The sequence below is a fragment of the Streptomyces sp. NPDC026206 genome, from assembly GCF_040638465.1.
Lineage (GTDB): Bacteria > Actinomycetota > Actinomycetes > Streptomycetales > Streptomycetaceae > Streptomyces.
This window is the reverse complement of record NZ_JBEZYL010000006.1, coordinates 57,672-288,357: the sequence shown is the minus strand read 5'-3', so window position 1 is coordinate 288,357 and position 230,686 is coordinate 57,672. Positions and strand designations below refer to the sequence as shown.

The window sequence follows — 230,686 nt, the reverse complement described above, 5'->3', positions numbered from 1 at the left end:
ATCACCCGGTCAAGGCCACCATCAGCACCGACGGCAAGCAGACTGTCGTCGATGCCCCCGCCAACGACTACAAGCCGATCGGCGAGGCCGGCGACATCAGCCAGCGCTCTATGCTCGTCGAGCTCCGCGTCACGAGCTGATCGCAGGGCATGCGGCTGGGAGTCCGCGCTGGCGCTGATCCAGCCCCCGACAGAGGTGTTTTGACCGCATCCGTTGAGACATCACGGCCTCAGCATCACCTGCGCTTCTTTGCCAGCGGCAACCCCTGGGCTCCGAGATCAGGCCAGCCGAACCAGTGCACCAATCAGACAGTCACGCGATCGCAAGTAACTCGCGTAGGGATACCGGGCTGACCACCCGCCTCCAACATTTGTGATCACCTTGAGGGGAAAGATCATGTCTCACAAGCGCTCACGCCTAGCGTGGACGAGAGGACTCGTCGCGACCGGCGCGGCCGCCGCGGCCATCCTGAGCGCGGCCCCGGCCCAGTCCGTGGAAGGAGCGCCTGCCCAGGACTCCTCCCAGTTCACGGCCAAGCTCGACATAGGCGGTGAGCGGAGCTGCTCTGCCGCGCTCATCGACGAGCAGTGGCTGATCACCGCGGCCAGCTGCTTCGCCGACAACCCGGCGCAGGACATCAAGGTCCAGGCGGGCGCCCCAAAGCTGAAGACCACCGCCACCATCGGCCGTACCGATCTCACACGGGACAACGGCGCCGTGGTCGACGTCGTGCAGCTCGTGCCGCGCGAGGATCGTGACCTGGTGATGGCCAAGCTGGCCAAACCGGTGATCGGTGTCACCCCGGTGGCGATCACCCGCAGCGCCCCGGTACAGGGCGAGGAACTGCGCGTCAGCGGTTACGGCCGTATGAAGAACGAGTGGGTCCCGAACCGTCTGCACTCCGCGTCCTTCACCGTCGGCTCGGCCGAAGGCACCTCGATCGGCCTCACCGGCAAGTCGGCTGGTGCCGTGATCTGCCAGGGCGACACCGGAGGCCCCGCGTTCCGTGAAGCTGGCGGTCGCCAGGAGCTCATTGCTGTTAACGTCCGTTCCTGGCAGGGCGGCTGCCTGGGCACCGACCCGTCGGAGACCCGCACAGCAGCCCTCGACACCCGCGTGGACGACATCACTGGCTGGATCCAGCAGGTGCGTTCGCTGCCCAAGAGTTATGTGACCACCACTGGTGACTTCGACGGCGACGGCAAGGCAGACGTCGCCATGCTCACTGACTACGGTCCGTCGAAGGACGGCAAGAGCCAGGCCGCCCTGTGGGTTCACACCGCCAATGGTGAGGGCTTCAAGGAGCCGCGCGTGGTGTGGGAAACCGGCACCGGGGCACTCGACAGCTGGCGGTGGGATGGCAGCAAGCTGACCTCCGGCGACTTCAACGGCGACAAGAAGACCGACCTCGCCATCCTCTACAGCTACGGCAAGACCAGCGACGGTGTCAGCAAGACCGCTCTCTGGACCTTCACCAGCAACGGCAGCGGCTTCGACGCTCCCCAGAAGGCCTGGGAAAGCGGCTCCGGTGCCTGGAAGAGCTGGAACTGGGACTCCAGCAAGCTGACGTCCGGTGACTTCAACGGTGACGGCAAGGCCGACCTCGCCGTCCTCTACGGGCTCGGCAAGAACGGGCAAGGGCGCAACGAGACCACGCTGATGACCTTCACCAGCAACGGCAACGGCCTCGGTGCCCCCGTCAAGGTGTGGGAGAGCGGGACGGACAGCTGGAACTGGGACTCCAGCAAGCTGACATCTGGTGACTTCAACGGTGACGGCAAGGCCGACCTCGCCATTCTCTACGGCTACGGCAAGACCAGCGACGGCCGCAACGAGACCGCGCTGTTCTTCACCTCCAACGGCGACAACGGTTTCAGCAAACCCCGCAAGGCCTGGGACAGCAACGCGTGGACAAGCGGCGGACGCAGCTGGAACTGGGACTCCAGCAAGGTCACCGCTGGTGACTTCAACGGTGACGGCAAGGCTGACGTCGCTGTCCTCTACGGCTACGACAAGGTCGACGGCCGGAACAAGAGCGCCCTGTGGGTGTTCTACGGAACCGGCACCGGATTCAGCGACCCCCGTAAGCTGTGGGAAAGCGGCACGGCAGGCACCATCGACAGCTGGAACTGGAACAACAGCGAGCTGACCGCCGGCGACTTCAACGGCGACGGCAAGGCCGACATCGGCATCACCTACGACTACGGCCAGAGCGCCGACGGCCGCAACGAAACCGCGTTGTGGACCCTCACCAGCAAGGGCGACGGCTTCAACGAGCCCCGCAAGGTCTGGACGAACAAGCTGTAGTACGAATCCTCAGCGATGGGGCCGGCTCCTAACGGAGCTGGCCCCATCCTCGTTCGCCCTTACCTGCGCCACGCTGGCGACAGCAATAGGTCACACGAGCGCGGAGGCTATCGTTGACGCGCAAATCACGTCGCCTAACACCCCGGCCGATCGGTCATGGCGCGGCTCCTTCGAGTTCGTGGACGCAATGCTGTGTGCGGACGGGTGGGTGAAGACGCCTGTGGATCTGACGCTGCTGCCTGAACACCGCCGTGGTCATGGCACCCTGTACGGCGGGCTGAACCGGGGCCGGGTCGATGCCGGCCGGCTGGGGGACCTGCTGGCTGGCCTGCCGCTGCCGCGGTTTCCCGACGGCCGGCTGGTGCTGGCCGTCGATGTCTCGCCATGGCTCCGCTCGGACGCACCGTGCTCGGCGGAGCGGTTGTTCTGCCACGTCTACGGCCGGGCGAAGACGGCCTCGCAGGCCGGTGCTGGCGGCCTGGCGCTTCGAGCGCCGAGGTTGGGCCCTAAGACAGTCATCATCGTGCCATCGTCGTTCGTACCGGTGCGATCGGCATCGGAATCAGCCGAGTTCGGTGCGCTGCGGCGGTCCGTCCCTGCGGTGGGCGGCCGTCAAGCAGGGCCGCCAAAGGCCGGTCAGCGGGCGGAAAAGCATCGTACGTAGCGGCGCTGCCACGGGGTTTCGACGGCGTGGCGGTCGTAGTGGTGGCGGACGTAGGACACCGCCTTCGCGGGAGGTACTCCGTCCAGGACGGCCAGGCAGGCCAGGGCGGTGCCGGTGCGGCCGCGGCCGCCGCCGCAGGCGATCTCGACGCGTTCGGTGGCGGCGCGGGACCAGGCCTCGACGAGGGTCTCCCGGGCCCGGTCGGGGTCATGGGGGAGCCGGAAGTCGGGCCAGCGCAGCCAGCGGGATTCCCAGGCGACGGGCGGGGGCTGCTTCCCGAGGAGGTGGACGGCGAAGGCCGGCGCCGGTCCGGGCGGAAGCGGGCGGCGCAGGGCGCGGCCGCGGACCAGACGTCCGGAGGGGAGCCGCAGGACTCCGGCGCCGGCGGGGTTCCAGGTGTCGGGCATGGGCCCACCGTATGCGCTGCCGCTGCCGCTGCCGCTGCCTGTGGCCGTTCGGGCCGGCGCCAGGTGCCGCCCGCCTGCTGACCGCACCCCGGGACGGCGTCGACGTGGTGCCCGTTCTCGGTCCGCGGTCTGCCGCCGCCATGCGCCATGCGCCATGCGCCATGCGCCACGCGGCCTGTGGCCTGCGCCATGCGGGCCTGCCCCACGCGCCATGCGGCCTGCCCACGCGCCCGTCGGCGGCAACGCGCACCGGGCCGGCAGCTCACACCTCCTCCCGCAGCAGCCGCACGTACACCGCCGCGAACGCCGCTCCCACCAGCAACAGCAGCAGCGCCACCGCCGTTCCGTAGCCGATCAGCGCCTTGAGGAACGCCTGGTCGTACATGAACACCGGCAGCGTCTGGCTGCGGTTGCCCGGGCCGCCGCGGGTCATGGCCCAGATGAGGCCGAAGACGGACAGCGTCTGCAGCGTGTTGAGCATCAGGTTCGTGCCGATCGAGCGGCGGATCATCGGCAGGGTGATGTGCAGGAAGCGGCGCAGGCCGCTCGCGCCGTCGACCTCGGCCGCCTCCGTGACGTCTCGGGGGATCTCCGCGAGGGCGGCGGAGTAGACCAGCATCGAGAACGCCGTGCCCCGCCAGACGTTGGCGAAGGAGACGGCGAGGATGGGCAGCGTGAACAGCCAGTTCTGCTGCGGGAGATGCAGCCACTCCAGCACGGCGTTGAGGGTGCCGCGCCGGTTGAAGAAGGTGTAGAGCAGGAAGCCGGCCACGATCTCGGGCAGCACCCACGCGGCGATCACCACCGTCCCCGTCAGCGTGCGTACGCCCTTGGACGCACGCCGCATCAGGGCCGCGAGGGCGAAGCCGAGGGTGTTCTGGCCGACGATGGACGACAGGACGGTGAAGGCGAGCGTCAGCAGCACCGCGTTGCGGAAGTCCGGGTCGACGAAGGCCCGGCGGAAGTTGGCGAGGCCGACGAACGAAGCCGATGCCTGGCCGGTCAGCTGGGTGTCGGTGAAGGCCAGGTAGACGCAGTAGGCGATCGGGCCGGCGAGGAAGAGGAGCAGCAGGATCGTCGCCGGGGCGATGGGCAGCCAGCGCGCGGCACGGGACCGGTGGGCCGTCACAGGCTGCGCGGGACGGGCCCGGTGGCCCACCTGGCCCGCGTTCGCCTGCCGTGTGGCCGTCCGCCCTCTCATCGCGTGGTCACGCCCGTCATGCCAGTCATACCTGTCAGGCCGTTCACGCCCGTCGGTCCCCTCACGCCCTTCATGCCCGTCAGGCTCGTCATGCCCGTCAGTCCCTTCACGCCCGTCAGGCCTGTCATGTCAGTCACGCCCCGTCACGCCCGACGCCCCCGCGATCGACTTCAGCCGGTCGTCATAACGGCGCGCCGCCTGCGTCGCGTCGGCGTCGCCCGTCGTGACGGACTCCATCGCCTCCTGGATCGCGTGCGACACCTGCGGATACACCGGCAGTGCCGGGCGGTAGTGGGTAATTTCGACCAGACTCGTGAAGAACTCGATGCCGGGCATCGACGCGCGGTACTTCGGGGCCGCCGCCACGTCGTCCCGTACGGCGATCTGTGCGTCGCGCACGGTCCAGTCGATGGCGTTGGCGGTGGTCTGCAGCGTCTCGATCACCTGCCAGGCGAGGTCCGCCTTGCCGGACTTGGCGCTGATCGCCCACGTCCAGCCGCCGGAGAGGCTCACGCGGCCCGGGGCTCCGCCGTCCTGCGTGGGGAAGGCGGTGCGGCCCATGACGTTCGTCCACTCCGGCCAGGGCCTGGCGCCCGAGGGCAGCCAGTTCTTGCCGAGCCAGGATCCGTCGAGGGCGATGGCGAGCTTGCCGGCCGGCAGCCATTCCGTGGCGACGAGGGTGGAGACGTTGGGGTCCAGCGCGTCGGAGGGGTCGGGGCCGAGCTTCTCGGCGTAGACGGTGCGGACGAAGTCGAGGGAGTCCTTGAAGCCCCGGCTGCCCGCCACCCACTTCTTCGCCGCCGGCTGGTAGAGGGGGTCGGCCCCCGTGCCGTACAGCAGCATTTCGAAGCCCTGCATCGTTGCCGCCTCGCCCGGCCCCTTGCCCGTATAGACGTTGAGGGGGATGACGCCGGGGACCTTGCCTTTGATGGTGCGGGCGGCGTCGAGGACGTCCTTCCAGGTGTGGGGCCGCCAGTCCGCCGGGAGGCCGGCCCTGGCGAAGACCTGCTTGTTGAACCACAGGCCGCGGGTGTCGGTGCCGTCCGGCACCCCGTACGTCTTGCCGTCCTCGGCCTTCACCGACGCCTTTGCGGCCCGCTCGAAGCGGTCCCAGGCCTTCCAGCCCGCCAGTTTGTCGTCCAGCGGTCTCAAATAGCCGCTCTTGATGTCGGAGTTGATGAGAAACGTGTCCTCGCGGACCACGTCCGGGGCGGTCTTCGCGGACCGCATCATCTGCTGGATCTTGGCGTAGTAGTCGTCCTGGGAGGCCTGGACGGGGACGAGTTCGAGCTTCTTCCCCTGGTGCTCCCGCTCGAACTGCTTCTTGATCACGGCCAGGTGGTCGTCCATGATCCGGACCTTGTTGTCCGTGCTGCGCTGGTAGGCGATCCGCACGGTGTCCGGATCGCTGCCGGAGCCGCCGCAGGCCGTCAGTGATGCGGTGGCGAGAGCGGTGGTGAGGGTGGCGACGAGGAGTACGGGGGTGGTGGGGCGCACGGCACGACCTCCTGCACCTTGGGATGTCGAGTCGTACGTTCCCCCGGCGGCCCCGCCGCACGCGTGCCGGCGCCTGTCGCACGCGCGTCGCCGCTGTTGTTCGCTTGCCGTCGCCCGTCGCCCGTCGCCCGTCGCCCGTCGCACGAGTGCCGTAGCCAGCCGCTCGCGCGTCGCCGCTCGCCGGCGTCAGCGGCGGCTGAGCCAGCTGTAGCGCAGTTCGGGGCGGCCGACCTGGCCGTACTGCGGGGCGCGGGCGGCGCGGCCGGTGTCCACGAGGTACTCCAGATAACGGCGGGCGGTGATCCGCGAGATGCCCACGGTGGTCGCGGCCGCGCCCGAGGAGACGCCGCCCGGGCCGGCGGCCCGCAGGGTGTCGGTGATCGACTGCAGGGTGTCCGCCGCCAGCCCCTTGGGCAGCGCAGCGGGCTGCGGGGCCCGCAGTACGGCCAGCGCGCGGTCGACCTCCTCCTGGCCGCTCGCCTCCCCGGCGGCGGCGCGGAACTCGGCGTACCGGGCGAGGCGGTCGCGCAGGGTGGCGAAGGTGAACGGCTTGAGTACGTACTGCACGACGCCGAGCGAGACGCCCTCGCGCACGACGGCCAGGTCGCGGGCGGAGGTCACGGCGATGACGTCGGCGGTGTGCCCGGCGGCGCGCAGCGAGCGTACGAGCTGCAGGCCGTGGCCGTCGGGGAGGTAGAGGTCCAGCAGGAGCAGGTCGACCGGCGTCCGCTTGAGGAACTGCGAGGCGTCGCTCCGGGTGTGCGCCACCCCGGCGACCGTGAACCCGGGCACCCGGCCCACGTACAGCGCGTGCGCGTCGGCGGCGACGGGGTCGTCCTCGACGACCAGCACGCGGACCGGGTTCGCGGCACCGGACTGCGGTGGGCTGTGGCTGATGCTCATGCGGGGGCTCCTTCGGGGGTACGGACACGCAGGGGCAGGCGGACCGTGAACTCGGCGCCGCCGGCGGGCGAGCGGTCCAGGGTGACCGCGCCGCCGTTGCGCCGGGCGGCCTGCTGCACGAGCGCCAGGCCGAGGCCGCGGCCGTGCGGGACGGCGCCGGGCGACTTGGTGGACCAGCCCCGGCGGAACACCTCGTCCACGGCCTCCGGGGCGACGCCGGGGCCGGAGTCGCCGACCCGCAGCAGCAGCTCCCCGGCGCCGCCGCCATCGCTGTTGCCATCGCCATCGCCATCGCCATCGCTGCCGTCGCTGCCGCCGCCGTCGGCGCGGACGGTCACGGTGACGCGGGCCGTCTGGCGGGAGCCGGTGGCCGCCTCGACCGCGTTGTCGATCAGGTTGCCGAGGATCGTGACGAGGTCGCGGGCGGGCAGGCCGGGCGGCAGGAGGCCGTCGTCGATGTGGGTGTCGTCGGTCAGTACGAGCTCCACGCCGTGCTCGTTGGCCTGGGCCGCCTTGCCGAGGAGCAGCGCCGCGAGGACGGGTTCGGCGACGGCGGCGACCACGCGGTCGGTGAGGGCCTGGGCGAGCTCCAGTTCGGCGGTGGCGAACTCCACCGCCTCCTCCGCGCGGCCGAGCTCGATGAGGGAGACGACGGCGTGCAGGCGGTTGGCCGCCTCGTGCGCCTGCGAGCGCAGCGCCTCGGCGAAACCGCGCACGGAGTCCAACTCGCCGGAAAGCGACTGGAGTTCGGTATGGTCGCGCAGGGTGACGACAGTTCCGCGCCGCTCGCCACCGGAGACGGGTGAGGTGTTGACGACGATGACGCGCTCGGCGGTCAGGTGCACCTCGTCCACGCGTGGCCCGGGGGCCAGCAGCGCGTCGGTCAGCGGCACGGGGAGGCCGAGGCCGGTGACGCGGCGGCCGATGACATCGCCGTGCAGGCCGAGGAGCTCGCGGCCGCCGTCGTTGACCAGCGCGATGCACTGCCGCCCGTCGAGCATCAGCAGCCCCTCGCGCACCGCATGCAAGGCGGCCTCGTGGTAGTCGTGCATGCGGCTGAGCTCGGCGGCGTTCATGCCGTGGGTATGGCGTCGCAGCCGGGTGTTGAGGAGGTACGTGCCGGCGCCGCCGAGGGCGAGGGCGGCCACGGCCATGCCGAGGAGGGCGGCGACCTGGCGGCGGACCTGGGCGCTGATCGCGTCGACCGTGATGCCCGCGCTGACCAGGGCGGTGACCGAGCCGTCCGCCCGCTCTTCCGGGGCCGAGCCGTCCGCCCGCTGCTCCCGGCCCGAGTCGTCCGCCCGCTTGTCCGGGGCCGAGTCGTCCGCCCGCCTGTCCGGGACCGAGCCGTCCGCCCGCTCCTCGCGGACGGGGGCGACGGCCCGTACGGAGGGGCCCAGCGTCCCGGTGTAGGTCTCCGAGAACGTACGGCCGTGCAGGGCGGGGCCGGTGTGGCCGAGGAAGCGTTCGCCGACGCGGGCGGGGTCGGGGTGGGTCCAGCGGATGCCCCGCGGGCTCATGATCGTCACAAAGTCGACGCCCGTGTCCCGGCGGACCTGCTCGGCGTACGGCCCCAGCACGGCGGCCGGGTCCGGGCCGCGCACGGCCGCCCGGACGGCCGGGGAGGCGGCGACGGCGGTGGCGGCCGCGGTCACCTGGCGGCGGGCCGCCTCCTCCGCCTGCCGGCGGTCGGAGACGTACGTGAAGACCGCGCATCCGGCCACGACCAGGGCGACCAGCACGATCTGCATCGCGAAGAGCTGGCCGGCCAGGCTGCGGGGGCGGGGGCGGATGCGGGGTGTGCGCATGGCCGACAGTGTGCCTTCCGGTGCGTTCGTGAACGTAATGCACGCAAGGGTGACCGCCGTCACAGCGCCGTGCATAGTCACCGCGAGCCCTCTCGCCGTCGAGCGGGGTCCGGGGACCACGGCGACAGCGCAGGAGTCCGCGACGAGCCGCGACAACGAGGAGAGAACCGTGGCAGTGCAGTCACCGCCGCCGGAGCAGCAACAGCAGGCGAGCAGAAGACCGGACCGTACGCACTATCTCTACCTCGCGGTGATCGCGGCGGTACTCGCCGGCATCGCGGTCGGCTTCGCCGCGCCCGGCGTCGCGGTCGAGCTGAAGCCGCTGGGCACCGGCTTCGTAAACCTGATCAAGATGATGATCTCGCCGGTCATCTTCTGCACGATCGTGCTGGGCATCGGTTCCGTGCGGAAGGCCGCGAAGGTCGGCGCCGTGGGCGGGCTCGCCCTCGGGTACTTCCTGCTGATGTCTACGGTGGCCCTCGCCATCGGCCTGGTCGTCGGCAACCTCCTGGAGCCCGGCAGCGGGCTGCACCTGACCGAGTCCCTCCGGCACGCCGGCGAGGCCCAGGCCAAGGGCGCGCACGAGTCGACCGCGGACTTCGTGCTCGGCATCATCCCCACCACCATGGTCTCCGCCCTCACCGGCGGCCAGGTGCTGCAGACCCTGCTGGTGGCACTGCTGGCGGGCTTCGCGCTGCAGGCGATGGGCACGGCGGGCGAGCCGGTCCTGCGCGGCATCGGACACCTTCAGAAGCTGGTCTTCCGCATGCTGGCCATGGTGATGTGGGTGGCGCCGGTGGGCGCCTTCGGCGCGATCGCGGCCGTCGTCGGGGCCACGGGCATGGACGCCCTGAAGTCGCTCGCCGTCATCATGCTCGGCTTCTACGCCACGTGTCTGATCTTCGTGGTCGTGGTGCTCGGCACGCTGTTGCGGCTGGTGGCCGGGGTGAACATCTTCGCCCTGCTGAGGTACCTGGGCCGGGAGTTCCTGTTGATCCTTTCGACCTCGTCGTCGGAGTCGGCGCTGCCGCGCCTGATCGCGAAGATGGAGCACCTGGGCGTCAGCAAGCCGGTCGTGGGCATCACGGTGCCGACCGGGTACTCGTTCAATCTCGACGGCACGGCCATCTACCTGACGATGTCGTCGCTGTTCGTGGCGGAGGCGATGGGGCAGCCGCTGTCACTGGGGCAGCAGGTCTCACTGCTGCTGTTCATGATCGTGGCCTCGAAGGGCGCGGCGGGCGTGACCGGCGCGGGGCTCGCCACACTGGCGGGCGGCCTGCAGTCGCACCGGCCGGAACTGGTCGACGGCGTCGGGCTGATCGTCGGCATCGACCGCTTCATGAGCGAGGCGCGGGCGCTGACGAACTTTGCCGGTAATGCGGTGGCGACGGTGCTGGTGGGGACGTGGACCAAGGAGATCGACAAGGCGCGGATGGCCGAGGTCCTCGCGGGCCGGGCTCCGTTCGACGAGGTCACGTTGACGGATGACGGGCATGGCGCGGTGCCGGCGGCGCACGGTGAAGAGAAGGAGCCGGCCGCAGCCTGACGGCCCTCAAGACCACCCCCACGGCGGGGCCGCCCCCCACGGCGGCCCGGGCCCGGTACGGCACCGCCGGGCCACGCCGTGGGGGTTTCCCCCCATTCCTCGCCCACGTCGGCTGGCCGGGTGGGAGAATCCTGATGTGTCCCAGGTCACTCAGGGTGTGATGAGCGCCCATGTCCGCGACAGACTCGCCGAGCTCGGCCTCGCCCTCCCGAGCGTGAGCCCGCCCAAGGGCGTCTACGTCCCGGCGGTCCGCAGCGGCCGGCATGTGCAGGTGTCGGGGCAGATTCCCATGGTGGACGGTGAGCTGACCGCGGTCGGCAGGGTCGGTGCCGAGGTGCTGCCCGAGCGGGCGCGGGAGCTCAGTCGGCAGTGCGGCCTGGCTGCGCTGGCCGCTCTGGACGCCGTGGTCGGGCCGGCCACGCTGGTGCGGGTAGTGAAGGTCGTGGGATACGTGTCGTCCGCGGAGGGCTTCACCCGTCAACCGGCAGTGGTCGACGGGGTGAGCGAGCTCTTCGGGGCGGTGTTCGGCGACGCAGGCCGGCATGTGCGCAGCGTCGTCGGGGTCGGCCGGTTGCCGCTCGACGCACCCGTGGAGATCGAGGTCCTGTTCGAGGTCGCCGACTGATCCGCCGGTCAGACTGACTGACCCGCCGCTCAGAGCGGCACCGCGGTTCCGGTGACGGCCAGGCCGCTGGAGCGCTGTGCCGGAACCCCCACCCTGATCGTGCTGGGACGGCCCATGTCGTACCCCTGATATACCGTCAGCTCGGCGGGCAGGGGGACGAGCCGGAGTTCTCTGAGGTAGCCGCCGAGGGCGGCGGCCGCCGCGCCGGTCGCCGGGTCCTCGACGACCCCGCCGGGCGGAAACGCGTTGCGCGCATGGAAGACCGTGGGTGACTCCCGCCACACCAGGTCGACGGTGGCCCAGTCGCGCCGGCCCATCAGATCGGCGAGCGCGGGCATGTCGTAGTCCAAGTCGGAGAGCCGGCTGCGGGTGGCCGCGGCGATCACCGGGTGCCAGGCGCCGGCGTAGGCCGCGCGGGGCGGCAGTGCGGGGTCGAGGTCGGCGGCCGGCCAGTCCAGCGCGGCGAGCAGCGCGGCCAGGTCGGAGGGGGTGATGGGGGCCGTCCGGGGCTCCACACTGACCAGGGTGGCCACGACGGAGCCGTTTCCGTCGGCCCTGGTGGAGACGGAGACCGGTCCGGCCTTCGTCCGGAGCCGAAGCTTCCCCACCCCGTGGCGCTCTGCGTGCGCGACCGCCGTGGCGATGGTGGCGTGGCCGCAGAACGGTACCTCGCCACAGGGGCTGAAATAGCGGATGGCGAGGCTGCCGTGGCCGTCGGGGCTGCCGTCGTCGAGCGGAACTGCGAACGCCGTCTCCGAGAAACCGACCTCCGCCGCTGTCGCCGCCATCGTCGGTTCGTCAATCCCGGTGGCGTCCAGCACCACTCCGGCAGGATTGCCGCCCGACGGATCGGTACTGAATGCGACGTAGCGCAGGAGCTCCATTCGTCGAACGTAGCGGCGTCCGATGAGTGCGTCAAAGCCGCTGGACAAACGGCTCGCACGTAGATCCGGGTCAACTGCCGGTCAGCCCCAGGCCAGTAATTCTCCGGTCGTGCTCAGACCCACGGCGAAGCCCAGCGCGATACGCCGGGAACCTTGACTGGGCCGTACCGCATGGAAATAGCGGGGATTGATCAGAACGGCCTCGCCGATCTCGGGACTGAGTTCGATCGATTCGGCCTCACCGACCACGGCCTCGGCGTAGCCGTACGACCCGGGCAGGCGGAATGCCTCGTCGGCGGGGCCCCAGAGATGCCGCCACACAATCGTCTCGCCGCCGGATTCCGAAACGCTGATATACGCATTGAAAGCGAACTGGGCGACCAGCGTGGCATCAAGGAGATCGCCGGAGAACTCGCGCAGCGCGTCGTCGAAATGTACCTGGAATCCCTGATTGGGCTCGCGGGCGACCCCGGAACCCATCTCACGGCCGCCCCGCCGGCCCACGGACACCCCGCCGGGCCACTCCGCCCCGAGGGCGGCACGGCACTCCTCGAACGGGTCGAAGGGCAGCCCGAGCCCCAGCCATTCCTTTCGGTGGTGCTCCACCGCGTCCCAGTAGCCGTCCATCATCACGCCGCCCTCGCGGTGGTCGCTGACGCCGACACCGAACCGCATCACCGGCGGGTCCACGCGCTCCCTGCCGTAGGCGTCGAATGACCTGCTCTGCAGGGCCCGGAGGGTCTCCTCGCATCTGGACCGTGGTAGGAATCCGGGTACCCGGATCGCCGCGCAACGCCCGGCCGCGAGATCGGCGATCTGTTCACGCCGGAACGTCGGTGAGACGATGACGCGGAAGAACGGGTCGTGTAAGTCTCCTGGGGTCATACGGGTGCCCCCGATTCTCGACAGTAACTAGGCGGGACTTGAGTCGCTCACGGCGCGGAATGCCGTCTTGGCGTCGAGCTCCAGCGCCTGACGGTCGGCTTTCATGATTTCCTGGGCGATCCGCCGGGCGATATCCGACTGGATCTTTTGCAGGGGACTTCCGGGGGCACCCCACAACGGTAACTGATCGGATGTCGGCTCGGTGCGGGAAGGGGTCATGGGCGGAACTCCCAAGTCGTCGGACATGTGCTGCGTCACACAGAGTCGGGGTGGAGCCATGGTAGGCGCAAGCCCCCGATGGGGGGACGGCTTCCAGTCAACTCACTTCTGACCGAGGTTGATTGCCAGGAGACATCTGTTGCAAGACGTCTTTCAGGAGTGCTTCGGTCTGCTTCCGCATGGGACTGGCGGGCTTCACCCGGAGCAGGTCCGTCCGGAGATCCTGGAGCTCCTGCACGGCCTCGGGCGGACGTCCCAGGGCCAGCAGGACAACGCCGAGGTTGTATCGCAGGTGCATCATCCGTTCCGAGTCCGGGGGCTGGGCGGCGTCGTGGAGCGCACCGCGGATCTCGGCCTCGGCCTCCCCGTACCGACCCTGATTCAGCAGGCTGCGCGCCAGGGTGGACCGGACGAAGAGGGTCTCCGGGTGCGTGGGCGGCCAGTTGTCGCGTCGGTTGATCTCGAGGATGCGGCGTGCTTCGCTCTCGGCTTCGGGGGCGCGGCCCAGCGCGAGCATTGCCCGGGCCAGGCTGTGCCGGACGACCAGGGTGTCGGAGTGTTCCGGGCCGCGCACGGTGTTCTCCGCCTGGACGATCGACCGCAGTAGTGGCTCCGCCTCTTCCCACCGGTCCTGCTCGAAGATGGCGCGGGCCAGCTTGTGGCCGCTCGCCAGGGTGTCGGGGTCCTTCTCGCCGAGCACCCGTGCGCGGGCGGCGACGACCTTCCGGAGCTCCTCCTCCGCGGCGGCGTGGTCCTCGCGCTCGAGTGCGATGCGGCCCTTCTCGTGCCGCAGGGCCAGGATCTCCCGGTCCTCCTCATGGAAGCCGAAGGAGGAGCAGCCGGCGACCATCGGCAGCACCAGGTCGTGGGCCGGTCCCAGCAGGCCCGTGCTGATCAGGTAGCGGGCGGTCAACCGCGTGAGCTCGAGTGCCGCGGTGAGTGCGGTCCGGTCCGTCAGCCGCATGGTGCCGAGGAGGCAGGCCCGCGTCACCTCCCTGGCGTGCGGTGAGATTGCCGCCCACAGCGGCCAGTTCGACGGATGGCCGGGGTCCTTGTCCTTCGTCGCGCTCAGCAGCATCCGCACCGTCAGCCCGTAGTAGTCGGCGCGTCGCAGCTGCACGTCCTCGTCCTCACGCAGCACACCGTGGACGACCGGGTGAAGGGTCAGTACATGGGACAGATCCGGATCGGCGACGTCCGCGCGCTCGTCGGCGTCGACGAGGACGAAGTCCTCCAGCCCCTGGAGCACCGCCTTGCGCTGCGCCGGGGAGAACCCGGGGAAGAGGGACGACTGGGCCAGGACGTCGCCGTTGACCAGGCACCGGTAGGGGATCGGCGCGATGTTCAGGCAGGCGAACACCTTGAGCAGGGGCGCCGCCTCCGGCAGGCCCTGCCGTACGAGCTGGCGCAGGGCTATGCCGTAGACCTCCTCGACGATCTCACGCCCGAGCAGTTCGTCGAGGCCTTCGGCGCGGGTGCCCGGCGCGGATTCGAAGCGGCGCTTGACGGCCCTGCGATAGCTGTCGAAGTCCTTGACGTCCCCGTCGTCCAGGGACACCTTCTTCTCGTTGACCGCCTTGACATACGCGGCCGCGGTCCGCAGGGCGAGGGGGAGCCCGCCGAGCTCCGCCGACAGCTGCCTGGCCTGCTCATTCGTACCGCCCACTCCCTCCGTACGCTCCAGCAGCATCGACGCGCCGTCCTCCTCGTCGAGCGGGGACACCCGGTGCACACGGCTCCAGGGCCCCCAGGCGTCCTGGCTGCGGACGCGGCTGGTGACGACGACCAGCCCGTTTCCGGAGGCCGGTTCCCGCAGCCAGCCCGTACCGTCCGACACCGGGCCGTCGCCCGGGCCGAGCTGCTGGGGGTCGTCGGCGTTGTCGAGCACCAGCAGCCAGGGCTCCCGGGAGGAGTCGAGCAGGCGCCATAACAGATCCGTGGCGCTGCCTACGCCCAGCCACGCCCGTTCCACCTCTGCGTCGGACGTCCCCAGCTCGTTGGCAACCGTCCGCATGCGGGCACTGAGCTGGGACACCGAGACCCACCAGACCTTGCGCCCTGCCCGGAGCGCCCGGTCCGCGATCTCGAGGGCCAGCCGGCTCTTGCCCGTGCCGCCGAGGCCCGCCAGGATGTGGACCTTCTGCGGCCAGGCCGAGGAGATGACCGAGGCGACCAGGCTCTGCTGCTCCTGGCCCTTCAGCTGGCCCTCCAGCCTGACGAGTGGCGGTGAGACGGTGTGACCGCCTCGCTGCCTGAGCGTCGGCGCGGCCGGCGCGGGGCCCGGCTCGGGCCGCGGCCGGATCACCGACCGCAGCGCCTCCCGGATCACGATGTACGAACCGGCGCTGCGATCGGCCGGCTGCACGATGGAGAAGTGGTCGGCCTGTATGGCGCCGCCCACCGGGAAGACGCCCCGGGCGATGACAGGCGGCACGACATTGTCGGCGGTCCCGCCGTAGGCCTCCACCGGGATGGGGCATTCCTGGTCGCTGGGGTGGCGCGCGTGCACGACACTGGCGAGGACAGTCCGCTGGGCCTCCGTGACCGAGCGGTCGAAGGGCCTCAGTTGTTCCTCCTGAGGATGACGCCAGAGCTTCATCGCCTTGCGTACCGTCAGGAAGAACCCCGAGCCGGTGTTGGGACAAGCGAACATCGTGAGGTGCCTGATACGGGTGAGGTCGCGGCCACCGCCGTTGGCCAGCTTGCGTGCGAGGAACCGCTGGACGACCAGTCCGCCCTGGCTGTGGGTGACCAGGACGATCGACTTCGCGTCGACGAGTTCCGTCTCCAGGCAGGTCGCCAGCTGATCGGCGATGTCGTCGATTTCGGCCACCCGCCGGTCCGGGCGCAGCCGGACGACGGGCGAGTCGTACTGGAAGCAGTAGACGCTGACGCAGTCGGAGAACTCCGGGTCAGTGGTGATCAGCTGCCGGAAGGCTGTCCACACCTTGGCTGACGAGAACAGGCCGTGCACGAACACAAGGTGAACGCATATCGGTGCCACCATCTCAAACCTCCGCAGCGGGGCGGCAGTTGATGCCGATTCGATCGCATGGCAAAGGGGCGGTCGGATCAATGATGCACGAGGGCGCCGTCAGGGGGACCGGAAATCGACTTGCCAGGCAGGTCTGAGATCCTTTCGTCCGCTTACTGCAGTGGGCGAGGGGCGGCGCGGGGCCCCGGTTATGACAGTTTGGCCACCAGCGCCGTCGCCTCCGGGACCGGGACGCCCGCTGCTGTCAGGGCCGTCACCGCCGCCGAGCGGCCCGCTTCGGCGGGGGCCAGGACGCCGTCGTTGACGGCCTGCATGAGGCCGAAGAGGACCTGCTCGCGCACGTACGCGAGTGCCACCGCCGGCAGCGGGGAGACGAAGCGGCCCTCGTCCAGCCCGCGTTGCAGCATGGCCGCGCACTCGCGCCGCACCGGCTCCAGGCGGTGGTGGATGCCCTCCACCGTGACACTGCGCTGGGCCAAGGAGAGAAGGAGCCGGTAGCCGTCGGCGATCTCCCAAGCGGCGAGCATCGAGCGCGCCAGCGCCTCGGCCGGGTCGGCCACCCCGCGCAGCGCCTCGGCCTGGGCCGCGGCCACCGTCTCGGCGGCGTCGTCGACGAGGGCGCCGATCAGCGCGTCGCGGCTCGGGAAGTGCCCGTAGACCGTGCGTCGCACCACACCCGCGGCGCGCGCGATCTGATCCATGCTCGCGTCGGCGTCGCGCAACAGCTCCGTGAGCGCGATGTCCATGATGCGGCGGCGATTGGCGTCCGCTCTGCCGGTCATCGGTTCTCTTCTCGGTCGGTGGGCGGCCCTCGTGGCCGGTTCGCCCGCCCTTCATTTTGCACGTGGCGCCCCCGTCCCGTAATTTGCACACCACTGTGTAATTGCACAGCACTGTGCAAGATCGTGAAAGGGGGGCCGATGGGCCTCGTGATGTCGACACCGGTCGACAAGATGGACGGTCCGTACAAGAAGCGCTGGGCGGCGCTGGGCGTTCTGTGCCTCAGCCTGCTGATCATCGTCATGGCGAACACCTCGCTGACGGTGGCCGCCCCCGACATGGTCAAGGACCTCGGCCTGGGCAGCTCCGACCTGCAGTGGGTCATCGACGGCTATACCGTCCCCTACGCCGCGCTGATGCTGATCCTCGGCGCCGTCGGCGACAAGTACAGCCGCCGCGGGGCTCTCGTCCTCGGTCTGGTCGTCTTCGGCGCGGCCTCCGTAGCGGGGTCGCTCGTCGACAGCTCGACCGGCGTCATCGCCGCGCGCGCCGTGATGGGCGTCGGTGCGGCCATGATCATGCCGGCCACGCTGTCGCTGCTCGCCGCGACCTTCCCGCGTGCCGAGCGTGCCAAGGCCATCACCATCTGGACCGCCACCGCCGGTCTCGCCATCGCCGTCGGCCCGCTGGTGGCCGGTGCGCTGCTGGAGGACCACGGCTGGTCCTCGACGTTCCTGATCAACGTGCCGATCGCCGTCCTCGGCATCGTGGGCGCGCTGCTGCTCGTGCCGCCGTCCAAGGCCGACAATGTCGGCGAGATCGACTACATCGGTGGCGCGCTGTCCGTCGTGTGGGTGGGCTCCCTCATCTACATGATCATCGAAGGGCCGCACTTCGGCTGGGGCGCCAAGGCCATCGCCGCCGCGGTGATCGCCGGCATCGGGCTCGTCCTGTTCGTCCTCTGGGAGCTGCGCCACCCGCGCCCCGTCCTGGACGTGCGCCGCTTCACCCAGCGCGCGTTCGCGGGCTCGACGATGGCCGTGGCCCTGTTCTTCCTCGCCGTCTTCGGCGCCTTCTACTTCCTCACTCAGCACCTGCAGTTCGTGCTCGGGTACTCGCCGCTCGACACCGGTGTGCGGATGCTGCCGCTGGCCGGCGCGGTGTTCGTGGGCGGCGCGCTGACCGCGCTGCTCACGCCGAAGGTCGGCATGAAGGTGACCGTCGCGCTGGGCATGACGGTCGGCACGGTGGCCATCGCGCTGCTCACCCGGGTCGACTCGTCCTCGACGTACGACGACTTCGTGCTGCCCCTGGTGATCCTGGGCCTGGCCATCGGCCTGTCCCTGTCGCCCTGCACCAACGCCATCATGGGCTCCTTCCCCGAGGACCAGCTGGGCGTCGGCGGCGCCGTCAACAGCACCTCCATCGAGATGGGCGGCTCGCTCGGCATCGCCATCCTCGGCACGGTGCTGGCCAAGACCTACTCCTCCAACCTCGCCGACGCCGCCGCCGAGGCGGCCGCCGCCGGTGGCCCGAAGCTGCCGGAGAAGGCGCTGTCCGCGGCGCAGGACTCGGTAGGCGCGGGCCTGTACGTGGCCCAGGAAGCCGGCAAGCAGGTCGCGGCCGGCGCCGCGCCGAAGATCGGCGCCGAGAAGGCGGCCGCGCTCGGCGCCCAGCAGGCGCAGACCGTCGTGGAAGCCGTGCACAAGGCGTTCTCCGACGCCGTGGCCCACACCAGCCTCGTCGGCGCGGTCGTGCTCGGCGTGGGCACGGTGCTGGTCGCGCTGCTGCTGCCGGGCAAGGCGGCCGGCCTGCCGCAGCCGGACGCCGCTGGCGCGGCGGAGCAGGCGGAAAGGGAGTCGGCGGGCGTCTGAGCCGTGCGGCATCATCGTCTGTCCCGACGAGCTGGCTGTGCTGTGTCCTCAAGCGCCGGACGGGCTGGCTGTGCTTGTGTCCTCAAGCGCCGGACGGGCTGGAATTCCAGCCCGTCTGGGGGCACCTCCCAGCGGTAGCTGGGGGAGCTTGAGGACCGGGGCCCGGGGCGGAGCCCCGGTCACACCGGCCTCAGCCACACCGTTGCCAGCGGCGGCAGCGTCACGTCGATGCTCGCGGCGCGGCCGTGGCTGCGGACGGACTCGGCCTTGACGGGGTCCGGGTTGGTGATGCCGCTGCCGCCGTAGCGGAGGGCGTCGGTGTTGAGGACCTCCTCCCACTCGCCCCACGCCGTGTTCCGCGCCGGCACCCCCAGGCGGTAGCCGTGCCGCACCACCGGCGAGAAGTTGCTGACCGACAGCAGCGGCGAGCCGTCGGCGGCCAAGCGCAGGAACGCGAAGACGTTGTCCTCGGCGGCGTCGCCGGCCACCCACTCGAAGCCCTGGGGCACGGTGTCGTACTGCCACAGCGCGGGGGCGGCGCGATAGCAGACATTGAGGTCGCGCACGAGGTCCCGTACGCCCCGGTGGTCGGCCTCGGCGGAGTACGAGGGGTCCAGCAGCCACCAGTCGGGGCCGTGCCGCTCGGCCCACTCCGCGCCCTGCGCGAACTCCTGCCCCATGAACAGCAACTGCTTGCCGGGGTGCGCCCACATGAAGCCCAGGAAGGCCCGGTGGGTGGCGCGCTGCTGCCACCAGTCGCCCGGCATCTTGGAGACCAGGGACCGCTTGCCGTGCACGACCTCGTCGTGCGAGATCGGCAGCACGTAGTTCTCGCTGTACGCGTAGACCATGGCGAACGTCATCTCGCCGTGGTGGTACTTGCGGTGGACCGGCTCCTTGGACACGTACTCCAGCGAGTCGTGCATCCACCCCATGTTCCACTTCAGCCCGAAGCCGAGGCCGCCGAAGCCGCCCGGCCCCATGTGGTGGGTGGCGCGGGTGACGCCGTCCCAGGCGGTGGACTCCTCGGCGATCGTCACGACGCCGGGGCAGCGGCGGTAGACGGTGGCGTTCATCTCCTGTAGGAAGGCCACCGCGTCGAGGTTCTCCCGGCCGCCGTGCTCGTTGGGCGTCCACTGGCCCGCCTCGCGCGAGTAGTCGAGGTAGAGCATGGAGGCCACCGCGTCGACACGCAGCCCGTCGATGTGGAACTCCTGGCACCAGTAGACCGCGTTCGCCACCAGGAAGTTACGGACCTCCTTGCGGCCGTAGTCGAACTCCAGCGTCCCCCAGTCGGGGTGCGCGGCCCGCAGCGGGTCCTGGTGCTCGTACAGCGGGCGGCCGTCGAACTCCGCCAGCGCCCAGTCGTCACGCGGGAAGTGCGCCGGCACCCAGTCCATGAGCACCCCGATGCCGGCCCGGTGCAGCGCGTCGACGAGGTACTTGAAGTCGTCGGGCGTGCCCAGCCGCGCGGTCGGGGCGTAGAAGCCGGTGACCTGGTAGCCCCACGAGCCGCCGAAGGGATGCTCGGCAACGGGCATCAGCTCGACGTGGGTGAAGCCGAGGTCCTTGACGTACGCGGGCAACTGATCAGCTAGCTGACGATAAGTCAAACCAGGTCGCCACGAGGGAAGATGCACCTCGTAGACGGAGAACGGCGCCTCGTGCACCGGCCGCGCGCCGCGCTGCTCCATCCACGTGCCGTCGCGCCACAGGTGGTGCGAGGCGTGGACGATGGAGGCGTTGGCGGGCGGCACCTCGGCGCGCCGCGCCATCGGGTCGGCCCGCATCGTGTGGGAGCCGTCCGGGCGGGTGAGCTGGAACTTGTACAGCGCCCCCTCGCCGACGCCCGGCAGGAACAGCTCCCACACCCCGGTGCCGCCCAGCGAGCGCATCGGATGGCCCGTGCCGTCCCAGTAATTGAAGTCGCCCACCACGCGCACGCCCTGCGCGTTCGGCGCCCAGACCGCGAAGCGGGTGCCGGCGACGCCCTCGTGGGTCATCGGCCGGGCGCCCAGCGCCTGCCACAGCTCCTCGTGGCGGCCCTCGCCGATGAGGTGCAGGTCCAGCTCGCCGAGGGCGGGCAGGAAGCGGTAGGGATCCTCGATCTCCAGCCGGGCGTCGTCGTACGTGACGGCCAGCCGGTAGCCGGCCGGGGCCTCGCCCAACGGCAGCACGGCGGCGAAGAAACCCTCGCCCTCGTCGTACAGCTCCGCCCGCAGCCCCTCGGCGGTGACCGCCACGGCGCGTGCGTACGGGCGCAGGGCCCGGAAGGCGACCCCGCCGGGCACGGGATGCGCCCCCAGCACGCCGTGCGGGTCGTGGTGCGCGCCGTGCAGCAGGCGGCCGCGCGTGGCATCGTCCAGCGGCGCGGCCCGTCGCACGGCCCCGCCGCGGGGCGCGGCGGACGCGGCGCGGGAGACGCGCGCGGCGCGGGCGGCGGGTGCGGCGTCCGCCGTGCTGCCGTTGGGTGCGGACCGGGTGGCGGTCTTCCTGCTGCCGGCCGACGGAGGGGCGGCAGGTACGGACCGGGTGACGGCCTTTTCGCCGTCGGCCGACGGCGCGGCCCGCTCGGTCTCCTTGGCGCGCCCGGCCTGCGCGCCCGGCTCGGCGCACCCGATCGGCTCGGCGTGCTGGGTGCCCCCGGCCCGCTCGGCGCGTTTGCCCTGCCCGACCGGCTCGGTCTGCCCGGCCGGCTTGCCGCGCCCGGTCTGCCCGGTCTGGCCGACCGGCTCGGCGCGCCCGGTCTGCTCGGCCGTCCCGGGCCTCCGGGAACTCCCGGAACTCCCGGAACTTCCTGGCCTCCCGGAACTCCCGGGCCCCCCGGAACTCCCGGAACTCGCTGGCCTCCCGGAACTCCCTGGCCTCCCTGGCAGGAACGTCGCCGGGACGCTGCCCTCGCGTCCGCGAGGCGCCGGCGGTGGACTGAATGGCGGTCGTGCTGTCACGGGGCGGTCCTCCGGGTTCGGGATCCGGTCGGCGTCGGAGTCATAGGGCCGCACTGCCCGTGGCGCGCTCGCCGTCCGCGAGCCTGCGGATCGCGGACATGGGGACGGCGAGCCAGTCGGGTCGGTGACGGGCCTCGTAGAGCACTTCGTAGACGGCCTTGTCCGTCTCGTGTGCCCGCAGCAGCCGGGGGTCCTCACGCGGGTCGTGGTGGACGGCGGCGTAGCCCTCGCAGTAGGCGGCGCGGGCCCGCTCGGCCCAGTCGGTGGCCGCCGCCCGGCCGACCGCCGCCGCGTAGTCGAAGGAGCGCAGCATGCCCGCGATGTCCCGGGCGACGGGCTGCGGGCGGCGGCGCTCGGCCAGCGGGCGCGCGGGCTCGCCCTCGAAGTCGATGAGGGACCAGCGCCCGTCGTCTGCCGTCCGCAGCGCCTGCCCCAGGTGCAGGTCGCCGTGGATGCGCTGGGCGCGCCAGGTGCGCCCGTCGCGGCCGAGCACCGCCAACTCGTCGTAGGCGGCGCACAGCGCGTCCCGGTAGGGGCGCAGCGCGGGCACCGCGGCGACCGCGGTGTCGAGGCGGCGGGTCATGCCGGCGGCGAGGTGTTCGAGCTGGGGCCGGTGCAGTGCGACGGTGGGCAGCGCCTCGGCCAGCGCCTGGTGGACCTCGGCGGTGGCGTGGCCGAGGGCGCGCGCGGAGGCGGTGAAGTCGGCCTGTACGGCGAGGGCGCCCAGCGCCAGCTGCCAGCCGTCGGCGGAGCCCGGCAGGAAGGGCTGGAGCACACCGAGCGTCAGGGGCTCCACGGCGGAACCGGGGGACCGGGTCGGCCCGGTCCCGGACGATCCGGACACGGCTGCCAGGTCGGCCTCGAACCAGGCGGCCGGTGCCGGCACGCGCGAGCAGCCGGTCCTCGCGAGCGCGCGCGGCAGTTCGAGGTCGGGGTTGGTGCCGGGGCCGACCCGGCGGAAGAGCTTGAGGATGTACGTCTCCCCGTAGACCGCCGAGGAGTTGGACTGATCGGCGCCCAGCAGCCGGGGCGTCAGACCGGCGGGGATGGAGACGTCCGGTTCGCGGGTGAAACGCAGCGGGCCCAGCCGCCCCGGCACCCGCAGCCGCTCCAGGAGCAGGGCGGCCAGCCGTGGGTCGGCGAGCCCTTCGTAGACGGTGCTGCCGCGCAGCGGCCCGTCGGTGGGGCGGCCGATGAGCGCGGGCGCCAGGTGCGGGGGCAGGACGTCCCGCACGCCGAGCAGCAGCTGGTAGCAGTCGTCGGCGGGGGTCGGGTGGCCGCCCTGCCCGGCGGCGGCCGGTTGCTGGGCGTTGAGGAGGAGATGGAGCAGGCCGGGGGTGGTGCCGCCGTAGGGGCGGTGCAGCAGTTCGGTGGCCGCGACGAGCGTGAAGCCGGTGATGGGGCGGCCCTTGCCCGCGAACCAGCGCTGCCGGGGCAGCCACTCGGTGAGCAGTGGGGCGAGCGAGGCGAGCAGTTCCGTGCCCGGGATCGCCGGTCGTGCGGGAGCGCTCGAAGGCGTCAGGGGGCCCGGGGTCGCCTCCCGGTGGGCGGCGGTGGTCTCCCGGCGGGGCGGTGCAGCGTCCGACATGCGTCGCGTCCTTTCCCCGGGGCACACGACAGATGGGGCAAAGTGTCCCGGATTGCGGCTATGGCCCGTGCGCGGTGCGGGACGTGTCGGGCGAGGATCGTCCGTACGGTCAGCGCCTGCGGCCCCTGTGTGCGGTGTCGTGCGGCTGCTGCGGTCGATGACTGCAGCCCGTGCGTACGTGCAACCGTGCGATCCGTGCTGTGCAATCCGTGCTGTCATGAGGCGTTGTGCTGATTCGTTCGGATTCCTGCAGATCTGCGCAGGTCTGTACGAGTCTGTGCGGACCCGTCCTGACCCCGTGCGGACCCGTGCGGACCCTGCGGACCCGTACGGATCCGTTCGGCGGAAGCGGCCCTCCCCGGGCCGTCCGTCCGCGTGCAGTAGTACCGGTGCCCCGGGTCCGGCAGGGGAAACCGCCCGGGCGCGGCCGGCCGGAGTGGCCTGCCACGCGGGGGCCGCGATCAGGAGACGGGAGCCGGTGCGTTGCGGCGGAGCCGGAACCAGTAGAAGCCGTGGCCGGCCAGGGTGAGCAGGTAGGGCAGTTCCCCGATGGCCGGGAAGCGCACCCCGCCGATCAGCTCGACCGGATGGCGGCCGTTGAAGGTCCGCAGATCCAGCTCGGTCGGCTGTGCGAAGCGGGAGAAGTTGTTCACGCACAGGACGAGGTCGTCGTCCCCGTCCCGGGCGGGAGCCTCCCGCAGGAACGCCAGCACCGCCGGGTTGCTCGACTGCAGTTCGGTGTAGGAGCCGAGGCCGAACGCATGGTTCTGCTTACGGATCTCGATCATCCGGCGGGTCCAGTGCAGCAGCGAGGAGGGGCTGCTCATGGCCGCCTCCACGTTGGTGACCTGGTAGCCGTAGACCGGGTCCATGATGGTCGGCAGGTACAGCCGCCCCGGGTCGCAGGAGGAGAAGCCGGCGTTGCGGTCGGGCGTCCACTGCATGGGCGTGCGCACGGCGTCGCGGTCGCCGAGCCAGATGTTGTCGCCCATGCCGATCTCGTCGCCGTAGTACAGGATCGGCGAGCCGGGCAGCGACAGCAGCAGGGCCGTGAAGAGCTCGATCTGATTGCGGTCGTTGTCCAGCAGTGGCGCCAGTCGCCGCCGGATGCCGATGTTGGCGCGCATCCTCGGGTCCTTGGCGTACTCCGCCCACATGTAGTCGCGCTCTTCGTCGGTGACCATCTCCAGCGTGAGCTCGTCGTGGTTGCGCAGGAAGACGCCCCACTGGCAGCGGGAAGGGATGGCCGGGGTCTTGGCCAGGATCTCCGAGACGGGGTAGCGCGACTCGCGCCGCACCGCCATGAAGATGCGCGGCATGACGGGGAAGTGGAACGCCATATGGCATTCGTCGCCGCCCTTGGCGTAGTCGCCGAAGTAGTCGACCACGTCCTCGGGCCACTGGTTGGCCTCCGCCAGCAGCACGGTGTCCGGGTAGTGCGCGTCGATCTCGGCCCGGACGCGCTTGAGGAAGGCGTGGCTGCGCGGCAGGTTCTCGCAGTTGGTGCCCTCCTCGGCGAAGAGGTACGGGACCGCGTCCAGCCGGAAGCCGTCGATGCCCAGGTCCAGCCAGAACCGCAGGGCGGCCAGGATCTCCTCCTGCACCGCCGGGTTCTCGTAGTTCAGGTCCGGCTGGTGCGAGAAGAAGCGGTGCCAGTAGTACTGCTTGCGCACCGGGTCGAACGTCCAGTTCGAGGTCTCGGTGTCGACGAAGATGATGCGCGCGTCCTGAAACTGCTTGTCGTCGTCGGCCCATACGTAGTAGTCGCCGTACGGCCCGTCGGGGTCGGTGCGGGACTGCTGGAACCAGTCGTGCTGGTCGCTCGTATGGTTCATGACAAAGTCGATGATGACGCGCATGCCGCGCTGGTGCGCGGCGTCCACGAACTCCACGAAATCCGCGAGGTCACCGAACTCCGGCAGCACCGAGGTGTAGTCGGAGACGTCGTAGCCGCCGTCCCGCAGCGGGGAGCGGAAGAACGGCGGCAGCCACAGGCAGTCGACGCCCAGCCACTGGAGATAGTCCAGCTTGGCCGTCAGTCCCTTGAGGTCGCCGATGCCGTCGCCGTCGCTGTCCTGGAAGGAGCGTACGAGGACTTCGTAGAAGACGGCGCGCTTGAACCAGTCGGGATCCCGGTCCTTCGCGGGTGTGTCCTCGAAGGTGTCCTGGACGGGCTCATTGACGATCATGGTGTGGGTGACCCTCCGATCGGTGAGGACGGTCGCAGCGAGAACACGTGCGCGGGCGCCATGGAACGGCCCGGCTCGAGGCGCACATAGTTGTCCCTGCCCCAGTGATAGGTCTCTCCGGTGAGCTCGTCGCGCACCGGGACGGACTCGTGCCAGTCGAGGCCGAGCTCCGGCATGTCCAACGAGACCGTCGCCTCCTGGGTGTGGTGGGGGTCGAGGTTGACGACCGCGAGGACGCAGGACGCCCCGGAGCGCTTGGAGTAGGCGATGACGGCTTCGTTGTCGACGTCGTGGAAACGCAGGTTACGCAGCCGCCGCAGCGCGGGCTGACGGCGCCTCAGCCGGTTGAGCACCGTGATCAGCGGGGCGATGCTGCGGCCCTCGCGTTCCGCGGACTCCCAGTCGCGGGGGCGCAGTTGGTACTTCTCCGAGTCCAGGTACTCCTCACTGCCCTCGTGCGCCGGGGTGTTCTCGCACAGCTCGTACCCGGCGTAGACGCCCCAGGTGGGCGACAGCGTCGCGGCGAGTACGGCCCGCACCTCGAAGGCGGGCCGGCCCCCCTCCTGGAGATAGGCGTGCAGGATGTCGGGCGTGTTGACGAACAGGTTCGGCCGCATGCAGGCCGCCGACTCCCCTGACAGCTCGGTCAGATAGTCGGTGAGCTCGCGTTTGGTGTTCCGCCAGGTGAAGTAGGTGTACGACTGCTGGAAGCCGATGGCGCCGAGCGTGCGCATCATGGCGGGCCGGGTGAAGGCCTCGGCGAGGAAGACGACGTCCGGATCCGTGCGGCCCACCTCGGCGATGACCTTCTCCCAGAAGAGCACCGGCTTGGTGTGCGGATTGTCCACCCGGAAGATCCGCACGCCGTGCGACATCCACAGGCGCAGCACGCGCAGCGTCTCGGTGACCAGCCCGTCGAAGTCCTCGTCGAAGGCCAGGGGATAGATGTCCTGGTACTTCTTCGGCGGGTTCTCGGCGTAGGCGATCGATCCGTCGGCGCGGTGGTGGAACCACTCGGGGTGCTTGCCGACCCACGGGTGGTCGGGGGAGCACTGCAGCGCGAAGTCGAGCGCCACCTCCATGCGCAGCTCGCGCGCCCGCGCCACGAAGCGGTCGAAGTCCTCGAACGTGCCGAGGTCGGGGTGGATCGCGTCGTGACCGCCCTCCGCGGACCCGATGGCCCAGGGGCTGCCGACGTCGTAACCACCCGCGCTGAGCGCGTTGTTGGGGCCCTTGCGGTAGGAGGTGCCGATGGGGTGGACCGGGGGGAGGTACACCACGTCGAAGCCCATGGCCGCCACCGCCGGCAGGCGCTGGGTGGCCGTGCGGAACGTCCCGCTGCGCGGCGGGCGGCCCTCGCGCAGCAGCGCGCCCTCCGACCGCGGGAAGAGCTCGTACCAGGAGCCGAAGAGGGCCCGTTCGCGCTCCACCAGCACCGGCACCGGGCGCGAGGAGGTCACCAGCTCGCGCAGCGGATGGCCGGTGAGCGCCGTCGTGACCGGCGGGGCGAGGGCGGCGGCGAGCCGGTCCTCGGGCGGCACGGCGGCATCGCGCAGCGCGTCGACGGCGCCCAGCACGGCCTCCCGGCCCTCGCTCTTGGGCACTCCGGCCGCGGCGCGCTCGTACAGCAGCGCACCCTCCTCCAGCACCAGCTCGGTGTCGATCCCCGCCGGAATCTTGATCACCGCATGCTGCTGCCAGGTGGTGACCGGATCGCCCCACGCCTCCACCGCGTAGGTCCAGCGGCCCTCGCAGTCGGGGGTGACCTCGGCACCCCAGCGGTCGGTGCCGGGCACCGGCTCGCGCATCGGCGTCCACGGGCCGGAGCGGCCCGCGGGGCCGCGCAGCACGACGTTCGCGCCGATCGCGTCGTGCCCCTCACGGAAGACCGTGGCGGTCACCTCGAAGGTCTCACCCGCCACCGCCTTGACGGGCCTTCGGCCGCAGTCGACGAGCGGGCCGAGGTCCAGGACGGGGATGCGACCGATCATGGGATCACCTGGCGGATCGACGGGACTCTGGGCAGGCATGCGGGCCCCTCCCCAGCGATGGCCGGGGGAAGGTTCTGTACTTTCTATCTGCTCCGTCGGCAGTCGGCGGGGTGCGGGCATGACTGCTCCTGTCCGCATTCACTCGGGTGGACTGAAGAGAGAAAGTCAAACTCTGGTTCGCGCGGGAGAGGGGGAAAACCGGGCAGGGGGAACGGGAGCCGGGAGCAGGACGCCGGACGGGCTTCCTTGCGTACCGGTTGAGCTTTCCCACCGGGCCCGCCCGGTCATGCCCCGACCGTGTGAACTACTCGTGCGTAGCTCCCGTGGCACTCCGTGCGGAGGGCGGCCATTCCTCCGTCACCCGTACGGAGTCTCCTCGACGGGCCGATCGCGTGCAATGTGACGAAAGGGGGTAATCGACGGCCGTACGGGGGAACGGGCACACGGCGCTGCCTTCGAAGGTCGTAGCGGCTTCTGGCCTTGGACAGTACTGCTGTACGCGCGGCGTAATTCTGCCTAGTACTTTTCGCAGTGCTTCCCGTCGGGTGATGACATCAGCCGGTCCGCCCGTCCGGCACCAAAGCCGCCGTCCCTCCGTGCTCCTGCCCGGGACCGCCCAACCCGCCCGCCGCGGTGAGCAGTCGCAGCGCCGCCTCCGAGGCCGACCCCGGCTCCGCACTGAAGGCGACCACGCCCTGGCCATCGGTGCCCGGCAGCCGCAACATCTCGAACGACAGCTCCATCGCCCCCACCACCGGATGGTGGAAGGCCTTCACGCCCGAGGTGCACCCTCGCACCGGATGACGGGACCACAGCGCCGCGAACTCGGGGCTGCGCATGGTCAGCTCGCCGATCAGCTCCGCCAGCCGCCGGTCGTCGGGATGCTCGCCCGCCGCCAGCCGCAGCGAGGAGACCGCGCGCCGCGCCTCCGCCTCCCACTGCGGATACAGCTCCCGCGCGTGAGGGTCGAGGAAGAACAGCCGCTGGGTGTTGGGGCGGCCGGCCGGGCGGTCCGGGCTGTCCGCGGCGAGGTGGCCCGCGAGCAGCGCATGGCCCAGCGCGTTCCAGCCCAGCACGTCGAAGCGGTGGTCGACGATCACCGCCGGCACCGCGGACATGGCCGCGACCAGTTGCCGCACCCCCGCCCCGGCCGTCGCCGGCCGGGCCGCCGGACGGCGCGCCGCCCGTCCCGGGCGGGCCAGGTTCCTCAGGTGCCGGTGCTCGTCCGGCGTCAGCCCCAGCGCCCGGGCGATCGCGTCCAGCACCTCGTCCGAGGCGCCCGCCGCCTGCCCCTGCTCCAGCCGCGTGTAGTAGGCCACGCTCACGCCTGCCAGCTGCGCCAGCTCCTCGCGCCGCAGCCCCGGCACGCGCCGCGTACGGCCGTACGGGATCAGGCCCACGTCCTCCGGCCGGAGCGCGGCACGGCGTGTACGCAGGAAGTTCCCCAGCTCGGGCGGTGTGTCCATGCGCCCAGTCAACAGCAGGTGTCCGCCGTCCGCCTGACCCTGTCAGGGTCAGGCAGCGGTGACGGGTCAGGCAGAAGGGGGCACTTGCCCGCATGAGGGCGAACGGCGGGCGCCGCGCCGCTAACGTCGTGGGGGTGAAGGCCATTCGTCGATTCAGCGTGCGTCCCGTCCTTCCGGAGCCCCTACGACCGCTCAGCGAGCTGGCGCGAAATCTGCGCTGGTCCTGGCACCCCGAGACCCGCGAACTGTTCCAGTCCGTCGACCCCGAGGGGTGGCAGGCCGCAGGTGGCGACCCGCTGCGGCTGCTGGGTTCCGTGTCCGCCACCCGGCTGGCCGCCCTCGCCGACGACCGCCGCTTCCGCCGGCGGCTCGCGGCGGCCGCCGATGATCTGCACGACTATGTGACCGGCCGCCGGTGGTACCAGGAACAGCCCGCCGGGCTGCCGGCCGCCGTCGCCTACTTCTCACCCGAGTTCGGCATCACCGCGGCCCTGCCGCAGTACAGCGGCGGCCTCGGCATCCTCGCCGGAGACCACCTGAAGTCCGCCAGCGACCTGGGCGTTCCCCTCATCGGCGTCGGGCTGCTCTACCGCCACGGCTATTTCCGGCAGTCCCTCTCCCGCGAGGGCTGGCAGCAGGAGCACTACCCCCTGCTCGACCCCGACGAGCTCCCGCTGTCCCTGCTCCGCGAGCCCGACGGCACCCCCAGCCGGGTCACCCTCGCCCTGCCCGGCGGCCGGTCCCTGCACGCCTCCGTCTGGAAGGCGCAGGTCGGCCGGGTGCCGCTGCTGCTCCTGGACTCCGACGTGGAGGACAACGGCCCCGGCGAGCGCGACGTCACCGACCGGCTCTACGGCGGTGGCAGCGAACACCGGCTGCTGCAGGAGATGCTGCTGGGCATCGGCGGGGTGCGCGCCGTCCGTACGTACTGCCGGCTGACCGGACACGCCGGGCCCGAGGTCTTCCACACCAACGAGGGCCACGCCGGCTTCCTCGGCCTCGAACGCATCCGCGAACTGTGCGAGGAGGGCGCCGACTTCGACGCCGCGCTGGAGTGCGTCCGCGCCGGTGCCGTCTTCACCACCCACACCCCCGTCCCCGCCGGCATCGACCGCTTCGAGGCCTCCCTGGTCGCCCGGCACTTCGGCGAGGGCGGCGAGCTGCCCGGCATCGACGTCGACCGCGTCCTCGCTCTCGGCCGGGAGGACTACCCCGGCGGGGAGGCCAACCTCTTCAACATGGCCGTCATGGGCCTGCGTCTGGCCCAGCGCGCCAACGGCGTCTCCACCCTGCACGGCCAGGTCAGCCGGGGGATGTTCGCCGGGCTGTGGCCGGGCTTCGACGCCGAGGAGGTGCCGATCACCTCCATCACCAACGGCGTCCACGCCCCCACCTGGGTGGCGCCCGAGGTCTTCCGCCTCGGCGCCCGCCAGATCGGCCTCGCCCGGGCCGAGGACGCCCTGACCGTCGGCGGCTCCGAGCGCTGGGACTCCGTCGCCGACATCCCCGACGCCGACATCTGGGAGCTGCGGCGCACCCTGCGCGAACAGCTGGTGGAGGAGGTACGGGAGCGGCTGCGCGCCTCCTGGCGGGCGCGCGGCGCCGGCACCGCCGAGCTCGGCTGGATCGACGGCGTCCTCGACCCGGACGTCCTCACCATCGGCTTCGCCCGGCGCGTCCCGTCGTACAAACGGCTCACACTGATGCTGCGCGACCGCGAGCGGCTGACGGAACTGCTGCTCCACCCCGAGCGGCCGGTCCAGATCGTCGTCGCGGGCAAGGCCCACCCGGCGGACGACAGCGGCAAGCGGCTCGTCCAGGAGCTCGTCCGCTTCGCCGACGACCCGCGCGTGCGCCACCGCATCGTCTTCCTGCCGGATTACGGCATGGCGATGGCCCAGAAGCTCTACCCCGGCTGTGACGTCTGGCTCAACAACCCGCTGCGGCCCCTGGAGGCGTGTGGCACTTCGGGCATGAAGGCCGCCCTCAACGGCTGTCTGAACCTGTCCGTCCTGGACGGCTGGTGGGACGAGTGGTACGAGCCGGACTTCGGCTGGGCCGTCCCCACCGCCGACGGCGCGGCCATGGACGAGGACCGCCGCGACGACCTGGAGGCGACGGCGCTGTACGACCTGCTGGCGCAGCGGGTGGCACCGCGCTTCTACGACCGGGGCACGGGCGGGCTGCCGGGCCGCTGGATCGAGATGGTCCGGCGGACGCTGGCCACGCTCGGGCCGAAGGTGCTCGCCGGGCGCATGGTGCGCGAGTACGTGGAGCAGCTCTACGGGCCCGCCGCCGAGGCGCAGCGGGCCCTGGACCCCACGGCGGCGCGGGAGCTGGCCGTGTGGAAGGCACGGGTGCGGGCGGCGTGGCCGGCCGTGGCCGTGGACCATGTGGAGACGGTGTCGGACGGGCCGCTGAACGGCACGGCCGAGCTGGGTTCCACGGTCTCGCTGCGGGTGAGCGTGACGCTGGGCGAGCTGGACCCCTCGGACGTGGAGGTGCAGGCCGTCGCGGGGCGGGTCGACCAGTCCGACCGGCTGGCGCGGACGGTCGCCTTCCCGCTCAAGGCGACCGGTGCCCCGGCGATGGACGGGCGGCGGCTCTACGAGGGCCCGCTGACCCTCGACCGCACGGGCCCCTTCGGCTACACCGTGCGCATCCTGCCCTCGCACCGGCTGCTGGCCGGCGGGGCCGAGCTGGGGCTGGTGGCGGTGCCGTCGGAGGCGGCGGGCGAGGCGGCCGGGGTGCTGATGCGGTGACCCGGAACGGCTGAGGCACCGTCCGGGGGAGGATGACTCACCCCGGACGGCGCCCGGTTCAGCCCGCGGTGCGGGTCTTCACCCGGTCAGAAGCTGAGCTTCCAGCTGTTGACGGTGCCGTCGTCGTTGGCGTAGACGTCCTGGACCTGCAGCTTCCAGGTACCGCTGGCGGAGACGCCGGAGGCGTCGACGGTGTAGGTCTCCTTGACGTCCTCGGCGGAGTCCCAGGCGTCGGAGTCCTTCAGGTTCCACGTCTTGCCGTCGGGGGCGACCAGGGAGATCTTGAGGTCACCGCGGTAGGTGTGCGTGATGTTCACGTCCACCTTGAGCGCCGAGGAACCGTTACCGCTGCGGGTCACGATGATCGGCGAGGTGACGGCGGAGCCGGCGTCCGGGATCGCGACCGGGGTGGTGTTCTCGAAGACGCTGCCACCGCCCGAGGTGTTCACGGTCCACTTGAAGGAGGCGGTGCCCGTCTTGCCGCCCGCGTCCTTGACCGTCACCGTCACATTGCTGGTGCCGGTGGTGGTCGGGGTGCCTGTGATCAGGCCGGTCGAGGAGTTGATCGACAGGCCGGCGGGCAGGCCGGTGGCCGAGTAGGTCAGGGAGCCCGTGGTGGAGCTGGACGCCTTGATCTGCAGGGAGACGGCGGTGTTCACGATGGAGGTCTGGTCGCCCGGGCTGGCGACCGAGACGCCGGAGGAGACCCGGCTGCCGACGTTGATGGCCGCCCACGCGTTGGCCGCGTTGTTGTACGTCTCGCTGCCGACGCCGAAGAGCTCACCGGCGGCCCACAGCGTCGCGTCCCGCGCGCCCGCGTAGTTGGTGTTGGACTGCATGCGCTGGGTGAGCGCCTTGAACCAGATCTTCGCGGCGTTGTCCCGGCCGATGCCGGTGACCGGAAGCCCGTCGGAGGTCGGCGAGTCGTACTTGACGTTGTTGACCGTCTTGGGGCCGCTGCCCTCGGAGGCGAGGTAGAACCAGTGGTTGGCCGGGCCCGAGGAGTAGTGCACGTCGATGCCGCCCAGGCCGGAGTACCAGCTGTCCTTGGACTGGCCGTCCTTGCTGGGCTTGTCCATGTAGCGCAGCGGGGTGCCGTTGCCCCGGATGTCGATCTTCTCGCCGACCAGGTAGTCGCCGGGGTCGCTGGGGTTGTTGGCCCAGAACTCCACGGCCGCGGCGAAGATGTCGGAGGTCGCCTCGTTCAGACCACCGGACTCGCCGCTGTAGGTGAGGTTGGCGGTGGCCGAGGTGACGCCGTGCGTCATCTCGTGGGCGGCCACGTCGATGGAGGTCAGCGGCTTGGCGTTGCCCGAGCCGTCGCCGTAGGTCATGCAGAAGCACTGGTCGGACCAGAAGGCGTTGACATAGGCGTTGCCGTAGTGGACGCGGCTGTAGGCGCCGACCCCGTCGCCCTTGATGCCGGTGCGCCCATGGACGTTCTTGTAGTAGTCCCAGGTCAGCTGGGCGCCGTAGGCCGCGTCGACGCCGGCCGTGGCCGCGTCGCCGGTCGTGCCGTTGCCCCAGACGTCGTCGGAGTCGGTGAACAGCGTGCCGGTGCCGGACGAGCCGTGGTTGAGGTTGTACGTCTTGTGGCCGCCGCGCGAGGCGTCGGTGAGCTGGTACGAGCTGCCCGAGCCCGAGGTGCCGATGGTGACCTTGCCGCTGTACTGGCTGTTGCCGGTGCCCTGCTTGACGCCCTGGAACTCGAAGAGCTTCTCGCCGCTCTTCGCGTCGGTGATGACGTGCAGCTCGTTCGGGGTGCCGTCCTCCTGGAGCCCGCCGACGACGGTCTCGTAGGCGAGGACCGGGGTGCCGCCGGCCGCCCAGATCACCTTGCGCGGCGCCCGGTCGGCCTTGGTGGCCTTCGAGCCCTTGGCCGTGGCGGACTTGACGGCGTCCTTCTCCGCGGTGGCCGCCGCGAGTGACGGGGTGGTCGTCGCCACCGCCATCCGCGCCTTGGTCGCCTTGGCGACGGTCTTGACCGTGCCGCCCTTGGTCGCGTCGACCACCAGGTCGCCGCCGAGGACGGGCAGGCCGTCGTAGGTGCGCTCGTAGCGGGTGTGGAGCGTGCCGTTGACGTCCTTGCTGACGTCGCGGACGACCAGCTGCTCCTTGGCGCCGAGGCCGAGGGTCTTCGCGGTCTGCGCCTTGGTCGCGTTGGCCTCGCGTATCAGCTCCGCGCGCTGCGAGGGCGACAGCTTGGCAGGAAGGGTGCCGGGGTCGGCCTTGGCGAGGGCCGGCCGGCTCTGGCCGGCGTCGTCGGTGCGGGCACTGGCTGTGCCTTGTACGCCTGCGGCGAGCATCGCCGTGACGGCGACGAGGGCGCCGGTGGCGACGGCGCGTCTTTGGGGGGTGGGTCTCACACTGACTCCTTCTGCGGTGGCCGCCTCGAGGTGGGTGCGGCCGGTGGGCGACCGGGCGGCGAGATGGCCGACCGGGCAGAGCACGGCAGAACGAATGGAGAAAGGGGGGAAAGCGGAAATATCGTGTTGGCCGGCTCGGGCGGGTGGGGAGAGAGTGGGGGGCCTTCCACGCCGGTTGAGGTGAAGAGTCCCACCGCCGTGACGCAGGTGTCAGGGGCGCGTCAACAAGTTGGCCGGAAAATGTCCGTTGGCCAAAGATCGATGTCCGTATAACGGGCGTTCAGACCAGGCTGTCCCGCCAGGCCCGGTGCAGGTCAGCGAAGCGCCCGGCCCCCGCCGCGAGTTCGGCCGGAGTGCCGTCCTCCACCACGCGGCCGTCGGCCATCACCAGCACCCGGTCGGCGATCTCCACGGTCGACAGCCGGTGCGCGATGACCACGGCGGTCCGTCCGCGCAGCACCGTGTGCATGGCGCGCTGCACCGCCCGCTCGCCGGGGGTGTCGAGCGAGGAGGTTGCCTCGTCGAGGACGAGCACGCCCGGGTCGGCGAGCAGGGCGCGGGCGAAGCCGACCAGCTGGCGCTGGCCGGCGGAGATGCGGCCACCGTGCTTGCGGACGTCCGTGTCGTAGCCCTCGGGCAGGGCGGTGATGAAGTCGTGTGCGTCGATGGCCTTGGCCGCCCGCTCGATCTCCGCGCGGGTCGCCTCGGGACGGCCGACGGCGATGTTGTCGGCGACCGTGCCGGAGAAGAGGAACGCCTCCTGCGTCACCATCACCACCGCGCGCCGCAGCTCCGGACCGGCGAGCTCGCGCAGTGGGACCCCGTCGAGCAGGACGCGGCCCCCGGCCGGGTCGTAGAAGCGCGCGAGGAGCTTGGCGAGCGTGGACTTCCCTGCGCCCGTCGCGCCGACGACCGCCACCGTCCGCCCCGCCCGCAGGGTGAGGTCGAAGCGCGGCAGCACCTCGCCGCCCGTGCGGTAGGCGAACGACACCCCCTGCCGCCCAGCCATACCCCCGACGGGTCGTGCCCGGCCACCGGCCCGTCCACCATCCACTTGAGGGTCAGCGGGATGAGCAGGCCCAGGCACGAGGCCAGCACGGCGGAGAGCGCGGCGACGGCGAGGCGGCCGCGCACCGGGCGGACGTAGGGCCACAGGCGCAGCAGCGAGCGCACCGCCGAACGGCGCCCGGATCGACGGGACACTTCACGGGTCGGGGTCGTCAGGGGGGAGACTACGGTCCGCCACTGACACCGCTCACTCGGTTTTTCGGCCCAGAACCTGCGGACCAGGACCGGCCTCGGCCGGCTCCCGCACCACCCGCCACAGCAGCACCGAACGGGCCCGTACGGAGATCCGGCTGCCCGCGTCCCGGCGCAGGCCAGGAGCGGTTCCCTGGTCCTCCAGGGCGGTGTTGACCAGGAGTTCGTACGACTGGGCCCAGGGCGGACCCGGCAAGGTGAAGCGGATGGGACGCGCGCCGGCGTGCAGGACGGCGAGGAAGCTGTCGTCGGTCACCGGTGCGCCCCGCCGGCCGCGCTGGGGGATGTCCCGTCCGGAGAGGTACATGCCGAGGGTGGCGGCCGGCGCGTACCAGTCGGCCTCGGTCATCTCCGTACCGCCCGGCGTGAACCAGGCGAGGTCGCGCAGGCCGTCCGCGCTCTGCGGGCGCCCGGAGAAGAAGGAGCGGCTGCGCAGCACGGGGTGGGCGCGACGCAGGGCCAGCAGCCGGGAGCACAGGTCGGCCGGCGCCCGCCAGCCCGGTTCCCGGAGCAGGGACCAGTCGACCCAGCCCGTCTCGTTGTCCTGGCAGTAGGCGTTGTTGTTGCCGTCCTGCGTCCGGCCCATCTCGTCCCCCGCCACCAGCATCGGCACGCCCGTCGACAGCAGCAGGGTCGTCAGCAGGTTGCGGATCTGCCGCCTGCGCAGGGCGAGGACGCGGGCGTCGCCGGTTTCACCCTCCACGCCGCAGTTCCAGGACCGGTTGTCGCCGGTGCCGTCCCGGTTCCCCTCGCCGTTGGCCTCGTTGTGCTTGCGCTCGTAGCTGACCAGGTCGCGCAGGGTGAAGCCGTCGTGCGCGGTGACGAAGTTGACGGAGGCGTACGGGCGCCGGCCGCCCCAGGCATAGAGGTCGCTGGAGCCGGAGAGGCGGTAACCGAGGTCGCGCACGTCCGGCAGGGCGCCGCGCCAGAAGTCGCGGACGGCGTCGCGGTAGCGGTCGTTCCACTCCGTCCACAGGGGCGGGAAGGCACCGACCTGGTAGCCGCCGGAGCCCACGTCCCAGGGCTCGGCGATGAGCTTGACGCGCCGCAGCACGGGGTCCTGGGCGATGACGGCGAGGAACGGCGAGAGCATGTCCACGTCGTGCATGGACCGGGCCAGCGCCGCCGCCAGGTCGAAGCGGAAGCCGTCGACGCCCATCTCCGTCACCCAGTACCGCAGCGAGTCGGTTATCAGCCGCAGCACATTGGGCTGCACCACATGGAGGGTGTTGCCGCAGCCGGTGTAGTCGGCGTAGCGGCGCGCATCGCCCTGCAGCCGGTAGTAGCGGCGGTTGTCGATGCCGCGCAGCGACAGCGTCGGCCCGAGCTCGCCGCTCTCGGCGGTGTGGTTGTAGACGACGTCGAGGATGACCTCGATGCCGGCCGCGTGCAGGGCCCGTACCATCCGCTTGAACTCGCCCACCTGCTCGCCGCGCGTCCCGGAGGCGGCGTAGGCGGCGTGCGGAGCGAAGTAGCCGATGGAGTTGTAGCCCCAGTAGTTGCGCAGTCCGCGCCGCAGCAGGTGGTCCTCGTGGGCGAACTGATGCACCGGCAGCAGCTCCACCGCCGTCACGCCCAGGCGCGTCAGGTGTTCGACGGCCGCCGGGTGGGCGAGCCCGGCGTAGGTGCCGCGCAGGTGCTCGGGGATGCCGGGGTGACGCATGGTGAAGCCGCGGACGTGCAGCTCGTAGATGACCGAGTCGGGCCACGGCGTCTTGGGGCGGTGGTCGTCGGCCCAGTCGTCGTCATCGGCGACGACCACGCCCTTGGGGACGCAGGGGGCCGAGTCCCGCTCGTCGCGGACGGTGTCGGCGACGTGCTGCTGCGGCCAGTCGCGCACGTGTCCGTACACCTCCGGGGGCAGCGGTCCGCGGCGGCCGGGCTCCGGACCGCCGAATTCGCCGTCCACCGCGCGCGCGTACGGGTCCAGGAGCAGCTTGGCGGGGTTCCAGCGGGCGCCGGTCCACGGATCCCAGCGGCCGTGGACGCGATAGCCGTAGCGGCGGCCGGGCAGGACGCCCGGCAGGAAGCCGTGCCAGACCTCGTGCGTCAACTCCGTCAATGGATGGCGGGTTTCACCCCCTCCCGGCGTGTCGTCGAAGAGGCAGACCTCCACGGCCTCCGCCCCGCCGGCCCACAGCGCGAAGTTCGTCCCCGCCACCCCTTCGGTGCCGCTCGCGCCGTCCTTGAACCGCGCCCCGAGCGGCTCCGGGCTGCCGGGCCACACGGCGACCGCCGGTGCGCGGCCCGGCCCGGGATCCCTCCGGCGGCCGTTGACGCCGGCCGGGCCGGGGGAGGACCGGTGCGGGTGCCCGCCCCCGAACTCGGCGGCCTGTGGGGCCTCTTGCTCGGCTGCACTCGACACGTCTTCGCCTCCGGCGGCTCTCGGGTAGCGTGCCGGGCACCCGGTATCCCGGGACCGGGTGACTGGCGATTGGGCCCTTCTCCCCCTTCTTCCCAAATCCACGCATGCGCTCACACGTGTGATCGGGCGCAGCAAGCGAGTGCAGCCACGTTTCCCGCGGGGAAGCCCGTCGTTGGGCCCGGTGTGACACATGCCCTCTCGCGCGCGGCACGGGGAATCGCCCTGCTGGCGTTCCTGGCCGCGCTCGCCGGGTGCGCCACCGTCTCCCCGAAGACCACCCTCACCGACGACGCGCGCCCGGTGGCGGCGAGCGAGCTGATCCATGTCAGCCCCCGGGACCGCGCGAGCGGTGTGGAGGTGACGGACCGGCTGGAGGTGCGGGTGCCGCACGGCAGGCTGGAGCGGGTGCGGGTCGCCGGGTTCCAGGACGGCGGCCCGCGGACCGTCGCCGGCCGGATCTCCGGTGACGGGCACAGCTGGCGGCCCGCCGCCGCCCGCCCCCTGGGGCTCGGCGCCCGCTACACGGTGGACGTGCTCGCCAGGGACGCCTCCGGACGCCGGACGGCCCGTCACACCAGCTTCACCACCTACGTTCCCGCGCACCGTGTCATCGGCTACTTCACGCCCGAGCCGGAGTCCGTCGTCGGCACGGGCATGATCGTCTCGTTCGGCTTCAGCCACCCCGTCACCGACCGGGCCGCCGTCGAGCGCGCCATCAGCGTGAGCGCCCGGCCGGCCACCGAGATCGCCGCCCACTGGTTCGGCCCCGCGCGCCTGGACTTCCGCCCGCGCACGTACTGGAGGCCCGGCACGCGGGTCACGATGGACCTGCGGCTGCGGGACGTGCGGGTGGCGGAGGGCGTCTACGGCAGCCAGTACAAGTCCGTCGGGTTCACCGTCGGCCGCAGCCAGTTCAGCCGGGTGGACGCGGCCGGGCACACCATGGACGTCTTCCGGGGCGGCAGGCCGCTGGCCAGCCTGCCCATCACGGCCGGAGGCGGGGGCAACGACACGTACAACGGCAGGATGGTGATCAGCGAGAAGTTCCCCATGACCCGGATGAACGGGGACACAGTGGGCTTCGGTGGTGAGTACGACATCTCGGACGTACCGCACGCGATGCGACTGACCGGCTCGGGGACGTTCCTGCACGGCAACTACTGGGCCGGACCCGACGCCTTCGGCGCCCTGAACACCAGTCACGGCTGCATCGGCCTGCGCGACGTGCGGGGCGGCAGCCCGTCGAGCCCGGCGGGCTGGTTCTACCGCGAGTCGCTGATCGGCGATGTGGTGGAAGTCGTCGGCTCCCGGGAGCGGGTGGTCGCGCCGGACAACGGGCTCGGCGGCTGGAACATGACGTGGGAGGAGTGGCGGGCCGGCTCCGCGCTCGGCTGAGATCCCCGGTTTGACCTGGCTGGAATCTGCCGCTTCACTTCGGTCACTGCCCTCACCACAGGCGCACGGTTCGTATCACCGCTCCCATTTGGGACCGAACGGTGACATTCACGAGGTCAGCGTTGTCGGTGGCGTGTGGTTATCTATCGACAAGCGCGCCTGCCGCGCTCAGGGGGCGCCGCGTGGCCGCGGGCCGTGCGAGGGGAGACGATCCGTTGTGAATGTGCAGCCGATATCGAGAAGCCGAGGGCGCCGGGGTGCGCTGTCCGCTCTGCTGCTCGGAACCGTGCTGACGCTGGTCAGCGCCTGTGACGGGGGCGGCAGCGGCAACAAGGGCGACAAGCCCGCCGACGGACCCTCCCAGGCCGTGGTGAACATCGCGCCCAAGGACGGTGCGGGCGACGTCGCGACGAGCGGCGCCCTCAAGGTGACGGCGGAGCAGGGCAGCCTCACGTCGGTGAAGGTCGCCGACGCCAAGGGCAACGCCATCGACGGCAAGATAACCAGCGGTGGCGCGGCCTGGGAGCCGACCACCCACCTCGGCGCCTCCACCAAGTACACGGTGGACGCGATCGCCAAGGACAAGAAGGGGCGTACGTCCGCAAAGCACGCGACGTTCACCACCCTCACCCCGCAGAACACCTTCGTTGGCTACTTCACGCCCGAGGACGGCACCACCGTCGGCGTGGGCATGCCCGTGTCGATCAATTTCAGCCGGGGCATCACCGACCCCAAGGCCGTGGAGCGGGCCGTCAAGGTGACCGCCGAGCCGGCCGTGGACGTCAAGGGCCACTGGTTCGGCAACGACCGCCTGGACCTCCGGCCCGAGAAGTACTGGGCGCCCGGCACCAAGGTGACGGTGAATCTGAACCTCGACGGCGTCCAGGGCCGTGAGGGCGTCTACGGCACGCAGACGAAGACGGTGAAGTTCACCGTCGGCCGCTCCCAGGTGAGCACGGTCGACGTCAAGAGCCACCAGATGACCGTCGAGCGCGACGGCAAGGTGCTCAAGACCGTCCCGATATCGGCCGGCGCCCCGGGCCACTCGACGTACAACGGCCAGATGGTCATCAGCGAGAAGCTCGAAGTGACCCGCATGGACGGCAGCACGGTCGGCTTCGGCGGTGAGTACGACATCAAGGACGTGCCGCACGCGATGCGCCTGTCCAACTCCGGCACGTTCCTGCACGGCAACTACTGGTCCGGCGAGGGCACCTTCGGCTCGGAGAACGTCAGCCACGGCTGCGTGGGCCTGTTCGACCAGCGGGGCGGCGGCGACTCCTCCACCCCGGCCGCCTGGTTCTTCGAAAACTCCCTCGTCGGTGACGTCGTGGTCGTCAAGAACTCCCCTGACAAAACGATCCAGCCGGAGAACGGCCTCAATGGCTGGAACATGCCGTGGTCCGAGTGGGGCAAGCCCGGCAAGGACAGCTGACGGCTTCCCACCCGGCACCTCCGGCGTTCGAGGACAGCCGGGGACCGCGGCCCGGTGCACTGTGACCAAGTGCACCGGGCCGCGGTGCGTCGGCCGGGTCTAACCTTCTGTCATGACTGTGCACCTTGAGGTAGCCGAGGGCGTCGGTACCGTCCGACTGGACCGTCCGCCGATGAACGCGCTGGACATCGCCACCCAGGACCGGCTGCGGGAGCTCGCCGACGAGGTGACCCGCCGCGACGACGTCCGGGCCGTGGTCATCTGGGGCGGGGAGAAGGTGTTCGCGGCCGGCGCGGACATCAAGGAGATGCAGCGCATGGACCACGCCGCCATGGTGGCGCGCTCCCGCGGTCTCCAGGACTCCTTCACCGCCGTGGCCCGTATCCCCAAGCCCGTGGTCGCCGCCATCACCGGCTACGCCCTGGGCGGCGGCTGCGAGCTGGCCCTGTGCGCGGACTTCCGGATCGCCGCCGACAACGCCAAGCTCGGCCAGCCCGAGATCCTGCTCGGCCTCATCCCGGGCGCGGGCGGCACCCAGCGGCTGTCCCGGCTCCTCGGCCCGTCCAAGGCCAAGGACCTCATCTTCACCGGCCGTCAGGTCAGGGCCGAGGAGGCACTCGCCCTGGGCCTGGTCGACCGCGTCGTCCCCGCGGACGAGGTCCACGAGCAGGCGCACGCCTGGGCGGCCCGGCTCGCCGCCGGTCCCGCCATCGCGCTGCGCGCGGCCAAGGAGGCGGTGGACACCGGTCTCGAGACCGACATCGACACCGGGCTCGCCATCGAGCGCAACTGGTTCGCGGGGCTCTTCGCCACCGAGGACCGGGAGATCGGTATGCGCAGCTTTGTGGAGGACGGCCCCGGCAAGGCCAAGTTCGTCTGAGCTGCCGGTGATTGGGGGAATGCGCCCGGAAGGGCGTGCTCCGGAGGATGCCTCTTGTGGGGGAATTCCGTCGGCGGTATGCGACGCCGCGAACGACCCTGCCCCGCGCACCCGACGGCCCCTCATGCGCCTGAGGTCACCGCAGGTCAGTCCACTTTTGAAGGGTGGCCTGCGGCCTCTGGCATATGTCGGCCGACGGCTGCGGAACCACAGGCTCCGCTGAATCGAATCCCCCCGTTCCCCTCCGTGGCGCCTTGCGGGCGGCCATGATGGGGGTCATGGCGGGCCTGGAGGGAACGGAGCAGCCGCGGCAACGGGTCGGGACGGCCCCTGCGCGGTGGACCCCGACGGTTGAGGACGAGCTGGCGCTCAAGGCGCTCGAGCTGTTCGGCAATCCGACCCTCGGCGAGGTCCGGCTGCCCTCCCGCCCGGAATCCGCCGTCGCCGCCCGCCGGCTGACCCAGTCCGTGGTGCTGCGCCACTGGGGCCTGTCGGCCCAGGTCACCGAGCACGCGGTGCTGCTGGTCTCCGAACTCGTCGGCAACGCGGTCCGCCACACCGGGGCCCGCTTCTTCGGGCTGCGGATGCTGCGCCGGCGCGGATGGCTGCGGATAGAGGTGCGCGACCCCTCGCGGGGGCTGCCGTGCCTGCTGCCGGTGCGGGAGACGGACACCAGCGGGCGGGGGCTGTTCCTGGTGGACAAGCTCTCGGACCGGTGGGGCGTGGACCTGCTGGCGCGGGGGAAGACGACGTGGTTCGAGATGCGCGTGGTCGACCGCTGAGCGGGTCCTCAACCAACAAACAACGACCGGCCCCGTACGAAGAGGCCCCCATCCGTCGTCGTGACGACGTGGCGGGGGCCTCTTCGTATGGCCGCGGGGAAGTTGGGGTGTGCCCCCACGGCGATGTGAACGACCTGGCCCGGGTCAATGGGGGTCGCTGCCGTCGACTATGTCACGCCGGGTAGCGATGGGCCAAAGTGAGACTTCTGAAATCAAAGGTGAGCTGCGCCACGAGCCTTGCAATCAATGAATGAGGTGGCGGAATCGCTAATTTTTATACAAGGCTGCTGAATGGCTTGCGGGGTCACCGGTAGCCGGGTGTCATGTCCTCGTGACGATCCCCGCCTATCCGCCGACGCACTGGATCCCGGCCAGCAGCGCCAACTACACGTCCTCGGCCCGCCCCGGCGCGTACCCGGTCGACCACATCGTGATCCACGTGACCCAGGAGACCTTCCCGGACGCCATGAGGATCTTCCGCGACCGGGAGTCCAAGGTCTCGGCGCACTACATGATCGCCTCCGCCGACGGCTACATCGGCCAGTTCGTCCGCGAGAAGGACATCGCCTGGCACGCCGGGAACTGGGGGTACAACACCCGCAGCATCGGCATCGAGCACGAGGGCTGGATCGACCGGCCCGAGTACTTCACGGACGCTCTCTACCGCGCCTCCGCGAAGCTCACCGCTGCCGTCTGTGCCCGCTTCGCCATCCCCCCGACCCGCGAGCGCATCATCGGCCATGTCGAAGTGCCCGGATCCACCCACGCCGACCCCGGTCCGCACTGGGACTGGGAGCGTTATCTGGAGCTGGTGACCGGCGGCTAATCTGTGCCGGTCACACACGCACACAAGGGGAGGCCCCTATGGCTGACATGGATGCCGCACGTACCGCTTTTAACCGTTTCGATGTGGATGGCGACGGGTTCATTACGGCGGTGGAGTACAAGAGCGTGATGGCTCAGCTCGGCGACCACAACGTGACCGAGACCGTGGCCCAGGCGCTGATCAACAAGAAGGACGGCAACAGCGACGGCGTGCTGTCCTTCGACGAGTTCTGGGCCTCCCTGAACCACTGATCCCGCCGTGTTACGGGACCGGGCCCCGGGTCAGCGCCAGCCCCGACGCTGTGCGCTGGCCCGACGCCGCCGGTCGTTGCACAGCAGACACCGCCCCCAGCCCTGCGGCAGCGGATCGTCCTTGTCCCGGTAGAGGGGATCCACGGCCCCCCGCGGATGCTCCGAGCACCCCGTAGCGCCTATCCCGGCCCCCAGTGCGTTCGCGGCCGAGAGCGCCCGCCGCAGCGCGTCCAGCAGCTGGTCGGCCTCATGGGGCGCGGGTGTGGCGTCGAGGGAGAAGGCGATGTCCGAGGCGGTACTGAGCGCGCTCTGGAGTTCGCGCAGGTCTGCGTAACTCATACCCGCGAGCGTACGCGCCACCACTGACAACGCCGCCGGCCCGCCGCCCCCGGTGCGGGGCCCGGCGGGCCGGCGGATCAGTGGATCAAGGGATCAGCACTCGATGACGTTGACCGCGAGTCCGCCGCGGGCCGTCTCCTTGTACTTGACCTTCATGTCCGCGCCCGTCTCCTTCATGGTCTTGATGACCTTGTCGAGGGACACGTGGTGCCGGCCGTCGCCGCGCAGCGCCATGCGGGCGGCGGTGACGGCCTTGGCGGCGGCCATGCCGTTGCGCTCGATGCAGGGGATCTGGACGAGGCCGCCGACCGGGTCGCAGGTCAGGCCCAGGTTGTGCTCCATGCCGATCTCAGCGGCGTTCTCGACCTGCTCCGGGGTGCCGCCGAGGACCTCGGCGAGGCCGCCGGAGGCCATGGAGCAGGCGGAGCCGACCTCGCCCTGGCAGCCGACCTCGGCGCCGGAGATGGAGGCGTTCTCCTTGAAGAGCATGCCGATGGCGCCCGCGGCGAGCAGGAAGCGGACGACGCCGTCCTCGTCCGCGCCGGGCACGAAGTTCATGTAGTAGTGCAGAACGGCCGGGATGATGCCGGCGGCGCCGTTGGTGGGGGCGGTCACCACGCGGCCGCCCGCGGCGTTCTCCTCGTTGACGGCCATGGCGTAGATGGTGATCCACTCCATGGCGCGGGCCTGTGCGTCGCCCTCGGCGCGCAGCTGGCGGGCGGAGTTCGCGGCGCGGCGGCGCACCTTCAGGCCGCCGGGCAGGATGCCCTCGCGCGACATGCCGCGCGCGACGCAGGCCTGCATGACGCGCCAGATCTCCAGGAGACCCTCGCGGATCTCGGTCTCCGTGCGCCAGGCCTTCTCGTTCTCCATCATCATCGCGGAGATCGACAGGCCGGTCTCCCGGGACATGCGCAGCAGCTCGTCGCCGGTGCGGAAGGGGTACTTCAGCACGGTGTCGTCGAGGACGACCCGGTCCGCGCCGACCGCGTCCTCGTCGATGACGAAGCCGCCGCCGACCGAGTAGTAGGTCTTCTCCAGCAGGGGCGCGCCGCTCTCGTCGTAGGCGAAGAGCGTCATGCCGTTGGCGTGGTACGGCAGGGAGCGGCGGCGGTGCAGGATCAGCTGCGCCGGCTCGTCGAAGTCGATCTCGTGGGCGGAGCCGATCTCGGCGCCGAGCAGCCGCAGCCGCTTGGTGGAGCGGATGCGCTCGACCTCGTCGTCGGCGGTCTCGACGTCGACCGTGCGGGGGGAGTGACCCTCCAGGCCGAGCAGGACGGCCTTGGGCGTGCCGTGCCCGTGGCCGGTGGCGCCGAGGGAGCCGAAGAGCTCGGCCCGCACGGCGGTCGTCTGCGCCAGCAGACCGTCCTTCTTCAGGCGGCCCACGAACATGCGGGCGGCCCGCATCGGGCCGACCGTATGCGAGCTGGACGGACCTATGCCTATGGAGAAGAGGTCGAAAACGGAGATGGCCACGTCGGCGGACTCCTGGCTTGTGATGGGCTGGGCAGAGGCGGATTGCTCCACCACGAGCGTAACGCGTCGCCCACCCGTCTCCATGGCCGAGATGGAGCCGTTACGTGCCCGTCTCACCACGTGAAACGCGGCCGGAGGCGTTATTCCGCCTTCGTATCGCAGCCCGCCAGCCCTCTGAGGGCCTGATCGAAAACCTCCCTGGCCCGCTGGAGAACGGCCTTGCGCCACTGACCGTCCGCGGGCGCGAAGGCGTCCCGGATCAGCTGTTTCCCGCTCGCCCGCACCGCCTCGGCCGGTGCGTGGCGCAGGTGCAGGGCATTGTCGGCGCACAGGGCCAGCAGCACTTCCGGGCCCGGCAGAGTGCCGAACTCGAGGGTGATCGCCGTGAGCTCCTCGTGCCCCAGCAGCCCGTCCGCGACCGCGCTCGCGGTGTTGCCGACGATGGGGGTGGAGGAGGAGGTGCCGGCCTCCGAAGCCGTCAGCGCGTCCCCGTACCAGGCCCGGGCCCGCTCGTGGGCGCCCGCGTCACGGCCGCCGCGGAAGATCGGCTCGCCGGCGGCCCGCTCGCCCAGGCCCGTGTGCAGGTCGATGTAGGCGATGTGCGGGGTGCCGGCCACCCGCTCGGCCACGATCCGCCGCAGCACCCGGTGGGACCAGGCGGGCTCCCGGCCGCCGTAGAACAGGCCGTCGGGGTGGCGGTACTGGCCCCGGGTGACCGCCTCCTGGAAGACCCGGGCGCCCAGCCGGTCGCGCAGGGCGAGCAGCTCCGTGGTGACCTCCCGCGCGGAGAAGGCTCCGGTGCCGCGGGCGACGAGGGCCGGGTGGACCTCGTCGTACGCGTCGTTGTGCGGCGGGGCGGCGTGGTCGACGAAGTTGCGGTTGAGGTCGACGTTGTCCTCGTTGACGCGGCGGAGGTAGGCGAAGCCGTACGGGTTGAGCGCGTGGACGAGCAGCACGCCCGTGCCGGGCCCCGCGGCCCCCGCCAGCCCCTCCTCCAGGAGCACCCGGGTCTGGCAGGCGGAGCCGCAGAAGCCCTCGATGCCGTGCGTCCCCGACACCGTGACCAGCATCTTCACCGGCCGGTCCGGGCCGAGGTACGCCGTGTCGACGCCGATCGGCGTGCCGTCGGGGCCGCCCGGGCCCGGCAGCCGGAAGCTTCCCTGCACGGCGCCCGCAGCCGAGGCGGCCCGCAGGAAGTTCGCGCGCGCCCGGCGGTAGTCCGGGGCGAATCCGTCGGCGCAGGGGTCGGTCATGGCGCTCCGCCTTCCCGGTTCACTCGGGCCGGGCCAGTCCCAGCGCCGTGAGGATGCCGTGCTGCCCGGCCGGGGTGGGGGCGTGCAGGACGCACAGCATCCGGTCGCCGGGCACCAGATGCCTGCCGAAGTACGCGTTCGCAGCCTCCGCCGAGCTCAGCGGCCGCTCCCGGTAGAGGTCCACCGGGCGCCCGGCGCCCGGGAAGACGCACCGCCCGGCGTCGAAGGGGTGCCCCGGAGCGACGGCCCCGGCCACCTCGGTGACCAGCGGGAGCGCCGCGTCGTGTGCCCCGGTGAGGTCCGGGTACAGGCGGACGCCGGGGTGCACTGCGAAGGCGTTCATCGCGCAGTGCACCACGGGGTTGTAGGTCTTCAGGGCGATCACCTCGGGGAACGGGCGGCCCTCGGCCAGCAGCCGGGCGAAGTGCGCGGCCCAGCTCCGGCCGAAGATCGCGCCGTGCCGGTAGGCGTCCCCGACGAACTGCGTCATCACGTGCAGGCACGGCCTGCCCGAGGGCAGCGGCACCCAGCGCGAGGTGAGCAGGGCCACCACCGCGTCCCGCTGCGGGTCCACCGCGACCACGATGTAGCCGGCCTCGGCGAGCATGTCGCGGCGCAGCGCGAACAGCTCGCGGGCCCGCAGCCCGGGCATGGCCTCCACCAGGCCGTCGACGATCCACCGCTCGGTCTCCGGCCGCAACTCCCGGCCCGGCGGCAGCGCCAGTACCTCGGCGCCGCGCCGGCCGGACGTCCCGGCCGTGCCGGGGAGCGGTTCCGCCCGGCCGGTACGGCTCGCCACCGGGCGGCCTCAGCCGTCCGTGGCGGTCGCGGGCGGGCCGGGCAGCGTGATCTCCTCGCCGGTCCGGCCCAGGACGGTGCGCTGGTGCAGCTCGGTGAAGTACAGCTTCCACAGCCAGTAGATGTCGTGCAGGTGCCGCTCGACCCTGCGCTCGTCCTCCTCGGACGAGACGAGGCTGGTCAGCACCCGCCACACGAAGTCGTCGTGGTCGTCGTCCAGGTCGGTGTTGACGTGGGCGCGCTGGCCCTTGACCTCGTCGCGGCCCAGCACCTTCTCCAGGTTGTCCAGCCACTCCGGCTGGGTGCGGGTGGTGGTGTACTCCACGAAGTACACGCTGGTGATCAGGGCCAGCGGGCTGTCCTCGAACTCCATGCCGTACTGGAGGTAGCCGGTCAGCAGCTTGGTGGAGAGCAGCGGTTCGGTGGAGTAGATCTCCTCCTTGGTCACCCCGACCTTGGCCAGGTCGGCGGCGAAGAGCCGGTCGTGCAGCATCTCGTCGTCCGTGTAGTGCGCCCAGGCCTTGGCCTGCACGGGGTCGGCCTTCGTGAAGTACTTGATGGCCAGGGCGTCGACGGTGCGCTTGCGGCGCAGGCGCAGGATGGTCTCGATGTTGTGCCGCTTGTAGTAGCCGAGGTCGATCTCGCCGGCGCTGCGCTGGTGCTGTGCGTAGGGGACGGTCTCGTAGAAGTCCTTGATGAAGGAGTCGAGGAGCGCGTCGACGCGCTCCCTCAGTCCGGGCCTGGCCGACATGGTTTCCTCCCGCGAGCAGATCCGCTCGTTGTCCGTTCGGTTCCGTTCCGTCGATTCAGTGGCAGCCGCAGCTCGCGCTGGAGACCCGCTGCAGCCGTCCGCGCCGCACCGCCTTGCGCGCGCCGAGGACGGGCGTGCCGTCCGCCGTCAGCAGTGAGCTGCGCGGGCAGAGGAAGGCGAGCGCGAACCGGGTGGCCGGGGTGACCCCGATGCCCAGGTTCAGCACGCCGTGCCGGGCGCCGTACACCTCGTTGGGGCCGCAGTTGGCCGGGATGACCTCCGTGCCGGTGTTGATGCCGAAGCCCAGCTCCCAGATGGTGCGGTAGAGCGGCTCGGCCGCCAGGAGCGCGTCGAGCGCCTCGGCGGCCGGGCGTGCCGCGGGGTCCGCGGGGTCCGCGGGGGTGACGCGCCCGATGGTGCCGCCGCTCACCTCCAGCAGCACGGCGTGGGAGACCAGCGGGGCGAGCGCCTCGAACAGCCGCCGCTGGTCCGCCTCGTCGGCCGGGTCGGCGTGGCGGTGCACGATGGGCCAGCCGCGCAGGGTCAGCGTGCCGTTCAGGCCGCCGAGGCGGGCCTCGGGGGAGAAGACGGTGATCTCCGCCGCCGTCACGCTGAGCTTGCCCGCGGGAAAGATCTGCTGCTCCCCGGGGCCGAGCACGCCGGCCTGCTGGTTCCAGACGCACTCGCCCACGCCGTGGTCGAACTCGGCCTCGCTGCCGGTGGTGTCGTCGGTGATCAGCAGCCGCTCGCTCGCCGCGGCGTGCTCGAAGAACTCCTCCGCCGCCGCCTCCTGGCGGCCCACGTCGGTACGGGCCGCGGACTGCAGGAAGTAGCGGACGTGCCCGCCGGTCAGCGGGGTGGAGCCGGCCGGCAGGACCGAGAGCCTGCGTGCCCCCGGCTCGATCGCCCCCGCGGAGCCGAGGAACCGGCCGGGGCAGGCCACCAGCACGTGGGCGTCCGGCGGCACCTGCTCGGCGAGGAGCTCCTGCACGCTCTGCCCGGGCGGCAGCGCCAGGTGCAGGACCCGCTCGTAGCCCTTGCCCGGCCGGCAGCGGATCGCCTCGCGGCCCGCCTCGTCCGTGATCAGGGCGAAGGTCCCGCCCGGCTCGCCGAACTGGCCGAAGTCGCTCGCGGTGATGTCCACCGGTGAGGGTGCGGACAGAGGTGACACGAAAGCTGCCTCCTTGACGGTTCCCGGTGGACGCGGGTCTTCGGAAAAACCCCGTGGCGGGGTCCTTTCGGTCCCCGCCACGGGTCGGTACTCAGCCGAGCAGCGTGCCCAGGTAGTTGCGGTTCTTCTGAACCTTGATCTTCTTGATGGCCTTCATGAGTTCACCTCCCGTCGGCGCAGCGCAGTGGTGGTGCGCACCCCGGGCCGTGCGTCGTCAGTCGCCGGAGACGACCCGCTCCACGGTGGGGTGGTCCGGGTGCCCGATGAGCGCGGGGCCGTTGCTGCTCAGCACGCGCGTGTCGGGCGAGATGATGTCGAGGTGGTACTGGGTGTACGGCGTCAGGCCCAGCCCGTAGTGCAGGCAGCCCTCGGTGCCGCCGTACACCTCGTTCATGGCGTGGTTGCCCGGCAGGATGTCCAGCGCCGTGTTGAGGGCGTGGCCGATCTCCCACACGATGCGGTAGCGGGAGTCCACCGCGAACATCTGCTCCAGCATGTCCAGCGCCGGGGCCGCGCCGGGGTCGAGTGCCGTCAGGTGGGTGATCCGGCCGTCCTCGACGGTCGCCTTGATGGCGTTCTCGCGCATGGCCCACAGCCGCGCGTGGATGCGCGCCTGGTCGGCACGGGAGAAGGAGGGGGTGCCGCTGTGCAGGATCGGATAGCCGCGCAGCGTGATCTCGCCCTCCAGCGGGAGCTTGAGATCCTCCTGGAACTCCCGGATCTCGACGGGCAGCACGCTGATCTCACCGGCCGGCACGATCTGCTGGTCGCCCCAGTCCAGCGGCCCCGCCTGCTGGTTCCACACCAGGTCCTCGCGGAGGTGGTCCATGACCGCGCGGGTGCCGTGCCGGGGATCGACGTACTCCAGGTGCTCGGCCTCCTCCGCGATCTCGAAGAACGTGTCGGAGAACGCGGCCTGTTCGGCCGCCGAGGTCCGTTCCATGACCCCGAGGAAATGCCGGATCTCCGCGAGCGTGGTGGGCGTCGAATTGCACGCCATGCCCATGATCTTGCGCCGGCCCACCAGATCCGGGTCGGGCGACTCGAAGAACCGGTGCGGCGATACGACGAGAATGTGGGCCGGCTCGGGAATGCTCTTCTCCAGCAGGTCCTCGAAACGGTCGCCCGCCGTGAACGGAATGGTCAGATACCGCTCGTACGAGGCGGTCTCGACGATCTCGATCGCATCGGTCAGCTCGGGGTTCGTGATGAGGCAGAAGGTACTTCCGGTGGCCGCTCCGAACTGGCTGAGTTTCCCCGGATCGATGGACACGCGTGGGCTCATGACAACTCCACTCCTCCGGCCTCCGTGGGCGGCCGCCGCTGTGCCACCACAGTGTCCGAGGCGGCATACGGGCGGCCATAGGCCGATGGTCCCGCCCGGCCGTGGGCACCGGGGCGCGCCGGCGGTGGCAGGAATTCGTGGCCGCCGGTCGGTCCTGCCACTGTCCGCAAGGCCGGGCCGGACCGCACAGTAGCCGGATGAGCAGCGGGAAACGTTACGTGGTCGTCGTCGACGGCTACCACCTCAGGGACGGCGACAACCGGGGCTTCGCCAGCGCGTTCAGGGCGCGCGGCGTGCTGCCGGTCACCGTCATGAGCACTCCGAAGCCCTTGGCCAAATTCGTCAGGAAGTCGACCTGGTACCCCGACGACTACGAGGCCGTCCACTTCTACGACGGCGACTTCGGCGCACTCGTGAAACTCGTCGAGTCGTACGACCCCGTCGGCATCGTCGCGGGCAACGAGCGGGGGGTCGAACTCACCGCGCAACTCGTCGAGACGCTCATGCCCCGCATCGCGAACGCGCCGGGCAGCGCCGTCGCCCAGCGGCACAAGGGAGAAATGGCCCGCGCCCTGGAGAACGCGGGTGTGCCCGGCCCGAAGACCCTGTCCACCGCCGACCCGGAAGAGGTCGCGGAATGGATCGCCCGCAATGGGCTGACCGGAAGGCCGCTCATCGTCAAACCCCCGCACAGCGCCGGCACCGACAACGTCCACCTCATTCCGCCCGGCGGGGAATGGCGGCGCTACTTCACGCACATCCTCGGCCTGGTCAACGGGTTCGAGCTGCGCAACGACACCGTCATCGTGCAGGAATTCCTCGAGGGCCCCGAATACATCGTCGACCTCTACTCGGTCGACGGACGGCACGGCCTCGTCGACACCTGCGTCTACGCCAAGCACGACCGGGGCCCGCGCATCGGCATCTACGACGTCGCCGACTTCCTGCCGCCCGGCGACCCCGACGTGGCCGTGCTGGCGGCCTACACGATGCGGGCCGCCGACGCCGTCGGCATCCGCAACGGATCCACCCACGCCGAGGTCATCATGACCGCCGACGGGCCGCGCCTGGTCGAGCTCGCCGCCCGCTACTCGGGCAGCTGCATGATGCTGTCCGGCTCGCTGGCCACCGGCGACAACCAGATCGAGCGGACCGTGCGCCACCTGCTCGACGGCACGTTCACGCCCGGCTTCGAGCTGGCCAAGGAGGTCCGCACGCTGTGGCTGTGCGCCGACTTCGCAGGCCCGGTGCGGCGCATGGACATCCTCCAGGAGATCGCCGGCCTGCCGACCGTCCACAGGATGTCGGTACCGCCCGAGGGAAAGGAGGTCCCGATGACCAACGACGTCACCACCAGCCTCGGCTGGGTCATCCAGGGTGCGGACGACTGGGCCGCCATCGAGAAGGACAGCCGCCGCATACGCGAACTGGAACGGATATGGAACGCCGCCCAGAACGGCGACGGCGGCGACGACGGCCACGGCACCGGCGCCCCGGGGCCGGCCTGACATGGCGGCCGTACCCCACCTGCTGCTGGTCTGCCCGCGCTCCGATGTGCTGGGCAAGCTGCTCGGACTGCCGGTCGCCCTCACCGTGGTGCACCGCCCCGGCGGGGACCGCGCCCTGGAGGAGTCACTGGCCGCGCGCGTCGTCGACGCCGACTTCCAGAGCCCCGAGGCCCTGCTGGCGGTCGCCCGCGACGTCCACGCCTGGCGGCCCGTCGACGCGGTCCTGGGCCTGACCGAGCTGTCGCTGTACCCGGTCGGCGTCGTCGCCGACGCGCTGGGCGCCCGCGGGAACGCGGCCGCCACCGTCGCCTGCGCCCAGGACAAGGCCGCCATGCGGCGCCTGCTGCACGAGCGGGGTGTCAGCACCACCGCCCACCGGGTGTGCACCGACGCCGCCCAGGCCGCGGAGTTCGCCCGCGCCTGCCCCGCGGGCATCGTGCTCAAGCCCGTCCAGGGCAACGGCGGCACGGGCGTCCACGTGGTCCGCCACGCCGGTGAGCTCGCCGCTGCCTGGGCCTGGACCACGGGCGCGAAGGCCGCCTGGGCCTGGAGCAAGGCGGACGCCGAGGCCGCCCGGGCCACCGAGGTCCTCGCCGAGGAACTGCTGACCGGCAGCGAGTTCAGTGTGGAGACGCTCACCGTGGAGGGCCGGCACCAGGTCCTCGCGGTCACCCGCAAGCACACCACCGGCCCCCCGCACTTCGTCGAGACCGGCCACGACCTGCCCGCCGCCCTGCCCGCACCGCAGCACACGGCGGTCGTCTCGGCGGCGCTCGCCGCGCTGGACGCCATCGGCTACGCCTGGGGCCCCTGCCACACCGAGGTGATGCTCGCCGACGACGGCGAACGGGCCACCGTCATCGAGATCAACGTCCGCCAGGGCGGCGACCAGATCTGGGAGCTCGTCCAGCACGTCACCGGCATCGACATGATCTACGGTGCCGTGGCCGCCCTCGCCCACGCCGCGCCGCCGCCCCCGGCCACACCCCTGGCGGGCGGCGCCGCCATCCGCTACCTCGCCCCCGCGCCGGGCCTGGTGACGGCCGTCGAGGGGCTCGCCGACGCCCTCGCCGTCGAGGGGGTGATCCGCGCCGGCGAACTGCCCTCGCCCGGCGACGAGGTGGCACCGCTCGGCGACTCCTGGAACCGCTGCGGCCATGTCATCGCCACCGGGCCCGACCCCAAGTCGGCCGCGGCGGCGGCCGAGGCGGCCGTCGCGCGCATCGTCATCCGTACCGAGCGGCAGCCGGAGGCACGGTGACGACGGTGAAGGCCACCGCGTTCGCGCAGGGCAGGGGACCGGCGTACGTCGTGATCCTCGGACGGTTCATGACCAACATCGGGTTCTTCATGGTCATCCCGTTCCTCGCGGTCTACCTCACCCGGCACGCGGGCATGAGCAGCCTGCAGACCGGGCTCCTGTTCGCCCTGCTGGAGTTCACCCGTCGCGGCCTCGGCATCCCGGCCGGCTGGGCCAGCGACCGCTTCGGCGCCGCCCGCGTCCTCGTGCTGGGCCTGCTCGTCGAGGTCGTCGCCTACCTCGTCTTCGCCGTCGCCGGGCGCGGCTTCTGGCTGTGGGCGGGGGCCGTCGCCCTGATCGGCCTCGGCGGCTCGCTCAACAACAACGGCTCCCGCAGCGTGCTGGCCTCCGCCAAGTCCGGCGGTGTGGCCGCCAACCTCAGCCGCTACTACGTCTCGATCAACGGCGCCGCGCTCATCGGCCCGCTGATCGGCACGGCGCTGATGGCCAGTGGCGCCATCCGCGCCGGCTTCGTGGTGGCGGCCGCGCTGCACCTGGTGTTCGCCGCCGTCTCGGCGGTACTGCTGCGCGGCATGCACGGGGCGAACGCGACGCCGGTGCGGCCCGCCGCGATGGCCGAGGCACTGCGCGACCGGGCGCTGATGCTCTTCTGCGCGCTGGCGGTCGGCGGCTGGTTCCTCATCACCCAGTACCGCATCGCGCTGCCGCTGACCATCGTCGAACAGAAGCTCTCCGCCGACCTGGTGGGGCTGCTGACCGCGGGCAACGCCGTCGTGGTGATGATCGCGGTCACGCTCGTCGGCTCCCGCATCGAGCGGCGCGGGACGGCCGGCCGGCTGGACGTGTTCGCCCTGTCGGGGGTCGTCCTCGGCGGCGGCTGGCTGCTGTGCGCGGTCGACGGCGTCAGCCCGATCGTGGCGTCCGTCATCGTCACCTCCGTCGGCGAGTCCCTGTTCTGCGGGGTCGTCGACGCCATCGTCGCCGGCCTCGCCCCGCCCGGCCGCATCGGCCTGTACCTCGGCTACTCGACGATGGCCTGGGGCGCCGGCGGCGTCCTCGGCGGCTTCATCGCCGGCGGCTTCGACCTGGCCGCGGACCACGGCGCGCTGCTGCTCTTCTGGCTCGTCCTCGCCCTGATCGGCGCCGGCTCCGCCCTCGGCACCCGCGCCGCCCGCGCCTCCCTGGCCGGCGCCGTCGACGCGCGGCAGGCCGCCGCCCCGGCCGAGGCGGGCGCGGCCCGGACCTGACGTGCCCGCCCACCGCCACACCCACCCGCAGACGAAGGAGCACCGATGCCCGTCGACGCGCTGCGCACCCACGTGCACGGCCTGATGGACCGGGCCCGCGAGGACCTGGCCACACTCGTCTCGTGCAGATCCGTGGCCGACCCCCGGCAGTTCCCCGCCGAGGAGTGCGCGAGGGCGGCCGCCTTCGTCGCCCGCCGGTTCACCGAGGCGGGCATCCCCGGGGTGCGGATGCTCGCCACCCCCGACGGCAGCGAGGCCGTCTACGGCCACCTGCCGGCACCGCCCGGCGCGCCCACCGTCCTCTTCTACAGCCACTACGACGTCCAGCCGCCACTGGACGAGGCCGCCTGGACCACACCGGTGTGGACGCTCACCGAGCGGGCGGACGGCCGCTGGTACGGGCGGGGTGCGGCGGACTGCAAGGGCAACATCGTCATGCAGCTCACCGCCCTGCGTGCGCTCGCCGCCGCGCGGGGCGGCCTGGAGGGGCTCGGCGTCGGCGTGAAGATCATCTCGGAGGGCTCGGAGGAGCAGAGCACCGGCGGCCTCGCCGCCTTCGTGCGCGCCAATCCCGAGCTGCTGCGCGCCGACACCGTCATGGTGTGCGACACGGGCAACGCCGAGGCGGGGCTGCCCACCATCACCACCGACCTGCGCGGCGTCGTCCACGCCACCGTCACCGTCCGCACCCTCGCCGGGCCCGTGCACTCCGGCTCCTTCGGCGGCCCCACGCCCGACCCGCTCACCGCGCTGATCCGGATGCTGGCCACCCTGCACGACGCGACGGGCGACACCACCGTCACCGGCCTGGACAACTCCGGCCGCTGGTACGGCGCCGGCTACCCCGAGGAGCGCTACCGCCGCGACACCGGCGTCCTGCCCGGCGTCCGCCTCGCCGGCAGCGGCACGGTCGCGGACATGCTGTGGGCCCGGCCCGCGCTGACCGTGGTCGGCATCGACTGCCCGCCGGTGATCGGCTCGGCCCCCGCCGTGCAGGGCGAGGTCCGCGCCAGGCTCGGCCTGCGGCTCCCGCACGGATGCGACCCGGACCGTGCCTGGCGCGCGCTCAAGGCCCACCTGGAGGCCGCCGCCCCCTGGAACGCCGAGGCCGAGGTCGTCTGCCTCTCCCACAGCCGCCCCTTCCGCTCCCGCACCGACGGCCCCGCCTACGGACGGCTCGCCAAGGCGCTGCAGGAGGCGTTCGGCAAGGAGACGACCACTACCGGCCAGGGCGGCTCGATTCCCACCTGCGACGCCCTGCAACAGACCTACCCGCACGCGGAGATCATGCTCGTGGGCGTCGAGGAGCCGCGCTGCCTCATCCACGCCCCCAACGAGAGCGTCGATCCGGCCGAGATCGAAAACATGGCGCTCGCCCAGGCGCTTTTCCTGACCGGGCTGGGGGAGCCGTGGAGCTGAGCTCGACGCACGTCCCGCCGGCCCGCCCGGCCCCCTTCTCACCGGCCGAGATGGAGCTGCACCTGAACCGGCTGCGCCGGGTGGCCCCCGGCCTCCACGCCTGCGTCGACACCGGCCGGGCCCGCGACTGGGCCCGCGACGCCACCGCCCGGGCCGCTTTCGCGGCCGACGACTTCGGTGACGAGCACGCCGGCGGCCGGGGCACCTCCTACGTCCGCGCCCAGGCCCACAACCTCACCGCCCGCGCCGAGGGCATCCGCCGGCTCCTCGCCCTCATACGCGGCGACCGGGCCCCCGCCCGCACCACCGTCGTCGACGTCCTCGGCGGCGACGGACTCGTGCGGCGCGTGGCCGGCCGGCTGGGGATGACCGACGTCGCGGTACTGACCTGCGACGCCTCCCCCTACATGGTGCGCGCGGCCTGGTCGGCCCGGTGCCCGGCCCTGTTGCAGCGCGCCGACCGGCTGCTGCAGCACGACGGTTCCGTCGACGGGGTCCTGGTCGCCTACGGCTCGCACCACATCGCGCCGCGCGACCGCGCGGAACTGGCGCGAGAGGCCCACCGCGTGCTGCGCCCGGGCGGGGTGATGGTGCTGCACGACTTCCTGGTGGGCTCGCCGATGGACACCTGGTTCGGCGAGGTCGTCGACCGGTACTCGCGCACCGGGCACACCTTTGAGCATTTCACCCGCGAGGACATCGGGAATTACCTGACGAAGGCGGGATTCGAACCGGTGGAGGTGATCTCGATGAACGATCCTTACACCGCCGGTGCCGCCACCCCGGAAGCAGCGGAAATCGATCTGGGCCATTACCTGCTGGATATGTACGGGCTGACCGGGATCGAGGATATCCACGGCCCGGAGGCGGCGCGCCGGACCATCGGCCTGGCGAAAGGGATCTTCCGCGAAGTAGGCGCGGACGGCACGGTCCACGGGTTCTCCATGCGGTACGACATGTCGTCAAAGGTGTGGAAGTGTACGGTGCCCAGAACCGCCGTCGTCGGCATTGGCCGAAAGCCGGTATAGGTCGGAAGTCCCGGTAGGAATCCTGGGTCTCCAGCCCCATGCGGAGGATCGAAAGCTGTGGTTAGTATCAAATCCAGCTGTTCCGCAAGGAGCTGAGGAGGGCCGAACGTGGACCTGATAACGGGGGCGAACGACGGCACAGCGGAAGGAGAGACCCTCATTTCCTGGCAGGCGCCGCCACTGAAGTTCGGAATCGGCGCCACCCGGGAGATCGGCTACGAACTCGCCAGAGCCGGACTCCGCTCCGTGCTCCTGGTGACCGACCCGACGCTGGCCGCACTGGGACTGGCGGCCCAGGTCGCCAAGAGGATCGAGCAGGACGGCGTGGCGGTGACGGTCTTCGACCGGACGCTCGTCGAACCCACCGACGCGAGCTGCACCGACGCGGCGCGCGAACTCGCCCACCTCGACATCGACGGCTACGTCGGCCTGGGAGGCGGCAGTTCGCTCGACACCGCCAAGATGATCAACCTGCTGCACAGCCACCCCGGCCGGGCCGTCCGCGACTACCTCAACAAGCCGATCGGCGCCGCCGCCGCGATCCCCGGGCCGCTCAAGCCTCTGATCGCCGTGCCCACCACCGCCGGCAGCGGCAGCGAGTGCACCGCCATGGTCGCCCTCGGCGTCACCGGACTGAACGTCAAGACGGGCATCAGCGACCCGTTCCTGCGCCCCTCGCTCGCCCTGGTCGACCCGCTCAACACCGTCACCCTGCCCGCGGCCGTCACCGCCGCCTCCGGGTACGACGTGCTCACCCACGCCTGCGAGTCGTACACGGCCCGCCCCTACGACCGTCGCCCCGCCTACCGCACCCCGGCCGACCGGCCCCTGTACATCGGCGCCAACCCGGTCAGCGACATCTGGGCCGAGGAGGCCCTGCGACTCGTCGGCCGGTACCTGCGCAGGGCCGTCCTCAACCCGCACGACCTGGAGGCCAGGACGGGGATGAGCCGGGCCGCCACCTTCGCCGGGCTCGGCTTCGGCAACGCCGGCACCCACATCCCGCACGCCTGCGCCTACCCCGTCGCCGGTCTCGTCCGCGAGTACCGGCCACCCGGCTACGACGTCGGGCACGCGATGGTGCCGCACGGCAGCGCCGTCGTCTGTACGGCCGCCGCCGCGTTCGCCTTCACCTACCCGACCGCCCCCGAGCGCCACCTGCGGGCGGCCGAGCTGCTGGGCGCGAACCTCGCCGGTGTCACCGCCGCCAACGGCGCGGACGCACTGCCCGCCACCTTGCAGAGCCTCGTCGCGGACACCCAGGGCCCCACCGGCCTCGGCGACTTCGGCTACACCCGGCGCGACCTGCCCGCGCTGGTCGACGGCGCGCTCAAGCAGCAACGGCTGCTGGTGTGCTGCCCCCGTGACGTGGCCGCCCGCGACCTGCAGAGGATTCTGGCCGGTTCACTCGACGGCTGACCGCCGTGCCGTGTCCCCACCAAGGAAGCCTGGTGTCCCCGTGAACGTCCATGCGAACGTCCCCGTGAACCCCGCGGCTCCACCTCACCACGCGGCCGTCATCGCGGGAAAGCACGTCCCCACGGCCGAGTGGATCGACGTCCTGGACCCCGCCGACGGCCGCCCCTTCGCACGCGTCGCCCGGTGCGGCGCCGCGGAGACCGACGAGGCCGTGGCCGCCGCCCGCGAGACCTACGAGCACACCTGGCGGGACACCACGCCCGCCGAACGCGGCCGCGTCTGCCGCCGCATCGCCGACGGGCTGCGCGCCGGGCGCGACCTGCTCGCCGAGACCGAGACCCGCGACACCGGCAAGCCCATCGGGCAGTCCCGCACCGACGTCGACGTCGCCGCCCGCTACTTCGAGTTCTACGGCGGCGCCATCGAGGCACTCGGCGGCGAGACCCTGATCAGCCGGCCCGACCTGCTCGCCTTCACCCTGCGCGAGCCCTACGGCGTGTGCGGCCACATCATTCCGTGGAACTACCCCCTCCAGGTCGCGGCCCGCACCGTGGCCCCGGCGCTGGCGGCCGGCAACTGCTGCGTCCTCAAGCCCGCCGAGGACGCCCCGCTCACCCCGGTCCTGCTCGCCGGCATCGCCCTGGAGGCCGGCCTGCCGCCGGGCGCGCTCAACGTCGTGCCGGGGTACGGGCATGAGGCGGGCGCCGCCCTCGCCGCGCACCCCGGGGTGGACCACCTCGCCTTCACCGGCTCCCGCGAGGTCGGCGCGTCGGTGATGGCGGCGGCGGCCCGCAACATCGTGCCCGTCACCCTCGAACTGGGCGGCAAGTCACCCCACATCGTCCTCCCCGACTACGACCCCGCACGCGCGGTACCGCTGATCGTCGCCTCCATCACCGAGCACGCGGGCCAGAACTGCTCGGCGGGCAGCCGGCTGCTCGTCCACGCCGCCGTCCACGACGAGCTCGTCGCTGCCCTCGCGGCCGCCTTCCGCGCCCTGCGCATCGGCCCCGGGCTCACCGACCCCGACCTCGGACCGCTGATCTCCGCGCCCCAGCGCGAGCGCGTCCTCGGCCACCTCCGGCAGGGCCGCCGCGACTGCGTCACCGTCACCGGCGGCGGGATCCCGGCCGGAGCGGCCTACGAGCAGGGCTTCTACGTCGAACCCACCCTCCTGGACCGGGTGGACCCGAGGCACCCGGTCTTCACCGAGGAGATCTTCGGGCCCGTCCTCGCCGTCACGTCCTTCGACACGCTCGGCGAGGCCGTCCGCCTCGCGGAGGCCACCAGCTACGGGCTCGCCGCCGGAGTCTGGACGCGTGACGTGGGCACCGCCCACCGGCTCGCCCGGCAGCTGCGCACCGGGCAGGTCTTCGTGAACAACTACAGCGCCGCCGGCGGGGTGGAGCTGCCCTTCGGCGGCTGCAAACGCTCCGGGATCGGCGTGGAAAAGGGATTTGAGGCACTGCGTGAATACACGCGCTGCAAAACGGTCGCGATCCACACGCGGCCGTGGGAATCGTCGGCTTCCGATGAAGAGGGGTGCGAAGGGTGAACCATGTCCGAGAGGAGCGAAGTGCGAAGACACATGACCGGGAGATCTGTGCCGTGTGCGGCGTCCGGTCGACCTCGGCCGCGGCACTCGTCGACGCCCTCGACGAAATGCATGTCGCGCTCGCCGCGGCGCAGAAATTGCTCGCCGAGTTCTTCGCCGAACACAGCGAGGACCGCGACCCACCGGGCGGGGGCCCGGCCTGCGGTCGCGACACGGCCGTCCAGCAGGCCCTTTCCCTGCTGACGCCACGGGAGCGCGAGGTCCTGGGGCTGGTGGCCCAGGGAAAGTCCAACCGGCAGGTCGCCAGTTCGCTGGAGATATCCGAGAAGACCGTCAAGAACCACCTGTCCGCGGTGTTCTCCAAAGTGGGCGCGGCGGACCGCACACAGGCCGTGGTGTTCGGCATCCGAGGCGGTCTCGTCCGGATCGGCGGGGCCGCCTGACGCATGGTGTCAGTGTGCGGCAATGCGTGGCCGACGGACAGCGCACGGACTGTCGGCCCACCACGAATCCCTGCCACATTGGGGGACATGCTGAAAAACGTGGCCGCAGTACTGCTCGACAACGTCCATCCCTTTGAACTCGGTGTCGTCTGCGAAGTGTTCGGCATCGACCGGCAGTCGGAGGGGCTGCCCGCATACGACTTCGCGCTCGTCGCGGCGGAGTCCTTCTCGGTGCGGGCCGTCCCCGGCTTCACCATCAGCACGCCGTACGGCCTCGACCGCCTGGAGGACGCCGACCTGATAGCCGTGCCGGTCGGGGACGACTTCCACACCCGCGAGTTCCCGCCGGAGCTGCTGGAGGCCCTGCGCCGGGCCGTGTTCCGCGGCGCGCGGGTGCTCAGCGTCTGCGTGGGCGCGTTCGTCCTCGCCGCCGCCGGCCTGCTGGACGGCCGCCGCTGCACCACGCACTGGCGGTACGCCGCCGCGCTCGCCGACCGCTACCCCAAGGCCCTCGTCGAGCCCGGAGTGCTCTACGTCGACGCCGACCCGGTGATCACCTCCGCGGGCACCTCGGCGGGCATCGACGCCTGCCTCCACCTCGTCCGCAAGCTGCAGGGCAGCGAGGTCGCCAACGCCATAGCCCGCCGGATGGTGGTGCCCCCGCACCGTGAGGGCGGCCAGGCCCAGTACATCGAACGGCCCGTCCCCGACTGCCGCGAGGACGGCGTGCGCCAGGTGCTGGCCTGGATGGAGCTCCACCTCGACAAGGAACTGACCGTGGAACAGCTCGCCGCCCAGGCGTGCATGTCCCCGCGGACCTTCGCCCGCCGCTTCCGGCAGGAGACCGGCACCACGCCCTACCGCTGGCTGCTCGGCCAGCGGGTGCTCTTCGCGCAGCGGCTGCTGGAGCGCACGGACGACACGGTGGAGTCCGTGGCCGCCCGCACCGGATTTACCAACGCCGCCGCCCTGCGCCACCAGTTCGTCCGCTCGCTCGGCACCACCCCGCACACCTACCGACGCATGTTCCGGGGCCCCGCACGGCTGTGACGGCCCGGGCGCCCGGCCGAATGGAGGACAACCATGCTGCACATCGCGGTGATCGGCGCGACCGGAGCGGTCGGCCGGGAGTGCCTCGGCCTCCTCGACGGCGGCATCGTGCCCGTGGCCCGGGTGACCGCCGCCGCCTCCCCGCGCAGCGCCGGCCACGACCTGGGCGCCGAACTCGGCCTGAAGCTGCCCATGGCACCGGTCACGGCCCTCGACGATCTCGACCCCGAGGGCCTGGACGTGGCCGTCCTCAGCGCGGGCGCCGACATCAGCAGAGCCCGGGCGCGACGGCTGGCATCGGCCGGCGCGCTCGTCGTCGACAACAGCTCCGCGTTCCGCATGGATCCCGCCGTCCCCCTGGTCGTACCGCAGGTCAACCCGCACGAGCTGGCCGTCCGGCCCGCGAGCGGCATCGTCGCCAACCCCAACTGCTCGACCATCCAGCTCGTACGGGCCCTCCACCCGCTGCACACCCTCGCCGGGCTGGAGAGCGTCGTCGTCTGCACCTACCAGGCGGCCTCCGGGGGCGGCCTGCGCGGCCTGGACGAACTGGCCGGGGACTCGGCCGCGCTGCTCGCCTCCGCGGGCGCCGGGCCCACCCGGCCGGGCGGCCGCTTCGGACAGCCGCTGGCCTTCAACCTGGTGCCCGAGATAGGGCTGCCGGACGGGACCGGCTTCACCCACGAGGAGCGCAAGCTCGCCCGCGAGCCACGCAAGATCCTCGGCCTGCCCCGGCTGCGGCTGACCGCGACCGCCGTGCGCGTGCCGGTCTTCCACTGCCACTCCGAGGCCGTGTACGTACGGCTGCGCGAACCCGTCACGGCCGGTGCGGTCCAGGAGGCGCTGGCGGCGGCGCCGGGCCTGCGCGTCCACCGGGACGGCTACCCGATGCCGCGCACGGTCTTCGACGGCCCGGAGAGCCGGGCCGCCGTGCACGTCGGGCGCATCCGTGTCGAGCCGGACGACCCGCGCGGGGTCTGGCTGTGGGTCGTCGCCGACAACCTGTGGGTCGGCGCGGCGCTCAACGCCCTGCAGATCGTGCAGACGGCGGTGCGGCGGGGGTGGCTGCGGTGAACGCGCCCGCCGCCCCCCTGGTGCTCAAGTTCGGCGGCTCCGCGTTCGCCGAGCTCGACGGGTTCACGCGCATCGCCCGCTACGTGGCCGGGCGTGCCGCCGCTGCCGGGCGGCCGGTGGTCGTGGTGGTCAGTGCCATGTCCGGTACCACCGGCCGGCTGCAGGAGACCCTCGACCACCTCGCCCCCGACCCGCCCGGCGAGGCCGCGGCCATGCTGCTCACCAGCGGCGAGACCGTCAGCGTCGCCCTGCTGGCCGCCGCCCTGGGCGCGGCCGGCCTGCCGGCGAGCGCCGTCCCCGCCGCCGGCACCGGCCTGCTCGGCGAGGGCCCGCCGCAGCACGCCGAGCTGATCCGCGCCGACCCTGCTCCCCTGCGTGCCGCCCTCGGCGCCCGCCGCGTCGCGGTGGTGCCCGGCGGCCAGGCCGTGGACGGTGCCGGGCACACCGTCATGCTGGGCCGCAACAGTTCCGACCTGTCGGCGGTCGCCCTCGCGGGCGGCCTGGGCGCGCCCGTCTGCGAGCTCTTCTCCGACGTCCCGGGTGTCTGCACCGCCGACCCCCGCCTGGTCCCGGCCGCGCGGACCCTCGGCGGCGTCGACTACGCGACGGTCGACCGCATGTCGCGGCACGGGGCCAAGGTCGTCCACACCCGCGCCGTCACCTGGGCCCGGCGCACCGGCGTCCTGCTGCACTGCCGTCCGCTGCCGCCGCTCGCCGGCGAGGGCACGACGGTCGGCCGGGGCCCGGCCTCCGCGGCGGTCGTCGTGGCCGCCCACGACGACCGGCTCAGCCGCGTCACCGCCCTCTTCTCGGACGGGCGCGCCGAACACGCCCTCGTCCCGCACGCCGAGGCGCCGGGCCGGGCCCGCCGCGCCCACGAGAGGCTGTTCCCCGGGGCGGAGCGGGCCTTGGGCGGCAGGGCTGCCGGGCCCCTGCCGCCCAAGGCCCGCTCCCCGCACAGTGATGTGCTGATCACATGAGCCTCTCACGCGAGAGGGGCCGGTACGGATGTCCGTACCGGCCCCTTCCCGTCCGCCCCGGGCGCTGACGCGCCTTACAGCGACGGGTACAGCGGGTGCTTGTCCGCCAGGGCCGTGACCCGGCCGCGCAGCGCCTGGGCGTCGGCGTCCCCGAAGGGGGAGGGAGCCTTCAGCGCCTCGGCGATGATGTCGGCGACCTCGCGGAAGTCCTCCGCCTGGAAGCCGCGGGTGGCCAGCGCCGGCGTGCCGATCCGCAGACCCGAGGTGACCATCGGGGGCCGGGGGTCGTTCGGGATGGCGTTGCGGTTGACCGTGATGCCGACCTCGTGGAGGCGGTCCTCGGCCTGCTGGCCGTCCAGCTCGGAGTTGCGCAGGTCCACTAGGACCAGGTGCACGTCCGTGCCGCCGGAGAGGACGGAGACGCCCGCCTCCTTGACGTCGTCCTGCATCAGGCGCTCGGCGAGGATCTTCGCGCCCTCCAGCGTGCGCTGCTGGCGCTCCTTGAACTCCTCGCTCGCCGCGACCTTGAAGGAGACCGCCTTCGCCGCGATGACGTGCTCCAGCGGACCGCCCTGCTGGCCGGGGAAGACCGCGGAGTTGATCTTCTTGGCGAGCTCGGCCGTCGAGAGGATCACACCGCCGCGCGGACCACCGAGGGTCTTGTGCGTGGTGGTGGTCACGACGTGCGCGTGCGGCACCGGGGAGGGGTGCAGCCCGGCGGCGACGAGGCCCGCGAAGTGGGCCATGTCGACCATCAGGTACGCGCCGACCTCGTCCGCGATCCTGCGGAAGGCCGCGAAGTCCAGCTGGCGCGGGTAGGCCGACCAGCCGGCGACGATCAGCTTCGGGCGGTGCTCCTTGGCGAGGCGCTCGACCTCGTCCATGTCGACCAGGTTGGTGGCCTCGTCGACGTGGTAGGCGACCACGTTGTAGAGCTTGCCGGAGAAGTTGATCTTCATGCCGTGGGTCAGGTGCCCGCCGTGCGCGAGGTTCAGACCCAGGATGGTGTCGCCGGGGCTGAGCAGGGCGAACATCGCGGCGGCGTTGGCCTGTGCGCCGGAGTGCGGCTGCACGTTGGCGTGCTCGGCGCCGAAGAGCGCCTTGATGCGGTCGATCGCGATCTGCTCGACGACGTCGACGTGCTCGCAGCCACCGTAGTAACGGCGGCCCGGGTAGCCCTCGGCGTACTTGTTGGTGAGGACCGAGCCCTGGGCCTCCATGACCGCGACCGGAGCGAAGTTCTCCGAGGCGATCATCTCAAGGGTGGACTGCTGGCGGTGGAGTTCGGCGTCGACGGCGGCGGCGACGTCGGGGTCGAGCTCATGGAGGGAGCTGTTCAGAAGCGACATGAGTTCTTCCTGGGCGGGGGGAGAGGCGGGGTCAGCCGGCGAAGGCGGTGTACTCGTCGGCGGACATCAGGTCCTCCGGCTCGTCCGTGATCTTCACCTTGAACAGCCAGCCGCCCTCGAAGGGGGCGGTATTCACCAGCGCCGGGTCGTTCACGACGTCCTCGTTGATCTCGACGATCTCGCCCGTGACGGGGGCGAAGAGGTCGCTGACCGACTTGGTCGACTCCAGCTCACCACAGGTCTCGCCCGCGGTCACCGTGTCGCCGACGGGCGGCAGCTGGGCGTAGACGACATCGCCGAGCGCGTTGGCCGCGAACTCGGTGATGCCGACCGTCGCCACGCCGTTCTCGACGGCCGAGAGCCACTCGTGCTCCTTGCTGTAACGGAGCTGCTGGGGGTTGCTCATGACTAGATTCTCCTGTACGCGCGTGGGTGCTGGTGCAAGGGGTCTTGACGGGTGGGACGAGCGGACTCAGCGTTCCCGCTTGTAGAACGGCAGGGCGACGACCTCGTACGGCTCATGGGCGCCGCGAATGTCCACCGATACCCCATCCGTGCCGGGCGCGGCGTGCGCCGCGTCGACGTAGGCGATCGCGATCGGCTTGCCGAGGGTGGGGGAGGGGGCGCCCGAGGTGACCTCGCCCACCACCTGGCCGCCGACCGTCACGGGGTAGCCGGCGCGCGGCACGCGGCGGCCGGTCGCGATCAGGCCGACCAGCTTGCGCGGCGGCGCGGCCTCGGCCCGCGCGGCGGCGGCCAGCAGCGCCTCGCGGCCCACGAAGTCCCCGCCGCCTGCGGACTTGTCGAACTTCACGACCCGGCCCAGCCCCGCGTCGAACGGCGTGGTGGCGGTGGTCAGCTCGTGCCCGTACAGCGGCATGCCCGCCTCCAGGCGCAGCGTGTCGCGGCAGGAGAGGCCGCAGGGCACCAGGCCCGCGTCCGCGCCCGCCTCGGTGAGCGCCTGCCACAGCTTCCCGGCGTCGGCGGGGGCGACGAAGAGCTCGAAGCCGTCCTCGCCGGTGTAGCCGGTACGGGCGATCAGCGCGGGCACGCCCGCGACGGTGCCCGGCAGGCCCGCGTAGTACTTCAGCCCGTCCAGGTCGGCGTCCGTGACCGATTTGAGGATGCCGGGGGAGGCGGGGCCCTGGACGGCGATCAGCGCGTAGTGGTCGCGGTCGTCGCGCACGGCCGTCCCGAAGCCGGCGGCGCGCTCGGTGAGCGCGTCCAGCACGACCTGGGCGTTGGATGCGTTGGCGACCACCATGTATTCCTCGTCCGCCAGGCGGTAGACGATCAGGTCGTCCAGGATGCCGCCCTCGGCGTCGCAGATCATGGTGTAGCGGGCGCGGCCGACGGCCAGCGCGGACAGGTTGCCCACCAGGGCGTAGTCGAGGGCCTGCCCGGCCTGGGGGCCCGTAAGGGTGATCTCGCCCATGTGGGAGAGGTCGAAGAGACCGGCGCGGGTGCGCACGGCGAGGTGCTCGTCGCGCTCGCTGCCGTAGCGCAGGGGCATGTCCCAGCCCGCGAAGTCGGTCATGGTGGCGCCCAGGCCGCGGTGCACGGCGTCGAGGGCGGTATGGCGGGGGGCTTCGGTCATGGTCAGGCTCCCGGACACGAGTCGGAGGTCGGCCCTCCCCATCTGTCATCGGAACCTGAGAGGTTCACCGGGAGCCCGTGGGTCCCCCGGCTTGCACCTTGGGTGGGGCCACCGCCACGAGGAACGGGGCCCGCTTTTCAGATCTGCCTCACCCGCGCGGTACGGGGCCTGAGAGATTCAAGGGAGGAACTTGCTCCTTCGGCGCCCGGTGCACAAGGCACCAGGACTCTCCCGCGCGGATTCGAGCGGCCGGTATGCAGTTGATAGACATGCCGTTGGCGCGCACATCATTGCACGTACGAGCGTGCGAGGGGCTGCCCACTCCCGCATGAATTGGATTACCTTTTCTTTACGGTCCGTGGGTAGGGGGCAGGCAGCGGACGGGGGAGGGGAAGGCGATCACGGTGCGTACGGACGTCCAGGGGGAGGTGCCGGCCGCCGCGACGGCGGGGCCGCCCACGGGGGTGCGGGACCTGCGCGGCGCCGGCCGCGCCGAGCTGCGCTATCCGCTCGGTGACCTGCTCGTCGTCTCCGGGATGCCCGGCAGCGGCAAGTCCACGCTGATGCGGCGCGCCGTGGCCGCGGCGGACGCCCGGGGCGCTGCCGTCCACCGCGTGGACTCCCAGGACTCCCGCGAGCGCGTGGAGCGGCGGACGCCGCAGTGGCTGCCGTACGCGGTCTACCGCCCGCTCGTGCGCCTGGCGCATTACGGTGCGCTGCGGCGCGCGCTGCGCTCGGACGGGAGCGTCGTGGTGCACGACTGCGGTGAGCGCGGCTGGGTGCGCCGCTGGCTCGCGCGCGACGCGCGGCGCCGGGGCGGCGCGGTGCACGTGCTGCTGCTCGCCGTGGAGCCGCACACCGCGCTCGCCGGCCAGGCGGAGCGCGGCCGCCGCGTCTCGCGCCAGGCCTTCGCCCGCCACCACCGCGCGATGACCCGCCTCCTGACGGACGCCACCACCGGCCGCACCCCCCCGGGCGCGGCCTCGGCCACCCTCCTCGACCGCCCCGCCGCCGACACCCTCACCACCATCGCCTTCGGCTGACGGCCCGTGGCGGCTCCCCCGGCCCGCGCGGACCCCGGGGCCCTACGGGGCACCGGCGCAGAGGGAGGCGGGGTGCAGCCGTTAAGGTGCGGGTGCGGTGGTGACGAGACGGTGGTTGGGACAGGTGAGCGTGTCCGAGCAGTACGGGTGGGGCCCGGAGCAGGGTGGCGGCGGCGCCGGGGCGTGGCCTGCCAATGAACTCGAAGAGGTGCTCGCCGCCTCCCTGGGCGCGCCCGACGCGGGCGCGCGCATCGTGGAGGTGCTCGGCCGCAGCAGCGTGTGGATCCCGCTGCCCAACGGCGGCTCGGCCGGCAGCCCCGGCCTCGACCTGCCCACCATGGAGCTGGACGGTGCGGCGTACGTGCCCGTCTTCAGCTCCCGGGAGCAGTTCCTGCGGGTCGCGGGGGAGCGGATGCCGTTCGCCGTGGCCCCCGCCGTGGAGTTCGCCCGCGGCCTGCCCCCGCAGGTCGGCATCGCCGTCAACCCCGAGGGCGCGGTCGGCGTGCCCCTGCCGCCGCCCGCCGTCGCCGCACTGTGCCGGGCCGGCCGCACGGCCCTGGACGGCGACGCCACCGGCGGCCGGGTGCGGTTGTTCGAGCCGGACTGGCAGGAGGAGCCCACCGCGTTCCTGGCCGCCGCCGGCCTGCAGTTCGCGGCCGCCCAGGTCGTACGGACCGCTCGCCGCACCCTGGCCAGCGTGGAGGGCGCCGGCCCCGCGCTGTTCGTCGGGGTGGAGCTGGACCTGCCCGACCCCGCGAGCCGCACCGCCGCCATGGAGGCGCTCGGCCGGGCACTGGGCGAGGCGGCCGTTGTCTGGCCCGTACAACTGGTCTTCCTGGACGTCGCACACGACCCCGTGGCCGACTGGATGCGCGACCGGGTGCGTCCGTTCTACGACCGTGACCTGTGACAGCCCTCATGCCCGCCGCCGCGGGCTCGTAAGCTGGTTGGAACAGACGGCCAAGAGAAGAGGCGGACCCAGGTGAGCGCGGGCGCGGAGAGCGGCGTGGAGCAGGTGCTGCGCCAAGTGGCGCCCGGCAGGTACGACACGTACGAGGCGCTGCTGGGCGCGCTCGCCGAGGGCCGGGTCTGGATGCTGCTGTGGCACGGCCAGGCCGGGTCCCCCGACGCCCAGTACGGCAACATGGAGGTCGACGGCCTCGGCTACGCCCCCTGCGTGACCTCCGCGCAGGAGCTCGCCGCCAGCGGCTGGAACCGCGCCCACGAGGTCGTCTCCGGCCGGGACATCGCCGCCTCCCTCTACCCCGACCGCTGGGGCCTGTGGCTCAACCCGCACGCGCCCGGCGGCGGCGTCGGCATCCCCTGGCCCGACCTGCGCCGGATCACCGCCGGTCTGGACCGGCTGCCCGCCGGACCCCTGCGGCTGAGCGAACCGGCCGTGGACATTCCGCAGTTCTACGCCCTGCTCGGGCAGAACGCCCACCGCACCCCCGTGGTGCGGTCGCTGCGCCGCGCCTGGGTTCAGCCCGCGCTGGGCACGCCCTACCTGGCCATCGGGCTCGACCTCTACGACACCTCACCGGTGGCCGTGGAGTCCGTGCGGCTGATGATGCAGCAGTCGGTCGGCGTGGTCCCGGAGGGGCTGCCCGTCTCGACGGTGTCGATGGCGGACGAGTACGACCCGGTCGCGATGTGGATGCGCGCCAACGCGCGGCCCTTCTTCGACCGTGACGCCTACGGCGCGGCCGCCCCTGCCCCTGCCGCAGGCCATGCCGCCGGCTACGGCTACCCCCCGCAGCAGGGCTGGCAGGCCGGGGCGTACTGACCCCTTCGCCGGGTCACCGCCCCGCTCCCGGGCGACCCGTGTCCGTATAACGGAAGCCCCCTACGCACATCACGGTTGCGCATACATTGCGGATGAGGTCTGGCGGGTGATCGCCGGCGCGTTGAAGACTCCCGCCAACAAGGGCCGTCCGGCCCCGCGTACGACGCTTCTCCCGTACGACCTGCTCAGCGTGCACGTCCCGCACCTCCCGCACTTCCTGCACCGCTGCACCTCGCGCACCTCCGCACCATTCGCACCTGATGTGAACCAGCCGCTCTGCATGCGGCGGGCGTTGGGCCGGTCGACGCCGGTCGAGAGGGGTCCACCAGACGATGACGGCACCACTGCACGATACGGGCGCGGCCGAGGCCGCCGCCGACGGTGTGGTAACTGTCCCCGCCGGCGTACCGGCGAAGGCCATCGAGGGCCGTTCCCCCTGGCGCATCGCCTGGATGCGGCTCAAGCGCGACAAGGTGGCCCTGACCGGCGGCATCGTGGTGGTGCTGCTCGTCCTGGTCGCGCTCTTCGCGCCGGTCATCGTGGGACTGTTCGGGCATCCACCGAACGAATTCCATGAAGAAACGATTGATCCGCTGTTCAGTACCCCCAAGGAGGCCTGGGGAGGGATCAATTCGGACTTCCTCTTCGGCGTCGAACCGGGCAACGGCCGCGACGTGTTCAGCCGGGTCGTCTACGGCGCCCGCATCTCGCTGCTCGTGGCCTTCCTCGCGGCGGTCGTCGCCGTGCTGATCGGCACGGTGCTGGGCATCGTCGCCGGCTACTTCGGCGGCTGGATCGACGCGGTCGTCAGCCGCGTCATGGACCTGCTGCTGGCCTTCCCCCAGCTGCTGTTCATCATCGCGCTCGTCTCGGTCGTCCCCAACTCGCTGTGGGGGCTCTCGGGTTCGGGGGTGCGCATGGCCGTGCTCATCGCGGTGATCGGGTTCTTCGGCTGGCCGTACGTCGGGCGCATCGTGCGAGGTCAGACGCTTTCGCTCAGGGAGCGCGAGTATGTGGAGGCGGCCCGCAGCCTCGGTGCCGGGCGGCTGTACATCCTCTTCCGTGAGCTGCTGCCCAACCTGGTGGCCCCCATCACCGTGTACGCCACGCTGATGATCCCCACCAACGTGCTCACCGAGGCCGCCCTCAGCTTCCTCGGCGCGGGCGTGAAGCCGCCGACCGCGTCCTGGGGGCAGATGCTCTCCAAGGCCGTCTCGACCTACGAGGCCGACCCCATATTCATGATCATCCCCGGTCTGGCCATCTTCGTCACCGTGCTGGCCTTCAACCTCTTCGGCGACGGCGTACGGGACGCGCTGGACCCCAAGGGCTCGCGCTGACGCGCCGGCCCCACCGACCACCCGAGCCCACCGCCCCTGTCGATCCGTCAGGAGGCCGTTCCCGAAATCCGCCGGCCCGCTCCCCGGGCGGCGACAATCACGGAGGTCGCGACATCTTGACTCACCGGAGTACTTCGAGGCGCCAACTGGCCGCGGGGGCGGCCCTCGTGGTCGCGGCCCTGATCGGCACCAGCGCATGCGGCGGTGGCGGCAGCAGCAAGGAGGGCAAGGGCGGCGGCAAGGCCCCCGGCTTCAACGCCGCCGTCGACAAGCTGGCCAGTTCCTCCGACAAGAAGGGCGGCGAGCTGAAGTTCATCGGCACGCAGGACGCCGACAGCTGGGACCCCCAGCGCGGCTACTACGGCTTCATGTGGGACTTCGCCCGCTACTACACCCGCACCCTGGTCACTCCCAAGGCCGCACCCGGACCGGAGAGCTCGACGGTCGTCCCGGACATGGCCACCGACACCGGCAAGCTCTCGGACGACAAGAAGACCTACACCTTCACCCTGCGTGACGGCCTGACGTGGGAGGACGGCCAGCCGGTCACCGCCCAGCAGATCAAGTACGGCATCGAGCGCACCTGGGCGCAGGACAAGATCTCCGGCGGCCCGACCTGGCTGATGCAGGTCCTGGACCCGGACAAGGAGTACAAGGGCCCCTACAAGGACGAGAGCAAGGACAAGCTCGGCCTGAAGGCGATCGAGACGCCGGACGAGAAGACCATCATCTTCAAACTCCCCAAGCCCAACGGCGACTTCCTGCAGATGCTGGCCATCCCGGCGGCCGGCCCGGTGCGCCCGGACAAGGACACCGCGGAGAAGTACGGGCAGAAGCCCTTCTCCAACGGCCCCTACAAGTGGGTCTCCTACGAGCCCAACAAAGGCCTGCAGCTGACCCGCAACGACAAGTGGAACCGGGACTCCGACCCGGTCCGCAAGGCGCTGCCGGACAAGATCTCGGTCAAGCTGACCACCAACGCCGACGACATGGACAACCGTCTGATCGCCGGCGACTACGACGTCGACATCAACGCCACCGGCATGGGCTCGGCCGGCCGCCAGAAGGCACTGCAGTCCGCCAAGGCCAACGTCGACAACCCGCAGACCGGCTTCATCCGCTACGCGGCCTTCCCCAAGTCCGTCGCGCCGTTCGACAACGAGCACTGCCGCAAGGCGGTCATCTACGCCGCCGACCACACCTCGCTGCAGACCGCCCGCGGCGGCCCCGAGGCGGGCGGTGACATCGGCACCAGCATGCTGCCGCCGGCCGTCAAGGGCTACGACCCGGGCTACGACCCCTTCCAGCTCAAGCAGGGCAAGCCCGACGAGGCCAAGGCCAAGGAGGAGCTGAAGGCCTGCGGCAAGCCGGAGGGCTTCAAGACCACCATCGCCGTCCGCAACAACAAGTCGCCGGAGATCGCCACCGCCGAGTCGCTGCAGGCGTCCTTGAAGAAGGTCGGCATCGAGGCCCAGATCGACCAGTACGACGGCGCGCAGGCCGCCGGCATCGTCGGCGCCCCCAAGAACGTCAAGGCCAAGAACTACGGGATCATCATCTTCGGCTGGGGCGCGGACTTCCCCAGCGGCCAGGGCTTCCTGCAGCCGATGGCGGACGGCCGCTTCATCCAGGAGAGCGGCAACAACAACTACACCGAACTCAATGACCCGGAGATCAACAAGCTCTTCGACCAGGCCATCGCGGAGACCGACCCCGAGAAGGCGGGGAAGATCTTCCAGGAGGCCAACAAGAAGGTGACCGAGGGCGCCTGGTACCTGCCCTTCACCTACGAGAAGAACATCATCTGGCGCAGCTCCCGGCTGACCAACGTCTACACGGCCGACTCCTACAACGGCCGCTACGACTACGCCTCGCTCGGTGTCGTCAAGTGACAGTCCGTCCGCTCCACCGGCGCACCCGCCGCTAGGCCCGAAGGGCAGGTGAGGGCCGCGCGCGGTGGCCCGGGACGCCCCCAGGGGATCCCGGGCCACCGCCGGGCCGAACGCAGTGTTCGCTTACATCGTCAGACGGCTGATCGCCGTCATCGTGATGCTGCTCGTGGTCACCCTGGTGACCTTCGGCATCTTCTTCGCGATCCCGAAGCTCACCGGGGCCGACCCCGCCGCCCTGTACGTCGGCAAGCAGGCGGACCCGGCCACCATCGAGGGCATCCGGGAGAAGCTCGGGCTCGGTGATCCGATCCTGGTGCAGTTCTGGCACTTCGTCTCCGGCATCTTCGCCGGTCGCGACTACGCCGGCGGCGGAAGCTCGGTGCACTGCGACGCGCCCTGCTTCGGCTACTCCTTCCGCACCGAGCAGGCCATCTGGCCGGTGCTGCAGGACCGGCTGCCGGTGACGCTCTCGCTCGCCGGGGGCGCGTGCGTGCTGTGGCTGGTGGGCGGCGTCACCACCGGTGTCGTCTCCGCCCTCAAGCGCGGCAGCCTCTGGGACCGCGCCGCCATGAGCATCGCCCTCGGCGGCGTCTCGCTGCCGATCTACTTCACCGGCCTGCTCTCGCTCGCGGTCTTCTCCTACGGGCTGGGCTGGCTGGACGGCGAGTACGTGGACTTCGCCGACGACCCGGCGGCGTGGTTCGGCGGCCTGATCCTGCCCTGGGTGACGCTCGCCTTCCTCTACGCGGCCATGTACGCCCGCCTCACCAGAGCCACCATGCTGGAGATCCTCGGCGAGGACTACATCCGCACCGCCCGCGCCAAGGGGCTGCGCGAGCCGGTCGTCATCGGCAAGCACGCCATGCGCTCCACGATGACGCCGATCCTCACCATCCTCGGCATGGACCTCGGCGCCCTCGTCGGCGGCGCGGTCCTCACCGAGACCACGTTCAACCTGCCCGGCCTGGGCCAGGCGGCCGTGAAGGCGATCGGCGACCGCGACCTGCCGCTGATCCTCGGCGTGACGCTCATCGCGGCGACCGCGGTCGTCGTCGCCAACCTCGTCGTGGACCTCCTGTACGCCGTGATCGACCCCCGAGTGAGGCTCTCGTGACCGACCTCAAGAAGAGCGCCGCCCTCGGCGGGCCGGCCGGCCCGCCCTCCCCGGCCCCCACCGCCTACCTCGACGTGCGCGACCTGCGCATCCACTTCCCCACCGACGACGGCCTGGTGAAGTCCGTCGACGGACTGTCCTTCCAGCTGGAGAAGGGCAGCACCCTCGGTATCGTCGGCGAGTCCGGCTCCGGCAAGTCGGTGACCTCGCTGGGCATCATGGGCCTGCACACCGTCGGCCAGTACGGGCGCCGCAAGGCCCGCATCAGCGGCGAGGTCTGGCTCGACGGCAAGGAGCTGATGGGCGCCGACCCCGACGAGGTACGCCGGCTGCGCGGCCGTGAAATGGCGATGATCTTCCAGGACCCGCTGTCGGCCATGCACCCCTACTTCACCATCGGCGCACAGATCGTCGAGGCCTACCGGGTCCACCACGACGTGGACAAGAAGACCGCCCGCAAGCGCGCGATCGAGCTGCTGGACCGGGTCGGCATCCCACAGCCCGACCGCCGCGTGGACGACTACCCCCACCAGTTCTCCGGCGGCATGCGCCAGCGCGCGATGATCGCGATGGCGCTGGTCAACAACCCCGAGCTGCTCATCGCGGACGAGCCGACGACCGCCCTGGACGTCACCGTGCAGGCGCAGATCCTCGACCTGATCCGCGACCTGCAGAAGGAGTTCGGCTCCGCGGTCATCATCATCACCCACGACCTGGGCGTCGTCGCCGAGCTGGCCGACGACATCCTGGTGATGTACGGCGGCCGCTGCGTGGAGCGCGGCCCGGCCGAGAAGGTCTTCTACGCACCCCAGCACCCCTACACCTGGGGGCTGCTGGGCTCGATGCCGCGCATCGACCGCGACCAGACCGAGCGGCTGATCCCGGTCAAGGGCTCCCCGCCCAGCCTCATCAACGTGCCGGCCGGCTGTGCCTTCAACCCGCGCTGCCCCTACGCCGACGTCCCCAAGGACGGCATCACCCGCACCCGGCGTCCCGAGCTGCGCCCGGTGCCGGCCCAGCCGGGGGAGCCCGGGGAGCCGGCGGCGAAGGAGAGCCGGCCCCATCACTCCGCCTGCCACATGTCGCAGGAGGAGCGCACGCGGATCTGGACCGAAGAGATCGCGCCCAAGCTGTGAAGGACCGAGAGATGACCATCCCCGAGCAGCCGGCGCCCGCTGCGACCGAACCCCTCCTCAAGGTCGAGGGCCTGGTCAAGCACTTCCCCATCACCAAGGGGCTGCTGCGCCGCCAGGCGGGCGCGGTGCAGGCCGTGGACGGCCTGGACTTCGACGTGCGCGCGGGGGAGACCCTGGGCGTGGTGGGGGAGTCCGGCTGCGGCAAGTCGACCATGGGCCGGCTGATCACCCGGCTGCTCGAACCGACCGCCGGCCGCATCGAGTTCGAGGGCAAGGACATCACCCACCTCGGGGTGGCGGGCATGCGGCCGCTGCGCCGCGACGTCCAGATGATCTTCCAGGACCCGTACTCCTCGCTGAACCCCCGGCACACGGTCGGCACGATCGTCGGCGCGCCGTTCCGGCTGCAGGGCATCACCCCCGACGGCGGGGTGAAGAAGGAGGTCCAACGGCTGCTGGAGCTCGTCGGCCTCAGCCCCGAGCACTACAACCGCTACCCGCACGAATTCTCCGGCGGCCAGCGCCAGCGCATCGGCATCGCGCGGGCCCTCGCGCTCAAGCCCCGGCTCGTGGTCGCGGACGAGCCGGTCTCCGCGCTGGATGTCTCGATCCAGGCCCAGGTGGTCAATCTGCTGGACGACCTGCAGGACGAGCTCGGGCTGACCTACGTGATCATCGCGCACGACCTGTCCGTCATCCGGCACGTCTCCGACCGGATCGCGGTGATGTACCTCGGCAAGATCGTCGAGCTCGCCGACCGCACCCCGCTCTACGAGGCGCCCCTGCACCCGTACACCAAGGCGCTGCTGTCCGCGGTGCCCGTTCCGGACCCGAAGCGGCGCGCCGGGCGGGAGGGGACATCTGCCGCGGGCGGCGGGGGGAGGATCCTGCTGACCGGTGACGTGCCCTCGCCGATCTCGCCGCCGTCCGGGTGCCGGTTCCATACCCGGTGCTGGAAGGCGACCGAGGTCTGCAAGCAGCAGGAGCCCCCGCTGGCGGCGCTGCGGCCGGGGCACCAGGTGGCCTGCCATCACCCCGAGCTCCCTGAAGCAGTAACGGAAGGTGCGCCCGTATAGCGGTCGTGCCAAGCTGAATCGCGTTGCTCCTGACAACCTGGCGAAGACCTGAGCACGGCGAGAGGGGAGGGTGCGGAGTCTGCGTGTCCGCTGCATAGGGCTCGCGCGTTCGAAGGGACGGCTCATGGCACTCTCCCGCTCGATCCGGAACCGCTTCATATGCCGGTACCGCTTCATATGCCGGTACCGCTTCATACGCCCGAACCGCTTCATACGGCAGTGCACGTTCATACGGCAGTGCACGTTCATACGACAGTGCACGTTCATACGACAGTGCGCGACGGCACGGCACTGGGCCCTGCGGCACTCCCTACGCGGCCGCTCCCGCGGGCGCCGGCCGGCCCGGCTGCCGGCCCTGGTCACGGCGGCCGCCTCCGTCTGGGTGATGTCCGCCGCTCCGGCCGCCTCCCACCCGGCGCCCGCCACCGCCCGTCCGGCCCCCGGCGCGCCGGGCATCGGGGACGCGTACTTCCCGCACCTCGGCAACGGCGGCTTCGACGTCCGCCACTACGACCTCGACGTCCGCTACGCCCCGGACACCGGCCGGCTGGACGGCCGTGCGACGCTCACCGCGCGGGCCACGGGCAGCCTGTCCGTGTTCGATCTGGACCTGCAGCAGCTGAACGTCACCTCGGTCGAGGTGAACGGCCTGCCCGCCTCCTTCACCCGGGACGGCGGCGAACTGCGCATCCACCCCGCCCTCTCGCTGCCAAAGGGCCGCACCTTCACCACCACCGTCGTCTACGGCGGCATACCCCAGCCGCTCAGCGGCCCCATCGTCTTCGGCTCGCAGTACGGCTGGATGAAGACCGCTGACGGCGTCTTCGTGGCCTGCCAGCCCAACGGCGCCTCGACCTGGTTCCCGGCCAGCGACCACCCCGCCGACAAGGCCACCTTCGACGTCCGCATCAGGGCCCCCAAGGGACTCACCGCCATCTCCAACGGCCGGCTGCTCGCCACCCACGAGCGGGGCAGGACGACCGTCACCCACTGGCGGGAGTCCAAGCCCATGGCGCCCTACCTCGCCACCGCCACCATCGGGAAGTTCGACGTCAAGAGGGGCACGACGCCCGGCGGCATCCCCGTCTACGTCGCCACCGACCCGGCCCTGACCACCGGCGGGCTCGACTTCTACGGCATCACCACCGAGGCCACCGACCACTGGTCGCGGGTCTTCGGCCCGTACCCCTTCGAGGAGACCGGCGCCATCATCGACGACGTGCCGCAGGCCGGGTTCTCGCTGGAGACCCAGACCAAACCCGTCTACTCGGCCGTACGGGACGAGTCGACGGTCGTCCACGAACTGGCCCACCAGTGGTTCGGCAACTCCGTCTCGGTCAGGCGGTGGAAGGACATCTGGCTCAACGAGGGCTTCGCCACCTACGCCGAGTGGCTGTGGGACGAGCACAAGGGACGCAGGAGCACCCACCAGTCCTTCCTGCGGGCCTACAACGAGCACAAGCCCGACGACCCCTTCTGGAAGATCGACATCGCCGACCCGCAGCGCGACACCATGCTCTCCCGGGCCGTCTACTTCCGTGGCGCCATGACCCTGCAGATGCTGCGTGAGCGCATCGGCGACCGGGCGTTCTTCAGGCTGCTGCCGCTGTGGACCAAGCTGCACCGCAACGGCAACGTCCGCACCGCGCAGTTCATCGGCCTCGCCGAGGCGGTCTCCCACCGGGACCTCGGCGACCTCTTCGGCACCTGGCTCTCCAGCCGCGGGCAGCCCAGGCTGCCCTAGCCCCGCGGGGCGGCTTGTCAGGGACACCGTCCCCGGCGAGTAAGAATGTCGCGTGCTCACCGATCTGTTCAGTCCCTCCGTCCAGCACTCGCTCGACCTCGCCGGGATCTTCGTCTTCGCCATCTCCGGCGCGCTGCTCGCCGTGCGCAAGAACTTCGACGTCTTCGGCATGGCGGTGCTGGCGGAGGTCACCGCGCTGGGCGGCGGGCTGTTCCGGGATCTGATCATCGGTGCCGTGCCGCCCGCGGCCTTCACGGACCTGGGCTACTTCCTCACCCCGCTGGTCGCCACCCTGATCGTCTTCTTCCTCCACCCGGAGGTCGAGCGGATCACCAAGGCGGTCGGGGTCTTCGACGCCGCCGGGCTCGGGCTCTTCTGCGTCGCGGGCACGGTGAAGGCCTACGCCCACGGCCTCGGCCTCACCTTCGCGGCGGCCCTCGGGCTGGCAACGGCGGTCGGCGGCGGTGTGCTGCGCGACATACTCGCGCACGAGGTGCCCTCACTGCTGCGCTGGGACCGTGACCTGTACGCCGTGCCGGCCATGGTCGGCTCCACCATGGCGGCGCTGCTGATCCGCTTCGACGAGCTCACCATCACCACCAGCATGCTCTCGGCCGCCACCGCCTTTGTCCTGCGGCTGCTGGCCATGCGCTACAACTGGCGGGCGCCGCGCGCCTGGCACCGGCGCAGCACCGCGGCGGAAGATCCTACCCACGGGTAACCGCCGGGTGTAACGTTCCCGCATGGCACCGGCAACCATCGGCAACAGCGAGTTCGACCGGGACACCGCCCTCTCGCCGCGCGAGCGAGGCGGCTACGACGTGCACCTGGCCACCGGCTGGACCGTCTTCGGCACCGTCAACGGCGGCTACCTCCTCGCCCTGCTGGGCCGCGCGCTCGGCGACAGCCTGCCGCACCCGGACCCCTTCACCGTCACCGCGCACTACCTGAGCGCCTCCCGCCCGGGCCCCGCCGTCATCCGCACCGCGCCGGTACGCACCGGCCGTTCCCTGTCCAGGGGACAGGCGAGCCTCTTTCAGACCGCCGCCGACGGCACCGAGACCGAGCGCATCCGCGTCCTCGCCGCCTACGGGGAGCTGGACGGCCTCACCGACGACGTCCGTACCACGGCAGAACCCCCGTATCTGCCGCCGTACGACCGGTGCCGCGGCCTGCGCCACCTGGACCGGGCCGCGGTGCCCGTCCCCGAGATCGTCGACCGGCTCGACTACCGCCTCGACCCCGCCACCGCCGGCTGGCTGGCCGGCAGACCCAGCGGCCGGGGCGAGATCCGCGCCTGGTACGCCCTCGCCGACGGCCGCGACGCCGACCCCCTCTCGCTGCTCATGGCCGTGGACTCGCTGCCGCCGACCGCTTTCGAGCTGGGCCTGACCGGCACCGTGCCGACCGTCGAACTGACCGCCCACATCCGCCGGCGGCCCGCCCCCGGCCTGCTCCGCATCGTGAAGTCCTCGCGGAACCTCGCGGGCGGATACATGGAGGAGGACGCGGAGGTCTGGGACAGCCGCGACCGCCTCGTCGCCCAGTCCCGGCAACTGGCCCGGCCGCAGACCTAAGCCCCCGGGGCCGTACGGGCCGCGCATCCGGGCCCGTACGGCGCCCGGGGACCGGGGTGCTCAGACCGTCCGTCCCAGCCAGGCCGCCAGCCGGCCGTACGCGTCCGCACCCTCCGGCGCCGGCTGCACCGGCTCGAACGGCACGCCCTCACCGCGCCGCTCGGCGGGCAGGAACCGGTGGGCCCAGTCCAGGACGACCGCTGCGAGCTCCTGGTCGAGGGGAAGCGGGTGCCCGAGCGCCTGGGACAGGTCCCAGGTGTGCGTCACCGTCTCCAGCACCATGCCCGAGGTGAGGTAGACCCGCCCCGGGAACTCGCCCCACGGCAGCGTCACGACGCGCTCCAGCGCCGCGTCGTCCGCCCACGCCGCCGCGAGGTGCGCCCGGGCCTCGTCATAGGCACGGCCCCAGCCGTCGTCGGGCACCCCGGCCGGCGGCTTCTGCCACGCGGCCACGCCGCTCTCGCCGATCCTCGCCCCGTCGTGCGCGCCGACGACGAGGTGCCCGAGCAGGTCACGGACGTCGAACTCCGCGCACGGGGTGGGGTCGCCGAGCCGGTCGGCGGGCACGGCGCCGATGAGCGCCGCCATCTGGGCGACGGCCCGGCCCAGCAGGGGGCGGGGGTCGAAGTCGGTGGTGCCGGTGGAGCCGGCGGTGTCGGTGGTGTTCATGGGCTGCTCCCCGTCCGTGGTGATCGGTCGGGCACAGCTTCCCCGCATAACCTGACACCCGCCGTCAGGTTTTTCCTCGGCTTGCCGCTGGCTCGGCATGCTGGTGGCTCGGCATGCTGGGCGGCGTGAAATCCGACCGCCTGCTGTCGATACTCCTGCTGCTGCAGACCCGGGGCCGCGTGCCCGCCACCGAGCTGGCCGAGCGCCTGGAGGTGTCCGTACGCACCATCTACCGCGACGTCGAGTCGCTGTCCGCCTCCGGCGTGCCCGTCTACGCCGAACGCGGCCGGCACGGCGGCATCGCCCTGCTCCCCGGCTTCCGCACGGACGTCACCGGCCTCACCGCCGACGAGGCCCGCGCCCTCTTCGTCCTCGCCGCCCAGGGCACCCACTCCGCCCTCGGCCTGGAAAGGGCGCTCGGCTCCGCGCTCCGCAAGGTCATGGCCGCCCTGCCCGCCCCGCACCGCCCGGCCGCCGAGGCCACCAGCCGCCGCATCCTCGTCGACCCCGTGCGCTGGATGAACCCCCCGGTCCCCGCCGTCGACCTCGGCGACCTGCACACCGCCGTCTTCGCCGACCGCCGGCTGCGCCTGCGCTACCGGCACGGCGGCCGCAGTGACCTGCGGACCTACACCGTCGACCCCTACGGCCTCGTCGCCAAGGCCGGCGTCTGGTACCTCGTCGCGGACCGGCGGGCCAGGCCCCGGCTGTTCCGCGCGGACCGGGTGGCCGCCGCCACCGTCACCGACGCGCCCGTCCGGCGCCGCGAGGGCGTCGAGCTGGCGGACGCCTGGGAGACGCTGCGCCGGGAGGTCGAGCAGCGGCCGGCGGACCTGCTGGTCACCGCCCGCATCCGGCGCTCCCGCCTCGACATGTTCCTGCGCATCCTCGGCCCCCAGCTCACCGGCCCGCCCTCCGACGGCGACCCGGCCACCGTGGAGCTCGCCCTGCCCGAGGTCCGTTCCGCCCGCGCGCTGCTGCCCTTCGGGCCGGACGTGGAGGTCCTCACCCCGCGGGAAGTGCGCGAGGACCTGGCCCGGGTGGCGGCGGCCACGGTCGAGCGGTACGCGGCCGACGGGTGCGACTAGCCCCGGTCCTGCTCCCCGGTCACGGGAAGAAGGCCGCGTTCGGCGAAGACCTTCCTGGCCACGAACGTCGCGTTGAGCGCCTTGGGAAAGCCGCAGTAGGCGGCGGAGTGCAGCAGCGCCTCGACGACCTGCGCCGGGCCGAGGCCGACGTTCAGGGCGGCGTTGACGTGCACCTCCAGCTGCGGCTCGCAGCCGCCCAGCGCCGTCAGCATGCCCAGGGTGACCAGCTGCCGGTCGCGCGGGGCCAGCTCCGGGCGGGCGTAGATCTCACCGAAGCCCAGGCCACGACCTGGTGCGCGAGCTCGGGGGAGATGTCGGCCAGTGAGTCCAGCACGCGCCGGCCGGCCTCGCCGTCCACCTGCTCCAGGACGGCCAGGCCGCGCTCGAAGCGGGCCTCGCGGGAGTCACCGGACGCGTCGTTCATGTCGTTGACGTTGCTCATGACCCGACCGTAGGGGCTGGAGTGCGCTCCGGCACAAGCGCGCCGCGTCCGTGACCTGGAACGCCCGCTACCGGCGTGAGCCCCAGCTCGTAGAATCGTGCCCACCATGGCCTACCTCGACCACGCCGCCACCACCCCGATGCTTCCGCAGGCGGTGCAGGCGATGACCGCCCAGCTCGCCCTCGCCGGAAACGCCTCCTCGCTGCACGCCGCCGGCCGGCGCGCGCGCCGTACCGTCGAGGAGGCGCGCGAGTCGCTCGCGGCCTCGCTCGGCGCGCGCCCCAGCGAAGTGGTGTTCACCGCGGGTGGCACCGAAGCCGACAACCTCGCCGTCAAGGGCCTGTTCTGGGCGCGCCGGGCCGCCGATCCGGCCCGTACGCGCGTCCTGGCCAGCCCGGTCGAGCACCACGCCGTGCTCGACGCGGTCCACTGGCTCGCCGAGCACGAGGGCGCGACGGTCGAGTACCTGCCCGTCGACTCCTACGGCCGCGTCCACGCCGACGCCCTGCGCGAGGCCATAGCCCGCAACCCCGGCGACGTCGCGCTGGCCACGGTGATGTGGGCCAACAACGAGATCGGCACCATCATGCCGATCCGCGAACTGGCCGATGTGGCCGGGGAGTCCGGGGTGCCGCTGCACGCCGACGCCGTGCAGGCCTTCGGGCAGCTCGACGTCGACTTCGCCGCCTCCGGGCTCGCCGCGATGACCGTCAGCGGGCACAAGGCCGGCGGCCCCTACGGCATCGGCGCCCTGCTGCTGGGCCGCCAGTACGCGCCCGTACCGCTGCTGCACGGCGGCGGGCAGGAGCGGCACGTGCGCTCCGGGACGCTCGACGTGCCGGCCATCGCCGCGTTCGCCGTGGCGGGCGCACTGGCCGCCGAGCGGCGTCCGGACTTCGCCCGCGAGGTCGGTGCGCTGCGGGACGAGCTGATCCGCGGCGTCCGCGCGGCCGTGCCGGACGCGGTGCTCGGCGGCGACCCGGACCCGGCGGGCCGGCTGCCCGCCAACGCCCACTTCTCCTTCCCCGGCTGCGAGGGCGACTCGCTGCTCCTGCTGCTGGACGCCCAGGGCATCGAGTGCTCCACGGGCTCCGCCTGCACGGCCGGCGTCGCCCAGCCCAGCCACGTCGTCCTGGCCACCGGCACCGACGCGGACCTCGCCCGCGGCACGCTGCGGTTCTCGCTGGGGCACACGTCGACGGAGGCGGACGTGCGCGCTGTGACGCAGGCCATCGGCCCGGTGGTGGAGCGGGCGAGAGCGGCGGGGCTGAGCTGATTTCGCAGCCCGTCCGGCGTTTGAGGACCAGGTCCGGGGCGGAGCCCCGGGAAACGGCGGAAGGGCGGGACCGGGGCCACCCGAGCCCGCCCCGTACCCTGGAGGGGTTATGACTGACTTCCCGGGCGCCCCCGACCCCCAGGCCCCCCGCAAGGGGCTCCGCGTTCTCGCCGCCATGTCCGGCGGTGTCGACTCCGCCGTCGCCGCGGCCCGCGCCGTCGAGGCCGGGCACGACGTGACCGGCGTGCACCTGGCGCTGTCGGCGAACCCGCAGTCCTTCCGCACCGGCGCGCGCGGCTGCTGCACCATCGAGGACTCGCGCGACGCCCGCCGCGCCGCCGACGTCATCGGCATCCCCTTCTACTGCTGGGACCTCGCCGAGCGCTTCCGCGAGGACGTCGTCGAGGACTTCATCGCCGAGTACGAGGCCGGGCGCACCCCCAACCCGTGCCTGCGCTGCAACGAGAAGATCAAGTTCGCGGCGTTGCTCGACAAGGCCCTCGCGCTGGGCTTCGACGCGGTGTGCACCGGCCACTACGCCACGGTCGTGCTCAACGAGGACGGCACGCGCGAGCTGCACCGCGCCAGCGACATGGCCAAGGACCAGAGCTACGTCCTGGGCGTGCTGGACGAGAAGCAACTGGCCCACGCGATGTTCCCGCTGGGCGACACGCTCACCACCAAGGGCGAGATCCGCGCGGAGGCGGAGCGGCGCGGCCTGGCCGTGGCGAAGAAGCCCGACAGCCACGACATCTGCTTCATCGCCGACGGCGACACCCAGGGCTTCCTGGCCAAGCACCTGGGCACCGCCGAGGGCGACATCGTCGACGAGTCCGGCACCAAGCTGGGCAGCCACGAGGGCGCCTACGGCTTCACCATCGGCCAGCGCAAGGGCCTGCGCATCGGCCACCCGGCCCCGGACGGCAAGCCGCGCTACGTCCTGGACATCTCCCCGGTGAACAACACCGTGACGGTGGGACCGGTGGAGGCGCTGGACGTCATCGCCCTGACGGCGGTCAAGCCCCGCTGGTGCGGCGTCGCGCCGCAGGGTGCCGGCACGTACACGGCCCAGCTGCGCGCCCACGGCGGCGAGACCGAGGTGACGGCGGAGCCGGCCGGCGACGAGCTGCGCGTCTCCTTCACGGAGCCGGTGCGGGGCGTGGCCCCGGGGCAGGCGATCGTGCTCTACGACGGTACGCGCGTGGTCGGCTCCGCGACGATCGCGGTGACCGAGCGGGCGGCCGCGACGGCGCCGGCCCGGTAGGACGGACACGAACACAACCGCCCGTGTCCCTTTCACCCCCGAGTGGGTGGAGGGACACGGGCGGTTCCGTGTGCGTGTGGGGCTCAGTGCTCGATCGTCCGCAGGACGTTGGTGACCTCGCACCTGCCGCCGCTGGTCGGGGAGCCCGCCCTGGGGGTGTACGGGGTGGAGACGTCGAGGGTGTCGGTCTTGCCCGGGGTGACGTAGGGGATGGACGGGCTGCGTGTGGCGGTGGCGCCGTCCGGGGTCGTGAACTTCACCGTCAGGCGGTAGGTGTACTTCAGCGTGGTGCTGCTGTTGGTGGCGCTGACCTTCGCGGTGATGCCCAGACGGTCGCTGTAGGAGCAGTCGAGGATCTTCACGTCGCGCATGGCGCTGTTGGAGCTGCCGCCGGTGGTGGTGCCCGTGGTGCCGGTGGTGGTGCCGGATGTGGTGGTGCCGCCGGTCGTCGTGCCACCGCTGGTCGTGCCACCGCTCGTCGTGCCACCGCTGGTCGTGCCGCCGCCGAAGGTGCCTCCGGAGGAGTCGCCGCCGGTGGTGCCGCCCGACGTCGAGCCGCCCGAGGTGGACGAGCTGCTGCTGTGGCTGGACCCACCGCCGCCGCAGCTGCCGCCGTGGTGCCCGCGGGCTCCGGTCAGGGCGACGACGACGATTCCGAAGACCGCGGCCGCGCGGACATGACGAAGCTTCACGCTGAGGACTCCCCCGATGAATTGGCTTGAATTCGCGCCCGTTTGACGAGCGCACGTCAGGCTAACAACGTCCTTACACGCCGCCAAATCGCGGAGAGTTCTGTGACAAGGCCGCGATGGAACAGGTCCTGAACCGCGACAAGGACCGGCTGATATCAGGCCATAGCGGGGGGTGGGGGGAGCTGTTGCAGGTAAGCGCGGATCGCTTCGGCGTCCGCTTCCGCTCCGTACTTCAGCAGCAGCTCCACGGCTCGTTTCAGGCAGGCGCGCCCTTCGTTCTTATCGCCCGAGTGCCACAGGGTCTCGCCGAGGTTGGCCAGCGAGGCACCCTGGAATCCTCCGTAGCCGTTCTCCTCGCAGAGCGCGACGGCCTCACGTAGGCAAGTGATCGCTTGGCCCGGGCGGCCCGCGTACCGCAGTCTGCTGCCGAGCTCCATGAGATGGCGGATCTCTCCCAGGCGGTCGCCTTCCGCACGCAGTCGGCCGATGACTTCCCGGAAACGGATGACGGCCTCGTCGACCCTGCCGGCCTCGAACAGGGCGCGGCAGAGATTGCCCAGCGTGGTGCCGTGGTCGTGTATGCCGGCCTCGCGCATCAGTGCGAGGGCTTCCTCGAAGAGGAGGATTGCCTCGTGATACCGGCCCATGTCGTAGCGAACGACTCCCAGGCACATCACTGAAGCCGCCTCGGACTCCAGGTCCCTGCACGCCCGGGCGATGGCCAGAGCCTGTTCGTAGTGACGGGTCGCCCCGTCATGCCGCCCGGCCCGGCTGAGGGACATACCGATGCTGGTCAGGATGTCGCACTCCATGCGGGGATCTCCCGCCTCCCGGGTGAGGGACAGGGCGCCCTTGAGGAAGGTGAGGGCTTCGTCCCCCCGCTCCGCTTCACGCAGCGCGGTGCCCAGGGCGTGCAGGGCGGAGATCACGAGCGCCCGGCTGCCGATCAAGTGGGCGGCCTTGAGGGATGCGCGTGCGGTCGTCACGAGGTCGGCCATGTAGTGGTGCCGGTGCAGGAACGGGTGCAGCAGTCGTGCCAGCCGCTCCGCCTGCCGGCCACGGCCCGACTCCGCGGCGAGCTGGGTCGCTGCCACGAGCGTGGGGCGCTCGCGCTCCAGCCACGCCAGTGCCTGGGAGTGTTCCTTGAAGCGTCCGGAAGGAGTCGGTTTCGGTACCGGACGGGTCAGGCTGTGGGCGTCCGCCGTCCACAGCACATAGTGCTCGAAGAGCCGGTCCAGCGCGCCCTCGCGGTCGTCGGCCTTCGCCGACTTCGCACCGAGCTCGTCCGCGTACACCCGCACCAGGTCGTGCATGCGCCACCGACCGCGGTCCACCCGCTCCACCAGATGGGCCTGCGCGAGCGCGGACAGCAGAGCGCGCGCGGGGCGTTCGGCTTCCCCGGCCAGCGCCGCCGCTGCTTCCGTCGACATGGACGGGCCCGGATTCAGCGGCAGGAACCGGAACAAGCGGGCCTGTTCCGGGCTCAGGCGCGCGTACGACAGGTCGAACGCGGCCCGTACGCCGAGAGCGTTCGTCCCGCCGTCCTCGTAGCGGAGGGCGGTCAAGCGCGAGCGCGCGTCCGCCAGTTCATCGGCCAGGTCGTCGATGCTCCGGTAGGGGTCGGCCTTGAGCAGCGCCGCGGCGACGCGCAGGGCCAGAGGCAGCAGCCCGCACCGCTCGGCGAGCCGCGCCAGTGCCTCGGGCTCCTCGTCCGGCCTGTCGTCGTCCGGCCAGGCGTCCGTCAATGATCGCGTGATCAGCTCGACCGCGTCCGCCGGATCCAATGTTTCCAGATCGAGCAGGCGCGCCGGCAGGGACGCGAGCGTGTGCCGGGATGTCACCAGGACGCGGTGCACCGGGGTGCCCGGAAGCAGCGGTTCCACCTGAGCGGCGCTCGACGCGTTGTCCGCGACGAGCAGCACGGGCTCACCCCGCGCCGCCATTCGCGCCAAATGCGAGCGGTACAGCGCGGCTTGCTCCTCTGTGCTCGGCGGCAGGTCCGTGTCCCGGACGCCCAGCGCCCGCAGCAGGGCGCCCAGGGCCTGTCCGGCGCCGACCCCCCCCGCCCGGGTCGTACCCGCGCAGGTCCACGAAGAGCACTCCGCCCGGGAACCAGCCGTGCCCCGCGGCCACGTGGGCCGCGTGCAGCGCGAGCGCCGTCTTGCCGACGCCGGCCAGGCCGGCCACCGCCGAGACGACGGTCGTCGGGCTGCCCGAGCCGCCCGGGTCCAGCCGCTCCAGCAGCTCGCTGACCTGCTTCTCCCGCCCGACCAGCAGGCAGGGCGCCGAGGGCAGGGCGGCCGGCGCGCAGGGCGCCGGGCCGCCGCCCGTCCCGGAGGAGTTGTAGGTGATGTGCTGAATGCCCTTGCCGAGGGTCGGCCCCGGGAAGGTGCCGCTCAGCTCGACGTGGTCCCCTTCGGTCACCGGCGTGGGGCCCGCCTGTAGGTGATGTTCTGCGTGCCCTTGCCCAGCACGGGGGCCTTGAAGTCGCCGCTGAACTCGATGTGGTCGCCGGAAGGCGCCGCGGCTGTCGCCTCCTCGGCCAGGCGGATCAGCTCGCGCAGCTGCCCGGCGGCCTCCTCGCGCGCCGCGTCGTCCAGGTTCATCAGTAGGGAGCCGAACCAGATCGCCGCCTCCTGCCGTATCCGCCCGGCCACTGCTTCCGGGTCGTCGGCCGTCTCCAGCCCGGCCACGGTGCTGTCCAGCTGCTGGGCCACGGCCCGCTCCCGTTCGGCGTCACCCCGCCCCAGCAGCCGTGCCGTGATGCTCCGGGGCCTGTCGTACCAATGGGTCCCCGCCGCCTGTGCGAAGGCTGTCCCGCCCGCCGCGGCCAGCGCTGTCATCGTCTCGTTCAGCATCCGTGCCCCTCCCCGACTTCCGAGGTGCCCATGCAAGCACGCCGCACTGATAACGGGCAGGCGTTCCCGGCGTACTGTGACGGACATGAACATCACCGTCTTCTGTTCCGCCGCCGACCTCGACGAGCGCTACACCGGGCCCGCCCGGGAGTTCGCCGCCCTCATCGGCAAGGGCGGCCACACGATGGTGTGGGGCGGCTCGGAGTCCGGCCTGATGAAGGTCATGGCGGACGGCGTGCAGGACAGCGGCGGGCGGCTCGTGGGCGTCTCGGTGGAGTTCCTCGCCTCGAAGGCGCGCAAGAACGCCGATGAGATGGTGGTGACCCAGGACCTGGCCGCACGCAAGGCGGAGCTGCTGGCGCGCGGTGACGGCGTCGTCATCATGGTGGGCGGTACGGGCACGCTGGACGAGGCGACGGAGATCCTGGAGCTGAAGAAGCACGGGCTGCACAGCAAGCCGGTGGTGCTGCTGAACGCGGCCGGTTTCTACGACGGGCTCAAGCAGCAGTTCCAGCGGATGGACGCGGAGGGCTTCCTGCCGCTTCCCCTCACCGACCTCGTCTTCTTCGCGGAGGACGGCGTGGGCGCGATGGCCTACCTGGAGGAGTCCGCCGGCCTGCGCTAGGGCAAGCTTGGGGGCATGGCAACACATCTGATCACCGGTGCGGGTTCGGGAATCGGCGAGGCCGTCGCCGAGCGGCTGCACGAGCGCGGCGACGAGCTGTGGCTGGTCGCGCGCGACGCCGGCCGGGCCAAGGACCTGGCCGCGCGGTTCCCCGGCGCGCAGACGCTCGTGGCCGATCTCGGCACCCCCGACCGGCTCTCCTGGGCGCTCGGCCACCAGGCCCTGCCCGACCGGCTCGACTCCCTGCTGCACATCGCGGGCGTCTCCGACCTCGGGGCCGTCGGTGAACTGACGACCAAGACGTGGAACCGCACGCTCGCCGTCAACCTGGTCTCCCCGGCCGAGCTGACGCGCCTGGTGCTGCCGCAGCTGCGGATCTCCAAGGGGCACGTCGTCTTCGCCAACTCCGGTGCCGGGCTGAACGCACGCGCCGGGTGGAGCGCGTACGCCGCGAGCAAGCACGGCCTGAAGGCGCTCGCCGACTCCCTGCGCGAGGAGGAGCACACCCACGGCATCCGGGTCACCAGCGTCTATCCGGGCCGCGTGGCCACCGCCATGCAGGCGAAGGTGCAGCAGCAGGAGGGCAACGAGTACACCCCCGGCAAGTGGATCGACCCGCAGTCGGTCGCGACGACGGTGCTGCTCGCGCTCGACCTGCCGCGCGACGCGGAGATCCACGACCTCTCCGTCCGCCCGGGGTACTCGGGAAGCTGAGGCGGCGGTCGCGGTCTCGTACTCTTCCTGGGTGAGCGAGAAGAACAGCAATCGCAGCATCTGGGGTGCCGGGACCGCGACCGGCGTCGGTTCCATGCCCGGCGAGGACGCGCGGGAGGCCGCGAAGACCGTCACCGGGTCGGTGGAGGCCCTGCCGTACCTGCCCGAGCTGCCCGCGCGCGGGCCGGGCGCGGACATGATCGGCCGGACGGCGGGGCTGCTCGTCGAGGTGTTCGCGCACGTGGAGCCCAGCGGCTGGCGGATCAGTGACCGGCCGGGCCGCGACACCCGCCGCGCACGGTCCTGGCTGGGCGAGGACCTCGACGCGCTGGAGGAGTTCACCCAGGGCTACCGGGGCCCGCTGAAGGTCTCGGCCGTCGGCCCCTGGACCCTGGCGGCCGCACTCGAACTGCGCGGCGGCGAGGCGGCGCTGGGCGACCCCGGGGCCTGCCGCGACCTGACGGCCTCCCTCGCCGAGGGCCTGCGCGGCCACCTCGCCGAGGTGCGGCGCCGGGTGCCGGGCGCGCGGATCGTGCTCCAGCTGGACGAGCCGTCGCTGCCCGCCGTGCTGCGCGGGCAAGTCCGCACCGCCAGCGGCTACCGCACGTACCGGGCGGTCGACCGGGTCGTGGTGGAAGGTGCGCTGCGGGAGCTGGCGGCGGTGGCGCAGGAGAGCCCGGACGGGGCGCTCGTCGTGCACTCGTGTGCTCCGGGCGTGCCCTTCGCGCTGCTGCGCCGGGCCGGTGCGGCAGGTGTTTCGTTCGACTTCTCGTTGCTCACCGAGCGTGAGGACGATGCGATCGGTGAGGCGGTCGAGGCGGGCACCACGCTCTTCGCGGGCGTGGTGCCGGGTGTGGACGGCCCATTGTCAGACCCTGCCGGTAGCGTCATGGGAGTCAGGACGCTGTGGCGCAGGCTGGGGCTGTCGCCGGGGACTCTCGCCGAGTCCGTGGTGGTCACCCCGTCGTGCGGGCTCGCGGGCGCTTCGCCCGCATATGCCCGTGCGGCCCTCGCGCACTGCGTCCGGGCGGCGAAATCACTCGCAGACAACCCTGAGTGACGGCGCTCAAGGAACAACGGGAGGACGAGACGGTGGCTGTCGAACAGCAAGGCGAGGAGCTCGAAGCGCTCGCGGCGCAGTCCACGGTGCCCGCGAAGGCGCGGGAGAAGCACGCACTGCTGGCCGAGCAGGTCGAGGAGCACCGCTTCCGGTATTACGTGAAGGACGCCCCCGTCATCAGCGACGCCGAGTTCGACCAGCTGCTGCGCGAACTGGAGGGGCTGGAGGAGAAGTACCCGCCGCTGCGCACCCCGGACTCGCCCACCCAGAAGGTCGCCGGCGCCTACGAAACGGAATTCACGGAGGTCGAGCACCGGGAGCGCATGCTCTCCCTCGACAACGCCTTCGACGACGAGGAACTGGCCGCCTGGGCCGACCGCATCGCCAAGGAGATCGGCCCGGGCACGCCCTACCACTTCCTGTGCGAGCTCAAGGTCGACGGCCTCGCGGTCAACCTCACCTACGAGAACGGCCGTCTCACCCGCGCCGCCACCCGCGGCGACGGCCGCACGGGCGAGGACATCACGCCCAACGTCCGCACCATCTCCGAGATCCCCGACCGCCTGCGCGGCGACCGCGTCCCGGCCCTGGTCGAGGTGCGCGGCGAGGTCTACTTCCCGCTGGAGAAGTTCGAGGAGCTCAACGCCCGCCTGGTGGAGGCCGGCAAGCCCCCGTTCGCCAACCCCCGCAACGCCGCGGCCGGTTCGCTCCGCCAGAAGGACCCGAAGGTCACCAGGAGCCGTCCGCTGCACATGGTCGTGCACGGCGTCGGCGCCCGCGAGGGATTCGGCATCGACTGCCAGTCGCAGGCCTACGAGCTGCTGCGCGAGTGGGGCCTGCCGACCGCCGCGCACGCCAAGGTCGTCGACTCCCTGGAGGACGTGCGGAAGTTCATCGCCCACTACGGCAACCCCGACGTCCGCCACTCGATGGAGCACGAGATCGACGGCGTCGTCGTCAAGCTCGACGAGATCCCCCTCCAGGGGCGCCTCGGCTCCACCTCCCGCGCGCCCCGCTGGGCCATCGCCTGGAAGTACCCCCCGGAGGAGGTCAACACCAAGCTGATCGACATCCGGGTCGGCGTCGGCCGTACGGGCCGGGTGACGCCGTACGCGGTCGTCGAGCCGGTCACGGTAGCGGGCTCCGAGGTCGAGTTCGCCACCCTGCACAACCAGGAGGTCGTCAAGGCCAAGGGCGTCCTCATCGGTGACACGGTCGTGCTGCGCAAGGCGGGCGACGTGATCCCCGAGATCCTGGGCCCGGTGACCGGCCTGCGCGACGGCACCGAACGGGAGTTCGTCATGCCGGCGGACTGCCCGGAGTGCGGGGCGGGCCTGCGCCCGATGAAGGAGGGCGACATCGACCTCCGGTGCCCCAACGCCCGGGCCTGCCCCGCCCAGATCCGCGAGCGGCTGTTCTACCTCGCCGGCCGCAAGAGCCTGGACATCGAGAACCTCGGCTACGTCGCCGCAGCCGCGCTCACCCAGCCGCTGGAGCCGGCCGAGCCGCCGCTGAAGGATGAGGGCGACCTGTTCAACCTGACCATCGAACAGTTGTTGCCTATCAAGTCCTACGTCGTGGACCCGGACAGCGGTCTGCCCAAGCGTGACCCGGAGACGGGCGAGCCGAAGATCGTCACCTTCTTCGCCAACCAGAAGGGCGAACCGAAGAAGAACGCCCTCGCCATGCTGGCCAACATCGAGGCGGCCAAGCAGCGTCCGCTCTCCCGCATCCTGACGGGCTTGTCGATCCGCCACGTCGGCCCGGTCGCCGCGGTCGCGCTCGCCCGGGAGTTCCGCTCCATCGACCGGATCGCCGAGGCGAGCGAGGAGGAGCTGGACGCCGTCGAAGGCGTCGCCGCGACCACCGCGGCCGCGGTCAAGGAGTGGTTCGCCGAGGACTGGCGCCGCGAGATCCTGGCCAAGTGGAAGGCTGCGGGCGTACGGATGGAGGAGGAGGTTGCTGACGACGAGGGCCCGCGCCCCCTGGCCGGCCTCACCGTCGTCGTCACCGGCACCCTCTCGGGCTACACCCGCGACGGCGCGAAGGACGTATTGCAGCGCCAGGGCGCGAAGGTGACCGGATCGGTGTCGAAGAAGACGGACTTCGTGGTCGTCGGTGACAATCCCGGTTCGAAGTTCGACAAGGCGATGCAGCTGAAGGTCCCTGTTCTGGAGGAACCCGGCTTCGTCGTACTCCTGAACGAAGGCCCCGAGGCGGCGCGCGAGGCCGCCGTGCCCCAGGAGACCACCCCGGCGGAGTAATGGCCGCATAGTCAGTGGGCATTACCCCTACAGCGCGTACCAGAAGGCTGCGGAAGGCCGGATCCCATTCGGGCAACCGCTGCCGATCGCTGCCCGCCGTAGCCTTCTGCGCCCTACTGTTGAGATGTGCGCCTGCCGTGGCGCGGGCACCGCCGGCTGTGAGAGGGACGGGCATGAAACCCACCAACAGCGCCGAACCGGCATCGCGGCCGCGCCGGCTATCCCCGCCCGTGCTGCCGACGGTCTGCGTGACGTCGGCCGCGCTGGCGTTCACCGTCGGAACATTCCACGCGCTGAGCACGGGCCGGGCCCTCTTCCCCGGCCGGACCGTCGGCTGGTCGCTGGCGACCCTCACCGCGCTGATCGTCGCCCACCTCGTCGCCCTCGGGCGGGACCGCTGGTGGGGCGGCACCGGATCCGGTGCCGCCCTCACCCTGGCCGTCCTGCTGCTCTACGGCTGGATCCCGTCCGTACTGATCAGCATCGCGGTCGTCACCCTGGTCGCCACCGCCCGGCGACACCGATGGCGGCAGGCATTACTGCACGGCGCGGTCGATATCCTCGGCATCGCGGCCGCCGGACTCGCCCTCGCCGCGTGCGGCGTCACCGCCGATGCCGATGCCCCCTGGCTGCCCGACACCTGGGGGCTCTCCGCGGTCCCCGTGATCGCCCTCGCCGCCTTCCTGTACCTCGCCGTCACCCGCGCCCTGCTCTGGTACTCTATGGCCCCGCGCGCCGCGCTGACCTCCATCGCCCGCACCGCACTCATGCGGCAGGCCCTCGTCGGCGGAGCCCTCCTCGGCATCGCCCCGCTCATCGCCGTGGTCGCCGACCACGCGCCCCTGCTCCTCCCCCTCTTCGCGGTGCCCCTCATCGCCCTGGACTCCACGCTCTGGATCGTCCGCGCCCGCGCCGAGGAACAGCTGCGCGACCCCCTCACCGGGCTGCCCAACCGCCAATGGCTGCTGGAGCGCACCTGGGCCGCCCTGGACGAGGCCGAGCGGGCCGGGGACCGGGCCGCGCTCGTCCTCATCGACCTCGACCGCTTCCGGTCCGTCAACGACACCCTCGGCCACCTGGCCGGGGACCGGCTGCTCCTGCAGATAGCGGAACGGCTGCGCCTGGCCCTCCCGCGCGACGCGGAGGCCGCCCGGCTCGGCGGCGACGAGTTCGCGGTCCTGCTGCCCACCGCCGACTCCCTCACCAGTGCCCAGCGCGTGGCCCGCGCCCTCGTCGCCGACCTCGGCTCGCCCCTCGACCTGGACGGGCTCACGCTCGTCCTGGAGGCCAGCGCCGGCGTCGCCGTCTACCCCGACCACGCCCTCGACGCGGAGGGCCTCCTGCGCCGGGCGGACGTCGCGATGTACCAGGCCAAGCGCGACCGCAGCGGGGTGGAGGTCTACGAAGCCCGCCGCGACGGCAACACCCCCGACCGCCTGGGCCTGTTGGGCGACCTGCGCCGCGCCCTGGACGCGGGCGAGGTCGAGCTGCACTACCAGCCCAAGGTCGGCTTCGACGGCCACGTCGAGGGCCTGGAGGCACTCGTGCGGTGGGTCCACCCCGAGCGCGGCCGGGTCTCCCCGGACGAGTTCATCGCCATCGCCGAGTCGTCCGGGCTGATGCCCCGCCTGACCGAGTACGTCCTGGAGACCGCCCTCGGGCAGGTCGCCAAGTGGCGCGCCATGGGCCTGGAGGTCCCGGTCGCCGTCAACGTCTCGCCGCGCGACGTGCACACCCCCGGCTTCGCCGGTTCGGTCGCCGCCCGGCTCGCCCGGCACGGCGTGCCCGCCGGGGCGCTGCAGCTGGAAATAACCGAACACGTGCTCCTGGAGGATCCGCAGCGGGCCGCCGACACGCTCGCCGGCCTCACCGGCCACGGCGTGAAGATGTCCCTCGACGACTTCGGCACGGGGTATTCGTCCCTGGTCCACCTGCGCCGCCTCCCGGTCAGCGAGCTCAAGATCGACCGGTCCTTCGTGGCCCGCCTCGCCATCGACAACGAGGACGCGGAGATCGTCCGCTGCACCCTCGACCTCGCCCACTCCCTCGGCCTGCTGGTCGTGGCGGAGGGCGTCGAGGACGACGAGACCTGGGAGCGCCTGCGCGACCTGGGCTGCGACGCCGTCCAGGGCTGGCTGGTCGCTGCCGCGATGCCGCCGGACGAGACCACGGCGTGGCTGCGCCTGCGCAGCGAGTCCGGCTGGCGCCGGGAGGACGAACCGCTCGCCGCGGCCGCGCCGACGGAGGAGGATGCGGACCAGCCGGTGACGTGACCTGGGGCTCTGCCCCCGCAACCCCTGCTCCTCAAACGCCGGACGGGCTGACCAATCAGCCCGTCCGGCGTTTGAGGACCGGGGTCCGGGGCGGAGCCCCGAAACACCTGCAACCCCAGCGGAGCGAAACCGTTTCGCGGGCACGTGGCGCGGAGCCATAGGATTGGGGCGAAAGCCGTCCACCCACTACACCCACCCTTGAGGATCGCTGCATGCCTGGCATCACGCGCGAGGAGGTCGCCCACCTCGCCCGGCTGTCACGTCTGGAGCTGAAGGACGAAGAGCTCGACCACTTCGCCGAACAGCTCGACGTGATCATCGGCGCGGTCGCCCGCGTCTCCGATGTGGCCGACGAGGACGTACCCCCGACCTCCCACCCGCTGCCCCTGACGAACGTCATGCGGCCGGACGAGGTCCGCCCGTCGCTGACCCCCCAGGAGGCGCTGTCCGGCGCCCCCGCCCAGGAGCAGCAGCGTTTCAAGGTGCCGCAGATCCTGGGGGAGGACTGACTGTGAGCGACGCACGCGCGGCTGCTCAGCCGCACCCGGAAGACTCCCCGCAGCTTCGCCGCGCGGGCGGAGAAGCGAACAATAGAGCGGTAATGGCAGATCTGATCAAGCTCACCGCCGCCGAGATCGCCGCGAAGGTCGCCTCCGGCGAGCTCACGGCCGTCGAGGTCACCGAGGCCCACCTGGCCCGGATCGAGGCCGTCGACGAGAAGGTCAACGCCTTCCTGCACGTCGACCGCGAGGGCGCGCTGGCCCAGGCCCGCGCCGTGGACGCCAAGCGCGAGCGCGGCGAGAAGCTCGGCCCGCTGGCCGGCGTCCCGCTGGCGCTGAAGGACATCTTCACCACGAAGGGCGTCCCCACGACCGTCGGCTCCAAGATCCTCGAAGGCTGGATCCCGCCGTACGACGCGACGGTCACCAAGCGTCTGAAGGACGCGGACGTCGTCATCCTCGGCAAGACCAACATGGACGAGTTCGCCATGGGGTCCTCCACCGAGAACAGCGCCTACGGCCCCACCGGCAACCCCTGGGACCTCACCAAGATCCCCGGCGGCTCCGGCGGCGGTTCCTCCGCGGCCCTCGCCGCGTACGAGGCGCCCCTGGCCATCGGCACGGACACCGGCGGTTCCATCCGCCAGCCCGCCTCCGTCACCGGCACCGTCGGCGTCAAGCCGACCTACGGCGCGGTCTCCCGCTACGGCATGGTGGCCTTCTCCTCCTCCCTCGACCAGGGCGGCCCCTGCGCCCGTACGGTCCTGGACGCGGCCCTGCTGCACGAGGTGATCGCCGGGCACGACCCGCTCGACTCGACCTCCATCGACGCCCCGGTCCCGCCGGTCGTCGAGGCGGCCCGCAACGGCTCCGTCGCCGGTATGCGCGTCGGCGTCGTCAGGCAGTTCCGCGGCGAGGGCTACCAGGCCGGCGTCATCCAGCGCTTCGACGAGTCCGTGGAGCTCCTCAAGGAGCTCGGTGCGGAGATCGTCGAGCTGGACTGCCCGTCCTTCGACCTCGCGCTGGCCGCGTACTACCTCATCGCGCCGTCCGAGTGCTCCTCGAACCTGGCCCGCTTCGACGCCATGCGCTACGGCCTGCGGGTCGGCGACGACGGCACGAAGTCGGCCGAGGAGGTCACCGCGCTGACCCGTGAGGCCGGCTTCGGCCCCGAGGTCAAGCGCCGCGTCATGCTCGGCACCTACGCGCTCAGCTCCGGCTACTACGACGCGTACTACGGCTCCGCCCAGAAGGTCCGTACCCTCATCACGCGGGACTTCGAGAAGGCCTTCGAGCAGGTCGACGTGATCGTCTCGCCGACCACGCCCACCACCGCCTTCGCGATCGGCGAGCGTGCCGACGACCCGATGGCGATGTACCTCGCCGACCTGTGCACCATCCCCACCAACCTGGCGGGCAACGCGGCCATGTCGCTGCCGTGCGGCCTGGCGCCCGAGGACGGGATGCCGGTCGGTCTGCAGATCATCGCTCCCGCCATGCAGGACGACCGGCTCTACAAGGTCGGTGCCGCGGTCGAGGCCGCGTTCACCGCCCGTTGGGGCCACCCGATTCTCGAGGAGGCACCGGCACTGTGAGCACCGACAAGAAGAGCGCGCTGAAGAAGGCCAAGGGCTTCAAGAAGTCCAAGGCCGGTACGTACCTGTCCATCGGCACCACGCTGTTCGGTGCGGTGAGCGTGGTCAAGCAGGCGAAGAAGGCACGCGGCGAGCGGGACACCCTGCAGCTCGTCGACGCGGTCGTCTCCGCGGCGGCCATCGCCACCGGCGTCGCCATGCTCGTCCGTGAGCTGCGCCGCATGAACAGCGACGACGTCCTCGCGGGCTGAGCCGGGACTGAGAGGTTAGTTTTCCGTGACCGTCACTGAACTGGTGTCGTACGAGGAGGCGCTTGCCACCTACGAGCCCGTCATGGGCCTCGAGGTGCACGTCGAACTCGGCACCAAGACGAAGATGTTCTGTGGGTGCTCCACCGAGCTGGGCGCCGAGCCCAACTCGCAGACCTGCCCCACCTGCCTCGGCATGCCCGGCTCCCTCCCGGTCGTCAACGCGATCGGCGTCGAGTCGGCCGTGAAGATCGGCCTCGCGCTGCACTGCGAGATCGCCGAGTGGTGCCGCTTCGCCCGGAAGAATTACTTCTATCCGGATATGCCGAAGAACTTCCAGACCTCCCAGTACGACGAGCCCATCGCCTTCAACGGCTACCTGGACGTCCAGCTGGAGGACGGCGAGATCTTCCGTGTGGAGATCGAGCGCGCCCACATGGAGGAGGACACCGGCAAGTCGACCCACGTCGGCGGCTCCACCGGCCGTATCCACGGCGCGTCCCACTCCCTGCTCGACTACAACCGGGCCGGCATCCCGCTCATCGAGATCGTCACCAAGCCGATCACCGGTGCGGGCGAGCGCGCCCCGGAGATCGCCAAGGCGTACGTCGCCGAGCTGCGCGAGCTCATCAAGGCGCTCGGCGTCTCCGAGGCCCGCATGGAGATGGGCCAGATGCGCTGCGACGTCAACCTGTCGCTGATGCCGAAGGGCGCCGAGAAGTTCGGTACCCGCAGCGAGACGAAGAACGTCAACTCGCTGCGCTCGGTCGAGCGCGCCGCCCGCTTCGAGATCCAGCGGCACGCCGCGGTGCTGGGCGGCGGCGGCACGATCCTGCAGGAGACCCGGCACTTCCATGAGGAGGACGGCTCGACGACGTCCGGCCGCATCAAGGAAGAGGCCGAGGACTACCGCTACTTCCCCGAGCCGGACCTGGTGCCGGTGGCCCCCTCCCGCGAGTGGGTCGAGGAGCTGCGGGCCACCCTGCCCGAGCTGCCGCGCGTGCGCCGCAACCGGCTGCGCGAGGAGTGGGGCGTCTCGGCGCACGACATGCAGTCGATCCTCAACGCGGGCGCGGTCGGTCTGATCGTCGCCACGATCGAGGCCGGCGCGGACGCCGCCCCGGCCCGTAAGTGGTGGATGGGCGAGCTGTCCCGCCGCGCCAACGAGGCCGGTGTCGACCTCGCCGCGATGGAGATCACCCCGGAGCAGGTCGCCCGGGTGTGCGCGCTGGTCGCCGAGGGTTCCCTCAACGACAAGCTGGCCCGCCAGGTCATCGAGGGCGTGCTCGCGGGCGAGGGCGGCCCGGACGAGGTCGTCGACAAGCGGGGCCTGAAGGTCGTCTCCGACGAGGGTGCGCTGGGCACGGCCGTGGACGAGGCGATCGCGGCCAACGCGGGCATCGCCGACAAGATCCGTTCCGGCAAGGTCGCGGCGGCGGGTGCGCTCGTCGGCGCGGTCATGAAGGCCACGCGCGGCCAGGCGGACGCCGCCCGGGTGCGCGAGTTGATTCTTGAGCGGCTTGCCGCGAAGGAATGATCACGCACGGCCTGGAGAAGCCGGGCGCCGAGGGCTGATCCCCTCCCTCCCGGCAGCCCGCCGTCAATGCGGCACGATGGCCGTCCCTCTCCGGAGGGGCGGCCATCGGCCTGTGGCGCAGCGGCCGTCATCGCCTCCATCGCCCGATGCCGGCCTGAATCAGTCGATACCCACCCCACAGGCCGAAACGGTCCGGCATGATCGCGGCAGCGGGCCGGTCCGCGTGCCCGCACTCGAATCCCGGGGGTAGGGAACATGCGACGGTTCAGGACAGGACTGGCGGCGCTCGTGCTGGCGGGCGCCGGGCTCACGGCCATGCTGCCGATGGGGACGGCCGTGGCGGCCGAGGTGCCGACGACGGCCGTGGCAGCCTGCGCGGCCGACTGGGGAAGCCTGCCCAAGGTCAGCACCGACACCGAGTACAAGCCGCTGCGGGACATCAGAACCGGCCGGCACGACTGCTACGACCGCATGGTCTTCGACATCCTCGGCCCGGACACCAGGGGCCCGATCGGCTACCGCGTGGGCTATGTCGGCACCCTGCACCAGGACGGCTCGGGCGATGTGATCCCGGTCGGCGGCGGCGCGATCCTCGAGGTGCGGGTGGCCGCGCCCAGCTACGACCCGGCGACGGGCAAGCCGGTCTACGACGGCCGGGTGAAGCAGCAACTGCCGGGCGTGGACCTCACCGGCTACCGGACCTTCAAGGACACGCGGTTCGGCGGCAGCTTCGAGGGCGACACCCAGGTCGGCCTGGGCGTACGGGCCCGGCTGCCGTTCCGGGTGTTCCAGGAGGGCAATCACCTCGTGGTGGACGTCGCCCACACCTGGCACGGCTTCCGCTGGGAACGGTGACCCGACGTCAGGAATCCGCTACTGAGTGACATAAACCAGGGTGCTCTGTGGTATAACCCACAAAACGGATAAAAGATCTCCCTCTCCTGCCACAGTGGTCGGCAGCGGGCCCTCAAGGGCCTTCTGCCCAGTCGCTCACCCATGCTCAGCGGTCGGAACCACGGGTCACGTCCCCGGCGAGAACGACGCGATACCCGGGAAGCAGGTTATGACCTCACTTGCCCGGTGGTGCCTGCGCCGCCGCTTCGCCGTCATCGTCGGGTGGCTGGTCGTCCTCGCCGGTACGACCCTGGCGGCCATGCTGGCCGGCTCCTCGTACTCCAACGACTACCGGGTGCCCGGCACCGAGTCCGCCCGCGCCACCGCGCTGCTGGAGGCGGCCTTTCCCGGCCGGGGTGGCGACGACACGATCGTCTGGCACACCGACCGGGGCACCGTACGCGCCGCCGACGTCGAGCGGCGCATGAGCGCCGTCCTGCACGAGGTCGCCGGCCTGCCCGCAGTGGCCTCCGTCGACAGCCCCTACACCGCTGCCGGCAGCACCCAGGTCAGCGCCGACCGGCACACGGCGTACGCCGCCCTCACCTTCGACAGCGCCACCGGCGACCCGGACCCGGCGCAGGTCAAGAAGGTCGTCGAGACCGCCCGGAAGGCGGCGACCGGCAATCTCCAGGTCGCGCTCGGCGGCAGCGGCATCGCTTCGTCCGAGGGCTCTGGCGGGCACCTCAGCGAGATCATCGGCATCGTGGTGGCCGCGGTGGTCCTGCTCGTCGTCTTCGGTTCGCCCGCGGCGAGCGTGCTGCCCATCGCCACGGCCGTCGTGGGCGTGGGCACCGCCTCCATGGGCACCGTCCTGCTGAGCCACGTCATGAAGGTGGCCGACTTCGCGCCCATGCTGGGCACCCTGATCGGCCTCGGCGTGGGCATCGACTACGCGCTCTTCATCGTCACCCGCCACCGGCGCGGCCTGAAACAGGGGCTGCCGGTCCACCTCGCCGCCGAACGCGCCGTCGCCACCACCGGCCGGGCCGTCGTCTTCGCCGGCGGAACGGTGTGCGTGGCGCTGCTCGGCATGCTGATCCTGCGGCTGAGCTTCCTCAACGGCGTCGCGCTGGCGGCCTCGCTCACGGTCGTGCTGAGCGTGGCCGCCTCCCTCACGCTCCTGCCCGCGCTGCTCGCTCTCATCGGGGAGCGCGCCCTCAGCCGCCGGGAGCGCCGCCACCTGGCCGAACACGGCCCCCGGCCGGACATCCCCACCGGGCTGGCCGCGCGCTGGTCCGCGTTCGTCGAGCGCCACCCCAAGGTGCTGGGCACCTTCGCCGCGGGCGTCATGCTGGTCCTGGCCCTGCCGACGCTCTCCCTCCACCTCGGCACCTCCGACCAGGGCAACCAGCCGGCGTCCCGCACCACCCGCCAGGCCTACGACATGCTCGCCACGGGCTTCGGCCCCGGCGTCAACGGCCCCCTGACGCTCGTGGCGTCGCTGGACAGCGCCGCCGACAGCCTCGCCTTCAACAAGCTCCCCGACACCCTCCGCCACACCCCGGGCATCGCCTCGGTCACCCCCTCGGCCCTCAACGGCAGCGGCGACACGGGCGTCATCACCGTCGTCCCGGCCACCTCGCCGCAGTCCCGCGACACCAGTGACCTCGTCGACCGGCTCCGCGGGACCGTGCTGCCCAAGGCCACCGGCGGCGCGGGCCTGGACGTCCGCGTGGGCGGCATGACCGCCGCCTACGACGACTTCGCCGGCGTCATACTGGGCAAGCTGCCGGTGTTCATCGGCACCGTCGTGGGCCTCGGCTGCCTGCTGCTGCTCCTGGCCTTCCGCAGCATCGGCATACCGCTGAAGGCCGCGGCGATGAACATCGCCGCCGTGGCCTCCTCGTTCGGCCTCATCGTGGTCGTCTTCCAGTGGGGCTGGGGCAGCGGGCTGCTCGGCCTGGGCGGGGCGGGCCCCGTCGAGCCCTTCCTGCCGGTCGTCATGGTCTCGGTGCTCTTCGGCCTCTCGATGGACTACCAGGTCTTCCTGGTCAGCCGTATGTACGAGGAGTGGCTCGCCACCCGGGACAACACCCGGGCCGTCCGCGTAGGCCTCGCCGAGACCAGCCGCGTGATCAACTCCGCGGCGGTCATCATGATCTCGGTCTTCCTGGCGTTCGTGCTCAGCGGCGACCGCGTGATCGCAATGTTCGGCATCGGCCTGGCCGCCGCCGTGGCCCTGGACGCCTTCGTCCTGCGAACGCTGCTGGTCCCGGCCCTGATGCACATGCTGGGCAGCGCGAACTGGTGGCTGCCCGGCTGGCTGGAGCGCCTGCTGCCGCGCATCAGCATCGAGCCGCCGGACGAGCCCGCCCTGCCGCTGCCCGCCGCGGCACCGCTCCAGCGGGCCGACCGTACGGACGAGCCGGCGGCCGTGCCGCTCGGCAGGTGAGCGCGCCGGACGGCGGGGGACTCCTCAGCTGTGCCGGGGCCGGATCACCACGCACCCGGAGTCGAGGTCGATGGGGCCCTTGCCCGGGTCGCCGTCGCCGACGTCGTCACGGCTGAGGGCGAGCCGGTTGAGCTCCTCCTCGGTGTGCTCCCGGCCGGGCGCGAACAGTTCCTCGATCACATTGAACATGGCAACTTCCGTCCCGTCAGGTCACCTTGAGCCGCAGTAGCCGGTCGTCGTCCGCGGCCGGGCTGCCCCGGCCGTCCGTGTTGCTCGTCGTCAGCCACAGGCCCCCGTCCTCAACTGGAACAACTGTCCGCAGCCGCCCGTAGTTCCCCCGCAGGTGGGCCCGGGGGGCCGCCGCGCTCCCGGCGCCCCGCAGCGGGATCCGCCACAGCCGTTCGCCCCGCAGCCCCGCCAGCCACAGGCAGCCGCCCGCGTAGGCCAGGCCGCTCGGCGAGGCGTCGGCCGTGCGCCACTGCTGCACGGGGTCCTTGAGCCCCGCCTTCCCTACCGTGCCCTCGGCCTGTGGCCAACCGTAGTTGCCGCCCGGCTCGATCAGATTGAGTTCGTCCCACGTGTCCTGGCCGAACTCCGACGCCCACAGCCGCTTGTCCGCGTCCCATGCCAGGCCCTGCACGTTGCGGTGCCCGTAGCTGTAGACGACCGAGCCGGCGTCCGGATTGCCGGGCGCCGGCCGGCCGCCGGGGGTCATGCGCAGGATCTTGCCGCCCAGGGACTTCCTGTCCTGGGCCAGGCCCCGCCGGCCGCTCTCGCCCGTACCTGCGTAGAGCATCCCGTCCGGGCCGAAGGCGATGCGGCCGCCGTTGTGGACGGTGCCCTTGGGAATGCCGGACAGGACCGTCCCGGGCGTGCCCAGCCGCTGCCCCTGCGGGCGCCCGTCGTCCACCGGCACCCGGACGATGCGGTTGTCGGAGGCGGTGGTCAGGTAGGCGTACAGCACGTGGCCGGCACCGTCGCCGGGCGGGACGGCGAGGCCCAGCAGCCCGCCCTCGCCCGCCGCCGCGACGCCCGGCAGCGTGCCCAGCACGCTCTGCCGGCCGTCCGCCGCGGAGACCCGGACGATCCTGCCGGTGTCGCGCGAGCCCACCAGAAGGTCACCGCCGGGCAGCGCGGCCACGCCCCACGGCGACATGAGCCTCGTGGCGACCGTACGGACGACCTCGGCCGAACCCGCCGCCGGGGCGGTGGAAGCGGTGGGCACGGCGGTGGCGGACGACGGCGGGGCACCGCCCGAGGACGAGTCGCCGGAACAGCCCGCGACGGTCAGCAGCGCGGAGACGGCCAGGGCGGCCGGTGCGGTCGGGCGTCGCACGGCGGGGGTCTCCTCTCGTCCGGGCGGATCACCTCTCCTTGATACACCCCGTCACTCCCAGGAGCCCATCGCACGGGGCAGCGCCGCGAGCTCCGCGAAGTCCTCATCCGTCAGCCGCAGCCCGGCGGCGGCGGCGTTCTGCACCGCCCAGCGCGCCTTCTTCGTGCCCGGCACCGGCACCACATGCCGGCCCTGCGCCAGCACCCAGGCCAGGGCGACCTGCGCCGCCGTCGCGTCGTGGCGCCGCGCGACGCGCCGCAGACCGGCGACTATCGGCTGGTTGGCGGCCATCATCTCCGCGGTGAAGCGCGGGTGGCGGGCCCGGATGTCCTCCGGCTCGAAGCCCTGCCCCGGCGTGAGGGTCCCACTGAGGAAACCATTCCCCAGGGGCATCGCCGCCAGCAGCCCCACCCCCCGCGAGGAGCACCACGGCACCAGCCGGTCCAGCGCCTCCCGCGACCACACCGACAGCTCCGCCTGCACACAGCTCACCGGGAAGACCTGCTGCACCCGCTCCAGTTGCCGGATCGTCGCGTCGTACATCCCCGCGCCCGCGCCGGCCGTGGAGCCGAACCTGCGCCGCGCCCGCGCGCCGATTGCACACCACCCCAGCGCCCGGACCTTCCCCGCGGAGACCAACTCCGCCATCGCCCCCCACGTCTCCTCGACCGGCACCTCCGGGTCCGGGCGGTGCAGCTGGTAGAGGTCGATGACATCGGTCTGCAGCCGCCGCAGCGAGGCGTCGCAGGCCCGTTTCACATAGCCGGGCCGCCCGTTGGCGACGATGTGCTGCTCGCCCACCAGCAGCCCGCACTTGGTCGATATGAACGCCTCCCGGCGCCGCTCCCGCAGCACCCGCCCCACCAGCAGCTCATTGGTGAACGGCCCGTACATGTCGGCGGTGTCCAGCAGGCTGGCCCCGGCGTCGAGGGCCGCGTGGACCGTGCGCAGCGCGGTCTCGCCGCTCTGCTGCGAGGCGCTGTACGCCCAGTGCATCGGCATGCATCCGAGGCCGATCGCACCCACTTCGAGCGCCGTAGCACCGATTGTCCTGCGCTCCACCGGCCGTACCCCCCCCGTTCCTCGTCCCCAAACTAACCTCTGCCGCTGTGGCCTCTTCGCATAGCCTCCAGACATGAGTGCAGATCACAGCGGTTCCCTCCGGCCACTGGCGTGGCTGCCGATCCGCCCCGAGGAGATCGAGGACCTCCCGGGGGGCCTGGAGTACGCCTACTGGAACGGCGGCCCCGACTACCCCGGCGACCCGGCGCGCTGTGCCTTCTACTGCGTGCCGTACATGAAGGGCCCCGCGGTGGAGACCCGCCCGCTGCCGCTGATGAGCGGGCTGCGGGTGGTGCAGGCCCTGACCGCCGGGGTCGACAACCTCCTGCCCGAGATGGAGCGGCTGCCCTCCGGCGCGCGGCTGTGCAGCGCCCGCGGGCTGCACGACGCGAGCACCGCCGAGCTGGCCCTGACCCTCACCCTCGCCGCACTGCGCGACATCCCCGGCTTCGTACGCGCGCAGGACGCGGGGGAGTGGCGGCCCGTCTTCCGCCCGGCGCTCGCCGACAAGTCGGTGCTCATCGTCGGCTACGGCTCGATCGGTGCCGCCGTCGAGGACCGGCTCGCGCCCTTTGAGTGCGCGCGGGTGATGCGCGTCGCGCGCTCCGCGCGCACGGCAGCACGCGGCCCCGTCCACCCGGTGGCCGCCCTGCCGGAACTGGTGCCCGACGCCGACGTGGTGATCCTCACGACGCCGCTCACCGCGCAGACCCGGGGCCTGGTGGACGCCGGGTTCCTCGCCAGGATGAAGGACGGTGCGCTCCTGGTGAACGTCGCGCGGGGCGCCGTCGTGGACACCGAGGCGCTCCTGGGCGAGCTGGAGAGCGGCCGGCTGCTCGCGGCACTGGACGTTACCGACCCCGAGCCGTTGCCCGCCGGTCACCCGCTGTGGAAGGCCCCCGGGGTGATCGTCACCCCCCATGTGGGTGGGCCCTCTTCGGCCTTTCTGCCCCGCGCCAAGGCACTCCTGCGCGATCAACTGGCCAGATTCGTACTGGACGAGCCTCTGCGGAATGTCGTAGCCGCTGCCGTCTGATACCACGTAGAGGCATCATTTGGCTGCTCTCCGTATCCGTAATCCCGCAGCTGGTTACGCTATGTATATGAGCTATGTCCCTGAGTGACGACTCTGGTGTATCGTCCCGACGGGGGCTGCTCCGCGCACCGTACGGGCGCAGCGAGGTACCGGAACTCGAGGGGGGCGACGGGCGATGCACGGCCAATGGACGATCTACCCGACGCGGCTCAAGCACCGACCACGGTCGCACTGCGTGGCGACCCCGGCCCTGTGGCTCCCATGGTTCGGCGTGTTCAGGACGGCGGCGCGGTGAGCGCCCCCGGAGCGGCCCTGACCCGCCGGACCGCCCCCGCCGGCGGCCCGGGCGTGTTCCCGCAGCTCTTCCTCGCCGTCCTGTGCGGCGGCTACGCCACGGGCGCCGTCTTCGGCTGGGGCTCGGCCGAGCTGGCGGCCACCATGGGCGACTTCGGCCTCAGCGGGGCCGCCGGCCTCGCCGCCGCCTCCTGCTTCTGGTACGGCCGCACCCGCAGCACCCGCTTCCGTCCCGCCTGGCTGCTGTTCGCCGCGTCCTCCGCGATGGCCGGCTTCGGCAACTTCGTCTGGGGCTGGTACGAGGTCGTCCTCGGGCGGCACGTACCGAGCCCGTCCCCGGCGGACTTCTGCTTCCTGCTCTTCGCGCCGCCGGCCATCATCGGCCTCCTGGTGCTCGCCCGCCGCCCGGTCACCCGGGCCGGCTGGGTCTGCCTGGCGCTGGACTCCTGGCTGATCGGCGGCTCGCTGCTGACGCTCTCCTGGAGCCTGGCCCTCGCCCACACCGCGCACTTCGCGGGCGAGACCGTGGCCCACGCCGCGCTGTCCCTGGCCTACCCGCTGCTGGACATCGTGCTGGTGTCCATGGTCCTGGCGCTGCACTTCAAGCGCTCCTCCGCCAACCGCTCCGCGATCAACACCGCCATCGCGGCCCTCGCTCTGACCGTCCTGTGCGACGCCCTGTTCACGTCGCCGCTGCTGCAGCAGCACTACCGCTCCGGTCAGATCCTCGACGCGGGCTGGTTCGCGGGCTACATGCTGATGGCGTACGCGCCCTGGGTGGCCCGCGAGGAGGGCGACGAGCCCACCGGCCGGCGCGGCCGGCCCGTGCCGCCCGCCGGCCGGCCCATCGCCGGCTCCCTCGCCGCCCTGACCCCGTATCTGGCCGCCGCCGTCTGCACGCTGGGCATCCTGTACAACGTCCTGGACGGCCACCACGTCGACCGCGTCGTGCTGTTCACCGGCTGTACGGTCGTCCTCGCGCTGGTCGTGCGCCAGGGCATCATGCTGCTGGACAACATCTCCCTCACCCAGGAGCTCGCGCAGAAGGAGAACCACTTCCGCTCCCTGGTGCAGGGCTCCAGCGACGTCATCATGATCGCCGCGCCCACCGGGATACTGCGCTACGTCAGCCCCGCCGCCGCCGGGGTCTACGGGCGCGACGCCGAGGAGCTCGTCGGCTCCGAACTGGCCACGCTCATCCACCCCGAGGACCTGGGCCGGGTCGTCCACGAAGTGCGCCGCTTCCTCGCCGCACCGCCGGCCGAGGAGCCCACCACCCGCATCGAGTGCCGCTTCCGCTCCGGCAGCGGCGACTGGCTCAACGTCGAGTCCACCGTCAACCGCCACCACGGCGGCCTGATCTTCAACAGCCGTGACGTCACCGAACGCGTGCGGCTGCAGGCCCAGTTGCAGCACACCGCCGAGCACGACCCGCTCACCGACCTGCCCAACCGGGCCCTGTTCACCCGGCGCGTCCAGCAGGCGCTCGCCGGCCGCAGAGTCACCGACGCGGGCACCGCCGTGCTCTTCATCGACCTCGACGGCTTCAAGGCCGTCAACGACACCGTCGGCCACCAGGCCGGCGACGAACTGCTGGTGCAGGCCGCCCGCCGGCTCCAGGACTCGGTGCGCGCCGGCGACTCCACCGCCCGCTTCGGCGGCGACGAGTTCGCCGCGCTCATCATCGGCGACGGCACCCGCGACGCCGCCGCCCGCGAATACCGCATCCTGGAGATCGCCGACCGGCTCCGGCTCACCCTCTCCCAGCCCTACCTGGTCGAGGGCGGCACGGAGGTCCGCGTCGCCGCCAGCATCGGCGTCGCCTTCGCCGAGCCGGAGATCACCCCGGGCACCCTCATGCGCAACGCCGACCTCGCCATGTACCGCGCGAAGCAGGCCGGAAAGGGCCGCGTCGAGCTGTACGCCCCGCAGATGCAGGCCGACGTCGTCCGCCGCACCGAGCTCGCCACCCGGCTGCGCACCGCCCTGCACGACGGGGAGTTCGCGCTGCTGCACCAGCCCGTCGTGGAGCTGGCCACCGGCCGTATCACCGCCGTCTCCGCACAGGCCCGCTGGCGCTCGGCCCAGGGCATCCTCTTCACGCAGGACGAGTTCCTGCGGGTGGCCGAGATCGACCGCGGCGACGAGAGCGCCCGCACCGCCGAGCTCGGCCGCTGGACGCTGGAGAAGGCCGTCGAGCAGGCCGACCGGCGCCGCCGCGCCGGCCACACCGTGCCCGTGTACGTGCGCCTGTCCGCCGCCCGGCTGCTGGACAAGTCGCTGCCGCCCAAGAACATCGAGGCGATCGTCCTGCGCCACGGCCTGCCCGCCGGCTCCCTGGTCCTGGAGCTGTCCGGAAGCGACCCGCGCATCCCCCTCGACGAGCTGGAGCGACGGCTGGCGTCCCTGCACCGCTTCGGGGTGCGCATCGCACTCGACGGCTTCGGCAGCGGCTACGCCGCCATGAGCGCCCTGCGGCGGCTGCCCATCGACGTGCTCAAGCTCGACCGGGGCCTGGTCGACGGGGTCGCCGAGTCCGCCCGGCTGCACAAGATCACCGCAGGGCTGCTGCGGATCGCCGGCGACCTCGGCATGCAGTCCGTCGCCGACGGCGTGGACGAGCCCGAGCAGGCCCGCGCCCTGCTGGCCATGGGCTGCACCCACGGCCAGGGCACGGCCTTCTCCGGAGCCCTCGACGAGCACCGGCTGCGGCACGCCCTCGACAGTGGCCCGTACGCCCTCCCGAGTGAACCCGCCGATGGCGTGAATCAGCTGCTCGTCGGGGGTGCGCTGCCCGTGCGCTCCGCAGCGGTGGGCGGCGCGGGAGCTCTCGCGCATGCTCCATTGCGCTCAAATAATGAGACGCCCGTCCCACCCACTTGACACTTCAGGTGCACCGGAGGGAGGGTCGATCCCATGCGCACCCGAATTCTCGTACTTGGAAAGCGCGTCGGCTGAAGCAGGCCACTGAACAAGTCCTGCTGACCACTCCGGCGCGCTCCCCTCGCTTGCCTCACGGCACGAGGGGTTTTTTGTTGCACCGAAACCGTCGAAGTCGCACTGACACCCATCGAAACCGTCGAATCCGAAGCCTTCGAGAAGAGAATGTCGATGACAGAGCAGGCCACCGGGGCCCATCATCATCCGCAGCCGCGGGCCCGTAGCGGCGGGGCGCAGCAGCCCGCCATCGTCGAGCACCTCACCGGTGCGCAGTCCCTCATCCGCTCGCTGGAAGAGGTAGGGGCCGACATCGTCTTCGGCATCCCGGGCGGCGCGATCCTTCCCGCCTACGACCCGATGATGGACTCCTCGAAGGTCCGCCACGTCCTCGTCCGCCACGAGCAGGGTGCCGGTCACGCGGCCACCGGCTACGCGCAGGCCACCGGCAAGGTCGGCGTCTGCATGGCCACCTCTGGCCCGGGCGCCACCAACCTGGTGACCCCGATCGCCGACGCCCACATGGACTCCGTGCCGCTGGTCGCCATCACGGGGCAGGTGTCCTCCAAGTCGATCGGTACGGACGCCTTCCAGGAGGCGGACATCTGCGGCATCACCATGCCGATCACCAAGCACAACTGGCTGGTCACCGACCCCGCGGAGATCCCGCGGACCATCGCCGAGGCCTTCCACGTCGCCTCCACCGGGCGCCCCGGGCCGGTGCTGGTCGACATCGCCAAGGACGCCCTCCAGGCCCGTACGACCTTCGTCTGGCCGCCCCAGACCGACCTGCCCGGCTACCGCCCGGTCACCAAGCCGCACGCCAAGCAGATCCGCGAGGCCGCCAAGCTGATCACCCAGGCCGAGCGCCCGGTGCTCTACGTCGGCGGCGGCGTGCTGAAGGCCAGGGCCACCGCCGAGCTCAAGGTCTTCGCCGAGCTGACCGGCGCCCCCGTCACCACCACCCTGATGGCGCTGGGCTCCCTCCCCGACAGCCACCCGCTGCACGTGGGCATGCCCGGCATGCACGGCTCGGTCGCCGCCGTCACCGCGCTGCAGAAGGCCGACCTGATCGTGGCCCTCGGCGCGCGCTTCGACGACCGCGTCACCGGCAGGCTCGACTCCTTCGCCCCCTACGCCAAGATCGTCCACGCGGACATCGACCCGGCGGAGATCGGCAAGAACCGCACCGCCGACGTGCCCATCGTGGGCGACGCCCGCGAGGTCCTCGCCGACCTGATCGTCGCCGTCCAGGCCGAGCACGCCGAGGGTCACGTCGGCGACTACTCCGCCTGGTGGGCGGATCTGAGCCGCTGGCGCGACACCTACCCCCTCGGCTACGACCAGCCCGAGGACGGCAGCCTCTCCCCGCAGCAGGTCATCCAGCGCATCGGACAGCTCGCCCCGAAGGACACCATCTACACCGCCGGCGTCGGCCAGCACCAGATGTGGGCCGCGCACTTCATCGACTACGAGCAGCCCCAGACCTGGCTCAACTCCGGCGGCGCCGGGACGATGGGCTACGCCGTGCCCGCGGCGATGGGTGCCAAGGCCGGCATGCCGGACCGCACGGTCTGGGCCGTCGACGGCGACGGCTGCTTCCAGATGACCAATCAGGAACTGGTCACCTGCGCCCTGAACGACATCCCCATCAAGGTCGCCATCATCAACAACGGCGCCCTGGGCATGGTCCGCCAGTGGCAGACCCTCTTCTACAACCAGCGCTACTCCAACACCGTGCTGCACACCGGTCCCGCCGTCTCCAACGGCGGCTCCGCCACCGGCCCCGGCACGGAGCCCTGCGCCGGCACCCGCGTCCCGGACTTCGTCAAGCTCGCCGAGGCCATGGGCTGCGTGGGGCTGCGGTGCGAGGACCCGGCCCAGCTGGACGCGGTCATCGAGCAGGCGAACGCCATCAACGACCGCCCCGTCGTGGTGGACTTCATCGTCCACCAGGACGCGATGGTCTGGCCGATGGTCGCCGCCGGCACCTCCAACGACGAGATCCTCGCGGCGCGCGGCGTGCGCCCGGACTTCGACGGCATCGACGACGACTGACGGCATCGACGACTGAGAGAGAATCCCTAGGCACATGACCAAGCACACGCTCTCCGTCCTGGTGGAGAACACCCCCGGCATCCTTGCCCGAGTCGCCGCGCTGTTCTCCCGCCGCGGCTTCAACATCGACTCCCTGGCCGTCGGCGTGACCGAACACCCCGACATCTCCCGCATCACCATCGTCGTCAACGTCGAGTCGCTGCCGCTGGAGCAGGTCACCAAGCAGCTCAACAAGCTCGTCAACGTGCTGAAGATCGTCGAGCTGGAGGACAGCACGGCCATTCAGCGCGAACTGGTCCTGGTGAAGGTCCGCGCCGACAACGAGACCCGCTCCAAGATCGTCGAGATCGTCCAGCTCTTCCGCGCCAAGACCGTCGACGTCTCCCCGGAGGCCGTCACCATCGAGGCCACCGGCGGCAGCGACAAGCTCGGCGCCATGCTCAAGATGCTGGAGCCGTTCGGCATCAAGGAGCTGGTCCAGTCCGGGACGATCGCCATAGGGCGCGGCGCGCGGTCCATCACGGACCGCAGCCTGCGCGCCCTGGACCGCTCCGCCTGACCGGCCGCCGGCCCGGGACGGTCCGCGAGGGCCGTTCCGCACAGCGGTACCCGAAAACCTTTCCGCACCCGCCCGTCATACGGTGGGACGTACCACCGGACACACCGGAAACCAAGGAGATATCCCCAGTGGCTGCCGAGCTCTTCTACGACAACGACGCCGACCTCTCCCTCATCCAGGGCCGCAAGGTCGCGGTCCTCGGATACGGCAGCCAGGGCCACGCCCACGCGCTGTCCCTGCGTGACTCGGGCGTCGACGTCCGCGTGGGCCTCCACGAGGGCTCCACGTCCAAGGCGAAGGCCGAGGAGCAGGGCCTGCGCGTCGTCACGCCCGCCGAGGCCGCGGCCGAGGCCGACGTCATCATGATCCTCGTCCCGGACCCGATCCAGGCCAAGGTCTACGAGGAGTCCGTCAAGGACAACCTCAAGGACGGCGACGCGCTGTTCTTCGGCCACGGCTTCAACATCCGCTTCGGCTTCATCAAGGCCCCGGCCGGCGTCGACGTCTGCATGGTCGCCCCCAAGGGCCCCGGCCACCTGGTGCGCCGTCAGTACGAGGAGGGGCGCGGCGTGCCCTGCATCGCCGCCGTCGAGCAGGACGCCTCCGGCAGCGCCTTCGCGCTGGCGCTCTCCTACGCCAAGGCCATCGGCGGCACGCGGGCCGGCGTCATCAAGACGACCTTCACCGAGGAGACCGAGACCGACCTCTTCGGTGAGCAGGCGGTGCTGTGCGGCGGCGCGTCCGCGCTGGTGAAGGCCGGCTTCGAGACGCTGGTCGAGGCGGGCTACCAGCCGGAGATCGCCTACTTCGAGTGCCTCCACGAGCTCAAGCTCATCGTCGACCTGATGTACGAGGGCGGCCTGGAGAAGATGCGCTGGTCGGTCTCCGAGACCGCCGAGTGGGGCGACTACGTCACCGGCCCGCGGATCGTCACCGACCAGACGAAGGCCGAGATGAAGAAGGTCCTCGGCGAGATCCAGGACGGCACCTTCGCCAACAACTGGATGAAGGAGTACCAGGAGGGCCTGCCGAAGTACAACGAGTACAAGAAGGCCGACGAGGACCACCTCCTGGAGACCACCGGCAAGAAGCTGCGCAAGCTGATGAGCTGGGTCGACGACAAGGAGTGAGCCGCCTTTCCCGGGCGCCGGGCGGGCACCTCGTGCCCGCCCGGCGCCCGGGGCCGGTCCGCCGCGCGCGGTGTCGTCCACGGTGTCCGCCGGCGGTGTCCCTCCACCGTGTCCGTCCACCGAGGGGTGACGTTTTCGTATCGGCGCAGGCCCGGGCCGCATCCCCCGATACACTGCGGAGCACAAACGCGTCAGGCTCACAGCGTCGTGCGTCTTCCACGCGGCTGCCCCCTTCACCGCCTTCGGCCGTCGGGACGGCCGTCCGCGAAGGACTAGTGAGGACTGAGACCACGTGAGCCCTGCTTCGTCTCGCAAACCTGTCGTACTCATCGCCGAAGAGCTGTCGCCCGCCACCGTCGACGCCCTGGGACCGGACTTCGAGATCCGGCACTGCAACGGTGCGGACCGTGCCGAGCTGCTGCCCGCCGTCGCCGACGTCGACGCGATCCTCGTGCGGTCCGCCACAAGGATCGACGCCGAGGCGGTCGCGGCCGCGAAGAGGCTGCGGGTGGTCGCCCGGGCCGGCGTCGGCCTCGACAACGTCGACGTCTCCGCCGCCACCAAGGCCGGCGTGATGGTCGTCAACGCTCCCACCTCCAACATCGTCACCGCCGCCGAGCTGGCGTGCGGGCTCCTCATCGCCACCGCCCGTAACATCCCGCAGGCCAACTCCGCCCTGAAGAACGGCGAGTGGAAGCGGTCGAAGTACACCGGCGTCGAGCTCTCCGAGAAGGTCCTCGGCGTCGTCGGGCTGGGGCGCATCGGTGTCCTCGTGGCTCAGCGGATGTCCGCGTTCGGCATGAAGGTCGTCGCCTACGACCCGTACGTGCAGCCCGCGCGCGCGGCCCAGATGGGTGTGAAGCTGCTGAGCCTGGACGAGCTGCTGGAGGCCGCGGACTTCATCACCGTCCACCTGCCGAAGACCCCCGAGACGATCGGGCTCATCGGCGACGAGGCCCTGCACAAGGTCAAGCCGTCCGTCCGCCTCGTCAACGCGGCGCGCGGCGGCATCGTCGACGAGGCGGCGCTGGCCACAGCGCTGAAGGAGGGGCGGGTGGCCGCCGCCGGGCTGGACGTCTACGCCTCCGAGCCGTGCACCGACTCCCCGCTGTTCGAGTTCGACAACGTCGTCGCCACCCCGCACCTGGGCGCCTCCACGGGCGAGGCCCAGGAGAAGGCGGGCATCGCGGTCGCGAAGTCCGTGCGGCTGGCGCTCGCCGGTGAGCTGGTGCCGGACGCGGTCAACGTCCAGGGCGGCGTCATCGCCGAGGACGTCAAGCCGGGGCTGCCGCTGGCCGAGAAGCTCGGCCGGATCTTCACCGCGCTCGCGGGCGAGGTCGCCGTGCGGCTCGATGTCGAGGTGTACGGGGAGATCACCCAGCACGATGTGAAGGTGCTCGAACTGTCGGCCCTCAAGGGTGTGTTCGAGGACGTCGTCGACGAGACGGTCTCGTACGTCAATGCTCCGCTGTTCGCGCAGGAGCGCGGCGTGGAGGTGCGGCTGACCACGGGCTCGGAGTCGGCGGACCACCGCAACGTGGTGACGGTGCGCGGCACGCTCGCCGGTGGCGAGGAGGTGTCGATCTCCGGCACGCTGGCCGGGCCGAAGAACCTGCAGAAGATCGTCGCGGTGGGGGATCACGACGTCGATCTCGCCCTCGCCGATCACATGGCGTTCCTGCGGTACGAGGACCGGCCGGGTGTCGTGGGCACGGTCGGGCGCATCCTCGGCGAGGCGGGCATCAACATCGCCGGCATGCAGGTGTCGCGGGCGACGGAGGGCGGGGAGGCGCTGGTCGCGCTGACGGTCGACGAGTCGGTTCCGGCGCCGGTGCTCGCGGAGATCGCGGAGTCGATCGGTGCGGTGTTCGCGCGTGCGGTGAATCTGGCGGACTGACGGTCGCCGGACCTGCCAGGGCCCGGCCGCTCCCCTCGCGGGGTGCGGCCGGGCCCTTCGCGTGCGCGGCACGCCGTGGACTCAGCGGCTCGGGGTCCTGGCGTACTCGTCCCGGGCGGCGGCGTCGGCCGGGGCTGCCCCGGCCTCGCCGGGCCCCTCACCGGGGACGGTGTTCCGCAGGAACGTCACGGCGGCGAATGCCGCGAGGGTCAGGAGGGCGGCCCCGCCGAGAGAGGCGACGGTCATGCCGTGCGTGAAGGCGTCACGGGCCACGGCGAGCACCGACTCTCCCGTGCTGCCCGGCAGCCGGGCCGCCGCCCCGGCCGCCCCGCCGAGCGTCTCGCGGGCCGCGCCCAGCACGTCGTGCGGCAGGTCCGCCGGCAGCGAGCCGTCCAGGTCGTGGCGGTAGACGGCCGTGCCGATGGAACCGAAGACCGCCATGCCCAGGGCGGTGCCGAACTCCTGGCCGGTCTCCAGCAGGGAGGCGGCCGTGCCGGCCTTCTCCGGCGGGGTGGTGGCCAGCGCCATGTCCGAGGCGGGCGCCATGACGCTGACGATGCCGGCCGAGATGAGCGCGGCGCCGGCCAGGGCCGTGGCCAGTGAGTCGGTGTCCGCCAGGGCCAGTACGGCGTAGCCGGCGGCGCCGGCGAGGAAGCCGGCGGCCATGACGTAGCCCTTGTGCGTCCTGTGCGCCGCCGTCGTGGCGAACGGGGCCACGGCCGCCACCGCGAGCGAGGGGAGCAGTCCCCACAGGGCGGACTCCAGCGGGCCCATGCCGAGCACGCTCTGCAGGTACTGCGTGGTGAAGTAGGCCGAGCCCATCATGCCGGCCGAGGCGAGGGCGTTGAGGCCGATGCCGATGCCGAAGGCGCGGTGGCGGAACAGCTCGCGGCTGATCATCGGGTGGGGGTGCGTGCGCTGGCGGCGCACGAAGACGTAGCCGATCGCCAGGCCGGCGGCGATGCACGCGGCCATGGGCGGGCTGAAGCCGTCGGCGGCGATCTGCTTCAGGCCGTAGACCACGGGGAGCACCGCGCCCATCGACAGCGGGACGCCGAGCAGGTCGAAGGCGCCGGGCTGCGGGTCCTTGTGCTCCGGTACAAGGACGGGCACGAGGACCAGCAGCAGCACCATCGCGGGCACGTTGATCAGGAAGACCGAGCCCCACCAGAAGTGCTCCAGCAGCACACCGCCGACCACGGAACCGAGGGCGATGCCGCCCGCCATGGCCCCGGACCAGATGCCGACCGCCTTACTGCGCTCCTTGTCGTCACGGAACAAATTGCGCACGAGCGCCATCGTCGACGGCATCAGGGTCGCGCCGCCGATGCCGAGCAGGGCGCGGGCCGCGATGAGCATCTCCGCGTTCCGTGCGTAGGCGGCCGCGACGGATGCCGCCCCGAACGCCGCCGCGCCGGCCAGCAGCAGCTTGCGGCGGCCGATGCGGTCACCGAGCGAGCCCATCGTGATCAGCAGACCCGCGAGGGCGAAGGCGTAGACATCGAAGATCCACAGCTGCTGGGTGCCGGTGACGCCGAGATCCTCGCTGATGACGGGGACCGCGTAGAAGAGGACGGAGACGTCCATCGAGACCAGGAGGAGAGGCAGCAGGAGGACGACGAAGGCCGTCCACTCCTTGCGCCCGGCGAGAGGTGCGCTGTTCTTCATGCCGGTGAATATACGGATGTCTTAAACACTTGTCTAGAACGCTTGTATAAGACGTCTGTCTGGAACGGGTGTATGCCGGTCGTTAGGCTGCGGGCATGGGACATCGTGAAGATCTGCTCGACGGCGCCAAGCGCTGCCTGCTGGAGAAGGGCTGGGTGCGTACCACCGCGCGCGACATCGTGGCGGCCTCCGGTGCCAACCTCGCCTCCATCGGCTACCACTACGGCTCGAAGGACGTCCTGATGATGGAGGCGTTCCTGAAGCTGACGGAGGACTGGGGCGAGAGGATCGGCCGGACCCTGGAGGGCGCCGCCGAGCCCGGCGTCACCCGTGAGGAGCGGATGGCCGCCGTCATCGACGGCATCGTCGGGAGCTTCGCGGCCGATCGCCGGTTCTGGGCCGCGCAGCTGGAGGTGATGGGCCAGCTGGGCAATCACCCCGAGCTCCGTGAGCGGTTCGCCGCGGTGCTGCCCCAGGGGCGGGAGGGTCTGGTCGCCATCTTCGAGGGCGTGGACGACACGGAGGTCCCGGGCGGGGCGGTGCGCACCGCCGGCTACCTGTACTACGCCCTGTTCACCGGGTTGTGGGTGCAGTGGCTCATCGACCCGCAGCAGGTGCCGAAGGGGCGGGACGTCGTCGAGGGGATGCGCCGGGCGCTGGAGGGCACGGTGCTGGACGCCCCGCGGAAATAGCGTTGCGCGGCGGCCTGTTGGCGGTGCGTACTGGACGTAACCGGGATGTATTCGCTGTACTGGTTGCCCGAGGACACCAGTACGTATGTCTGGGAGGTTGCTCATGACCGCGACCGGCACCCGATCCACCACGCCGCCCGCTCCCGCCTTTCCTCAGGACCGCACCTGCCCGTACCAGCCGCCGGCCGGCTACCCCGAGCTCGCGGCGCGGGGGCCGGTGGGCCGCATGACCCTCTACGACGGCCGCCAGGTGTGGGCGGTGACCGGGCACGCCGAGGCCCGCGCCCTGCTGATAGACCCGCGGCTCTCCTCCGACAGGAAGAATCCCTCCTTCCCGGTCACCGTGCCGCGCGTCGAGGACCAGGCAGCCGTCGACATCCCGCTCCTGGGCTTCGACGACCCCGAACACGGCCGCCAGCGCCGCATGCTGATCCCGCGCTTCAGCCTCAAGCGCGTCGCCGCCATGCGCCCGGGGATGCAGGCCGTCGTGGACGACCTCATCGACGCCATGCTCGACCGCGGCCCGCAGGCCGACCTCGTCTCCGCCTTCGCCCTGCCCCTGCCGTCGATGGTCATCTGCCGGCTCCTGGGAGTCCCCTACGCCGACCACGACTTCTTCGAGGGCTGCTCCCGCGCGCTGCTCTCCGCGGATACCGCGCAGGAGTCCCGCGTGGCACGCGAGGACCTGCGCGCGTACCTCCGCCGGCTCATCGACGCCAAGCAGTCCACCACCCCCGGCGGCGGCCTCCTCGACGAGCTCGTCGCCGAACGGCTCGCCGAGGGCCACCTCGACCGCGACCAGCTCGTCATGACGGCCCTGATACTGCTGGTCGCCGGCCATGAGACCACGGCCAACATGATCGCCCTCGGTACGTACACCCTGCTCGAGCACCCCGGTCAGCTGGCCGCGTTGCGCGCCGACCCGGGCCTGATGCCCGGCGCCGTCGAGGAGCTGCTGCGCTACCTGTCCATCGCCGACGGGATGGTGCGCGTCGCCACCGAGGACATCGAGCTCGGCGGGCACACCATCCGCGCCGGCGACGGCGTGCTCCTGCCCGCCTCCGTCATCAACCGCGACGCCGCCGTCTACGAGCGCCCCGACACCCTCGACGTCCGGCGCTCCGCCCGGCACCACGTCGCCTTCGGCTACGGAGTCCACCAGTGCCTCGGCCAGAACCTGGCCCGCGCCGAGATGGAGATCGCCCTCACCACCCTCTTCGCCCGTATCCCCACCCTGCGCCTCGCCGTTGCTCCTGACGAGGTGCCCATCAAACCCGGCGACACCCTGCAAGGCCTCTACGCCCTCCCGGTCACCTGGTGACCGAAGAACGGAGCCCCGCCATGCGCATCAGTATCGACTCCGACATCTGTATCGGCTCCGGCATGTGCGCCCTGACCGCGCCCGGGGTCTTCACCCAGGACGACGACGGCTTCGGCACCGTCCTGCCGGGCCGTGCGGACGGCGCCGGGGACCCGCTCGTGAAGGAGGCGGTGCGCGGCTGTCCGGTGCAGGCCGTCAGCATCGAGGAATGACTGGTCAGGGGACTACGGCCGCTGCAGCCGGGACGCCTTGAGCGTCATGTGCAGCAGCAGGCGGTCCTCGCCGTCGTCGAGGTCGAGGCCCGTGAGCTGCTCCACGCGGCCCAGGCGGTAGTAGAGGGTCTGCCGGTGGATGCCCAGGGCCGCCGCCGCGCGGCCCGCCTGGCCCGCGCAGTCGAGATAGACCTCGGCCGTACGGGCCAGCTCGGTGCGGTCCGGCTCCAGCAGCGGCCGCACCGCCGGGTCCGCCGCGCGCTTTGCCGACAGGGCGGTCAGCACCCGGTACGGGCCGATGCCCGCCCACTCCGCCACCGGCCCCAGCCGCTGTTCCGCAGCCGCCGCCCGCGCCGCCGCCAGGGCCTCGGCCCAGGCCTCCGGCAGCTCCAGCAGCCCCTTGCGGGGCGTGCCGAGGCCGGCCGCGGCCGGCGCCGGCGCGGCGTCGGGGTCTCCCGCCCGGGGGGAGCGCAGCAGCCGGTCGGCGGCCGCCTGCGCGGGGCCGGGCGAGGAGGTGGTGCGCAGCCGGACGAGGGCGGCGAGCGCCGCCGAGCCGTCCGGTAGCGCCCCCGGCACCGCGCACATCGCGGCCACCCCCGACTGGGCGGCCAGCGCCGCGCCCGCGCCTTCCTGGTCCGCGTCGTCGTCGGCCGCCGAGCGCCAGGGGGCGACCGCGACCAGCGCCAGCGGGCCGTCCGCCGCCGCGCCGAGGGCCTCGCGCAGCGCGCCGCGCGCCGCCTCCCGCACCGCGGGCCGGGCGGTCAGCAGCTCCCGCAGCAGCTCGCCCAGCTCGGCCCCGGCCCGGGCCTCGGCCGCCAGCAGCGCACCGATCCGGGCGGCGGTCTCCATGGCCTGCGCGAGGCGGGGGTCGGCGAACGGCACACCCAGGTCGAGCCCCGCCAGGTGCCCGTCGTCCAGCAGCCAGACGTAGCCGTGCACCACCCCGCGGTGGCGCACGGGCAGGCAGATGCGGCCCTTGAACACCCCCGCCGCCGGATCCGGCGGAATCCGCAGCGGAGCCTGCGCCCGCGCGATGCCGAACGCCTCGAACCAGGCCCGGACCGCCGCCGTCGAGCGCCGCTGCAGGATGGAGCGCGTACGCACCGGGTCCATCATCATCTCGAGATCGTCGTCGCCCCCGTGGGCACCGAACGCGATGAGACCGAAGTCCCTGTCCTCCAGCGTCGCGGGAGCGCCGAGCGCCGCCGAGATCTCGTCCACGAGCTGCTGATACTCGCCACGCATGCGCGCTGTGCTCCCTCCGGTATCCGTCGGCTCTCATTGTCATACATTTGTCTGAGATCCCGGCCACGAATGCGTGACAGCTGTCGATGGCCGCGCGGGTGGCGTGAACTCTACGTTTCACGTTGAGTTACTTAAGCCGTCTCCCCAGGTGGGACGGCCCTCATCGTGGAGGTGCCCGTGCTGGGTCCTGTGCTGCTCGCTGCCTCGCGCAGCGACAAAATGCGCCGTTTCGTGTCGGCTGCCCCGGGCACCAAGCAGGTCGTCGACCGCTTCATCGCCGGTGAGACGGTCGGTGAGGTCATCCCGATCGTGAAGGACGCCGCGGCCAACGGGCTCGAGGTCACCCTGGACGTGGTGGGCGAGGACATCACCACCGTCGAGCAGTCGTACGCCGCGCGCGACGCCTACCTGGAGCTGATCGAGCGCCTCAAGGAGCTCGGTCTGGGCGAGCGAGCCGAGATGTCGGTGAAGCTGTCCATGTTCGGGCAAGCCCTGGAGGGCGGCCACGAGCTGGCGCTCGCCAACGTGCGCCCGGTCGTCGAGGCCGCCGCCGCCATCGGCACCACGGTCACGCTGGACGCCGAGGACCACACCACCCTCGATTCGATGTTCGCCATCCACGAGGAGCTGCGGAAGGACTTCCCGCAGACCGGCTGCGTCATCCAGGCGTACCTCTTCCGGACCGAGGACGACGCCCGCCGCCTCGCCGCGGCCGGCAGCCGTGTGCGTATCGTGAAGGGTGCGTACAAGGAGCCCGCCTCCGTCGCGTACCAGGACAAGGCCGAGACCGACAAGGCGTTCGTCCGCATCATCAAGATCCTCATGGCGGGCCTGGGCTACCCGATGATCGGATCGCACGACCCGCGTCTGATCGCCATCACGCAGGACGTGGCCCGGCAGGCAGGTCGCAAACTGGACGAGTACGAGTTCCAGATGCTCTACGGCATCCGCAGTGACGAGCACGTCCGTCTGGCGTCCGAGGGCCACCGGATGCGCGTGTACACCGCGTTCGGCACCGACTGGTACGGCTACTTCATGCGCCGCCTCGCCGAGAAGCCCGCCAACCTGCTGTTCTTCGCCCGCTCCATCCTCACCAAGGGCTGAGCCCCCCCCACACCCCCCAAAGCCCGAAGGAGATACGGAACCCATGGACGCCGTGACCCAGGTCCCCGCTCCGGTCAATGAGCCGGTGCACAGCTACGCCCCCGGCTCCGCCGAGCGCGCCCGCCTCGAGGCGAAGCTCAAGGAGCTGGCCGCCAACCCCATCGACCTGCCGATGACGATCAACGGCGAGAAGCGGATGGGCGGCGGCGAGCCGTTCAAGGTCGTCCAGCCGCACAACCACTCCGCGGTGCTCGGCACGTTCCACCACGCCACGCAGCAGGACGCGCAGGACGCGATCGACGCCGCACTGGCCGCCGCCCCGGCCTGGCGTGCGATGTCCTTCGACGACCGCGCCGCGATCATCCTGCGCGCCGCCGAGCTGCTGGCCGGCCCCTGGCGCGAGACGCTGGCCGCCTCCACCATGCTGGGCCAGTCCAAGACCGCCCAGCAGGCCGAGATCGACACCCCGTGCGAGCTCGTCGACTTCTGGCGCTTCAACGTGCACTTCGCGCGCCAGATCCTCGCGGAGCAGCCGGTCGCCAACTCCGCCGGCGTGTGGAACCGCAGCGACCACCGCCCGCTCGAGGGCTTCGTCTACGCGATCACGCCCTTCAACTTCACCGCCATCGCCGGCAACCTGCCGACCGCCCCCGCCCTCATGGGCAACGTGGTCGTCTGGAAGCCGTCCCCGACCCAGACCCACTCCGCGGTGCTGCTCATGCAGATCCTGGAGGAGGCGGGCCTGCCCAAGGGCGTCATCAACCTGGTGACCGGTGACGGCATCGCCGTCTCCGAGGTGGCCCTGAACCACCCCGAGCTGGCCGGCATCCACTTCACCGGCTCGACCAAGACCTTCCAGTACCTGTGGAAGACGGTCGGCACCAACATCGAGAAGTACAAGTCCTACCCGCGCCTGGTCGGCGAGACCGGCGGCAAGGACTTCGTCGTCGCCCACCCGAGCGCCGACCGCGCCATCCTGAAGACCGCGCTGACCCGCGGCTCCTTCGAGTTCCAGGGCCAGAAGTGCTCGGCCTCCTCCCGCGCCTACGTCCCCCGCTCCATCTGGGAGGACGGCTTCAAGGAGGAGTTCGCGGCCGAGGTCGACGGCATCACCATGGGTGACGTCACCGACCTGTCGAACTTCATCGGCGCCGTCATCGACGACCGCTCGTTCGCCAAGAACAAGGCGGCCATCGACCGTGCCAAGGCCGACCCGGCGTGCACGATCGTCGCGGGCGGCTCGTACGACGACTCGGTGGGCTACTTCGTGCGCCCGACGGTCATCGAGTGCACCGACCCGGCGAACGAGGTCTTCACGACCGAGTACTTCGGCCCGATCCTCGCCGTCCACGTCTACGAGGACGCCGACTTCGACGCGATGCTGGCCCAGATGGAGTCCGTCTCGGCGTACGCCCTGACCGGCTCGGTCATCGCGCAGGACCGCTATGCGGCCGCCGAGGCGATGGACAAGCTCCGCTTCGCCGCGGGCAACTTCTACATCAACGACAAGTCGACCGGTGCCGTCGTCGGCCAGCAGCCCTTCGGCGGCGGCCGTGCCTCGGGTACGAACGACAAGGCCGGTGCCGCGTCGAACCTGATGCGCTGGACGTCGGCCCGCTCCATCAAGGAGACCCTGGTCCCGCCGACCGACTACCGCTACCCGCACATGGGCTGACCTGCCCCTCGCTGAGCTCCGCCCCCGACCAGCCCCCCAGCCGGCCGGGGGCGGTGTGCGTTCCGGGCCGCCGTCACAGGGTGACCGCCATCGCCAGCAGCAGCGCCGTCAGCAGGGAGCCGACACGGTCGAGGAGGCCGCCGGGGCCCGGGAGCCGGCTGTCCGTGTGGCTGCCGTCCGCCTCGCGCCCGATCATGGATGCGAGCAGGTCGCCCAGGACGCATCCGCACAGCACCGCGGCCCACAGCGTGAGCGTGAACGCACCGGCCGCGCCGAGCGCCGCGGCCACGGCCATGCCCGCGCCGATGACACCCGCCCAGGTCCTGGCCGGGTCAAGGGGCGAGAGGGGGCGGGCCAGAGTGCCGCCCAGGCGCGCCAGGACGGTGTCACCGCACCGGGCACCGATGCCACCGAAGGCGACGGCCACCCCGACGGCGACCGCGGTGCCGTCCAGCACGACGAGTCCGCTCAGCGCGACCGGGATCCACAGCAGCCCGAAGACGGTGCGCGCCGCCCGCTCGGCACCGCGGGACCTGTCGCCGGACACGAGCGCGGACAGGACCCCGGCGAAGAGCAGAAGGGCGAGCGGCCGCAGACAGAAGGCGAGGGGTGCCTCCGAGACGTACACCTCCAGGGAGAGGACCGGCAGTACCGCGGCCGCGACGGCGAGCGCGGTGTGCTCGCCCGGGCCCAGGCCGGCCGTCCGGACGTACTCCCGCACCGCGACCAGCCCCAGGGCGAGCGCCAGCAGCGCCCCGCCCGGCACGCTCAGGTGCAGCGCCCCCAGGAAGAGCGCTGCCGCAAGGAGCCAGGCGAGCCAGCGGCGGCGCAGCTTGCGACGCGCCCCGACGCGCGCGGGGAGAACCGCGACGACCGCACCGCCCACGCCGAGCGCGCCGGCGACCACCGGGACGACCCGGGGCAGGACGTCGGTCGCGTACAGGACGCTCATCGCGCGCCCCGGCGCGGCGCGGTGTGCGGCCGGAGACCGGCGAGGGCGGCGGGCGGATCGCCGGGGCGGGCCGCTGACCAGGGTGTGAGTGCGTACAGGCCGTTCATGGCCGCTACTCTCGCCGACCGCCCGCGGCGGCCGGTCGGTGCCCCGGGCACGAAAGGCACGGGCGCGGACACCTTACCGGGGTCACCCGTCCGCCCCGGCCCGGTCGGCCGCCCGGCGCGCGGCCCGTCTCAGATAGTAGGAAGTCCGAGTAATCGTGCAGACAGCGCGGCCGGGCTGGCCTAGCGTTGTCACAGCCGAACCTTCCGCTCCATCGAGCGAACGGCGGTCGTGGCCCGGTGCGCCGGCGCAGGTGATCCCTGCCGCACCCAGACCCCCGCCCCTTCTCCGGCTTCTCGGTCCCGCCTTCCCGGGGCTTGCCAGGACTCAGCAAGAGGAGACGTGACCCATGGCCGAAACCGCCGTTCGCAGGACCCGTCGTGTCGCCCGTGCCTCCGACAGTGCGCAGCGCAAGGCCGACCGGGCGAACGCCGCCGCCGCGCTCCAGCGCGCGCTGGACCGCCGTGACAACGGCGGCGTCACCGGTCACTGACCCCGCGCCCGCGCTTCCCGCCGGCCTAGGGCCGGGGGGAGCGCAGGACCTCGAAGTGGTCGATGCGCGCCCCGCTCTCCGTCAGTGCTGTCACCCTCAGCCGGGGGTGGCGGCCCGGCTCGACCTCGACCGCGAGGAAGGAGTGGCCGGTGTAGCGCACCCGTGACCACTCCACGGTCTCCGTGCTCTTGGTCCGGCCCTTGTGCCAGTGGTAGCTCTTGACGCTGTCCAGGTCCCTCACATGGCCCTCGTAACTGTCCGCCACCGGGAAGTCGTAGAGCGACTTCCCGGCGCCGCCGGCGGTGACGTACACGATGCCGTCCCGCACGGAGTCGGCGGTTCCGCCGATCGGCACGGTGCGGTTCACCCGCCGGCCCCTGATCGCGTCGGTGCGCTCGTAGACGTGGTTGTGGCCGTTGACGACGAGATCCACCCGGTGCTTGTCGAACAGCGGCAGCCACGCCTCGCGCACCCCGCCGTCCGAGGCGTGCGCGCGTGTCGTGGAGAAGGCGCAGTGGTGGAAGAAGACCACGACGAAGTCGATGCCGGGCTGCTCGCGCAGCTCCTGCAGCCGCCGGTCGAGCCAGACGGTCTGCCGGCCGTCGCTGTAGCCGGTGTTCGCGGGGATCTCGTACGAGACGTCGTTGGCGTCCAGCGCGACGACGGCGGTGTTGCCGTAGACGAAGGAGTACGCCCCCGGTGCGTGCCGGGGGTCGAAGCCGTTGTCCGGCAGCGTCCAGCGCGCGCTCTGGCCGCCGTAGCCGTTGGGGGAGTACCAGGCCTCCATGTCGTGGTTGCCGGTGGTCACCATCCACGGCACCCGCGCGGCCACCGTCTCGGTCTGGGCCAGGAACTGGTCCCACACCCGCGCGTCGTAGACGTCCCCCGGCTTTCCGGCACCGCTGTCGTCGGCGTAGCAGAGGTCACCCGCGTGGAGGTGGAACGCCGGGTTCTGACCGAGAATCAGCTGGTCGTTGGCCAGCGCGTGGTAACTGACGCCCTGGTCGCCGAAGGCCGTGAACACGAACGCCTCCGGCCGCGCCGGGGCCGTCCCGAACGTTCCCACGGTGGCGCAGCGGCGGGGGTCGGCTGGGTCGAAGCCGTCGTGGCCGACGCCGTAGTAGTAGGTCTGCCCGGGGGCGAGGTCGTCCAGGGCCACGTGCAGATAGACCTGGTCGACGGCCGGGAGCTTCTTGGACAGGGCCGGGGTGTGCAGCGTGCGCACCTCGGCCGGGATCCGCTGCCCGAGCTCCCACGGCTTCAGCCCCACGCGCACGTACGGGGCCCGGACGGCGAACGGCACCTGCCAGGAGATCCGCATCTGCGTCCGCGGATCGGCGCCGAACGCCAGGTGCCGCCCGAACGGCGCGACGAGCGAGCCGTCGACCTTCGCCGTGGCGGGCGTGGTGAGCAGGGTGGGGGACAGCGGGCGGGTGTGCGCGTCCGCGGTGGCGGGCGCGGGCAGGCCCGCCCCCGCGACCGCTCCCACCGTGGCCGCGCCCGCGCGCAACAGGCCGCGCCGCGAGGTACGGCGCGGGATGAGGGCGCGCAGGTACTCGTGCTGCTCCGGCATCGTCATCCGGCTCGCCAGGCGGCCGGGGATCCCTACCCGAGGTGTGTCCATGCCGGGAAGGTGCCAGGAGCCGGGAGCCCGGACACGTACTTCCGGCGAATGTGGCCCCTCCGGCTGGCAACCTGTCCGAATAGTGGACGTCGCGTGTCAGAGAGCGGGACGGAAGAGTACGGTCCCCGTATGTCTCGCAGCATTCGCCTCGCAGTGATCCCCGGTGACGGAATCGGTCCCGAAGTCGTGGCCCAGGGCCTCAAGGTCCTCTCGGCCGTGCTCCCTTCGGACGTCGAACTGGAGACCCGGGAGTACGACCTCGGCGCCCGCCGCTGGCACGCCACCGGCGAGACGCTGCCGGACGCCGAGCTGGAGTCCCTCAAACAGCACGACGCGATCCTGCTCGGCGCGATCGGCGACCCCTCCGTGCCGTCCGGCGTGCTGGAGCGCGGGCTGCTGCTGAAGCTGCGCTTCGCCTTCGACCACTACGTCAACCTGCGCCCGTCGAAGCTGTTCCCCCACACGGCTACGCCGCTCGCCGGCCGCCCGGACATCGACTTCGTCGTCGTCCGCGAGGGCACCGAGGGCCCCTACGTCGGCAACGGCGGCTCGATGCGCACCGGCACCCCCGCCGAGGTCGCCACCGAGGTCAGCGTCAACACCGCCTACGGCGTGGAGCGGGTGGTCCGCGACGCCTACGAGCGCGCCCAGGCCCGCCCGCGCAGGAAGCTGACGCTGGTTCACAAGAACAACGTCCTCGTCCACGCCGGCCACCTGTGGAAGAACGTCTTCGACCGCGTGGGCCGGGAGTACCCCGAGGTCACCACCGACTATCTGCACGTCGACGCCGCGACGATCTTCTTCGTCACCCAGCCCGGCCGCTTCGACGTGGTCGTCACCGACAACCTCTTCGGCGACATCCTCACCGACCTCGCCGCCGCCGTCACCGGCGGCATCGGGCTCGCCGCATCGGGCAACATCAACCCCACCGGCGCCTTTCCCTCGATGTTCGAGCCGGTCCACGGCTCCGCGCCCGACATCGCGGGCACCGGCAAGGCCGACCCCACGGCCACGGTCCTGTCCGTCGCCCTCCTGCTGCGCCACCTCGGCTACGAGGCACAGGCGGACCTGGTCGAGGCGGCCGTCGCCGGGGACCTGAGCGCGCGCGACGGCTCGGCCCGTACGACGGACGAGACCGGTGACGCCCTCGTATCCCGCGTACTCACCGGCTCCGTAGCCACCTGACCCGGCCGCTGTGCTACTGCGCGGCCGGATGCCACCATCGATTCCCGGCCGCGCACACGTTTTCCGTCAGGGCCCCCACGAGCGATAATCGAACGTGGGGCCGCGATATGAGGCGAAGCTCGGACGTCTCGATTCCGCTCGGGACGAAAGTGAGCGCGGTCCGCCACACACCAAGGTGAAGGACACGCATTCATGACGACGCCCACGATCGAGCTCAAGCCCTCCTCGCACCCGCTGTCCGACGCGGAGCGCGAGCGGATCCTGACCAGCCCCGGCTTCGGCCGCCACTTCACCGACCACATGGTGACGATCAAGTGGACCGAGGGCCGTGGCTGGCATGACGCCCAGCTCGTTCCGTACGCGCCGCTGTCGATCGACCCGGCGAACATGACCCTGCACTACGCGCAGGAGATCTTCGAGGGCCTCAAGGCCTACCGCCGTCCCGACGGCTCGGTCGCCACCTTCCGGCCCGAGGCCAACGCCGGCCGCTTCCAGGCCTCCGCCCGCCGGCTGGCCATGCCGGAGCTGCCGGCCGAGCTGTTCATCGAGGCCTGCGACGTGCTGGTCCGGCAGGACCAGGCGTGGGTCCCGCCGCACGGCGGCGAGGAGTCCCTCTACCTCCGCCCGTTCATGATCGCGACCGAGGTCGGCCTCGGCGTGAAGCCGGCCAACGAGTACCTCTTCATCGTGATCGCGTCCCCGGCCGGCGCGTACTTCCCCGGCGGCGTCAAGCCCGTCTCCGTCTGGCTCTCCGAGAACTACGTCCGCGCCGTCCCCGGCGGCATGGGCTTCGCCAAGACCGGCGGCAACTACGCGGCCTCGCTGCTCGCCCAGGCCGAGGCGGCCGAGAAGGGCTGCGACCAGGTGGTCTGGCTGGACGCGCTGGAGCACAAGTGGGTCGAGGAAATGGGCGGGATGAACCTGTACTTCGTGTACGGGGCGGCGTCCGATGGAAAGCCCGTCATCGTCACCCCCGAGCTCACCGGCTCGCTGCTGGCCGGCATCACCCGTGACTCGCTGCTGCAGGTCGCCAAGGACCTCGGCTACGCGTCCGAGGAAGGCCGGATCTCCACCGACCAGTGGAAGCGCGACACCGAGAACGGCACGCTCACCGAGGTCTTCGCCTGCGGCACGGCCGCGGTGATCACCCCGGTCGGCTCGGTGAAGTCCGCGGGCGGCGAGTGGACGCAGGCCGACGGGCAGCCCGGCGAGGTCACCATGAAGCTCCGCAAGGCGCTGCTGGCCATCCAGACCGGTGCGGCCGAGGACACGCACGGCTGGATGCACCCCCTGGGCTGAGGCCCTCTTCGTCACGCGGGCTTGCGTGCGTCGCCGTGAACGCAAGGCACGCAAGTACGCGTGATCGTTGCCGCCCGGACCCTTGTCGGCACCGTGCCGTTCCGCCACCGTGATCGTCCATGGGACAGGGACAGGGACAGGCACAGCACTGGAAGAAGATCTGGGTCGGCTCGGCCGGCAACATGGTCGAGTGGTTCGACTGGTTCGTCTACGCCAGCTTCGCCACCTACTTCGCGGGCTCCTTCTTCCCCGAGGGCAACGACACCGCGAAGCTCATGAACACCGCGGGCATCTTCGCCGTCGGCTTCTTCATGCGCCCCGTCGGCGGCTGGCTGCTCGGCCGGGTCGGCGACCGGCGGGGCCGCAAGGCGGCGCTCACCCTGACCGTCACGCTCATGTCGGCGTCCGCCGTGCTGATCGCCGCCGCCCCCACCTACGCGGTCGCGGGCTACGGCGGCGTCGCCGTCCTGCTCGTCGCCCGGCTGCTGCAGGGCCTGTCGGTCGGCGGCGAGTACGCGGCGAGCGCCACCTACCTCACCGAGGCCTCGGCGCCGGGCCGGCGCGGTCTCGCCTCCAGCTTCCAGTACGTGTCGATGACCGCCGGCCAGATCCTGGGCCTGGGTATCCAGATCCTCCTGCAGCGCACGCTCACCAGCGGCGAGCTGCACAGCTGGGGCTGGCGCATCCCCTTCGTCGTGGGCGCGCTCGGCGCGGCCGTCATCTTCTACCTGCGCCGCAACATGCTGGAGACCGAGACGTTCGAGGAGAGCGGTGCCTCGCCGCAGGACCGCGGCACGATCAAGGCGCTGCTGCGGCACAGACGTGAGGCGTTCCTGGTGATCGCGCTGACCATGGGCGGGACGGTCGCGTACTACACGTACACCACCTACCTGACGAAGTACCTCTCCAACAGCGCCGGCCTGCCCAAGCAGACGGCGACCCTCGTCAGCTTCTGCGCCCTGATCGTCTTCGCCTGTCTGCAGCCGCTGGCGGGCGCGCTCTCGGACCGGATCGGCCGCCGGCCACTGCTGATCACCTTCGCGGTCGGCTCCACCTTCCTCACCGTGCCGATCATGACGCTGCTGCAGCGGGCGGGCTCCTTCTGGCCGGCCCTGGGCCTGTCGCTGCTGGCCCTGGTCGTGGTCACCGGCTACACGTCGATCAACGCCTGTGTGAAGGCGGAGCTGTTCCCCACGGGCGTGCGCTCGCTCGGCGTCGCCCTGCCGTACGCGATCGCCAACGCCCTGTTCGGCGGCACGGCGGAGTACGTCGCCCTGTGGTTCAAGAAGGGCGGCATCGAGTCCGGCTTCTACTGGTACGTGGCGGGCTGTGCGGCGGTGTCGCTCGTCGTCTACCTCGCGATGCGCGAGACGAAGGACATCGACCTCAAGCGGGTGGGGCAGCAGCCGTCGGACCGGCCGGAGACGGACCCGGTGCCCGCATCGTGAGACTCTCCGGCACCGCGGGGCGGATCCGTGCCAGGATGCCCGCATGCTCCCGTTCGCCATGATTATTGGCAGCAGGCGCGCCGGTCCGCAGTGACCGCCTCGTACCACCCGTACGACGCGGACGCCGTCGTCCCAGACCCGCGCGCAGACCTCTCGCACCCGCGAGAGGTTTTTGCGTTTTCCGGCCCACCACGCCGGCGACGCAGGGCGAGGGATCATAGGGGGACGGTGGAACCGGTCATTCCGGTAGACCGACATCCTCACAGGAGTCAGAGCAGCATGACGGACGCAACCGACGGCCCCGACGGTGGCCTCGACGACAGCCTCGACGACAGGTTCCACGTCTTCGACACCACGCTGCGCGACGGCGCCCAGCGCGAGGGCATCAGCCTCACCGTCGCGGACAAACTGACCATCGCCCGGCACCTGGACGACTTCGGCGTCGGCTTCATCGAGGGCGGCTGGCCCGGTGCCAACCCCCGGGACACCGAGTTCTTCCAGCGCGCCCGCGAGGAGATCGACTTCCGGCATGCCCGGCTCGTCGCCTTCGGCGCCACCCGCAAGCCGGGCGTCCGCGCCGAGGAGGACCCGCAGGTCGCCGCGCTGCTCGACTCCCTGGCCCCGGTCGTCACGATCGTCGCCAAGTCCCACGACCGCCACGTCGAGCTCGCCCTGCGCACCACGCTGGACGAGAACCTCGCCATGGTCCGCGACACCGTCGCCCACCTGCGCTCGCGCGGCCGCCGCGTCTTCGTCGACTGCGAGCACTTCTTCGACGGCTACCGGGCCAACCCGCGCTACGCCACCGAGGTCGTGCGCACCGCCCACGAGGCCGGCGCCGACGTCGTCGTGCTGTGCGACACCAACGGCGGCATGCTCCCCGCCCAGGTCGAGGCGGTCGTACGGACCGTGCTCGCCGACACCGGCGCCCGCCTGGGCATCCACGCCCAGGACGACACCGGGTGTGCCGTCGCCAACACCCTGGCCGCCGTGGACGCGGGCGCCACGCACGTGCAGTGCACCGCCAACGGCTACGGCGAGCGGGTCGGCAACTCCAACCTCTTCCCGGTCGTGGCCGCTCTGGAGATCAAGTACGACCGCCGGGTGCTGCCGCCCGGGAAGCTGGCGGAGATGACCCGCATCTCGCACGCCATCGCCGAGGTCGTCAACCTCACCCCCGCCACCCACCAGCCCTACGTCGGCGTCTCCGCGTTCGCCCACAAGGCCGGGCTGCACGCCTCCGCGATCAAGGTCGACCCGGACCTCTACCAGCACATCGACCCCGAGCGGGTCGGCAACACCATGCGGATGCTGGTCTCCGACATGGCCGGCCGGGCCTCCGTCGAGCTCAAGGGCAAGGAGCTCGGCATCGACCTCGGCGGCGACCGCCGGCTCATCGGCCGCGTCGTCGAGCGGGTCAAGGAGCGCGAGCTCAAGGGCTATACGTACGAGGCCGCCGACGCCTCGTTCGAGCTGCTGCTCCGCGAGGAGGTCGAGGGCAGGGCCCGCCGCTACTTCCGTGTGGAGTCCTGGCGCGCGATCGTCGAGGACCTCCCGGACGGTACGCACGCCAACGAGGCGACCGTGAAGCTGTGGGCCAAGGGCGAGCGCATCGTCGCCACCGCCGAGGGGAACGGCCCGGTCAACGCGCTCGACCGCGCGCTGCGTGTCGCGCTGGAGCGCATCTACCCGCAGCTGGCCGCGATGAAGCTGACAGACTACAAGGTCCGCATCCTGGAGGGGAGCCTGGGCACGGGCTCCATCACCCGGGTCCTGGTCTCCACGAGCGATGAGTACGGCGAGTGGTCCACCGTCGGCGTGGCGGAGAACGTCATCGCGGCGTCCTGGCAGGCGCTGGACGACGCCTACGCCTACGGGCTGCGGCGCGCGGGCGTCGAGCCGCAGGAGTGAGTCACAGGTACTGACTCGTGAGCCCGGCGCCGAGCAGGTCGTAGGCCCGCTCGGCGTCGGCGTGGGCGGCGCGCAGCACGCCGTCGGTGATGCCGCCGGCCGCCAGGCGCAGCCAGTTGTCGCGGGCGAGGACGTGGTGGACGGCGATGATCTGCGCGGCCGCCAGCCTCGTCGTCACCTCGTCCGTGCGGTCCGTCTCCAACAGGGCCTCGGCCAGCGCCCGTTCGTCCTCGGCGGTGTAGCGCGCCAGCCGGGCCTGCAGGCTCGGGGTCGCGTAGAGCATGTCCCGGAAGGCCAGCACGGCCGGTGCGTCGCACAGGCCCGTGACCGGGTCGCGGGCGTCGAGGCGGGCGTGGAAGTGGGCGCGCAGCGCGGCCAGTGGCGACTGCCCGGCCTCCCGGCAGCGGACGACCCGTGCCGCTTCGCCCTGGTGGTCGGCGATGCGGTGCAGGGCCAGGTCCTCCTTGGCGGGGAAGTAGCGGAACAGCGTCGGTTTCGAGACCTCCGCGGCCGCCGCCACCTCCGCGACCGACACCTGGTCGAAGCCGCGCTCCAGGAAGAGCGCGATGGCCGCCTCGGACAGCGTCTGCCGCGTGCGCTGCTTCTTGCGTTCCCGCAGTCCCGGCTCTTCGTTCACGACGCCACCCTACCAAAGCCTGCATTACTCGGAATCTTTTGTTACTCGGTTGCATTTTCTCGTGCCGCGGTCTTTCATGGACCCATCGAACGACCGAGGGGTTTCGCATGAACACCGCTGTGCTGATCGTGGGTGCCGGGCCGACCGGACTCACCCTCGCCTGTACGCTCGCCCGGGCCCACGTGCCCGTCCGCATCGTCGACAAGTCGCCCGCGTTCCACCGGGAGTCCCGGGCCAAGGGGCCCAACCAGCGCAGCCGCGAGGTGTTCGCGGACCTAGGGGTGGGAGAGGCCTTCGACGCGGCGGGCGTGGAACGCACGGTGCTGCGCAAGTACCGCGACGGCGTCGCGATCGCCGACCACGAGATCTTCGGCGACCAGCGCCCGACCCCCGCCGCGCCGTACGCCAAGGGCCTGTCCCTACCGCAGTGGCGCACCGAGGAGATCCTGCGCGACCGGCTCGCCGCGTACGGGGTCCGGGTCGAACCCGGCTGCGAGGTCACCGCCGTGGAGCAGGACGGCGAGGGCGTGACGGCCGTGCTCGCGGACGGCCGGCGGATCGGCGCGGCGTACGCCGTCGGCTGCGACGGCGGTCGCAGCCCCGTGCGCAAGGCCCTCGGGGTGCCCTTCGTGGGCGAGACCGAGGCCGAGGAGTGCATGGCGGTCGGCGACGTCGAGGCGGACGGGCTCGACCGCGGCTACTGGCACCAGTGGTTCGACGAGGACGGCGCCATCATGCTGTGGCCGATCCCCGGGACCGCCTCCTGGCAGCTGCAGGGCACGGTCGAGCCGGGCACGACCCCCACCCTGGAGAGCTTCCAGCGGCTCTTCGACCGGCACGCGCGCGTGCCCGGCGTGCGGCTCGCCAACCCCACCTGGGTCTCGACCTACCGCGTCAACGTCCGCATGGCCGAGCGCTTCCGGGCCGGCCGGGTCTTCCTGGCGGGCGACGCCGCCCACGTCCAGCCCATCGCGGGCGGGCTCGGCATGAACACCGGCATCCAGGACGCCTTCAACCTGGGCTGGAAACTCGCGCTCGTCGCCCAGGGCCTGGCGGGGGAGGGGCTGCTCGGCACCTACGAGTCGGAGCGGATGCCCATCGCCTCCTGGGTGCTGAGGACCGCCGACGAGCGGATGCGGGCCGTGCTCGAACGGGTCAGGGAGGCGGGCGTCGGGACGGAGGTGGTCGTCGACCGGGCCGCCACCGGCCTCGGCCTCGGCTACCCCTGGTCCCCGCTCTCGCACGGAGGCCTCGGGGCCCGCCTCGGGCTGCAGATGGGCGACCGGGCACCCGACTCCCCCTGCCGCGACGCCCTTTCGGGACGCGGGACCCGCCTCTTCGAGGCCTTCGCAGGGCCGCACTTCACGCTGCTCGGCTTCGGCGCGAACAGCGCGGCGGCGCTCGCCGAAGTGGCCGGGCGGTGCCCACGGATCGTACGGACCCTGCTCCTGGACGACAGGGACGACGGGGAGGCGCGCACGGCGTACGGAGTGGAGGGGGACGCCCTGGTGCTCGTACGGCCCGACAACCACCTCGCGCTCGCGGGCGCCCCGGCCGACGCCCCGCACATCGTGCGCTACCTGAACGGTCTCGGCCGATGAGGCACCGGACGGGCTGCAAATGCAGCCCGTCCGGCGCTTGAGGACCGGGGTCCGGGGCGGAGTCCCGGTTTCGGCAAGGGGCGGGGTGGGGCAGGAGAACCGCCGTGGCCACCACCTGGACCCGCCGCACCTTCCTCACCGCCGCCGGCTCCCTGGGAGCCCTCGGCCTCACCGCCCGGGGCGACGAATTCGCCGCCCTCCGGGCCCGCTGGCGCGACCTGACCCTCGGCACCGGCTTCGACCCCGCCGCCGAGCCCTATGCCTCCGTGCTGCGCCGCACCGGCACCCTCGCCCGCGCCCACCGTGCGAGCATGAGACCCGCACCCGGCTCGCTGTGGCCCGACGCACCCTTCGACCCGCCCGCCGGCATCACCCAGAGCTTCGCCCGCCTGTTCACGATGGCCCAGGCCCATGCCCAGCCCGGCACCGGCCTCACCGGCGACGCCATTCTCGCCGCCGGCATCCTGGCCGGGCTCGACCACCTCCACGAGCGCGTCTACCACCCGGGCACCACCTCCTACGGCAACTGGTGGGAGTGGCAGATCGGCAGCCCCCGCCTGCTCCTGGACACCCTCACCCTTCTCCACGACGAGGCGGGCGAGGCCCGGCGCGGCCGCCTCCTCGCCGCCGTCGACCACTTCGTCCCCGACTCCGTGCTCGGTGCCTACACCGGCACCAGCACCGGCGCCAACCGCGTCGACCTGTGCCGCGTCGTCGCCCTGCGCGGCGTCCTCGGCGCCGTCCCGGCGAAGATCGCCCTGGCCCGCGACGCCCTCTCGCCCGTCTTCCCCTACGTGCGGGAGGGCGACGGGTTCCACGCCGACGGCTCCTTCGTCCAGCACTCCTGGGTCGCCTACACCGGAACGTACGGGTGCGTGCTGCTCGACGGCCTCGGGCGGCTCTTCACGCTGCTGCGCGGATCGCCCTGGGAGGTCACCGACCCCGCCCGGCAGATCATCCACGACAGCGTCGAGCGGGCCTACGCGCCACTGATCCACAACGGTCTGGTCATGGACAGCGTCTCCGGGCGCGCCATCAGCCGGGGCGTGCAGAGCGCAGATCCCCGTGCGCTGCTCCAGAGCGACCACCAGCGCGGCCACGCCCTCATCGCCGCGATCACCCTGCTCGCCGCGGGCGCGAGCCCGGCGGAACGGGAGCGCTGGCACGGGCTGGTCAAGGGCTGGATCGCCCGGGACACCACCAGCCCGGTCCGCACCGACCCCCAGTTCCAGGTCGCCGACCTCGCCCGGCTCGCCGCCGTCGACGACGGCCCCGCCCCCGCCGCGCCCGAGCCCGTCGGACACCGCCTCTTCCCCGCCATGGACCGGGCGGTGCACCGCCGCCCCGGCTGGGCCGCGAACATCGCCATGGCCTCCGAGCGCATCACCCACTACGAGAACGGCAACGGCGAGAACCCGCGCGGCTGGCACACCGGCGCCGGAATGCTCCTGTGGTGGGGCGCGACGCACGGCGGCGATCAGTACACCGACGCCTTCTGGCCCACCGTCGACCCCTACCGGCTGCCCGGCACCACCGTCTGCGCCGTCCCCCTCGCCGACAACGAGGGCGGCGGCTGGGGCGCCCCCAGGCCCGCCGCACGCTGGGTCGGCGGCGTCAGCGACGGGGAGTACGCGGCCGTCGGACAGCACCTCAAAGGGCTCGGCTCCACCCTCCAGGCGCGCAAGTCCTGGTTCTGCGCGGCGGACGCCGTGATCTGCCTCGGCGCCGGGATCACCGCGCGGGACGGGGCGCGCACCGAAACCGTCGTCGACAACCGCAACCTCGGCGCGGCCGGCCCGGCCCGCCTCACCGTGGACGGCGAACCGCAGCCCTCCGGCGACGGCTGGACGCGGTCCTGGGAGCGCGCCCACTGGGCCCACCTCGCCGGGCACGGAGGCTACGTCTTCCCCGGCGGCGCCCCGCTGGAGGCCCTGCGCACCGCCCGCACCGGCTCCTGGCGCGACATCAACGCCGGCGGCTCGCCCGCCCCCGTCACCCGCCGCTACCTCACCCTCAGCCACCCGCACGGCACCGACCCCGACGACGCCACGTACGCCTACCTCCTGATGCCCGGCGCCACGCCCCGCGGCCTCGCCGCCCGCGCCGCCGACGACGGCTGGCTCACCGTGCTCGCCAACACCCGCGACCGCCAGGCCGTCCACATCCCCTCACTCGGCCTTACCGCCGCCAACTTCTGGCAGGCCGGCACCGCGGGCCCCCTCACCGTCAGCGCCCCCGCCTCCGTACTCCTGCGCCGCCACCGGCACACCGCCACCCTCCACCTCGCCGAGCCGCTGCGCACCGGCGAGAGCGTCGATCTCACCTGGGCGCACCCGGTACGCCGCGTCATCGCGCACGACCCTTCGGTACGTGTCCTGGCCACGGCTCCCGCCCTCCGGCTGCGGATCACTGCGGGGACGGCCTGCGCGTCGCACGGCTGCCGGGTCGGCCCGGCGTGAGCACGTCCCCCGGACGGCGGTACCTGGTCAAGCCACATATATGACGGCTGGGACCGTCCATATTTGTGGAGTACTCACAGCGTGGGACGGCTGGTCGAACGCGGACAACTGATAAGGAGGCGGTGCAGTTCTGTGCTGCCTGCCCACGAAATCGCGCACTACGTTGTGTGGAACCGACATGATGTTCCGGGACTCCTCCCGCGTACCGTCTATCCATGAGCAATCTCGAAGGTGCGCCCGTAGAGGCGAATGACGTCCGTGGGCGCGTCGCCGAGCTGCACGCCATCCGCGAGCAGGTTCGGCTCGGCCCGAGCGAGCGGGCTACCCAGGCACAAAAGGCCAAGGGGAAGCTGACCGCTCGCGAGCGCATTGATCTCCTGCTGGACGAGGGCTCTTTTACCGAGGTGGAGCCGCTGCGGCGGCACCGCGCCACGGGCTTCGGGCTGGAGGCCAAGCGCCCGTACACCGACGGCGTGATCACCGGGTGGGGGACCGTACACGGGCGGACCGTGTTCGTCTACGCACACGACTTCCGGATCTTCGGCGGCGCGCTGGGCGAGGCCCACGCCACGAAGATCCACAAGATCATGGACAAGGCCATCGCGGCCGGGGCGCCGCTGGTGTCCCTCAACGACGGTGCCGGCGCCCGCATCCAGGAGGGCGTCTCCGCCCTCGCCGGCTACGGCGGCATCTTCCAGCGCAACACCAAGGCCTCCGGCGTCATCCCGCAGATCTCCGTGATGCTCGGCCCCTGCGCCGGCGGCGCGGCCTACTCCCCGGCGCTGACGGACTTCGTCTTCATGGTCCGCGAGACCTCGCAGATGTTCATCACCGGCCCCGACGTGGTGCGCGCGGTGACGGGCGAGGAGATCACCCAGAACGGCCTCGGCGGCGCGGACGTGCACGCCGAGACCTCCGGCGTGGCCCACTTCGCCTACGACGACGAGGAGACCTGCCTGGAGGAGGTCCGTTACCTCCTCTCCCTGCTGCCGCAGAACAACCGCGAGAACCCGCCCCGCGTCGAGGCCGAGGACCCCGCCGACCGCACCGGCGACGCCCTGCTGGACCTGGTGCCGGCCGACGGCAACCGCCCGTACGACATGCGCAAGGTCATCGAGGAGCTCGTCGACGACGGCGACTACCTCGAGGTCCACGAGCGCTGGGCCACCAACATCATCTGCGCCCTGTCCCGCCTGGACGGCCAGGTCGTCGGCATCGTCGCCAACCAGCCGCAGTCCCTCGCCGGCGTCCTCGACATCGAGGCGTCCGAGAAGGCCGCGCGGTTCATCCAGATGTGCGATGCCTTCAACATCCCGATCATCACTCTTCTGGACGTACCCGGCTTCCTCCCCGGCGTCGATCAGGAGCACGGTGGAATCATCCGGCACGGCGCGAAGCTGCTGTACGCGTACTGCAACGCCACCGTGCCCCGGATCTCGGTGATCCTTCGCAAGGCCTACGGCGGTGCGTACATCGTGATGGACTCCCAGTCGATCGGCGCGGACCTCACCTACGCCTGGCCCACCAACGAGATCGCGGTCATGGGCGCGGAGGGCGCGGCCAACGTGATCTTCCGCAAGCAGATCGCCGAGGCGGACGACCCCGAGGCCATGCGCTCGCGCATGGTCAAGGAGTACAAGGCCGAGCTGATGCACCCCTACTACGCAGCCGAGCGCGGGCTGGTCGACGACGTGATCGACCCCGCCGAGACCCGGTCCGTCCTGATCCGGTCGCTGGCGATGCTCGCGTCCAAGCACGCGGACCTGCCCTCCCGCAAGCACGGCAACCCGCCCCAGTAACGAACGTCCCGTACCGAAGCCATCGGAGACACCGCATGAACGACACGCTCGTACGCGTCGAGAAGGGCACCGCGGACGCCGAGGAACTGGCCGCCGTCACCGCCGTTCTCCTCGCCCGCGCCGCCGCCGGCAACCAGCACGCCGCCCACGCCCCGCGCCCGCGCCGCACCACCGCGGTCTGGCGCCGCCTGGAGCGCTCGCCGGGCTTCAGGGCCCCGCACAGCTGGCAGGGCTAGCCCCTGCGGCCGCAAGGCCCACGGACAGCGAAAAGGTCCCCGCACTCCCGAGGAGTGCGGGGACCTTTTCGCATCCGAACTGCGTCCGAGCGAGCCGCGGGCTAGCGCAGCCGTGCCATCAGGGCGTGCTCGACGAGCGTGATGAGGGCGCTCTTGGCCTCGTTGCGGTGCCGGGCGTCGGTGATGATGATCGGCGCGTCGGGGCCGATCTGCAGCGCCTCGCGGACCTCTTCGGGCGTGTACGGCTGGTGTCCGTCGAAGCCGTTGAGGGCGATGACGAAGGGCAGGCCGCTGTTCTCGAAGTAGTCGACGGCGGGGAAGCAGTCGGCCAGGCGCCGGGTGTCGACGAGGACGACGGCGCCGATGGCACCGCGCACCAGGTCGTCCCACATGAACCAGAAGCGGTCCTGTCCGGGGGTGCCGAACAGGTACAGGATCAGGTCCTGGTCCAAGGTGATGCGGCCGAAGTCCATGGCCACGGTCGTCGTGGTCTTGTCCGGCGCATGGGTGAGGTCGTCGATGCCCGCCGAGGCGGAGGTCATGACGGCTTCGGTGCGCAGCGGGTTGATCTCCGAGACCGCGCCGACGAACGTGGTCTTGCCCACGCCGAAGCCACCCGCCACCACGATCTTCGCGGAGGTGGTGGAGCGGGCTGCCTCGCCGCTAGAGGTTCCGAAGTCCACTGAGCACCCTTTCGAGCAGTGTCACGTCAGGCTGGCCGCCGGCGGACGCGTCGCCGCCGGGCTGATGGATGGCGACGAGTCCGGCCTCCGCCAAGTCGGCGACGAGGATTCGGGCGACGCCGAGCGGGATGGAAAGAAGTGCCGAGATCTCGGCGACCGACTTGATCTCACGGCACAGGTGGCAGATGCGCTGGTGTTCCGGCAACTGCCCGTGGAGCTGGGACGGCTGGGCCGTGGTGTGCACCAGTGCCTCGATGGCGAGCTGGTACCGCGGCCTGGTCCGGCCGCCGGTCATCGCATAAGGACGGACCAGCGGGTTGTGCTTGGCGCCGCCCGCGGAGGACGACGGCTGGCGCCGGTGCTGCTGAGGCTGTGCAGGTACGTGCGGAGGGCGCTGCTGCTCCGGCACGGCCCGGTGGCTGGGTGTGGAGGGGAAGTCGTAACGATTCAACGGGGGTTGCGCCTGCTGGTCATTGCCATACGGGTAACCGCCTGGGGGCGTTGCCACGTCTCCTCCTCCAACTTGCCTGTCTGCTGCTGGTCGCGCCACCGCACCTTATGGCGCGATGGCGCGAAACGCACTGCCTCTTTGTTAGTTGAGAAGGCTCCCCTGCAGTTCGGAACGCAGCTCGGGCGTCAGTACATTGCCCGCGCGGTCGACCAGGAGGGCCATCTCGTAACCCACGAGGCCGATGTCGCAGTCGGGGTGCGCCAGCACGGCCAGCGAGGATCCGTCGGAGACGGACATGATGAAGAGGAAGCCGCGCTCCATCTCCACGACGGTCTGGTTGACCGCGCCTCCCTCGAAGATGCGCGAGGCACCCGCGGTCAGCGAGGTCAGGCCGGAGGCCACCGCCGCCAGCTGGTCTGCGCGGTCCCGCGGAAACCCTTCGGACATCGCCAGAAGGAGTCCGTCGGCGGAGACCACGACGGTGTGGGACACCCCTGGGGTGTTGTCCACGAAACTGGTGATCAACCAGTTCAGGTTCTGCGCCGCCTGGCTCATCGGGCTCACACTAACGCTCCTGATCGTAGGTGCCGCCGGGGCCGTAGCCCTGGTCGTGTTGCTCATGCTGCTCATGCGCGGGGAACTCGCCTGTGTCCGTTCCCGCGTTGCGCCCCTGCTGGATGCCGCGGCGGAGGTTCGCCAACCTGCCACGGACGTCCTCCGGGGCGCGGGAGACCTGGGGGCCGTCCTGTGCGGCCTGCGCCGCCTTGCCCTCGACCAGATTGGCCTTGGGGACCCGCTTGGGGAGACCGGAAGGGGTCACTCCGCCGGCCTTCGGCTCCTTGAGCTGACCGGCACGCTGCCAGAGCTCGTCGTTCGCCGACCGCCATTCGGAGTCGTCACCCTCCTGAGGCTGCTGCGGGGCCTCCCGCCGGGACTGCTCCGGTGCCGCGCTGCCGCCCCTCGTGGCCTCCTCGCCCGTGTCGTCCTGCCACCGCTTGTCGCGGCGCGGCAGACCGGACCCGGTCAGCGAGGGGGAGCCGCTCGAGGCGGGGCCCGGACGGTCGAACTCTACGCGCTCCGGCTGGACCGTGTCAGCGGACGGCTGGGATTCCGATTCCGCTCCGTAACCCTGTCCGTACCCATGCTGGTACGAACCCGGCTCGGCCCACTCCCCTTGGTAGGCGGGGGAGTTGAAGTCACCGTAGGACTCCTGGCCGCCAACGGACGGGTCCGCATAGGCGGATTCCGCGTAGCCGTTTTCCGCATAGTGCTGCGGATGCTGCTGCTGCGCCTCGGCGGCCTGGCCGGCGCCCGGCTGCTGGTGCGGAGGTATGTGTTCCTGCGGCTGCTCGAACTGCTGCTGCGGGACCTCGTCGCGGAACAGCGGGCGGTGGTCGGAGGCCTGCGCCTCCAGAGCCGCACGCCGCTCCTCGCGCATCAGCGACCGGCCGACGGGGTCCAGCGCGGTGGCGTTGCCGGCGTCCGGCCGCGCCTCGTAGCGGGAGTCGTCGAAGCCCAGCTCGGCGGCGGTCCGCGCGCGGGAGCCCATCATGGGCTGCTGCTGCTCGGGCACCATCGACGAGACCGTGAAGTCGTCCTCGGCGAATTCCTCGCCGCCACCGCCGTGCGTGATCGCGTCCGGCAGCATCACCAGCGAGGTGGTGCCGGCCTGCTCGCCCGAGGGGCGCAGCTGGACGCGGATGCCGTGCCGTGTCGCCAGCCGGCCGACCACGAACAGACCCATGCGCTGGGCGATCGAGACGTCCACCGTCGGCGGGTTGGCCAGCTTGTGGTTGATGTCCGCGAAGTCCTCGGCGGTCAGGCCGATTCCCTTGTCGTGGATCTCGACCATCACCCGGCCGTCGGGCAGTCGCGTCGCGGTGACGCGCACCTTGGTGTGCGGGGAGGAGAACGTGGTGGCGTTCTCCAGCAGCTCGGCGAGCAGGTGCACGAGGTCGGTGACGGCCAGGCCGTGGATCTCGGCCTCCGGGACACCGTCCAGCTCGATGCGCTCGTACGCCTCCACCTCGGAGGTGGCCGCACGCAACACGTCCACCAGCGGAATCGGCTGGTCCCAGCGGCGGCCGGGCTCCTCGCCCGCGAGGATGAGGAGGTTCTCGCCGTTGCGGCGCATACGGGTGGCCAGGTGGTCCAGGCGGAAGAGGTTCTCCAGCTGGTCCGGGTCCGCCTCGTTGTTCTCCAGGTCGGTGATGAGGGTCAGCTGGCCCTCGATCAGCGTCTGGTTGCGGCGCGAGAGGTTGGTGAAGATCGCGTTGACGTTGCCCCGCAGACCCGCCTGCTCGGCGGCGAGCCGCACGGCTTCACGGTGGACCTGGTCGAAGGCGCGGGCGACCTCGCCGATCTCGTCCTTGGTGGTGATCGGGATCGGCTGGACGCGGGTGTCCACGCGGCCCGGGTCGGTGCGCGACAGCTGGTCGACCAGCGCCGGCAGACGCTGCTCGGCCACATCGAAGGCGGCGGTGCGCAGACGGCGCATGTTGCTGCTCATCGAGCGGGCCATCTTGCCGGCCACGAGGAAGGCGATCAGCAGCGCGACGATCATGATCGAGGAGTTGACGATCGCGTCCCGTGCGGACTCCGAGGAGATGTTCTCGGCCTCTTCCACGGCGTGCTCGGCAAGGTGCTGCTCGACCGTGCGGTAGGCGCTGAACTTTCCGGAGGCCGTGGTCTGCCAGGCGTCGGCGGTGATGCCCTTGGTCTTCAGCTGCGCGGGGGTGGCGCCCGACATGATGGCGGCGGCCATCTTGTTCTGCTCCTCCACCTGCGCCTCGGTGGCCAGGGTCGTCTTCAGGCGCTTGATGTCCTCGTCCGTACCGCCGGACTCGAACTCGCCCTGGGCGACGTACTCCAGGAAGTTGTACGAGGCGAACGCCTTCAGCAGTCCCGCGTGCTCCGCGGCAGTGCCCGGCTTCACCAGCAGATGAACGCCGATCGAGCGCTGCAGCGACTCCGCTGCCTTCGCGAGCGAGATCGCGTAGACGGCGCGGCCGTAGGAGGTGACGTTGCCGGTGCCCAGCCCCAGCTCATTGGTGAAGGCCATGAGCGGGCGCTGCAGGGCGCCGTAGCCCTCCTCGGTCGCCACGCCCGGCCTGGCGGAGGTGTAGGCCTCCTTGCGCAGTGCGGCCAGCGTCGGCTCGGCGGCGCGGACCGCCTTGAGGCGGCGCTTGAGGCTCGGGGTGTCCGGCATGCTCTTGACGCGCTTGTCGAACGTCGCACGGGCGATGTCCGTGGCGGCCCGGGTCTTCTGGATGACCGGGTCGTCGGTGGTGCCCTCGAGCAGCGGCTTGGCGGTCAGGTCACGCTCGTCGATGACGGCGTGGGCGTACGTCGCCGCGGCCTCGACGGCGCGTGCGACGTTCGCCGCGTCCCGCGCCTCGAGCCAGTCGTCCGCGGACACCTTGACCTTGAGGCCACCGAAGACCAGGGCGATGATCACCGGGATCAGCAGAATCGCGTTCAGCCGGACCGGCACACGCCAGTTGCGGGGCGAGAATCTGCTGCCGCTGCCTTCGGGGACGGCGGGGGCTTCGGGCATATCGGAAGGCGGCACCGCTGTGCGCGACGGCGGGGTGAAGTTACCCCGCTCGTCCCGCGCCTGCTGCGCGGCGCCCGTCTTTCTTCGCCTCACTCGACCAACAACCTCTCGGCGTCGGCACCTGTGCTGTGCCGTTTATCTGCTGAGCCATGACTGCTCAGTCCGGGAATTGCAGCACGTCGGACAGGTGCATTCCAAACAACGGACAGAGCCCGTGAAGGCCGCGATTTGCCCGACATAAAACGGGCATTAAGGCCGAGCCGCGTCAAATGGCGGGTCATATATGCGCAGAGCGCAGTCGGCCGGACGCGCCCAGTGGTCGCGTCCGGCCAATTCTCTGTCGAACTGTTATGAACTTTGAAGGGCATCGTGGTCTATGCCACAACTTACACACCGTCACAACATTCGGACGGACAACACTATTTCAGCCGCGCCATGAGGGCGTGCTCGACGAGCGTGATGAGAGCGCTCTTCGTCTCGTTGCGGTGCCGCGCGTCCGTGGTGATGATCGGCGCGTCGGGGCCGATCTGCAGCGCCTCGCGGACCTCTTCGGGCGTGTACGGCTGGTGTCCGTCGAAGCCGTTGAGGGCGATGACGAAGGGCAGGCCGCTGTTCTCGAAGTAGTCGACGGCGGGGAAACAGTCCGCCAGCCGTCTGGTGTCCACGAGCACCACGGCACCGATGGCACCGCGCACCAGGTCGTCCCACATGAACCAGAAGCGGTCCTGTCCGGGTGTACCGAACAGATAGAGGATCAGGTCGTCATCGAGGGTGATACGGCCGAAATCCATCGCCACGGTCGTCGTGGTCTTGTCCTGGACGTGACTCAGGTCGTCGATGCCCGCGGACGCGGAGGTCATGACCGCCTCGGTGCGCAGCGGACTGATCTCCGAGACCGCGCCGACGAATGTGGTCTTGCCGACGCCGAAGCCGCCCGCCACCACGATCTTCGCGGAGGTGGTGGAGCGGGCGGCGCCGCCGCCGCTAGAGCTTCCGAAGTCCACTGAGCACCCTTTCGAGCAGTGTCACATCCGGCGTACCGCCGGCCTCGCCGCTGCCGCCCGGCTGGTGGATCGCCACCATGCCGGCCTCCGCCAGGTCGGCGACCAGGATCCGGGCCACGCCCAGCGGCATGTTCAGGAGCGCGGAGACCTCCGCGACCGACTTGACCTCCCGGCACAGGTGGCAGATCCGCTGGTGCTCGGGAAGCAGGCCCCCGAGGTGGGCCGGGTCGGCCGTGGAGCTGACCAGCGCTTCGATGGCGAGCTGGTAGCGCGGCCGGGTGCGGCCCCCCGTCATGGCGTAGGGGCGGACCAGCGGCTGGTCGGCGCCTTCTTCCCCGTACGACGCATGGTGTGCGCCGTACGGGCCGGGCGAGGCGGGCGGGGTCATGAATCCTCCGGACGGGACAGCAGGATGGCAATAATGCCGTCGAGCGGGGGCCGGTGGGGGGTTTTCGGCCGTACGGTCGGACGGGATCTGCGGTGATGATCGGTCAGTTCAGCAGCGTGCCCTGGAGCTCGGAGCGCAGCTCGGGCGTCAGCACGTTCCCCGCGCGGTCGACCAGGAGGGCCATCTCGTAACCCACGAGGCCGATGTCGCAGTCGGGGTGCGCCAGCACGGCCAGCGAGGATCCGTCGGAGACGGACATGATGAAGAGGAACCCCCGCTCCATCTCCACGACGGTCTGGTTGACCGCGCCCCCCTCGAAGATGCGCGAGGCACCCGCGGTCAGCGAGGTGAGCCCGGAGGCCACCGCCGCCAGCTGGTCGGCGCGGTCCCGCGGAAACCCCTCGGACATCGCCAGAAGGAGTCCGTCGGCGGAAACCACCACCGTGTGGGACACCCCCGGGGTGTTGCCCACGAAGTTGGTGATCAACCAGTTCAGATTCTGCGCCGCCTGGCTCATCGGACTCAACTAACGCTCCTGCTGGTAAGTGGGGCCAATGTTGTGACTGCCGGTGGTCGAGCCGTTTCCGGCCTGCCGTCCCTGCTGGATGCCCCGGCGGAGATTGGTCAGCCGGCCGCGTACGTCATCGGGCGCACGCGAGACCGCCGGACCGGTCGGAAGGGACTGTGTTTCGGCGGTTCCCTCGACGAGGTTGGCACGCGGCACCCGCCGCGGCAGCCCGGACGGGGTCTTGCCGTCGGCCGCCGGCTCGCGGACCTGCTCGGCCCGCCGCCAGCGGTCGTCGTTGGGGGAGTCGCGCCAGGGCTCCTGCGGAGCCCCCTGCGCGGCGCCGGCACCCCGCGGGGCGTCCTGCGGCGCGGGCCTGGCACCCGGGCCACGGCGCTGCGGGCGGCGGGCGGAGTCGGCCGGCTGCTCCGGCACCCCCGCCTGCGCCTCGTCGGTGCCGCGGAACCAGTGCGACTCCAGCTCCTCGAACAGCGGCGTACGGCCGTCGCCGGGACCCGCTGCGGGCAGGTTGCCCTGCGCCTGCGGCTCGGGCCGGGCGAACCGGCCGGTGCCGGCGGACTCGCCGCCGAACTGCGGCTGCGCGAACTGGCCGGTGGTGTCCGACTGCGTGCCCGGGGGCAGCGCGAACTGGCCGGTCGAGGAGTTCGGGGCCGCGTCCTGCGCGGGCCGTGCGAACTGGCCCGTGCTGCTGCCCTGCGGCTCGCTCTGCGCGGGCCGCGGGAACTGGCCGGTGGTGCTGTTGCGCTGGTCGTTCGCGGCGGGGACCGCGGGGAACCGGGAGATGTCGCCGGGGCCGGTGGCCGGCGCGGCGTTGCCGGGCCGGGCGAACCGGCCGGTGTCGGCCGGGCCGCCCTGCTGCTCGGCCGGCTTGGGGCGGGCGAACCGGCCCGTCGAGCCGGCCGGCGGCTCGGTCGCGTCGGTGATCGGCGCGAACTGGGCGGTGTCGCCCGGGCCGCCGCCCGGCGTGGGCTTGGCGAACCGGCCCCTGTTCTGCGGGCTTTCGTGGCCCTCGTGACCGCGCGGCGAGCCGTCGGAGGACAGCGGCCAGTCGTCGGACGGGGCCTGCGGGGCCTTGCGGCCCGGGCCTCCGGCCGGAGGCGTCTGGTTGCCCCAGCTCGGCGCGGCGGGGGCGGAACCCGCGCCGCCGCGGGCGGGGAGCTGCGGGCGCCCGGCGCCACCGGCGGGCGGCACCGCGCCGGGGCCGCCGGGGCCACGGGCCGGCAGGCCCGCGGCGCCGTTGCCGCCGCGCGGTGTGGTGTCGAAGAGGCTGCCCGCCGCGGCACCGCCGGAGGGGCCGGAGCCCTGGCCGGGCCGGGGCGGCAGACCGCTGTCCGGGGCGCCGGAGCGCGGCGCCAGCGCGGCGCGCGGGGCGTTGCCCGGCACCTGGCGGCGCGGCGGCTGGCCGGAGTTGCCGGGGCCGGCGTTGCCGGCGGGCGCACCGGGGCCACCCGCGCCCGGGACCGGCTTCTTGTGGCCCTGGGCCACGTCGACCGGCAGCATGACGAGCGCGGTCGTACCGCCCGAGTCGGACGGGCGCAGCTGGATGCGGATGCCGTGTCGCAGGGACAGGCGGCCGACCACGAACAGGCCCATGCGCCGGGAGACGGAGACGTCCACGGTCGGCGGGCTGGCGAGCCGCTCGTTGATCGCCGCGAGGTCGTCGGGCGAGAGGCCGATGCCGGTGTCGTGGATCTCGACCAGCACCCGCCCGTCGGGCAGGGCGTGACCGGTGACCTTGACCTTGGTCTGCGGGGAGGAGAACGAGGTCGCGTTCTCCAGCAGCTCGGCGAGGAGGTGCACGAGGTCGTTGACCACGCGGCCGGCGACCTCGGTCGGCGGCACACCGCTCAGCTCGATGCGCTCGTACTGCTCCACCTCGGAGGCGGCGGCACGGAGCACGTCGACGAGCGGGACGGGCCGCGTCCACCGGCGGCCGGGCTCCTCACCCGCGAGGACGAGGAGGTTTTCGCCGTTACGGCGCATACGGGTCGCGAGGTGGTCGAGACGGAAGAGCGAGGACAGCTGGTCCGGGTCGGCCTCACGGCTCTCGAGCTCGGAGATCAGGGACAGCTGACGCTGGATGAGGCCCTGGCTGCGGCGCGAGAGGTTGGTGAACATCGCGTTGACGTTGCCTCGCAGAAGGGCCTGCTCGGCGGCGAGACGCACGGCCTCGCGGTGCACCTCGTCGAAGGCCGCGGCCACCTTTCCGATTTCGTCGCGGCTGTGCACACCGACGGACTCCACGGACGTGTCGACGTCCTGCGGGTCGGTCTCGGACAGCTGCTTGACGAGCTCGGGCAGGCGCTCCTGGGCGACCTTCTGCGCGGTGTCCTGCAGTCGCCGCAGCGACCGCACCATGGACCGGGCCACGACGAAGGCGCCGACCAGCGAGATGCCGAGGACCAGGAGGATCAGGGCACCGCTGAGGTAGGCCTCGTTCTGCGCTTCCTCACGCAGCTCCTGGGCCTTCTGCTCCATCTGCGAGAGCAGCGTCAGCTCGATCTTGGCCATCTCTTCGAGCTTGACCGTGTCCTGGTCGTACCAGTCGCGGTACGTGGTCTTCTCGCTCTTGAAGGCGTCGGTGTTGCCGAAGGCCCGCTCGGCGAAGGTGTTCGCGGAGGTGACGTTGGTGTCGCCACCGTTGATCGCCTTGAGCAGGTCGGCGGAGTCGCCGGCCCGGATGGCGGTGAAGCGGCGCAGGGCCTCTTCCTCGCTCTCCAGCGCCGACTTGCCGTACTGGTGGTCGTTGGCGCTCAGGCTCGCGCCCTTGGGGTTGGCGAGCGCGGCGCTGATGACCGCACGCTGGATGGAGGCGAACTCCTTCGCGGAGGAGAACGTCGCCAGCGCACGCGTCGAGGTGATCATGTCGCTGTTGCTGGTGGCCTGGGCCATGTCCTGGGAGAGGGACAGCAGCGAGATGATCAGCGCGTTGTAGTTGCTGACCGTCTGGGAGATGTACTCGCGGTCGGTGTACGCCTTCTCCCGGACCGCCTTGATCTTGTCGAGCTGCTTGGTGATGTCGACAAGGGTGGTCTGGACACCGACCATCGTCGGGTCGTTCGACTTGGCCTTCTTGGTGGTGTCGCGGAACGCCCGGATCTTCTGGTCGGTCTTGATCCGGGGCGCGACGACCTGGTCGTCCTTGGGGTTGTTGGCGACGATCGGACCTGCCGACTTGTCGCGTTCCTCCTGGAGGGCGTCGGCGAGCTGGGTCGCCTTGGTCGTCATCTCCGTGAGCAGCTTCATGTGGTCGAGCTGGTCGACGTTCTGAAGCGAGCTCTGGATACGCAGGCCACCCAGGGTCGTCGCGGCGACGACGGGGAGAGCGAGCAGGGAGACCAGTCGGGTACTGATTCGCCAGTTGCGCAGGGCTATTCGTGAGCCCGGCCCACTGGGGCCCTTCGTCTTCGCCTTCGGCTGTTCGGCGGGCTCGCTGCCGCTCGTTGCCTCGGCGGGCGCGCCGACGGTCGTGCCGCGGTCGGTCGCACCGCGCGGCTCCGGCTCCGCCGCAGCGCTGCCATCCCTCTTGAAACGTCCCTGCACTAGCGTCGCAACCTCTGGACCAGGCGTCCCCCCGGGTGAGCGGGAGAGACGGTGTCGAGTCGTGGGGGGACCGCGGTGCCCCCCTGGCGGTCCCCGGAATTCCAGCACAGTGCCGGATCTCCCAACAAGGCCGGTGCGGATAGCCCCGAAAGCTGTGACGCTGGGTGAGGGGCTTGGTGACGCACGGTAGAAGATTGGGCACACTATGTCGGACTTATGCCCATGAGTCATATGTCCCCCACCGGGGGGCTCGGCGTGTCCCAGTCGCCATGATCAGGAGCGGAACGTCTTATTCAGCCCCGCAATGTCCGTTTCGTGGAGGCGGGGCGGCTGCCCGTTATGCCGTATATATCTCTTGGGTCGTGAGCAAACTCACAGTAAAGCCGGGACTTGTCCCCCGTGCCTGAGGGGAAGGGCGCGCCTAGCCTGGTCCTTTACACAGCCGCGAAAACGCCAAGAACCGACAACGCGAGGCACCTGAAGTGAAGACCGAGAACTCGGCGAAGCCGTCCCGGAAGACCGCCAACCCGCGCCGCACCACGCTCACGCACCTCAAGGACGCCGAGACGCTGCGCCGCTCCGAGGCCCTGCAGCACGCCGCGGAGCTGCCGGCGGTCACCGCCAACCCGCGCCGCACCGTTCTCATGACGGCCCCCGCCGCGCAGCTTCCTCAGGACTGAGCCCGGCGCGCACGGGTCGCGCACGCCCCCCGCGATAGCCTGAGGCGGTCAGACTCCGGCCAATCAGACAAGGGGCACCAGCTTCCCGTGCGCATCGCCAGGTTCTCCATCGACGGAAACGTCGCCTTCGGCGTCGTGGAGGGGGACGCCTCGACCGAAGGCGGCCCCGTTCTCGACATCATCAAGGGGCACCCCTTCGCCGAATTCGAGCGCTCGGGGCAGAAGATCCCGCTGAGCAAGGTGCGGCTGCTGCCGCCCGTGCTGCCCAACAAGGTCGTTGCCATCGGCCGCAACTACGCCGAGCACGCCGCGGAGCTGGGCAACGAGGTGCCCCAGGCGCCCGTCACCTTCTTCAAGCCCTCGACCGCCGTCATCGGCCCCGGCGACCCGATCGCCTACCCGTCCTTCTCCAGCGAGCTCCACCACGAGGCCGAGCTGGCCGTCGTCATCGGCCGCATGTGCCGCGAGGTGCCGCGCGAGCGAGTCAAGGACGTCATCCTCGGCTACACCTGCGCCAACGACGTCACCGCGCGCGACGTCCAGCAGCGCGAGCAGCAGTGGGCCCGGGCCAAGGGCTTCGACACCTCCTGCCCGCTGGGCCCCTGGGTCGAGACGGAGCTGGACCCCACCGATCTCGGCATCATGTGCACGGTCAACGGGCAGCAGCGCCAGCTCGGCCGCACGAGCGACATGGTGCGCACGATCGAGGACCTGATCGTCCACATCACCGAGGCGATGACGCTGCTGCCCGGCGACGTCGTCCTCACCGGGACCCCGGCCGGCGTCGGACCCCTCAACGTCGGCGACGAGGTCGCCGTCACCATCGAAGGCATCGGCACTCTCACCAACAAGGTGATCAAGCGTGGCTAACGCGAACTCCCCCAAGCTCTCGGCTCCGCTCGAGCAGGGGGTACCCCCCCGCGTACGTTTCTGTCCCTCGCCGACCGGCAACCCCCACGTGGGTCTGGTCCGCACCGCCCTGTTCAACTGGGCGTTCGCCCGCCACCACGGCGGCACCCTGGTCTTCCGCATCGAGGACACCGACGCGGCCCGCGACTCCGAGGAGTCGTACCAGCAGCTGCTGGACGCCATGCGCTGGCTGGGCCTCGACTGGGACGAGGGCCCCGAGGCGGGCGGTCCGCACGCGCCGTACCGCCAGTCGCAGCGCATGGACCTCTACAAGGACGTCGCGCAGAAGCTGCTCGACGCCGGTCACGCGTACTACTGCTACTGCACCACCGAGGAGCTCGACGAGCGCCGCGAGGCCGCCCGCGCCGCCGGCCGGCCCTCGGGCTACGACGGCAAGTGCCGTGAGGTGAGCGCCGAGCAGAAGGCGCAGTACGAGCGCGAGGACCGCAAGCCGATCGTCCGGTTCCGGATGCCCGACGAGGCGATCACCTTCACGGACCTGGTCCGCGGCGAGCTGACCTTCACGCCGGAGAACGTGCCCGACTACGGCATCGTCCGCGCCAACGGCGCCCCTCTCTACACGCTCGTCAACCCCGTCGACGACGCGCTGATGGAGATCACCCACGTGCTGCGCGGCGAGGACCTGCTGTCCTCCACCCCGCGCCAGGTCGCCCTCTACCGGGCGCTCGGCGAGATCGGCGTCGGCAACGGCACCGCCCCGCACTTCGGCCACCTGCCCTACGTGATGGGCGAGGGCAACAAGAAGCTGTCCAAGCGCGACCCGCAGGCCTCCCTGAACCTCTACCGGGAGCGCGGCTTCCTCCGCGACGGGCTGCTCAACTACCTCTCCCTGCTCGGCTGGTCCCTCTCGGCCGACCAGGACATCTTCACGATGGACGAGATGGTCGCCGCCTTCGACGTCGCGGACGTCAACGCCAACCCGGCCCGCTTCGACCTCAAGAAGGCCGAGGCGATCAACGCCGACCACATCCGCCGGCTCGACCTGAAGGCGTTCATCGACGCCTGCACCCCCTGGCTGCGGGCCCCGCACGCCAACTGGGCGCCCGAGAAGTTCGACCAGGCGGCCTGGGAGGCGATCGCCCCGCACGCCCAGACCCGGGTCACGGTCCTCTCCGACATCACCGCCAATGTCGACTTCCTCTTCCTGGACGAGCCCGTCGAGGACGAGGCGTCCTGGGCCAAGGCCATGAAGGAGGGCTCGGACGCCCTGCTGCGCACGGCCCGCGAGAAGCTCGGTGACATCGAGGGCGCTGCGTGGAACGCGGACGCCCTCAAGGCCGCCGTCGTCGCCGCGGGCGAGGAGCACGGCCTCAAGCTGGGCAAGGCGCAGGCCCCCGTCCGGGTGGCCGTCACGGGTCGTACGGTCGGCCTCCCGCTCTTCGAGTCCCTCGAAGTGCTCGGCCGCGACCGCACCCTGACGCGCATCGACGCCGCCCTGACGAAGCTCGCGGGCTGACGCCCGTCACTCGCGCCCCGTGGGGCCCGGCAGCCATCCGTGGCTGCCGGGCCCCACGGCGTTTGCGCGAAGGATCTATCGATTTTGGACCCCAGTCCACCTTCGGGTAATGTTCTTCCTGCGCCGCCCGAGAGGGCCGAGAGGCCGGAGCGGATGGCGCAAGCCGGACAAGCCCCCTTCCAGGGGGTCAAGTTACGGTGGGGTATGGTGTAATTGGCAGCACGAGGGTTTCTGGTTCCCTTAGTCTAGGTTCGAGTCCTGGTACCCCAGCAAGAGAAAATCGCTTCGAATTCTCTTGATAAACTTACGAAGCAAAAGCGAAGTGCAAGCCCCCGTTGTGTAGCGGCCTAGCACGCCGCCCTCTCAAGGCGGTAGCGCCGGTTCGAATCCGGTCGGGGGTACAGATCCTGAATCCGTCACCATCCGGATGAATCCCGGAGGCGACGAGGTATTGGATCGCTAGGGCCCCCGTTGTGTAGCGGCCTAGCACGCCGCCCTCTCAAGGCGGTAGCGCCGGTTCGAATCCGGTCGGGGGTACTGGTTCCACCATGGGATATGGTGTAATTGGCAGCACGAGGGTTTCTGGTTCCCTTAGTCTAGGTTCGAGTCCTGGTATCCCAGCGCAGAGAGCATTTTCGCTCTGCAGGCAGTAAAGCTGGCCCCCGTTGTGTAGCGGCCTAGCACGCCGCCCTCTCAAGGCGGTAGCGCCGGTTCGAATCCGGTCGGGGGTACAAATAAAAGGAATGCCTTTCGCTTCGGCGGAGGGCATTTTTTCATGCGTCCTTCCCCCGTCTGTGAGGCGGCGGGATAATCCGCGCATGGCCCATCCCCACGGCGTGCGCCGCCGGGTCCACGTCGGCGATCTGCAGCCCGGCGACCATGCGTGCCTGCTGTTCGAGTCGGATGAGGAGCGGGCCTCGATCCTGCGGGACTTCGTGCTCGCGGGGCTGGACGCGGAGGACAAGATCCTCTACCTGAGCGGCGCCGAGGACCCGCCCGGCCCCGGTGCCCTCTGGGACGAATGCCGGCTCACGAGCGTGCCCGGCGGCCCGGCCGGCCGCGTGGAGATCGTACGGCTGGCCGAATTCCTCACCGGCTGTGGCCAATTGGAGCCCGCCGCCCTGATGCGCCGGCTGCGGAACGCCGCCGAGCGCTCGCGCGAGGAGGGCTACCGGGCGCTGCGGGTCGCCGGGGACCTGTGCGCCGCGCTGCATGACGGGCACGGGGCGACCGGCGCCCTGGGGGTCGCCCGGCTGCTGCGGTACGAGGCGCTGCTGGCGGAGGAGTTCAGCTCCGGCGGAGCGCTGGCCGTCTGTCAGTACGACATCCGCCACTGCGAGCCCGCCGCGCTGGACGCCTTCGCCTCCGCGCACGCCAGGAGCGTCGAGGCGGATCCCCTGGTGCGTACCGCCGGGCTGGTCGTCGTGCGCACCTACCGCCCACAGGGCCTGCGGATCGAAGGCGTGGTCGAGGCCGCCGTGCACCGGCAGCTGCGGGACGCCCTGCGGTCCGTGGCGGCCGTGCGCGGCGATGTCCGCCTGGAGATGTCCCGGGTGGAGTTCCTGGACCTCGGCGGGCTGCGGCTGCTGATGACCTTCGCCCGGGCCCGCGCGGCCCGGCACGCCACCGTCGAGCTCGGCGGGCTGCCGCCGCACCTGCGGCAGGTCATCACCCTCGTCGGCTGGGACCGCACGCCAGGGCTCCGGCTGGGGGACGCGCATGCCTGCTGAGGGGGCGGGCTTCGGTCACCACGCCTGCCTGTACGGCACCGACGCGGAGTTCCTGGCGATGGCCGTGCCCTTCGTACGGGACGGCCTCGCGGCCGGCGAGCCCGTCCTGGCCGCGACGACGCCCGCCAACATCGAGCTGCTGCGCGGCGCCCTGGGGGAGCGGGCCCACGCGCTGGACACCGCCGAGACCGCCTACTTCGGCCGCAGGCCCGTGGAACGGATCTCCGCGTTCCTGCGCTACCACGCCCACCGCGCCCGGCCCGGGCTGCGGACCCGCATGATCGCCGAGCCGGTGTGGGGCGGGAAGTCGGCCCGCCAGGTCGCCGAGTGGAAACGCATGGAATCCGGGCTCAACGTGCTGCTCGCCGGGCTGCCGGTGTGGATGATCTGCCCGTACGACACCAGGACCGTGCCGGGGGACGTGGCCCTGGCCGCCTGCGCCACACATCCCGCACGGCTGGACGGACAGCGGCTGATCCCCTGCGCCGCCTACGCCGACCCGGGGGCGTACGCGGCCACGGTGGCGCTGCCGCCCGCCCCCGTCCCCGCGGATGCCGCCCGCACGGGGCCGACGGCCTCGCTCGCCCGCGTCCGTGGCTTCGCCCACGAACGGGCCGTCGCGGCGGGCCTGAGCGATGAGCGGCTCGCCCTGGCGGTGCTGGCCGTCTGCGAGGCGGCGGGCTATCTGCTGGCAGCGGACCGCGCGCGGATCGCCGTGCGGGCCTGGGAGGAGCCGGGGGTGCTGGCGTACGAGCTGCTGCGGGCGCAGGCGGCTGACGCCGGGGTGCCGGTGTTCGCGGGGTTCTGCCCGCCGGGGGAGGCGGCGGGAGCGGAGGACGGGCTGTGGCTGGCGCGCAGCCTGAGCGAGTCCCTGGAGCTGCGTTCGAGGGGTCCGCTGACGCGTCTGACGCTGCGGATCGCGGGCCCGCGCGACGCGGAGCGTCTTTCCCCTCCCTGCCCCTTCCCGTAACCCAAACGGGCTCAATTCGAGCCCGTCCGGCGATTGAGGACCGGAAACGGGGCACTCTCAGCCGTTGCGACGGAGCGCCTCCGTCAGGCGTAGCGCCGCGTCCAGCACCGCCTGGGCGTGCATACGGCCCGGATGCCGGGTGAGACGCTCGATCGGTCCGGACACGGAGACGGCCGCCACCACCCGGTTCGAGGGGCCACGCACCGGTGCGGAGACCGAGGCCACACCGGGCTCCCGCTCACCGATCGACTGGGCCCAGCCCCGGCGCCGCACGCCGGAGAGCGCGGTCGCCGTGAAGCGTGCCCCCTGCAGGCCGCGGTGCAGCCGCTCGGGCTCCTCCCAGGCCATGAGCACCTGGGCCGCGGACCCGGCCTTCATCGGCAGTGTGGAGCCCACCGGCACGGTGTCCCGCAGTCCGGACAGCCGCTCCGCGGCCGCGACGCAGATGCGCATGTCGCCCTGACGGCGGTAGAGCTGCGCGCTCTCGCCCGTCACGTCCCGCAGATGCGTGAGCACCGGGCCCGCCGTCGCCAGCAGCCGGTCCTCACCGGCCGCCGCGGCCAGCTCGCTCAGCCGGGGGCCGAGTATGAAGCGGCCCTGCATGTCCCGCGCCACCATCCGGTGGTGCTCCAGAGCCACCGCGAGCCGGTGCGCCGTGGGGCGCGCCAGCCCGGTCGCCGTGACCAGCCCGGCGAGGGTCGCCGGACCGGACTCCAGAGCGCTCAGTACCAGAGCCGCCTTGTCGAGAACGCCCACACCACTAGAGGCGCCACCAGAGTTGTCCATGCAACGATACTTGCGTCTCACACTGTGAAACGCAAGTTCAATTTTTCCCGGAAGGCGCCAACCTGGAACGACAGCACCCACAGGCAACGAACGAGCCGGCGCCCCGCCGGCCGGAGGGACAGCGATGGGACGGACACTCGCGGAGAAGGTCTGGGACGACCACGTCGTCACGCGCGCCGAGGGCGAGCCCGACCTCCTCTACATCGACCTGCACCTGCTCCACGAGGTCACCAGCCCGCAGGCCTTCGACGGCCTGCGCAAAGCAGGCCGTCCGGTCCGCCGGCTGGACCTGACCATCGCCACCGAGGACCACAACACGCCCACCATCGACATCGACAAGCCCATCGCGGACCCCGTCTCCCGCACCCAGCTGGAGACCCTGCGCCGCAACTGCGCCGAGTTCGGCGTGCGGCTGCACCCCCTGGGCGACGTCGAGCAGGGCGTCGTCCACGTGGTGGGACCGCAGCTGGGCCTCACCCAGCCCGGCACCACCGTCGTCTGCGGCGACAGCCACACCTCCACCCACGGTGCCTTCGGCGCGCTGGCCTTCGGCATCGGCACCAGCCAGGTCGAGCACGTCCTGGCCACCCAGACGCTGCCGCTGTCCCCCTTCAGGACGATGGCCGTCACGGTCGAGGGCGAGCTGCCCGAGGGCGTCACCGCCAAGGACCTGATCCTGGCGATCATCGCCAGGATCGGCACGGGCGGCGGCCAGGGCTATGTCATCGAGTACCGCGGTTCCGCCATCGAGAAGCTCTCGATGGAAGCCCGGATGACGGTGTGCAACATGTCCATCGAGGCGGGCGCCCGGGCCGGCATGATCGCGCCCGACGAGACCACGTTCGCCTACCTCGAAGGCCGCCCGCACGCCCCCGAGGGGGAGGACTGGGACGCGGCCGTCGCCTACTGGCGCACCCTGCGCACCGACGACGACGCCGTCTTCGACCACGAGGTGGTCATCGACGCCACCCGGCTGTCGCCCTTCGTCACCTGGGGCACCAACCCGGGCCAGGGCGCGCCCCTGTCCTCGGCGGTTCCCGACCCGGCTTCGTACGCCGATCCCTCCGAGCGCCATGCCGCCGAAAAGGCGCTGGAATACATGGGGTTGACGGCAGGTCAGGCGCTGCGGGACATCCGGGTGGACACGGTCTTCGTCGGGTCCTGCACCAACGGCCGGATCGAGGACCTGCGCGCCGCGGCCGCGGTCATCGAGGGCCGGGCGGTCGCCGACGGCGTCCGGATGCTGGTGGTCCCCGGCTCGGTGCGGGTGGCGCTGCAGGCCATGGAGGAGGGGCTGGACAAGGTGTTCACCGCGGCCGGCGCCGAGTGGCGGCACGCGGGCTGTTCGATGTGCCTGGGCATGAACCCCGACCAACTCGCTCCCGGCGAGCGGTCGGCATCGACGTCCAACCGCAACTTCGAGGGCAGGCAGGGCAAGGGCGGCCGCACCCATCTGGTCTCCCCGCAGGTCGCCGCCGCCACCGCCGTCCTGGGCCGGCTGGCCGCCCCGGCCGACCTCGCCGGCGCGCCCGACGTACGTACCCCCGTGGAGGTCTGAGACCGATGGAAGCTTTCACCACGCACACCGGCCGGGCCGTCCCGCTGCGCCGGAGCAATGTCGACACCGACCAGATCATCCCGGCGCACTGGCTGAAGAAGGTCACCCGCGACGGCTTCGAGGACGGGCTCTTCGAGGCCTGGCGCAAGGACCCGCAGTTCGTCCTCAACCACCCCGAGCGGGCGGGTGCCACCGTCCTGGTCGCCGGCCCCGACTTCGGCACCGGCTCCTCCCGCGAGCACGCGGTCTGGGCGCTGCAGAACTACGGCTTCAAAACCGTCGTGTCGTCCCGCTTCGCCGACATCTTCCGTGGCAACTCGCTCAAGAACGGATTGCTGACGGTGGTCCTCCCGCAGGAGACCGTCGAGGCGCTCTGGGAGCTCACCGGGACCGACCCCGCCGCCGAGGTGACGGTCGATCTCGTGACCCGGCAGGTAAGGGCGGCGGGCATCACGGCCGATTTTGAGCTTGACGAGAACGCCCGGTGGCGACTCCTGGAAGGGCTGGACGACATCGGTCTGACCCTCCGGCACGAGGCCGACATCTCCGCGTTCGAGGCCGGAAGGCCCTCGTACAAGCCCTCCACGGCCCGGATCTGAGACCGATTCCGGCTCGTTTGGCCCAGTGTCGGACGACTGTGGACGGCTTACCGGGGCCCCGGATTTTCGCTGCTCACCCAGGGTTTGGCATGATGCGCCCCCTGTCTTCGGACAGGGGGCGCGTCGCTTTGTTGAGGGCCCGTGAAGCGACAACTCGCCTCAGATGGCACAATCGGTGCATGGAACGCGACAGCCAACTCGGGCTTTACCGGCTCGTCGCCGACCAACTGAAGGAAGCGCACACAAGAGTGCGCGCACTGCAAGTCCCGGAGGGCGTACGGATGGCGCTGTCCCGGCAGCTGCTGGCCATCACGGCCTCGGCGAAGCACGATCTCTCAGGCGCAGCAAGGCGTCTGGACCGGCTGATGAACGACCTCGACGAGGGGCGTTTCCCCCAAGAGCCCGACACCGACGGAACTCCGTGATGGGTCGAGTTCGTTGCGGCACAAGGGTGATTAGACCGTTTCGTGTTTGATTTGCGGTATATATCTGCCTAACGTGCGAAAAAGCTGGAGCACATTCCAGCCAATGTCTCCGAAGGGGAAGACGTGAACAAGGCGCAGCTCGTTGAAGCGATTGCCGACAAGCTCGGTGGCCGTCAGCAGGCCGCAGACGCGGTCGACGCGGTACTCGACGCGGTCGTCCGCGCGGTTGTCGCCGGTGACCGTGTCTCGGTCACCGGTTTCGGCTCGTTCGAGAAGGTCGACCGTCCCGCCCGCTACGCCCGCAACCCGCAGACGGGTGAGCGCGTACGGGTCAAGAAGACCTCGGTGCCGCGCTTCCGCGCGGGCCAGGGCTTCAAGGACCTGGTGAGCGGCTCGAAGAAGCTCCCGAAGGGCGGCGAGGTCTCCGTCAAGAAGGCGCCCAAGGGCAGCCTTTCGGGCGGCAAGACCACCACCAAGGCCGCGGCCAAGAAGGCCACCGCCAAGAAGGCCGCCACCGCGAAGAAGGCCACGGCCGTCAAGAAGACGACCGCGGCGAAGACCACGGCCGCGAAGAAGGCGACGCCGGCGAAGAAGGCGACGACCGCGAAGAAGGCCGCGCCCGCGAAGAAGGCGACGACCACCACCAAGGCCGCCGCCGCGAAGAAGGCGACGCCCGCGAAGAAGGCAGCCACCGCCAAGAAGGCCGCCACCGCCAAGAAGACGGCGCCCGCCAAGAAGGCCACGGCGACCAAGGCCCCGGCCCGCAAGACCACCGCGCGCAAGACCACCGCCAAGAAGACCGCCGCCAAGAAGAAGTAAGGCAGCGAAGTACGGCGTAACGCGCCGGGCCGGGCTCCCTCCGGGGAGCCCGGCCCGCGGTGTGTAAGGCCCCGCAAACCCCCGGAAAGCCGGGGAATGTCGGGAAAAGCCTCGTGAGGCCTCAGAAGGTCTGCAGCGTCACCAAGGTCACCCGGCGGCCGGCCGCCGGACCCGCGGCACCCGCTGTGCCCGCGGCACCCGCGGTGTCCTGGCCCGGCTCCGCGAACTCGATCCGCACCCGCTGCCCGGGCCGCAGCAGCCGCAGCCCGCCGGCGTCGAACGCCGCCCCGTCGAAGGGCACGGGCGTGCCGTCGTCCAGGAGCACGCTCCCGGAGCGGGTCTGAGGGTCGAAGGTGTACGCGGTGGCCTGCATGGCCAGCAGCCTAGTCGGCCGCCCGCCAGGGGATCGGCACGCCGGCCGCGACGGCCGCGGTATGGGCCCCCACGCCCAGCTCCAGAGCCGCCCGCAAATCCGATTCCGTGTCCACGTCCCGGCGCACGGAATCCACATCCTCCAGCCCGATCTCCCACGCCCCCGAAGCACTGTGACGGGCGCGCGAACGGCCCTCGAACGCCGGAGCCAATTCCATTCCGGGCGCCGCGGCCAGCAAGGTCGTACCGATTCCTGCGGCATCCGCGAGAAATGCGCGCGGGAATTCGGCGGCCGAATCGAGCACCCGCCCGAGTTCCGCCGGGCGCAGCGCCGGAAGATCCGCATTGAGGGTTGCCACCGGCGAATGCGGCCGGTGGGCCCGCACGCTCCGCGCACCGTGCGCCAGGGCCGCGTTCAGGCCGCCGTCACCCGCCGGCTCGGGCAGTACCCGGGCACCGAGCGCGGCCACCTCGGCCCCGGCCAGGGGGTCGGCCGTGACGACCGCCACATCCCGCACGGACCCGCAGGCCAGCGCCGCCCGCACGGTGTCCAGGGCGAAGGCGAGCGCGAGCGCGGGTCCCGGCAGCCGCCCGGCCCCGGCCGCGAGGCGGCTCTTGGCCACGGCCAGCGGCTTCAGCGGCACCACCAGCGTCCAGAGCACATCCGCCCCCTCATCTCGTACCGGTGCCATTGTCACCTGCTGCCGCAGCCGGGGGCCGAGCGGCGGGGTTACGGTGTTCTCGACAGACCGGGTACCTGGGGCGACACTTGTCCGGCCCCCGGGTGAGCAGCAGACCCGAAGCAGCTTCCAGGTCCCAACAGAAGGGTGTCCGAGTGTCCCGCCACAGAATCGGCTTCTGGTACCGCTTTACGGCGGTGTTGGCCAAACCGCCGCTCGTGGTTCTGTTCAAGCGGGACTGGCGGGGAATGGAGCACATTCCGGCCGACGGCGGATTCATCACCGCGGTCAACCACAACTCCTACCTCGACCCGCTGTCGTACGCCCACTTCCAGTACAACACCGGGCGCGTCCCCCGCTTCCTCGCCAAGGCCGCCCTCTTCAAGGGCAGCTTCGTCGGCGCGCTGCTGCGCGGCACCGGGCAGATTCCCGTCTACCGCGAGAGCACCGACGCCGCCAACGCCTTCCGGGCCGCTGTGGACGCCATCAACAAGGGCGAGTGCGTGGCCTTCTACCCCGAGGGCACCCTCACCCGCGACCCGGACATGTGGCCCATGGAGGGCAAGACCGGTGCCGCCCGCGTCGCCCTGCTCACCCAGGCCCCGGTCATTCCGGTCGCCCAGTGGGGCGCCAACGAGGCCATGCCGCCGTATGCCAAGGAGAACAAGCTCCGGCTGTTCCCCCGCAAGACCCTGCGCGTCGTGGCCGGCCCGCCCGTGGACCTCTCCGCCTTTTACGGCAAGGAGCCCACCGGCGAGGTCCTGCGCGAGGTCACCGACCTCATCATGAGGGCCATCACGGACCTCCTCGCCGAACTCCGCGGCGAGCCGGCCCCCGCCGAGCCGTACAACCTCAAGAGGGCCCGCGCCGCGGTCCGCGAGAACAGCCAGGACCGTTCGCAGGAGGACAGCAAGTGACGCGTTGCGCCGTATACGGCACCGGTTCCTGGGGCACCGCATTCGCGATGATCCTCGCCGACGCGGGCTGCGAGGTCACCATGTGGGGCCGCCGGGCCGCCCTCGTGGACGCCATCAACACCGGGCGTACCAACCCCGAGTATTTCCCCGGCACCGAGCTCCCCCCCGCCGTACGGGCCACCACCGACCCCGCCGAGGCGGCCGAGGGCGCCGCGTTCACCGTCCTGGCCATCCCCTCCCAGACCCTGCGCGACAACCTCAGCCGGTGGGCGCCCCTGCTGGCCGGCGACACCGTCCTCGTGTCCCTGATGAAGGGCATCGAACTGGGCACCGCCAAGCGCATGAGCGAGGTCATCGAGGAGGTCGCCAAGGTCTCCGCGGACCGGGTCGCCGTCCTCACCGGGCCCAACCTCGCCAAGGAGATCGCCGCCCGGCAGCCCGCCGCGGCCGTCGTCGCCTGCCGTGACGAGTCCGTCGCCAAGCGCCTCCAGGCCGCCTGCCACACCGCGTACTTCCGCCCGTACACCAACACCGACGTCGTCGGCTGCGAACTGGGCGGCGCCGTGAAGAACGTCATCGCCCTCGCCGTGGGCATCGCCGACGGCATGGGCCTGGGCGACAACGCCAAGGCGTCCCTGATCACGCGCGGGCTGGCCGAGACGACCCGGCTGGGCCTGGCCATGGGAGCCGACGCGCACACCTTCGCCGGCCTCGCGGGCATGGGCGACCTCGTCGCCACCTGCTCCTCACCGCTCTCGCGCAACCACACCTTCGGCACCAACCTCGGCCGCGGCATGTCCCTCGCCGAGACCATCGCGGTCACCAGGCAGACCGCCGAGGGCGTCAAGTCCTGTGAGAGCGTGCTCGATCTGGCCGGACGTCACCATGTCGACATGCCGATCACCGAGACCGTCGTGGACATCGTCCACGAGGGCAAGCCGCCCATGGTGGCCCTCAAGGAACTCATGTCCCGCAGCGCCAAGCCCGAGCGGCACTGACGCATCGCCTGCCACCAGGTACCCTCAACGCGTTATGAGCAGCGAGAACTCCCCCCAGAGCCCTGACCGGAAGCCGCGTGTCGCGGTCGTCTTCGGCGGCCGCAGTTCCGAGCACGCCATCTCCGTGGTCACCGCAGGCGCCGTGCTGCGCGCCATCGACCGCAGCAAGTACGACGTGCTGCCGATCGGCATTACCACCGACGGCCGTTGGGCGCTCACCGCCGACGACCCCGAGCGGATGGCCATCGCCGACCGGACGCTGCCCAGCGTCGAGCAGCTCACCGACGCGGCCGAGGGCGGCGTGCTGCTGCCCGTCACCCCCGCCAGCCGTGAGGTCGTCTACACCGAGCCCGGCGCCGTGCCCAAGGCGCTGGGCGAGGTCGACGTCGTCTTCCCCATGCTGCACGGCCCCTACGGCGAGGACGGCACCCTCCAGGGCATGCTGGAGCTGGCCGGAATCCCCTACGTCGGCGCGGGCGTCCTCGCCTCCGCCGTCGGCCAGGACAAGGAGTACATGAAGCGGGTCTTCATCTCCTTCGGCCTGCCCGTCGGCCCGTACGAGGTGATCCGGCCGCGCGAGTGGCAGAACGACCCCTCCGCCGCCCGCAAGAAGATCATCGACTTCGCTGGCGAGCACGGCTGGCCGCTCTTCGTGAAGCCCGCCCGCGGCGGCTCGTCCATGGGCATCACCAAGGTCGACGACCTCTCCGGCCTGGACGAGGCCATCGCCGAGGCACAGCGCCACGACCCGAAGATCCTGGTCGAATCGTTGCTGCGCGGCCGCGAGATCGAGTGCGGCGTGCTGGAGTTCGAGGACGGCCCGCGCGCCAGCGTGCCCGCCGAGATCCCGCCGGTCACCGCGCACGACTTCTACGACTTCGAAGCCAAGTACATCGACTCCGCCTCCGGTATCGTGCCCGCCCCGCTCAGCGAGGACGAGACGCGCCGGGTGCAGGAGCTGGCCGTGCGGGCCTTCGACGCCGCCTCCTGCGAGGGGCTGGTCCGCGCGGACTTCTTCCTCACCGAGGACGGCGAGTTCGTGATCAACGAGATCAACACCATGCCCGGCTTCACGCCCATCTCCATGTACCCGCGCATGTGGCAGGAGAGCGGCGTCGAGTACCCCGAGCTGGTCGACCGGCTGCTGCAGGCCGCCCTGCGGCGGCCGACGGGACTGCGCTGAGCGGGACGCCGGGGAGGACCGTCAGGAGATGATCCCCTCGGGGATCGTCTTCAGGACGGCGCCGGAGAGGTCGGTCAGGGCACTGAGGTCGCCGCCCTCCCCGACGACCTTCTTCGGCAGCGTCACCTCCACCCACGCCTCACGCCGCACGGTGGTGCAGCGCACGCTGCCGTCCGGCTGCTTCTCGGGCAGCCAGCCGACCTCGTCGATGTCCATCGAGTCGGTGGCGGGATTGCGCTTGAGCAGCCCGGGCTTGCGGACGCCGCAGCGCAGGGAGACCGACGGATCATCGCCCCACACGGCGGTGAGGTCCGAGACGGGCTCGACGGTACGCCGCTCGAGCCCGTCCACGGCGCGGGGCAACTCCTTGTGCAGCGCCCGGCAGAGCCCGGCCTGCCGCTCCGGCGGTGCGGGGACCGCCGGCCCCGCCTGGGCGCCCGGGGCCGAACAGGCCGCGGTCGCGACGAGCAGGGCGGCTGAGGGCAGGCCGAGGAGCCGGCGGAGCGAAGACTTCACCGGCCGAGCATACGGGGGAGCTAGAGATGGACGACCGGGCAGGTGAGGGTGCGGGTGATGCCCTCCACTTTCTGGACCTGCGCGACCACCATCCGGCCGAGCTCGTCCACGGTCTCCGCCTGGGCGCGCACGATGACGTCGTACGGCCCGGTGACGTCCTCGGCCTGGATCACCCCCGGGATCTCGCCGATGACTTCGGCCACGGTCGACGCCTTGCCGACCTCGGTCTGGATCAGGATGTACGCCTGTACCACGGAACCTCCAGGGCGGCTTCGAGGATCATGTGGGGAGAAGAGACGCCACGGTACCGCGTCGTCGCACGGTGCGGGGAGACCCGCGCGGCCTGCGCGGCGCGCGACACGTCACGAACAGGGCAACCGACACTCCGAGGAGGAGCTCAGTGAAAGGCACCGTGGGCGAGTTGGGGGAGTTCGGCCTCATCAGAGAGCTGACCTCCCGGCTCACCACCACCCCTGCGGTCCGTCTGGGGCCGGGTGACGACGCCGCGGTGGTCGCAGCGCCCGACAGGAGGGTCGTGGCCAGTACGGACATCCTGCTGGAAGGGCGGCACTTCCGCCGCGACTGGTCCACCGCCTACGACGTCGGCCGCAAGGCCACCGCGCAGAACCTGGCCGACATCGCCGCCATGGGCGCGGTGCCCACGGCGGTCCTGCTCGGCCTCGTCGTGCCCGCCGAGCTCCCCGCCACCTGGCCGACCGAGCTCATGGACGGAATCCGCGACGAGTGCCAGGTCGCGGGCGCCGCGGTGGTCGGCGGGGACGTGGTGCGCGGTGACACGATCACCGTCGCCATCACGGCCCTGGGCGACCTGCGCAACCACGAGCCGGTCACCCGCTCCGGCGCCCGGGCCGGCGACGTCGTCGCGGTCACGGGCTGGCTGGGCTGGTCCGCGGCCGGGCTCGCCGTGCTCTCCCGCGGCTTCCGCTCGCCCCGTGCCTTCGTCGAGGCCCACCGCCGGCCCGAACCGCCGTACCACGCCGGCCCCGCGGCCGCCGCGCTCGGCGCCACCGCCATGACGGACGTCAGCGACGGCCTCATCGCCGACCTCGGGCACATCGCCGAGGCCAGCAAGGTCCGCATCGACCTGCGCACGGCCGCCATCGACGTGCCGACCCAGATGTCCGACATCGGGCAGGCCGTGGGCGTCGACCCCCTGCAGTGGGTGCTGACCGGTGGGGAGGACCACGCGATCGTGGCGACCTTCCCGCCCGACGTGAAGCTGCCGGCCCGCTGGAAGGTCATCGGCGAGGTCGTCAACCCCTCCGCCCTGCCCCAGGTCACCGTGGACGGCGCGCCCTGGGACAAGGCGGGCGGCTGGGACCACTTCGGGGACATGGAGCCCGGCGAGTAGATTCGGGCGCATGCGCATACCCCCGAGGGTTCTCACGGTCGCCGGATCCGACTCCGGCGGCGGTGCGGGCATCCAGGCCGACCTGAAGACGATGCTCGCCCTCGGGGTGCACGGCATGAGCGTGGTCACGGCGGTGACCGCGCAGAACTCCGTGGGCGTCCAGGGGGCGTGGCCGCTGCCCGCCGAGGCCGTACGGGCCCAGTTCCGCAGCGTCGCCGACGACATCGGCGTACAGGCCGTCAAGACCGGCATGCTCGCCTCCGCGGAGCTGGTGGAGACGGTGGCCGCACTCCTGGCGGGCGTGGACGCCCCCGTCGTCGTCGACCCCGTCGGCATCTCCAAGCACGGCGACGCCCTGCTGGCCGCCGCCGCGCTCGACGCGGTCCGTACCCGGCTCCTGCCGGTCGCCACGGTCGCCACGCCCAACCTGGACGAGGTGGCCTGGCTGACGGGCGTCCGGGTCCGCACGGAGGCCGGCCTGCGGCGGGCGGCGGACGCGGTGCTGGGCTTCGGCCCGCGCTGGGCCCTCATCAAGGGCGGCCACCTGGACGGCGACGCGGTCGACCTCCTGACGGACGGCACCGAGGAGCACTGGCTGCGGGCACCGCGCCACGACAACCGGCACACGCACGGGACCGGGTGCACACTGGCGAGCGCGATCGCCTGCGGGCTGGCCAGGGGGCTCACGGTGCCGGAGGCGGCCGCGGCCGCCAAGGACTACGTCACCGGTGCCATCGCGGCGGGCTTCCCGCTGGGCGAGGGCATTGGCCCGGTGGACCACGGGTGGCTGTTCCCCTGACCCCGGCCCTTCACCGTTTCTTGTCCTCAGGCACAGCCAGCCCGTCCGGCGTTTGAGGACAAAAGGGGTCTGGGGGCTTGCCCCCAGTTCCGGGAAGGGGCGGGTAGGGGAAAGCAAAAAACCGGCCCCCCGAAGGGGACCGGCTTTTCAAGGTGCGGCGAGGCTGCCGCGCTACTAGCTAGTTAGCGCGAGACCTTGCCGGCCTTGATGCACGAGGTGCAGACATTGAGGCGCTTCGGCGTCCGACCGACCACGGCACGCACACGCTGGATGTTCGGGTTCCAGCGACGGGACGTACGGCGGTGCGAGTGCGAAATGTTGTTGCCGAAGCCCGGCCCCTTGCCGCAGACGTCGCAGTTGGCAGCCACGGGTCACTCCAAAGACTTCAGATGCACTTACGGGAAATCCCGGCGTACCGATGTCGGTGGTGACTGGCTTGCCAGGGGGTATGGCCCGATTTTCATCAGGCAACCGGAGCAGCATACAACGACCGCTCCTGGACAACGAAACTACCATGTCCGCCCCGGACCCCGCCCGGCCCGCCCCTGCGCCACCCCGGCCGGACTACTCTGCTCCAGCACTCGCCCACAGCTCCGACAGTCCGAGGAGGACACAGGTGCCGCCCACGCTGGACGCCGATGCGGTACGCACCTGGTGCGCCCTGGCGCTCGACGCGCTCGGCCGGACCCGCGAGGAGATCGACGCGATCAACGTCTATCCGGTCGCGGACGGCGACACCGGCACCAACCTCTACCTGACCGTCGAATCCGCCACCCGCGCCGTCGACGCCGTCTTCGAGGGCCACGCCACCACCGGCCCCGGCTCCCGCCCCGGGCTGCCCGAGGCCGTGCGGGCCATGGCCCACGGCGCACTCATAGGGGCGCGCGGCAACTCCGGCACGATCCTCGCCCAGCTGCTGCGCGGCATGGCCGAGGTCCTGGCGGCGGCCGGTGAGGCGGATCACCCCACCGGCCCCGGCGGCCACGACGACGCGGCGCTCCTGCGGCGAGCCCTGCGGCGCGCGGTGGAGTCTGCGTACGAGGGCGTGGCCCGCCCCGTGGAGGGCACCGTCCTGACCGTCGCCTCGGCCGCCGCCGACGCCGCGGCCACCACCCCGGGCGACGGCGCGGCCGTGGCCCGGGCCGCCCACGAAGGCGCCGCCACGGCCCTGGAGGCCACCCCCGGCCAGCTGGAGGTGCTCGGCCGGGCCGGAGTGGTCGACGCCGGGGGCAAGGGCCTCGTCGAGGTCCTGGGCGCCCTGGCGAGCGCCCTGGCCGGCGGGAGACCCGGCCCCGGCGCGACGACCGGTGCGCCCCCTCGCGCCACGCGCGCGTGGCGGAGCGAAGGCTGCACGGCCGATCTCGGCAGCGGCACGGCGACGGGCGCCGACCCCGCCTGTGAGGTGATCTACCTACTGGAGGCCGGCGACGACGCCGTGGCCCGGCTGCGCACCCGGCTCGACGCCCTGGGCGAGTCCCTCGTCGTCATCGGCGGCGACGGGCTGTGGAACGTCCACGTCCACGTGGACGACGCCGGCGCCGCAGTCGAGGCGGGCATCGAGGCCGGACGCCCGTACCGCATCCGCATCACCCACTTCGGCAGCGCCCGCGAGGAGCGCACCGACGTCCGCGAGCCCGCCCAGCGGGCCGTCGTCTCGGTCGTCCCCGGCACGGGCCTGGCCGCCCTGTGCGCGGATGCCGGGGCGACCGTGGTGGCCGTGGGCCCGGGGGAGACCCCCGCGAGCGGTGAGCTGCTCCAGGCGATCCGGCGGGCCCACGCCCGCGAGGTCGTCCTGCTGCCCAACGACGCCGACCTGCGGCACGTGGCCGCCGCTGCCGCCGAGCAGGCGCGCACCGAGGGCGTACGGGTCGCCCTGATCCCCACCCGCTCCCCGGTCCAGGGCATCGCGGCGCTCGCCGTCCACGAGTCCGGCAGGCGCTTCGACGAGGACGTCGTCGCCATGACCGCCGCCGCCGGCGCCACCCGCTACGCGGAGCTCGTCGTGGCCGAGCGGCAGTCCTGGACCATGGCGGGCGTCTGCCAGGCCGGGGACGTCCTCGGCCTGATCGACGGCGACGTGGCCGTCATCGGCGCGGAGCTGGCCGGCACCGCCGAGACCGTGCTGGACCGGATGCTCGCGGCGGGCGGCGAGATGGTCACCCTGGTCCTGGGCGCCGACGTCCCCGACGCCGTGGCCGAGCGCCTGCGGCGGCACGTACGCGGCGGCCACCTCGCCGTGGACACCGTCGTCTACCGCGGCGAGCAGCTGTCCGCGCCGCTGCTCATCGGCATCGAATAGGCCCGCGGGCCCGCGAATGGGCCCGGTTGTCACAGGCGTGGTGTGCAATGGAACGCGTGCCCGCGCTCGAAACTGCAGTCCTCTGGGGGACGACCCCCAGACCCCCAGCCGGAAACCCGTGCCGCCGGGCCTGGAGGCAAAGTGCTGGATGAATCCCTGAAGAAGACACTCGGCGGTACCACCGCGAAGGTGCTGGCCGAGCACCTCGGCCTGCACACGGTCGGCGACCTGTTGCACCACTACCCGCGCCGCTACGCCGAGCGCGGCGAGCTGACCCGGCTCGCCGACCTGCCGCTGGACGAGCACGTCACCGTCGTCGCCCAGGTCTCCGACGCCCGCGTGCTGAAGTTCAACAACGGCAGGGGCCAGCGCCTGGAGGTCACGCTCACCGACGGCAGCGGCCGTCTGCAGCTGGTCTTCTTCGGCCGGTCGGTCTACCACCACCAGAAGGAGCTCGTCCCGGGCCGCCGCGGCATGTTCGCGGGCAAGACCGGCACCTTCCGCAACATCCGCCAGCTCTCCCACCCCGCCTACGAGATGCTCGCCAAGGACAGCGGCGCGGACGCCGTCGAGGCCTGGGCCAACCAGCTGATCCCGCTGTACCCGGCCTGCTCGCAGATGGAGTCGTGGAAGGTCTCCAACGCGCTCGACGTGGTGCTGGCCTCGATGGAGGCCACCGGCTGGGAGAGCGTGGTGGACCCCCTGCCGGCCGCGCTGCGCGAAGGCCGCGGCCTGCTGCCCCTGCCGGAGGCGCTCCGCAAGGTGCACCGCCCGCGCACCAAGGCGGACATCGAGGACGCCAGGGACCGGCTGAAGTGGGACGAGGCGTTCGTCCTGCAGGTGGCCCTCGCCCGCCGCCGCCACGCGGACTCCCAGCTGCCCGCCGTGCCCCGCAAGCCCCTCGCGGACGGCCTGCTCGACGCGTTCGACGCCAAGCTGCCCTTCACCCTCACCGAGGGCCAGCTGAAGGTCTCCGCCGAGATCTTCGACGACCTGGCCACCGAGCACCCCATGCACCGCCTCCTGCAGGGCGAGGTCGGCAGTGGGAAGACCATGGTCGCCCTGCGCGCCATGCTCGGGGTCGTGGACGCCGGCGGCCAGGCCGCCATGCTCGCCCCCACCGAGGTGCTCGCCCAGCAGCACCACCGGTCGATCACGGAGATGATGGGCGAGCTCGCCGAGGGCGGCATGCTCGGCGGCGCCGAACAGGGCACGAAGGTGGTGCTGCTCACCGGGTCCATGGGCACCGCCGCCCGCCGCGGGGCGCTGCTCGACCTCGTCACGGGCGAGGCCGGGATCGTCGTCGGAACGCACGCCCTGATCGAGGACAAGGTGCAGTTCCACGACCTGGGCCTGGTCGTCGTCGACGAACAGCACCGCTTCGGCGTCGAACAGCGCGACGCCCTGCGTTCGAAGGGCAAACAACCGCCGCACCTGCTGGTGATGACCGCGACGCCGATCCCGCGCACCGTCGCCATGACCGTCTTCGGCGACCTGGAGACCTCCGTCCTGGACCAGCTCCCGGCCGGCCGCTCGCCCATCGCCACCCATGTGGTGCCGGCCAAGGACAAGCCGCACTTCTTGGCCCGCACCTGGGAACGGGTGCGCGAGGAGATCGAGGGCGGCCACCAGGCGTACGTGGTGTGCCCGCGCATCGGCGACGAGGAGGACAGCACCGAGGCCGGGAAGAAGTCCGCGGAGAAGACGGAGGCCGAGGGGGAGCGGCGGCCGCCGCTCGCCGTCCTCGACCTCGCCGCCCAGCTCGGCGCCGGGCCGCTGGCCGGGCTGCGCGTGGAGGTGCTGCACGGGCGGATGCAGCCCGACGCGAAGGACGACGTCATGCGCCGCTTCGCGGCCGGCGAGGTCGACGTCCTGGTCGCCACGACCGTCATCGAGGTGGGCGTGAACGTGCCCAACTCCACCGTGATGGTGATCATGGACGCGGACCGGTTCGGCGTCTCCCAGCTGCACCAACTGCGCGGCCGGGTGGGCCGGGGCTCGGCCCCGGGGCTGTGCCTGCTGGTCACCGAGGCGTTCGAGGCGAGCCCGGCCAGGGCCCGGCTGGACGCGGTCGCCAGGACGCTGGACGGCTTCGAGCTCTCCCGCATCGACCTGGAGCAGCGCCGTGAGGGCGACGTGCTCGGCCAGGCGCAGTCCGGCGTCCGCTCCAGCCTGCGGATGCTCACCGTCATCGACGACGAGGACGTCATCGCGGCGGCCCGCGAGGAGGCCGCCGCGATCGTCGCGGCCGACCCCGACCTGGCCGGGATGCCCGAGCTGCGCACCGCGTTGGACGCCCTGCTGGACAAGGAGCGGGAGGAGTTCCTGGACAAGGGATGAGCCCCGGCCGTCCCCGCGGGGCCGGCCCGGCGCCGACGCCATACGCTGAGGGGGCGGCGGCCCGCCGCCGTCACCCCACCGCGTCACCCCACCGTGAAGGACTCAAGACCCATGACCCGCGTGATCGCCGGCGCCGCCGGCGGACGCCGCCTGGCCGTGCCGCCCGGCACCGGCACCCGCCCGACCTCCGACCGGGCGCGCGAGGGCCTGTTCTCCAGCTGGGAGTCCTTCCTCGGCACCCTGGACGGCACGCGTGTGCTGGACCTCTACGGCGGCTCGGGCGCGGTCGGGCTGGAGGCGCTCTCGCGCGGCGCCGCCCACGTGCTGCTGGTCGAGGCGGACGCCCGCGCGGTCCGTGTCATCCGGGAGAACGTCCGCGCGATCGGCCTGCCGGGCGCCGAGGTGCGCAGCGGCAAGGCCGAGCAGGCCATCGCCGGAGCGCCGCCGGCCGGCCCGTACGACGTGGTCTTCCTCGACCCGCCCTACGTCGTCAGCGACGACGACCTCCGGGAGATCCTGGTCACACTCCGCACCCGGGGCTGGCTCACCGCCGACGCGCTGGTCACCGTGGAGCGCAGCACCAGGGGCGGGGAATTCCGCTGGCCGGAGGGTTTCGAGGCACTGAGGGCCCGTCGCTACGGCGAGGGGACGCTTTGGTACGGTCGCGCCGCCTCGGCGTGCACTGCCGACACACAGTCAGGCAGCACGCCATGAATGGACCGGAGAGCGAGGAACCACCGTTGCGCCGCGCCGTCTGTCCGGGGTCGTTCGACCCCGTCACCAATGGACACCTCGACATCATCGCCCGCGCTTCCAAGCTGTACGACGTCGTGCACGTGGCCGTGATGATCAACAAGGCCAAGCAGGGCCTGTTCACCGTCGACGAGCGGATAGACCTGCTGCGGCAGGTCACCGCCGAGTACGGCAACGTGCGGGTCGAGTCCTTCCACGGCCTCCTCGTCGACTTCTGCAAGCAGCGTGACATCCCCGCCATCGTCAAGGGCCTGCGGGCGGTCAGCGACTTCGACTACGAGCTGCAGATGGCCCAGATGAACAACGGGCTCTCGGGTGTCGAGACCCTGTTCGTCCCGACCAACCCCACCTACAGCTTCCTCTCCTCCAGCCTGGTCAAGGAGGTCGCGACCTGGGGCGGAGACGTCTCGCATCTGGTGCCGCCGCTGGTGCTGGAGGCGCTCAAGGAGCGGCTTCCCCGACAGTGATGATCTGACCTCCGGTCAGTAGCTGCGGGCCGCGGTCGCCGGCCGTACAGTCGTCTCGTTCGTTACGTCGGCCGGAAGGCCTCTCTGATTCCAAGAAGGCGGCGACCGTCAAGGTGGACGTCCAGAAGAAGCTCGACGAGATCGTCACGACCGTCGCCGGTGCCCGCTCCCTGCCCATGTCGGCCTCCTGCGTCCTCAACCGGGCCGAGCTGCTCGCCCTGCTCGAAGAGATGCGGGCCGCCCTGCCCGGCTCGCTCGCCCAGGCGCGCGAGGTCATCGGCGGCCGGGAACAGCTCGTCGCGGACGCCCGCGAGGAGGCCGAGCGCATCCTGGAGTCCGCCCGCGCCCAGCGCGGCTCGCTGATCTCCGGCACGGAGGTCGCCCGCCAGTCCCAGGAGGAGGCCGACCGCATCCTCGCGGAGGCCCGCCGTGAGGCCGCGGAGATCCGCGCGGAGGCCGACGACTACGTCGACAGCAAGCTCGCCAACTTCGAGGTCGTCCTCACCAAGACCATCGGCTCGGTCGACCGGGGCCGGGAGAAGCTGCTCGGCGTCCCCGGCGCCGACGCGCCGGACGCCGCCGGAGCGGACGGCGACGCGCCGGAGCGCAGCGCCGACCCCGCCACCCAGCGCCACCGCGCCGACGAGTACGTCGACGCCAAGCTGGGCGCGGTCTCGGCCGTGCTGGCCAAGACGCTGGAAGCTGTCGGGCGCGGCCGCGAGAAGCTGCTGGGCGCCCGTCCGGCGGACGAGCTGGGCGCCCACATGGCCGCCCAGGACGGCCTGCCCACCGGCCGCCCCACCTCCGACGCCGACTTCCTGGCCGAGCTGGCCGCCCCCCAGGAACCGCAGCAGCCCCACTCCGGGCACCAGGAGCCCCCGCAGCCCCAGCAGCCCGCCTGGGGCGACTACGCCGCCCCTGTCGCCGGCTACGCGGCGCAGCACGACCCCTACGGCTACGCCCAGCAGCAGCCCCAGCACTACGCCCCCCAGGTGGCCGACCCCTACGCCGTCCAGGGCGGGTACCAGCAGGCCGACCCGTACGCCTGGCAGCAGCCTCAGGACACCGGGCACGGCTACGGGGCCGCAGGGGGCTACGGTGAGCACGGGCAGCACCAGCCTCAGGTGGCGCAGCAGCAGCACCAGCAGCAGCATGGCCAGGGCCGGCAGCCGCAGGGCGCGGAGCTCGACGAGACCAGCCTCTTCGACACCTCGATGATCGACCTCGACCAGCTCAGGCGGTACGAGCAGGGGCGCTGACGCCGGTTCGCGCCACCGGCCCGGGATGCGGATTGGGCCCACGGCGAGCCGTCCAGTATCCTGGCTCTTCGGTCGCGTGTACGTCCGCGATCCAGGCTGCCCTCGTGTGTCACCACCCGGGGGCTGCCGTCACCGCAGCGTAGAAAGCAGGAAGCCCTGAACGCCCGCCTCGATCCCCGCAACCCTCTCGTGTTCGACACACGCGAGCTGGGCCGGCGACCCGGCGCGCTGAAGCGGGTCTCCCGCTCCGTCCCGGCTCCCCAGGACCTCGGTATCGAGGTCATCGGTGTGGCCGAGGGCGCCTCGGTGGAGCTGGACCTCCGGCTCGAGTCGGTCATGGAAGGGGTGCTCGTCACAGGCACCGCCCGTGCGCCGCTCACCGGGGAGTGCGTAAGGTGTCTGGAGCCGCTGGAGCGAGAGCTCGACGCGGATTTCCAGGAGCTGTTCTCCTACCCCGACGCCGACGCCCGGAGCCGCCACGCGGATACCGGCGACGACGCCGAGGACGATGAGGAGGACACGCTCTTCCTCGAGGACGACATGTTCGACCTCGAACCCGTGCTGCGGGACGCGGTGGTGCTCTCACTGCCGCTGCAGCCGGTGTGCCGGGAAGACTGCCCTGGCCTGTGCTCCGAGTGCGGGGCACGGCTGGCGGAGGACCCGGACCACCACCACGACGCCGTCGACATCCGTTGGGCGGCACTGCAGGGACTCGCCGGTTCCGACCAGGACGGCGAGAAGGAAAACGCACCCCGTGTCAACGGGGATGACTCACAGGAGAAGTAGCCGTGGCTGTTCCGAAGCGGAAGATGTCGCGCAGCAACACGCGCCACCGCCGGTCGCAGTGGAAGGCTGCGGTCACCCCCCTGGTGGCGTGCGAAAGCTGCCACGAGCCGAAGCAGCAGCACATCGCGTGCCCCAGCTGCGGCACCTACAACAAGCGCCAGGTCCTCGCGGTCTGATCGGCGGGTGACAGGCTTCATGTCAGATGCCACGACGCCGTCCCGCAACCGCGGGAATGGATCGGCGCCGGCGGACACGGCCTCGTCCCACACGCTTCTGGAAGGGCGGCTCGGGTACACACTCGAGACCGCCCTTCTGGTGCGTGCGCTGACGCACCGTTCCTACGCGTACGAGAACGGCGGCCTGCCCACCAACGAGCGGCTGGAGTTCCTCGGGGACTCCGTGCTGGGCCTGGTGGTCACGGATACCCTCTACCGCATCCACCCCGACCTGCCCGAAGGCCAGCTGGCCAAGCTGCGGGCCGCGGTGGTCAACTCACGGGCGCTGGCCGAGGTCGGCCGCGGCCTGGAGCTCGGCTCCTTCATCCGGCTGGGCCGGGGCGAGGAGGGCACGGGCGGCCGGGACAAGGCCTCGATCCTCGCGGACACCCTCGAAGCGGTCATCGGTGCCGTCTACCTCGACCAGGGCCTCGACGCCGCTGCCGAGCTGGTGCACCGGCTCTTCGATCCGCTGATCGAGAAGTCCTCGAACCTCGGCGCCGGCCTGGACTGGAAGACCAGTCTCCAGGAGCTGACCGCCACCGAGGGGCTCGGCGTTCCGGAATACCTGGTCTCCGAGACAGGTCCCGACCACGAGAAGACCTTCACGGCTGCTGCCCGCGTCGGTGGTGTCGCGTACGGCACCGGCACCGGCCGCAGCAAGAAGGAAGCGGAGCAACAGGCGGCGGAGTCCGCCTGGCGCGCCATCAACAGCGCGGCGGAAGCCCGCGTGGCGGCCGAGAAGGCCGCGGCCGAGTCCGGCGTGGTGCCGGGGGACGACCAGTCCTCCGACAGCGTGCCGGGCGCGGCGAACTGATTCCCGGGCCGGCCCGCGGTGCGTTCGCGCACCGCGGGCCGGCCCGTCTTTCCCCAGGCTTTTCTTCCGGCGAAGGAGTGCGGTGCCCGAGCTGCCCGAGGTCGAAGTCGTCCGCAGTGGTCTGGAGCGCTGGGCCTGCGGGCGGACGGTCGCCGCGGTCGAGGTCCTGCACCCCCGGGCGGTCCGCCGCCACCTCGCGGGGCCGGACGACTTCGCCGCACAGCTGACCGGGGTGCGCCTGGGTGTCGCGCGGCGGCGCGGCAAGTACCTCTGGCTGCCGCTGGAGTCCCCCACCGGTACCGGCGGTGCCCCGGCCCGGGCCGTCCTCGCCCACCTGGGCATGAGCGGCCAGCTGCTCGTACAGCCGCAGGGCTCGCCCGACGAGAAGCACCTGCGCATCCGCTTCCGCTTCGCCGACGCCCGGGCCACCGAACTTCGCTTCGTCGACCAGCGCACCTTCGGCGGGCTCTCGCTGCACGACACCGTGCCCGGGGACCCCGAGGGGCTGCCGGACGTGATCGCGCACATCGCCCGCGACCCCCTCGACGCGGCCTTCGACGACGACGCCTTCCACGCCGCGCTGCGCCGGCGCCGTACGACCATCAAGCGCGCGCTGCTGGACCAGTCGCTCATCAGCGGCGTCGGCAACATCTACGCCGACGAGGCGCTGTGGCGCACCCGGCTGCACTACGACCGGCCGACGGCGGGTCTGACCCGGCCGCGCACGGCCGAGCTGCTCACCCATATCCGCGAGGTCATGAACGAGGCGCTCGCGGCCGGCGGCACCAGCTTCGACAGCCTCTACGTCAACGTCAACGGCGAGTCCGGGTACTTCGAGCGCTCGCTGGACGCCTACGGGCGCGAGGACGAGCCCTGCCGCCGCTGCGGTACGGCCATGCGCCGCCGCCCCTGGATGAACCGCTCCAGCTACTTCTGCCCGCGCTGCCAGCGCGTTCCGCGCACTGCCGCGTAGTTCCTGCGCGCGGTTTCGTGTGCGGGAACCGCTTACGCGCGCTCCGCGTCGTACCGCTCCCGCGCCTCCAGCACCTGTGGCATCCGGCCTTCCACGAGGTGGATCAGGTCCATCATCCGCTCGGTGACCTCCTGGCCCAGGGGGGTCAGGCGGTAGTCGACGCGCGGGGGGTTGGTCGGCTGGGCCTCGCGGTGCACGAGCCCGTCGCGCTCCAGTGCGTGGAGGGTCTGGGACAGCATCTTCTCGCTGACGCCCTCGACGCGACGGCGCAGCTCGTTGAAGCGCAGCGTGTCCTCGGCCAGGGCGCCGAGGGTCAGGCTTCCCCACCGGCCGGTGATGTGCCCGAGCGTTTCGCGGGACGGACAGCTCCGCGCGAAGACGTGGAAGGGCAGTTGGTCCTGCGGGGTGCCTTCGGTCGTCGTCATGCGAACACCATACCCCCGCACAGCGCTAACCGAAGGCTTGCGATTTCCAAAAGTTAGTGCTTTCCTTTCGTCACCCAGCCAGCGCAACGCCTTTCCAGGGAGCCCCACCGTGACCACGCCCGTCGTGTCCATCGCCTACCACTCCGGCTTCGGCCACACCGCCGTCCTCGCCGAGGCCGTCCGTGCCGGTGCCGCCGACACCGGCGCCACCGTCCACCTGATCAACGTCGCCGAGATCACCGACGAGCAGTGGGAGCTGCTCGACGCCTCCGACGCGATCGTCTTCGGCTCGCCGACCTACATGGGCACGGCCTCCGGCGCCTTCCACGTCTTCGCCGAGGCGACGTCCAAGCGCTGGTTCACCCGCGCCTGGCAGGACAAGCTGGCGGCCGGCTTCACCAACTCCGGCTCCAAGAGCGGCGACAAGCTGCACACCCTGCAGTTCTTCTCGGTCCTCGCCGCCCAGCACGGCATGCACTGGGTCGGCCTCGGTCTGCTCCCCGGCTGGCACAGCTCCACCGGCTCCGAGAACGACCTCAACCGCCTCGGCTTCTACCTGGGCGCCGGTGCCCAGACCAACAGCGACGAGGGCCCCGAGGGTGTGCACAAGGCCGACATAGCCACCGCCGAGCAGCTCGGCCGCCGCATCACCGAGCAGGCCCGCGTCTACGCCGCCGGCCGCGCCGCCCTCTGACGCACCCCGCCTGCCGCACCCGCCCCGGCCGGGACGACGCCCGTCGTCCCGGCCGGGGCGGGGTGTTTCAGTAGCCGAAGTCCTGCGTCCAGTACGGACCGTTGCCGCCGTGGCGCACACCGACGCCGAGGCTCTTGTAGTCGCAGTTGAGGATGTTCGACCGATGACCGCTGCTGCGCATCCAGGCATCCACCACGGTGTGGGCGTCCGGGTGGCCGCGCGCGATGTTCTCGCCGCCCAGGTTCTGCACGCCGCGCTTGGCGGCCCGGTCCCACGGTGTCCTGCCGTCCGGATCTGTGTGATCGAAGAAACCGCGCCTGGCCATGTCGTCGCTGAACGACTGCGCCAGGCGGTTGAGCTTGCCGCTGGCCCGCAGCGGCCGGCAACCCGCCTTCGCCCGCTCCGCGTTGACCAGCGACAGCACCAGGTGCGCCGCGGACGAGCGGGGATCGGCCAGCGTGGCGGTCATGTGCGCTGCCGGGCCGTCGTCGGCCGCGGCCGCGCCGGTTGCGGCCGCGGTGGGTGCGGAGGGCCGTGGCCGGGGGGCCGCGTCGGCCGGACGCGGGGCGGGGGCGCCCTGCTGCGGGGTGGCGCCGGCGTGCGGGCCGGCGGGCGCGGCCGAAGGCGCTGCGGAGAACGGCGTGGCGGAGGGGGTGACCGGCGGGGGCTCGGCTCCCCGGGCGGCCGGCACCGGCTCGCGCAGAAGGGCTTGCTGCACCCGGGCGGCCTCTGCCGCCCCGGCCCGCTGCTCCGGCCCTTCCCGCTGGTCCGCCCGGTCCGCCGGGGCGGCCGCCGCCCGGGAGCGCTGCTGCGGTGCCTCGGCCGGGCCGTCGGCCCGCACCTGCCCGGTCGCCCCGGCGCCGGGGGAGTGGCCGGCGTCGCCGACGGAGAAGACGCTGCTGGGCAGCAGGCCGGAGACCACGGCAACCGCGCCCATGGCCACGGCGGCGGAGGCGCCGAGCAGCCCCGCCCGCCGGGCCGGGGGCGCCGCCTTGGCGGGCTTGCCGGTCCTGCCGGCGGACCTGGCCGCCTTGCCGGCTGCCGTCCCTGCCGCGCCGGCCTTGCTCCGCTTGGGCCGGTGCGGGCTTCTGTGGCGCCCGGAGCCGGCGGGGCCGGAGCCGATGACGGGAAGGGGCTGGGTTACTGCTTCGGCCGGATCCTCGAACTCGAACACTTCGGCCGACTCGCTTGTCAAGGGCGCCCGGGCTTTCCGGACATTCGCCACCGCTTCGTCAGCGGTCGCGCGGGCAGAGCGTCGATGGCGACCCATCCGCTGCCTTCCTTACGTGTTCGGCGTCAAAGTGCGTCACTCGTACGGGGGAGCCTTAATTGGGCGCGACTGTACGGCACCGGGTACCGGGTCGAAGTGCTGCTTATGTAATTGGCCGGTTAACGTGCAGACATGAACGAGAATGTCCGCCTCACGGCGTGGGTCCGCGGCCATGTGCAGGGTGTTGGCTTCCGTTGGTTCACCCGGGCCAACGCCTTGCGCATCGGTGAGCTCATCGGCTTCGCCTCCAATCTGTCCGACGGCCGCGTCCAGGTCGTCGCCGAGGGCCCCCGTGAGGGCTGCGAACGATTGCTCGATTGGCTCTGCAAGGGCGACACGCCCGGCCGCGTGGACGGCGTCACCGAGATCTGGGACACACCCCGGGGCGGATATGACGGCTTCGAGATCCGCTGACCGGATGACACGGAAATCGCATTCCGGCTCGATTCCGAAGGGCGGTGACGGGGGGTGACCTGCGAATATATATGCCAGTGGCATATGTGCTCATTGGAAATTGCCTGATGGTTGCCAACTCCGCCGCATCGTGCAAGGCTGCCTCTCAACGGATGATCTCTACGCCCCTCGGGCCCCGGTGAGCGGAATGCGGCGCGGACAGCTCTGCGCGCACCCCCGGGACGCCCGTGGATACAGGGTGTGATCGTGTTGACCGTCAAACCATTTGGTGAGACTCTGGAAGCCCCGCGCACCTTAGCTGTTTGGCATTGAAACACCGCAGTAGTGATGGCAGACACCGCGGGTGCGAATCCCTCACGACCCACACCGCTACGGTCGGTCACTCAGTGTGGAGGACCATCCATCATGGCAAAGGCGCTTCTCGGTTACGTCGGCGGCTCCGACCCCCGAGTCCTCTCCGAGATGCGACGGCTCCAGCAGCGTGTCCAGGACCTCGAATCCGAGCTCATTCGGATGCAGGCCGAAAACGACGCGCTGGCTGCCGCCGCTCACCACGGTGACTCGCTGCTCGACAGCATCGACGTATCCAAGGCGGAGCCTGCGCTGGCCTGATCGCGCGCCCCGCCCAACGGGGCCCGGCCGGGCTGCACTGTCAGCCGCTTGAGAGTTGCAGTTGCAAGGGACGCTTCGGCGTCCCTTCGTCGTTTCCGGAGAATCGCCAGATTTCCCCCGTCGCCTCCTCAGGGATGATGTGCCCGGCACCTTCCCTGGTGAAACCAATGAAAAGTCATGGCGCGCCAGCGCCTGTCACAGCGCGGGGCCGGAAGACGCCTGGACGGTAAAGTCCTACCGCGTGCACCTCAAGAGCCTGACCCTGCGCGGGTTCAAATCCTTCGCCTCTGCCACCACCCTGCGCTTCGAACCCGGCATCACCTGCGTCGTGGGCCCCAATGGCTCCGGAAAGTCCAATGTCGTCGACGCGCTTTCCTGGGTCATGGGCGAACAGGGCGCCAAGTCGCTGCGCGGCGGCAAGATGGAGGACGTCATCTTCGCCGGGACGACCGGCCGCCCCCCGCTGGGCCGCGCCGAGGTGTCCCTGACCATCGACAACTCCGACGGGGCGCTCCCCATCGACTACGCCGAGGTCACCATCACGCGGATCATGTTCCGCAACGGCGGCAGCGAATACCAGCTCAACGGTGACACCTGCCGGCTCCTCGACATCCAGGAGCTGCTCTCCGACTCCGGCATCGGCCGCGAGATGCACGTCATCGTCGGCCAGGGCCAGCTCGACTCCGTCCTGCACGCCGACCCCATGGGCCGCCGCGCCTTCATCGAGGAGGCGGCCGGCGTCCTCAAGCACCGCAAGCGCAAGGAGAAGGCGCTGCGCAAGCTGGACGCGATGCGCGCCAACCTCGCCCGCGTCCAGGACCTCACCGACGAGCTGCGGCGCCAGCTCAAGCCGCTCGGCCGGCAGGCCGCCGTGGCCCGCCGCGCCGCCGTCATCCAGGCCGACCTGCGCGACGCCCGGCTGCGCCTGCTCGCCGACGACCTGGTCGCCCTGCGCGAGGCGCTGCGCTCGGAGATCGCCGACGAAGCCGCGCTCAAGGGCCGCAAGGAGGCCGCCGAGGCGGAGCTGCGCGCCGCGGCCCAGCGCGAGGCGGCGCTGGAGGAACAGGTCCGCGAGCTGACCCCGCGCCTCGCGCAGGCCCAGCAGACCTGGTACGAACTCTCCCGCCTGGCCGAGCGGGTGCGCGGCACGATCAGCCTCGCGGACGCCCGCGTCGTCAGCGCCACCTCCGCACCCGCCGAGGAACGGCGCGGCCGTGATCCCGAGGACCTGGAGCGCGAGGCCGCCCGCGTCCGCGAGCAGGAAGCGGAACTCGAAGCCGCCCTGGAGGCGGCGGGCCGTGCCCTGGAGGACACCGCCGAGCACCGCGCCGACCTCGAGCGCCGCCTGGCGGAGGAGGAACGCCGCCTGCGGGACGCCGCCCGCGCCATCGCCGACCGCCGTGAACAGCTCGCCCGACTGCAGGGCCAGGTCACCGCCGCCCGCGGCCGGGCCGCCTCCGCCGAGGCGGAGATCGGCCGCCTCGCCGCCGCCCGGGACGAGGCGGCCGAACGGGCCGCGGCCGCCCAGGAGGAGTACGAGCGCCGGCAGGCCGAGGCCGACGGCGCCGACGCGGACGACGCACAGCTGACCGACCGTCATGAGCGCGCCAGGGCCGCCCTCGCCGACGCCGCCGCTGCCCTCGACGCGGCACGGGAGGAGGCGACCGAGGCCGACCGCCACCGGGCGGCTCTCACCGCCCGTCACGACGCCCTCGCCCTCGGCCTGCGCCGCAAGGACGGCACGGGTGCTCTCCTGTCGGCGAAGGAACGATTGGGCGGACTCCTCGGCCCCGCCGCGGAATTCCTGTCCGTCACCCCCGGTTACGAACTGCCCGTCGCCGCCGCCCTGGGTGCCGCAGCGGACGCGATCGCCGTGACGGGCACCACGGCCGCGGCGGAGGCGCTGCGCCTGCTGAAAAAGGAGGACGCAGGCCGCGCGGTCCTGCTGCTCGGCGGTGCGCCCGAGGAGGCCCCGGCCGCACCCGGCACCGGCACCCACCGGACCGCGGCCGAACTCGTACGGGCACCGCTCGACCTGCAGCCGGCCGTGCGCAGGCTGCTGCGCGACATCGTGGTCGTCGACACGCTCGAGGACGCCGAGGACCTCGTCTCGGCGCGCCCCGGACTGACTGCCGTCACGGCCGAGGGCGACCTCCTCGGCGCGCACTTCGCGCAGGGCGGCTCCAGCGGGGCACCCAGCCTGCTGGAGGTGCGGGCCGCCGTCGACGAGGCAGCCGCGGAGCTGAGCGGGCTCGGCGCGCGCTGCGCCGCGCTGAACGCCGCCCGCCGCGACGCCGAGGAGGAGCGCGCCCGGTGCGCCGCAGTCGTCGAGGAGCTCGCGGCCCGGCGCAGCGCGGCCGACCGGGACAGGTCGCAGGCAGCCCAGGCCCTCGGCCGGCTCGCCGGCCAGGCCCGCGCCGCTGCCGGCGAGGCCGAACGGACGGCGGCCGCCGCAGGGCGCGCCCAGGAGGCCCTCGCCCGCACCACCGAGGAGGCCGAGGAGCTGGCCGGGCGGCTGGCGGCGGCCCAGGAGCGGACCCTGGACGCCGAGGACGGCGTGGACGAGCCCGACACCTCCGTACGCGACCGCCTCGCCGCCGACGGGGCCAACGCGCGCCAGACCGAAATGGAGGCACGGCTGCAGGTCCGTACCCACGAGGAGCGCGTGAAGGGCCTCGCGGGCCGGGCCGACGCCCTGGACAGGGCGGCCCGTGCCGAACGGGAGGCGCGGGAGCGCGCCGAGCGGCGCCGCGTCCGCCTGCGCCACGAGGCCGGGGTCGCGGCGGCCGTGGCCGACGGAGCCCGGCAGCTGCTGGCCCACGTCGAGGTGTCACTCGTACGGACCGACGAGGAGCGGCAGGCGGCGGAGGCGGCCAAGGGCGAACGGGAACGCGAGCTCGTGGACGGACGCAACCGGGCACGTGACCTCAAGGCGGAGCTGGACAAGCTCACCGGCTCTGTCCACCGCGGCGAGGTGCTGGGCGCCGAGAAGCGCCTGCGCATCGAGCAGCTGGAGGCGAAGGCGCTGGAGGAACTGGGCGTGGAACCCACCGCTCTGGTGGCCGAGTACGGCCCCGGCCAGCCCGTCCCGCCCTCGCCCGCGGCCGAGGGCGAGGAACTCCCGCAGGATGCGGACCACCCCCGCAACCAGCCCGTTCCCTACGACCGGACGGAGCAGGAGAAGCGCCTGAGGGCGGCCGAGCGCGCGTACCAGCAGCTCGGCAAGGTCAACCCCCTCGCCCTGGAGGAGTTCGCGGCGCTGGAGGAGCGCCACAAGTTCCTCTCCGAGCAGCTGGAGGACCTCAAGAAGACCCGCGCGGACCTCCTCCAGGTCGTCAAGGACGTCGACAAGAGGGTCGAGGAGGTCTTCACGGCCGCGTACCACGACACCGCCCGCGAGTTCGAGGGCGTCTTCTCCCGCCTCTTCCCGGGCGGCGAGGGCCGCCTGGTCCTCACCGACCCCGACGACATGCTGGCCACCGGCGTCGACGTGGAGGCCCGCCCGCCCGGGAAGAAGGTCAAGCGGCTCTCCCTCCTCTCCGGCGGCGAACGGTCGCTCACCGCCGTCGCCCTCCTCGTCGCGATCTTCAAGGCCCGTCCGAGCCCCTTCTACGTCATGGACGAGGTCGAGGCGGCCCTGGACGACACGAACCTCCAGCGCCTGATCGGAATCATGAAGGAACTCCAGGAGAGCTCGCAGCTGATCGTGATCACGCACCAGAAGCGGACGATGGAGGTCGCCGACGCCCTTTACGGAGTGTCCATGCAGGGCGACGGAGTGTCGAAGGTGATCAGTCAGCGACTCGGCTGAACCAAGATCACTTCAAGTGTTGAACTCAACCTGGTGAAAACCTGGGAGAAACTTCTTAGTCACCATCTATTGACTTCGGAAAATGAAGACGTAGGGTCTCCCACGTTGCTTACGCCTTCAAGTGGTGGGCTCTTAGATCTTGTGCCCCACTGGAATGGCCACCCCCCACCCCGGCAACGTGGCCGGGCCACAGGAGTACACGTTGACCAGCACTGCGATGACGCAGGGGACCGAGGGCCGCAAGGCCCAGCCGGACCACCTCGGCCATGTCATCTTCATCACCGCGGCCGCGGCCATGGGTGGCTTCCTCTTCGGCTACGACAGCTCCGTGATCAACGGCGCTGTCGAGGGCATCCGTGGGAAGTACGACATCGGTTCTGCCGCCCTCGCCCAGGTCATCGCCATCGCGCTGATCGGCTGCGCCATCGGTGCCGCGACGGCGGGCCGGATCGCGGACCGTATCGGCCGCATCCGCGTCATGCAGATCTCCGCGACGCTCTTCACCATCAGCGCCGTCGGCTCCGCGCTGCCCTTCGCCCTGTGGGACCTCGCCTTCTGGCGCGTCCTGGGCGGCATCGCGATCGGCATGGCCTCGGTCATCGGCCCGGCCTACATCGCCGAGGTCTCCCCGCCCGCCTACCGCGGCCGTCTCGGCGCGTTCCAGCAGGCCGCGATCGTCATCGGCATCGCCGTCTCGCAGCTGGTCAACTGGGGCATCCTCAACGTCGCCGACGGCGACCAGCGCGGCAAGGTCGTGGGCATCGAGGCCTGGCAGCTCATGCTCGGCGTCATGGTCGTCCCGGCCGTCCTCTACGGCCTGCTCTCCTTCGCGATCCCCGAGTCGCCCCGCTTCCTGATCTCGGTCGGCAAGACCGAGAAGGCGAAGAAGGTCCTGGCCGACGTCGAGGGCCACACCGTCGACCTCGACAAGCGCGTCGCCGAGATCGAGAACGCCATGAAGAGCGAGCAGAAGTCCACCTTCAAGGACCTGCTCGGCGGCCGCTTCGGCCTCCTGCCGATCGTCTGGGTCGGCATCGGCCTCTCGGTCTTCCAGCAGTTCGTCGGCATCAACGTCGCGTTCTACTACTCCTCGACGCTGTGGCAGTCGGTGGGCGTGAACCCGCAGAGCTCGTTCCTCTACAGCTTCACGACGTCGATCATCAACATCGTCGGCACCGTGATCGCGATGGTCCTCGTCGACCGCATCGGCCGCAAGCCGCTCGCGCTCGTCGGCTCCGTCGGCATGGCAGGCTCCCTCGCCCTCGAGGCCTGGGCCTTCGCCTCCAAGACCGCCGACGGCACCCTGCCCACCACGCAGGGCACGGTCGCCCTCGTCGCGGCCCACGCCTTCGTGCTCTTCTTCGCGCTCTCCTGGGGCGTCGTGGTCTGGGTCTTCCTGGGCGAGATGTTCCCCAACCGCATCCGCGCCGCCGCGCTCGGCGTGGCCGCGTCCGCGCAGTGGGTCGCGAACTGGGCCATCACGGCCAGCTTCCCGAGCCTGGCGGACTGGAACCTCTCGGGTGCGTACGTCATTTACGCGGTCTTCGCCGTGCTCTCGATTCCCTTCGTACTCAAGTACGTGAAGGAGACCAAGGGCAAGGCGCTGGAGGAGATGGGCTAACCGCCCCGCCGCCCCTCTCCTCGAAAGGGCGTTGCTCCGGCTCAGAGCCGGAGCAACGCCCTTTTCCTGTGCGCGGCACGGGTGGCAGGACGACTGCCCACCCACCAGGCCCGTCCCCTCCCGCCCCGGCCCCGCCCCACCACCGGGGGCACGGGCGCAAAACGAAGAGGGCCCCCGCACAGGGGGCCCTCCACGTCACAGGCGAGACGTTACGCCGAGACCGTCTCACGCTCCGGCTCCGGCTCCGACTCCGACGGAGCCACCGAGCCCTCGCCCTCGCGCGGAACGGGCAGCACAGCCATCATCGCCGCCGAGATCAGAATCGTCGCCGCCCACCCCAGGCCGTACTTGCCGACGAACGTCCCCGACAGCGGCCCGGCGAACCAGTCGCACTTCGTGAAGCAGATGCCCGCCAGCAGCGCCACGGCCCACGCCGTCATCGCCTGCCAGCAGTAGCCGCCCACGTACCAGTACCGGCTCGTACGCCCCGTGTCCATCAGCCCGTCGGCGTCGTACCGCACCGAACGCGACCGGCGCCGCGCCATGTCGACGGCGTAGACGCCGATCCACGCGGAGAACGAAACGGCCAGCAGGATCAGGAACGTGATGAACGAGCTGAGGAAGCTCTTCGCGACGAGCATCAGCAGCAGACCACCCACCAGGGAGATCACCGCGTTGATGCTGACGGCCATCGCGCGCGGCAGCTTGACGCCCATCGTCTGCGCGGTGAAGCCGGCCGAGTACATCGACAGGCTGTTGATCAGCAGCATGCCCACGATCGCGGTGATCAGGTAAGGAACGGCCAGCCACGTCGGCAGGATGTCACCGAGGAAGGACACCGGGTCCGGCGCATCGGCGAGCCCAGGCGTGGCGACAGCCATCACTGCACCCATGAGCACCATCGGCACCATCACCAGACCGGCGCCGGAGACCGTGGCGCCGACGATCTTCTTGCCGGAGGCGGCGTGCGGCAGGTACCGCGCGAAGTCCGGACCGGTGGGCACCCAGCTGATGCCGCCGGCGGCGATCGTGCCGATACCCGCGATCATCATCGCGGTCGTACCCGCCGGCTTGGAGAAGACGTCGTCCCACTTGATGTGGGCGATCAGATAGCCGAGCACCAGCACGCTGAAGACGCCGAACAGATACGTCGACCACTTGTTGCACACGTTCAGCGCCTTGCGGCCCATGCCGCTCACCAGGAACGTGCAGGCGACGAAGACGAACAGCGTGATCACGATCAGGACGGTGTTGCTCTTCACACCGAGGACCAGGTCGAGAACGGTGAGCACCGCGTACGCGCCGGTGACCGCGTTGATCGTCTCCCAGCCGAAGCGGGCGACCCACAGGATCGCCCCGGGGAAGAGATTCCCCCGCACTCCGAACGTGGCCCGGGAGAGCATCGCGCCGGGCGCGCCGCCCCACTTGCCGGACACGGACAGCACACCGACCAGGCCGAACGACACGAGCGCGGCGCACGCCGCGACGATCAGGACCTGCCAGAAGTTCAGTGCGTTGAAGACCACCAGCGCCGCGCCCATGGTGAGCAGCAGCACGCTGATGTTGGCGGCGACCCAGGTCGGGAAGAGCTCCCGGACCCGGCCGTGCCGCTCGTGATCGGGTACGGGCTCGATGCCGCGGGTTTCTATCGCGCCGTCGACGCCTTCGGCGTCGGTGACGGTGCTGGACACGTTGGCGCCGTTGGCAGCGTTGTCCATGTGAGGGGCCATGTCGGGGGGCTCCGTGCGGGGTGAAGCAGGGCGGGAGGCCGGCCTGGGCAGAAAGGGACGTTGGGACTCTACGCGCGTCGCGCGGCCCCACGCCATCGTGCTTTGCTCCAACTTTGGCTGGTTCGTGCCATTGGTCCTCGTGGCAACGTACAAAGCGCGGCCTCGGGCGAGCTCCGGACATGCCCCGATATGCCACGGCGGCGTCCGCGCCCCGAGGTGTCCGATACTGGGGGCGTTATGGAAATCGTCATCCTTGCCGTAGTCATCGCTGTGATCGCGCTCGGCGCGATCAGCGGGCTCGTGGTCAGCAGCCGCAAAAAGAAGCAGCTGCCCCCCGCACCGCCGAGCAGCCCGTCCGTCACCGCGCCGCCCGCCGAGCCGCACGTCGGCGAGGAGGCCGAGACCCCGCGCGCCGAGCCGCGCCGAACCGTCGAAGAAGTAGAGCTCCCTCCCACCGAGGCACCCGCCGAGGAGGAGGCGGCCCCCGTCGTCGAGCCGGAGACGGCGGCGCCCGAGGCCCCGGCCGAGCCCGCGATCGAGGTTCCCGAGCCCACCGCCGGCCGCCTCGTGCGGCTGCGCACCCGTCTCTCCCGCTCGCAGAACTCCCTCGGTAAGGGTCTGCTGACCCTGCTGTCCCGTGAGCACCTCGACGAGGACACCTGGGAGGAGATCGAGGACACCCTGCTCACCGCCGACGTCGGCGTCGCGCCGACGCAGGAGCTGGTCGAGCGGCTTCGCGAGCGCGTCAGGGTGCTCGGCACCCGCACGCCGGAGCAGCTGCGCACGCTGCTTCGCGAGGAGCTGCTCACCCTCATCGGCACGGACTTCGACCGCAGCGTCCACACCGAGCCCGGTGTGGGGGTGAACGGCGAGGAGAAGCCCGGCGTCGTCATGGTCGTCGGCGTCAACGGCACCGGCAAGACCACCACCACCGGCAAGCTCGCCCGCGTGCTCGTGGCCGACGGCAAGTCCGTCGTCCTCGGCGCGGCGGACACCTTCCGTGCCGCCGCCACCGAGCAGCTCCAGACCTGGGGCGAGCGTGTCGGCGCCCGTACGGTGCGCGGCCCCGAGGGCGGCGACCCGGCGTCGATCGCCTTCGACGCGGTCAAGGAGGGCATCGCCGAGAACGCGGACGTCGTCCTCATCGACACCGCCGGCCGTCTGCACACCAAGACCGGTCTCATGGACGAGCTGGGCAAGGTCAAGCGCGTCGTGGAGAAGCACGGCTCGGTGGACGAGGTCCTGCTGGTCCTGGACGCGACGACCGGCCAGAACGGCCTGGTGCAGGCGCGCGTCTTCGCCGAGGTCGTGAACATCACCGGCATCGTCCTCACCAAGCTGGACGGCACCGCCAAGGGCGGCATCGTCGTCGCCGTCCAGCGCGAGCTGGGCGTGCCGGTCAAGCTCGTGGGCCTGGGTGAGGGCGCCGACGACCTGGCCCCCTTCGAGCCCGAGGCGTTCGTCGACGCCCTGATCGGGGACTGACAGCAGCTCGCAGCAAGCAACGAGAGACAGAGAAAGGGCCCCCGTCGCAGTGCAGCTGCGACGGGGGCCCCCTTTCGCGGCGGGGGCGGTCCCTTGGCGTGCGGGAGCCGTTCGCGCGTGGGCGCCTGGCGCCGGGCGGCCGGGGCTCCGTGGTGACCGGGGCTCCGTGGTGACCGGAGCTCTGTGGTGGCCGGGGCTCCGTGGTGACCGGGGCTCCGTGGTGACCGGAGCTCTGTGGTGGCCGGGGCTCTGTGGTGACCGGGGCGCTCAGCCGGTCCCGGCGGACCGGTGGCACACATAGGCCAGGGTTCCCAGCAGCAGCCGGGCCTCGGGGGGCCGCCCGGCCGTGTCCAGGGCGGGCGGCAGCAGCCACCGCATCGGACCCAGGCCCGCGAAGTCGGACGGCGGCGCGGTGATGTGATCGCCATGGCCCAGGCCCCGCAGGTCGAGCCGGGCGTCGTCCCACCCCATCCGGTACAGCAGCTGGGGGAGTTCCGATGCGGCCCCCGGGGCGACGAAGAACAGGGCGCGGCCGTGCGGGGTGAGCGCCACCGGCCCCAGCGGCACCCCCATCCGCTCCAGCCGGGCCAGCGCGTGCCGGCCCGCCGCCTCGGACACCTCGAGCACGTCGAACGCGCGCCCCACGGGCAGCAGTACGGCCGCGCCGGGCACCTCGGCCCATGCCGCCGCGGCCTCGTCCAGCGTGGAGCCGGCCTCGACGGGCGGCGCGAAGGAGAGCGGATGGGCCCCGGGGGAGGGGCAGTCGGCGGCGCCGCACGAGCAGGCGACCCGGCCGCCGCGCGAGGCCCGGGCGCCGGGAACGACGTCCCAGCCCCACAGGCCGGTGTACTCCGCGACCGTCACGGATTCGAATGCGCGGCCTCGACGCCGAGAGCTCGAGCGCAGATCCCGGATACCGCCGATTGTGAAGCCCATGCCCCCTCCAACGGGTCGTGCTCCCAATGGTTACGTGTCGGAGTGTCTCGGACACGCAGGGTCGCCGACCTCTGCCCCGAGGCGGCGCAAGGGTGCGCGACGGGTGGTGTTCCGTAAGGCGCGCGCCGTGGCGTGCATCCGTTCACCTTCTCGCTGGTTTCCCCGCGTTCGTTCCGTGTCAAGTCAATCGCGATGCAGGCGGAAGGAGTTCATTCGTTGGGGTGGCGAATGGTGGCGTTTACTGGACCGCCCTCGCCTGATCGGTGATCGTAGGATTACTTTCGGTACATGAACCCAGCCGGACAAGCGGCCGTGAAACGCGGCAAGCTGTTGGCGGTTCGCACGCAGACGTGCGGATGAACGCATGGATGTGCATGCACGTATGGATGCATACGCGTAGACGCAGAGTTTCGGATGGGGGCGTTCCCGTGGGCGGCAATGTCAGTGGTACCGGTGGTGCCGACAGGGCTGATAAGGCTGAGAAACGTCCGAACGAGCAGCTGAACTCGTGGTTTCTGCGCAGCGGATGGTCCAAGGGTGAGCTGGCGCGGCAAGTGAACCGCAGGGCCCGTCAGTTGGGCGCCCACCACATCAGCACCGACACCTCCCGCGTGCGCCGCTGGCTGGACGGCGAGCAGCCGCGCGAGCCGATCCCGAAAATCCTCTCCGAGCTGTTCTCCGAGCGCTTCGGCTGCGTTGTGGGCGTCGAGGACATCGGCCTGCGCGCCGCGCACCAGTCGCCGTCGGTGTCGGGGGTGGACCTGCCCTGGGCGGCCCCGCAGACCGTCGAGCTCCTCAGCGAGTTCTCCCGCAGCGACCTGATGCTGGCGCGCCGCGGTTTCCTCGGCACCTCGCTCGCCCTCTCGGCGGGCCCCGCCCTCATCGAGCCCATGCAGCGCTGGCTGGTGCCCGGCCCTCACGGCCGGGACGCCGCGGCCTCCGCCGACCGTGACCGCCCCCGCCGGTCCCGGCTCTCCGGCCCGGAGCTGGAGCTCCTGGAGTCCACGGCCGTGATGTTCCGGCAGTGGGACGCCCAGTGCGGCGGCGGTCTGCGCCGCAAGGCCGTGGTGGGGCAGCTCCACGAGGTCACCGACCTGCTCCAGGAGCCGCAGCCCGAGGACACCTCGCGGCGGCTGTTCCAGGTGGCCGCCGAACTGGCACAGCTGGCGGGCTGGATGAGCTACGACATCGGGCTGCACCCCACCGCCCAGAAGTACTTCGTGCTGGCCCTGCACGCCGCCAAGGAGGCCGGCGACCGCCCCCTGGGCTCGTACGTCCTCTCCAGCATGAGCCGCCAGATGATCCACCTGGGCCGCCCCGACGACGCCCTGGAACTCATCCACCTCGGCCAGTACGGTTCACGCGAGTCGGCCACCTCGCGGACGCAGGCCATGTTGTATGCGATGGAGGGCCGGGCGTACGCCAACATGGGCCAGCCCGCGAAGGTCAAGCGCGCCGTGAGCATGGCGGAGGACTGCTTCGGCGACTGCGAGCCGGGCGACGGCGACCCCGACTGGATCCGCTTCTTCTCCGAGGCCGAGCTCAACGCCGAGAACGCCCACTCCTTCCGCGACCTCGCCTATGTGGCCGGGCGCAGCCCCACGTACGCCTCCCTGGCGCGCCCCAAGATGGAGCGGGCCGTCGAGCTGTTCTCGCAGGACAACGAACACCAGCGTTCGTACGCCCTCAATCTCATCGGCATGGCCACCGTGCACCTGCTGGAACGCGAACCGGAGGAGTCCGCCGTACTCGCCGGGAAGGCGCTGCGCATCGCCAAGCAGGTGCGGTCGGAGCGGGTGAGCAATCGCCTGCGCAAGACCGTGGACAATGCCGTGCGTGAATTCGGTGATGTCGCCGAGGTCGTGAATCTGACGGAGCAACTCGCCGTCCACCTGCCCGAATCGGCGGAAGCCGTCCACGCCGTCTGAGCCCCGCGGCCCCCTTGCCCCGGCCGCGACGACCCTCCCGTACAGCCCGACTCGGCCCCCCACGCCAGGTCACGCCGGAGGGCCGTCGCGGCCGGTCCCCTCTCGCGGCCGGGGTCTTCCCGCGAATCACTCGCCGCCGGGCCTTCTCCGTGGGCGGTTTGCGGAAGGGTAACGGACGGCTTCCCGGCGATCCGGCCGTTCATCGGGGCGTAACACGCCCACTCCCATCGTCACCGGCGCGAAACAACCCGCGGCGTTGGCTGAAACCGCGCTGCGCGAGCCTCAAGGCGATATCGGCCCACTGGGAACACCGGCCCGCACGGGGGCCTGGGCCGCGGCCGCGAGGAGACGTCGACATTGAATGGCGCAGATACCGCATTCGTATTGATCAGTGCCGCGCTCGTGATGCTGATGACACCGGCCCTGGCCTTCTTCTACGGCGGCATGGTGCGGGTCAAGAGCGCGCTCAACATGCTGATGATGTCCTTCATCTCGCTCGGCATCGTCAGCGTCCTGTGGGTGCTCTTCGGCTACTCACTCGCGTTCGGTGATGACCTCGGTGCCGGACTCATCGGCAACTTCGACCACATCGGTTTCAAGGGCATCACCCCCGAGACCCTCACCGGCGGCAAGGAAGGCATCCCGGTCCTCGCCTTCGCCCTCTTCCAGCTGATGTTCGCCGTCCTCACCCCGGCCCTGATGAGCGGCGCCCTCGCCGACCGCGTGAAATTCAGCGCCTGGGCGCTGTTCATCACGCTCTGGGTGACGATCGTCTACTTCCCCGTCGCCCACTGGGTCTGGCAGGCCGACGGCTGGCTGTTCAAGCTCAAGGTGATCGACTTCGCCGGCGGCACGGCCGTGCACATCAACGCGGGCATCGGCGCGCTCGCCGCCGTCCTCGTCGTCGGCAAGCGCATCGGCTTCAAGAAGGACCCCATGCGCCCCCACAACCTCCCGCTGGTGATCCTCGGCGCGGGACTGCTGTGGTTCGGCTGGTTCGGCTTCAACGCCGGCTCGGCGCTCGCCGCCAACGGCATCGCCGCCAACATGGCCATGAACACCCAGGTCGCGACCGGCGCGGCCATGCTCGGCTGGCTCGCCTACGAGCGCCTCAAGCACGGCGCGTTCACCACCCTCGGCGCGGCCTCCGGCGCCGTCGCGGGACTGGTGGCCATCACCCCGGCCGGCGCGGCCGTCAACGCCTTCGGCGCGATCCTCATCGGCCTCGTCGCCGGAGCCGTCTGCTCCTGGGCCGTCGGCCTCAAGTTCAAGCTCGGCTTCGACGACTCCCTCGACGTCGTCGGCGTCCACCTCGTCGGCGGCATCATCGGCACCCTGCTCGTCGGCCTCCTCGCCACCGGCGGCGTCGGCGGCCTGACCCAGCTCGGCCGCCAGGCCGCCGGCGCCTTCTCCGTGCTCGCCTACTCCTTCGCCGTCTCCTGGGTGCTTGCCAAGCTCGTCGACAAGCTGATCGGCTTCCGGGCGAGCGAGGAGGACGAGCTCAGCGGCATCGACCAGGCGTACCACGCCGAAACCGCCTACGACTTCAGCGCGGTCGGCGGCGCCGCGGCCGGCCGCGGCGCGACGCCCGCCCCCGCGCAGCAGACCCGGAACAAGAAGGTGGACGCATGAAGCTCATCACCGCGGTCGTCAAACCGCACCGGTTCGAGGACGTCAAGAAGGCGCTGCAGGCCTTCGGCGTCAAGGGCCTGACCGTCACCCAGGCCAGCGGCTACGGCCGCCAGCGCGGCCACACCGAGGTCTACCGCGGCGCCGAGTACGAGATCGACCTCGTACCCAAGATCCGCATCGAGATCCTGGCCGAGGACGCCGACGCCGACGACATCATCGACGTCGTCGTGGCGGCCGCCCGCACCGACAAGATCGGCGACGGCAAGGTGTGGGTCGTCCCGGTCGAGACGGTCGTGCGGGTACGGACCGACGAGCGCGGCGCGGACGCGCTCTGAGCACGCGGGAAGGGGCCTGACATGACGCGGACCGAGGCCGCCGCCACCGACCCCGGAGCCGGCGGCTACGCCGCGGCCCGGCTGCGGCTCCTGCACGAGGCCCCCTTGTCGGGAGCGCCGCTGCGCGCCGGGCTCGCCCACCTCACCGACCAGTGGCTGAGCGGGCTCCTCGGCCCCTCCCAGGGCGTCGCGCTCGTCGCCGTCGGCGGCTACGGGCGCGGCGAACTCTCCCCGCGCAGCGACCTCGACGTCCTGCTCCTGCACGACGGCCGGACCGGCGCCCCGGGCATCGCCGCCGTCGCCGACCGCGTCTGGTACCCCGTCTGGGACATGGGCCTCGCCCTCGACCACTCCGTACGCACCCCCGCCGAGGCCCGCAGGACCGCCGCCGGCGACCTCAAGGCCCACCTCGGCCTCCTCGACGCCCGCCACATCGCCGGGGACCCCGCCCTCACCACGGCCCTGCGCGCCACCGCCTACGAGGACTGGCGCACCCAGGCCCCGTCCCGCCTGCCCGAACTGCGCGAACTGTGCGAGGAGCGGGCCCGCCGCCAGGGTGAGCTGCGGTTCCTGCTGGAACCCGACCTGAAGGAGGCGCGCGGCGGGCTGCGCGACGCCACCGCGCTGCGCGCCGTCGCCGCGTCCTGGCTCGCCGACGCCCCCCGCGAGGGCCTCGAACACGCCCGCTCCCTGCTCCTCGACACCCGCGACGCCCTGCACCTGGCCACCGGCCGCGCCACCGACCGCCTCGCCCTCCAGGAACAGGACCAGGTCGCCACCTCCCTCGGCCTCGCCGGCGCCGACGCGCTGCTGCGCGGCGTGTACGAGGCCGCCCGCACCGTCTCCTACGCCGCCGACATCACCTGGCGCGAGGTGGGAAGAGTGCTGCGCTCGCGCTCCGGGCGGCCCCGGCTGCGCCGCATCCTCGGCGGCCGCGGCGGCCGGGGCGGCTTCGTCGAACCCGAGCGCATCCCGCTCGCCGAGGGCGTCGTCGAGCAGGACGGCGAAGTCGTGCTGGCCCGCACCGCACGCCCCGACCACGACCCGGCCCTGCCCCTGCGCGCCGCCGCCACGGCCGCCCAGGCGGGCCTGCCGCTGTCCCGGCACGCCGTACGACGCATGGCCGGTGCCGCCCCGCTGCCCGTGCCGTGGCCCGCGGAGGCCCGCGAACAGCTCGTCACCCTCCTTGGGGCGGGCGAGTCCACGGTGCCCGTCTGGGAGGCCCTGGAGGCGGAGGGCCTCGTCTCCCGGCTGCTGCCCGAGTGGGAGCACGTGCGCTGCCGCCCGCAGCGCAACCCCGTGCACCGCTGGACCGTCGACCGGCACCTGATCGAGACGGCCGTGCGGGCCTCCGCCCTGACCCGCGGCGTCGGCCGTCCCGACCTGCTGCTCCTCGCGGCACTCCTGCACGACATCGGCAAGGGGCGGCCCGGGGACCACTCCATGGCGGGCGAGGCCCTCACCCGCGACATCGGCCCACGCCTGGGCCTCGGCGACGCCGACACGGACGTCCTCGCCACGCTCGTACGCCACCACCTCCTTCTCGCCGAGACCGCCACCCGCCGTGACCTCGACGACCCGGCCACCGTTCGCACGGTCACGGACGCGGTGGGCTGCGCCGGCACGCTGGAGCTGCTGCACGCCCTGACCGAGGCCGACGCCCTGGCCACGGGGCCTGCGGCGTGGAGCGGCTGGCGGGCCTCACTGGTGGCCGATCTGGTCCGCAGGGCGGCCGCCGCGCTCGCCGGGGGGCCGGTCGAGGAGCGTACGGAACCGGCGCCGCCGACGGCCGCCAAGGAGCGGCTGGCGGCCGAGGCCCTGCGCACGGCCGGGCCGGTGGTGGCCCTCAGCGCGCCCCGGGAGGGCGTCGGTGACACCGTGGAACTGACCGTCGCCGTCCCCGACCAGCCCGGCGTCCTGCCCGCGACCGCCGGAGTCCTCGCCCTGCACCGCCTGACCGTCCGCGCGGCGGAGCTGCGCGGCATGGGCGGCGCGCTGCTGCTGCACTGGCGGGTGGCGGCCGAGTACGGGGCGCCGCCGGAGGCCGCACTGCTGCGCGGCGACCTGGTACGGGCCCTGAACGGCACCTTGGACATCGCGGGCCGGCTCGCCGAGCGCGAGACCGCGTACCGCGGCCGGCGCAGGAACGCCGTGCACGCGCCGGCCCGGGTGACGGTCGCCGCGGGCGGATCGCGGGCCGCGACGGTACTGGAGGTGCGGGCCCAGGACGCGCCCGGTCTGCTACACCGCATCGGGCGGGCCCTGGAGGACGCGGGGGTGTGGGTGCGCAGCGCGCACGTGAGCACGCTGGGGGCGAGTGCGGTGGACACGGTCTACGTCACACGCGGGGACGGCTCCGCGCTGACGGAGGCGGAGGCGGGGGCTCTGGCGAAGACGATGGAAGACGCCTTGCAGTGAGCGCGTGACGTGGGCACCGGGCGAGGCGTTGCACAGGGCGCGTTCCCCGCTGACGCGGGGGTGACCCGCTTCGGGGCAAGGGGTGCCTCAGCGAGGCAGCATGCTCCCCGCACTCGCGGGGCTGTGTCCTTGCCTGCCATATCCGGCAGGCGAGGACACTTAGTCCGTACGGCCGGATACTCTTGAGGGCGATTGCCCCTGCCCCCTGACTCCGAGGACCGACGAGCGCCGTGTTCGATACCCTCTCCGACCGCCTTGCAGCGACTTTCAAATCTCTCAGGGGCAAAGGCCGCTTGAGCGAGGCGGACATCGACGCCACGGCGCGTGAAATCCGCATCGCCCTGCTCGAGGCCGACGTGGCGCTGCCCGTCGTCCGCGCCTTCATCAAGCAGATCAAGGAACGCTCCCTCGGGGCCGAGGTCTCGCGGGCCCTCAACCCGGCGCAGCAGATCATCAAGATCGTCAACGAGGAGCTCGTCGGCATCCTCGGCGGCGAGACCCGTCGCCTGCGTTTCGCCAAGCAGCCGCCGACCGTCATCATGCTCGCCGGTCTGCAGGGTGCCGGTAAGACGACGCTGGCCGGAAAGCTCGGTCACTGGCTCAAGGGCCAGGGCCACGCCCCGCTGCTCGTCGCGTGTGACCTGCAGCGCCCCAACGCCGTCAACCAGCTCGGCGTCGTCGCCGAGCGCGCCGGTGTCGCGATCTTCGCGCCGGAGCCGGGCAACGGCGTCGGCGACCCGGTCAAGGTCGCCCAGGACTCGATCGAGTTCGCGAAGGCCAAGCAGCACGACGTGGTCATCGTCGACACCGCCGGCCGTCTCGGTATCGACGCCGAGATGATGCAGCAGGCCGCGGACATCCGGGACGCGGTCCGCCCCGACGAGATCCTCTTCGTCGTCGACGCGATGATCGGTCAGGACGCGGTCAACACCGCCGAGGCCTTCCGCGACGGCGTCGGCTTCGACGGCGTGGTGCTCTCCAAGCTCGACGGTGACGCCCGCGGTGGTGCCGCGCTGTCCGTCGCGCACGTGACCGGCAAGCAGGTCATGTTCGCCTCCAACGGCGAGAAGCTGGACGACTTCGACGCGTTCCACCCGGACCGCATGGCGTCCCGCATCCTCGGCATGGGTGACATGCTCAGCCTCATCGAGAAGGCCGAGCAGACCTTCAGCCAGGACGAGGCCGAGAAGATGGCGGCCAAGCTTGCGAAGGGGCCGAAGGAGTTCACGCTCGACGACTTCCTGTCCCAGATGGAGCAGGTCCGCAAGATGGGCAGCATCAGCAAGCTGCTCGGCATGCTCCCCGGCATGGGGCAGATCAAGGACCAGATCAACAACATCGACGAGCGCGACGTCGACCGCACCGCCGCGATCATCAAGTCGATGACCCCGGGCGAGCGCCAGGACCCGACGATCATCAACGGCTCGCGCCGCGCCCGCATCGCCAGGGGCTCCGGCGTGGACGTCAGCGCGGTCAAGAACCTCGTGGAGCGCTTCTTCGAGGCCCGCAAGATGATGTCGCGCATGGCCCAGGGCGGCGGGATGCCGGGCATGCCCGGCATCCCGGGCATGGGCGGCGGTGCCGGCAAGAAGAAGAAGCAGGTCAAGCAGGGCAAGGGCAAGCGCCAGAGCGGCAACCCGATGAAGCGCAAGGCCGAGGAGCAGGCCGCGGCCGTCCGCCGCGAGCAGGCGCAGTCCGCCAACCCGCTGGGACTGCCCCCGGGGCAGGACGCCCAGAACTTCGAACTGCCCGACGAGTTCAAGAAGTTCATGGGCTGAGGCCCGGGAACGCGGCTTCGCGACAGCCCCCACGGCTCCGGCCGGCGGGGGCTGTCCGCGTTCCGGCCCGGAGGTTCAGACCCGGGCTATCAGGTAACGGAAGACGTTCGGCATCCACACCGTCCCGTCGCGCCGCAGGTACGGGTGGAGCGCCTCGGCCAGCTCCTTGGCGACCTGCTCCTCGTCCGTGGCCCGGGCCGCCGCGTCGAAGGCGCCCGTGGACAGCATGCCCCGGACCGCACTGCCCAGGTCGGCGTAGCCGTACGGGCAGGCGACCCGCCCTGAGCCGTCGGGGGCCAGACCGGCCTCGCGGGCGAGGTTCTCCAGGTCGTCGCGGCTGCTGGGGCGCCAGCGGGCGGGGGCGCACATCGGGTCGGCGAGGCGTGCGGCCACCCGGAGCGCTCCGGAGGCCGCGCAGCGCTCCTGCGGGCCCCAGCCGGCGAGCACGACGGGGGAGCCCGGCTCGGCGCAGGCGGCGGCGCCGGAGAGGGCCTCCGCCAGCCCGCGGGAGCCGCCGCCCGCGCAGAAAAGCGGGTCGAAGGCGGTGACGAGGTTGAAGCGCGGGCCGTCGGCGTCGAGGACGGTTTCCGGGCCGCCGAGGCCCAGGCGGGTGCCGTTGCCGGGGGAGCCCTCCGGGAGGAGGCGCTCGCGGGCCAGTTCCAGCCGGCGGCCGTCCGGGTCGACGCCGCAGACCGTGGCGCCGCGGGCCGCCGCCATCAGCAGGGCCAGCCCCGAGCCGCAGCCCAGGCTCAGCAGCCGGGTGCCGGGTCCGGCCTCCAGGCGCTCGTACACCGCTTCGTAGAGCGGAACCAGCATCCGTTCCTGGATTTCCGCCCAGTCGCGGGCCCGTGACGCGGGCGAGGTCGGGGACGGCCGGTGCCGCCGCACGAGCGTTGGTGTCATCGAATGCGCCCCAATCCGCCGGGTGAGGTGTCCTGGTAGTGATCCGTGGTTCCGCCCCCATGGGTGCTGCCCGGTGCTGCCGTTCGCGCGTTGCGGTGAAAACCCCCCGATGCCAGAGAACTCCGCTTCCGCCCGCGAGTCCAGGGGGCGGCGCGAGAACGTTCCCGTACGCCCACGATGGCATGCGCCGGGCGTCATCGCACGAAATGGAACGGCGCTGGACAGGCGGCCGACGGGTGCGGTCCGGCCGGGAAAACGGGCTTGTGGGCGGACGGATTCACACTCGGCCTGATGGGCCCCGTACCATTCGCAGCATGGCAAAGGCTCCCATTCTCACCCCCCAGGCGGAAGACTTCCCGCGCTGGTACCAGGACTTGATCAACAAGGCCGAGCTGGCCGACAACGGCCCGGTGCGCGGCACCATGGTCATCCGACCGTACGGCTACGGGCTCTGGGAGCGCATGCAGCAGGAGATGGACGCCCGGATCAAGGACGCGGGCGCCTCCAACGCGTACTTCCCGCTGTTCATTCCGCAGTCCTACCTGACCCGGGAGGCGGAGCACGTCGAGGGCTTCGCTCCCGAGCTCGCGGTCGTCACGCACGGCGGCGGCAAGGAGCTGGACGAGCCGGTCGTCGTCCGGCCGACGTCCGAGACGATCATCAACGAGTACTTCTCGAAGTGGGTGCAGAGCTACCGCGACCTGCCCCTGCTGATCAACCAGTGGGCGAACGTGGTCCGTTGGGAGATGCGCCCGCGCGTCTTTCTCCGTACGAGCGAATTCCTCTGGCAGGAGGGCCACACCGCCCACGCCACGTACGAGGACGCCCGCGACTACGCGGCCCGCATCCACCGTGACGTCTACTACGACTTCATGGTCAACGTCCTGGGCATCGACGTGGTGCTCGGCCGCAAGACGCCCAAGGAGCGGTTCGCGGGTGCGATCAACACCCTCACGCTCGAGGGCATGATGGGCGACGGCAAGGCCCTGCAGATGGGCACCAGCCATGAGCTGGGCCAGAACTTCGCCAAGGCGTTCAACACCTCCTACCTGTCCAAGGGCGGGCAGCAGGAGCTGGTCTGGCAGACCTCGTGGGGCGTCTCGACCCGCATGGTCGGCGGCCTGATCATGTCGCACGGCGACGACAAGGGCCTGCGGGTGCCGCCGCGCCTCGCGTCCGTCCAGGCCGTGGTCCTGGCGATCAAGGGCGACGACGCCGTGCTCGCCAAGGTCCGGGAGATCGGCGACCAGCTCAAGGCCGCCGGGATCCGGGTGCAGGTCGACGACCGTACCGACACCCCCTTCGGCCGCCGTGCCGTGGACTGGGAGCTCAAGGGCGTACCGGTGCGCATCGAGATCGGCCCGCGCGACCTGGAGAACGGCACCGCGATGCTGGCCCGCCGCATCCCCGGCGGCAAGGAGCCGGTGCGCATCGAGGACCTGGCCGCGCTGCTGCCGAAGGTCCTGGAGGAGGACCAGGCGCAGCTGCTGCGCGAGTCGCGCGAGCGCCGTGAGTCCCGTACGACGGACGTGAAGAGCATCGAGGAGGCCGCCGAGGCGGCCGCCGCCGGCGGCTGGGCGCGCATTCCGTGGGCGACCCTGGGCACCGAGGGCGAGGCCAAGCTCGCCGAGCAGGCCGTGACCGTGCGCTGCCTGGTGGCCGAGGACGGCTCGGTGCCGGAGTCCGACGACGCGCCGGGCGCCGTCGCGATCGTCGCACGCGCCTACTGATCCACCCGCCCCCGGGCGCGCGCCGAGGCGCGCGGCCGGGGGTTTTCGCGTGGGGGCGTGCGGGAAGCCTGTGGGCCCGCTCACTTACTGATGCGTCAGTACGTCCCACCTTGCGAACTGGTGCACGGCTAATCCGCCTTCTCCGTAGTTCTGCGCACCCGCCCTCCTCAGGACGTATGAGGCGGGAAACTGACTGGTACGTGCAAATTATTTGGGATGGCCCGGTATCGGAACACCGGGCTGTCCCTGCTCGTTGTCACGACGTGAGCACGACACCACCTGTTCTCGCCGCAGAGCTGGCGCAGGCGTGGGCCGACATTCAGCGGTACCACCCCGAGCTGCCGGATCTAGCCGCGCCCGAATCGTTGATCGGAGAATCGTCGTCAGCCTGTGGCGCCGAGCTCTCCTTCGAAAGGCTGCTGCACGAGGCAGTGCACGGCATCGCGGCCGCCCGCGGTGTCCGGGACACCTCACGCGCCGGCCGCTATCACAACCGCCGGTTCCTGGCGATCGCCGAGGAGCTCGGGCTCGACCACACCGAGGAGCCGCATCCCAGCAGCGGTTTCTCGCTCGTCGCGCTCAATCCGGAGGCGCGCAAGCGCTACCGCCCGACGATCGACAGACTCCAGCGCGCCCTGAAGGCCCACACGGTCGCCACCACCGCCGACACCTCGCGCACGTTCCGGGGGCCGGCGGCGCGCCACGGCTCGTCCGGCGGCGGGGTCCGGGTGAAGGCGGTGTGCCAGTGCGGGCGCAACGTCCGGGTCGTCCCGTCCGTGCTCGCACAGGCGCCGATCATGTGCGGTGGCTGCGGCCAGCCGTTCCGGATCCCCGAGGCCATCTCGGTCGGCTGAGCGGAACGGGTGACGGTACGGTTCGGCCGGTCCCCGGCGGTGTGGCACAATGAGTGGCTGTACTCGACAGTCGCACAGGACCCCTCTCTCCTCCGGCTGACGCGTCCATCGGGCACCCCGAGTACCGCAAACCCCACGTGGCATCTCGTTGTGCCCAACCACGTCAAGACCAGGAGACACCACTCCAGTGGCAGTCAAGATCAAGCTGAAGCGTCTGGGCAAGATCCGTTCGCCTCACTACCGCATCGTCGTCGCCGACTCCCGTACCCGCCGTGACGGCCGGGCCATCGAGGAGATCGGCCTGTACCACCCGGTGCAGAACCCCTCGCGCATCGAGGTCGACAGTGAGCGTGCCCAGTACTGGCTGAGCGTCGGCGCGCAGCCGACCGAGCCCGTTCTGGCCATCCTCAAGGTCACCGGCGACTGGCAGAAGTTCAAGGGCCTGCCGGCTCCGGCCCCGATGCTCGTCGCCGAGCCGAAGAAGGACCACAGCGGTCTCTTCGAGGCCGTCGTGAACGCCGCCGACGCGTCGAAGGGTGAGGCCATCACCCCGAAGGCGAAGAAGTCGGAGAAGAAGGACGAGGCCGAGGCCGAGTCCGCTGAGTCGACCGAGGCCTGAGCATGCTCGAGGAGGCTCTCGAGCACCTCGTCAAGGGCATCGTAGACAACCCCGATGACGTGCAGGTCGCCTCGCGTGACCTGCGCCGCGGGCGTGTGCTGGAGGTCCGGGTGCACCCCGACGACCTCGGCAAGGTGATCGGCCGCAACGGCCGCACCGCGCGTGCACTGCGCACCGTCGTGGGCGCCCTCGGCGGCCGCGGGATCCGCGTCGACCTCGTCGATGTGGATCAGGTTCGCTGAGCAGCGACAGAGCACCGGCACGGGCCGGGAAGGATTCTCCTTCCCGGCCCGTTGTCGCGTTCGTACGGAAAACGTGAGAAGGATCAGGAACGTGCAGCTCGTAGTCGGCAGGATCGGCCGTGCCCACGGCATCAAGGGCGAGGTCACCGTTGAGGTGCGTACCGACGAGCCCGAGCTGAGGCTCGGACCCGGTGCCGTACTGGCCACCGACCCCGCGGGCGTGGGGCCGCTCACCATCGAGACGGGCCGCGTGCACAGCGGGCGGCTGCTGCTGCGCTTCGCCGGTGTCGGCGACCGCACGGCCGCCGAGGCGCTGCGCAACACGCTCCTGATCTCCGACGTCGACCCGGACGAGACTCCCGAGGACCCCGAGGAGTACTACGACCATCAGCTGATGGACCTGGACGTCGTCACCGTCGACGGCACGGTCGTCGGCCGGATCGCGGAGATCGCCCACCTGCCCTCGCAGGACCTGTTCATCGTCGAGCGGCCCGACGGCGGCGAGGTGATGATCCCCTTCGTCGGCGAGATCGTGACGGAGATCGACCTGGAGCAGCAGCGGGCGGTCGTCGACCCGCCGCGCGGTCTGCTCGACGGCGACCAGGCCGAGGTGGCGAGCTCGCGCGACGCCGAGCGGGACGCCGCGCCGGGCGCCGGGCAGGACTCTCCGCAGGGCGCCGGGCAGGACTCTCCGCAGGACGTCGCGCCGGGCGAGGGTGACGCCTGATGCGCCTCGACGTCGTCTCGATCTTCCCCGAGTACCTGGAGCCGCTGAACCTCTCGCTCGTCGGCAAGGCCCGGGCCCGCGGGCAGCTCGACGTGCGCATCCACGACCTGCGGGAATGGACGCACGACAAGCACAACACCGTCGACGACACCCCGTACGGCGGCGGCCCCGGCATGGTCATGAAGCCCGACCCCTGGGGCGAGGCGCTGGATTCGGTCATCGCGTCGGGCGAGGGCGACAAGCCCGTCCTCGTCGTCCCCACCCCGAGCGGCAAGCCCTTCACCCAGGAGCTCGCCGTCGAGCTGTCCGGGAAGCCGTGGCTGGTCTTCACGCCCGCGCGCTACGAGGGCATCGACCGCCGCGTCATCGAGGAGTACGGCGACCGCCTCGACGTGCGCGAGGTCTCCATCGGCGACTACGTCCTGGCCGGCGGCGAGGCCCCGGTCCTGGTCATGGTCGAGGCCATCGCCCGCCTGCTGCCCGGCGTGCTCGGCAACGCCGAGTCGCACCGGGACGACTCCTTCGCGCCCGGCGCCATGGCCGACCTGCTCGAAGGCCCCGTCTACACCAAGCCGCCCGAGTGGCGCGGCCGGGGCATCCCGGACGTCCTGCTCAGCGGCCACCACGGCAAGATCGCCCGCTGGCGCCGCGACGAGGCGTTCCGGCGCACGACCGCCAACCGGCCGGACCTGATCGAGCGGGCCGACCCGGCCGCGTTCGACAAGAAGGACCGCGAGATGCTCTCGATCCTGGGCTGGGCGCCGGGCGAGGACGGCCGATTTTGGCGTCTGGGCCCGGACGTGGAAGAATAAGCCGTTGCCTTACGTCCGGCGCGCGCCCCTGCCACAGGGGGAACGACGTCCGCCCGGCGTTCCGGGCACCATCCCCACTTTCGGCACGAATTCCGCTGATGACCTGTGGCATCGGCGAGGAAGCAGACGCATATGTCCTCCCTGCTCGACAACGTCAACGGCGCGTCGCTGCGCACCGACGTCCCGGCCTTCCGCCCCGGCGACACCGTGAACGTCCACGTTCGCGTCATCGAGGGCAACCGCTCCCGTATCCAGCAGTTCAAGGGCGTTGTCATCCGCCGCCAGGGCGCGGGCATCAGCGAGACCTTCACGGTCCGCAAGGTCTCCTTCTCCGTCGGCGTCGAGCGCACCTTCCCGGTGCACAGCCCGATCTTCGAGAAGATCGAGCTCGTGACCCGCGGTGACGTCCGTCGCGCCAAGCTGTACTACCTCCGTGAGCTGCGCGGCAAGGCCGCGAAGATCAAGGAGAAGCGCGACAACTGAGCTTCCCGCCGGAGTCCGGGAACGGCCGGATAGGCTTTCGGCCCGATGGACACCGACGCACAGCTTTCGGAGCGCGACCGCTCTCCACACCCCGACCGGGGATCTCCTCACGGAGAAACCGGCCCGGGGGAGGAGCAGGGGTCGCGCTCCGCGCGTTTTCCCGGCCGCTCCCCGGCCGCCCGGACGCTCTCCGCGCGGGCCGTGCGGGCGGGCCGGTGGCTGACCGGTGGTGGCCCGCTGCGCAGGGCGGGGCTGCTGCTGATCGTCTGTTTGGTCTGTCTGCTTCTGGTCAGCAGCTACCTTGTGCAGCCGTTTCTGATCCCCAGCGGGTCGATGAGGAACACGTTCCAGGCCGGCGACCGGGTGCTGGTCAACAAGCTCGCCTACCGCTTCGGGGACGAGCCGCGCCGCGGCGATGTGATCGTCTTCGACGGCACCGACTCCTTCGTCCAGGCGCCTCCCGCGGAGAACCCGGTGACCGCGCTGGTGCGCAAGGGCGCCTCGGCCGTGGGGCTGATGCGGCCGGCGGAGACCGACTACATCAAGCGGGTCGTGGGCACCGGCGGGGACCGGGTCCGGTGCTGCGACAAGCGCGGACGGCTGGAGGTCAACGGCCGGCCGGTGCTCGAGGACTACCTCTTCCCCGGGGACGAACCTTCCCAGGTGCCGTTCGACATCGTCGTGCCGGAGGGCAAGCTATGGGTCATGGGTGACCATCGCAGTGACTCGCGTGACTCCCGTGACCACTTGGGCGAGCCCGGCGGTGGCACGGTCCCACTGGACCGGGTCATCGGTCGGGCCGACTGGATCGGCTGGCCGCTGGGCCGGATGACCTCGCTGAAGCGGCCGGACGCCTTCGCGGGCGTACCGGATCCGGTGGATCCGGGGTTGGTCGGGGGCCACCCCGGCGGGCCGCATGGGTAGCAGGGGGCGCACGGAAGCCCGCACGGGCACGCACGCCCGTACGGGCACGGGTGCACACGCGCGTACGCACGCGCGTACGGCCCCGGCGGGCGTGGAGGCGGGTTCGGGTACGGGGCCGGTGCCGCCGCCCGCGCCCGGGGGCCGGGCCGCACGGCGGAAGGCCGCGCTGCGGGTCAAGCGGCGCCGGCGACGTTCGGCGGTCAAGGAGATTCCGGTCCTCATAGGGGTGGCCCTGCTGATCGCCCTGGTGCTGAAGACCTTTCTCGTGCAGGCGTTCGTCATTCCGTCCGGCTCGATGGAACAGACGATCCGCATCGGCGACCGGGTGCTGGTGGACAAGCTGACGCCGTGGTTCGGGGCCCGGCCGCAGCGGGGCGACGTGGTGGTCTTCAAGGATCCGGGCGGATGGCTGGACGGGGAGCAGTCGTACGCCGGTCACGAACCGGTGGGAATACGGCAGGGAAAGCAGCTGCTGGCCTTCATCGGCCTGTTGCCCTCGGCCGACGAACAGGACCTGATCAAACGCGTGGTCGGAACCGGCGGGGATACGGTCAAGTGCTGCGACAGTGACGGCAAAATCACAGTCAACGGAACACCGTTGATCGAGCCGTACATCCATCCGGGGAATCCGCCCTCGCAGCTGAAGTTCGAGGTGAAGGTCCCTGAGGGCCGCCTCTTCGTCATGGGTGACCATCGCTCGGACTCCGCGGACTCGCGCTACCACCTGACGGATTCCGGGCAGGGGACGATCGCGGAAGACCTGGTGGTGGGGCGTGCGGTGGTCATCGCCTGGCCGCCGGGGCACTGGCGGGGACTGACCGAACCGGGCCCCTTCTCATCGGTGCGGGACGCGCCGCGCACGGGGACGCGAGCGGACGCTTCGCCGCATAGTGTGTCCTCCACGGATCAAGAAGGGTTGGTCCGGCTCCCGACCCCTGCGGAACTCCCGCTCGTTATGGGAGTGGTGGGCCTGCGTCGTTTGTGCGACAGGCGGCAGCGTGGAGTGAGGAGTGGATGTGGGGGATTTGGCGGTCGGCGCGCGTTCCGGTCACGGAGAGCCCGAGAAGCGGCCCGGGCGGACGGATGAGCCGCTCGGGCAGTCGTCCGGAGGGTCCGGAGGGGTTGCGCCCGAGGAGGCCAGGTCCCAGGCGGCCCACGAGCCCGTTGACGCGGAGGGCGACGCCGCGGACGTGACGCCCGGCGCGGGCGCCGCAGACGCGGGCGATCCGGGCGCGGGTGACGGGGAGTCGCGGCACAGGAGAGAGCCGAAGAAGCAACGATCCTTCTGGAAGGAACTGCCGATCCTCATCGGTATCGCCCTCCTGCTCGCCCTGCTCATCAAGACCTTCCTGGTGCAGGCGTTCTCGATTCCCTCGGAGTCGATGCAGAACACCCTCCAGCGCGGTGACCGGGTGCTGGTGGACAAGCTGACGCCGTGGTTCGGGTCGAAGCCCGAGCGCGGCGAGGTCGTGGTCTTCCACGACCCGGGCGGCTGGCTGGGCGAGACCGCCACCGCCGACAACGGGCCGGTGGCCGGCGGCATCCAGAAGGTGCTCAGCTTCATCGGCCTGATGCCCTCCGCGGAGGAGAAGGACCTGATCAAGCGGGTCATCGCGGTGGGCGGCGACACGGTCGAGTGCAAGGGCAACAACGACCCGGTGACGGTCAACGGCAAGGCGCTGAGCGAGCCGTACATCTTCCCCGGCAACACGCCCTGCGGTGACAAGCCCTTCGGGCCGATCAAGGTTCCGGACGGCCGCCTGTGGGTCATGGGCGACCACCGCCAGGACTCCCTCGACTCGCGCTACCACCAGGACCTCGACAGGTTCCAGGGCACGGTCTCGCAGGACGACGTCGTCGGGCGCGCGATCGTCGTCGCCTGGCCGCTGAACCGCTGGTCCACGCTGCCGGTGCCGTCCACCTTCGACCAGCCGGGGCTGAGCGCGGCGGCCGCCGTGGCGCCGCCGGCGCTCGGGCTCGCGGGCGCGGTCCCGCTGGTGCTGTGGCGCCGGCGCCGGAACCCGCGCGGGCGGGACGCGGTGGCCGCGCCCAGGGGCTGACTGACGTCCGTACCGCCGGGTAGTGTGCGACTCCATGCCCCTGGGCATTTGGAGTCCGATCTTCCACGTGGGCGGAGTACCGCCCGGTGGATCCTTACGCGGGGCGGGGGACGGAAATGAGCCGGGCAGAACGTGACGACGACGGCCACGGCCGCGCGGGCAGAGTGCTGTCCGGGCTGGCCGTGGCCGTCGGCTGTGTGCTCTTCATGGGCGGGTTCGGCTGGGCCGCCCTGCTGTACCGGCCCTACACCGTCCCGACCGACTCGATGGCGCCCACCATCGGGCGCGACGACCACATCCTCGCCCAGCGGATACCCGGCGGCGAGGTGCGGCGTGGGGACGTCGTCGTCTTCGTGGACAAGGTCTGGGGCGACGTCCCGATGGTCAAGCGGGTCGTCGGGGTCGACGGCGACAAGATCGAGTGCTGTGACCGGCAGGGCCGGCTGACGGTCAACGGCGTCCCCGTCGAGGAGCCCTACCTCCAGGACAGCGGCCCCGCCTCGCCCAACGACTTCTCCGCGACCGTGCCCCAGGACCGGCTCTTCCTCCTCGGCGACCACCGCACCGACTCGGTGGACTCCCGCACCCACATGGCCGACGGAGGCCAGGGCACGGTGCCGCGCGACGCGGTCCAGGCGCGCGTGGACGCCAAGGCCTGGCCCCTGTCCGGCTGGGGCATGATCGACCGGCCCGCTGCCTTCGCCGCACTGCCGGGCGGTACGTCCAGCCCCGGGCCGCTGCGCCTGATCGTGACGTGCGTGGTCGCGGGCGCGGTGCTCATCCTGGGAGGTGCGGCGTACGGGCCGCTGGCGCGGCGGCTGACGGGACGCGGGAAGGTGGCGGTGCCCCATGGCTGAGCCCGGTGCGCTCGGCGGTGTCCTGCGCAAGGCCGCGCGAGTGATCCTTCTCGACCCGGCCGACCGCGTGCTGCTGCTGCACGGCTACGAGCCCGGTGACCCGTCCGTGACGTGGTGGTTCACCCCGGGCGGCGGGCTGGAGGCGGGCGAGAGCTGGGAGCAGGCCGCACGCCGGGAGCTGGCCGAGGAGACCGGGATCACCCGGATCGAGCTGGGCCCGGTGCTGTGGCTGCGGACCTGTTCCTTCCCCTTCGACGGGCGGCGCTGGGACCAGGACGAGCGCTACTACCTCGCCCGTACCGACCAGACCCCCGCCTGGACCGGAGGGGAGACGGAGCTGGAGCGGCGCAGCGTCACGGGGCTGCGCTGGTGGACCTGCGAGGAACTGCTCGCGGCCCGTGAGACGGTGTACCCGACCAGGCTCGCCGGGCTGCTGCGTACGCTGCTCGACGAGGGGCCCCCGAGTACGCCAGTGCTCCTGGAGACTGAGCGCGCCTGACGCACAATGGGGGGACGCACGGCTGAAGGGGAACATGCCATGAGCGCCGAGGACCTCGAAAAGTACGAGACCGAGATGGAGCTGAAGCTCTACCGGGAGTACCGCGACGTCGTCGGTCTGTTCAAATACGTGATCGAGACCGAGCGGCGCTTCTACCTCACGAACGATTACGAGATGCAGGTGCACTCCGTGCAGGGCGAGGTCTTCTTCGAGGTCTCGATGGCCGACGCGTGGGTGTGGGACATGTACCGGCCCGCGCGCTTCGTGAAGCAGGTACGGGTTCTCACCTTCAAGGACGTGAACATCGAGGAGCTCAACAAGAGCGACCTCGACCTTCCGGGGACCTGAGACGTTCGGGGATCTGAGACGTTTTTGGGGATCCGAGACGTTTTGGGGACCTGAGACGTTCGGGGGACCCGAGGCCCTCCGGGGACCCCAGACCTTCCGGGGATCTGAGCCGTGGTCGTCGTGGCTTTTTGTCGACACGAGTGGGTGATGGAGTTTTCCACATCCGGCCGGTTATCCACCAAGATCCAACAGTGGGCGGCGGGGGCTTCATAGTCGGCACCGGAGGTGGTGGCGATGAACGCCCGAGGGGGACTCGGCCGCTACGGGGAGAGCCTGGCGGTCAGGCGGCTGACCGAGGCCAGCATGACCGTGCTGGCCCGCAACTGGCGGTGCCGGCAAGGCGAGATCGACGTGGTGGCGCTGGACGGCGACGTCCTGGTGATCTGTGAGGTCAAGGCCCGGCGGCAGGGACCGTACGAACATCCCATGGCCGCGGTCCGGGCCGGCAAGGCCGACCGGCTGCGGCTGCTCGCCGGGCACTGGCTGGCGCGGCACGGCGGGGCACCGCCGGGCGGGGTGCGGATCGACCTGGTGGGCGTGGTCCTCCCGGACCGGGGCGCGCCGATCCTCGAGCACGTCAAGGGGGTGGCGTGATGGGCTTCGCCCGTACGTGCTCGGTGACCCTGGTCGGGGTCGAGGGGGTGGTGGTCGAGGTCCAGGCCGACCTGGAGCCGGGGCTGGCCGCCTTCACACTGGTGGGGCTGCCCGACAAGAGCCTGGTCGAGAGCCGCGACCGGGTGCGCGCCGCCGTGGTGAACTCGGGGGCACAGTGGCCGCAGAAGAAGCTGACCGTCGGGCTCAGCCCGGCCTCGGTGCCCAAGAGCGGTTCGGGGTTCGACCTCGCGGTGGCCGTCGCCGTCCTCGGGGCTGCGGAGCTCATCGACCCCGCGGCCATCGCCGACCTGGTGATGATCGGCGAGCTGGGGCTGGACGGCAGGGTCCGGCCGGTGCGCGGCATCCTCCCGGCCGTCCTCGCCGCCGCCGACGCCGGATACCGCCAGGTCGTCGTGCCCGAACAGACCGCGGCGGAGGCCGCCCTGGTCCCGGGCGTCTCGGTGCTGGGAGTGCGCAGCCTGCGCCGGCTCGTCGCGCTGCTCACCGACGCCCCGGTGCCGGAGGAGGAGCCCGCTCAGGAGGGGCGGCCCGACGCCATGCTCGCCGGGCTGATGGTGCCGGGTGCCGGAGTGGGCTGCGGCCTGGCCACGGGCACCCGGGCCGGGGAGCGGAAGGGGCCGGACCTCGCGGACGTGGCGGGGCAGCACACCGCCCGGCTCGCCCTGGAGGTCGCCGCGGCCGGCCGGCACCATCTGCTGCTCTCCGGGCCGCCGGGTGCGGGCAAGACCATGCTGGCGGAGCGGCTGCCGGCGATTCTCCCGCCGCTCACCCAGCAGGAGTCCCTGGAGGTGACAGCGGTCCATTCGGTGGCGGGCATGCTGCCGCCGGGCGAGCCGCTGGTCGCGACGGCGCCTTACTGCGCCCCGCACCACTCCGCGACGATGCAGTCGCTGGTCGGCGGCGGCAACGGCCTGCCCCGGCCCGGCGCGGTCTCCCTCGCTCACCGCGGAGTGCTCTTTATGGATGAAGCGCCTGAATTCAGCACCAAAGCCCTGGACGCGCTGCGCCAGCCGCTGGAATCGGGGCACGTGGTGGTGGCCCGCACGGCCGGGGTGGTGCGGCTGCCGGCCAGGTTCCTGATGGTCCTGGCCGCCAATCCGTGCCCGTGCGGACGGCACACGCTCCACGGGGTGGGCTGCGAGTGCCCGGCGTCGGTGATCCGCCGATACCAGGCGCGGCTGTCCGGGCCGCTGCTCGACCGCGTGGACCTGCGGGTGGAGGTCCAGCCCGTCCAGCGCGCCGACCTGATGGGCCAGGGCGGCCGCGGCGAAGCGACGGCCGTGGTCGCGGAACGGGTCGCGCGGGCCGGGGAGCGGGCCGCCGACCGGCTGGCGGGCACGCCCTGGACCGCCAACAGCGAGGTGCCCGGCCATGAGCTGCGCACCCGCTGGCGGGCCGCTCCCGGAGCGCTCGCCGCCGCCGAGCGCGACCTGGAGCGCGGCCTGTTGACGGCCCGTGGGCTGGACCGGGTGCTGCGGGTCTCCTGGACCCTCGCCGACCTCGCGGGCCATGACCGCCCCGACGCAGCCGACGTGGCGCTGGCCCTGGAGTTGCGCACCGGCATCGCCAGGGGCGCTCCGCTGCACGTCCCACGGCCGGTGCCTGGGCCTGTGCCGGTACCGGTGCCTGTCCTGGTGCCTGCCCCGGTCCCGGCCAGTGAGGGCGGGCCATGGGCGGGGGAGTGAGCGAGGAGGAGCGGCTGGCGCGGGCGGCGCTGACGCGGCTGACCGAGCCGGGCGACGAGAACGTCGGGCGGTGGCTGCGGCAGATGGGGGCCGTGGGGCTGGTGCGGGGGTTGACGGGGGCGGGGCCGCCGCCCGAGGGAGCCCGGGCGGACCGGCTCGCGGGGTGCCGGGCGCGGGCCGATGCACTCGATCCCGGCGGCGATCTCGCGGCCGTCGCCCGGCTCGGTGGGCGCTTTCTGTGCCCCGGTGACACCCAATGGCCCGGGCAGCTCGACGACCTGGGGGACGCCCGGCCCGTCGGCCTGTGGGTGCGGGGCGACGCGAACGTACGGCTGTGGGCGCTGCGGTCCGTGGCCGTGGTGGGCGCGCGGGCCTGCACCGACTACGGGTCGCACGTCGCGGCCCTCCTCGGTTCCGGGCTCGCCGAGCGCGGCTGGGTGGTGGTCTCCGGAGCGGCGTACGGTGTGGACGGGGCGGCGCACCGGGGAGCGCTCGCCGCGGGCGGGGCGACGGTGGCGGTGCTGGCCTCGGGAATCGACGTGCCCTATCCGCGCGGCCACGCCGAGCTGATCTCACGGGTCGCCGAACAGGGGCTGGTCCTCGCGGAGTTGCCGCCCGGCGGCCACCCCACGCGCAGCCGCTTCGTGCTGCGCAACCGTGTGATCGCCGCCCTGACGCGGGGCACGGTGGTCGTGGAGGCCGAGTACCGCAGCGGTTCGCTGGTCACGGCGCGCCGGGCGCGGGAACTGGGCCGGCAGACGATGGGCGTGCCGGGGCCGGTCACCTCGGGACTCTCGGCCGGGGTGCACGAACTGCTGCGCGAGGGGGCATGCCTGGTGACCGATGCCGACGAGATCGCCGAGCTGGTCGGCGGCATCGGGGATCTCGCCCCCGAGCGGCGCGGGCCGGTGGTGGCCCGGGACCTGCTGGAGGCGGGGGCCGCCCGTGTGCTGGAGGCCGTGCCCGGCCGCGGCGGCGGGGACCTCGGGCTCATCGCACGCGAAGCCGGCAGGAGCCGGGAGCGCACGCTCGTCAGCCTGTACGAACTGCGGGCGCTGGGGTTCGTGGAACGGCTGGGCGATCACTGGCAGCTGGCTGACGCCGCGTCAACGTCCGGCACCCCCAAGCCCCCCGGACGGCGCCCACCTGTGCGGCGAGGCGGTCCTTGACCTGGGGTGATCGGGTGAAAGGGTTAAGGCGGTGACCGCGGCGGCCGATACGGCGGACTCCGTGCGGCCGACGGGCGCCGCCAGTGGCCGTCACGCGGATGCGGCCCGCGGAAGGTGCCCGCCCCCGCGGAACGTATCCGTGTATATCGAAGGGGTCTCCTCGCTCACCGCAGCGCCACAGTCACGCTACGCTCACGGAATCCATCCATTCGTACCACCCGGTCCACGTCACAGCAGAACGGCTCAAGACGACGAATGCCCCAGCACACCTCCGGGTCCGACCGCGCGGCGGCACCGCCCGCAGCGCGCGGCGCCGTGCGCCCTCCCGCACCCTCGACGCTCGATGAGCTGTGGCGGTCGTACAAGGCCTCGGGCGACGACCGGCTGCGGGAGCAACTGATCCTCCACTACTCGCCCCTGGTGAAGTACGTGGCGGGACGCGTCAGCGTCGGGCTGCCGCCCAATGTCGAGCAGGCCGACTTCGTCTCCTCCGGGATCTTCGGCCTCATCGACGCCATCGAGAAGTTCGACCCCGCCCGCTCGATCAAGTTCGAGACGTATGCGATCACCCGCATCCGGGGAGCGATGATCGACGAACTGAGGGCACTGGACTGGATCCCGCGCTCCGTACGGCAGAAGGCGCGCGCCGTCGAGCGCGCCTACGCTACCTTGGAGGCCGAGCTGCGCCGTACGCCCTCCGAGCCGGAGGTGGCCGCGGAGATGGGCGTGAGCCTCGAAGAACTGCACTCCGTCTTCAGTCAGTTGTCGCTGGCCAATGTGGTGGCGCTGGAGGAGCTGCTGCACGTGGGCGGCGAGGGCGGCGACCGGCTGAGCCTGATGGACACCCTTGAGGACACCGCCGCCGACGACCCCGTCGAGGTCGCCGAGGACCACGAGCTGCGCCGGCTGCTGGCCCGCGCCATCAACACCCTCCCCGAGCGGGAGAAGACCGTGGTCACCCTCTACTACTACGAAGGCCTCACCCTCGCCGAGATCGGCCACGTCCTCGGCGTCACGGAGAGCAGGGTCAGCCAGATCCACACCAAGTCCGTCCTCCAGCTCAGGGCCAAACTGGCGGACGTCGGCCGCTGAAGCGCCGGGCGTCATCCGCTGAATCGTCCCTCCAGCGTCGTCCCCGGCAGGCCCTGTCCGTAAAGTGGGACCGTGCCCAGGATTCGAGCGGCCTCAGTGGCCGAGCACCGGACGATGCAGCGCGGCGCCCTGCTGGACGCCGCCCGCACCCTGCTGTCCGAAGGCGGTACGGAGGCGCTGACCTTCCCCGCCCTCGCCGAGCGCACGGGACTGGCACGGTCCTCGGTCTATGAGTACTTCCGCTCGCGGGCGGCCGTGGTCGAAGAGCTGTGCGCCGTCGACTTCCCCGTCTGGGCGGCGGAGGTCGAGGCCGCCATGGAGCGGGCCGACACGCCCGCGGGCAAGATCGAGGCCTATGTGCGGCAGCAGCTGGCGCTCGTCGGCGACCGCCGCCACCGCGCGGTCGTCGCCATCTCCGCCGGTGAGCTGGACCCGAGCGCACGCGAGAAGATCCGCGCCGCGCACGGCGGCCTCGTCGCCATGGTCGGCGAGGCGCTCGTCGCCCTGGGCCACGAGCAGCCGCGCCTGACCGCCATGCTGCTGCAGGGCGTGGTGGACGCCGCCGTCCGCCGCATCGAGCTCGGCGCGGCCGAGGAGCCCGGCCGGATCACGGAAGCGGCCGTGACCATGGCCCTGAGAGGAGTGCGCGGCTGACGCCCCCCGGCGCACCGAGCGCCCCCGTCAGCGGCAGCAGCCGCGAGGGCGGGCGGCGCAGCATCCACGGTGGCAGCAGGCTCAGCGGGTCCAGATAGGCCGCGCCGCGCCGCAGCCCCCAGTGCAGGCAGCCCGCCGCACAGTGGGAGAGCCCCGCCTGCAGGACGCCCACCACCTCGCCCGCGGCCACCGCCGCCCCCTCGCTCACCGTCGCCCGTACGGGCTCGTAGGTCGTGCGCAGCGCGGGGCTGCCCGTCCCGGCCAGCTCGACCGACACCACCCCGCGCCCGGCGACCGTGCCGGCGAAGGACACCCTCCCGGGGGCGGCCGCCCGCACGGGTGCGCCCGCCCGGGCGTCCAGGTCCACCCCGCGATGGCCCGCCGCCCACGGCGCCGGCGGCGGCTCCCACGCCCGTACGACCAGCGGCCGGGCGCCCCGCGCACCGGCCACCGGCCAGGCGCGGTCACCGGCCGGCGCCGGGCCGGGCGCGGGCGGCGGGGGCCCGGAGACCGCCGGGACACAGGTGAACCAGGTGATGAGGGCCGGAAGCACCCAGAGCAGCAGGGCCCGCACGGCTGTACGCAGTCGTCGCATGGCGTCACCATCGCCGGGATCAGCCGACCGCGGGGATCTTGACGCGGATCTGTGGACTACCCGCCGGTTGTGGACAACGCCGTCACCCGGGACTTCTCCGGTCCCGTACACTTCTCATGGCGATCCGGGTCACCGGGTCGACTTCGCACGCCCCGCCACCGGCGCGTCAGACCCTCTCGGGCAGCACGGTGGCCGTGTCTCTCGGTCCATGGAACGGCTCTCGCAAGGGCACCGTCCACGGCAGGCGCGTCGGGGCGTCAGGAGCGGCGGCCGCCCGGCCGTCGTGTAACCGAGTATGCAAGGAGCGCGGCCATGGCCGTCGTCACGATGCGGGAGCTGCTGGAGAGCGGCGTCCACTTCGGTCACCAGACCCGTCGTTGGAACCCGAAGATGAAGCGTTTCATCTTCACGGAGCGCAACGGCATCTACATCATCGACCTGCTCCAGTCGCTGTCGTACATCGACCGCGCCTACGAGTTCGTCAAGGAGACCGTCGCGCACGGCGGCTCCATCATGTTCGTCGGTACGAAGAAGCAGGCCCAGGAGGCCATCGCCGAGCAGGCGACGCGCGTCGGCATGCCCTACGTCAACCAGCGCTGGCTGGGCGGCATGCTCACCAACTTCTCGACCGTCTACAAGCGCCTGCAGCGCCTGAAGGAGCTCGAGCTCATCGACTTCGAGGATGTGGCCGCCTCCGGCCTCACCAAGAAGGAGCTCCTGGTCCTCTCCCGCGAGAAGGCCAAGCTCGAGAAGACCCTCGGCGGTATCCGCGAGATGCAGAAGGTGCCCAGCGCCGTCTGGATCGTGGACACCAAGAAGGAGCACATCGCCGTCGGTGAGGCGCGCAAGCTGCGCATCCCCGTCGTCGCGATCCTCGACACCAACTGCGACCCCGACGAGGTCGACTACAAGATCCCGGGCAACGACGACGCGATCCGCTCCGTCACCCTGCTCACCCGCGTGATCGCCGACGCCGTCGCCGAGGGCCTCATCGCCCGTTCCGGTGCCGCCACCGGTGACGCGAAGGCCGACAAGGCCGCCGGCGAGCCGCTGGCCGAGTGGGAGCGCGACCTGCTCGAGGGCGAGAAGAAGGCCGACGAGAAGCCGGCCGAGGCTCCGGCCGCCGAGGCTGCTGCCGACGAGGCTCCGGCCGCCGAGGCCGCTGCCGACGAGGCCCCGGCCGCCGAGGCTGCGACCGAGGCCCCGGCCGCGGACGCCGAGCAGGCCTGACGCCCTACCGTGACCGACGGCGGGGGTGAGAACCCCCGCCGTCGTCTGGTGGATCCACTGCCGGACCCCGTCAGCGGGACAGGGACCGGCAGGTGTGGTGACCTCAAGACGGACCAGCCTTGCCAGTGAGGCCCGAAGGCCCCGGCAGGGCGTAGTGCAGAAGAAGGATTGAAGGATGGCGAACTTCACCGCCGCTGACGTCAAGAAGCTCCGCGAGCAGACCGGCGCCGGCATGATGGACTGCAAGAAGGCGCTCGACGAGGCCGAGGGCAACCTCGAGAAGGCCGTCGAGATCGTCCGCGTCAAGGGCCTCAAGGGCGTGGCCAAGCGCGAGAGCCGCACCACCGAGAACGGTGCCGTCGTCTCCGTCATCGCCGACGACAACACCTCCGGTGTCATCGTCGAGCTCAAGTGCGAGACCGACTTCGTCGCCAAGGGCGAGAAGTTCATCGCCGTCGCCGAGGCCCTGGCCGCCCACCTCGCCAAGTCCGCCCCGGCCGACATCGAGGCCCTGATGGCCTCCGAGATCGAGTCCGGCAAGACCGTCCAGGCGTTCGTGGACGAGGCCAACGCCACCCTCGGCGAGAAGATCGTCGTCGACCGCTTCGCGCAGTTCGCCGGCGGCTACGTCTCCGCGTACATGCACCGCACCGCCGCGGACCTGCCCCCGCAGGTCGGCGTGCTGGTCGAGCTGGACAAGGAGAACGCCGAGGTCGCCAAGGACGTCGCGCAGCACATCGCCGCGTTCGCGCCGAAGTTCCTCTCCCGCGAGGAGATCCCGGCCGACGTCGTCGAGAACGAGCGCCGCGTCGCCGAGGCCACCGCTCGCGAGGAGGGCAAGCCCGAGGCCGCCCTGCCGAAGATCGTCGAGGGTCGCGTCACCGGCTTCTTCAAGGAGAGCGTCCTGCTGGACCAGGCGTTCGCCAAGGACAACAAGAAGACCGTCCAGAAGATCCTGGACGAGGCCGGTGTCACGCTGAAGCGCTTCGCCCGCATCCGCGTCGGCGCCTGAGCCCTCGCAGGACAGCGAATGACCCGCGACCCGCTAGGGTCGTATGCAGCCGACCGTCCACCGGCCGGCCGCTGATGTGACGAGGAGGCCATTGCCGCAGAGGAACCGAAAGGATCCATCCGGCAATGGCCTTCTTCGTATGTGCACGAGGAGAACTCCAATGAACCAGGGCGCGGACGCCAAGCAGGCCGCCGACGACAAGAGCACCGACCAGGGCAAGACGCGTCGGTTCCTGCTGAAACTGTCAGGTGAGGCCTTCGCCGGTGGCGGCGGACTGGGCGTCGACCCCGACGTCGTGCACGCCATCGCCCGCGAGATCGCGGCCGTGGTCCGCGAGGGCTACGAGATCGCCGTGGTCATCGGCGGCGGCAACTTCTTCCGCGGCGCAGAGCTCCAGCAGCGCGGCATGGACCGGGCCCGCTCGGACTACATGGGCATGCTCGGCACCGTGATGAACAGCCTCGCCCTCCAGGACTTCCTGGTGAAGGAAGGCGTCGAGACGCGGGTCCAGACCGGCATCACCATGGGCCAGGTCGCCGAGCCGTTCATCCCGCTGCGCGCCGTGCGCCACCTGGAGAAGGGCCGCGTCGTGATCTTCGGCGCCGGCATGGGCATGCCGTACTTCTCCACCGACACCACCGCCGCCCAGCGCGCCCTGGAGATCCACGCCGAGGCGATCCTCATGGGCAAGAACGGCGTCGACGGGATCTACGACTCCGACCCCAAGAAGAACCCCGACGCGGTGAAGTTCGACGCGCTGGAGTACGGCGAGGTGCTCGCCCGCGGCCTCAAGGTCGCCGACGCCACCGCCATCAGCCTGTGCATGGACAACAAGCTGCCGATCCTGGTCTTCGAGCTGCTGGCCGAGGGCAACATCGCGCGTGCGGTGAAGGGTGAGAAGATCGGCACGCTCGTGAGCGACCAGGCCACGCGGGCCTGAGCCCGCACCGCCGCCCGTCCCGAGCACCGAAGGGTCACGGGCGGCAACCCGGTGCCGTGGGAAGACCTCGGCACGGGGATGGACAACTGCCTGCCGGTCGGACACCGTGCAGGAGAAGACGCGCGCAGGGGCGAGGCTCTGCTTACTGATAACACCAGGAGCAAGTGGTGATCGAAGAGATCCTCCTCGAGGCCGAGGAGAAGATGGAGAAGGCCGTCGTGGTCGCCAAGGAGGACTTTGCGGCGATCCGCACCGGGCGTGCGCACCCGGCGATGTTCAACAAGATCGTGGCGGACTACTACGGTGCGCTGACGCCCATCAACCAGCTGGCGTCGTTCTCGGTGCCCGAGCCGCGCATGGCCGTGGTCACCCCGTTCGACAAGAGCGCGCTGCGCAACATCGAGCAGGCGATCCGCGACTCCGACCTCGGCGTCAACCCGAGCAACGACGGCAACATCATCCGGGTGTCCTTTCCGGAGCTGACCGAGCAGCGTCGCAAGGAATACGTCAAGGTCGCCAAGACCAAGGCCGAGGACGCCAAGATCTCCATCCGCTCCATCCGCCGCAAGGCCAAGGAGACCCTCGACAAGCTCGTCAAGGACAAGGAGTCCGGCGAGGACGAGGTCCGCCGCGCGGAGAAGGAGCTCGACGACACCACCGCCAAGTACGTGGCGCAGGTGGACGAGCTGCTCAAGCACAAGGAAGCCGAGCTGCTCGAGGTCTGATGAACGACGCATCCTGGGGAACCCCGCCGCGCGCCGGCCACTGGGGGTCCATCGACCAGGGGCCCTCGCCCGACTACCGTCGGGAGGTGCCCCCACCGGCGGGTCCTCTGCACGAGGCGGGCGCCGCGGCGCAGACTCGGCCCATGCCCATTGTGCCCGGAGCAGGCGGATACCAGGACGACGGTGCCGACCGTGACCAGGGGGCCGCGCACATCGGCGGCCCCCTGTTCCGCGATGAACAGGAGCCCGACATCCGGCCGCAGGAGCCTGCCGCCCCCCAGGGGGCCAAGGCCAAGAAGAGCGCCGGCCGCGACCTGCGTGCCGCGATAGGGGTGGGGGTGGGCCTCGGTGCCGTCATCCTCGCCTCTCTGTTCATCTACAAGCCCGTCTTCCTCGGCGTGATCGTCCTCGCCGTGGTGGTCGGGCTGTGGGAGCTGACCTCCCGGCTCGCCGAGCGCAAGGCCATCAGGGCTCCCCTGGTGCCGCTCGCCATCGGCGGCGCCGCGATGACCGTCGCGGGCTACGCCAGCGGTCCCGAGGGTGCGTGGGTGGCCATGGCCTTCACCGCGCTCGCGGTGCTGGTCTGGCGGATGACCGAGCCGCCGGACGACTACCTCAAGGACGTCACGGCGGGCATCTTCGCGGCGTTCTACGTGCCGTTCCTCGCCACGTTCGTGGCGCTGATGCTCGCTGCGGAGGACGGCGCCTGGCGGGTGCTGACGTTCCTCATCCTGACGGTCGTCAGCGACACCGGGGCCTATGCGGTGGGCTGGCGCTTCGGCAAGCACAAGCTCGCCCCGCGCATCAGCCCCGGCAAGACCCGCGAGGGGCTCCTCGGCGCCGTGATGTTCGCCATGGTGGGGGGCGCGCTGTGCATGCGGTTCCTCATCGACGACGGCGTGTGGTGGCAGGGCCTGCTGCTCGGTCTCGCGGTCGCGGTCAGCGCCACGCTGGGCGATCTCGGCGAGTCCATGATCAAGCGGGACCTGGGCATCAAGGACATGGGCGCGCTGCTGCCCGGCCACGGCGGGATCATGGACCGGCTGGATTCGCTCCTGCCGACGGCGCCGGTGGTCTGGTTGCTGATGGTCGCCTTCGTCGGCTCGGCATAGATCGAATCGGCCTGGATTCATGCCAGGTACCCTGGAAGGGCTCGTCGCTGCGCGGCGGGCCCTTTTCCGGCCCCGCGCCAGCGGGGGTTCCCGGCTGCCGCTGGGCGGTGCCCCCTCGTGAGATCTACGGGTTCCGGCATCGTCCTGCCGCCGGCTCCGCGATTGCGGAGATTATCCGCTCTCGTCGTAATGAGGAGTTTTTGCTCATGGCCCCCGCGCCTGGAGAACTGACGTTCGTCGCCCCTCGCGGGGCCAAGCTGCCCCCGCGGCACCTTGCCGACCTCACCCCTGCCGAGCGCCGCGAGGCCGTGGCCGCGATCGGCGAGAAGCCGTTCCGCGCCAAGCAGCTGTCCCAGCACTACTTCGCCCGGTACGCGCACGACCCGGCGGCATGGACGGACATCCCGGCCGCGGCCCGCGAGAAGCTCGCGGGCGAGCTGCTGCCGGACCTGATGAGCGTGGTGCGGCACATCTCGTGCGACGACGACACCACCCGTAAGACCCTGTGGCGTCTGCACGACGGCAAGCTGGTCGAGTCCGTGCTCATGCGCTACCCCGACCGGGTCACCATGTGCATCAGCTCCCAGGCGGGCTGCGGCATGAACTGCCCGTTCTGCGCCACCGGCCAGGCGGGTCTGGACCGCAATCTGTCGACGGCCGAGATCGTGCACCAGATCGTCGACGGCATGCGCGCGCTGCGCGACGGCGAGGTGCCGGGAGGATCCGCGCGCCTGTCCAACATCGTCTTCATGGGCATGGGCGAGCCGCTGGCCAACTACAAGCGCGTCGTCGGTGCCATCCGCCGGCTCACCGACCCCGAGCCGGACGGCCTGGGCCTGTCCCAGCGCGGCATCACGGTCTCCACCGTCGGCCTGGTCCCGGCGATGCACCGCTTCGCCGACGAGGGCTTCAAGTGCCGTCTGGCGGTCTCGCTGCATGCGCCCGACGACGAGCTGCGCGACACCCTGGTGCCCGTCAACACGCGCTGGAAGGTCCGCGAGGTCCTCGACGCCGCCTGGGAGTATGCGGAGAAGTCCGGCCGCCGCATCTCCATCGAGTACGCCCTGATCCGCGACATCAACGACCAGGCCTGGCGCGGCGACCTGCTCGGCCGGCTCCTCAAGGGCAAGCGCGTACACGTCAACCTCATCCCGCTCAACCCCACGCCCGGCTCGAAGTGGACGGCCTCCCGGCCGGAGGACGAGCGGGCCTTCGTCGAGGCGATCGCGGCGCACGGCGTGCCCGTGACCGTGCGCGACACGCGGGGCCAGGAGATCGACGGGGCATGCGGGCAGCTGGCCGCCACCGAGCGCTGATACTGTCCACCTGCATCAGCTCGTACAAATGAACAATCCGACAGGGGAGCGCAGCAAGCGCTGAGAGTGCGGCACGGCCCGCAGACCCTCGGACCTGATCCGGGTCATACCGGCGTAGGGAGTCAGCACCACCATGAACACCAGCCTTCGGCGTGCCCTCGGCGCGGCCGCCGTCGCCGCGCTCGGCCTGCCTGCCCTGGCCGCGTGCGGCGGCTCCGGCGACAAGGGAGCGGGGGAGTCCGGGAGCAAGACCGTCACCCTGGTCTCGCACGACTCCTTCGTGGCCTCGGAGCCCGTCCTCAAGGAATTCACGAAGCAGACCGGCTACACGGTCGAGGTCCTCAAGAGCGGCGACGCCGGACGGGCCGTGAACCAGGCCATCCTCTCCAAGAGCCACCCGCAGGGCGACGTCTTCTTCGGCGTCGACAACACCCTGCTCTCCCGCGCGCTCGACAAGGGCCTGTTCGCGCCGTACGAGGCCAAGGGCCTGGACCGCGTCCCCGAGGACTTCCGGGCCGACGCCGCCGAGCACCGCGTCACGCCCGTCGACACCGGCGAGATCTGCGTCAACTACGACCGCGCCTACTTCGCGGACCACAAGCTGGCCCCGCCGCAGTCCTTCGACGACCTGGCCAAGCCCGAGTACAAGAACCTCCTGGTCACCGAGAACTCCGCCACCTCCTCTCCCGGCCTCGCCTTCCAGCTCGCCACGATCGCCAAGTACGGCGACGACGGCTGGAAGGACTACTGGAAGAAGCTGAAGGACAACGGCGTCGAGGTCGTCGACGGCTGGGAGCAGGCCTACAACGACCGCTTCTCCGGCTCGGCCGCCGGCCGGAAGGCCAAGGGCGACAAGCCCCTCGTCGTCTCCTACGCTTCCAGCCCGCCCGCCGAGGTGGTCGGCGTCGAGCCGCAGCCCGCGGAGGGCCCGACCGGTGTGGCGACCGGCACCTGCTTCCGTCAGACCGAGTTCGCCGGTCTCCTCAAGGGCGCCAAGAACACCGAGGGCGGCAAGGCTCTGATCGACTTCCTGCTGAGCAGGACGTTCCAGGAGGACATGCCCCTGCAGATGTACGTCAGGCCCGTCAACCAGGACGCGAAGCTGCCCGAGGTCTTCACCAAGTACGGCGCGCGGATCGACAAGCCGGAGACGCTCGCCCCCGAGAAGATCGCCAAGAACCGCGACCAGTGGGTCAAGGAATGGTCCTCGCTCGTCCTGAAGTAGGCCCCCAGGCGGGCCCCGGAACAGCGGCCCGGCCGGCCGCCCGTACGAGCGGGCCCCGGCGGACGGCGACGCGGCTCGGCCTGATGGCCGTGCCGCTCGCCTTCTTCGGGGTCTTCTTCGCCTACCCCGTCGCCCTGATCGTCTCCCGGGGCCTGAAGGACGGCGGCCGGTGGCAGTTCGCCCGCATCGGCGAGGTCGTCACCGATCCCCGCATCGGCGACGTCCTGTGGTTCACCACCTGGCAGGCGGCCGCCTCGACCGCGCTCACGCTCCTGCTCGCGCTCCCCGGCGCGTACGTCTTCGCACGCTTCGATTTCCCCGGTAAGCAACTGCTGCGGGCCGTGGTCACCGTCCCCTTCGTGCTGCCGACCGTCGTCGTCGGCTCGGCCTTCCTGGCGCTGCTGGGGCGCGGCGGGCTGCTGGACGAGCTGTGGGGGGTGCGGCTGGACACCACGGTCTGGGCGATCCTGCTGGCCCACGTCTTCTTCAACTACGCCGTGGTCGTCCGCACCGTCGGCGGCCTGTGGGCGCAGCTCGACCCGCGGCAGGAGGAGGCGGCGCGCGTGCTGGGCGCAGGCCGCTTCGCCGCCTGGCGGCGGGTGACCCTGCCCGCGCTGGGCCCGGCCGTGGCAGCCGCGGCCCTGATGGTCTTCCTGTTCACCTTCACCTCCTTCGGCGTCGTCCAGATCCTCGGCGGCCCGCGCTACGCCACGCTGGAGGTGGAGATCTACCAGCAGACCGCGCAGCTGCTGGACCTGCCCACGGCCGCCGTCCTCACCCTCGTGCAGTTCGTGGCCGTGGCCGCGCTGCTGGCGGTGCACGCCTGGACCGTGCGGCGGCGGGAGTCGACGCTGAAGCTGGTGGACGCCTCGCGCACCGCCCGCCGACCGAGCGGTGCGGCCCAGTGGGCCCTGCTCGCGTCCGTGCTGGCCGTCGTCGCGCTGCTCCTGCTCGTACCGCTCGTCGTGCTCGTCCTGCGCTCCTTCGACGGCCCCGACGGCTACGGCCTGGCCTTCTACCGCGCCCTGGCCTCGGCGGGCGACAACGGCGGCACCTTCCTCGTCGCCCCCCTGGAGACGATCGGCAACTCCCTCGCGTACGGGCTGGCCGCCACCGCCGTCGCCGTGGTGGTGGGCGGGCTCGCCGCGGCGGCGCTCACCAGGCGCGAGGGCCGGCTCGTACGGGGCTTCGACGCGCTGTTGATGCTGCCCCTGGGCACGTCCGCCGTGACCGTCGGCTTCGGCTTCCTCATCGCCCTGGACGAGCCGCCGCTGGACCTGCGCACCTCCTGGATCCTGGTGCCGCTGGCGCAGGCGCTGGTGGGCGTGCCCTTCGTCGTACGGACCATGCTGCCGGTGCTGCGCGCGGTGGACGTCCGGCTGCGCGAGGCGGCGGCCGTGCTCGGCGCCTCGCCGCTGCGGGCCTGGCGCGAGGTGGATCTGCCGCTGGTCGGGCGGGCGCTCGCGGTGGCGGCGGGCTTCGCGTTCGCCGTGTCGCTGGGCGAGTTCGGGGCGACCGTCTTCATCGCCCGCCCCGACAGCCCCACCCTGCCGGTGGCCGTGGCCCGGCTGCTCGGCCGTCCCGGCGAGCTCAATTACGGCCAGGCCATGGCCCTCAGCACGGTCCTGATGCTGGTGTGCGCGGTGGCGCTGCTGGTGCTGGAGCGTGTGCGCACCGACCGTACGGGAGAGTTCTAGATGCCCCTGCCGGAACAGGATCTGCTGCGCCTGGAGGACGTCGGCGTCCGCTTCGGCGGGCGCGCGGCCCTGGACGCCGTCTCCCTCGCCGTCGCCGAGCACGAGACCGTGTGTGTCCTCGGGCCGAGCGGCAGCGGCAAGTCCACGCTGCTGCGCGTGGTGGCCGGACTGCAGCGTGCGGACGCCGGCCGGGTCCTCCTGGCGGGCAGGGACCAGAGCGGGGTGCCCACGCACCGGCGCGGGGTGGGCCTGATGTTCCAGGACCACCAGCTCTTCCCGCAGCGGGACGTCGCCGGCAACGTCGCCTTCGGGCTGCGCATGCGCGGGACCGGACGCGCGGAGTCGGCGCGCCGCGTGGGTGAGCTGCTCGACCTGGTGGGCCTGCCGGGCGCGCAGAAGCGGTCGGTCGGGCTGCTGTCGGGCGGTGAGCAGCAGCGCGTCGCCCTGGCGCGGGCGCTCGCGCCCGAGCCACGGCTGCTGATGCTCGACGAGCCGCTCGGCCAGCTGGACCGGAGCCTGCGCGAGCGCCTGGTCGTCGAGCTGCGGGAACTGTTCGGCCGCCTGGGGACGACCGTGCTCGCGGTCACCCACGACCAGGGCGAGGCGTTCGCCCTCGCCGACCGGGTCGTGGTGATGCGCGACGGGCGCATCGCGCAGGCCGGAACGCCTCTTGAGGTCTGGCAGCGGCCGGCCTCGGAGTTCGTGGCGCGCTTCCTGGGCTTCGACAACGTGGTCGGGGGGACGGTGCGCGGCGACCGCGCGGACACGGTGTGGGGCGTGCTGCCGGTGCCGCGGGGGACACCCGAAGGCGTGTGCCGGCTGCTGGTGCGGCCTGCGGGGGTGCGGCTGACGGCGGCGGGTGACGGGCTCGCGTGCACGGTCGGTGGGCGCACGTTCCGGGGGGACCATGTCGTGGTGCGGCTTCGCCCGGAGGGCGATGGTCCTGAGCTGGAGGCGGCGTGCGGGTTGCGGCGGGCGCCGGAGGTGGGGGAGCGGGTCGGGGCCGCCTTCGACGCGGCCGAGGTCGTCGTCCTCCCCTGACCCTCCCCCGGCTACCGCCGGGAGGTGCCCCCGCTTCCCCAAACCGGGGATAAGCCCCCGGACCCCCTGTGTCCTCAATCGCCGGACGGGCTGAAATCGCCGGACGGGCTGAGTTCTTCAGCCCGTAGGCGAGTTTTTCAGCCTGTAGGTGTCGGTTCGAGTTCCTGCGCCTCCGGCACAGCCGCGTGCGCGTCCGGTTCGCCGAACCAGGCGACCGCCACCGCGCCCGCCACAGCCAGCAGGAAGCCGAGAACCGCCATCCACGCGAAGCCCGCGCGGGAGGTGTCGCCCAGCCACACCACACCGATGATGCCGGGCAGGACGGTCTCACCGACGACCAGTGCGGCGGTGGCGCCGTTGACCGAGCCGATCTGCAGGGCGACGGTGTGCAGGTACATGCCGATGCTGCCGGAGATGAGCACGGCGTACAGCGCCGGGTCCGTGACCATGGCCGCCGGGTCGAACGGTCCGATGCCGTCGAGGATGCGGACGCCCACGCCGATCATGCCGAAGCCGAGGCCGGACAGCAGACCGGCCAGGACGGCCGCTTTCGAGCCCAGCAGGCGCACGGCCACCGTGCCGCCGGCCATCAGCACGACGGAGATGACGAGCAGCCACCAGTGCGTGGACCGCGCGGCCTCGCCGCTGCCCTCGTGGCCCGCGGCGGTCGCCAGCAGCACCAGGGCCGAGCAGACCACGCCGATCGACAGCCACTCCGGCCTGTTCAGGCGGATGCCCAGGAGCTTGATGCTCAGCACGGCGGTGACGATGAGGTTGGCGCTGATGACGGTCTGGGAGAGGAAGAGCGGCAGCATGAGGGCGGCCACCGCGCCGAGTGCGAAGCCTATGAAGTCCAGGACCGTACCGACCATGAACTCCCAGGTCACCGCGGCCTTCGCGGTGGAGGACAGACTCGGCCCGCCGTGCTGGGTGGTGCCCGTGGTGGAGGCCGCGGCGGCCTCCCTGCGGGCCGATTTGCGCGATCCCACGGCTTGCAGGACCGAACCTGTGCCGTAACACGCCGAGGCCGCGACAGCCGTGAGAAGGCCGATGATCACCAATAGCTCCGTTCGCCTGATAAAACCGTCGTGCTTCTGAAGCAGACGTACTTTTGGGCGCCGGAGTTGCCTTGAGTCAAGAACTGGTCAAGAACCGGTGATCCCGGCCCCCCTCAGCGAGCCAGGGGCAGCGTGGTCAGTTCCGCGATCACCCATGTCAGCGGAGCCAGCACGGCCAGCAGGACACACGTCCGTACGGCGACCGCACCGCGCAGCATGGAGGGCGGAACGCCCAGCCGCAAGAGGGCCGAGGTGGTCTCGGAGCGGGCCTGCCGGGTGTCCAGGGCAGCAGTGATCGCCGTGGCCGTCACGCAGGCCATGACGACGGCTGCGCCCAGCCCCGTCAGCGGCCCGAAGGGGTGCGGCTCCGTGCGCTCCCATGCCGCGCCGTACAGCTCGACGGCCGCCAGCGCGCCCGCGGCGACCGCGCACAGCACCCCGAGCGGCCGGCCGAGCCGGGTCGCCGCGTCCTGCAGTATCCGCCCGGCCAGCAGCCGCACCGGCCCGGGCCGCCCGGCCGACAGGAGCGCGCCGCACCAGTGGATCACCCCGGGACCAGCCAGTACCAGGCCCATGGACGCGAGCAGCCAGCCGCCCAGGAGGCCGGGGGAGGCGCCGTCCTGGCCGGGCAGCCCCAGCAGGTCGTCCGGGGCGGGCGTGGCGGTGCGGCCGACGTACGCCTCCAGGGCGAGGCCGCACGCGATCATCGTGACGCCCCAGGGCAGGCCCGCGTAGCTGCGCCGTGCGGCCGGCGGGGCCGTGGGCGCGCGGCCCTCGGGCGTGCCGGTCTCCGCTGCGCCCGCCGCCCTGCGCTCCTTGCGCGGGCGCAGGGCGATGACGCACGCACCGGCCGCCAGTGCCGGAGGCAGCCCGAGCAGGGTCAGCGTCGCCGCCCAGGGCAGGGCGGCATGCCCGTCCAGCAGCGATGCCGCCGCCCCGCTCAGCGGTGTGCCGCCCAGGTCGCCCCGCAGTTCGAGGTAGACCACCAGCGCGAGGCCGCTGCCGAGCGCGCACGACACGGCCGTCGACGTCGCCGCGAGGACCGACATCCGCACCGGGCCGAACCCGATGGCGTCCATGCCGTCCCGGGGGCGGGTGGCGGGATCGTTACGGGCCACGGCGAGCGCGAACTGCATCACGGCGGCCAGCGGCACCGTGCACCACAGCAGCCGTACGAGCGACTCCCGCGTCGCCCCGGGGTGCGCCACGGCGTACCCCAGCGTGCACAGCAGCAGGAAGCCGACCCCGGACGCCGCGGCCGTCACCAGCAGCCGCCGCAGCAGGACCAGGGGGTGCGCGCCGCGCGCTAGGCGGAGACTGAGCACGCGGCCCTGCCCTCCCCTTCGGACGCGTCGGGGGCCGGGATCGCGCCGCCGCGGCGGCCGTCGGCGAGGGTGACCGTGCGGTCGGCGAGAGCCGCGCTCTCTTCGTCGAGGGTGGCCAGGACGACCGTGATGTGGTGCGAGCGGGCGGCCGTGGTCAGCGTGCGCAGCACCTGTGCGCGGTCGGTCGCGTGCAGCGGCGCGGTCGGCTCGTCGGCGAAGACGACGGTCGGCTCGGCGGCCAGGGCACGGGCGATGGCGATCCGCTGGCGCTGGGCCTGGGTCAGCGCGCCCGGCCGCTTGCGGGCGCAGTCGCCGACGTCGAGGCGTTCCAGCCATTCGCCGGCCGTCTGTTTGGCCGTCCGGTGGCCGACGCCGCGCACCAGCAGCGTCAGGGCGGCGTTCTCCCAGCCCGTCAGCTCCGGCACCAGGTGCGGCTCGCTGTCGATCCAGCCGAACCGCTCACGGCGCAGCCGCTCGCGGGCGGCGCGGGAGAGGGTGTGCACGGGGGCGCTGTTGAACCACACCTCTCCGGGGTCCGCCAGGAGCTGTCCCGACAGGCATTTGAGGAGTGTGGTCTTCCCGGAGCCGCGTGGTCCGGTCACGGCGAGGATCTCGCCTTCACGGACGCCGATGGACACACCGGCCAGAGCCGGGGAGCCGCTGTAGGAGTAGTGCAGACCGCGTGCCCAGAGCACGTCGTTGTCCGGCGGGGCCACCATATCGAGCACCTCGGGTCACTGAGAGGGTCCGTTCCCCTGTCCGGGTGAACGAACCGGAGGCCATTGGGTCACTGGCACCGTACGGAACCGGGATCCTAGCCCCCGTCCAGGCTCGGCGCTGGAGTGCCCCACTTTCCTCCCATCGGGCTCATCGGCCCGCAGCCGCGCGCGACTGTGCCGTGGCCCACGCGCGCGCTGGGGCGGGGTGCGCGCACGTGGGCCACGGCGGGGTGACGGGCCGGGGTGTGGGGGGTTGGGGGGGGGTGCCCGTCGGGGTGGGGTTCGGATCAGATCTTCGTCCAGGCCTCCGTGAGCACCCCGCGGACGATCTGCTCGATCTCGTCGAACGTCGACCGGTCGGAGATCAGCGGCGGCGCCAGCTGGATGACCGGGTCGCCGCGGTCGTCGGCCCGGCAGTACAGACCGTTCTCGAACAGCTTCTTGGAGACGAAGCCGTACAGCAGCCGCTCGCACTCCTCCGGCGTGAACGACTCCTTGGTGACCTTGTCCTTCACCAGCTCGATGCCGTAGAAGAAGCCGTTGCCCCGCACGTCGCCGACGATGGGCAGGTCGTGCAGCTTGGAGAGGGTCGACAGGAACGCGGACTCGTTGTCCAGCACGTGCTGGTTGAGGCCCTCGCGCTCGAAGATGTCGAGATTGGCGAGCGCGACCGCCGCCGAGACCGGGTGGCCGCCGAAGGTGTAGCCGTGCAGGAAGGTCGCGTCGCCCTTGAAGAAGGGCTCGGCGATGCGGTCGGAGATGATCGCCGCACCGATGGGGGAGTAGCCGGAGGTCATGCCCTTGGCGCAGGTGATGATGTCCGGGACGTAGCCGAACTTGTCGCACGCGAACATCGTGCCGAGGCGGCCGAAGGCGCAGATGACCTCGTCGGAGACGAGCAGGACGCCGTAGGTGTCGCAGATCTCGCGCACGCGCTGGAAGTACCCGGGCGGCGGCGGGAAGCAGCCGCCCGCGTTCTGGACGGGCTCCAGGAAGACGGCGGCGACGGTCTCGGGGCCCTCAAAGAGGATCTGCTGCTCGATCTGGTCGGCGGCCCAGCGGCCGAAGGCCTCCGGGTCGTCGCCGTGGACGGGCGCCCGGTAGATGTTGGTGTTCGGCACCTTGTGCGCGCCGGGGACCAGCGGCTCGAAGGGCGCCTTGAGGGCGGGCAGGCCGGTGATGGCCAGGGCGCCCTGCGGGGTGCCGTGGTAGGCGACGGCCCGGGATATGACCTTGTACTTCCCGTGGTTGCCGGTCAGCTTGTGGTACTGCTTCGCCAGCTTCCACGCGGTCTCGACGGCCTCGCCGCCGCCGGTGGTGAAGAAGACCTTGTTCAGGTCGCCCGGGGCGTAGTGGGCCAGCCGCTCGGCCAGTTCGACGGCCTTGGGGTGGGCGTAGCTCCACACCGGGAAGAAGGCCAGCTCCTGTGCCTGCTTGTTGGCTGCCTCGGCGAGCTCGGCGCGGCCGTGGCCGGCCTGGACCACGAACAGTCCGGCGAGACCGTCGAGGTAGCGCTTGCCCTTGTCGTCGAAGATGTAGGTGCCCTCACCGCGCACGATGGTGGGCACGGGGGCGTTCTCGTACGACGACATGCGGGTGAAATGCATCCACAGGTGGTCGTACGCCGTCCTGCTGAGGTCCTTGCTCACGGCTATCGGGTTCCCCATGTGTAGGTCTGCTTGCGGAGCTTGAGGTAGACGAAGCTCTCCGTGGAGCGCACACCCGGCAGAGTCCGGATGCGCTTGTTGATCGTTTCGAGCAGGTGGTCGTCGTCCTCGCAGACGATCTCGATCAGGAGGTCGAACGAGCCCGCGGTCACGACGACGTACTCGACCTCGTCCATGGCGGTCAGGGCGTCGGCGACGGGGTCGAGGTCCCCCTCGACGTTGACGCCGACCATCGCCTGCCGCCGCAGTCCCACGGTGAGCGGGTCGGTGACGGCGACGATCTGCATCACGCCCTGGTCGAGCAGTTTCTGTACGCGCTGCCGCACGGCCGCCTCGGACAGCCCGACGGCCTTGCCGATCGCCGCGTACGGGCGGCGCCCGTCCTCCTGGAGCTGTTCGATGATCGCCAGGGAGACGGCGTCGACCGGCTGCGCGCTGTTCACGCTCTTCGGATCTGCACTACGAGTGGCCACGGGCACCACTGTGCATGAGAAGTCGGCGGTATGACAAGCCTCAGCCGGTGGAATTCGTTGTCGATCAGCTGGTGAATCACTGATTCCGTTGTTCATGGGAGATGGGTATGTCGAAAGCGTCACCTCAGTGATTAGGCTGGGCGTCTCAGCCAACGGACATCCGATAGAAGGGGTGGCACATCGTGACCACCGAGCTGCGCCGCCTGCGTAACTACATCGACGGGGAGTTCCGCGATGCCGCCGACGGGCGGACCACCGAGGTCGTCAACCCGGCGACCGGAGAGGCGTACGCCACCGCCCCGCTGTCCGGCGCAGCCGACGTCGACGCCGCCATGGCCGCCGCCGAGGCCGCCTTCCCCGCCTGGCGCGACCTGGTGCCCGCCGAGCGCCAGAAGGTTCTCCTGAAGATCGCCGATGCCTTCGAGGCGCGTGCCGAGGAGCTCGTCGCGGCCGAGTCGGAGAACACCGGCAAGCCGCTCGCCCTCACCCGCAGCGAAGAGGTCCCGCCGATGGTGGACCAGATCCGCTTCTTCGCGGGCGCCGCCCGGCTGCTGGAGGGCCGCTCGGCCGGCGAGTACATGGAGGGGATGACCTCCATCATCCGGCGCGAGCCGGTCGGCGTCTGCGCGCAGGTCGCGCCGTGGAACTACCCGATGATGATGGCCGTGTGGAAGTTCGCCCCGGCGCTCGCCGCGGGCAACACCGTCGTCCTCAAGCCCTCCGACACCACCCCCGCCTCCACGGTCCTCATCGCTGAGATCGTCGGCGGGGTGCTGGAGGAGCTGGGCCACCCCAAGGGCGTCTTCAACGTCGTCTGCGGCGACCGTGACACCGGCCGCCTGATGGTCGAGCACCCCGTGCCCGCCATGGCCTCCATCACCGGTTCCGTACGGGCCGGCATGTCGGTCGCCGAGTCCGCCTCCAAGGACCTCAAGCGGGTCCACCTGGAGCTCGGCGGCAAGGCGCCCGTCGTCGTCTTCGAGGACGCCGACATCGCCAAGGCCGTCGAGGACATCGCGGTCGCCGGCTACTTCAACGCCGGCCAGGACTGCACGGCCGCCACCCGCGTGCTGGTGCACGAGTCGATCCACGACGACTTCGTCACCGCGCTCGCCAAGGCCGCCGCCGACACGAAGACCGGGCAGCCGGACGACGAGGACGTCCTGTACGGCCCGCTCAACAACGCCAACCAGCTGCAGCAGGTGACCGGCTTCATCGAGCGGCTCCCCTCGCACGCCACGGTCGAGGCCGGCGGCCACCGGGTCGGCGAGAAGGGCTACTTCTACGCCCCGACCGTCGTCTCCGGGCTCAAGCAGGACGACGAGATCGTCCAGCACGAGGTCTTCGGACCGGTCATCACCGTCCAGTCCTTCACGGACGAGGAGCAGGCCGTCGCCTACGCCAACGGCGTCGAGTACGCCCTGGCCTCCTCGGTGTGGACCAAGGACCACGGCCGGGCCATGCGCATGTCCAAGGCCCTCGACTTCGGCTGTGTGTGGATCAACACCCACATCCCGCTGGTCGCCGAGATGCCCCACGGCGGCTTCAAGAAGTCCGGGTACGGCAAGGACCTCTCGGCCTACGGCTTCGAGGACTACACGCGCATCAAGCACGTGATGACCTCGCTGGGCTGAGGTGTTCCCCGGCGTCCTCAATCGCCGGACGGGCTCTTTTGAGCCCGTCGGCCGTTGAGGACGCGGTCCGGCCGAGGCCGGTTTCGGGAAGTGGGGGCACTTCCCAGCGGTAGCCGGGGGCGGGGCGGGGGAATATCATCGACCGCTGCCCCCCCGCCAGCCTGCGCGAATGCGAGAGAGCCCGTGAAGTCCCTGTCCCGCCGAACCCTGCTGCGCACACTCGGGGCCGGAGCCGGGGCAGCGGCCCTCGCCGGATGCGGAGTGCCGGCCGCGTACGTGGCCCCCGGCGACCGCTCCGCGGACGACCGCTCCGAGCGCGACAAGCGGCTCGTCTTCGCCAACTGGCCGCTCTACATCGACGCCGACGAGGACGACCCGCAGCGGCGCCCCACGCTGGAGGAGTTCGAGAAGCACAGCGGCATCTCGGTGAAGTACACCGAGGAGATCAACGACAACGACGAGTTCTTCGGCAAGATCAGCCCGGCCCTGATGAACCACCAGGACACCGGCCGCGACATCGTCGTCGTCAGCGACTGGATGGCCTCCCGCTACGTCCGGCTCGGCTGGGTCCAGGCGATGGACCGGGCGGCCCAGCCCAACGTCGCCCGGCAGCTCGACCCGCTGCTGCGCGCACCGCACTTCGACCCCGGGCGGCTGCACACCGTGCCCTGGCAGTCCGGCATCACCGGCATCGCCTACAACCGCAAGAAGCTCGGCCGGCAGATCCGGCGCACCTCGGAGCTGTGGCACGACGACCTGCGCGGGCGGGTCACCCTGCTGGCCGGCATGGACGAGGCGTTCTCGCTGCTGATGCAGGGCAACGGCGCGGACGTCACGCGCTGGACCGCCGACGACTTCCACACCATGACCGGGCAGCTGCGCGGCCTCGTCCGCAAGCGGCACATCCGCCGGTTCACCGGCAACGACTACATCAAGGACCTCTCCTCCGGTGACGTCCTGGCCTGCCAGGCGTACTCCGGCGACATCATCCAGCTCCAGGCCGACAACCCGGACATCGAGTTCGTCGTGCCGGAGGAGGGCGCGGAGCTGTGGGCGGAGAGCCTGATGATCCCCGACCTCGCCCGCCACAAGCGCAACGCGGAACGGCTCATCGACCACTACTACCGGCCCGACGTCGCCGCCCGGCTCGCCGCGGCGGTCAACTACGTCTGCCCGGTCCCGGCCGCGCGCGAGGTACTGGCCTCCTCCAAGGACAAGGAGCTCGCCGAGCTCGCGGAGAACCCGCTGATCTTCCCCAGCGAGGACATGCGGGCGCGGCTCGCCACCGCCCGCGACATGACCGCCAAGGAGCGGCCGGGCTTCGCCAAGGAGTGGAACGAGATCGTCGGACTGTGAGCCCGCTCCGGCCTCATGCCGGGAGGCCTCATGCCGGGAGGAGCGAGCGCAGGGTGGCGATGCGGTTGGTGGTGATCGAGTCGACGCCCGCGCGCAGCAACCGGCGCATGGTGCGGCGGGTGTCGGCCGTCCAGGCCGAGACGAGCAGACCGTCGGCGTGGTGGCGCGCGACCAGCTCCGGGCTCACCAGGCCGAAGCGGTAGTTGAGCCAGTGCGGCCGCACCTGG

General features: G+C 71.6%; 198 protein-coding genes, 5 tRNA genes, 2 pseudogenes and 2 riboswitches (2 of these 207 only partly in view). Of the genes and pseudogenes, 137 read left to right on the top strand and 68 right to left on the bottom strand.

Translation table 11 applies throughout. From position 1 onward, the window contains the following. From AB0F13_RS12650 to AB0F13_RS12640, 3 genes are all read left to right on the top strand, one after another. Positions 1-140: the 3' portion of a hypothetical protein gene (locus AB0F13_RS12650; RefSeq protein WP_362079507.1), read on the top strand. Its footprint begins 364 nt before the window's first position; only the last 140 of its 504 coding nucleotides appear in the window; its start codon lies beyond the left edge, outside the window; it ends in the stop codon at positions 138-140. 256 nt (positions 141-396) lie between these two features. Continuing rightward, positions 397-2,307: an FG-GAP-like repeat-containing protein gene (locus AB0F13_RS12645; protein WP_362079504.1), complete on the top strand. Its 1,911-nt coding sequence runs from the start codon at positions 397-399 to the stop codon at positions 2,305-2,307. A 109-nt stretch (positions 2,308-2,416) separates the two neighbouring features. Next, positions 2,417-2,971, top strand: a complete 555-nt coding sequence (locus AB0F13_RS12640; protein WP_362079576.1) for a transposase — start codon at positions 2,417-2,419, stop codon at positions 2,969-2,971. Here AB0F13_RS12640 and AB0F13_RS12635 read toward each other — a convergent pair. The 5 genes from AB0F13_RS12635 to AB0F13_RS12615 form a co-directional block, all read right to left on the bottom strand. Further along, positions 2,944-3,378 (bottom strand): protein phosphatase, encoded by a 435-nt coding sequence (locus AB0F13_RS12635; RefSeq protein WP_362079501.1) that lies wholly within the window; start codon positions 3,376-3,378, stop codon positions 2,944-2,946. The two genes, AB0F13_RS12640 and AB0F13_RS12635, sit on opposite strands and share 28 nt — an antisense overlap. A gap of 262 nt (positions 3,379-3,640) precedes the next feature. Further along, positions 3,641-4,507: a sugar ABC transporter permease gene (locus AB0F13_RS12630; protein ID WP_362079498.1), complete on the bottom strand. Its 867-nt coding sequence runs from the start codon at positions 4,505-4,507 to the stop codon at positions 3,641-3,643. 201 nt (positions 4,508-4,708) lie between these two features. Beyond that, positions 4,709-6,076, bottom strand: coding sequence for an extracellular solute-binding protein (locus AB0F13_RS12625; RefSeq protein WP_362079495.1), 1,368 nt, complete (start codon positions 6,074-6,076; stop codon positions 4,709-4,711). 186 nt (positions 6,077-6,262) lie between these two features. Beyond that, positions 6,263-6,979 carry a response regulator gene (locus AB0F13_RS12620; RefSeq protein ID WP_362079492.1) on the bottom strand — a complete coding sequence of 239 codons (717 nt, stop codon included), beginning with the start codon at positions 6,977-6,979 and terminating at the stop codon, positions 6,263-6,265. Then, the gene (locus tag AB0F13_RS12615; RefSeq protein ID WP_362079489.1) at positions 6,976-8,787 is read right to left on the bottom strand and encodes an ATP-binding protein; all 1,812 of its coding nucleotides are present in this window, start codon (positions 8,785-8,787) and stop codon (positions 6,976-6,978) included. Before AB0F13_RS12615 ends, AB0F13_RS12620 begins: the two co-directional genes overlap by 4 nt. A gap of 169 nt (positions 8,788-8,956) precedes the next feature. Between AB0F13_RS12615 and AB0F13_RS12610 the strand changes: the two genes are divergently transcribed. Further along, entirely contained in the window at positions 8,957-10,336 is a 1,380-nt protein-coding gene (locus tag AB0F13_RS12610; protein WP_362079486.1) for a cation:dicarboxylase symporter family transporter, read from the top strand. A gap of 160 nt (positions 10,337-10,496) precedes the next feature. Further along, positions 10,497-10,961, top strand: coding sequence for a RidA family protein (locus tag AB0F13_RS12605; protein WP_362079573.1), 465 nt, complete (start codon positions 10,497-10,499; stop codon positions 10,959-10,961). 29 nt (positions 10,962-10,990) lie between these two features. On the opposite strand, the gene AB0F13_RS12600 is transcribed toward AB0F13_RS12605, so the two are convergent. The 5 genes from AB0F13_RS12600 to AB0F13_RS12580 all read right to left on the bottom strand — a co-directional run bounded on the left by AB0F13_RS12600 (position 10,991) and on the right by AB0F13_RS12580 (position 16,726). Further along, the gene (locus tag AB0F13_RS12600) at positions 10,991-11,845 is read right to left on the bottom strand and encodes a PhzF family phenazine biosynthesis isomerase (RefSeq protein ID WP_362079483.1); all 855 of its coding nucleotides are present in this window, start codon (positions 11,843-11,845) and stop codon (positions 10,991-10,993) included. An 81-nt stretch (positions 11,846-11,926) separates the two neighbouring features. Continuing rightward, positions 11,927-12,535, bottom strand: coding sequence for a proline hydroxylase (locus tag AB0F13_RS12595; RefSeq protein ID WP_362079481.1), 609 nt, complete (start codon positions 12,533-12,535; stop codon positions 11,927-11,929). Between the two features lie 222 nt (positions 12,536-12,757). Continuing rightward, complete coding sequence (locus tag AB0F13_RS12590; protein ID WP_362079478.1) at positions 12,758-12,949, bottom strand: hypothetical protein; 192 nt, start codon at positions 12,947-12,949, stop codon at positions 12,758-12,760. Positions 12,950-13,046: 97 nt separating this feature from the next. After that, a complete protein-coding gene (locus AB0F13_RS12585; RefSeq protein WP_362079475.1) occupies positions 13,047-15,956 on the bottom strand; it encodes an alpha/beta fold hydrolase in 2,910 nt (969 codons plus the stop codon). A 176-nt stretch (positions 15,957-16,132) separates the two neighbouring features. Further along, positions 16,133-16,726 (bottom strand): TetR/AcrR family transcriptional regulator, encoded by a 594-nt coding sequence (locus AB0F13_RS12580; RefSeq protein ID WP_362079472.1) that lies wholly within the window; start codon positions 16,724-16,726, stop codon positions 16,133-16,135. Positions 16,727-16,864: 138 nt separating this feature from the next. Between AB0F13_RS12580 and AB0F13_RS12575 the strand changes: the two genes are divergently transcribed. Further along, the gene (locus AB0F13_RS12575) at positions 16,865-18,538 is read left to right on the top strand and encodes an MFS transporter (protein ID WP_362079469.1); all 1,674 of its coding nucleotides are present in this window, start codon (positions 16,865-16,867) and stop codon (positions 18,536-18,538) included. A gap of 179 nt (positions 18,539-18,717) precedes the next feature. On the opposite strand, the gene glgB is transcribed toward AB0F13_RS12575, so the two are convergent. From glgB to AB0F13_RS12550, 5 genes are all read right to left on the bottom strand, one after another. Beyond that, positions 18,718-20,922: a 1,4-alpha-glucan branching enzyme gene (gene glgB / locus AB0F13_RS12570; protein WP_362079467.1), complete on the bottom strand. Its 2,205-nt coding sequence runs from the start codon at positions 20,920-20,922 to the stop codon at positions 18,718-18,720. A gap of 604 nt (positions 20,923-21,526) precedes the next feature. Continuing rightward, positions 21,527-23,074 (bottom strand): maltokinase, encoded by a 1,548-nt coding sequence (locus AB0F13_RS12565; protein WP_362079464.1) that lies wholly within the window; start codon positions 23,072-23,074, stop codon positions 21,527-21,529. Between the two features lie 461 nt (positions 23,075-23,535). Beyond that, a complete protein-coding gene (gene treS / locus AB0F13_RS12560; RefSeq protein WP_362079461.1) occupies positions 23,536-25,263 on the bottom strand; it encodes a maltose alpha-D-glucosyltransferase in 1,728 nt (575 codons plus the stop codon). Continuing rightward, positions 25,260-27,254 (bottom strand): alpha-1,4-glucan--maltose-1-phosphate maltosyltransferase, encoded by a 1,995-nt coding sequence (locus tag AB0F13_RS12555; protein ID WP_362079458.1) that lies wholly within the window; start codon positions 27,252-27,254, stop codon positions 25,260-25,262. The genes treS and AB0F13_RS12555 overlap by 4 nt, the downstream gene beginning before the upstream one ends. Before the next feature lie 554 nt (positions 27,255-27,808). Continuing rightward, positions 27,809-28,720, bottom strand: coding sequence for a helix-turn-helix transcriptional regulator (locus tag AB0F13_RS12550; RefSeq protein ID WP_362079455.1), 912 nt, complete (start codon positions 28,718-28,720; stop codon positions 27,809-27,811). A gap of 134 nt (positions 28,721-28,854) precedes the next feature. On the opposite strand from AB0F13_RS12550, the gene glgP reads away from it, so the two are divergent. Continuing rightward, on the top strand, positions 28,855-31,482 hold the full coding sequence (gene glgP / locus AB0F13_RS12545; protein WP_362079452.1) for an alpha-glucan family phosphorylase: 2,628 nt from the start codon (positions 28,855-28,857) through the stop codon (positions 31,480-31,482). A gap of 86 nt (positions 31,483-31,568) precedes the next feature. On the opposite strand, the gene AB0F13_RS12540 is transcribed toward glgP, so the two are convergent. The 3 genes and pseudogenes from AB0F13_RS12540 to glgX all read right to left on the bottom strand — a co-directional run bounded on the left by AB0F13_RS12540 (position 31,569) and on the right by glgX (position 37,473). After that, on the bottom strand, positions 31,569-33,848 hold the full coding sequence (locus AB0F13_RS12540; RefSeq protein ID WP_362079449.1) for a M4 family metallopeptidase: 2,280 nt from the start codon (positions 33,846-33,848) through the stop codon (positions 31,569-31,571). Positions 33,849-34,128: 280 nt separating this feature from the next. Beyond that, positions 34,129-34,842: pseudogene (locus tag AB0F13_RS12535) on the bottom strand (ATP-binding cassette domain-containing protein); the annotation flags it as partial. 261 nt (positions 34,843-35,103) lie between these two features. Beyond that, positions 35,104-37,473: a glycogen debranching protein GlgX gene (gene glgX, locus AB0F13_RS12530; RefSeq protein ID WP_362079446.1), complete on the bottom strand. Its 2,370-nt coding sequence runs from the start codon at positions 37,471-37,473 to the stop codon at positions 35,104-35,106. 183 nt (positions 37,474-37,656) lie between these two features. On the opposite strand from glgX, the gene AB0F13_RS12525 reads away from it, so the two are divergent. The 6 genes from AB0F13_RS12525 (at position 37,657) to AB0F13_RS12500 (ending at position 43,042) form a co-directional block, all read left to right on the top strand. After that, positions 37,657-38,868 (top strand): Ig-like domain-containing protein, encoded by a 1,212-nt coding sequence (locus tag AB0F13_RS12525; protein WP_362079443.1) that lies wholly within the window; start codon positions 37,657-37,659, stop codon positions 38,866-38,868. A 217-nt stretch (positions 38,869-39,085) separates the two neighbouring features. After that, positions 39,086-40,303 (top strand): Ig-like domain-containing protein, encoded by a 1,218-nt coding sequence (locus AB0F13_RS12520; RefSeq protein ID WP_362079440.1) that lies wholly within the window; start codon positions 39,086-39,088, stop codon positions 40,301-40,303. A 112-nt stretch (positions 40,304-40,415) separates the two neighbouring features. After that, positions 40,416-41,183 carry an enoyl-CoA hydratase-related protein gene (locus AB0F13_RS12515; protein WP_362079437.1) on the top strand — a complete coding sequence of 256 codons (768 nt, stop codon included), beginning with the start codon at positions 40,416-40,418 and terminating at the stop codon, positions 41,181-41,183. Between the two features lie 278 nt (positions 41,184-41,461). Then, complete coding sequence (locus tag AB0F13_RS12510) at positions 41,462-41,965, top strand: ATP-binding protein (protein ID WP_362079434.1); 504 nt, start codon at positions 41,462-41,464, stop codon at positions 41,963-41,965. A gap of 331 nt (positions 41,966-42,296) precedes the next feature. Continuing rightward, a complete protein-coding gene (locus AB0F13_RS12505; protein ID WP_362079431.1) occupies positions 42,297-42,791 on the top strand; it encodes an N-acetylmuramoyl-L-alanine amidase in 495 nt (164 codons plus the stop codon). A 38-nt stretch (positions 42,792-42,829) separates the two neighbouring features. Continuing rightward, positions 42,830-43,042: an EF-hand domain-containing protein gene (locus tag AB0F13_RS12500; protein WP_362079428.1), complete on the top strand. Its 213-nt coding sequence runs from the start codon at positions 42,830-42,832 to the stop codon at positions 43,040-43,042. Between the two features lie 30 nt (positions 43,043-43,072). On the opposite strand, the gene AB0F13_RS12495 is transcribed toward AB0F13_RS12500, so the two are convergent. The 7 genes from AB0F13_RS12495 to AB0F13_RS12465 form a co-directional block, all read right to left on the bottom strand. After that, complete coding sequence (locus AB0F13_RS12495) at positions 43,073-43,381, bottom strand: hypothetical protein (RefSeq protein ID WP_362079426.1); 309 nt, start codon at positions 43,379-43,381, stop codon at positions 43,073-43,075. 93 nt (positions 43,382-43,474) lie between these two features. After that, positions 43,475-44,857, bottom strand: coding sequence for an L-serine ammonia-lyase (locus AB0F13_RS12490; protein ID WP_362079423.1), 1,383 nt, complete (start codon positions 44,855-44,857; stop codon positions 43,475-43,477). Between the two features lie 140 nt (positions 44,858-44,997). Beyond that, entirely contained in the window at positions 44,998-46,110 is a 1,113-nt protein-coding gene (locus AB0F13_RS12485) for a M14 family metallopeptidase (protein ID WP_362079420.1), read from the bottom strand. Positions 46,111-46,129: 19 nt separating this feature from the next. Then, positions 46,130-46,909 carry a hypothetical protein gene (locus AB0F13_RS12480; protein WP_362079418.1) on the bottom strand — a complete coding sequence of 260 codons (780 nt, stop codon included), beginning with the start codon at positions 46,907-46,909 and terminating at the stop codon, positions 46,130-46,132. A gap of 9 nt (positions 46,910-46,918) precedes the next feature. Next, a complete protein-coding gene (locus AB0F13_RS12475; RefSeq protein ID WP_362079415.1) occupies positions 46,919-47,659 on the bottom strand; it encodes a hypothetical protein in 741 nt (246 codons plus the stop codon). A gap of 55 nt (positions 47,660-47,714) precedes the next feature. Beyond that, positions 47,715-48,830, bottom strand: a complete 1,116-nt coding sequence (locus tag AB0F13_RS12470) for a hypothetical protein (RefSeq protein WP_362079412.1) — start codon at positions 48,828-48,830, stop codon at positions 47,715-47,717. 214 nt (positions 48,831-49,044) lie between these two features. Next, entirely contained in the window at positions 49,045-50,115 is a 1,071-nt protein-coding gene (locus tag AB0F13_RS12465) for a hypothetical protein (RefSeq protein WP_362079409.1), read from the bottom strand. Between the two features lie 197 nt (positions 50,116-50,312). On the opposite strand from AB0F13_RS12465, the gene AB0F13_RS12460 reads away from it, so the two are divergent. The 11 genes from AB0F13_RS12460 (at position 50,313) to AB0F13_RS12410 (ending at position 63,099) form a co-directional block, all read left to right on the top strand. Beyond that, positions 50,313-51,623 (top strand): ATP-grasp domain-containing protein, encoded by a 1,311-nt coding sequence (locus AB0F13_RS12460; protein WP_362079406.1) that lies wholly within the window; start codon positions 50,313-50,315, stop codon positions 51,621-51,623. 1 nt (position 51,624) lies between these two features. After that, entirely contained in the window at positions 51,625-52,884 is a 1,260-nt protein-coding gene (locus AB0F13_RS12455; protein WP_362079403.1) for an ATP-grasp domain-containing protein, read from the top strand. Continuing rightward, positions 52,881-54,131, top strand: a complete 1,251-nt coding sequence (locus AB0F13_RS12450; protein WP_362079400.1) for an MFS transporter — start codon at positions 52,881-52,883, stop codon at positions 54,129-54,131. The genes AB0F13_RS12455 and AB0F13_RS12450 overlap by 4 nt, the downstream gene beginning before the upstream one ends. Positions 54,132-54,176: 45 nt before the next feature. Continuing rightward, the gene (locus AB0F13_RS12445; protein WP_362079397.1) at positions 54,177-55,550 is read left to right on the top strand and encodes a dipeptidase; all 1,374 of its coding nucleotides are present in this window, start codon (positions 54,177-54,179) and stop codon (positions 55,548-55,550) included. Continuing rightward, entirely contained in the window at positions 55,541-56,578 is a 1,038-nt protein-coding gene (locus tag AB0F13_RS12440; RefSeq protein ID WP_362079394.1) for a class I SAM-dependent methyltransferase, read from the top strand. The genes AB0F13_RS12445 and AB0F13_RS12440 overlap by 10 nt, the downstream gene beginning before the upstream one ends. A 108-nt stretch (positions 56,579-56,686) precedes the next feature. Then, positions 56,687-57,997, top strand: a complete 1,311-nt coding sequence (locus AB0F13_RS12435; protein ID WP_362079391.1) for a hydroxyacid-oxoacid transhydrogenase — start codon at positions 56,687-56,689, stop codon at positions 57,995-57,997. Positions 57,998-58,037: 40 nt separating this feature from the next. Beyond that, positions 58,038-59,552, top strand: coding sequence for an aldehyde dehydrogenase family protein (locus AB0F13_RS12430; protein WP_362079388.1), 1,515 nt, complete (start codon positions 58,038-58,040; stop codon positions 59,550-59,552). Next, positions 59,549-59,995, top strand: coding sequence for a response regulator transcription factor (locus AB0F13_RS12425; RefSeq protein WP_362079385.1), 447 nt, complete (start codon positions 59,549-59,551; stop codon positions 59,993-59,995). The genes AB0F13_RS12430 and AB0F13_RS12425 overlap by 4 nt, the downstream gene beginning before the upstream one ends. An 87-nt stretch (positions 59,996-60,082) precedes the next feature. Then, positions 60,083-61,045 (top strand): helix-turn-helix domain-containing protein, encoded by a 963-nt coding sequence (locus AB0F13_RS12420; protein ID WP_362079382.1) that lies wholly within the window; start codon positions 60,083-60,085, stop codon positions 61,043-61,045. A gap of 33 nt (positions 61,046-61,078) precedes the next feature. Beyond that, positions 61,079-62,119, top strand: coding sequence for an aspartate-semialdehyde dehydrogenase (locus AB0F13_RS12415; protein WP_362079379.1), 1,041 nt, complete (start codon positions 61,079-61,081; stop codon positions 62,117-62,119). Then, on the top strand, positions 62,116-63,099 hold the full coding sequence (locus tag AB0F13_RS12410) for a hypothetical protein (protein ID WP_362079376.1): 984 nt from the start codon (positions 62,116-62,118) through the stop codon (positions 63,097-63,099). Before AB0F13_RS12415 ends, AB0F13_RS12410 begins: the two co-directional genes overlap by 4 nt. A 74-nt stretch (positions 63,100-63,173) precedes the next feature. Here the strand turns inward: AB0F13_RS12410 and glyA are convergent, their stop codons facing one another. From glyA to gcvT, 3 genes are all read right to left on the bottom strand, one after another. Beyond that, a complete protein-coding gene (gene glyA, locus AB0F13_RS12405) occupies positions 63,174-64,448 on the bottom strand; it encodes a serine hydroxymethyltransferase (protein ID WP_362079373.1) in 1,275 nt (424 codons plus the stop codon). Positions 64,449-64,479: 31 nt separating this feature from the next. Next, the gene (gcvH, locus tag AB0F13_RS12400; protein ID WP_362079370.1) at positions 64,480-64,854 is read right to left on the bottom strand and encodes a glycine cleavage system protein GcvH; all 375 of its coding nucleotides are present in this window, start codon (positions 64,852-64,854) and stop codon (positions 64,480-64,482) included. Between the two features lie 66 nt (positions 64,855-64,920). Then, complete coding sequence (gcvT, locus tag AB0F13_RS12395; RefSeq protein ID WP_362079367.1) at positions 64,921-66,045, bottom strand: glycine cleavage system aminomethyltransferase GcvT; 1,125 nt, start codon at positions 66,043-66,045, stop codon at positions 64,921-64,923. Positions 66,046-66,192: 147 nt separating this feature from the next. Continuing rightward, a riboswitch (glycine riboswitch) is annotated at positions 66,193-66,289 on the bottom strand. A 220-nt stretch (positions 66,290-66,509) separates the two neighbouring features. On the opposite strand from gcvT, the gene AB0F13_RS12390 reads away from it, so the two are divergent. The 11 genes from AB0F13_RS12390 to AB0F13_RS12340 all read left to right on the top strand — a co-directional run bounded on the left by AB0F13_RS12390 (position 66,510) and on the right by AB0F13_RS12340 (position 78,753). After that, entirely contained in the window at positions 66,510-67,088 is a 579-nt protein-coding gene (locus AB0F13_RS12390; RefSeq protein WP_362079570.1) for an AAA family ATPase, read from the top strand. 124 nt (positions 67,089-67,212) lie between these two features. Next, on the top strand, positions 67,213-67,998 hold the full coding sequence (locus AB0F13_RS12385; protein ID WP_362079364.1) for an enhanced serine sensitivity protein SseB C-terminal domain-containing protein: 786 nt from the start codon (positions 67,213-67,215) through the stop codon (positions 67,996-67,998). A 105-nt stretch (positions 67,999-68,103) separates the two neighbouring features. After that, the gene (locus tag AB0F13_RS12380) at positions 68,104-68,874 is read left to right on the top strand and encodes an enhanced serine sensitivity protein SseB C-terminal domain-containing protein (RefSeq protein WP_362079567.1); all 771 of its coding nucleotides are present in this window, start codon (positions 68,104-68,106) and stop codon (positions 68,872-68,874) included. Positions 68,875-69,206: 332 nt separating this feature from the next. Next, on the top strand, positions 69,207-70,214 hold the full coding sequence (locus AB0F13_RS12375) for an ABC transporter permease (protein ID WP_362079361.1): 1,008 nt from the start codon (positions 69,207-69,209) through the stop codon (positions 70,212-70,214). Positions 70,215-70,327: 113 nt separating this feature from the next. Next, positions 70,328-72,106, top strand: a complete 1,779-nt coding sequence (locus AB0F13_RS12370) for an ABC transporter substrate-binding protein (protein WP_362079564.1) — start codon at positions 70,328-70,330, stop codon at positions 72,104-72,106. Positions 72,107-72,221: 115 nt separating this feature from the next. Further along, positions 72,222-73,220, top strand: coding sequence for an ABC transporter permease (locus AB0F13_RS12365; RefSeq protein ID WP_362079358.1), 999 nt, complete (start codon positions 72,222-72,224; stop codon positions 73,218-73,220). Further along, on the top strand, positions 73,217-74,356 hold the full coding sequence (locus tag AB0F13_RS12360) for an ABC transporter ATP-binding protein (protein ID WP_362079356.1): 1,140 nt from the start codon (positions 73,217-73,219) through the stop codon (positions 74,354-74,356). The genes AB0F13_RS12365 and AB0F13_RS12360 overlap by 4 nt, the downstream gene beginning before the upstream one ends. A gap of 11 nt (positions 74,357-74,367) precedes the next feature. Then, positions 74,368-75,432, top strand: coding sequence for an oligopeptide/dipeptide ABC transporter ATP-binding protein (locus tag AB0F13_RS12355; protein ID WP_362079353.1), 1,065 nt, complete (start codon positions 74,368-74,370; stop codon positions 75,430-75,432). A 385-nt stretch (positions 75,433-75,817) separates the two neighbouring features. After that, positions 75,818-77,176: a M1 family metallopeptidase gene (locus AB0F13_RS12350; RefSeq protein ID WP_362079350.1), complete on the top strand. Its 1,359-nt coding sequence runs from the start codon at positions 75,818-75,820 to the stop codon at positions 77,174-77,176. 52 nt (positions 77,177-77,228) lie between these two features. Further along, positions 77,229-77,897: a trimeric intracellular cation channel family protein gene (locus AB0F13_RS12345; RefSeq protein WP_362079347.1), complete on the top strand. Its 669-nt coding sequence runs from the start codon at positions 77,229-77,231 to the stop codon at positions 77,895-77,897. 22 nt (positions 77,898-77,919) lie between these two features. Beyond that, a complete protein-coding gene (locus tag AB0F13_RS12340; RefSeq protein WP_362079344.1) occupies positions 77,920-78,753 on the top strand; it encodes a thioesterase family protein in 834 nt (277 codons plus the stop codon). A 60-nt stretch (positions 78,754-78,813) separates the two neighbouring features. Here AB0F13_RS12340 and AB0F13_RS12335 read toward each other — a convergent pair whose 3' ends face one another. Further along, positions 78,814-79,422 carry a TIGR03086 family metal-binding protein gene (locus AB0F13_RS12335; RefSeq protein ID WP_362079341.1) on the bottom strand — a complete coding sequence of 203 codons (609 nt, stop codon included), beginning with the start codon at positions 79,420-79,422 and terminating at the stop codon, positions 78,814-78,816. Between the two features lie 125 nt (positions 79,423-79,547). Here AB0F13_RS12335 and AB0F13_RS12330 point away from each other — a divergent pair, with 125 nt between their 5' ends. Further along, positions 79,548-80,510, top strand: coding sequence for a YafY family protein (locus AB0F13_RS12330; protein ID WP_362079338.1), 963 nt, complete (start codon positions 79,548-79,550; stop codon positions 80,508-80,510). Here AB0F13_RS12330 and AB0F13_RS12325 read toward each other — a convergent pair. Next, a pseudogene (locus AB0F13_RS12325) lies at positions 80,507-80,934 on the bottom strand (carboxymuconolactone decarboxylase family protein). The gene AB0F13_RS12330 and the pseudogene AB0F13_RS12325 sit on opposite strands and share 4 nt — an antisense overlap. Before the next feature lie 124 nt (positions 80,935-81,058). Here AB0F13_RS12325 and AB0F13_RS12320 point away from each other — a divergent pair. Then, the gene (locus AB0F13_RS12320; protein WP_362079335.1) at positions 81,059-82,228 is read left to right on the top strand and encodes a cysteine desulfurase family protein; all 1,170 of its coding nucleotides are present in this window, start codon (positions 81,059-81,061) and stop codon (positions 82,226-82,228) included. A gap of 109 nt (positions 82,229-82,337) precedes the next feature. Further along, a complete protein-coding gene (gene mnmA, locus AB0F13_RS12315) occupies positions 82,338-83,492 on the top strand; it encodes a tRNA 2-thiouridine(34) synthase MnmA (RefSeq protein ID WP_362079332.1) in 1,155 nt (384 codons plus the stop codon). Positions 83,493-83,575: 83 nt separating this feature from the next. Here the strand turns inward: mnmA and AB0F13_RS12310 are convergent, their stop codons facing one another. From AB0F13_RS12310 to AB0F13_RS12295, 4 genes are all read right to left on the bottom strand, one after another. After that, complete coding sequence (locus AB0F13_RS12310; RefSeq protein ID WP_362079329.1) at positions 83,576-84,184, bottom strand: hypothetical protein; 609 nt, start codon at positions 84,182-84,184, stop codon at positions 83,576-83,578. 155 nt (positions 84,185-84,339) lie between these two features. Then, positions 84,340-86,106, bottom strand: coding sequence for a tetratricopeptide repeat protein (locus AB0F13_RS12305; RefSeq protein ID WP_362079326.1), 1,767 nt, complete (start codon positions 86,104-86,106; stop codon positions 84,340-84,342). 4 nt (positions 86,107-86,110) lie between these two features. Next, positions 86,111-86,608 (bottom strand): ATP-binding protein, encoded by a 498-nt coding sequence (locus AB0F13_RS12300; protein WP_362079323.1) that lies wholly within the window; start codon positions 86,606-86,608, stop codon positions 86,111-86,113. After that, a complete protein-coding gene (locus tag AB0F13_RS12295; RefSeq protein WP_362079320.1) occupies positions 86,605-87,042 on the bottom strand; it encodes a hypothetical protein in 438 nt (145 codons plus the stop codon). Before AB0F13_RS12295 ends, AB0F13_RS12300 begins: the two co-directional genes overlap by 4 nt. An 85-nt stretch (positions 87,043-87,127) precedes the next feature. On the opposite strand from AB0F13_RS12295, the gene AB0F13_RS12290 reads away from it, so the two are divergent. The 11 genes from AB0F13_RS12290 to AB0F13_RS12240 all read left to right on the top strand — a co-directional run bounded on the left by AB0F13_RS12290 (position 87,128) and on the right by AB0F13_RS12240 (position 101,147). Then, on the top strand, positions 87,128-87,667 hold the full coding sequence (locus tag AB0F13_RS12290) for a TIGR00730 family Rossman fold protein (protein ID WP_362079317.1): 540 nt from the start codon (positions 87,128-87,130) through the stop codon (positions 87,665-87,667). A gap of 15 nt (positions 87,668-87,682) precedes the next feature. Beyond that, the gene (locus AB0F13_RS12285; protein ID WP_362079314.1) at positions 87,683-88,381 is read left to right on the top strand and encodes an SDR family oxidoreductase; all 699 of its coding nucleotides are present in this window, start codon (positions 87,683-87,685) and stop codon (positions 88,379-88,381) included. A gap of 31 nt (positions 88,382-88,412) precedes the next feature. Next, positions 88,413-89,441 carry a methionine synthase gene (locus AB0F13_RS12280; RefSeq protein ID WP_362079311.1) on the top strand — a complete coding sequence of 343 codons (1,029 nt, stop codon included), beginning with the start codon at positions 88,413-88,415 and terminating at the stop codon, positions 89,439-89,441. A gap of 32 nt (positions 89,442-89,473) precedes the next feature. Then, complete coding sequence (gene ligA, locus AB0F13_RS12275) at positions 89,474-91,705, top strand: NAD-dependent DNA ligase LigA (RefSeq protein WP_362079561.1); 2,232 nt, start codon at positions 89,474-89,476, stop codon at positions 91,703-91,705. 173 nt (positions 91,706-91,878) lie between these two features. After that, positions 91,879-93,978 carry a bifunctional diguanylate cyclase/phosphodiesterase gene (locus AB0F13_RS12270; protein ID WP_362079307.1) on the top strand — a complete coding sequence of 700 codons (2,100 nt, stop codon included), beginning with the start codon at positions 91,879-91,881 and terminating at the stop codon, positions 93,976-93,978. Positions 93,979-94,190: 212 nt separating this feature from the next. After that, the gene (gene gatC, locus AB0F13_RS12265) at positions 94,191-94,487 is read left to right on the top strand and encodes an Asp-tRNA(Asn)/Glu-tRNA(Gln) amidotransferase subunit GatC (protein WP_362079304.1); all 297 of its coding nucleotides are present in this window, start codon (positions 94,191-94,193) and stop codon (positions 94,485-94,487) included. A 92-nt stretch (positions 94,488-94,579) separates the two neighbouring features. Next, positions 94,580-96,073: an Asp-tRNA(Asn)/Glu-tRNA(Gln) amidotransferase subunit GatA gene (gene gatA / locus AB0F13_RS12260; protein ID WP_362079301.1), complete on the top strand. Its 1,494-nt coding sequence runs from the start codon at positions 94,580-94,582 to the stop codon at positions 96,071-96,073. Then, positions 96,070-96,324 carry a hypothetical protein gene (locus tag AB0F13_RS12255; protein WP_362079298.1) on the top strand — a complete coding sequence of 85 codons (255 nt, stop codon included), beginning with the start codon at positions 96,070-96,072 and terminating at the stop codon, positions 96,322-96,324. The genes gatA and AB0F13_RS12255 overlap by 4 nt, the downstream gene beginning before the upstream one ends. 25 nt (positions 96,325-96,349) lie before the next feature. Next, complete coding sequence (gene gatB / locus AB0F13_RS12250) at positions 96,350-97,858, top strand: Asp-tRNA(Asn)/Glu-tRNA(Gln) amidotransferase subunit GatB (RefSeq protein WP_362079295.1); 1,509 nt, start codon at positions 96,350-96,352, stop codon at positions 97,856-97,858. A 255-nt stretch (positions 97,859-98,113) separates the two neighbouring features. Continuing rightward, positions 98,114-98,713 (top strand): hypothetical protein, encoded by a 600-nt coding sequence (locus tag AB0F13_RS12245; RefSeq protein WP_362079292.1) that lies wholly within the window; start codon positions 98,114-98,116, stop codon positions 98,711-98,713. Between the two features lie 208 nt (positions 98,714-98,921). Further along, on the top strand, positions 98,922-101,147 hold the full coding sequence (locus AB0F13_RS12240) for an MMPL family transporter (protein WP_362079289.1): 2,226 nt from the start codon (positions 98,922-98,924) through the stop codon (positions 101,145-101,147). Positions 101,148-101,171: 24 nt separating this feature from the next. Here AB0F13_RS12240 and AB0F13_RS12235 read toward each other — a convergent pair whose 3' ends face one another. From AB0F13_RS12235 to AB0F13_RS12225, 3 genes are read right to left on the bottom strand one after another with little or no spacing between them, the layout of a single operon-like run. Further along, positions 101,172-101,336 carry a DUF6191 domain-containing protein gene (locus AB0F13_RS12235; RefSeq protein WP_362079286.1) on the bottom strand — a complete coding sequence of 55 codons (165 nt, stop codon included), beginning with the start codon at positions 101,334-101,336 and terminating at the stop codon, positions 101,172-101,174. A 16-nt stretch (positions 101,337-101,352) separates the two neighbouring features. After that, a complete protein-coding gene (locus AB0F13_RS12230; RefSeq protein WP_362079283.1) occupies positions 101,353-102,483 on the bottom strand; it encodes a PQQ-dependent sugar dehydrogenase in 1,131 nt (376 codons plus the stop codon). A 51-nt stretch (positions 102,484-102,534) separates the two neighbouring features. Next, a complete protein-coding gene (locus AB0F13_RS12225) occupies positions 102,535-103,545 on the bottom strand; it encodes an aldo/keto reductase (protein ID WP_362079280.1) in 1,011 nt (336 codons plus the stop codon). 73 nt (positions 103,546-103,618) lie between these two features. On the opposite strand from AB0F13_RS12225, the gene AB0F13_RS12220 reads away from it, so the two are divergent. The 6 genes from AB0F13_RS12220 to serA all read left to right on the top strand — a co-directional run bounded on the left by AB0F13_RS12220 (position 103,619) and on the right by serA (position 113,456). Further along, positions 103,619-104,581 carry a 2-hydroxyacid dehydrogenase gene (locus AB0F13_RS12220; protein ID WP_362079277.1) on the top strand — a complete coding sequence of 321 codons (963 nt, stop codon included), beginning with the start codon at positions 103,619-103,621 and terminating at the stop codon, positions 104,579-104,581. Positions 104,582-104,842: 261 nt separating this feature from the next. Beyond that, a complete protein-coding gene (locus tag AB0F13_RS12215) occupies positions 104,843-107,758 on the top strand; it encodes an EAL domain-containing protein (RefSeq protein WP_362079275.1) in 2,916 nt (971 codons plus the stop codon). 222 nt (positions 107,759-107,980) lie between these two features. Beyond that, on the top strand, positions 107,981-109,870 hold the full coding sequence (locus AB0F13_RS12210; RefSeq protein ID WP_362079272.1) for an acetolactate synthase large subunit: 1,890 nt from the start codon (positions 107,981-107,983) through the stop codon (positions 109,868-109,870). Between the two features lie 34 nt (positions 109,871-109,904). Next, positions 109,905-110,429: an acetolactate synthase small subunit gene (gene ilvN, locus AB0F13_RS12205; RefSeq protein WP_362079269.1), complete on the top strand. Its 525-nt coding sequence runs from the start codon at positions 109,905-109,907 to the stop codon at positions 110,427-110,429. Between the two features lie 128 nt (positions 110,430-110,557). Next, positions 110,558-111,559 carry a ketol-acid reductoisomerase gene (gene ilvC, locus AB0F13_RS12200; protein WP_362079266.1) on the top strand — a complete coding sequence of 334 codons (1,002 nt, stop codon included), beginning with the start codon at positions 110,558-110,560 and terminating at the stop codon, positions 111,557-111,559. A gap of 292 nt (positions 111,560-111,851) precedes the next feature. After that, positions 111,852-113,456, top strand: a complete 1,605-nt coding sequence (gene serA / locus AB0F13_RS12195) for a phosphoglycerate dehydrogenase (protein WP_362079263.1) — start codon at positions 111,852-111,854, stop codon at positions 113,454-113,456. A gap of 81 nt (positions 113,457-113,537) precedes the next feature. On the opposite strand, the gene AB0F13_RS12190 is transcribed toward serA, so the two are convergent. Next, positions 113,538-115,124 (bottom strand): MFS transporter, encoded by a 1,587-nt coding sequence (locus tag AB0F13_RS12190; RefSeq protein ID WP_362079260.1) that lies wholly within the window; start codon positions 115,122-115,124, stop codon positions 113,538-113,540. A gap of 95 nt (positions 115,125-115,219) precedes the next feature. Here AB0F13_RS12190 and AB0F13_RS12185 point away from each other — a divergent pair, with 95 nt between their 5' ends. The 3 genes from AB0F13_RS12185 (at position 115,220) to AB0F13_RS12175 (ending at position 117,349) form a co-directional block, all read left to right on the top strand. Next, entirely contained in the window at positions 115,220-115,816 is a 597-nt protein-coding gene (locus tag AB0F13_RS12185) for a TetR/AcrR family transcriptional regulator (RefSeq protein ID WP_362079257.1), read from the top strand. A gap of 103 nt (positions 115,817-115,919) precedes the next feature. Next, positions 115,920-117,137 (top strand): cytochrome P450, encoded by a 1,218-nt coding sequence (locus tag AB0F13_RS12180; RefSeq protein ID WP_362079254.1) that lies wholly within the window; start codon positions 115,920-115,922, stop codon positions 117,135-117,137. A gap of 20 nt (positions 117,138-117,157) precedes the next feature. Continuing rightward, positions 117,158-117,349 (top strand): ferredoxin, encoded by a 192-nt coding sequence (locus AB0F13_RS12175; RefSeq protein ID WP_362079252.1) that lies wholly within the window; start codon positions 117,158-117,160, stop codon positions 117,347-117,349. 12 nt (positions 117,350-117,361) lie between these two features. Here the strand turns inward: AB0F13_RS12175 and AB0F13_RS12170 are convergent, their stop codons facing one another. Continuing rightward, positions 117,362-118,594, bottom strand: a complete 1,233-nt coding sequence (locus AB0F13_RS12170) for a helix-turn-helix domain-containing protein (protein ID WP_362079249.1) — start codon at positions 118,592-118,594, stop codon at positions 117,362-117,364. Positions 118,595-118,771: 177 nt separating this feature from the next. Between AB0F13_RS12170 and AB0F13_RS12165 the strand changes: the two genes are divergently transcribed. Beyond that, complete coding sequence (locus AB0F13_RS12165) at positions 118,772-119,698, top strand: proline dehydrogenase family protein (RefSeq protein WP_362079246.1); 927 nt, start codon at positions 118,772-118,774, stop codon at positions 119,696-119,698. 43 nt (positions 119,699-119,741) lie between these two features. Beyond that, on the top strand, positions 119,742-121,373 hold the full coding sequence (pruA, locus tag AB0F13_RS12160) for an L-glutamate gamma-semialdehyde dehydrogenase (protein WP_362079243.1): 1,632 nt from the start codon (positions 119,742-119,744) through the stop codon (positions 121,371-121,373). 73 nt (positions 121,374-121,446) lie between these two features. Here pruA and AB0F13_RS12155 read toward each other — a convergent pair whose 3' ends face one another. Then, positions 121,447-122,325: a phosphatidate cytidylyltransferase gene (locus AB0F13_RS12155; RefSeq protein WP_362079240.1), complete on the bottom strand. Its 879-nt coding sequence runs from the start codon at positions 122,323-122,325 to the stop codon at positions 121,447-121,449. Between the two features lie 454 nt (positions 122,326-122,779). Here AB0F13_RS12155 and AB0F13_RS12150 point away from each other — a divergent pair, with 454 nt between their 5' ends. Continuing rightward, a complete protein-coding gene (locus AB0F13_RS12150) occupies positions 122,780-122,923 on the top strand; it encodes a hypothetical protein (RefSeq protein WP_362079237.1) in 144 nt (47 codons plus the stop codon). A gap of 25 nt (positions 122,924-122,948) precedes the next feature. Here the strand turns inward: AB0F13_RS12150 and AB0F13_RS12145 are convergent, their stop codons facing one another. Then, on the bottom strand, positions 122,949-124,547 hold the full coding sequence (locus AB0F13_RS12145) for a metallophosphoesterase family protein (protein ID WP_362079234.1): 1,599 nt from the start codon (positions 124,545-124,547) through the stop codon (positions 122,949-122,951). 129 nt (positions 124,548-124,676) lie between these two features. Between AB0F13_RS12145 and AB0F13_RS12140 the strand changes: the two genes are divergently transcribed. From AB0F13_RS12140 to cimA, 4 genes are all read left to right on the top strand, one after another. Next, entirely contained in the window at positions 124,677-125,732 is a 1,056-nt protein-coding gene (locus AB0F13_RS12140) for a 3-isopropylmalate dehydrogenase (protein WP_362079231.1), read from the top strand. A 192-nt stretch (positions 125,733-125,924) separates the two neighbouring features. Further along, positions 125,925-127,031: a branched-chain amino acid aminotransferase gene (locus AB0F13_RS12135; RefSeq protein ID WP_362079228.1), complete on the top strand. Its 1,107-nt coding sequence runs from the start codon at positions 125,925-125,927 to the stop codon at positions 127,029-127,031. A gap of 119 nt (positions 127,032-127,150) precedes the next feature. Continuing rightward, positions 127,151-128,479: an MFS transporter gene (locus tag AB0F13_RS12130; RefSeq protein ID WP_362079225.1), complete on the top strand. Its 1,329-nt coding sequence runs from the start codon at positions 127,151-127,153 to the stop codon at positions 128,477-128,479. 279 nt (positions 128,480-128,758) lie between these two features. Continuing rightward, positions 128,759-130,390: a citramalate synthase gene (gene cimA / locus AB0F13_RS12125; protein WP_362079222.1), complete on the top strand. Its 1,632-nt coding sequence runs from the start codon at positions 128,759-128,761 to the stop codon at positions 130,388-130,390. A 1-nt stretch (position 130,391) separates the two neighbouring features. Here the strand turns inward: cimA and AB0F13_RS12120 are convergent, their stop codons facing one another. Then, on the bottom strand, positions 130,392-131,027 hold the full coding sequence (locus AB0F13_RS12120) for a TetR family transcriptional regulator (protein ID WP_362079219.1): 636 nt from the start codon (positions 131,025-131,027) through the stop codon (positions 130,392-130,394). Positions 131,028-131,134: 107 nt separating this feature from the next. Here AB0F13_RS12120 and AB0F13_RS12115 point away from each other — a divergent pair, with 107 nt between their 5' ends. The 4 genes from AB0F13_RS12115 to AB0F13_RS12100 all read left to right on the top strand — a co-directional run bounded on the left by AB0F13_RS12115 (position 131,135) and on the right by AB0F13_RS12100 (position 137,122). Continuing rightward, on the top strand, positions 131,135-132,628 hold the full coding sequence (locus AB0F13_RS12115; protein ID WP_362079216.1) for an FAD-dependent monooxygenase: 1,494 nt from the start codon (positions 131,135-131,137) through the stop codon (positions 132,626-132,628). Positions 132,629-132,732: 104 nt separating this feature from the next. Then, positions 132,733-135,087: a polysaccharide lyase 8 family protein gene (locus AB0F13_RS12110; RefSeq protein ID WP_362079214.1), complete on the top strand. Its 2,355-nt coding sequence runs from the start codon at positions 132,733-132,735 to the stop codon at positions 135,085-135,087. 215 nt (positions 135,088-135,302) lie between these two features. Next, positions 135,303-136,886: an acyl-CoA carboxylase subunit beta gene (locus tag AB0F13_RS12105; protein WP_362079211.1), complete on the top strand. Its 1,584-nt coding sequence runs from the start codon at positions 135,303-135,305 to the stop codon at positions 136,884-136,886. Positions 136,887-136,921: 35 nt separating this feature from the next. Then, complete coding sequence (locus AB0F13_RS12100; RefSeq protein WP_362079209.1) at positions 136,922-137,122, top strand: acyl-CoA carboxylase subunit epsilon; 201 nt, start codon at positions 136,922-136,924, stop codon at positions 137,120-137,122. Between the two features lie 101 nt (positions 137,123-137,223). Here the strand turns inward: AB0F13_RS12100 and AB0F13_RS12095 are convergent, their stop codons facing one another. From AB0F13_RS12095 to AB0F13_RS12060, 8 genes are all read right to left on the bottom strand, one after another. Then, positions 137,224-137,805 (bottom strand): ATP/GTP-binding protein, encoded by a 582-nt coding sequence (locus AB0F13_RS12095; protein WP_311615495.1) that lies wholly within the window; start codon positions 137,803-137,805, stop codon positions 137,224-137,226. Continuing rightward, complete coding sequence (locus AB0F13_RS12090; protein WP_362079206.1) at positions 137,786-138,313, bottom strand: DUF742 domain-containing protein; 528 nt, start codon at positions 138,311-138,313, stop codon at positions 137,786-137,788. Before AB0F13_RS12090 ends, AB0F13_RS12095 begins: the two co-directional genes overlap by 20 nt. An 84-nt stretch (positions 138,314-138,397) precedes the next feature. Further along, entirely contained in the window at positions 138,398-138,811 is a 414-nt protein-coding gene (locus AB0F13_RS12085; protein WP_362079558.1) for a roadblock/LC7 domain-containing protein, read from the bottom strand. Positions 138,812-138,821: 10 nt separating this feature from the next. Further along, positions 138,822-141,905, bottom strand: a complete 3,084-nt coding sequence (locus AB0F13_RS12080) for a nitrate- and nitrite sensing domain-containing protein (protein WP_362079203.1) — start codon at positions 141,903-141,905, stop codon at positions 138,822-138,824. Between the two features lie 326 nt (positions 141,906-142,231). Beyond that, a complete protein-coding gene (locus tag AB0F13_RS12075) occupies positions 142,232-142,816 on the bottom strand; it encodes an ATP/GTP-binding protein (protein ID WP_362079201.1) in 585 nt (194 codons plus the stop codon). Next, positions 142,797-143,204, bottom strand: a complete 408-nt coding sequence (locus tag AB0F13_RS12070) for a DUF742 domain-containing protein (protein ID WP_360916545.1) — start codon at positions 143,202-143,204, stop codon at positions 142,797-142,799. Before AB0F13_RS12070 ends, AB0F13_RS12075 begins: the two co-directional genes overlap by 20 nt. 103 nt (positions 143,205-143,307) lie before the next feature. Continuing rightward, positions 143,308-143,721 (bottom strand): roadblock/LC7 domain-containing protein, encoded by a 414-nt coding sequence (locus tag AB0F13_RS12065; protein ID WP_362079555.1) that lies wholly within the window; start codon positions 143,719-143,721, stop codon positions 143,308-143,310. 9 nt (positions 143,722-143,730) lie between these two features. Next, positions 143,731-147,273, bottom strand: coding sequence for a nitrate- and nitrite sensing domain-containing protein (locus AB0F13_RS12060; protein WP_362079198.1), 3,543 nt, complete (start codon positions 147,271-147,273; stop codon positions 143,731-143,733). A 482-nt stretch (positions 147,274-147,755) separates the two neighbouring features. On the opposite strand from AB0F13_RS12060, the gene AB0F13_RS12055 reads away from it, so the two are divergent. From AB0F13_RS12055 to AB0F13_RS12010, 10 genes are all read left to right on the top strand, one after another. After that, positions 147,756-147,953: a hypothetical protein gene (locus AB0F13_RS12055; protein WP_362079195.1), complete on the top strand. Its 198-nt coding sequence runs from the start codon at positions 147,756-147,758 to the stop codon at positions 147,951-147,953. Positions 147,954-148,040: 87 nt separating this feature from the next. After that, on the top strand, positions 148,041-148,823 hold the full coding sequence (locus tag AB0F13_RS12050; RefSeq protein ID WP_362079192.1) for a fumarylacetoacetate hydrolase family protein: 783 nt from the start codon (positions 148,041-148,043) through the stop codon (positions 148,821-148,823). Next, positions 148,816-150,339 carry a glutamate--tRNA ligase gene (gene gltX / locus AB0F13_RS12045; RefSeq protein ID WP_362079189.1) on the top strand — a complete coding sequence of 508 codons (1,524 nt, stop codon included), beginning with the start codon at positions 148,816-148,818 and terminating at the stop codon, positions 150,337-150,339. The genes AB0F13_RS12050 and gltX overlap by 8 nt, the downstream gene beginning before the upstream one ends. Before the next feature lie 198 nt (positions 150,340-150,537). After that, positions 150,538-150,609, top strand: a tRNA-Gln gene (locus tag AB0F13_RS12040). A 58-nt stretch (positions 150,610-150,667) separates the two neighbouring features. Next, positions 150,668-150,740: transfer RNA gene (locus tag AB0F13_RS12035), tRNA-Glu, on the top strand. A gap of 63 nt (positions 150,741-150,803) precedes the next feature. Then, a tRNA-Glu gene (locus AB0F13_RS12030) sits at positions 150,804-150,876 on the top strand. A 12-nt stretch (positions 150,877-150,888) separates the two neighbouring features. Beyond that, positions 150,889-150,960 (top strand) — tRNA-Gln (locus AB0F13_RS12025). Between the two features lie 37 nt (positions 150,961-150,997). Then, a tRNA-Glu gene (locus tag AB0F13_RS12020) sits at positions 150,998-151,070 on the top strand. A gap of 87 nt (positions 151,071-151,157) precedes the next feature. Next, complete coding sequence (locus AB0F13_RS12015) at positions 151,158-152,069, top strand: MEDS domain-containing protein (protein WP_362079186.1); 912 nt, start codon at positions 151,158-151,160, stop codon at positions 152,067-152,069. Continuing rightward, the gene (locus AB0F13_RS12010; RefSeq protein ID WP_362079183.1) at positions 152,059-153,039 is read left to right on the top strand and encodes an MEDS domain-containing protein; all 981 of its coding nucleotides are present in this window, start codon (positions 152,059-152,061) and stop codon (positions 153,037-153,039) included. Before AB0F13_RS12015 ends, AB0F13_RS12010 begins: the two co-directional genes overlap by 11 nt. Positions 153,040-153,096: 57 nt before the next feature. Here the strand turns inward: AB0F13_RS12010 and ndgR are convergent, their stop codons facing one another. Continuing rightward, positions 153,097-153,825: an IclR family transcriptional regulator NdgR gene (ndgR, locus tag AB0F13_RS12005; RefSeq protein WP_362079180.1), complete on the bottom strand. Its 729-nt coding sequence runs from the start codon at positions 153,823-153,825 to the stop codon at positions 153,097-153,099. Between the two features lie 124 nt (positions 153,826-153,949). On the opposite strand from ndgR, the gene leuC reads away from it, so the two are divergent. The 4 genes from leuC (at position 153,950) to AB0F13_RS11985 (ending at position 157,226) form a co-directional block, all read left to right on the top strand. Further along, complete coding sequence (leuC, locus tag AB0F13_RS12000; RefSeq protein WP_362079177.1) at positions 153,950-155,383, top strand: 3-isopropylmalate dehydratase large subunit; 1,434 nt, start codon at positions 153,950-153,952, stop codon at positions 155,381-155,383. A 5-nt stretch (positions 155,384-155,388) separates the two neighbouring features. Continuing rightward, positions 155,389-155,982, top strand: coding sequence for a 3-isopropylmalate dehydratase small subunit (gene leuD, locus AB0F13_RS11995; RefSeq protein WP_362079174.1), 594 nt, complete (start codon positions 155,389-155,391; stop codon positions 155,980-155,982). 179 nt (positions 155,983-156,161) lie between these two features. Continuing rightward, the gene (locus tag AB0F13_RS11990; protein ID WP_362079171.1) at positions 156,162-156,407 is read left to right on the top strand and encodes a hypothetical protein; all 246 of its coding nucleotides are present in this window, start codon (positions 156,162-156,164) and stop codon (positions 156,405-156,407) included. Between the two features lie 123 nt (positions 156,408-156,530). Beyond that, entirely contained in the window at positions 156,531-157,226 is a 696-nt protein-coding gene (locus tag AB0F13_RS11985; RefSeq protein ID WP_362079168.1) for an HU family DNA-binding protein, read from the top strand. Between the two features lie 121 nt (positions 157,227-157,347). Here the strand turns inward: AB0F13_RS11985 and AB0F13_RS11980 are convergent, their stop codons facing one another. Together AB0F13_RS11980 and cofC are read right to left on the bottom strand one after the other, a co-directional pair. Then, positions 157,348-157,599: a hypothetical protein gene (locus AB0F13_RS11980; RefSeq protein WP_362079165.1), complete on the bottom strand. Its 252-nt coding sequence runs from the start codon at positions 157,597-157,599 to the stop codon at positions 157,348-157,350. Between the two features lie 10 nt (positions 157,600-157,609). Next, positions 157,610-158,260 (bottom strand): 2-phospho-L-lactate guanylyltransferase, encoded by a 651-nt coding sequence (cofC, locus tag AB0F13_RS11975; RefSeq protein WP_362079552.1) that lies wholly within the window; start codon positions 158,258-158,260, stop codon positions 157,610-157,612. Between the two features lie 173 nt (positions 158,261-158,433). Between cofC and AB0F13_RS11970 the strand changes: the two genes are divergently transcribed. From AB0F13_RS11970 to AB0F13_RS11960, 3 genes are read left to right on the top strand one after another with little or no spacing between them, the layout of a single operon-like run. After that, positions 158,434-159,195: a lysophospholipid acyltransferase family protein gene (locus AB0F13_RS11970; protein ID WP_362079162.1), complete on the top strand. Its 762-nt coding sequence runs from the start codon at positions 158,434-158,436 to the stop codon at positions 159,193-159,195. After that, positions 159,192-160,193, top strand: coding sequence for an NAD(P)H-dependent glycerol-3-phosphate dehydrogenase (locus AB0F13_RS11965; RefSeq protein ID WP_362079159.1), 1,002 nt, complete (start codon positions 159,192-159,194; stop codon positions 160,191-160,193). Before AB0F13_RS11970 ends, AB0F13_RS11965 begins: the two co-directional genes overlap by 4 nt. A 34-nt stretch (positions 160,194-160,227) precedes the next feature. Continuing rightward, positions 160,228-161,376, top strand: coding sequence for a D-alanine--D-alanine ligase family protein (locus AB0F13_RS11960; RefSeq protein ID WP_362079156.1), 1,149 nt, complete (start codon positions 160,228-160,230; stop codon positions 161,374-161,376). Between the two features lie 21 nt (positions 161,377-161,397). Here AB0F13_RS11960 and AB0F13_RS11955 read toward each other — a convergent pair whose 3' ends face one another. Then, positions 161,398-161,892: a DUF3515 domain-containing protein gene (locus AB0F13_RS11955; RefSeq protein ID WP_362079153.1), complete on the bottom strand. Its 495-nt coding sequence runs from the start codon at positions 161,890-161,892 to the stop codon at positions 161,398-161,400. 20 nt (positions 161,893-161,912) lie between these two features. After that, the gene (locus tag AB0F13_RS11950) at positions 161,913-162,146 is read right to left on the bottom strand and encodes an Lrp/AsnC ligand binding domain-containing protein (RefSeq protein WP_362079150.1); all 234 of its coding nucleotides are present in this window, start codon (positions 162,144-162,146) and stop codon (positions 161,913-161,915) included. A gap of 146 nt (positions 162,147-162,292) precedes the next feature. Here AB0F13_RS11950 and AB0F13_RS11945 point away from each other — a divergent pair, with 146 nt between their 5' ends. After that, positions 162,293-163,264, top strand: coding sequence for a thiamine-phosphate kinase (locus AB0F13_RS11945; RefSeq protein WP_362079147.1), 972 nt, complete (start codon positions 162,293-162,295; stop codon positions 163,262-163,264). Positions 163,265-163,274: 10 nt separating this feature from the next. Beyond that, positions 163,275-164,063, top strand: a complete 789-nt coding sequence (thiD, locus tag AB0F13_RS11940; RefSeq protein ID WP_362079144.1) for a bifunctional hydroxymethylpyrimidine kinase/phosphomethylpyrimidine kinase — start codon at positions 163,275-163,277, stop codon at positions 164,061-164,063. Positions 164,064-164,245: 182 nt separating this feature from the next. Here thiD and rpmB read toward each other — a convergent pair whose 3' ends face one another. Further along, a complete protein-coding gene (gene rpmB, locus AB0F13_RS11935) occupies positions 164,246-164,431 on the bottom strand; it encodes a 50S ribosomal protein L28 (RefSeq protein WP_003957616.1) in 186 nt (61 codons plus the stop codon). 248 nt (positions 164,432-164,679) lie between these two features. Here rpmB and AB0F13_RS11930 point away from each other — a divergent pair, with 248 nt between their 5' ends. From AB0F13_RS11930 to mutM, 9 genes are all read left to right on the top strand, one after another. Then, positions 164,680-166,362: a DAK2 domain-containing protein gene (locus AB0F13_RS11930; protein ID WP_362079141.1), complete on the top strand. Its 1,683-nt coding sequence runs from the start codon at positions 164,680-164,682 to the stop codon at positions 166,360-166,362. 141 nt (positions 166,363-166,503) lie between these two features. Beyond that, positions 166,504-168,702: an ATP-dependent DNA helicase RecG gene (recG, locus tag AB0F13_RS11925; RefSeq protein WP_362079138.1), complete on the top strand. Its 2,199-nt coding sequence runs from the start codon at positions 166,504-166,506 to the stop codon at positions 168,700-168,702. A gap of 111 nt (positions 168,703-168,813) precedes the next feature. After that, positions 168,814-169,416 carry a 16S rRNA (guanine(966)-N(2))-methyltransferase RsmD gene (gene rsmD, locus AB0F13_RS11920; protein ID WP_362079135.1) on the top strand — a complete coding sequence of 201 codons (603 nt, stop codon included), beginning with the start codon at positions 168,814-168,816 and terminating at the stop codon, positions 169,414-169,416. Further along, on the top strand, positions 169,413-169,922 hold the full coding sequence (gene coaD, locus AB0F13_RS11915; RefSeq protein ID WP_362079132.1) for a pantetheine-phosphate adenylyltransferase: 510 nt from the start codon (positions 169,413-169,415) through the stop codon (positions 169,920-169,922). Before rsmD ends, coaD begins: the two co-directional genes overlap by 4 nt. A gap of 113 nt (positions 169,923-170,035) precedes the next feature. Next, a complete protein-coding gene (locus AB0F13_RS11910) occupies positions 170,036-171,181 on the top strand; it encodes a cell division initiation protein (RefSeq protein ID WP_362079129.1) in 1,146 nt (381 codons plus the stop codon). Positions 171,182-171,370: 189 nt separating this feature from the next. Further along, positions 171,371-171,967: a YceD family protein gene (locus AB0F13_RS11905; protein ID WP_362079126.1), complete on the top strand. Its 597-nt coding sequence runs from the start codon at positions 171,371-171,373 to the stop codon at positions 171,965-171,967. 2 nt (positions 171,968-171,969) lie between these two features. Then, entirely contained in the window at positions 171,970-172,143 is a 174-nt protein-coding gene (rpmF, locus tag AB0F13_RS11900; RefSeq protein WP_362079123.1) for a 50S ribosomal protein L32, read from the top strand. A gap of 19 nt (positions 172,144-172,162) precedes the next feature. After that, positions 172,163-172,999: a ribonuclease III gene (gene rnc / locus AB0F13_RS11895; RefSeq protein ID WP_362079120.1), complete on the top strand. Its 837-nt coding sequence runs from the start codon at positions 172,163-172,165 to the stop codon at positions 172,997-172,999. A gap of 82 nt (positions 173,000-173,081) precedes the next feature. Then, positions 173,082-173,972: a bifunctional DNA-formamidopyrimidine glycosylase/DNA-(apurinic or apyrimidinic site) lyase gene (mutM, locus tag AB0F13_RS11890; RefSeq protein ID WP_362079117.1), complete on the top strand. Its 891-nt coding sequence runs from the start codon at positions 173,082-173,084 to the stop codon at positions 173,970-173,972. Positions 173,973-174,004: 32 nt separating this feature from the next. Here the strand turns inward: mutM and AB0F13_RS11885 are convergent, their stop codons facing one another. Further along, positions 174,005-174,397, bottom strand: a complete 393-nt coding sequence (locus tag AB0F13_RS11885; protein ID WP_362079114.1) for a helix-turn-helix domain-containing protein — start codon at positions 174,395-174,397, stop codon at positions 174,005-174,007. Between the two features lie 109 nt (positions 174,398-174,506). Here AB0F13_RS11885 and AB0F13_RS11880 point away from each other — a divergent pair, with 109 nt between their 5' ends. Continuing rightward, positions 174,507-175,091 carry a flavodoxin family protein gene (locus AB0F13_RS11880; protein ID WP_362079112.1) on the top strand — a complete coding sequence of 195 codons (585 nt, stop codon included), beginning with the start codon at positions 174,507-174,509 and terminating at the stop codon, positions 175,089-175,091. A gap of 67 nt (positions 175,092-175,158) precedes the next feature. Here the strand turns inward: AB0F13_RS11880 and AB0F13_RS11875 are convergent, their stop codons facing one another. Beyond that, positions 175,159-176,265: a CAP domain-containing protein gene (locus AB0F13_RS11875; RefSeq protein WP_362079109.1), complete on the bottom strand. Its 1,107-nt coding sequence runs from the start codon at positions 176,263-176,265 to the stop codon at positions 175,159-175,161. Between the two features lie 228 nt (positions 176,266-176,493). Here AB0F13_RS11875 and AB0F13_RS11870 point away from each other — a divergent pair, with 228 nt between their 5' ends. The 4 genes from AB0F13_RS11870 (at position 176,494) to AB0F13_RS11855 (ending at position 182,819) form a co-directional block, all read left to right on the top strand. After that, complete coding sequence (locus AB0F13_RS11870; RefSeq protein ID WP_362079106.1) at positions 176,494-176,775, top strand: acylphosphatase; 282 nt, start codon at positions 176,494-176,496, stop codon at positions 176,773-176,775. A gap of 405 nt (positions 176,776-177,180) precedes the next feature. Then, on the top strand, positions 177,181-177,387 hold the full coding sequence (locus AB0F13_RS11865) for a hypothetical protein (protein ID WP_361886309.1): 207 nt from the start codon (positions 177,181-177,183) through the stop codon (positions 177,385-177,387). Between the two features lie 241 nt (positions 177,388-177,628). Next, positions 177,629-181,198, top strand: coding sequence for a chromosome segregation protein SMC (gene smc, locus AB0F13_RS11860; protein WP_362079103.1), 3,570 nt, complete (start codon positions 177,629-177,631; stop codon positions 181,196-181,198). Between the two features lie 154 nt (positions 181,199-181,352). Beyond that, on the top strand, positions 181,353-182,819 hold the full coding sequence (locus AB0F13_RS11855; protein ID WP_362079100.1) for a sugar porter family MFS transporter: 1,467 nt from the start codon (positions 181,353-181,355) through the stop codon (positions 182,817-182,819). Positions 182,820-183,028: 209 nt separating this feature from the next. Here the strand turns inward: AB0F13_RS11855 and AB0F13_RS11850 are convergent, their stop codons facing one another. Further along, positions 183,029-184,537 carry a cytosine permease gene (locus AB0F13_RS11850; protein ID WP_362079097.1) on the bottom strand — a complete coding sequence of 503 codons (1,509 nt, stop codon included), beginning with the start codon at positions 184,535-184,537 and terminating at the stop codon, positions 183,029-183,031. A 249-nt stretch (positions 184,538-184,786) separates the two neighbouring features. On the opposite strand from AB0F13_RS11850, the gene ftsY reads away from it, so the two are divergent. After that, positions 184,787-186,034 (top strand): signal recognition particle-docking protein FtsY, encoded by a 1,248-nt coding sequence (gene ftsY, locus AB0F13_RS11845; protein ID WP_362079094.1) that lies wholly within the window; start codon positions 184,787-184,789, stop codon positions 186,032-186,034. A gap of 267 nt (positions 186,035-186,301) precedes the next feature. Here the strand turns inward: ftsY and AB0F13_RS11840 are convergent, their stop codons facing one another. Then, positions 186,302-186,970, bottom strand: coding sequence for a bifunctional DNA primase/polymerase (locus AB0F13_RS11840; protein ID WP_362079091.1), 669 nt, complete (start codon positions 186,968-186,970; stop codon positions 186,302-186,304). Between the two features lie 386 nt (positions 186,971-187,356). Between AB0F13_RS11840 and AB0F13_RS11835 the strand changes: the two genes are divergently transcribed. From AB0F13_RS11835 to ffh, 5 genes are all read left to right on the top strand, one after another. Further along, on the top strand, positions 187,357-188,898 hold the full coding sequence (locus AB0F13_RS11835; RefSeq protein ID WP_362079088.1) for a hypothetical protein: 1,542 nt from the start codon (positions 187,357-187,359) through the stop codon (positions 188,896-188,898). 357 nt (positions 188,899-189,255) lie between these two features. Continuing rightward, entirely contained in the window at positions 189,256-190,530 is a 1,275-nt protein-coding gene (locus tag AB0F13_RS11830; RefSeq protein ID WP_362079085.1) for an ammonium transporter, read from the top strand. After that, positions 190,527-190,865: a P-II family nitrogen regulator gene (locus tag AB0F13_RS11825; protein ID WP_362079082.1), complete on the top strand. Its 339-nt coding sequence runs from the start codon at positions 190,527-190,529 to the stop codon at positions 190,863-190,865. Before AB0F13_RS11830 ends, AB0F13_RS11825 begins: the two co-directional genes overlap by 4 nt. Before the next feature lie 21 nt (positions 190,866-190,886). Beyond that, the gene (locus tag AB0F13_RS11820; protein WP_362079079.1) at positions 190,887-193,283 is read left to right on the top strand and encodes a [protein-PII] uridylyltransferase; all 2,397 of its coding nucleotides are present in this window, start codon (positions 190,887-190,889) and stop codon (positions 193,281-193,283) included. A 230-nt stretch (positions 193,284-193,513) separates the two neighbouring features. Then, positions 193,514-195,061 (top strand): signal recognition particle protein, encoded by a 1,548-nt coding sequence (gene ffh, locus AB0F13_RS11815; protein ID WP_362079077.1) that lies wholly within the window; start codon positions 193,514-193,516, stop codon positions 195,059-195,061. Positions 195,062-195,136: 75 nt separating this feature from the next. Here ffh and AB0F13_RS11810 read toward each other — a convergent pair whose 3' ends face one another. Further along, a complete protein-coding gene (locus AB0F13_RS11810) occupies positions 195,137-195,964 on the bottom strand; it encodes a methyltransferase domain-containing protein (protein WP_362079074.1) in 828 nt (275 codons plus the stop codon). A gap of 314 nt (positions 195,965-196,278) precedes the next feature. Between AB0F13_RS11810 and proS the strand changes: the two genes are divergently transcribed. The 18 genes from proS (at position 196,279) to AB0F13_RS11720 (ending at position 211,334) form a co-directional block, all read left to right on the top strand. After that, a complete protein-coding gene (gene proS / locus AB0F13_RS11805) occupies positions 196,279-197,694 on the top strand; it encodes a proline--tRNA ligase (protein ID WP_362079071.1) in 1,416 nt (471 codons plus the stop codon). Between the two features lie 263 nt (positions 197,695-197,957). Beyond that, the gene (locus AB0F13_RS11800) at positions 197,958-198,548 is read left to right on the top strand and encodes a hypothetical protein (protein WP_362079068.1); all 591 of its coding nucleotides are present in this window, start codon (positions 197,958-197,960) and stop codon (positions 198,546-198,548) included. 187 nt (positions 198,549-198,735) lie between these two features. After that, positions 198,736-199,167 carry a 30S ribosomal protein S16 gene (gene rpsP / locus AB0F13_RS11795; protein ID WP_362079065.1) on the top strand — a complete coding sequence of 144 codons (432 nt, stop codon included), beginning with the start codon at positions 198,736-198,738 and terminating at the stop codon, positions 199,165-199,167. A gap of 2 nt (positions 199,168-199,169) precedes the next feature. After that, complete coding sequence (locus AB0F13_RS11790) at positions 199,170-199,409, top strand: RNA-binding protein (protein WP_299533511.1); 240 nt, start codon at positions 199,170-199,172, stop codon at positions 199,407-199,409. A 91-nt stretch (positions 199,410-199,500) separates the two neighbouring features. Continuing rightward, positions 199,501-200,136 carry a ribosome maturation factor RimM gene (rimM, locus tag AB0F13_RS11785; protein ID WP_362079062.1) on the top strand — a complete coding sequence of 212 codons (636 nt, stop codon included), beginning with the start codon at positions 199,501-199,503 and terminating at the stop codon, positions 200,134-200,136. Further along, on the top strand, positions 200,136-200,948 hold the full coding sequence (gene trmD / locus AB0F13_RS11780; RefSeq protein WP_362079059.1) for a tRNA (guanosine(37)-N1)-methyltransferase TrmD: 813 nt from the start codon (positions 200,136-200,138) through the stop codon (positions 200,946-200,948). The genes rimM and trmD overlap by 1 nt, the downstream gene beginning before the upstream one ends. Before the next feature lie 132 nt (positions 200,949-201,080). Then, the gene (gene rplS / locus AB0F13_RS11775; RefSeq protein ID WP_362079056.1) at positions 201,081-201,431 is read left to right on the top strand and encodes a 50S ribosomal protein L19; all 351 of its coding nucleotides are present in this window, start codon (positions 201,081-201,083) and stop codon (positions 201,429-201,431) included. Positions 201,432-201,476: 45 nt separating this feature from the next. Then, positions 201,477-202,355, top strand: a complete 879-nt coding sequence (lepB, locus tag AB0F13_RS11770) for a signal peptidase I (protein WP_362079053.1) — start codon at positions 201,477-201,479, stop codon at positions 202,353-202,355. Next, entirely contained in the window at positions 202,348-203,442 is a 1,095-nt protein-coding gene (gene lepB / locus AB0F13_RS11765; RefSeq protein ID WP_362079050.1) for a signal peptidase I, read from the top strand. Before lepB (AB0F13_RS11770) ends, lepB (AB0F13_RS11765) begins: the two co-directional genes overlap by 8 nt. Beyond that, positions 203,381-204,415, top strand: coding sequence for a signal peptidase I (gene lepB, locus AB0F13_RS11760; RefSeq protein ID WP_362079549.1), 1,035 nt, complete (start codon positions 203,381-203,383; stop codon positions 204,413-204,415). The genes lepB (AB0F13_RS11765) and lepB (AB0F13_RS11760) overlap by 62 nt, the downstream gene beginning before the upstream one ends. Before the next feature lie 116 nt (positions 204,416-204,531). Beyond that, positions 204,532-205,272 carry a signal peptidase I gene (lepB, locus tag AB0F13_RS11755; RefSeq protein WP_362079047.1) on the top strand — a complete coding sequence of 247 codons (741 nt, stop codon included), beginning with the start codon at positions 204,532-204,534 and terminating at the stop codon, positions 205,270-205,272. Beyond that, positions 205,265-205,771, top strand: a complete 507-nt coding sequence (locus tag AB0F13_RS11750) for an NUDIX hydrolase (protein ID WP_362079044.1) — start codon at positions 205,265-205,267, stop codon at positions 205,769-205,771. Before lepB (AB0F13_RS11755) ends, AB0F13_RS11750 begins: the two co-directional genes overlap by 8 nt. Before the next feature lie 39 nt (positions 205,772-205,810). Beyond that, complete coding sequence (locus AB0F13_RS11745) at positions 205,811-206,119, top strand: DUF2469 domain-containing protein (RefSeq protein ID WP_071965846.1); 309 nt, start codon at positions 205,811-205,813, stop codon at positions 206,117-206,119. Between the two features lie 234 nt (positions 206,120-206,353). Then, positions 206,354-206,713, top strand: a complete 360-nt coding sequence (locus AB0F13_RS11740) for a YraN family protein (protein ID WP_362079041.1) — start codon at positions 206,354-206,356, stop codon at positions 206,711-206,713. After that, a complete protein-coding gene (locus tag AB0F13_RS11735) occupies positions 206,713-208,419 on the top strand; it encodes a YifB family Mg chelatase-like AAA ATPase (RefSeq protein WP_362079038.1) in 1,707 nt (568 codons plus the stop codon). The genes AB0F13_RS11740 and AB0F13_RS11735 overlap by 1 nt, the downstream gene beginning before the upstream one ends. Then, positions 208,404-209,588: a DNA-processing protein DprA gene (dprA, locus tag AB0F13_RS11730; protein WP_362079035.1), complete on the top strand. Its 1,185-nt coding sequence runs from the start codon at positions 208,404-208,406 to the stop codon at positions 209,586-209,588. The genes AB0F13_RS11735 and dprA overlap by 16 nt, the downstream gene beginning before the upstream one ends. Positions 209,589-209,843: 255 nt before the next feature. After that, complete coding sequence (whiG, locus tag AB0F13_RS11725; protein ID WP_362079032.1) at positions 209,844-210,680, top strand: RNA polymerase sigma factor WhiG; 837 nt, start codon at positions 209,844-209,846, stop codon at positions 210,678-210,680. Positions 210,681-210,776: 96 nt separating this feature from the next. Further along, positions 210,777-211,334, top strand: a complete 558-nt coding sequence (locus AB0F13_RS11720) for a helix-turn-helix domain-containing protein (protein ID WP_362079546.1) — start codon at positions 210,777-210,779, stop codon at positions 211,332-211,334. Here AB0F13_RS11720 and AB0F13_RS11715 read toward each other — a convergent pair. After that, positions 211,288-211,929, bottom strand: a complete 642-nt coding sequence (locus tag AB0F13_RS11715; RefSeq protein ID WP_362079028.1) for a M23 family metallopeptidase — start codon at positions 211,927-211,929, stop codon at positions 211,288-211,290. The genes AB0F13_RS11720 and AB0F13_RS11715 overlap by 47 nt on opposite strands. 312 nt (positions 211,930-212,241) lie before the next feature. On the opposite strand from AB0F13_RS11715, the gene rpsB reads away from it, so the two are divergent. From rpsB to AB0F13_RS11670, 9 genes are all read left to right on the top strand, one after another. Beyond that, positions 212,242-213,159 (top strand): 30S ribosomal protein S2, encoded by a 918-nt coding sequence (rpsB, locus tag AB0F13_RS11710; RefSeq protein ID WP_362079025.1) that lies wholly within the window; start codon positions 212,242-212,244, stop codon positions 213,157-213,159. Positions 213,160-213,334: 175 nt separating this feature from the next. Beyond that, positions 213,335-214,171 carry a translation elongation factor Ts gene (gene tsf / locus AB0F13_RS11705; protein ID WP_362079022.1) on the top strand — a complete coding sequence of 279 codons (837 nt, stop codon included), beginning with the start codon at positions 213,335-213,337 and terminating at the stop codon, positions 214,169-214,171. Between the two features lie 160 nt (positions 214,172-214,331). Further along, complete coding sequence (gene pyrH / locus AB0F13_RS11700; RefSeq protein WP_362079019.1) at positions 214,332-215,111, top strand: UMP kinase; 780 nt, start codon at positions 214,332-214,334, stop codon at positions 215,109-215,111. A gap of 167 nt (positions 215,112-215,278) precedes the next feature. Next, positions 215,279-215,836, top strand: a complete 558-nt coding sequence (gene frr, locus AB0F13_RS11695; RefSeq protein ID WP_362079016.1) for a ribosome recycling factor — start codon at positions 215,279-215,281, stop codon at positions 215,834-215,836. Further along, a complete protein-coding gene (locus AB0F13_RS11690) occupies positions 215,836-216,948 on the top strand; it encodes a phosphatidate cytidylyltransferase (RefSeq protein WP_362079013.1) in 1,113 nt (370 codons plus the stop codon). The genes frr and AB0F13_RS11690 overlap by 1 nt, the downstream gene beginning before the upstream one ends. Positions 216,949-217,154: 206 nt before the next feature. After that, positions 217,155-218,264 carry a 23S rRNA (adenine(2503)-C(2))-methyltransferase RlmN gene (gene rlmN, locus AB0F13_RS11685; protein ID WP_362079010.1) on the top strand — a complete coding sequence of 370 codons (1,110 nt, stop codon included), beginning with the start codon at positions 217,155-217,157 and terminating at the stop codon, positions 218,262-218,264. A 32-nt stretch (positions 218,265-218,296) separates the two neighbouring features. Beyond that, a riboswitch (TPP riboswitch) is annotated at positions 218,297-218,402 on the top strand. Beyond that, the gene (locus tag AB0F13_RS11680) at positions 218,398-219,489 is read left to right on the top strand and encodes a thiamine ABC transporter substrate-binding protein (protein ID WP_362079007.1); all 1,092 of its coding nucleotides are present in this window, start codon (positions 218,398-218,400) and stop codon (positions 219,487-219,489) included. (Overlaps the previous riboswitch by 5 nt.) A gap of 83 nt (positions 219,490-219,572) precedes the next feature. Further along, positions 219,573-221,186, top strand: a complete 1,614-nt coding sequence (locus AB0F13_RS11675; RefSeq protein WP_362079004.1) for an iron ABC transporter permease — start codon at positions 219,573-219,575, stop codon at positions 221,184-221,186. Next, complete coding sequence (locus tag AB0F13_RS11670) at positions 221,187-222,227, top strand: ABC transporter ATP-binding protein (protein WP_362079001.1); 1,041 nt, start codon at positions 221,187-221,189, stop codon at positions 222,225-222,227. Between the two features lie 137 nt (positions 222,228-222,364). Here AB0F13_RS11670 and AB0F13_RS11665 read toward each other — a convergent pair whose 3' ends face one another. The 5 genes from AB0F13_RS11665 to AB0F13_RS11645 form a co-directional block, all read right to left on the bottom strand. Then, positions 222,365-223,285: a hypothetical protein gene (locus tag AB0F13_RS11665; protein WP_362078998.1), complete on the bottom strand. Its 921-nt coding sequence runs from the start codon at positions 223,283-223,285 to the stop codon at positions 222,365-222,367. 113 nt (positions 223,286-223,398) lie between these two features. Continuing rightward, positions 223,399-224,610, bottom strand: coding sequence for a hypothetical protein (locus AB0F13_RS11660; protein ID WP_362078996.1), 1,212 nt, complete (start codon positions 224,608-224,610; stop codon positions 223,399-223,401). Further along, the gene (locus tag AB0F13_RS11655) at positions 224,592-225,329 is read right to left on the bottom strand and encodes an ATP-binding cassette domain-containing protein (RefSeq protein ID WP_362078993.1); all 738 of its coding nucleotides are present in this window, start codon (positions 225,327-225,329) and stop codon (positions 224,592-224,594) included. Before AB0F13_RS11655 ends, AB0F13_RS11660 begins: the two co-directional genes overlap by 19 nt. Before the next feature lie 287 nt (positions 225,330-225,616). Then, positions 225,617-226,996: an aspartate aminotransferase family protein gene (locus AB0F13_RS11650; RefSeq protein ID WP_362078990.1), complete on the bottom strand. Its 1,380-nt coding sequence runs from the start codon at positions 226,994-226,996 to the stop codon at positions 225,617-225,619. Continuing rightward, complete coding sequence (locus AB0F13_RS11645; protein ID WP_362078987.1) at positions 226,981-227,469, bottom strand: Lrp/AsnC family transcriptional regulator; 489 nt, start codon at positions 227,467-227,469, stop codon at positions 226,981-226,983. The genes AB0F13_RS11650 and AB0F13_RS11645 overlap by 16 nt, the downstream gene beginning before the upstream one ends. 182 nt (positions 227,470-227,651) lie before the next feature. On the opposite strand from AB0F13_RS11645, the gene AB0F13_RS11640 reads away from it, so the two are divergent. Together AB0F13_RS11640 and AB0F13_RS11635 are read left to right on the top strand one after the other, a co-directional pair. Then, the gene (locus AB0F13_RS11640) at positions 227,652-229,103 is read left to right on the top strand and encodes a gamma-aminobutyraldehyde dehydrogenase (RefSeq protein ID WP_362078984.1); all 1,452 of its coding nucleotides are present in this window, start codon (positions 227,652-227,654) and stop codon (positions 229,101-229,103) included. Between the two features lie 192 nt (positions 229,104-229,295). Further along, positions 229,296-230,459: a spermidine/putrescine ABC transporter substrate-binding protein gene (locus AB0F13_RS11635; RefSeq protein WP_362079543.1), complete on the top strand. Its 1,164-nt coding sequence runs from the start codon at positions 229,296-229,298 to the stop codon at positions 230,457-230,459. 28 nt (positions 230,460-230,487) lie between these two features. Here the strand turns inward: AB0F13_RS11635 and AB0F13_RS11630 are convergent, their stop codons facing one another. Further along, positions 230,488-230,686, bottom strand: partial view of a glycerophosphodiester phosphodiesterase gene (locus AB0F13_RS11630; RefSeq protein WP_362078981.1) — the final stretch only. It continues 491 nt past the right edge of the window; 199 of the gene's 690 nt are visible here — the last part of the coding sequence; the start codon falls outside the window, past its right edge — the gene reads right to left on this strand; the stop codon is at positions 230,488-230,490.

Bases quoted from the DNA above. Each gene is read 5' to 3' on its own strand.
- AB0F13_RS12645 (WP_362079504.1), top strand. From the start codon at position 397: ATGTCTCACAAGCGCTCACGCCTAGCGTGGACGAGAGGACTCGTCGCG.
- AB0F13_RS12635 (WP_362079501.1), bottom strand. From the start codon at position 3,378: ATGCCCGACACCTGGAACCCCGCCGGCGCCGGAGTCCTGCGGCTCCCC.
- AB0F13_RS12620 (WP_362079492.1), bottom strand. From the start codon at position 6,979: ATGAGCATCAGCCACAGCCCACCGCAGTCCGGTGCCGCGAACCCGGTC.
- AB0F13_RS12615 (WP_362079489.1), bottom strand. From the start codon at position 8,787: ATGCGCACACCCCGCATCCGCCCCCGCCCCCGCAGCCTGGCCGGCCAG.
- AB0F13_RS12605 (WP_362079573.1), top strand. From the start codon at position 10,497: ATGAGCGCCCATGTCCGCGACAGACTCGCCGAGCTCGGCCTCGCCCTC.
- AB0F13_RS12600 (WP_362079483.1), bottom strand. From the start codon at position 11,845: ATGGAGCTCCTGCGCTACGTCGCATTCAGTACCGATCCGTCGGGCGGC.
- AB0F13_RS12590 (WP_362079478.1), bottom strand. From the start codon at position 12,949: ATGACCCCTTCCCGCACCGAGCCGACATCCGATCAGTTACCGTTGTGG.
- AB0F13_RS12585 (WP_362079475.1), bottom strand. From the start codon at position 15,956: ATGGTGGCACCGATATGCGTTCACCTTGTGTTCGTGCACGGCCTGTTC.
- AB0F13_RS12580 (WP_362079472.1), bottom strand. From the start codon at position 16,726: ATGACCGGCAGAGCGGACGCCAATCGCCGCCGCATCATGGACATCGCG.
- AB0F13_RS12575 (WP_362079469.1), top strand. From the start codon at position 16,865: ATGGGCCTCGTGATGTCGACACCGGTCGACAAGATGGACGGTCCGTAC.
- AB0F13_RS12565 (WP_362079464.1), bottom strand. From the start codon at position 23,074: ATGTCGGACGCTGCACCGCCCCGCCGGGAGACCACCGCCGCCCACCGG.
- treS (WP_362079461.1), bottom strand. From the start codon at position 25,263: ATGATCGTCAATGAGCCCGTCCAGGACACCTTCGAGGACACACCCGCG.
- AB0F13_RS12555 (WP_362079458.1), bottom strand. From the start codon at position 27,254: ATGATCGGTCGCATCCCCGTCCTGGACCTCGGCCCGCTCGTCGACTGC.
- AB0F13_RS12550 (WP_362079455.1), bottom strand. From the start codon at position 28,720: ATGGACACACCGCCCGAGCTGGGGAACTTCCTGCGTACACGCCGTGCC.
- AB0F13_RS12515 (WP_362079437.1), top strand. From the start codon at position 40,416: ATGACTGTGCACCTTGAGGTAGCCGAGGGCGTCGGTACCGTCCGACTG.
- AB0F13_RS12510 (WP_362079434.1), top strand. From the start codon at position 41,462: ATGGCGGGCCTGGAGGGAACGGAGCAGCCGCGGCAACGGGTCGGGACG.
- AB0F13_RS12500 (WP_362079428.1), top strand. From the start codon at position 42,830: ATGGCTGACATGGATGCCGCACGTACCGCTTTTAACCGTTTCGATGTG.
- AB0F13_RS12495 (WP_362079426.1), bottom strand. From the start codon at position 43,381: ATGAGTTACGCAGACCTGCGCGAACTCCAGAGCGCGCTCAGTACCGCC.
- AB0F13_RS12485 (WP_362079420.1), bottom strand. From the start codon at position 46,110: ATGACCGACCCCTGCGCCGACGGATTCGCCCCGGACTACCGCCGGGCG.
- AB0F13_RS12475 (WP_362079415.1), bottom strand. From the start codon at position 47,659: ATGTCGGCCAGGCCCGGACTGAGGGAGCGCGTCGACGCGCTCCTCGAC.
- AB0F13_RS12465 (WP_362079409.1), bottom strand. From the start codon at position 50,115: ATGAGCCCACGCGTGTCCATCGATCCGGGGAAACTCAGCCAGTTCGGA.
- AB0F13_RS12460 (WP_362079406.1), top strand. From the start codon at position 50,313: ATGAGCAGCGGGAAACGTTACGTGGTCGTCGTCGACGGCTACCACCTC.
- AB0F13_RS12455 (WP_362079403.1), top strand. From the start codon at position 51,625: ATGGCGGCCGTACCCCACCTGCTGCTGGTCTGCCCGCGCTCCGATGTG.
- AB0F13_RS12445 (WP_362079397.1), top strand. From the start codon at position 54,177: ATGCCCGTCGACGCGCTGCGCACCCACGTGCACGGCCTGATGGACCGG.
- AB0F13_RS12420 (WP_362079382.1), top strand. From the start codon at position 60,083: ATGCTGAAAAACGTGGCCGCAGTACTGCTCGACAACGTCCATCCCTTT.
- AB0F13_RS12415 (WP_362079379.1), top strand. From the start codon at position 61,079: ATGCTGCACATCGCGGTGATCGGCGCGACCGGAGCGGTCGGCCGGGAG.
- glyA (WP_362079373.1), bottom strand. From the start codon at position 64,448: ATGTCGCTTCTGAACAGCTCCCTCCATGAGCTCGACCCCGACGTCGCC.
- gcvH (WP_362079370.1), bottom strand. From the start codon at position 64,854: ATGAGCAACCCCCAGCAGCTCCGTTACAGCAAGGAGCACGAGTGGCTC.
- gcvT (WP_362079367.1), bottom strand. From the start codon at position 66,045: ATGACCGAAGCCCCCCGCCATACCGCCCTCGACGCCGTGCACCGCGGC.
- AB0F13_RS12375 (WP_362079361.1), top strand. From the start codon at position 69,207: ATGACGGCACCACTGCACGATACGGGCGCGGCCGAGGCCGCCGCCGAC.
- AB0F13_RS12355 (WP_362079353.1), top strand. From the start codon at position 74,368: ATGACCATCCCCGAGCAGCCGGCGCCCGCTGCGACCGAACCCCTCCTC.
- AB0F13_RS12350 (WP_362079350.1), top strand. From the start codon at position 75,818: ATGTCCGCCGCTCCGGCCGCCTCCCACCCGGCGCCCGCCACCGCCCGT.
- AB0F13_RS12340 (WP_362079344.1), top strand. From the start codon at position 77,920: ATGGCACCGGCAACCATCGGCAACAGCGAGTTCGACCGGGACACCGCC.
- AB0F13_RS12335 (WP_362079341.1), bottom strand. From the start codon at position 79,422: ATGAACACCACCGACACCGCCGGCTCCACCGGCACCACCGACTTCGAC.
- AB0F13_RS12320 (WP_362079335.1), top strand. From the start codon at position 81,059: ATGGCCTACCTCGACCACGCCGCCACCACCCCGATGCTTCCGCAGGCG.
- mnmA (WP_362079332.1), top strand. From the start codon at position 82,338: ATGACTGACTTCCCGGGCGCCCCCGACCCCCAGGCCCCCCGCAAGGGG.
- AB0F13_RS12295 (WP_362079320.1), bottom strand. From the start codon at position 87,042: ATGCTGAACGAGACGATGACAGCGCTGGCCGCGGCGGGCGGGACAGCC.
- AB0F13_RS12290 (WP_362079317.1), top strand. From the start codon at position 87,128: ATGAACATCACCGTCTTCTGTTCCGCCGCCGACCTCGACGAGCGCTAC.
- AB0F13_RS12285 (WP_362079314.1), top strand. From the start codon at position 87,683: ATGGCAACACATCTGATCACCGGTGCGGGTTCGGGAATCGGCGAGGCC.
- AB0F13_RS12270 (WP_362079307.1), top strand. From the start codon at position 91,879: ATGAAACCCACCAACAGCGCCGAACCGGCATCGCGGCCGCGCCGGCTA.
- gatC (WP_362079304.1), top strand. From the start codon at position 94,191: ATGCCTGGCATCACGCGCGAGGAGGTCGCCCACCTCGCCCGGCTGTCA.
- gatA (WP_362079301.1), top strand. From the start codon at position 94,580: ATGGCAGATCTGATCAAGCTCACCGCCGCCGAGATCGCCGCGAAGGTC.
- AB0F13_RS12245 (WP_362079292.1), top strand. From the start codon at position 98,114: ATGCGACGGTTCAGGACAGGACTGGCGGCGCTCGTGCTGGCGGGCGCC.
- AB0F13_RS12240 (WP_362079289.1), top strand. From the start codon at position 98,922: ATGACCTCACTTGCCCGGTGGTGCCTGCGCCGCCGCTTCGCCGTCATC.
- AB0F13_RS12235 (WP_362079286.1), bottom strand. From the start codon at position 101,336: ATGTTCAATGTGATCGAGGAACTGTTCGCGCCCGGCCGGGAGCACACC.
- AB0F13_RS12220 (WP_362079277.1), top strand. From the start codon at position 103,619: ATGAGTGCAGATCACAGCGGTTCCCTCCGGCCACTGGCGTGGCTGCCG.
- AB0F13_RS12215 (WP_362079275.1), top strand. From the start codon at position 104,843: ATGGTTCGGCGTGTTCAGGACGGCGGCGCGGTGAGCGCCCCCGGAGCG.
- AB0F13_RS12210 (WP_362079272.1), top strand. From the start codon at position 107,981: ATGTCGATGACAGAGCAGGCCACCGGGGCCCATCATCATCCGCAGCCG.
- ilvN (WP_362079269.1), top strand. From the start codon at position 109,905: ATGACCAAGCACACGCTCTCCGTCCTGGTGGAGAACACCCCCGGCATC.
- AB0F13_RS12190 (WP_362079260.1), bottom strand. From the start codon at position 115,124: ATGAAGAACAGCGCACCTCTCGCCGGGCGCAAGGAGTGGACGGCCTTC.
- AB0F13_RS12185 (WP_362079257.1), top strand. From the start codon at position 115,220: ATGGGACATCGTGAAGATCTGCTCGACGGCGCCAAGCGCTGCCTGCTG.
- AB0F13_RS12180 (WP_362079254.1), top strand. From the start codon at position 115,920: ATGACCGCGACCGGCACCCGATCCACCACGCCGCCCGCTCCCGCCTTT.
- AB0F13_RS12175 (WP_362079252.1), top strand. From the start codon at position 117,158: ATGCGCATCAGTATCGACTCCGACATCTGTATCGGCTCCGGCATGTGC.
- AB0F13_RS12170 (WP_362079249.1), bottom strand. From the start codon at position 118,594: ATGCGTGGCGAGTATCAGCAGCTCGTGGACGAGATCTCGGCGGCGCTC.
- pruA (WP_362079243.1), top strand. From the start codon at position 119,742: ATGGACGCCGTGACCCAGGTCCCCGCTCCGGTCAATGAGCCGGTGCAC.
- AB0F13_RS12155 (WP_362079240.1), bottom strand. From the start codon at position 122,325: ATGAGCGTCCTGTACGCGACCGACGTCCTGCCCCGGGTCGTCCCGGTG.
- AB0F13_RS12150 (WP_362079237.1), top strand. From the start codon at position 122,780: ATGGCCGAAACCGCCGTTCGCAGGACCCGTCGTGTCGCCCGTGCCTCC.
- AB0F13_RS12145 (WP_362079234.1), bottom strand. From the start codon at position 124,547: ATGGACACACCTCGGGTAGGGATCCCCGGCCGCCTGGCGAGCCGGATG.
- AB0F13_RS12140 (WP_362079231.1), top strand. From the start codon at position 124,677: ATGTCTCGCAGCATTCGCCTCGCAGTGATCCCCGGTGACGGAATCGGT.
- AB0F13_RS12135 (WP_362079228.1), top strand. From the start codon at position 125,925: ATGACGACGCCCACGATCGAGCTCAAGCCCTCCTCGCACCCGCTGTCC.
- AB0F13_RS12130 (WP_362079225.1), top strand. From the start codon at position 127,151: ATGGGACAGGGACAGGGACAGGCACAGCACTGGAAGAAGATCTGGGTC.
- cimA (WP_362079222.1), top strand. From the start codon at position 128,759: ATGACGGACGCAACCGACGGCCCCGACGGTGGCCTCGACGACAGCCTC.
- AB0F13_RS12115 (WP_362079216.1), top strand. From the start codon at position 131,135: ATGAACACCGCTGTGCTGATCGTGGGTGCCGGGCCGACCGGACTCACC.
- AB0F13_RS12105 (WP_362079211.1), top strand. From the start codon at position 135,303: ATGAGCAATCTCGAAGGTGCGCCCGTAGAGGCGAATGACGTCCGTGGG.
- AB0F13_RS12100 (WP_362079209.1), top strand. From the start codon at position 136,922: ATGAACGACACGCTCGTACGCGTCGAGAAGGGCACCGCGGACGCCGAG.
- AB0F13_RS12085 (WP_362079558.1), bottom strand. From the start codon at position 138,811: ATGAGCCAGGCGGCGCAGAACCTGAACTGGTTGATCACCAGTTTCGTG.
- AB0F13_RS12070 (WP_360916545.1), bottom strand. From the start codon at position 143,204: ATGACCCCGCCCGCCTCGCCCGGCCCGTACGGCGCACACCATGCGTCG.
- AB0F13_RS12065 (WP_362079555.1), bottom strand. From the start codon at position 143,721: ATGAGCCAGGCGGCGCAGAATCTGAACTGGTTGATCACCAACTTCGTG.
- AB0F13_RS12015 (WP_362079186.1), top strand. From the start codon at position 151,158: ATGGCCCATCCCCACGGCGTGCGCCGCCGGGTCCACGTCGGCGATCTG.
- AB0F13_RS12010 (WP_362079183.1), top strand. From the start codon at position 152,059: ATGCCTGCTGAGGGGGCGGGCTTCGGTCACCACGCCTGCCTGTACGGC.
- ndgR (WP_362079180.1), bottom strand. From the start codon at position 153,825: ATGGACAACTCTGGTGGCGCCTCTAGTGGTGTGGGCGTTCTCGACAAG.
- leuC (WP_362079177.1), top strand. From the start codon at position 153,950: ATGGGACGGACACTCGCGGAGAAGGTCTGGGACGACCACGTCGTCACG.
- leuD (WP_362079174.1), top strand. From the start codon at position 155,389: ATGGAAGCTTTCACCACGCACACCGGCCGGGCCGTCCCGCTGCGCCGG.
- AB0F13_RS11990 (WP_362079171.1), top strand. From the start codon at position 156,162: ATGGAACGCGACAGCCAACTCGGGCTTTACCGGCTCGTCGCCGACCAA.
- AB0F13_RS11980 (WP_362079165.1), bottom strand. From the start codon at position 157,599: ATGCAGGCCACCGCGTACACCTTCGACCCTCAGACCCGCTCCGGGAGC.
- AB0F13_RS11960 (WP_362079156.1), top strand. From the start codon at position 160,228: ATGAGCAGCGAGAACTCCCCCCAGAGCCCTGACCGGAAGCCGCGTGTC.
- thiD (WP_362079144.1), top strand. From the start codon at position 163,275: ATGCGCATACCCCCGAGGGTTCTCACGGTCGCCGGATCCGACTCCGGC.
- rsmD (WP_362079135.1), top strand. From the start codon at position 168,814: ATGACCCGCGTGATCGCCGGCGCCGCCGGCGGACGCCGCCTGGCCGTG.
- coaD (WP_362079132.1), top strand. From the start codon at position 169,413: ATGAATGGACCGGAGAGCGAGGAACCACCGTTGCGCCGCGCCGTCTGT.
- rnc (WP_362079120.1), top strand. From the start codon at position 172,163: ATGTCAGATGCCACGACGCCGTCCCGCAACCGCGGGAATGGATCGGCG.
- AB0F13_RS11885 (WP_362079114.1), bottom strand. From the start codon at position 174,397: ATGACGACGACCGAAGGCACCCCGCAGGACCAACTGCCCTTCCACGTC.
- AB0F13_RS11870 (WP_362079106.1), top strand. From the start codon at position 176,494: ATGAACGAGAATGTCCGCCTCACGGCGTGGGTCCGCGGCCATGTGCAG.
- AB0F13_RS11865 (WP_361886309.1), top strand. From the start codon at position 177,181: ATGGCAAAGGCGCTTCTCGGTTACGTCGGCGGCTCCGACCCCCGAGTC.
- AB0F13_RS11855 (WP_362079100.1), top strand. From the start codon at position 181,353: ATGGCCACCCCCCACCCCGGCAACGTGGCCGGGCCACAGGAGTACACG.
- AB0F13_RS11850 (WP_362079097.1), bottom strand. From the start codon at position 184,537: ATGGACAACGCTGCCAACGGCGCCAACGTGTCCAGCACCGTCACCGAC.
- ftsY (WP_362079094.1), top strand. From the start codon at position 184,787: ATGGAAATCGTCATCCTTGCCGTAGTCATCGCTGTGATCGCGCTCGGC.
- AB0F13_RS11840 (WP_362079091.1), bottom strand. From the start codon at position 186,970: ATGGGCTTCACAATCGGCGGTATCCGGGATCTGCGCTCGAGCTCTCGG.
- AB0F13_RS11835 (WP_362079088.1), top strand. From the start codon at position 187,357: ATGCATACGCGTAGACGCAGAGTTTCGGATGGGGGCGTTCCCGTGGGC.
- AB0F13_RS11825 (WP_362079082.1), top strand. From the start codon at position 190,527: ATGAAGCTCATCACCGCGGTCGTCAAACCGCACCGGTTCGAGGACGTC.
- AB0F13_RS11820 (WP_362079079.1), top strand. From the start codon at position 190,887: ATGACGCGGACCGAGGCCGCCGCCACCGACCCCGGAGCCGGCGGCTAC.
- AB0F13_RS11810 (WP_362079074.1), bottom strand. From the start codon at position 195,964: ATGACACCAACGCTCGTGCGGCGGCACCGGCCGTCCCCGACCTCGCCC.
- proS (WP_362079071.1), top strand. From the start codon at position 196,279: ATGGCAAAGGCTCCCATTCTCACCCCCCAGGCGGAAGACTTCCCGCGC.
- AB0F13_RS11790 (WP_299533511.1), top strand. From the start codon at position 199,170: ATGCTCGAGGAGGCTCTCGAGCACCTCGTCAAGGGCATCGTAGACAAC.
- trmD (WP_362079059.1), top strand. From the start codon at position 200,136: ATGCGCCTCGACGTCGTCTCGATCTTCCCCGAGTACCTGGAGCCGCTG.
- rplS (WP_362079056.1), top strand. From the start codon at position 201,081: ATGTCCTCCCTGCTCGACAACGTCAACGGCGCGTCGCTGCGCACCGAC.
- lepB (WP_362079053.1), top strand. From the start codon at position 201,477: ATGGACACCGACGCACAGCTTTCGGAGCGCGACCGCTCTCCACACCCC.
- lepB (WP_362079050.1), top strand. From the start codon at position 202,348: ATGGGTAGCAGGGGGCGCACGGAAGCCCGCACGGGCACGCACGCCCGT.
- lepB (WP_362079047.1), top strand. From the start codon at position 204,532: ATGAGCCGGGCAGAACGTGACGACGACGGCCACGGCCGCGCGGGCAGA.
- AB0F13_RS11750 (WP_362079044.1), top strand. From the start codon at position 205,265: ATGGCTGAGCCCGGTGCGCTCGGCGGTGTCCTGCGCAAGGCCGCGCGA.
- AB0F13_RS11745 (WP_071965846.1), top strand. From the start codon at position 205,811: ATGAGCGCCGAGGACCTCGAAAAGTACGAGACCGAGATGGAGCTGAAG.
- AB0F13_RS11740 (WP_362079041.1), top strand. From the start codon at position 206,354: ATGAACGCCCGAGGGGGACTCGGCCGCTACGGGGAGAGCCTGGCGGTC.
- AB0F13_RS11735 (WP_362079038.1), top strand. From the start codon at position 206,713: ATGGGCTTCGCCCGTACGTGCTCGGTGACCCTGGTCGGGGTCGAGGGG.
- dprA (WP_362079035.1), top strand. From the start codon at position 208,404: ATGGGCGGGGGAGTGAGCGAGGAGGAGCGGCTGGCGCGGGCGGCGCTG.
- whiG (WP_362079032.1), top strand. From the start codon at position 209,844: ATGCCCCAGCACACCTCCGGGTCCGACCGCGCGGCGGCACCGCCCGCA.
- AB0F13_RS11715 (WP_362079028.1), bottom strand. From the start codon at position 211,929: ATGCGACGACTGCGTACAGCCGTGCGGGCCCTGCTGCTCTGGGTGCTT.
- rpsB (WP_362079025.1), top strand. From the start codon at position 212,242: ATGGCCGTCGTCACGATGCGGGAGCTGCTGGAGAGCGGCGTCCACTTC.
- tsf (WP_362079022.1), top strand. From the start codon at position 213,335: ATGGCGAACTTCACCGCCGCTGACGTCAAGAAGCTCCGCGAGCAGACC.
- pyrH (WP_362079019.1), top strand. From the start codon at position 214,332: ATGAACCAGGGCGCGGACGCCAAGCAGGCCGCCGACGACAAGAGCACC.
- AB0F13_RS11690 (WP_362079013.1), top strand. From the start codon at position 215,836: ATGAACGACGCATCCTGGGGAACCCCGCCGCGCGCCGGCCACTGGGGG.
- rlmN (WP_362079010.1), top strand. From the start codon at position 217,155: ATGGCCCCCGCGCCTGGAGAACTGACGTTCGTCGCCCCTCGCGGGGCC.
- AB0F13_RS11680 (WP_362079007.1), top strand. From the start codon at position 218,398: ATGAACACCAGCCTTCGGCGTGCCCTCGGCGCGGCCGCCGTCGCCGCG.
- AB0F13_RS11675 (WP_362079004.1), top strand. From the start codon at position 219,573: ATGGCCGTGCCGCTCGCCTTCTTCGGGGTCTTCTTCGCCTACCCCGTC.
- AB0F13_RS11670 (WP_362079001.1), top strand. From the start codon at position 221,187: ATGCCCCTGCCGGAACAGGATCTGCTGCGCCTGGAGGACGTCGGCGTC.
- AB0F13_RS11655 (WP_362078993.1), bottom strand. From the start codon at position 225,329: ATGGTGGCCCCGCCGGACAACGACGTGCTCTGGGCACGCGGTCTGCAC.
- AB0F13_RS11650 (WP_362078990.1), bottom strand. From the start codon at position 226,996: ATGGGGAACCCGATAGCCGTGAGCAAGGACCTCAGCAGGACGGCGTAC.